The 190926-nt window shown below is 67.8% G+C and carries 161 protein-coding genes, 2 rRNA genes and 1 pseudogene; 77 read left to right on the top strand and 87 right to left on the bottom strand.

Annotation, left to right across the window (positions count from 1 at the left end; genetic code table 11):
- The 3 genes from ACWCIA_RS13865 to ACWCIA_RS13855 all read left to right on the top strand — a co-directional run.
- Positions 1-103, top strand: a 23S ribosomal RNA gene (locus tag ACWCIA_RS13865); the annotation flags it as partial.
- A 128-nt stretch (positions 104-231) separates the two neighbouring features.
- Positions 232-344 (top strand): 5S ribosomal RNA (gene rrf / locus ACWCIA_RS13860).
- A gap of 371 nt (positions 345-715) precedes the next feature.
- On the top strand, positions 716-1096 hold the full coding sequence (locus tag ACWCIA_RS13855) for a hypothetical protein (protein ID WP_454164133.1): 381 nt from the start codon (positions 716-718) through the stop codon (positions 1094-1096).
- Between the two features lie 42 nt (positions 1097-1138).
- On the opposite strand, the gene ACWCIA_RS13850 is transcribed toward ACWCIA_RS13855, so the two are convergent.
- From ACWCIA_RS13850 to ACWCIA_RS13830, 5 genes are all read right to left on the bottom strand, one after another.
- Entirely contained in the window at positions 1139-1834 is a 696-nt protein-coding gene (locus tag ACWCIA_RS13850; RefSeq protein WP_454164131.1) for a trimeric intracellular cation channel family protein, read from the bottom strand.
- 185 nt (positions 1835-2019) lie between these two features.
- The gene (locus tag ACWCIA_RS13845; protein WP_454164129.1) at positions 2020-3234 is read right to left on the bottom strand and encodes a GGDEF domain-containing protein; all 1215 of its coding nucleotides are present in this window, start codon (positions 3232-3234) and stop codon (positions 2020-2022) included.
- Between the two features lie 312 nt (positions 3235-3546).
- Positions 3547-5052, bottom strand: a complete 1506-nt coding sequence (locus ACWCIA_RS13840; RefSeq protein ID WP_454164127.1) for a tripartite tricarboxylate transporter permease — start codon at positions 5050-5052, stop codon at positions 3547-3549.
- An 8-nt stretch (positions 5053-5060) separates the two neighbouring features.
- Positions 5061-5525 carry a tripartite tricarboxylate transporter TctB family protein gene (locus tag ACWCIA_RS13835; protein ID WP_454164125.1) on the bottom strand — a complete coding sequence of 155 codons (465 nt, stop codon included), beginning with the start codon at positions 5523-5525 and terminating at the stop codon, positions 5061-5063.
- 144 nt (positions 5526-5669) lie between these two features.
- The gene (locus tag ACWCIA_RS13830) at positions 5670-6644 is read right to left on the bottom strand and encodes a tripartite tricarboxylate transporter substrate binding protein BugD (protein ID WP_454164123.1); all 975 of its coding nucleotides are present in this window, start codon (positions 6642-6644) and stop codon (positions 5670-5672) included.
- Between the two features lie 243 nt (positions 6645-6887).
- On the opposite strand from ACWCIA_RS13830, the gene ACWCIA_RS13825 reads away from it, so the two are divergent.
- On the top strand, positions 6888-7493 hold the full coding sequence (locus ACWCIA_RS13825) for a hypothetical protein (RefSeq protein ID WP_454164122.1): 606 nt from the start codon (positions 6888-6890) through the stop codon (positions 7491-7493).
- A 1-nt stretch (position 7494) separates the two neighbouring features.
- On the opposite strand, the gene ACWCIA_RS13820 is transcribed toward ACWCIA_RS13825, so the two are convergent.
- Together ACWCIA_RS13820 and ACWCIA_RS13815 are read right to left on the bottom strand one after the other, a co-directional pair.
- Entirely contained in the window at positions 7495-8217 is a 723-nt protein-coding gene (locus ACWCIA_RS13820; RefSeq protein WP_454164121.1) for a hypothetical protein, read from the bottom strand.
- Positions 8214-9560 carry an MBL fold metallo-hydrolase gene (locus tag ACWCIA_RS13815; RefSeq protein WP_454164119.1) on the bottom strand — a complete coding sequence of 449 codons (1347 nt, stop codon included), beginning with the start codon at positions 9558-9560 and terminating at the stop codon, positions 8214-8216. The genes ACWCIA_RS13820 and ACWCIA_RS13815 overlap by 4 nt, the downstream gene beginning before the upstream one ends.
- Before the next feature lie 102 nt (positions 9561-9662).
- Here ACWCIA_RS13815 and ACWCIA_RS13810 point away from each other — a divergent pair, with 102 nt between their 5' ends.
- Positions 9663-10610 (top strand): 2-hydroxyacid dehydrogenase, encoded by a 948-nt coding sequence (locus ACWCIA_RS13810; protein WP_454164117.1) that lies wholly within the window; start codon positions 9663-9665, stop codon positions 10608-10610.
- 102 nt (positions 10611-10712) lie between these two features.
- Here the strand turns inward: ACWCIA_RS13810 and gudD are convergent, their stop codons facing one another.
- From gudD to ACWCIA_RS13745, 13 genes are all read right to left on the bottom strand, one after another.
- A complete protein-coding gene (gene gudD, locus ACWCIA_RS13805) occupies positions 10713-12053 on the bottom strand; it encodes a glucarate dehydratase (protein WP_454164115.1) in 1341 nt (446 codons plus the stop codon).
- A 36-nt stretch (positions 12054-12089) separates the two neighbouring features.
- Complete coding sequence (locus ACWCIA_RS13800) at positions 12090-13376, bottom strand: MFS transporter (protein ID WP_454164145.1); 1287 nt, start codon at positions 13374-13376, stop codon at positions 12090-12092.
- 180 nt (positions 13377-13556) lie between these two features.
- Positions 13557-14657, bottom strand: a complete 1101-nt coding sequence (locus tag ACWCIA_RS13795; protein ID WP_454164113.1) for a porin — start codon at positions 14655-14657, stop codon at positions 13557-13559.
- 132 nt (positions 14658-14789) lie between these two features.
- Positions 14790-15674: a LysR substrate-binding domain-containing protein gene (locus ACWCIA_RS13790; RefSeq protein WP_454164111.1), complete on the bottom strand. Its 885-nt coding sequence runs from the start codon at positions 15672-15674 to the stop codon at positions 14790-14792.
- Between the two features lie 72 nt (positions 15675-15746).
- A complete protein-coding gene (locus ACWCIA_RS13785) occupies positions 15747-16487 on the bottom strand; it encodes a DUF2076 domain-containing protein (RefSeq protein WP_454164109.1) in 741 nt (246 codons plus the stop codon).
- Between the two features lie 85 nt (positions 16488-16572).
- Positions 16573-19869, bottom strand: coding sequence for an EAL domain-containing protein (locus tag ACWCIA_RS13780; protein WP_454164107.1), 3297 nt, complete (start codon positions 19867-19869; stop codon positions 16573-16575).
- Positions 19870-20337: 468 nt separating this feature from the next.
- On the bottom strand, positions 20338-20928 hold the full coding sequence (locus tag ACWCIA_RS13775) for an SAM-dependent methyltransferase (RefSeq protein ID WP_454164105.1): 591 nt from the start codon (positions 20926-20928) through the stop codon (positions 20338-20340).
- A gap of 74 nt (positions 20929-21002) precedes the next feature.
- Positions 21003-22385 (bottom strand): APC family permease, encoded by a 1383-nt coding sequence (locus ACWCIA_RS13770; protein ID WP_454164103.1) that lies wholly within the window; start codon positions 22383-22385, stop codon positions 21003-21005.
- Positions 22386-22774: 389 nt separating this feature from the next.
- Positions 22775-24352, bottom strand: a complete 1578-nt coding sequence (locus ACWCIA_RS13765; protein ID WP_454164143.1) for an aldehyde dehydrogenase (NADP(+)) — start codon at positions 24350-24352, stop codon at positions 22775-22777.
- Positions 24353-24438: 86 nt separating this feature from the next.
- Positions 24439-25353, bottom strand: a complete 915-nt coding sequence (gene kdgD, locus ACWCIA_RS13760; RefSeq protein WP_454164101.1) for a 5-dehydro-4-deoxyglucarate dehydratase — start codon at positions 25351-25353, stop codon at positions 24439-24441.
- A 330-nt stretch (positions 25354-25683) separates the two neighbouring features.
- Positions 25684-27525 carry a glycoside hydrolase family 28 protein gene (locus ACWCIA_RS13755; RefSeq protein ID WP_454164099.1) on the bottom strand — a complete coding sequence of 614 codons (1842 nt, stop codon included), beginning with the start codon at positions 27523-27525 and terminating at the stop codon, positions 25684-25686.
- Between the two features lie 94 nt (positions 27526-27619).
- On the bottom strand, positions 27620-30340 hold the full coding sequence (locus ACWCIA_RS13750; RefSeq protein WP_454164098.1) for a TonB-dependent receptor: 2721 nt from the start codon (positions 30338-30340) through the stop codon (positions 27620-27622).
- A gap of 229 nt (positions 30341-30569) precedes the next feature.
- Positions 30570-31277 (bottom strand): FadR/GntR family transcriptional regulator, encoded by a 708-nt coding sequence (locus ACWCIA_RS13745; RefSeq protein WP_454164096.1) that lies wholly within the window; start codon positions 31275-31277, stop codon positions 30570-30572.
- Positions 31278-31533: 256 nt separating this feature from the next.
- On the opposite strand from ACWCIA_RS13745, the gene garD reads away from it, so the two are divergent.
- From garD to ACWCIA_RS13730, 3 genes are all read left to right on the top strand, one after another.
- On the top strand, positions 31534-33051 hold the full coding sequence (gene garD / locus ACWCIA_RS13740; RefSeq protein ID WP_454164141.1) for a galactarate dehydratase: 1518 nt from the start codon (positions 31534-31536) through the stop codon (positions 33049-33051).
- A 186-nt stretch (positions 33052-33237) separates the two neighbouring features.
- Positions 33238-34689: an MFS transporter gene (locus ACWCIA_RS13735; RefSeq protein WP_454164094.1), complete on the top strand. Its 1452-nt coding sequence runs from the start codon at positions 33238-33240 to the stop codon at positions 34687-34689.
- 5 nt (positions 34690-34694) lie between these two features.
- Entirely contained in the window at positions 34695-35573 is an 879-nt protein-coding gene (locus tag ACWCIA_RS13730; protein ID WP_454164140.1) for an SMP-30/gluconolactonase/LRE family protein, read from the top strand.
- 65 nt (positions 35574-35638) lie between these two features.
- On the opposite strand, the gene ACWCIA_RS13725 is transcribed toward ACWCIA_RS13730, so the two are convergent.
- On the bottom strand, positions 35639-35830 hold the full coding sequence (locus ACWCIA_RS13725) for a hypothetical protein (RefSeq protein WP_454164092.1): 192 nt from the start codon (positions 35828-35830) through the stop codon (positions 35639-35641).
- 43 nt (positions 35831-35873) lie between these two features.
- The gene (locus tag ACWCIA_RS13720; protein WP_454164090.1) at positions 35874-36080 is read right to left on the bottom strand and encodes a hypothetical protein; all 207 of its coding nucleotides are present in this window, start codon (positions 36078-36080) and stop codon (positions 35874-35876) included.
- A gap of 330 nt (positions 36081-36410) precedes the next feature.
- Here ACWCIA_RS13720 and ACWCIA_RS13715 point away from each other — a divergent pair, with 330 nt between their 5' ends.
- Entirely contained in the window at positions 36411-38057 is a 1647-nt protein-coding gene (locus tag ACWCIA_RS13715; RefSeq protein WP_454164088.1) for a hypothetical protein, read from the top strand.
- A 141-nt stretch (positions 38058-38198) separates the two neighbouring features.
- Positions 38199-38432, top strand: a complete 234-nt coding sequence (locus ACWCIA_RS13710) for a hypothetical protein (protein ID WP_454164086.1) — start codon at positions 38199-38201, stop codon at positions 38430-38432.
- A gap of 93 nt (positions 38433-38525) precedes the next feature.
- Here the strand turns inward: ACWCIA_RS13710 and ACWCIA_RS13705 are convergent, their stop codons facing one another.
- Positions 38526-39761 (bottom strand): DUF4861 domain-containing protein, encoded by a 1236-nt coding sequence (locus tag ACWCIA_RS13705; RefSeq protein ID WP_454164084.1) that lies wholly within the window; start codon positions 39759-39761, stop codon positions 38526-38528.
- 15 nt (positions 39762-39776) lie between these two features.
- On the bottom strand, positions 39777-41183 hold the full coding sequence (locus tag ACWCIA_RS13700) for a glycoside hydrolase family 88/105 protein (RefSeq protein WP_454164082.1): 1407 nt from the start codon (positions 41181-41183) through the stop codon (positions 39777-39779).
- 197 nt (positions 41184-41380) lie between these two features.
- On the opposite strand from ACWCIA_RS13700, the gene ACWCIA_RS13695 reads away from it, so the two are divergent.
- The 3 genes from ACWCIA_RS13695 to ACWCIA_RS13685 are packed head-to-tail and all read left to right on the top strand — an operon-like array spanning position 41381 to position 44123.
- Positions 41381-42199 (top strand): NAD-dependent epimerase/dehydratase family protein, encoded by an 819-nt coding sequence (locus ACWCIA_RS13695; RefSeq protein ID WP_454164080.1) that lies wholly within the window; start codon positions 41381-41383, stop codon positions 42197-42199.
- 17 nt (positions 42200-42216) lie between these two features.
- Positions 42217-43101: an aldose 1-epimerase gene (locus tag ACWCIA_RS13690; protein ID WP_454164079.1), complete on the top strand. Its 885-nt coding sequence runs from the start codon at positions 42217-42219 to the stop codon at positions 43099-43101.
- Positions 43102-43115: 14 nt separating this feature from the next.
- Complete coding sequence (locus tag ACWCIA_RS13685) at positions 43116-44123, top strand: alpha/beta fold hydrolase (protein WP_454164077.1); 1008 nt, start codon at positions 43116-43118, stop codon at positions 44121-44123.
- Positions 44124-44130: 7 nt separating this feature from the next.
- On the opposite strand, the gene ACWCIA_RS13680 is transcribed toward ACWCIA_RS13685, so the two are convergent.
- The 5 genes from ACWCIA_RS13680 to ACWCIA_RS13660 all read right to left on the bottom strand — a co-directional run bounded on the left by ACWCIA_RS13680 (position 44131) and on the right by ACWCIA_RS13660 (position 53226).
- The gene (locus tag ACWCIA_RS13680; protein WP_454164075.1) at positions 44131-47598 is read right to left on the bottom strand and encodes a pectinesterase family protein; all 3468 of its coding nucleotides are present in this window, start codon (positions 47596-47598) and stop codon (positions 44131-44133) included.
- Between the two features lie 48 nt (positions 47599-47646).
- The gene (locus tag ACWCIA_RS13675; RefSeq protein ID WP_454164073.1) at positions 47647-48447 is read right to left on the bottom strand and encodes a rhamnogalacturonan acetylesterase; all 801 of its coding nucleotides are present in this window, start codon (positions 48445-48447) and stop codon (positions 47647-47649) included.
- Between the two features lie 186 nt (positions 48448-48633).
- Positions 48634-51471, bottom strand: a complete 2838-nt coding sequence (locus ACWCIA_RS13670) for a TonB-dependent receptor plug domain-containing protein (RefSeq protein ID WP_454164072.1) — start codon at positions 51469-51471, stop codon at positions 48634-48636.
- A 493-nt stretch (positions 51472-51964) separates the two neighbouring features.
- Positions 51965-52669 carry an anti-sigma factor gene (locus tag ACWCIA_RS13665; protein WP_454164070.1) on the bottom strand — a complete coding sequence of 235 codons (705 nt, stop codon included), beginning with the start codon at positions 52667-52669 and terminating at the stop codon, positions 51965-51967.
- Positions 52666-53226, bottom strand: coding sequence for a sigma-70 family RNA polymerase sigma factor (locus tag ACWCIA_RS13660; RefSeq protein ID WP_454164068.1), 561 nt, complete (start codon positions 53224-53226; stop codon positions 52666-52668). Before ACWCIA_RS13660 ends, ACWCIA_RS13665 begins: the two co-directional genes overlap by 4 nt.
- Positions 53227-53544: 318 nt before the next feature.
- Between ACWCIA_RS13660 and ACWCIA_RS13655 the strand changes: the two genes are divergently transcribed.
- Positions 53545-54450, top strand: a complete 906-nt coding sequence (locus ACWCIA_RS13655; protein WP_454164067.1) for a DUF4394 domain-containing protein — start codon at positions 53545-53547, stop codon at positions 54448-54450.
- A 69-nt stretch (positions 54451-54519) separates the two neighbouring features.
- Here the strand turns inward: ACWCIA_RS13655 and ACWCIA_RS13650 are convergent, their stop codons facing one another.
- A complete protein-coding gene (locus ACWCIA_RS13650; RefSeq protein ID WP_454164065.1) occupies positions 54520-55218 on the bottom strand; it encodes a FadR/GntR family transcriptional regulator in 699 nt (232 codons plus the stop codon).
- A 106-nt stretch (positions 55219-55324) separates the two neighbouring features.
- Positions 55325-56083 (bottom strand): FadR/GntR family transcriptional regulator, encoded by a 759-nt coding sequence (locus ACWCIA_RS13645; protein ID WP_454164063.1) that lies wholly within the window; start codon positions 56081-56083, stop codon positions 55325-55327.
- Between the two features lie 182 nt (positions 56084-56265).
- On the opposite strand from ACWCIA_RS13645, the gene ACWCIA_RS13640 reads away from it, so the two are divergent.
- Both ACWCIA_RS13640 and ACWCIA_RS13635 read left to right on the top strand, forming a co-directional pair.
- Complete coding sequence (locus ACWCIA_RS13640; protein WP_454164138.1) at positions 56266-56727, top strand: SRPBCC family protein; 462 nt, start codon at positions 56266-56268, stop codon at positions 56725-56727.
- Entirely contained in the window at positions 56714-57076 is a 363-nt protein-coding gene (locus ACWCIA_RS13635) for an ArsR/SmtB family transcription factor (RefSeq protein WP_454164061.1), read from the top strand. Before ACWCIA_RS13640 ends, ACWCIA_RS13635 begins: the two co-directional genes overlap by 14 nt.
- Positions 57077-57132: 56 nt before the next feature.
- On the opposite strand, the gene ACWCIA_RS13630 is transcribed toward ACWCIA_RS13635, so the two are convergent.
- From ACWCIA_RS13630 to ACWCIA_RS13620, 3 genes are all read right to left on the bottom strand, one after another.
- Positions 57133-59349 carry a S8 family serine peptidase gene (locus ACWCIA_RS13630; RefSeq protein ID WP_454164059.1) on the bottom strand — a complete coding sequence of 739 codons (2217 nt, stop codon included), beginning with the start codon at positions 59347-59349 and terminating at the stop codon, positions 57133-57135.
- A gap of 342 nt (positions 59350-59691) precedes the next feature.
- Positions 59692-60441 carry a PEP-CTERM sorting domain-containing protein gene (locus ACWCIA_RS13625; RefSeq protein WP_454164058.1) on the bottom strand — a complete coding sequence of 250 codons (750 nt, stop codon included), beginning with the start codon at positions 60439-60441 and terminating at the stop codon, positions 59692-59694.
- Positions 60442-60626: 185 nt separating this feature from the next.
- Positions 60627-61946 carry an amidohydrolase family protein gene (locus ACWCIA_RS13620; protein WP_454164056.1) on the bottom strand — a complete coding sequence of 440 codons (1320 nt, stop codon included), beginning with the start codon at positions 61944-61946 and terminating at the stop codon, positions 60627-60629.
- A gap of 102 nt (positions 61947-62048) precedes the next feature.
- Here ACWCIA_RS13620 and ACWCIA_RS13615 point away from each other — a divergent pair, with 102 nt between their 5' ends.
- Together ACWCIA_RS13615 and ACWCIA_RS13610 are read left to right on the top strand one after the other, a co-directional pair.
- On the top strand, positions 62049-62870 hold the full coding sequence (locus ACWCIA_RS13615) for a ferritin-like domain-containing protein (protein WP_454164055.1): 822 nt from the start codon (positions 62049-62051) through the stop codon (positions 62868-62870).
- 227 nt (positions 62871-63097) lie between these two features.
- Complete coding sequence (locus tag ACWCIA_RS13610) at positions 63098-63799, top strand: pirin family protein (protein WP_454164053.1); 702 nt, start codon at positions 63098-63100, stop codon at positions 63797-63799.
- 157 nt (positions 63800-63956) lie between these two features.
- Here the strand turns inward: ACWCIA_RS13610 and ACWCIA_RS13605 are convergent, their stop codons facing one another.
- The 3 genes from ACWCIA_RS13605 to ACWCIA_RS13595 form a co-directional block, all read right to left on the bottom strand.
- Positions 63957-64868, bottom strand: a complete 912-nt coding sequence (locus tag ACWCIA_RS13605) for a LysR substrate-binding domain-containing protein (RefSeq protein ID WP_454164052.1) — start codon at positions 64866-64868, stop codon at positions 63957-63959.
- A 111-nt stretch (positions 64869-64979) separates the two neighbouring features.
- The gene (locus tag ACWCIA_RS13600) at positions 64980-65606 is read right to left on the bottom strand and encodes a hypothetical protein (protein ID WP_454164050.1); all 627 of its coding nucleotides are present in this window, start codon (positions 65604-65606) and stop codon (positions 64980-64982) included.
- Between the two features lie 191 nt (positions 65607-65797).
- The gene (locus ACWCIA_RS13595) at positions 65798-66895 is read right to left on the bottom strand and encodes a branched-chain amino acid aminotransferase (RefSeq protein WP_454164048.1); all 1098 of its coding nucleotides are present in this window, start codon (positions 66893-66895) and stop codon (positions 65798-65800) included.
- Positions 66896-67039: 144 nt separating this feature from the next.
- Between ACWCIA_RS13595 and ACWCIA_RS13590 the strand changes: the two genes are divergently transcribed.
- The 5 genes from ACWCIA_RS13590 (at position 67040) to ACWCIA_RS13570 (ending at position 70787) form a co-directional block, all read left to right on the top strand.
- Positions 67040-67933, top strand: a complete 894-nt coding sequence (locus ACWCIA_RS13590) for a MaoC/PaaZ C-terminal domain-containing protein (protein ID WP_454164046.1) — start codon at positions 67040-67042, stop codon at positions 67931-67933.
- A 66-nt stretch (positions 67934-67999) separates the two neighbouring features.
- Positions 68000-68476, top strand: a complete 477-nt coding sequence (locus ACWCIA_RS13585; protein ID WP_454164045.1) for an acyl-CoA thioesterase — start codon at positions 68000-68002, stop codon at positions 68474-68476.
- Between the two features lie 124 nt (positions 68477-68600).
- Positions 68601-69503, top strand: coding sequence for an alpha/beta fold hydrolase (locus tag ACWCIA_RS13580; RefSeq protein ID WP_454164043.1), 903 nt, complete (start codon positions 68601-68603; stop codon positions 69501-69503).
- A 289-nt stretch (positions 69504-69792) separates the two neighbouring features.
- Positions 69793-70212 (top strand): hypothetical protein, encoded by a 420-nt coding sequence (locus ACWCIA_RS13575; protein ID WP_454164041.1) that lies wholly within the window; start codon positions 69793-69795, stop codon positions 70210-70212.
- Between the two features lie 47 nt (positions 70213-70259).
- Entirely contained in the window at positions 70260-70787 is a 528-nt protein-coding gene (locus tag ACWCIA_RS13570) for an ankyrin repeat domain-containing protein (RefSeq protein ID WP_454164039.1), read from the top strand.
- Between the two features lie 2 nt (positions 70788-70789).
- On the opposite strand, the gene ACWCIA_RS13565 is transcribed toward ACWCIA_RS13570, so the two are convergent.
- The 4 genes from ACWCIA_RS13565 to ACWCIA_RS13550 all read right to left on the bottom strand — a co-directional run bounded on the left by ACWCIA_RS13565 (position 70790) and on the right by ACWCIA_RS13550 (position 72758).
- Positions 70790-71176 carry a c-type cytochrome gene (locus ACWCIA_RS13565; RefSeq protein ID WP_454164037.1) on the bottom strand — a complete coding sequence of 129 codons (387 nt, stop codon included), beginning with the start codon at positions 71174-71176 and terminating at the stop codon, positions 70790-70792.
- Complete coding sequence (locus ACWCIA_RS13560; protein WP_454164035.1) at positions 71173-71817, bottom strand: TetR/AcrR family transcriptional regulator; 645 nt, start codon at positions 71815-71817, stop codon at positions 71173-71175. Before ACWCIA_RS13560 ends, ACWCIA_RS13565 begins: the two co-directional genes overlap by 4 nt.
- 30 nt (positions 71818-71847) lie before the next feature.
- Entirely contained in the window at positions 71848-72294 is a 447-nt protein-coding gene (locus tag ACWCIA_RS13555) for a hypothetical protein (protein WP_454164033.1), read from the bottom strand.
- Positions 72295-72380: 86 nt separating this feature from the next.
- A complete protein-coding gene (locus tag ACWCIA_RS13550) occupies positions 72381-72758 on the bottom strand; it encodes a hypothetical protein (RefSeq protein WP_454164031.1) in 378 nt (125 codons plus the stop codon).
- A 227-nt stretch (positions 72759-72985) separates the two neighbouring features.
- Here ACWCIA_RS13550 and ACWCIA_RS13545 point away from each other — a divergent pair, with 227 nt between their 5' ends.
- The 3 genes from ACWCIA_RS13545 (at position 72986) to ACWCIA_RS13535 (ending at position 77084) form a co-directional block, all read left to right on the top strand.
- Complete coding sequence (locus tag ACWCIA_RS13545) at positions 72986-73495, top strand: GNAT family N-acetyltransferase (RefSeq protein WP_454164030.1); 510 nt, start codon at positions 72986-72988, stop codon at positions 73493-73495.
- 180 nt (positions 73496-73675) lie between these two features.
- Complete coding sequence (locus ACWCIA_RS13540) at positions 73676-74803, top strand: branched-chain amino acid ABC transporter substrate-binding protein (protein WP_454164029.1); 1128 nt, start codon at positions 73676-73678, stop codon at positions 74801-74803.
- Between the two features lie 181 nt (positions 74804-74984).
- The gene (locus ACWCIA_RS13535; protein WP_454164027.1) at positions 74985-77084 is read left to right on the top strand and encodes a putative bifunctional diguanylate cyclase/phosphodiesterase; all 2100 of its coding nucleotides are present in this window, start codon (positions 74985-74987) and stop codon (positions 77082-77084) included.
- 116 nt (positions 77085-77200) lie between these two features.
- On the opposite strand, the gene ACWCIA_RS13530 is transcribed toward ACWCIA_RS13535, so the two are convergent.
- From ACWCIA_RS13530 to ACWCIA_RS13520, 3 genes are all read right to left on the bottom strand, one after another.
- Positions 77201-77743, bottom strand: coding sequence for an ankyrin repeat domain-containing protein (locus tag ACWCIA_RS13530; RefSeq protein ID WP_454164025.1), 543 nt, complete (start codon positions 77741-77743; stop codon positions 77201-77203).
- Between the two features lie 76 nt (positions 77744-77819).
- Entirely contained in the window at positions 77820-78389 is a 570-nt protein-coding gene (locus ACWCIA_RS13525; protein WP_454164023.1) for a M23 family metallopeptidase, read from the bottom strand.
- A 168-nt stretch (positions 78390-78557) separates the two neighbouring features.
- On the bottom strand, positions 78558-78941 hold the full coding sequence (locus ACWCIA_RS13520) for a hypothetical protein (RefSeq protein WP_454164021.1): 384 nt from the start codon (positions 78939-78941) through the stop codon (positions 78558-78560).
- Positions 78942-79170: 229 nt separating this feature from the next.
- Here ACWCIA_RS13520 and ACWCIA_RS13515 point away from each other — a divergent pair, with 229 nt between their 5' ends.
- The 4 genes from ACWCIA_RS13515 to ACWCIA_RS13500 all read left to right on the top strand — a co-directional run bounded on the left by ACWCIA_RS13515 (position 79171) and on the right by ACWCIA_RS13500 (position 81815).
- Entirely contained in the window at positions 79171-79527 is a 357-nt protein-coding gene (locus ACWCIA_RS13515) for a YciI family protein (protein ID WP_454164019.1), read from the top strand.
- Positions 79528-79662: 135 nt separating this feature from the next.
- A complete protein-coding gene (locus ACWCIA_RS13510) occupies positions 79663-80088 on the top strand; it encodes a YciI family protein (RefSeq protein ID WP_454164017.1) in 426 nt (141 codons plus the stop codon).
- 15 nt (positions 80089-80103) lie between these two features.
- The gene (locus ACWCIA_RS13505) at positions 80104-80508 is read left to right on the top strand and encodes a VOC family protein (protein WP_454164015.1); all 405 of its coding nucleotides are present in this window, start codon (positions 80104-80106) and stop codon (positions 80506-80508) included.
- Positions 80508-81815, top strand: coding sequence for an RNA polymerase sigma factor (locus ACWCIA_RS13500; RefSeq protein ID WP_454164013.1), 1308 nt, complete (start codon positions 80508-80510; stop codon positions 81813-81815). Before ACWCIA_RS13505 ends, ACWCIA_RS13500 begins: the two co-directional genes overlap by 1 nt.
- A 28-nt stretch (positions 81816-81843) precedes the next feature.
- Here the strand turns inward: ACWCIA_RS13500 and ACWCIA_RS13495 are convergent, their stop codons facing one another.
- The 3 genes from ACWCIA_RS13495 to ACWCIA_RS13485 all read right to left on the bottom strand — a co-directional run bounded on the left by ACWCIA_RS13495 (position 81844) and on the right by ACWCIA_RS13485 (position 83612).
- The gene (locus ACWCIA_RS13495; protein ID WP_454164011.1) at positions 81844-82230 is read right to left on the bottom strand and encodes a cupin domain-containing protein; all 387 of its coding nucleotides are present in this window, start codon (positions 82228-82230) and stop codon (positions 81844-81846) included.
- Between the two features lie 117 nt (positions 82231-82347).
- Entirely contained in the window at positions 82348-83127 is a 780-nt protein-coding gene (locus ACWCIA_RS13490; RefSeq protein WP_454164009.1) for an anti-sigma factor family protein, read from the bottom strand.
- A complete protein-coding gene (locus ACWCIA_RS13485) occupies positions 83124-83612 on the bottom strand; it encodes an RNA polymerase sigma factor (RefSeq protein WP_454164007.1) in 489 nt (162 codons plus the stop codon). The genes ACWCIA_RS13490 and ACWCIA_RS13485 overlap by 4 nt, the downstream gene beginning before the upstream one ends.
- Positions 83613-83727: 115 nt before the next feature.
- Between ACWCIA_RS13485 and ACWCIA_RS13480 the strand changes: the two genes are divergently transcribed.
- From ACWCIA_RS13480 to ACWCIA_RS13455, 6 genes are all read left to right on the top strand, one after another.
- Entirely contained in the window at positions 83728-85047 is a 1320-nt protein-coding gene (locus ACWCIA_RS13480; RefSeq protein WP_454164006.1) for a S8 family serine peptidase, read from the top strand.
- Positions 85048-85157: 110 nt separating this feature from the next.
- Positions 85158-86435, top strand: coding sequence for a hypothetical protein (locus ACWCIA_RS13475; protein ID WP_454164004.1), 1278 nt, complete (start codon positions 85158-85160; stop codon positions 86433-86435).
- Between the two features lie 158 nt (positions 86436-86593).
- A complete protein-coding gene (locus ACWCIA_RS13470; protein WP_454164002.1) occupies positions 86594-87424 on the top strand; it encodes an ABC transporter substrate-binding protein in 831 nt (276 codons plus the stop codon).
- Between the two features lie 13 nt (positions 87425-87437).
- Positions 87438-88127, top strand: coding sequence for an amino acid ABC transporter permease (locus ACWCIA_RS13465; RefSeq protein ID WP_454164000.1), 690 nt, complete (start codon positions 87438-87440; stop codon positions 88125-88127).
- Between the two features lie 7 nt (positions 88128-88134).
- Positions 88135-88827 (top strand): amino acid ABC transporter permease, encoded by a 693-nt coding sequence (locus ACWCIA_RS13460; protein ID WP_454163999.1) that lies wholly within the window; start codon positions 88135-88137, stop codon positions 88825-88827.
- Between the two features lie 15 nt (positions 88828-88842).
- Positions 88843-89571 (top strand): amino acid ABC transporter ATP-binding protein, encoded by a 729-nt coding sequence (locus ACWCIA_RS13455; RefSeq protein WP_454163997.1) that lies wholly within the window; start codon positions 88843-88845, stop codon positions 89569-89571.
- A gap of 109 nt (positions 89572-89680) precedes the next feature.
- Here the strand turns inward: ACWCIA_RS13455 and xth are convergent, their stop codons facing one another.
- Complete coding sequence (xth, locus tag ACWCIA_RS13450) at positions 89681-90469, bottom strand: exodeoxyribonuclease III (protein WP_454163995.1); 789 nt, start codon at positions 90467-90469, stop codon at positions 89681-89683.
- A 187-nt stretch (positions 90470-90656) separates the two neighbouring features.
- On the opposite strand from xth, the gene ACWCIA_RS13445 reads away from it, so the two are divergent.
- Positions 90657-91166 (top strand): hypothetical protein, encoded by a 510-nt coding sequence (locus ACWCIA_RS13445; protein WP_454163993.1) that lies wholly within the window; start codon positions 90657-90659, stop codon positions 91164-91166.
- Between the two features lie 153 nt (positions 91167-91319).
- Positions 91320-91721, top strand: coding sequence for a hypothetical protein (locus ACWCIA_RS13440; protein WP_454163991.1), 402 nt, complete (start codon positions 91320-91322; stop codon positions 91719-91721).
- Between the two features lie 64 nt (positions 91722-91785).
- Here the strand turns inward: ACWCIA_RS13440 and ACWCIA_RS13435 are convergent, their stop codons facing one another.
- The 6 genes from ACWCIA_RS13435 to ACWCIA_RS13410 all read right to left on the bottom strand — a co-directional run bounded on the left by ACWCIA_RS13435 (position 91786) and on the right by ACWCIA_RS13410 (position 99853).
- A complete protein-coding gene (locus tag ACWCIA_RS13435) occupies positions 91786-94023 on the bottom strand; it encodes a hybrid sensor histidine kinase/response regulator (RefSeq protein ID WP_454163989.1) in 2238 nt (745 codons plus the stop codon).
- Positions 94024-94180: 157 nt separating this feature from the next.
- Complete coding sequence (locus ACWCIA_RS13430) at positions 94181-95287, bottom strand: metallophosphoesterase (protein ID WP_454163987.1); 1107 nt, start codon at positions 95285-95287, stop codon at positions 94181-94183.
- Between the two features lie 69 nt (positions 95288-95356).
- Complete coding sequence (locus ACWCIA_RS13425; RefSeq protein ID WP_454163985.1) at positions 95357-96316, bottom strand: MYG1 family protein; 960 nt, start codon at positions 96314-96316, stop codon at positions 95357-95359.
- Positions 96317-96573: 257 nt separating this feature from the next.
- The gene (locus ACWCIA_RS13420) at positions 96574-97539 is read right to left on the bottom strand and encodes an alpha/beta fold hydrolase (protein WP_454163984.1); all 966 of its coding nucleotides are present in this window, start codon (positions 97537-97539) and stop codon (positions 96574-96576) included.
- Positions 97536-98345 (bottom strand): SDR family NAD(P)-dependent oxidoreductase, encoded by an 810-nt coding sequence (locus ACWCIA_RS13415; protein WP_454163982.1) that lies wholly within the window; start codon positions 98343-98345, stop codon positions 97536-97538. The genes ACWCIA_RS13420 and ACWCIA_RS13415 overlap by 4 nt, the downstream gene beginning before the upstream one ends.
- Positions 98342-99853, bottom strand: a complete 1512-nt coding sequence (locus ACWCIA_RS13410; protein WP_454163981.1) for a flavin-containing monooxygenase — start codon at positions 99851-99853, stop codon at positions 98342-98344. Before ACWCIA_RS13410 ends, ACWCIA_RS13415 begins: the two co-directional genes overlap by 4 nt.
- Before the next feature lie 84 nt (positions 99854-99937).
- Between ACWCIA_RS13410 and ACWCIA_RS13405 the strand changes: the two genes are divergently transcribed.
- On the top strand, positions 99938-100546 hold the full coding sequence (locus tag ACWCIA_RS13405) for a TetR/AcrR family transcriptional regulator (protein WP_454163979.1): 609 nt from the start codon (positions 99938-99940) through the stop codon (positions 100544-100546).
- Positions 100547-100621: 75 nt separating this feature from the next.
- Here ACWCIA_RS13405 and ACWCIA_RS13400 read toward each other — a convergent pair whose 3' ends face one another.
- On the bottom strand, positions 100622-103465 hold the full coding sequence (locus ACWCIA_RS13400; protein WP_454163977.1) for a hybrid sensor histidine kinase/response regulator: 2844 nt from the start codon (positions 103463-103465) through the stop codon (positions 100622-100624).
- A gap of 231 nt (positions 103466-103696) precedes the next feature.
- Between ACWCIA_RS13400 and ACWCIA_RS13395 the strand changes: the two genes are divergently transcribed.
- Positions 103697-104254 (top strand): dihydrofolate reductase family protein, encoded by a 558-nt coding sequence (locus ACWCIA_RS13395; RefSeq protein WP_454163975.1) that lies wholly within the window; start codon positions 103697-103699, stop codon positions 104252-104254.
- A gap of 73 nt (positions 104255-104327) precedes the next feature.
- Here ACWCIA_RS13395 and kefC read toward each other — a convergent pair whose 3' ends face one another.
- From kefC to ACWCIA_RS13315, 16 genes are all read right to left on the bottom strand, one after another.
- Positions 104328-106136: a glutathione-regulated potassium-efflux system protein KefC gene (kefC, locus tag ACWCIA_RS13390; protein WP_454163973.1), complete on the bottom strand. Its 1809-nt coding sequence runs from the start codon at positions 106134-106136 to the stop codon at positions 104328-104330.
- The gene (gene kefF / locus ACWCIA_RS13385) at positions 106126-106695 is read right to left on the bottom strand and encodes a glutathione-regulated potassium-efflux system oxidoreductase KefF (RefSeq protein WP_454163972.1); all 570 of its coding nucleotides are present in this window, start codon (positions 106693-106695) and stop codon (positions 106126-106128) included. The genes kefC and kefF overlap by 11 nt, the downstream gene beginning before the upstream one ends.
- 215 nt (positions 106696-106910) lie before the next feature.
- The gene (locus ACWCIA_RS13380) at positions 106911-108878 is read right to left on the bottom strand and encodes a TonB-dependent receptor (RefSeq protein WP_454163970.1); all 1968 of its coding nucleotides are present in this window, start codon (positions 108876-108878) and stop codon (positions 106911-106913) included.
- 78 nt (positions 108879-108956) lie between these two features.
- Positions 108957-109313, bottom strand: coding sequence for a hypothetical protein (locus tag ACWCIA_RS13375; protein WP_454163968.1), 357 nt, complete (start codon positions 109311-109313; stop codon positions 108957-108959).
- 440 nt (positions 109314-109753) lie between these two features.
- Positions 109754-110257, bottom strand: coding sequence for a porin family protein (locus ACWCIA_RS13370; RefSeq protein WP_454163966.1), 504 nt, complete (start codon positions 110255-110257; stop codon positions 109754-109756).
- A 362-nt stretch (positions 110258-110619) separates the two neighbouring features.
- Positions 110620-112026 carry a dihydrolipoyl dehydrogenase gene (gene lpdA / locus ACWCIA_RS13365; RefSeq protein ID WP_454163964.1) on the bottom strand — a complete coding sequence of 469 codons (1407 nt, stop codon included), beginning with the start codon at positions 112024-112026 and terminating at the stop codon, positions 110620-110622.
- A gap of 4 nt (positions 112027-112030) precedes the next feature.
- Positions 112031-113407, bottom strand: a complete 1377-nt coding sequence (locus ACWCIA_RS13360) for a dihydrolipoamide acetyltransferase family protein (protein WP_454163962.1) — start codon at positions 113405-113407, stop codon at positions 112031-112033.
- A 2-nt stretch (positions 113408-113409) separates the two neighbouring features.
- Entirely contained in the window at positions 113410-114477 is a 1068-nt protein-coding gene (locus ACWCIA_RS13355; RefSeq protein WP_454163960.1) for an alpha-ketoacid dehydrogenase subunit beta, read from the bottom strand.
- A 1-nt stretch (position 114478) separates the two neighbouring features.
- Positions 114479-115711: a thiamine pyrophosphate-dependent enzyme gene (locus tag ACWCIA_RS13350; protein ID WP_454163958.1), complete on the bottom strand. Its 1233-nt coding sequence runs from the start codon at positions 115709-115711 to the stop codon at positions 114479-114481.
- 365 nt (positions 115712-116076) lie between these two features.
- Positions 116077-117465: an efflux transporter outer membrane subunit gene (locus ACWCIA_RS13345; protein WP_454163956.1), complete on the bottom strand. Its 1389-nt coding sequence runs from the start codon at positions 117463-117465 to the stop codon at positions 116077-116079.
- Positions 117462-118664, bottom strand: coding sequence for an HlyD family secretion protein (locus ACWCIA_RS13340; protein WP_454163954.1), 1203 nt, complete (start codon positions 118662-118664; stop codon positions 117462-117464). Before ACWCIA_RS13340 ends, ACWCIA_RS13345 begins: the two co-directional genes overlap by 4 nt.
- A gap of 7 nt (positions 118665-118671) precedes the next feature.
- Entirely contained in the window at positions 118672-120345 is a 1674-nt protein-coding gene (locus ACWCIA_RS13335) for an MFS transporter (protein ID WP_454163952.1), read from the bottom strand.
- Positions 120346-120894, bottom strand: a complete 549-nt coding sequence (locus ACWCIA_RS13330; RefSeq protein WP_454163950.1) for a TetR/AcrR family transcriptional regulator — start codon at positions 120892-120894, stop codon at positions 120346-120348.
- Between the two features lie 126 nt (positions 120895-121020).
- Entirely contained in the window at positions 121021-122418 is a 1398-nt protein-coding gene (locus tag ACWCIA_RS13325; RefSeq protein WP_454163948.1) for an amino acid permease, read from the bottom strand.
- Positions 122419-122509: 91 nt separating this feature from the next.
- A complete protein-coding gene (locus ACWCIA_RS13320) occupies positions 122510-123316 on the bottom strand; it encodes a prolipoprotein diacylglyceryl transferase family protein (protein WP_454163947.1) in 807 nt (268 codons plus the stop codon).
- A 130-nt stretch (positions 123317-123446) separates the two neighbouring features.
- Positions 123447-124799 (bottom strand): hemolysin family protein, encoded by a 1353-nt coding sequence (locus tag ACWCIA_RS13315; RefSeq protein ID WP_454163945.1) that lies wholly within the window; start codon positions 124797-124799, stop codon positions 123447-123449.
- A 286-nt stretch (positions 124800-125085) separates the two neighbouring features.
- Here ACWCIA_RS13315 and ACWCIA_RS13310 point away from each other — a divergent pair, with 286 nt between their 5' ends.
- From ACWCIA_RS13310 to ACWCIA_RS13295, 4 genes are all read left to right on the top strand, one after another.
- Entirely contained in the window at positions 125086-126009 is a 924-nt protein-coding gene (locus ACWCIA_RS13310; protein ID WP_454163943.1) for a bile acid:sodium symporter family protein, read from the top strand.
- Between the two features lie 204 nt (positions 126010-126213).
- Positions 126214-126945: a hypothetical protein gene (locus ACWCIA_RS13305; RefSeq protein ID WP_454163941.1), complete on the top strand. Its 732-nt coding sequence runs from the start codon at positions 126214-126216 to the stop codon at positions 126943-126945.
- 45 nt (positions 126946-126990) lie between these two features.
- Complete coding sequence (locus tag ACWCIA_RS13300) at positions 126991-127983, top strand: amidohydrolase family protein (RefSeq protein WP_454163939.1); 993 nt, start codon at positions 126991-126993, stop codon at positions 127981-127983.
- Between the two features lie 196 nt (positions 127984-128179).
- Positions 128180-132151 carry a CheR family methyltransferase gene (locus ACWCIA_RS13295; RefSeq protein WP_454163937.1) on the top strand — a complete coding sequence of 1324 codons (3972 nt, stop codon included), beginning with the start codon at positions 128180-128182 and terminating at the stop codon, positions 132149-132151.
- A gap of 9 nt (positions 132152-132160) precedes the next feature.
- On the opposite strand, the gene ACWCIA_RS13290 is transcribed toward ACWCIA_RS13295, so the two are convergent.
- On the bottom strand, positions 132161-132574 hold the full coding sequence (locus tag ACWCIA_RS13290; RefSeq protein WP_454163936.1) for a secondary thiamine-phosphate synthase enzyme YjbQ: 414 nt from the start codon (positions 132572-132574) through the stop codon (positions 132161-132163).
- A gap of 14 nt (positions 132575-132588) precedes the next feature.
- The gene (hmgA, locus tag ACWCIA_RS13285) at positions 132589-133899 is read right to left on the bottom strand and encodes a homogentisate 1,2-dioxygenase (RefSeq protein ID WP_454163934.1); all 1311 of its coding nucleotides are present in this window, start codon (positions 133897-133899) and stop codon (positions 132589-132591) included.
- A 114-nt stretch (positions 133900-134013) separates the two neighbouring features.
- On the opposite strand from hmgA, the gene ACWCIA_RS13280 reads away from it, so the two are divergent.
- The 6 genes from ACWCIA_RS13280 to ACWCIA_RS13255 all read left to right on the top strand — a co-directional run bounded on the left by ACWCIA_RS13280 (position 134014) and on the right by ACWCIA_RS13255 (position 139700).
- On the top strand, positions 134014-134934 hold the full coding sequence (locus ACWCIA_RS13280; RefSeq protein ID WP_454164137.1) for a LysR family transcriptional regulator: 921 nt from the start codon (positions 134014-134016) through the stop codon (positions 134932-134934).
- 121 nt (positions 134935-135055) lie between these two features.
- Positions 135056-136384 (top strand): methanethiol oxidase, encoded by a 1329-nt coding sequence (gene mtoX / locus ACWCIA_RS13275; protein WP_454163933.1) that lies wholly within the window; start codon positions 135056-135058, stop codon positions 136382-136384.
- An 8-nt stretch (positions 136385-136392) separates the two neighbouring features.
- The gene (locus tag ACWCIA_RS13270) at positions 136393-137094 is read left to right on the top strand and encodes an SCO family protein (RefSeq protein WP_454163931.1); all 702 of its coding nucleotides are present in this window, start codon (positions 136393-136395) and stop codon (positions 137092-137094) included.
- A gap of 252 nt (positions 137095-137346) precedes the next feature.
- Positions 137347-138435: a 4-hydroxyphenylpyruvate dioxygenase gene (hppD, locus tag ACWCIA_RS13265; protein WP_454163929.1), complete on the top strand. Its 1089-nt coding sequence runs from the start codon at positions 137347-137349 to the stop codon at positions 138433-138435.
- Between the two features lie 169 nt (positions 138436-138604).
- Positions 138605-138970, top strand: coding sequence for a CidA/LrgA family protein (locus ACWCIA_RS13260; RefSeq protein ID WP_454163927.1), 366 nt, complete (start codon positions 138605-138607; stop codon positions 138968-138970).
- Positions 138963-139700, top strand: coding sequence for an LrgB family protein (locus ACWCIA_RS13255; protein ID WP_454163925.1), 738 nt, complete (start codon positions 138963-138965; stop codon positions 139698-139700). Before ACWCIA_RS13260 ends, ACWCIA_RS13255 begins: the two co-directional genes overlap by 8 nt.
- 62 nt (positions 139701-139762) lie before the next feature.
- Here the strand turns inward: ACWCIA_RS13255 and ACWCIA_RS13250 are convergent, their stop codons facing one another.
- The gene (locus ACWCIA_RS13250; RefSeq protein ID WP_454163923.1) at positions 139763-140398 is read right to left on the bottom strand and encodes a hemerythrin domain-containing protein; all 636 of its coding nucleotides are present in this window, start codon (positions 140396-140398) and stop codon (positions 139763-139765) included.
- Positions 140399-140845: 447 nt separating this feature from the next.
- Here ACWCIA_RS13250 and ACWCIA_RS13245 point away from each other — a divergent pair, with 447 nt between their 5' ends.
- Together ACWCIA_RS13245 and ACWCIA_RS13240 are read left to right on the top strand one after the other, a co-directional pair.
- Positions 140846-141754 (top strand): manganese catalase family protein, encoded by a 909-nt coding sequence (locus ACWCIA_RS13245; protein WP_454163921.1) that lies wholly within the window; start codon positions 140846-140848, stop codon positions 141752-141754.
- A gap of 195 nt (positions 141755-141949) precedes the next feature.
- A complete protein-coding gene (locus tag ACWCIA_RS13240) occupies positions 141950-142858 on the top strand; it encodes a ZIP family metal transporter (protein ID WP_454163919.1) in 909 nt (302 codons plus the stop codon).
- A gap of 173 nt (positions 142859-143031) precedes the next feature.
- Here ACWCIA_RS13240 and ACWCIA_RS13235 read toward each other — a convergent pair whose 3' ends face one another.
- Positions 143032-143610 (bottom strand): dienelactone hydrolase family protein, encoded by a 579-nt coding sequence (locus ACWCIA_RS13235; RefSeq protein WP_454164135.1) that lies wholly within the window; start codon positions 143608-143610, stop codon positions 143032-143034.
- 216 nt (positions 143611-143826) lie between these two features.
- Complete coding sequence (locus tag ACWCIA_RS13230; RefSeq protein ID WP_454163917.1) at positions 143827-145182, bottom strand: MFS transporter; 1356 nt, start codon at positions 145180-145182, stop codon at positions 143827-143829.
- A gap of 139 nt (positions 145183-145321) precedes the next feature.
- Between ACWCIA_RS13230 and cyoA the strand changes: the two genes are divergently transcribed.
- Genes cyoA through ACWCIA_RS13195 form a run of 7 tightly spaced genes read left to right on the top strand, consistent with a single transcriptional unit; the run spans position 145322 to position 152131 of the window.
- Entirely contained in the window at positions 145322-146353 is a 1032-nt protein-coding gene (gene cyoA, locus ACWCIA_RS13225) for a ubiquinol oxidase subunit II (protein WP_454163915.1), read from the top strand.
- Between the two features lie 2 nt (positions 146354-146355).
- A complete protein-coding gene (gene cyoB / locus ACWCIA_RS13220; protein ID WP_454163913.1) occupies positions 146356-148359 on the top strand; it encodes a cytochrome o ubiquinol oxidase subunit I in 2004 nt (667 codons plus the stop codon).
- Positions 148352-148999, top strand: a complete 648-nt coding sequence (gene cyoC / locus ACWCIA_RS13215; protein ID WP_454163911.1) for a cytochrome o ubiquinol oxidase subunit III — start codon at positions 148352-148354, stop codon at positions 148997-148999. The genes cyoB and cyoC overlap by 8 nt, the downstream gene beginning before the upstream one ends.
- Positions 148996-149424 carry a cytochrome o ubiquinol oxidase subunit IV gene (gene cyoD, locus ACWCIA_RS13210; RefSeq protein ID WP_454163909.1) on the top strand — a complete coding sequence of 143 codons (429 nt, stop codon included), beginning with the start codon at positions 148996-148998 and terminating at the stop codon, positions 149422-149424. Before cyoC ends, cyoD begins: the two co-directional genes overlap by 4 nt.
- Positions 149421-150245: an SURF1 family protein gene (locus ACWCIA_RS13205; protein WP_454163907.1), complete on the top strand. Its 825-nt coding sequence runs from the start codon at positions 149421-149423 to the stop codon at positions 150243-150245. The genes cyoD and ACWCIA_RS13205 overlap by 4 nt, the downstream gene beginning before the upstream one ends.
- Positions 150229-151587 carry an ATP-binding protein gene (locus ACWCIA_RS13200; RefSeq protein ID WP_454163905.1) on the top strand — a complete coding sequence of 453 codons (1359 nt, stop codon included), beginning with the start codon at positions 150229-150231 and terminating at the stop codon, positions 151585-151587. Before ACWCIA_RS13205 ends, ACWCIA_RS13200 begins: the two co-directional genes overlap by 17 nt.
- Positions 151580-152131, top strand: coding sequence for a response regulator transcription factor (locus ACWCIA_RS13195; protein WP_454163904.1), 552 nt, complete (start codon positions 151580-151582; stop codon positions 152129-152131). The genes ACWCIA_RS13200 and ACWCIA_RS13195 overlap by 8 nt, the downstream gene beginning before the upstream one ends.
- A 6-nt stretch (positions 152132-152137) precedes the next feature.
- Here ACWCIA_RS13195 and ACWCIA_RS13190 read toward each other — a convergent pair whose 3' ends face one another.
- The 3 genes from ACWCIA_RS13190 to ACWCIA_RS13180 form a co-directional block, all read right to left on the bottom strand.
- Positions 152138-152485 (bottom strand): DUF5710 domain-containing protein, encoded by a 348-nt coding sequence (locus ACWCIA_RS13190; RefSeq protein ID WP_454163902.1) that lies wholly within the window; start codon positions 152483-152485, stop codon positions 152138-152140.
- A gap of 176 nt (positions 152486-152661) precedes the next feature.
- Positions 152662-154113, bottom strand: a complete 1452-nt coding sequence (locus ACWCIA_RS13185) for a Gfo/Idh/MocA family protein (RefSeq protein ID WP_454163900.1) — start codon at positions 154111-154113, stop codon at positions 152662-152664.
- A gap of 180 nt (positions 154114-154293) precedes the next feature.
- On the bottom strand, positions 154294-155058 hold the full coding sequence (locus tag ACWCIA_RS13180; protein WP_454163898.1) for a ZIP family metal transporter: 765 nt from the start codon (positions 155056-155058) through the stop codon (positions 154294-154296).
- A 126-nt stretch (positions 155059-155184) separates the two neighbouring features.
- On the opposite strand from ACWCIA_RS13180, the gene ACWCIA_RS13175 reads away from it, so the two are divergent.
- The 6 genes from ACWCIA_RS13175 (at position 155185) to ACWCIA_RS13150 (ending at position 162640) form a co-directional block, all read left to right on the top strand.
- Positions 155185-156615: a metallophosphoesterase gene (locus tag ACWCIA_RS13175; RefSeq protein ID WP_454163897.1), complete on the top strand. Its 1431-nt coding sequence runs from the start codon at positions 155185-155187 to the stop codon at positions 156613-156615.
- 230 nt (positions 156616-156845) lie between these two features.
- Positions 156846-158030 carry a cation:proton antiporter gene (locus tag ACWCIA_RS13170; protein ID WP_454163895.1) on the top strand — a complete coding sequence of 395 codons (1185 nt, stop codon included), beginning with the start codon at positions 156846-156848 and terminating at the stop codon, positions 158028-158030.
- 1 nt (position 158031) lies between these two features.
- Entirely contained in the window at positions 158032-159153 is a 1122-nt protein-coding gene (locus ACWCIA_RS13165; protein ID WP_454163894.1) for a YbdK family carboxylate-amine ligase, read from the top strand.
- 181 nt (positions 159154-159334) lie between these two features.
- Positions 159335-160018, top strand: a complete 684-nt coding sequence (locus ACWCIA_RS13160; protein ID WP_454163892.1) for an NF038120 family PEP-CTERM protein — start codon at positions 159335-159337, stop codon at positions 160016-160018.
- 330 nt (positions 160019-160348) lie between these two features.
- Positions 160349-162025, top strand: coding sequence for a multicopper oxidase domain-containing protein (locus tag ACWCIA_RS13155; RefSeq protein WP_454163890.1), 1677 nt, complete (start codon positions 160349-160351; stop codon positions 162023-162025).
- A 27-nt stretch (positions 162026-162052) separates the two neighbouring features.
- Complete coding sequence (locus ACWCIA_RS13150; protein WP_454163888.1) at positions 162053-162640, top strand: SCO family protein; 588 nt, start codon at positions 162053-162055, stop codon at positions 162638-162640.
- 47 nt (positions 162641-162687) lie between these two features.
- Here ACWCIA_RS13150 and ACWCIA_RS13145 read toward each other — a convergent pair whose 3' ends face one another.
- Positions 162688-163206 carry a MarR family winged helix-turn-helix transcriptional regulator gene (locus ACWCIA_RS13145; protein WP_454163886.1) on the bottom strand — a complete coding sequence of 173 codons (519 nt, stop codon included), beginning with the start codon at positions 163204-163206 and terminating at the stop codon, positions 162688-162690.
- A gap of 190 nt (positions 163207-163396) precedes the next feature.
- On the opposite strand from ACWCIA_RS13145, the gene ACWCIA_RS13140 reads away from it, so the two are divergent.
- The gene (locus ACWCIA_RS13140) at positions 163397-165817 is read left to right on the top strand and encodes a penicillin-binding protein 1A (protein ID WP_454164134.1); all 2421 of its coding nucleotides are present in this window, start codon (positions 163397-163399) and stop codon (positions 165815-165817) included.
- Between the two features lie 142 nt (positions 165818-165959).
- On the opposite strand, the gene ACWCIA_RS13135 is transcribed toward ACWCIA_RS13140, so the two are convergent.
- From ACWCIA_RS13135 to ACWCIA_RS13125, 3 genes are all read right to left on the bottom strand, one after another.
- The gene (locus ACWCIA_RS13135; protein ID WP_454163884.1) at positions 165960-166799 is read right to left on the bottom strand and encodes a glucose 1-dehydrogenase; all 840 of its coding nucleotides are present in this window, start codon (positions 166797-166799) and stop codon (positions 165960-165962) included.
- Positions 166800-166874: 75 nt separating this feature from the next.
- Positions 166875-168017 (bottom strand): mechanosensitive ion channel family protein, encoded by a 1143-nt coding sequence (locus tag ACWCIA_RS13130; protein ID WP_454163882.1) that lies wholly within the window; start codon positions 168015-168017, stop codon positions 166875-166877.
- A 266-nt stretch (positions 168018-168283) separates the two neighbouring features.
- Positions 168284-168463, bottom strand: a complete 180-nt coding sequence (locus ACWCIA_RS13125) for a DUF3606 domain-containing protein (RefSeq protein ID WP_454163880.1) — start codon at positions 168461-168463, stop codon at positions 168284-168286.
- A 286-nt stretch (positions 168464-168749) separates the two neighbouring features.
- Between ACWCIA_RS13125 and ACWCIA_RS13120 the strand changes: the two genes are divergently transcribed.
- The 3 genes from ACWCIA_RS13120 (at position 168750) to ACWCIA_RS13110 (ending at position 173586) form a co-directional block, all read left to right on the top strand.
- A complete protein-coding gene (locus ACWCIA_RS13120; protein WP_454163878.1) occupies positions 168750-171860 on the top strand; it encodes an amidohydrolase family protein in 3111 nt (1036 codons plus the stop codon).
- 89 nt (positions 171861-171949) lie between these two features.
- Complete coding sequence (locus ACWCIA_RS13115) at positions 171950-172297, top strand: thioredoxin family protein (protein WP_454163876.1); 348 nt, start codon at positions 171950-171952, stop codon at positions 172295-172297.
- Positions 172294-173586, top strand: a complete 1293-nt coding sequence (locus tag ACWCIA_RS13110) for an MFS transporter (RefSeq protein ID WP_454163875.1) — start codon at positions 172294-172296, stop codon at positions 173584-173586. The genes ACWCIA_RS13115 and ACWCIA_RS13110 overlap by 4 nt, the downstream gene beginning before the upstream one ends.
- 13 nt (positions 173587-173599) lie before the next feature.
- Here ACWCIA_RS13110 and ACWCIA_RS13105 read toward each other — a convergent pair whose 3' ends face one another.
- Entirely contained in the window at positions 173600-175036 is a 1437-nt protein-coding gene (locus ACWCIA_RS13105) for an App1 family protein (protein ID WP_454163873.1), read from the bottom strand.
- A 170-nt stretch (positions 175037-175206) separates the two neighbouring features.
- On the opposite strand from ACWCIA_RS13105, the gene ACWCIA_RS13100 reads away from it, so the two are divergent.
- Together ACWCIA_RS13100 and ACWCIA_RS13095 are read left to right on the top strand one after the other, a co-directional pair.
- On the top strand, positions 175207-176292 hold the full coding sequence (locus ACWCIA_RS13100; RefSeq protein WP_454163872.1) for an endonuclease/exonuclease/phosphatase family protein: 1086 nt from the start codon (positions 175207-175209) through the stop codon (positions 176290-176292).
- A 139-nt stretch (positions 176293-176431) separates the two neighbouring features.
- Positions 176432-176638, top strand: coding sequence for a hypothetical protein (locus ACWCIA_RS13095; protein WP_454163870.1), 207 nt, complete (start codon positions 176432-176434; stop codon positions 176636-176638).
- Positions 176639-176817: 179 nt separating this feature from the next.
- Here the strand turns inward: ACWCIA_RS13095 and ACWCIA_RS13090 are convergent, their stop codons facing one another.
- Both ACWCIA_RS13090 and ACWCIA_RS13085 read right to left on the bottom strand, forming a co-directional pair.
- Positions 176818-177633: a DUF481 domain-containing protein gene (locus tag ACWCIA_RS13090; protein WP_454163868.1), complete on the bottom strand. Its 816-nt coding sequence runs from the start codon at positions 177631-177633 to the stop codon at positions 176818-176820.
- A 204-nt stretch (positions 177634-177837) separates the two neighbouring features.
- Positions 177838-179133 (bottom strand): NCS2 family permease, encoded by a 1296-nt coding sequence (locus ACWCIA_RS13085; protein ID WP_454163866.1) that lies wholly within the window; start codon positions 179131-179133, stop codon positions 177838-177840.
- Positions 179134-179385: 252 nt separating this feature from the next.
- On the opposite strand from ACWCIA_RS13085, the gene ACWCIA_RS13080 reads away from it, so the two are divergent.
- The 3 genes from ACWCIA_RS13080 to ACWCIA_RS13070 all read left to right on the top strand — a co-directional run bounded on the left by ACWCIA_RS13080 (position 179386) and on the right by ACWCIA_RS13070 (position 184639).
- Positions 179386-181650: a hybrid sensor histidine kinase/response regulator gene (locus tag ACWCIA_RS13080; protein WP_454163864.1), complete on the top strand. Its 2265-nt coding sequence runs from the start codon at positions 179386-179388 to the stop codon at positions 181648-181650.
- Between the two features lie 88 nt (positions 181651-181738).
- The gene (locus ACWCIA_RS13075) at positions 181739-182959 is read left to right on the top strand and encodes a hypothetical protein (protein WP_454163862.1); all 1221 of its coding nucleotides are present in this window, start codon (positions 181739-181741) and stop codon (positions 182957-182959) included.
- Between the two features lie 492 nt (positions 182960-183451).
- Complete coding sequence (locus ACWCIA_RS13070; RefSeq protein WP_454163860.1) at positions 183452-184639, top strand: glycosyltransferase; 1188 nt, start codon at positions 183452-183454, stop codon at positions 184637-184639.
- A 443-nt stretch (positions 184640-185082) separates the two neighbouring features.
- On the opposite strand, the gene ACWCIA_RS13065 is transcribed toward ACWCIA_RS13070, so the two are convergent.
- Positions 185083-186162, bottom strand: a complete 1080-nt coding sequence (locus ACWCIA_RS13065) for a mechanosensitive ion channel family protein (RefSeq protein WP_454163859.1) — start codon at positions 186160-186162, stop codon at positions 185083-185085.
- A gap of 192 nt (positions 186163-186354) precedes the next feature.
- On the opposite strand from ACWCIA_RS13065, the gene ACWCIA_RS13060 reads away from it, so the two are divergent.
- The 3 genes and pseudogenes from ACWCIA_RS13060 to ACWCIA_RS13050 form a co-directional block, all read left to right on the top strand.
- Complete coding sequence (locus tag ACWCIA_RS13060) at positions 186355-189993, top strand: hybrid sensor histidine kinase/response regulator (RefSeq protein WP_454163857.1); 3639 nt, start codon at positions 186355-186357, stop codon at positions 189991-189993.
- Positions 189990-190427, top strand: a complete 438-nt coding sequence (locus ACWCIA_RS13055) for an NUDIX hydrolase (protein ID WP_454163855.1) — start codon at positions 189990-189992, stop codon at positions 190425-190427. The genes ACWCIA_RS13060 and ACWCIA_RS13055 overlap by 4 nt, the downstream gene beginning before the upstream one ends.
- 115 nt (positions 190428-190542) lie before the next feature.
- A pseudogene (locus ACWCIA_RS13050) lies at positions 190543-190926 on the top strand (phytanoyl-CoA dioxygenase family protein); the annotation flags it as partial.

The raw sequence follows: 190926 nt of genomic DNA, 5'->3' as shown, positions 1-190926 counted from the left end.
CTCCTTGAAGGGTCGTTCGAGACCAGGACGTTGATAGGCTGGGTGTGGAAGTGCAGTAATGCATTAAGCTAACCAGTACTAATTGCCCGTACGGCTTGTCCCTATAACCTTAGCAGGTCATAGTTCAATAAGAATACAGCGCTGTTTGTTGATACGGCTGCTACCCGAACTTTACTTCCTCCAGATTCCGGATGACGTTTGCACCAGCGAGCGCCATTCGTACAAGTCAAGCCTGATGACCATAGCAAGTCGGTCCCACCCCTTCCCATCCCGAACAGGACCGTGAAACGACTTTGCGCCGATGATAGTGCTGCAACCAGTGTGAAAGTAGGTTATCGTCAGGCTAGTTATAGAGAAAAACCCGCTCAGTGATCTGAGCGGGTTTTTTTTCGTCTGGACCCTTGGGCGTCTGGATTCGTTCGCTCGCGGTCTTGGTGTGACGCCGCCGGGTGATCGAATGGTACAACGCGTGGAGTCGGGACTCAACCCTACGTCAGCGGCCCGTAGGTGGACGGCTACACCTGCAGCCCTGGCAGACCCGAACGTTGATGCCTGCTTCGCGTTCCGCGGGCATCTAGTCGCTACGGCGGTGAAAACGGCGCGTAGGGATGGCGCCGCGGCGCCTGTTCATCAGCGAGCTCGACAGCTCGGTACGCCCCCATTGGGCGGGCCGCACGCGTGCGATAATGAAAGCCGGTCTTAAGAGGAGAACAAGTTGATCGAGTTTCGCCAGGCTGCGCTCAGCGAGGCGTGCCATGCGCTCGCCAGGTGCGTCTATCCGGGCGCGATGCAGGTCTCGCCCGACATCGCGGAAACGCTCGCCCATCAGTTCGAGAAGATCGCCCTGCGCCAGCTCGACTATGTGGTCGGCCAGGGCCTCGACCCCAACCTCATCACCCGCGCCGTGCACTACCTGGCCGAAGCCCACGGCCTGGAGCAGCGCGGGACCGACCCGGCGTGGTTCGGCCAGATGCTGGCCTGCCTGGTCGAGCTTGCGGCGCCGAGCGCCATCTACGGTGGCGACGCGCTGGACTTCCTGGGCGATATCCAGCACGGGATCGCCATGTCGACCGGGGATGCCGGCGCCGGCCGCTGATTCGTCCGGAGCAGTGCTTCGGCCAACCTTGCAGCCCGCGCCTCAGCGATTATCGTCCCGCTCATCCACCTCGCGCTGTCCCTCCGCATGCTCGGGCGACCTCGCCCGGGGCAGGTGCCAGTCGTAGCGCACCGCCGCCATCCGCAGGCCGAAGCACAGGGCCGCGCCGGCCAGGGCGGTTGCGGTGGTCGGCAGCTGCAGGGCGTCGCCGAGGACCACGACGGCGGCGCCGGCGAGGGCGGCCACCGCATAGATATTCGAGCGGAACACGGCTGGCACGTTCGAGAGCAGCACGTCGCGCGCAATGCCGCCGCCGATCCCGGTCAGCATGCCGAGCAGGGCCGCCATCACCGGCTCCAGGCCGAACACCAGGGCCTTCTGGGCGCCGGCCACGCAGAACAGGGCCAGGCCGACGCTGTCGAAGAAGAGCACCGGGCTTTGCAGGCGGTTGATGATGGGATACCAGAAGAAGATGAGGACGCCGGCCAGCAGCGAGACGGCCAGGTAGCGCCAGTCGCTGATCGCGGCCGGCGGCGTGGCGCCGATCAGGAGGTCGCGCACGATGCCGCCCGAGTTGGCGGCCACAAAAGAGAGCACCAGCACGCCGAAGATGTCGAGGCGGCGGCGGGCGCCGGCGGTGGCGCCGCTGAGGGCGAAGACGAAGGTGCCGATCAGGTCGAGCGTGAGCACGAGGGTCTTCATGGCGGCCCCCATGTCGAGGGTAAGGACGGTAAACAAGTGAGGACTTTCTTGTCCGGAGGCGGCACGGTCGACGGCCTGCCTCGCGGCGGATAGGCGGCACCGGCGCACGGCGCAGGCAAGCGCACCTGGCCGACGCCGTAGAATGGTTCAGGTCGGAATGGTAGCGTATTTCGACCGGGCTGGCTCAGTTGACTGCCGTTGCCGCGCCCGATCGCAGGCTTTCAGACCGCGCAGGGCGGCGGCGCAGCGGCTTCCACGCCATCGGGCGCAAAGGGGGACAGGTGCGAGGCATGCGCCTCGACCCGGTCGCGGCCGTTGCGCTTGGCGCGGTACAGGGCGCGGTCGGCGCGCACCAGTGCCGCGCCCACGTTCTCGTTGTCGAACAGCTGGGCGACGCCGATGCTGACGGTCATGGCGTGCTGTCCCTCGGCGAGTTCGACGGAGGCGCCCGCCACCGCGAGACGCAGCCGCTCGGCCGCCTCGAGCGCTTCGGCAAGGCCGGTGCCGGGCAGCAGCACCGCAAATTCCTCGCCGCCCAGGCGTCCCAGCAGGTCGTGCTTGCGCAACGTGCGCTCGGCGGCGGCGGCAAAGACGCACAGGGCCTGGTCGCCAGAGGCGTGGCCATGGCGGTCGTTGAGCTGCTTGAAATGGTCGATATCGATCATCATGAGCGTCAGCGGCTGGCGCGAGCGGATGGCCAGCGAATGGGCACGCTCGGCCTCCTGCATGAAGGCGTAGCGGTTGACCAGCCCCGTCAGGCTGTCGGTCGTGGCCAGTGCGCGCAGCTTGCGCTCGTCCTTTTGCTTGCACAGCAGCAGGAAGCCGAAGCCGTTCACGATCAGCAGCAGGTAGGCGCCCAGGTAGATCATCGTCTGCGTCGGGCCCGGCGAGAACACGGTCAGCGTGCCGCCGCTGGCGCCGACATAGGCGCGTCCTACAAAAGCCATGGCGATCAACAGGTTGGGGATGCCGATGACGCAGCGCAGGATCGCCAGTTTGCGGAGTTCGCCAAAGAGGATATAGGCGGCCAGGCCGGCGAGCAGGGCGATGATCAGCGACATCAGTACCGCCAGCTGGGGCGGCGTCGCCTGCATCGCCACGGCCGCGACCAGCAGCAGTTCGGCCAGCACCGCCAGCACGCGCAAGCGCCCCTGCCAGCGGTAGCCGAGGAACATGCAGTAGGCGCTGATCTGCCCGATCGCGGCCGCGATCAGCAGACCGTTCGACAGCAGCACCAGCAGGGTGAAGGACGGCGCGTTGGCCAGGTCGGGGCGGAGCCAGAATGCGACGTAGGCGCAGCCCTCGACCGCCTTGGACCAGGTCCAGACCTGCATCGACGCATGGGAATTGCCGGCGCGCAGGTAGCCAGCCATTAACACCGCGTAGGTGAGGTTGCCGATGGCAAGCATCAGCAAAAATGTTTTGATTTCACTCACGCGATGATGTCTCCGAGCGAGTTTCCCGCTTGTTCATACGCACTTTCTGATCCACGCCACCCACGTTCCGCACCGGACACGTGTACCGCATTCGCGCGACCGCATATGACAAACGGTCGTTCTTCTTGGAAACATAAATTATCACACAGAACCTTGCACTTATGGACATGTCCTAGCGCGGTACTCAAGTTCTTTGTCGCAGAATGGAACACACGGCAGTCCAGGCGGTTTTCCAGGCCAGACACGGGCATAAAAAAAGCAGGCCGGAGGCCTGCTTTCGGATGCCGGCTTGCGCCGGTATGTCTGCCTGCGTTATTCGTCCTCGTGGAAGGCCTCTTCGCGCTTCTTGCGCAGCGACGGCAGCAGCACCACCGCCATGGCGGCAACCGCCAGGAACAGCATGGTCGCGCTAATCGGACGCTCGACGAACACCATCGGGTCGCTGCGCGAGAGCAGCAGCGCTCGGCGCAGGTATTCTTCCATCATCGGGCCGATGATGAAGCCCAGCAGCATCGGCGCCGGCTCCGCGCCCAGCTTGGCGCAGATGTAGCCGAACAGGCCGAACAGGGCCATCAGCCAGACGTCGAATTCGCTGTTGTTCAGGCTGAACACGCCGATCGAGCAGAACATCAGGATGGCCGGATACAGGCGGTGGTAAGGCACCGAGATCATCTTGACCCAGAGGCCGATCATCGGCAGGTTCAGCAGCACCAGGAAGAAGTTACCGAACCACATCGACACGATCAGGCCCCAGAACAGCGTCGGCTGCTCGGTCATGACGGCGGGACCGGGCTGGATGCCCTGGATGATCATGGCGCCGATCATCAGTGCCATCACCGGGTTCGACGGGATGCCGAGGGTCAGCATCGGAATGAACGAGGTCTGGGCGCCGGCGTTGTTCGCCGCTTCCGGCGCGGCGACGCCTTCGATGGCGCCCTTGCCGAAATTGGCCGCGTTCTTCGACACCTTCTTTTCGATCGAGTAGGAAGCGAAGGAGGCCAGCATCGCGCCGCCGCCCGGCAGGATGCCGAGGGCCGAACCGAGGATGGTGCCGCGGAAGACCGGCGCGATGATGCGCTTGAAGTCCTCCTTGCTGAGCATCAGGCCGGAGACCTTCTTCATCATCAGCTGGCGCGTCTCGTCGTGCTCGAGGTTGCGGACGATTTCGCCGATGCCGAACATGCCCATGGCGACGATGACGAAGTTGATGCCGTCGGCGATCTGCGGGAAGTCGAAGGTATAGCGCTGCTCGCCGGAGTTGACGTCGGTGCCGACCAGGCCCAGCAGCAGGCCCAGCAAGACCATGCCGATCGCGTTCAGGAGCGAGCCGCTGGCCAGCACAACCGAGGCCACCAGGCCCAGCACCATCAGCGAGAAGTATTCGGCCGGGCCGAACTGCAGCGCCATGTCGGCCAGCGGCGGCGCGAACAGGGCCAGCAGGACGGTGGCGACCGAACCGGCGAAGAAGGAACCGAGCGCGGCGGTGGCAAGCGCCTTGCCGGCCTGGCCGTTGCGCGCCATGACGTGGCCGTCGATGGCGGTCACGACCGAGGACGATTCGCCCGGCAGGTTGACCAGGATGGCCGTGGTCGAGCCGCCGTACTGGGCGCCGTAGTAGATACCGGCCAGCATGATCAGCGACGCGATCGGCGGCAGGCCGAAGGTGGCCGGCAGCAGCATCGCGATGGTGGCGACCGGTCCCAGGCCCGGCAGCACGCCGACGGCGGTGCCGACGAACACGCCGATCAGGCAGTACATCAGGTTGGTGAGGGTGAAGGCCGTTTCCAGGCCTAGTCCGAGGTTAGCAAAGATTTCCATGTTTTTATTTACTCAAATCCCAACCAAGGGCCGAAGATCGCAATCGGCAAGCCCAGCAGCTTGACGAAGAGAAGGACGGCGAAAATTGTCAAACCGACGGCCAGCAGCAGCGTGGCGCCCCAGGTGAACTTCGGGCTGGCGTAGGCGCTCATCACGATCAGGACGAGGGCGGCAGGTACCAGGCCGGCGCCGCGCATCAGGAAGCCGAACAGGAGCACGGCCACCAGGACCAGCAGCAGGTTCCTGACGTGGAATTTACTGACGGCCTCGCCGGGACGCAGGAAGGAGCGGATCACCCCGATCAGCCCGACCAGGGCCAGCAGGCCGCCCAGCACGCTCGGGAAGTAGGCCGGGCCCATGCGGCCGGCGGTCCCCATCGAATAGTCGCGGGCGATGAAGACCGCGGCGATTCCGAAAAACATGAAGATGATGCCGATCCAGAAGTCTTTCGGATGGCGGATGATTGATGGCACAGCAGTCCCCTTTGTTCCCTGTATTGCGGATGTTCTTGTTCATCCCGCGCACCCGCATGCAAGCCGGGCGGCGGAACCTGCACTACGAAGCCCAGGCCGGGAAACGGGTTCCCTGCCTGGGTAAAACGACTTCGGTACGGTGGATCAGTCGGCGTAGACGCCGGCTTTCTTGATGATCGGCGCCCAGCGTGCGATTTCCGAATTCAGGTGCGCATTGAGCGCAGCCGGAGTCGCGCGGGTTTCGGCGACCGGCTCGGTGCCGAGGTCGGCAAAGCGCTGCTTCACGACCGGGTCCTTGAGGGCAACCTTCAGGGCGCCCGAGAGCGTGTCGATGATCGGCTTCGGGGTGCCTTTCGGTGCATACAGGCCGTGCCAAACCGCCACTTCGAAGCCAGCCAGGCCGGATTCATTCAGGGTAGGCAGGTTCGGCAGCGACGGCACGCGGGTCTTGGTGGTGACCGCGTAGGCCTTGACCTTGCCGCTCTTGATCTGGCTGGTGGTGTTGGTGGTCTGGTCGCACATCATGTCCACCTGGCCGCCGAGCAGGTCGTTCATCGCCGGGCCGGTGCCCTTGTAGGGAACCGTGGTCAGGTCGGTGCCGATGGCGGTCATGAACAGCATGCCGCACAGGTGCGAGGCCGAGCCGACGCCGGCGTTGGCGTAGGTCACCTTGTCCTTGTTGGCTTTCACATAAGCCAGCAATTCCTTGATGTCCTTTGCCGGGAAGTCGCCGCGGGCGACGATGGTCATCGGCACGTCGGTGATGAGGCCGATCGGCTCGAAGGCGGTTGCGGTGTCGTACGGCAGCTTGCGGTAGAGCGAAGGCGCCGTGCTGTTGCCGATGTGGTGCAGGAAGAGCGTGTAGCCGTCCGGGGCGGACTTGGCCGCACGCGCCGCGCCGATGGTGCCGCCGGCGCCGTTGACGTTCTCGACGATGATCGTCTGCTTGAGCTTGTTGCCCATCGATTGAGCGACGAGGCGGGCGACGGTGTCGGTCGGGCCGCCCGCGGCGAACGGCACGATCATGGTGATCGTCTTGGTGGGGTAGGACTGGGCATGGGCCATGGTGCTGCCGAACATGGCGAGGCACGCGGCGGCGCACGTGAGGGTGAATTTCATCGGTGTCTCCTGTAGCTTCTGGTTTTAAGTATCAGCGAGTCGTGCGAACGGATCTGCCGGATTGTGCCCCCGATTGCTCGCGAAACCGGGCTCTGCGCTCTCTGGTTGTCCGATATGTACGCATGATGGGTTGTACCAGTAAATGATATGATTTGCAACTAAGGGAAAACCACGATTGCCCACGCGTTGTTCCCATGCTGTTCCGATACTTCAGACCGTTTTGGGCCTGCTAAGTTGCCCCGGATGCGGCACCCCATTCACCTTCCGGAGGCCGGCATCGACACCAGCAAACAACTCACTTTCGGCGACATCGAGGTCGCCATCAAACTGGTCGACGCCCTCGCGCACCACGCCCGCGCCGCGCAGGGCGCGGCGATCGGCCCGGCCGACCTGCTCACGCTGACGCGCCTGCGCCATCCGAAGGACGCGGCGGTCGACCGCGCGGTGCCCGTGGGCCTGGCCATGAAGCTGCGTTTTGTCGAGGAGTTTTGCCGCGCCAACGGTTTTCCCAACCTGGCGGCGCTGGTGGCGCATCCGGCCGCCGGCGGCGCGCCTGAACCGGAACGGCAGGCGGCGGCTGCATTCGACTGGGCCGGGGCCGGCCTCGATGCGCGCGTGGCCGCCTACGCCGGGGAGGCGCGCGCGGCGGTGCCGAAACGCCTCAAGCCGCGCAAGGAGCGCCCGGCCGACGTGACCTGGTATGCGTATTTCTGCGCCCACCGCGAGGCCTGCAAGGAAGTGACGGGCGAGGACAAGAAGGAGATCATCAATCTCCTGATGTCGGGCCTCGACCCGGAGAATGCGCTGCGCCGCGTGCTGGCGGCGAAGGCGGAACTGGCAGCGGCCTAGCTTATTTCCCTAACAGGCGCAGGCTCTGTTCCCAGGACTCGAGCCAGGGAAACAGGAAGTCGTGCGCCCGGAACGCCTTCGTCAGGCGCGACACCGGCACCCGGTACACGTCGTTCAGGCCCAGCGCCAGCGTCACCGGGTTCCACAGGGCCTTGTTCTTCGATTTGCGCGCGCCGCCCTTGATGCGGGCGCCGTCGTCGCCGAACATGCCCCCGCCGCCCGCCAGCGCCGCCTCCAGGTCGATCCGTACCATCTGGCCGAAGGCAGCCAGCACCTGGCCCTTGTCGATCCCGAGCGTCGATTCGGCCGCGGGTGCCGGCGGCGGCGGCGGCGCGGCCTCGCGTTCGAGCTTCGCGGGGAGGCGCTCGACTTCCTTCTTCAGGAAGCGCAGCTCGTCCAGTGCACGCCGGAAGCCCGGGGCCGGCAGCTTCACGGGCAAGCGGTAGACGTCCTTCGTCATGGTGATCAGGACGTCCTCGCTGCCGGCGGCCAGGCGCGCGATGTCGGCGTCGAAGAAGATCGGCGCCGCATAGCCGCCGTTGGCGTCGCCGAAGAGCTCGGCGTGCGCGGCGTCGTAATCCAGCCAGACATATGGGGTCAGGCCCGCTTCCAGCAGGCGCGCCAGGGTCCAGGGCGTGCCGGTGGTAGCGGCGAGCCAGGCGCAGGCCTGGGCGGCCGTGGCGCGGAAGGGAAGTGCGGAGGGCGTGGTCGTGGCGGTGGTCATGTTCGTTCTTTCAGCCGGCGCAATTGCGCGGCCTGGTAGGCGCCGAAAGCGCCGTCGAAAAGGCAGCGGATCAGGGGATCGTCGACCAGGTCGCTAGTTGCCAGGTCGCGTTCGGTCTCGGCATCGAAGACCGTGTCGTTGATGCGCATGTACATCGAGGTGAGGGATTCGCCCAGTGCGAGCGCCGCGTACAGCTTGGCGATGGCCACCTCGGTGGTCCAGGACGGCGCGCCGGCATCGAGGGGAAGGGCGGCGATGGTGTCCCCCTCTACGCGGTAGCGGCGGCGGGTGGCGGCGCCGGTGTGGTCGAACACCGTCAGCTGCCAGGTGCGCGGCTTCTCGAAAAAGCTGTCCTCCGGGAGTTCCATGCTGCGGTAGGTGGCGAGCAGGCCGGCGTCGAGGTAAGCGTTCACGCGCGCGGCCTGCGCATCGGTCAGGGCCGGGAAACGGCGCGCGATGTCGGCCGTGGCCGGCGGCACCAGCTGCGGGTCGTAGCAGTAGTCGACGTCCTGCTCGCCGACCGGGATCACCCAGGGCAGGCGCGCGGCAGGCTGCAGGCCGGTTTGCTCCAGCACTACCGACACGCCGGGGGCGAGGCGCACCACCCGGACCCCAGGGAGTGCAGCCTCGACCTGCTGCCCGAACTGGCGGTAGCTGATCGGGAAGAAAGCCTCGTTGTACCAGGACCACGGCTCCTGCAGGAACTGGCAGGAGCTCGGCACCACGTAGCGCGGCTGCAGCACCGCCAGCTGTTCGATCCAGTCCGCCGGCAGTTCAGGCGGCGCCGGCGTGGCGCGCGAGGGCGAGAGCACCTCGATCTCGTGCATGGTCTGGAAGGGCCACAGCACCATGTCCCAGGGCGCGTAGCGCGCCAGGGTCTCCAGGCCCTCGGGGTCGATCCAGGAGTCGACGACGTTGAGCACGTTCAGCCCGGCGGCCGTCACCTGGAACATCGAGTCGACCTCGGCGTCGAGCGCAGCGCGCGGCGTGACCACGATGGGTCCGACGTCGACCGGCAGGTCGATGGTCAGCGGACGCACGTCGGCGAAGCCCAGTTCGCGCACCATGGCGAACAGTTCCTCGAACAGGCAGTAGATGTGGATGGGCGTGCGGCGGTCGAGCAGGTCGAGGCTCTCGAGCGAGCAGTGGTCGTCATGGAAGTGCGAAATGAAGACGGCGTCGAAACGGGTGCCGCGGATGGCCTCCTGGTCGAAGCGGACGGCCGGGAAGGCGTGGCAGTTGCGGCTGAACGGGTTCTCGAAGATCGGATCGAAGGCGATGCGCGTATCGCCGCATTCGAAGACGTAACCGGCGTGCAGGATCCGGGAGATGGTCAGGGTCATGGTGAGGGCAGTGGGGTCAGGGCGCGATTATCCCATACCCTCGCACGGGAACGAGGCTGAGACTCTATACTCGAGGGCTCACAAGCACAGCATGGACCCACGATGAAACCGGACATCCTCGTACTCGGCAACGTATGGCCGCCTGAAACACGCATGCAGCTGGAAGAGCAGTTCCTCTGCCATTTCCTGGCGCCGCTCGCCGACGACGAAAAGGCGGCACGCCTGGATGCAGTGGCGGGACGGGTGCGCGGCGTGCTGACCACCGGCACCGTCGGGATCGACGCGGCCCTGCTGGAGCGCCTCACCAGCCTGGAGATCGTCGCGGTGCATGGCGTCGGGGTCGATGCCGTCCCGGCGCCGCTGCTGGCGGCGCGCGGCGTGGCGCTGACGAATACGCCGGACGTGCTCACCGACGACGTGGCCGACTTCGCGGTCTGCCTGCTGCTGGCGGCGGTGCGGCGCCTGCCCATGCTGGACCGCTATGTGCGCGCCGGGCAGTGGGAAGCGCGCGTGCCGCTGGCGCAGGCGCGCAGCGTGAAGGGCAAGGTGGCGGGCATCGTCGGTTTCGGGCGCATCGGGCAGGCGGTGGCGGCGCGGCTCCAGCCCTTTGGAGTCGAGATCCGCTACTTCCAGCGCAGCCCGGGGGCTATGCCGGAGCGGCGTGCGGCCTCGCTGCTGGCGCTGGCCGAGGAAGCGGACATGCTGGTCGTGTGCGCGCCCGGCGGGGCAGCCACGAAGGGGATGATCGATGCGCGGGTGATGGAGGCGCTCGGGCCCGAGGGCACGCTGGTGAACATCGCACGCGGGTCGGTGGTGGACGAGGCGGCGCTGGTCGCTGCGCTGGCGGAGGGGCGCCTGGGTGCGGCGGGGCTGGATGTGTTCGAGCACGAACCCGCGGTGCCGCCGGCTTTGCGCGCGATGGACAACGTGGTGCTGGCGCCGCATGTGGGGAGCAATACCGTCGAAGCGAGACGCGCGATGCGCGAGCTGGCGGTGGCGAACCTGGCGGCGCATTTCGAGGGAAAGGCGTTGCTCACGCCGGTGGAGTGAGCCGTGGCGGTACGGGTGCGCACGCTTACCAAACGCGTGGAGTCCCGACTCCACGCGTTCAACGCACCGCCGATCATCCGCGAATGATCGACGGCCCTGCGTTCAGCGCACCAGGCAAGGCCGCTTGTTATTGAACGTCCAGTTCGGCACCAGGAACTGCATCGCCACCGCGTCGTCGCGCGCGCCCAGCCCCATGTTGCGGTAAGCCTGGTGCGCCTTTTCCAGCTCCGCCTCGTCGATCTCGATGCCCAGGCCCGGCTTGGCCGGCACGTGGATCATGCCGCCTTCGATCTTCATCGGCTCCTTGGTCAGGTGCTGGCCGTCCTGCCAGATCCAGTGGGTGTCGATCGCGGTGACCTTGCCCGGCGCGGCGGCGCCGACGTGGGTGAACATGGCCAGCGAGATGTCGAAGTGGTTGTTCGAGTGCGAGCCCCAGGTCAGGCCGAACATCTGGCACAGCTGGGCCACACGCACCGAGCCGCTCATGGTCCAGAAGTGCGGGTCGGCCAGCGGGATGTCGACCGATTGCAGCTGGATCGAGTGGGCCATCTGGCGGAAGTCGGTGGCGATCATGTTGGTAGCGGTCGGCAGGCCGGTGGCGCGGCGGAACTCGGCCATCACTTCGCGGCCCGAGAAGCCGTTCTCGGCGCCGCAGGGGTCTTCCGCATAGGCCAGCACGCCGTGCTTGTCGCGGCAGACGCGGATCGCTTCCTCGAGCGACCAGGCGCCGTTCGGGTCGAGCGTGCAGCGCGCTTCCGGGAAGCGCTCGTGCAGGGCGACGATGGCCTCCATCTCGGCGTCGGCGCTCAGCACGCCGCCCTTCAGCTTGAAGTCGTTGAAGCCGTAGCGCTCGCGCGCCGCCTCGGCCAGGCGCACCACCGCTTCCGGCGTCAGGGCTTCCTCGTTGCGGACCCGGAACCAGGCGTCGCCGGCATCCGGCTCGGCGCGGTAGGCCAGGTCGGTCTTGTTGCGGTCGCCCACGTAGAACAGGTAGCCCAGCATCTCGACGGCGTTGCGCTGCATGCCTTCGCCCAGGAGGCTAGCGACCGGCACGTTCATGAACTGGCCCAGCAGGTCGAGCAGGGCCGATTCGACGGCGGTCACGGCGTGGATGGTCGTGCGCAGGTCGAAGGTCTGCAGGCCGCGCCCGCCGGCATCGCGGTCGGCGAAGGCGGTGCGCATGGCGTTCAGGACGGCGTTGTAGTCGCCGATGGTCTTGCCGACGACGAGGGATCGCGCGTCTTCCAGGGTCTGGCGGATCTTCTCGCCGCCCGGCACCTCGCCCAGGCCGGTGTTGCCGGCGCTGTCGGTGAGGATGACGATGTTGCGGGTGAACCAGGGGCCGTGGGCGCCGGAGAGGTTGAGCAGCATGCTGTCCTGGCCGGCGACGGGGACGACGCGCATGCCGGTGACGACGGGGGCGTTATTGACGGTGGTATGCATGGTGGGCTCGCAATATTCAGTGTGGATGGAGTATGTTTATTTGGCGACCAGGGACTTCGTGAGCGACACGCGCCCGATATCGCCGACGATGAACAGGTAGCAGAAGATGGCCACCGCGGCATTCGCGCCGACGAAGACCAGGGCCCCGGCGAAGGAGCCGGTGTGCTGGACGATGTAGCCGATCACGATCGGGGTGGTGATGCCGGCGGTGTTGCCGAAGGTGTTGAACAGGGCGCCGGACAGGCCGCCGGCTTCTTTCGGCGAGGTGTCGGCCACGACCGCCCAGCCCAGCGCGCCGATGCCCTTGCCGAAGAAGGCGAGCGACATCGCGGCGATGACCAGGGTGTCGGTCTCGATGTAGTTACAGGCGATCATGCTCATCGACAGCAGCATGCCGGTCACGATCGGTACCTTGCGCGACACCGACAGCGAATAGCCGGCGCGGCTCAGGCGGTCGGACATCCAGCCGCCGACGATGCCGCCCAGGAAGCCGGCGACGGCCGGGAGTGAGGCCACGAAGCCCGCCTTCAGGATGGTCATGCCGCGCTCCTGCACCAGGTAGACGGGGAACCAGGTCAGGAAGAAATAGGTCAGGGTGGTGATGCAGTACTGGCCGATGTACACGCCGAGCAGCATGCGGTTCGACAGAAGTTCCTTGATGCAGGTGGGAGTGTGGACGCGGCTGGCCTGGGCTTTCTGGCCTGCGCTTTCGAGGTCGACCAGGGCGCCGCCTTCCTGGATGTACTTCAGTTCGCTGGCGCTAACGTTCGGGTGCTCGCGCGGCCCGTAGATGACTTTCAGCCAGACGAAGGAAACCAGCACGCCCAACCCACCCATCACGTAGAACACGCTTTGCCAGCCGTAGGAATGCACCAGCCAGCCCATCAGCGGCGCGAAGAGCACGGTCGCGAAGTACTGGGCCGAGTTGAACACGGCCACCGCCAGTCCGCGCTCGTGGGTGGGAAACCAGGACGACGCGATGCGGCTGTTGCCGGGGAAGGAAGGCGCTTCGGCCGCGCCCACCAGCAGGCGCAGGGCGAACAAAACCAGGACGGCCGTGCCGCCCGCGAAGAAGCCGGCCGCGCCGGTGAACATGGTGAACACCGACCACAGGAAGATGCTGAAGAAATAGGTGATCTTCGAGCCGAAACGGTCGAGCAGCCAGCCGCCTGGCAGCTGGGCCAAAACATAGGACCAGGCAAAGGCCGAGAAGATGAAGCCCATCTGCACCGGACTCAGGTCGAGGGCCTCGCGCATCTGCGGGCCCGCGATCGAGATCGTCGCGCGGTCGGCATAGTTGATGGTGGTGACCGCAAACAGCATCGCGAGGATGACCCAGCGTGTCCCGCCGCGCTTACCTTCGGTGCGGGCCGCCGGCGCCCCAGTGTTGATGCTTTCTGCGTGTTCCACAACGATCTCCTGTCTATCTGGTGTTGACTGCCTTGTTCAGGCGTACTGCATCCGTCACGGCCGGTATGCTCCGCTTGCCCGTGCCGGTGTTCCTCAGAACGTATGCCGCACGCCCAGGTTGTAGCCCGTGTTGCCGGTGCCGGCCTCGGTATTGTTGGCGACCGTGAAGCCGGCGCCGTTGCGGTTGTTGATGTGCGCATAGGCCGCATACAGCCCGGTCCGCTTGGACAGGGAATGCAGGTAGCCGATGCCCCATGAACTGGCATCCTGGTTGAAGGCGGTGCGGTCGTCCTTGTGCATCGTCGAGAACAGCAGGGTGCCGGCGCCGACCGGGGCGCTGAAGCCGAGCAGCACTTCGCGGCCGTCGGTCGACGGGGTCGCCCGCACGCCGCCGTACGGGTTGTTGTTGTTCCCCAGCGGGGCGCTGCCGGGGCCGCGGTCGATGCCGTAGCCGGCGTGGACCTTCACCCGCTTGAACGCGTAGTTTGCGCCGAGCAGCAGGTTGCGGCCGGTGAGGTTGGCGGTTCCCACCGTCGAATGGCGGTTGTTGTAGGCGACGCGCAGCGTCAGCGGGCCTTTCGCATAACCGACGGCGCCGCCGACCTGGCGGTTGGTCGAGGAGTCGGCCTGCTCGCCGGCGGCATAGGCCAGTTCGACGTCGAAGCCGCTGACGACGGGCGGCGCATAGGTGATCGTGTTGCTGGTGCGAATGTTCGCGCCGAAGTGCGGGAACAGGTTCTTCGCCGTGCCGGCGTAGCCGGTGTTGAACGGGTCGATCACCTTGACCAGGGTGTTGTGGTAAGGCGTGTACTGGCGGCCCAGCGCAACGGCGCCGGCGTCGGTCTTGATGCCGACCAGGGCGATGCGGTTGAAGATGGTGCCGGCCGAATCGATTTCGCCGGTGTCGATCTTGGTGCCCAGTTCCAGGTTGAAGAAGGCCGAGACGCCGTTGCCGATGTTTTCCGTGCCGCGGAAGCCGAGGCGCGAGGCGGCCGAGGCGCCGCTGGTGATCTTGGTGACGTTTCCGCCGACGCCGCCGCGCTCGCCGACGATGGCCGCGTCGACCAGGCCGTAGATGGCGACGTTGGTCTGGGCCTGGGCGGCGGCGCCCATGCAGAGGAGGATGGCGGCGGTTGGAATGGCTACAGATGCGGGGGTGGCCTTGCGGACCGGGAAAGCAAATGCTGGGATCATGTCGTCTCCTGTTGTGATTGTTGTCGCCGTCGCTGCGGCAAGCTTTTTGTTGAAACAATCATAGGAGGTGATTGATTCACAATCAAACCAAAGACTGACGTACCTGATTCAGGAATTGAATCGTCGGGCCGCTTACCGCGCCGGAAAACCCGGCAGGATGTCGCGCCGGAACACGTCCAGCACCGGGTTGTCGTTGTCGCGGCGGAAGGCGCAGACCATTTCCACCGGTTCGGTCGCCATCTTGCGCATGACGATGCCGTCAAACTGCAGGCGCGACGCCCCTTCAGCGATCAGGGCCGCGCCCATGCCGGCGCGCACCAGCGCCAGCATGGTGTGCACCTGGCCGATGTGCTCGATTACGTCCGGCACCACCCCGGCGCGCGCGAAGCGCTCGGTGAGCATCTGGTAGAAGGGCCGCGCCTCGTAGGGCGAATACATCACGAAAGGCTTGCCGTGCAGGCTGGCCAGCGTGGGCTCCGCCGGCCACAGGGGCGCCTCGGCCTCGGGGATGGCCAGCATCAGGGCTTCGGTGGCGATCAGGACGCTGTCGAGCTCGCTGTTCATGGGGTGGGGGCGCATCAGGCCGAGATCGAGCTCGCCGGCATTGAGGGCCTCGACCTGGGCCGTGCTGACCAGTTCCTTGAGCGCCAGCGTCACCCCCGGCAGGCGCTCGCGCAGGCGGCGCACGACCTCCGGCAGCAGGCTATAGCCGGACGCCGAGGTGAAACCGATGGCAAGATTCCCCTGTTCGCCCTTGGCGACCCGGCGTGCCGCGAACACGGCTTCCTCGCTGATGCGCAGGATGCGCGCCGCTTCCGGAAAGAAGGCCTTGCCGGCCGTGGTCAGACGGACGGTCCGGCTGCTGCGCTCGAGCAGCTGGACGCCGACATGGTGCTCGAGCAGCCTGATCTGCCGGCTCAGCGGCGGCTGGGTCATGTTCAGCCGCTCGGCCGCCCGGCTGAAGTGCAGCTCTTCGGCGACCGCAACGAAGCAGCGAATCTGGCTGAGTTCGAACATCCTTGCCCCTTGACGAAATGTGCCCTTATTTTATACGGAGCAACCGTCGAGTGGAGGCAAGGCCTTTCTGGACTAGCCGAGCATGCCGTCGTCCCCGCCGCCGAAGTCGCCGCCATCCAAGCCGTCGCCGCCGAAGCTGTCGCCTCCGTCGCTCGAGAAGTCGTGCTCGCTGACGCCGCTGTCGGCGAAGCTGCTCGAGGTGTCGGCGGCGCCCAGGTTGTTGTCCGACAGGTTGTCGAGCGGCGCCGTCAGCGAGGAAAAGGCGTCGTTGTTGCCGAGGAAACCGTTGCCGTCGTTATTGTTGCCGTCGAACAGATTGCCGAGCCCCTGGAACAGGAAGGCGCCTGCCGCCACCCCGGCCGCCGTCGAGGCGATGGTGCCGAGGGCGCCCATGCCGCCCATGCCGCCGCCGCCCATGCCACCCATGCGCCCGCCGAAGAAGCCGCGCCGGCCCTGCTGGACAAGCGGTGGAGGGTAGGGGGATGGCTGGGATGTCTGTGGTGGGGCGGCGCCCCCGTATGCCGCCGCGGCCGGCCGCTGGCCGCCGCCGTTACCCCAGGCGTTCGGGTCGAGGAATTCCGGCGTGCGCCCGGCGCCCTGCACCTGCTGGCGCAGCGTGGCGATCTCGGCCTGGGCGTTGTTCAGCGCCTGTTGCTGCAGCAGGGCGCGCTGTACCAGCAGGTAGGCGGCGTCGGGCTGCTGGGCCACCGCCCTGGCGATCATCGCCTCGGCCTCCGGGTCTTTCGGCACGCCGCGCACCTGCACGAGCTGGTTCAGGAAATCCTGCAACAGCATGGAATCTTGCGGACTCATGGACATCTCCTGGCGTTGTTCAAAAGCCCATTCTGCGCTTTTCGCGCCGGGTTCAACGCACGATCCGCGCGCCTGCTCCAAAGCGTCAATGCACCATCTGCCGCTCGAGGCAGGCTTCGAAGGCTTCGCGGGTGAGGGCGGGCGAATAGAAATAACCCTGGATATAGTCGCAGCCGAAGGCAGCCAGCATGTCGCGCTGGGCCGCGCTTTCCACTCCCTCGGCAATGGCCTCGATGCCCAGCCGGTGCGCGAGGTCGATGATGCCTTCGGTCAGCGCCTTGTCGCTGCCGTTGTCGGTCAGGTTGTTGATGAAGGACTTGTCGATCTTGAGGTAGTCGACATCGAAATCCTTCAGGTAGGACAGCGAGGAAAAACCGGTGCCGAAGTCGTCGATGGACACCTTGGCCCCGGCCGCATGCAGGGCTTCGAGGCAGCGTTTTACCTGCTCGGCATCGCTCACCAGCAGGCCCTCGGTGATTTCGACGGTGATGCTGTTGGGCGGCAGGCCGGACCCGACGACGCGCTGCAGCCAGGCCAGGCTGCCGCGGCGGTCGAACTGGACCGGCGACACGTTGACGCTCACTTCCACCACGTAGCCGTAGGCGCGGCGCCAGCGCTCGATGCCGGCGATCGCCTCGCGCATCACCCAGTCGCCGATCTCGTCGATGAGCCCGGCCTCTTCGGCCAGCGGAATGAAGCGCGCCGGGCTGATCATGCCATGCTCGGGATGGGACCAGCGCAGCAGCGCTTCGGCCTTGCGGACCGGGCCGCCGGCGACGTCGACGATCGGCTGGTAATGCACCTGCAGCTGGCCGCGTCCGAGTGCCAGACGCAGGTCGTTGGTGAGCGCGAGCTTGCTGCGGGCGCGCTGCTGCAGCGTGGAGGTGAAGTAGCGGAAACGCCCGCGGCCCTCGCTCTTCGCCAGGTAGACGGCTGCTTCCGCATTGCGCACCAGGTCGGCCGCACTGGCGCCGTCGTCCGGATACACGCTGATGCCGACGCTGGCCGAGAGGTAGGCCTCGCCCTCGCTGCCCAGGACCAGCGGTGCCGCAATCGCGCCGATCACGGCTTCGGCGGTCGTCTCCAGGTGGGTGCGGCCGTCGAATTCGCGCACGACCAGGGCGAACATGTTGCTGCCCAGGCGGCCGATGGTCGTGCCTTCGGGCGCGCAGCGTTCGATGCGCCGGGTCAGTTCGACCAGGGCCGCGTCGCCTTTCGCGTGGCCGAAGCTGTCGTTGACTTCCTTGAAGCGGTCGAGGTCGAGCAGCATGACGCCCAGGCCCCGGCCGGCCCCGTGGGCCTGCTTGAGCTCCTGCTCCAGGCGGTCGACGAACAGGCGCCGGTTGGGCAGGCCGGTGAGGGCGTCGAAATTCGTCTGGCGCCAGATCAGCTCGTCCTTTTCCTTCTGTTCGCTGATGTCGCGGAACTGGATGACATGCCGGTAGATGCGCCCGTCCGGATGCCGGATCGCGCGCATGTTGACGTACTTGGCCGTGAACGAGCCGTCGACGTTGCGGTCGAGGATCTCGCCCTCCCAGGCGTCGTGCTCCTGGAGTTCCTGCCAGACGCGCTCGTAGAAGCCCTGGTCGTGCATGCTCGAGGCGAACAGGGCCGGCCGGGTTCCGAGCACGGACGCCAGGGCGTCGCCGCTCTGCCGGGCAAAGGCCGGGTTGGCGTCGACGATCCGGTTGGCCTCGTCGGTGACGACGATGGCTTCCAGGCTGGTCTGGTAGATCAGGTTCGCCATGCGCATCGATTCCTCGAGGTCGCGCCGCTGGGTGACGTCCTGCACGGTGCCGCGCAGCCTGGCGACGCGCTCGCCGTCCAGTACCGGCCTGGCGATCGAGCGCACCCATTTGCGCTTGCCGGCGCCGCTCACCATTTCCAGTTCGAGGGTGAAGGGCGCGCCGTGCTGCCTGGCCTCTTCCAGGCTGCGTTCGATCAGGGCGCGGTCTTCAGGGCCAAAGCAGGCGGCGCAGGTTTCCAACGTGAGCGGCTGGCCTTCGGGGAGCTCGTAGATGCGTGCCAGTTCCTCGGTCCAATGGAAGGCGCCGCTCGCCACGTCGATCTCCCAGGCGCCGATCTGGGCGAGCATGCTCATTTCCTTGAGCAGGCGGTCCTGTTCGCGGATGGTCTGCTCCTGCTGGCGGCGCTCGGTGATGTCGCGCGCGACGCCGAGCACGCCGATCACGGTGCCGTCCGGCTGGGTGACGGGGGTCTTGATGGTTTCGAAGACGCGCGTGCCGCCGGCGCCGGGCAAGGCCTCGATTTCCTCGGTCGTCACCGGACGCCCCGCGCGCAGGGCGGCGGCGTCGCTCAGCTGGAAGCGCAGCGCCGCCGTCGCGTCGAACAGCTCGTCGTCGCGGCGGCCGACGATGTCGGGCGCCGGCTTGCCGAACAGCCTGGCCGCCTGCACGTTGCAAGCCAGGTAGACGCCAGTGCGGTCCTTCAGCCAGACCAGGTCGGGGCTGTTCTCCACCAGCGAGCGCAATTGTGCCTTTTCGCGCTCGAGCTCGATGGTGCGGCGGCCGACCGCGCGCCGCACCGTCACCAGCCAGGCGCCCAGCGCCAGCACCAGGCAGGCCAGCGCGACGAGGGCCTGCACCAGCCGTTCGGCGTAGCGCGTGAACACCAGCGGGCGCCCCATCCAGCGCTCGTGCAGGGCATCGAGCTCGGCCTTGCTGATCTGCGCCATCCCGCGTTCGACCAGGGCCAGCGTCGCCTCGTCGCCCTTGCGCACGCCGCGGCGCAGCTCGTCGTGCGCGACCTCGAAGGCCTTGACGTAGCTGCGCTGCAGCCCCAGCCGGTACAGGTGGTAATCGGCCGAGTATTCGTCCATGCACAGCAGCTTGACGCTCTGGCTGGCCGCCGCCGCGACCAGCGCCTCGTGGCTCGGAAAGACCCGCACCTTGCCGACGCCCGCCTTGCGCAGTTGCTCGGCGCAGGCATCGTCGGCCTGGACCGCGACCTCGAAGCCCTTCAGGCTGGCCATCTCGTGGATGGCACCGAGCGAGGCATCGGCATAGACCGCGGTGGTGACGGTGGCGTAGGACCCGGAAAAATCGAGGCGCGTCTCGCGCTCGGGGGTTTGGAAAATGGGATCGATGACGTCGGCGTCGCCACGCAGCAGCATCGGCTGCACCTCGCCCCAGTTGGCAGGGATCATCTCGACCGGGACCCCGGTCTTTTTCTGCCAGAGCCGCCAGACGTCGACTGTGTAGCCCTCGAGCTTGCCGTCGGCGTTGCGGTGCACGAAAGGTGGATAGTTGGCGTCCATGACGACGCGCAGCGGCGCCGCCGGCGCCATGGCGGGCAGGAGCGGGCTTGCAAACACGAGCAGCAACGGCGCGAGCCGCAGCAGCCGCAGGACAGTGGACGCCATCAAGACTCCCCAAATGCGGCGGGCACGCGCCACAGGGCGCCGGCAGCCCTGGCCGCGCACGCAGCCTGCATGTTTTTCAGAGAACGATACCATGAAGTCGCCGGGTCCTTGAGGCCGCGCGCCGGCGAAAAACATGCATATGTTTCGTTTGCAACAGGTGGTGCGCGGGCTGTTGCCAAGGTGCTTGGCTTATGCCTTGGATAAGGTTTGTCGGAGGGGAGCGCCTAGACAAGTTTAGCCAACGTCAGCTGCGGCGCGGGCGTTTGAAGGCGGAGCAGAGACGATGGCCGCCGCGAGCTCAGCCGACCAAGCGGCAGCCGCGGCGATTGCGGCCTGCAGGGCAGGGGCGTCGGGTGAACGCGGCCTGACGCCGCCGGGGCGGAGGCAGCGTGCCGTTTGAATGGCGAACGATGGCGGCAGCGCTGGCGGCGCCGTCCGGAGGCCCTGCCGGACGAGGCTGTACGCCAGTTACGCCTTGACCGCCTTCTTCTGCGCCTCGGTAATCGTCCAGTAATAAATCGTCCTGCCGTCGACCGTCTCCGTCTTTTCCGGCGGCCATTCCGAGCCCATGTCGAAGGCATGCGACACCACGCGCGAGCCGACTTTCAGTTGCTTCCACAGCTGGGGGCGCAGCCGGGTGTTGATCGTCGGCAGCAGGTAGAGCGTGACCACCGAGGCCGAGGACAGGTCGGTATCGAAGAGGTTGGCGACGCGGAAGGTCACCTTGTCGGTGACGCCGGCCTTTTTGGCGTTTTCCTTGGCCTCGGCGATGCGCTCGGGGTCGATGTCGATGCCGGTGCAGCGGGCGCCGTGGGCCTTCGCCGCGGTCACGACGATGCGGCCGTCGCCGCAGCCGAGGTCGAACAGGACGTCGTTCTTGCTGACCCTGGCCAGCTTCAGCATGCGGTCGACGACTTGCTGGGGCGTGGGCACATAGGGGACATCGAGGGCCGGTGTGGCGGTGGCCGGCTGGGCCAGCAGGCGCGGGGCGGGGAGCAGGGCCAGGCCGGTCGCGGTGGCGCCGAGACCGAGCAGCGTACGGCGTGGTTGGGAAATCATCGACATTCTCCTTCGGTTGGTGGGACAGCGATGAAATGGTGCGCGCGGGCCGGCCGCCCGCTGATCGTTCGAGATTAGCGCTCGGGGCCGGCACGCAGCAGGGGCAACAGCAGCAGGCCGGCGGCGAGCACGGCGACGCCGATCCAGGCCGCGTTCAGGCCGCCGAGCTGCTGGCTGTACACGTACGACAGGCTGGACCAGAGCATCCAGCAGCAGGTCGCGCAGAACACCAGCGGCAGCAGGGGAAACAGGGGCACCTTGAAAGGGCGCGGCAGGTTCGGCTCGCGCCGGCGCAGCACGAACAGCGAGAGGCCGGCGAGCAGGAAGAACAGCCAGAACACGGGCGCCGTGAACTCCACCATCGACTTGAAGCCGCTGCCGAAGGCCGCGCCCAGTCCGACCAGCAGCAGGGCGGCGATGCCCTGCACCAGCATGGCCGGCGCCGGCGAGCCGCGCGCGCCATCCCACTGGCCGAGCACGCGCAGCCGCGGCCAGTCGCAGCCCATGGCGTAACCGGTGCGCGCGCCGACGATCATGGTCGCGTTGATCGAGGTAAGGGCCGACACCGCCACCAGCAGCGAGATGAGCGCTTCGCCCGCCGGCCCGGCGGTGGCGCGCATGACGTCGGCGGCCAGCGCTTCCGAGCCGGCCATGCCGGCCAGGCCGAGGGTGGCCCAGCAGGCCCAGGTTACCAGCAGGTAGAGGATGGTGATGAGCAGGATCGACAGGGTCAGCGCGCGCACCATGTTGCGCCTGCCGTCGCGCACCTCGGCGCTGATGTAGGCGGCCTCGTTCCAGCCGCCATAGGTGAGCAGCACGAACACCATGGCCATACCGTAGGAGGCGGGGCTTGACGTGGCCGCGGGCGCGGGCGGAGGTGCGCCGGCAAAGAAGGTGGCCGCCCCCGCGATCAGCAGCAGGCCGCCGACCTCGAGCAGGGTGAGCCAGGTCTGGGTGAGGGCGCCGGCGCGGATGCCGCGCAGGTTGAGCAGGGTGAGCACGACGACGACGGCGAACGCGTACACGGTCGAGCCGGCCGCGCCGGCCAGGCCGGGCAGCGGCAGCACCTGCTGCATGTAGTCGCCGAAGACGAAGCCGAGCAGGGCGATGGAGCCGGTGGTGATCACGGCGAAGCGCGCCCAGCCGAACAGGAAGGCGACCTGGCGGCCGTAGGCGCGGCGCAGGAAATGGTAGTCGCCGCCGGCGTGGGCGCAGGACGTGGTCAGCTCGGCATAGCAGAGCGCGCCGACCAGCGACACGAGGCCGCCGAGGATCCACAGGCCGAACATGGCGCCCGCACTGCCGCTGAGCCCGGCGACGATGGACGGCGCCTTGAAGATGCCGGCCCCGATGACGACGCCGACGATGACGGCGACCGCCTCGCGCAGGCCGAGCGTGGGCTGCGGGGCAGTTCCCGGTGTTGACGATGCAATGCGTTCTGCTTCGGTAGCATCCATGATCGTGGCAGACCTGGCAACCCAAGGTTGGAGACGACTGCAGGAACGCGCCGCCACCCTGTCTTCTTGCGAAGGCAGCCGATGGGCGCGCTTGACAGTAGACCGCTCGTAACGTGGACAACTATATATCGGACGTCCGCGCGCACGGCAGGCTGTGCGATATGCGGCCTGCATTGTTGTTTCTGCGCGCCAGCGCCCGGGATATTCACGTCCGGATTCGACGCTGCGGAGCCCGGATTGGTTCCCGCGCTGAACAGCCCGGGTGCGAGCCGGGACGGGCAATTTGTTGCTTGCAAAAAAAGCGGGTACAAAAAAAGACGCCCGACATGCATCGGGCGTCCAGGGCCAGGCAGCAGGCGGGCAAGGGCCCGCCATGCGTTCGCTCAGGCTCAGCCCTTCACCAGCTCACCGTCCTTGATGCGGTGCAGGCCGTACGGGTTGGCGTCCTGCAGCGCTTCCGGCAGCAGCCAGCCCGGCAGGTCCTGGTAGCTCACCGGACGCAGGAAGCGGTCGATCGCGCCCGCGCCGACCGAGGTGGAGCGGCTGTCCGAGGTGGCCGGGAAGGGGCCGCCGTGGACCATTGCGTGCGACACCTCGACGCCGGTCGGGTAGCCGTTGACCAGCACGCGGCCGGCCTTGCGCTCGAGCACCGGCAGCAGCGCCAGGGCGGCGTCGCGGTCGGCTTCGTTGAGGAAGATGGTGGCGGTCAGCTGGCCGTCCAGGTGCTCGGCCACGTCGCGGAACTGCTCCAGGCTGGCGCAGCGCACGATCAGCGAGGAGGAACCGAAGATCTCGTCTTCCAGCGCCGGGTTGGCGATGAAGTTGGCGGCGTCGGTCTCGAACAGGGCGGCCTGGCCGGCGCAGACGGTGGTGCCGCACTGGCCGCGGGCCAGCTGGGTCACGCCTTCTTCGCGGCCCAGCTTCTCGACACCGCTGTTGAAGGCGGCGTGGATGCCCGGGGTCAGCATGGTGGTGCCGACCTTGCCCTGCAGGGCGGTGACGGCGGCATCGCGGAAGCTGTCCAGTTGTGCGCCTTCGAGGGCGATCACCAGGCCAGGGTTGGTGCAGAACTGGCCGGCGCCGAGCACCAGGGAATCGATGAAGCCTGTGCCGATCTGGGCGGCACGCTCGCTCATTGCGCCCGGCAGCAGGAACAGCGGGTTGATGCTGCTCATTTCGGCGTAGACCGGGATCGGTTCGGGGCGTGCCGCGGCGGCGCGCACGAGGGCCATGCCGCCCTGGCGCGAGCCGGTGAAGCCGACCGCCTTGATGGCCGGATGCGAGACCAGCGCCTGGCCGATGGTGCGGCCGTCGCCGTGCAGCATCGAGAACACGCCCTCGGGCAGGCCGGCGGCTTTGACGGCGGCCTGGATGGCCTTGCCGACGAGTTCCGAGGTGCCTGGATGGGCGCCATGGGCCTTCACCACGACCGGGCAGCCGGCTGCCAGCGCCGAGGCGGTGTCGCCGCCGCCGACCGAGAAGGCCAGCGGGAAGTTGCTGGCGCCGAAGACGGCGACCGGGCCCAGGCCGATCTTGCGCAGGCGCAGGTCGGGGCGCGGCGGCGTGCGTTCCGGCAGGGCCGAGTCCAGCGCGGTGGCCAGGAAACGGCCGTCGCGCACGACTTTCGCGAACAGGCGCAGCTGGTTTACGGTGCGGCCACGCTCGCCTTCCAGGCGGGCTTGCGGCAGGCCGGATTCGAGCATCGCGCGTTCGATCAGCTGCGGGCCGAGGTCGAGGATGTTCTGGGCGGCCAGCTCGAGGAAGGCGGCGCGCGCTTCAGGCGAGGTCTCGCGGTAGGTATCGAAGGCTTCGTCGGCCAGGGCGCAGGCGCGCTCGACGTCGTCGACGGTGCCGGTGCCGAAGGAGGGCTCGATCTGTTCGCCGGTGGCCGGGTTGACGGCGCGGAAGGCAGCCGCGCTGCCCTTGATGGCGGCGCTGCCGATCAGCAGTTCGCCGTTGATGGTGATGGTCAAGATGGTTCTCCTCTTCGAATGCATGAAGGCGCGCCGCGGCTGTGTGGCCCCGGCGCGCCGAAAATTACGTCAAACCGGGATTACTGCGGGCCGAGCTTGGCCATCAGGGCGCGCAGCTTCTCGACTTCCTCGCCGGTCAGGTCGGTCAGCGGTGCGCGCACCGGACCCGCGCTGTAGCCGGCGATCGCGGCGCCTGCCTTGACGATGCTGACTGCATAGCCGGCCTTGCGGTTGCGGATGTCCAGGTAAGGCAGGAAGAAGTCGTCGATCAGGCGGCCCTGAGTGGCGAAGTCGTCGGTGCGGACGGCTTCGTAGAACTCGATCGCGGTCTTCGGGATGAAGTTGAACACGGCCGACGAGTAGACCGGCACGCCCAGTGCCTTGTAGGCGGCGGCGTAGACTTCCGCGGTCGGCAGGCCGCCGAGGTAGGTGAAGCGGTCGCCCAGCTTGCGGCGGATGCTGACCATCGATTCGATTTCGCCGATGCCGTCCTTGAAGCCGATCAGGTTAGGGCAGCGGTCGGCCAGCTTCAGCAGCGACTCGGCGTTCAGCTTGCAGCGGTCGCGGTTGTAGACGACGACGCCGAACTTCACCGACGCGCAGACGGCGGCGACGTGCTCGACCAGGCCGTCCTGGCTCGCTTCGGTCAGGTAGTGAGGCATCAGCAGGATGCCGTGGGCGCCCAGGCGTTCGGCTTCCTGTGCGTACTTGATGGCCATGCGGGTCGGGCCGCCGGCGCCGGCCAGGATCGGCACCTTGCCGCGGCAGGTTTCGACGGCGACTTTCACGACTTGCGTGTAGTCCTCGGGGGTCAGCGAGAAGAACTCGCCGGTGCCGCCGGCCACGAACAGCGCGGTCGCACCATACGGTGCTAGCCACTCCAGGCGACGGGTATAGGTTTCCGGATTGAAGTCGCCGTTCGCGTCGAAGTCGGTGATCGGGAAGGACAGCAGGCCGGAGGACAGGATTTGTTTGACGTCTTGTGGAGTGAACATGGTCATTACCTTCAGTTAGGGTTGAGAGGGTGGGGCTGTGTCCTGCCTCACCAGTTATCAGTCATCGTACAACCTAAGCTGGCGCTTTGCAAGCGGTCTGACCAGTTTATTTAGAGCATCAAAAAATGTAGGGTGGACTCCCGAGTCCACGCGTCATGGAACCGGCGCGAGTCGAAACAGTTCGTTTCGGCGTTGCTCGGGCGATCCCTGGAACGTTCGGCCTCTGTATGACAGGGCGAGCATGCCTCGCCCTGTTGTGGCATTTCGACATCCCGCCGTGCGTAACGCGTGGACTCGGGAGTCCACCCTACCGGACGGTGAACTCGCGCCTTACGTCGACAACACCGTGTTATGCACCTTCCCGCCAATCGTCACATTGGTGAGCTTCACATTGCGCACGTTGTAGGTGTACCAGGGCTGCGCCGCATTCACCGGTGTGCCGAAATCGCAGTCCGTGATCGTCACGTCGCGGATCGGCAGGATCTCGGCAGGCTGCTTGCCGTTGTAGTCGTAGGCGACGGGGCCCAGCAGCAGCACGGCCTGGAAGCAGGAGAACGAACCATCCTTCGTCTTCACGTTGCCGACCTTCACGCCCGAGATGTGGATGTGCTCGACCACCGGCGGGCGGGTCCGCACGTTATCCGCGTTCGGATCGTAGTCGCAGTCGATCGTCACCACCGCGCCGGACGAGGAGCCGACGGAGCGCTGCGGGATCGGCGAGCCGGGCAGGGGCTTGTAGTAGCCCGGCTTCAGGTTGACGCCGTTCGGCATGCTCACGTTGCGCACGTAGAAGTGGCGCAGGAATCCGCCGCGGTTCATGTTGGTCTTCATGCGGATCGCGGTGTTGAGCGGGTCGGTAGCCCAGTTCGCGTTGCGGAACTCGATGTTCTGCGCGTACACGTGCTGGATCCCGCCCGACATCTCGCTGCCCAGGGTCACACCGCCATGGCCGCTGTTCATGATGCAGTTCTGGATCACCACGTTCTGGGTCGGGCCGAATTGCGTGTCCAGGTTCTTGCCCGACTTGATCGCGATGCAGTCGTCGCCGTTATTGAAGGTGCAGCCGTCCACCAGCACGGTGTTGCAGGCGTCCGGATCGAAGCCGTCGCTGTTCGGCCCCATGCTGTCCATGTGCACGCCGCGGAACTCGACCTTCGTGCAGTTGACCGGGTGGTGCACCCAGAACGGCGACTGGTGGATCTCGTAGCCCTGCATCAGCACGTTCGTGCAGCCGATGAATTCGACCATGCAGGGGCGCAGGTAGTGGCCGCGGCCGAACACGCGCTTGCCCACGGGGACGCCCGCTTCCGACAGGGTCGGCAGGAAGACTTCGTCGGTACGCCAGCGGTCGGTCTTGCCTTCCATGAGCGCCACCTGCTCCGCGCTCAGGCCGGGGACGAGCGCCTTGATCGTGGTCGGCGTCAGTGGATTGACGACCGTCTGCGCCTGGTTCTGGTTCGGGCCGGGCTTGCGCTTGCCCTTCCAGTCCCACCAGGTGTCGCCGTTGGCTTGCGGGACGCCGCCCTGGCCGTCGAGGATGCTGGTCCAGTCCTCGCCGGTGAGGGCGATGTTGGTCTGGTTGTAGGCATACACCAGCGGCGAGTAGTTCAGGCAGTCGTTGGCCTGCCAGCGCGAGATCACGAGCTTGCCGTGCGGGCCGCAATCGTAGTCGCCGTACTTGGCGAAGTCGTCCGGATCGTTGCTGAAGTAGACGTGGGCGCCTTTGGACAGGTGCACGTTGACGTTCGACTTGAGCACGATCGGGCCCTTCACCAGCCAGTTCCCGGCCGGGATCACGACGCGGCCGCCGCCGGCCGCGCTGCAGGCCGCAATCGCCGCCGCGATCGCCGCGTAGCAGTCGAATGCGCCGGCAACCGGCGTGCTGACCTGGCCCTCTTCGTGGTGGGCGACATAGCCGCTCACCTTCCTCGTTTCGCAAGGCCGGGCGCCGTAGGCGGTAATCACGAAGTCCTGCTTGCGGAAGGCCAGCGGCGTCTTGAACTGGGCGATGATGCTCTCCGCGCGCCCCCACGCGTCACCCGCTCCGGCCGCGCCGGCGCCGTTAATGCCGGCGCAGCCCACGGCGCCGGCGCCCACGGTCAGGCCGGCCGCGGATACGGATGCGGCGCGCAGCAGCGAGCGGCGTTGCGGGTTGATGTGCTTCGATTTCATTGTGTCTCCGTGTTGTAAGGCGTGTGGTGCAGTGTGGTTCCGGGCCGGGCCGGCCCCAGTGTGGCCGGCCCGTTGCTTCGTTAGAACGTATCGCTCAGAACGTATAAGTCAGGCGCAGATTGTACGCACGCCCGATCGGGCTGGCGGCGCTGCTCAGGTAGCCGTAGGTGTAGCCGCTGTGGTTGGTGACCGGCGGACGCTCGTCCGTCAGGTTGGTGATGCCGGCCGTGATGCCCAGGTGCGGGATGCCGTTGTAGCTGGCGGTCAGGTTCCACACGCGGTAAGGCTCGATGCGGCGGTGGTACTGGGCGGCCACCAGGTTCTGGTCTTCGTACGAGGAATTGTAGTTCTGGGTCAGCTGGGCGCCCATGTCGCCGCGGTTCCAGGCGAACTTCAGCGTGTGCTTCCAGCGGTAGGTGATGATCGGGAAGCTGCTGGTGGTGCCGTTGCTGGCCAGGCCGAAGCGGCCCACGTTCGATGCGAAGGCGCTGTCGCGCTCGAGCTGGTTGTCGAACTGGGTCAGCCAGGTGCCGTCGAGTTCCGCCTTGAAGGTGCCGGCCGCGCTCTTGGGGAAGGTGTAGCTGGCAGAGACGTCGACGCCGGCCGCCTTTTGCCCGCCCAGGTTCATCGTGATGTTCTTCACGTAGTACAGGCTGCCGTCCGGGTTGCGCACGAACAGGTCTGCATACTTGGTCGGATTCAGGAAGATCGCCTGTTCCGGCAGGTTGGCCAGCATGTCTTCCATGCGGATGTTCCAGTAGTCGAGCGACAGGGTCGCGTTCTTTACCGGCTCGACCACCATGCCCAGCGTCCAGCCGCGCGATTTCTCCGGCTGCAGTTCCGGATTGCTGCCGACCTGGCGCGGCAGCTGCACGTTGCAGACCTCGGAGGCGATGCGGCCCGGCGCCGCGGTGCCGGAACCGGCGACGCCCGGCTGGCCGCCCGGGCACAGGGTCGGATCGTCCCAGCGGCCCGAGGTCAGGCCGTTCGGGCCGGCGGTGCGGTAGCCGTAGCGGTCGAACAGGGTCGGGGCGCGGAAGCCCGTATTGGCCGAGCCGCGGAACATCAGCGTTTTGGTCGGCTCGTAGCGGAAGCTGGCCTTCGGGTTGAAGGTATTGCCGAAGTCCGAGAAATAGTCGTCGCGGGCGGCGAAGTTCAGGGTCAGGGCCTTGGTCAGCGGGACGTCCAGCTCGGCGTAGATGGCCGAGACGTTGCGCGCCCCCTCGCCACGCGCGGCGGCCGCGTTGGCATAGGTGACGGTGTTGACGATCGGCAGGCGCTCGTCCTGGGTGGTGTCGCGGTGGAAGTCGAGGCCGACGGCGAGCGCCATCGAGCCGCCGGCCAGGTCCATCAGCGAGCGGCTGACGGAAGCATCGATGCCGGAATAGGTGCTCTTCGAGTCGCGGTTCAGCTGGCCGTCGACCGAGATGCTCTCGAGGTAGGCCAGGCCGGCGGCGTCCTGCAGGCCGAAGGGATTGAGCGAACCGTTCATCAGGCCGGCGTTCAGGCCGGCGCCGGTGACATAGCCTTCCTTGTAGTAGTTCTTGCGGGTGCTGACGCCGTGCACCAGGCCGACACGATAGTCCCAGTTGCCGAAGCGGCCTTCGTCGCTGACGGCCAGGCGCTGGTTGACCTGCACGTCCTTGGTGGCGGCCAGGCCCAGGTCGGCCACGCTCCAGGTGACGAACAGCGGCTGGCCGGTCAGGCCCGGCATGGCGGGTACGCCGCCGGCGCCGCCCGGATACCATTTGGAGGAGGAAGGCAGGGTCGCGGGCACGCCGCCCACGGCCACGCTTTGCGTCGGGTTGCGGGTGGCGACGATGTATTCCTCGCCGCGCATGTAGTCGACGGTCAGCTTGTGGTCGTCGCTGAACTGCTTCGTGCCGCGCGCATAGAAGGTGACCTGCTGGTTGGCGTACAGGGCCATCCCGTATTCCTGGTTGTTCAGGACGCAGGTATTGCGCGCGCCGCGGATCGAGTAGGGGTCGGCGCAGCCGCTGGCGAAATAAGGGTTGGCGGCGGTGCGGTTGGCGGCCGTGGTGTAGTTGGCCGGCATCGCATAGCCGCCACTGGCCAGCGACGGGGCGCGGCCGATGGAGCTCAGGATTTCCGGGGTCGACAGCTCGGCGCGGTCGCGCGCGTACAGGGCGCTGCGGCGGTGCGCGTCGACGGTGGCATAGACGTTCCAGCCGTCGACCGCGAGGCTGCCCTTGCCGGCGGTGAGGGTCACGCGCTGCTCGTCGCCGCCGCCATCCTTTTCGGGCTCGATGTGCTGGCCGGTCACCTGCACGCCTTCGAAGGTGTTTTTGGTGATGAAGTTGACCACGCCGCCGATGGCGTCGGAGCCGTAGATCGAGGAGGCGCCGTCGCGCAGGATCTCGACGCGGGCGATCGCGCTCATCGGGATCACGTCCAGGTTGGCGTAGCCGTCGGCGATCGCTTCGTTGGCCAGGCGGCGGCCGTTGAGCAGCACCAGGGTACGGTTCACGCCCAGGCCGCGCAGGTTGATGTTGGTGCCCGAGCCGGCGTTCGAGGGCGCGAGGGAGGAGGACTGCGGCAGGGCCATCATCAGGTCGGCCAGCGTGGTCATGCCGCGCGCCGTGAGTTCCTGGGCGCTGACGGTGGTGACCGGCAGTGCGGCTTCGGCGGCCAGGCGCTTGATGCTCGAGCCGGTTACCTCGACGCGCTGCATCGGCGCTTCAGCCTGCTGGGCCTGGGCCTGCTGGGTGAGCGCGAGGACGGCGAGGGCGATCGACGAAAGGGTCAGTGTGCGGCGGGTGAGGGTGCGGCGGGCGGATCTGCGTGCTTGGTTCATGAAGCTGTCTCCTGAATATTGACTATTTTTGGTTTGCTTGAACGGTTTTGCCTGAACGGGTTTGCCTGAGCGAGCCTGGGCGGCGTTTGTCCGGACACCTCGCGTGTCCGATGCCACTGCGACGAGGACCAGCCGGCAGCACTGGCCGAGGTCGCGCGTGGTCAATCACTCCGGTACGACGGTTACTTCAATCTGCTCCTGTCATCTGCGCGCTGCGTTAAGCCCGCCGCTAGCCGCGCGAGAAGGTGCGCGTGACCCGCTCCAGGTGCGCCCGCATCGCGCTGCGCGCCCCGGCCGGGTCGTGGGCGGCGATCGCGGCGAAGATGCGGCGGTGGTCCTTGAGCGTTTCCTTGCGCAGTTCTTCGGTCTGGAAGTGTTCCTTGAGGCGGTGCCAGAGGCGGCCGCGCTGTTCCCACAGGTAGGCGACGGTGCCGACCAGGGCGCTGTTGCCGGTGGCGCGCGCGATCGCCAGGTGGAATTCGCGGTCCGCCAGTTCGTTGCTGGAATAGATGTCGTGGTTGCGCTCCATCTCTTCGACGGCTTTGAGGATGGCGTCGAGGGCGCTGTCGGTGGCCATGCGCGCGGCCATCGCGCACACCTCGGCTTCGATCAGGCGGCGCGCGGCCAGCACCTCGAAGGGGCCGGGACCGGCCTCGACGGTGTCGACCGGCGCACTGGCGCACAGGTAGACGCCGGAGCCGCCGCGCACTTCGATGCGCCCGCCCAGCTCGAGGGCGATCAGGGCTTCGCGCAGAGACGCGCGGCTGACGCCCAGGCGGGCGGCCAGTTCGCGCTCGGCCGGCAGGCGCGTGCCCGGCGCCAGCTGCTCGCTGCGCACCAGGGCTTCGATGCGGTCGGCCACCACGCGATACAGGCGCGGCTCGTGCGTCGTCGTCTCATTTCCTGCATGTGGCCCAGCCGGTACACGTTTCAGCATCGCAGCGAACTCCTCATTTGGTCAGGCCATTCTAAATTGGTTTGACCAATTACGCAATGCGGACTAGCCAGATCGTTTTTTTGCTGTCATACTCGACTCCACTGAATCAAGGCCGGAGTCCCGTTGCGGCTTCGTGCCACCTTACTTTTCTTAGGGCAGGTCCAACATGCAAAGCATTCAAATCGTCCGCGGCGAAGCCAGGGCAGGCCAGGACGCCGCGGCGAGCGCAAGTTCCGGCACGCCGCGCTACATCCGCATGCACGCGGCCGACAACGTGGCGATCGTCGTCAACGATGGCGGCCTGAAGGCGGGCGCCGTCTTCGAGGACGGCCTCACCCTGCTCGACGCCGTGCCGCAAGGGCACAAGGTGGCCCTCGCGGCGATCCGCGAAGGCGCGGCCGTGACCCGCTATAACGTCACCATCGGCTACGCCGCGCGCGACATCGCCGCCGGCAACTGGGTCTCGGAAGCCAACCTGCGCATGCCGGACGCGCTGGACCTGGCCGGCCTGCCGGTCGCCACCCGCGCCGCGCCGGTCATGGAGCCGCTCGAGGGCCATACCTTCGAGGGCTACCGCAATGCCGACGGTTCGGTCGGCACCCGCAACATCCTGGCCATCACCACCACCGTGCAGTGCGTCTCCGGCGTGGTCGACCACGCGGTGCGCCGCATCAAGGAAGAGCTGCTGCCGCTGTACCCGAACGTGGACGACGTGGTGGGGCTCGAACACAGCTACGGCTGCGGCGTCGCCATCGAGGCGCCTGGCGCCGACATCCCGATCCGCACGCTGCGCAACATCAGCCAGAACCCGAATTTCGGCGGCCAGGCCATGGTCGTCAGCCTGGGCTGCGAGAAGCTGCAGCCGGCGCGCCTGTTCCCGAAGGGCTCGATCCCGATTTTGAACGGCCGCGAGCCGGCCACCGTCTGCCTGCAGGACGCCGGCCACGTGGGCTTCATGTCGATGATCGATTCGATCGTCGCCACCGCCGACGAGCAGCTGAAAGTGCTGAATGCGCGGCGCCGCGAGACTTGCCCGGCGTCAAGCCTGGTGGTCGGCGTGCAGTGCGGCGGCAGCGACGCCTTCTCGGGCGTGACCGCCAACCCGGCGGTCGGCTATGCGACCGACCTGCTGGTGCGCGCCGGCGCCACCGTCATGTTCTCGGAAGTGACCGAGGTGCGCGACGGGATCGACCAGCTGACCGCGCGCGCGGCCGACCCGGAAGTGGCCGCGGCCATGGTGCGCGAGATGGAATGGTATGACGCCTACCTGAAGCGGGGCGGGGTGGACCGCAGCGCGAACACCACGCCGGGCAACAAGGCGGGCGGGCTGTCGAACATCGTCGAAAAGGCGATGGGCTCGATCGTCAAGTCGGGATCGTCCGCGATCTCGGGCGTGCTGTCGCCGGGCGAAAAGCTGGGCAACAAAAAGGGCCTGATCTACGCCGCCACGCCGGCTTCCGACTTCATCTGCGGCACGCTGCAGGTGGCAGCCGGCATGAACCTCCACATCTTCACGACGGGTCGCGGCACGCCCTACGGGCTTGCCCCGGTCCCCGTCATCAAAGTCGCCACGCGCAACGACCTGGCACGCCGCTGGCACGACCTGATGGACGTGAACGCGGGCCGCATCGCCAGCGGCGAGGCGACGATCGAAGACGTGGGCTGGGAGCTGTTCCGCCTGATGCTCGACGTGGCGAGCGGACGCAAGACCTGGGCCGAGCACTGGAAGCTGCACAACGCGCTGACCCTGTTCAACCCGGCGCCGGTGACCTGAACACCACCCTGGCGGGAGCGGGCGCAGACCAACAAATGCTTGCTCGCTCCCGAACCGTTCTTGTACGATGACTTATGAGTTTCCAATGAAAACGCCAGGGTCCTCGTACGAGCTGCAGCATTCGCAGCACCCGTAGCACCCGTAGCATCCGTAGTACCCGATCGATAACGACAACGACGAGACACCATGCGAACCGAGACCATCAAACGACCGGCCGCAGCCGGGCAGGCCGCACAATCCCCCTCCGCCAACCCTGCCGCGACCGGAAAGATCGGCGGCTACCGCTGGACCATCTGCGCACTCCTGTTTTTCGCCACCACCGTCAACTACCTCGACCGCCAGGTCCTGAGCCTGCTGGCGCCCGAGCTGACCCGGGAATTCAACTGGTCGAACACCGACTACGCCAACATCACCGCCGCCTTCCAGTTCGTCTACGCGATCTCGATGCTGTTCGCCGGCCGCGTGGTCGACCGCCTCGGCACCAAGGCCGCCTTCGCGCTGGCCATCATCGTCTGGTCGATCGGCGCCATCATGCACGCCGGCGCGATCGGCCTGGGCAACGGCGCCAATTCGATCCTGGCCACCCTCGGCATCGCCGCGGTGCCGGTGTCCGTGATCGGCTTCATGCTCGCCCGCGCCGTGCTGGCACTGGGCGAAGCCGGCAACTTCCCGGCCGCGATCAAGGCCACCGCCGAATACTTCCCGAAGAAGGACCGGGCCTTCGCCACCGGCATCTTCAACTCGGGCGCCAACGTCGGCGCCGTGCTGGCGCCGATCAGCGTGCCGCTGATTGCCTCGATCTGGGGCTGGCAGGCGGCCTTCGTCATCATCGGCGCGATCGGCTTCGTCTGGCTCGGCCTGTGGATGGTGTTCTATGAAAAGCCGCACGAGCAGAAGCGCATGGGTGCCGCGGAGCTGGCCTACATCAGCAGCGACGACACCGCCAGCGCCGCCGCCGCCGCCGCCGAAGGCAAGCCGGCCGGCCGCGCCCTGACCTGGTTCGAGCTGCTCGGCTACCGCCAGACCTGGGCCTTCGCCTTCGGCAAATTCATGACCGACGGCGTCTGGTGGTTCTTCCTGTTCTGGCTCCCCAAATACCTGGCCGCGCAGTACGGCATGACCAGCACCGCCATCCAGTGGCCGCTCGCCATCCTGTACAGCATGACCATGATCGGCAGTATCGGCGGCGGCTGGTTCCCGACCTATTTCATCAACAAGGGCCATTCGCCGTACGACGGCCGCATGAAGGCCATGCTCCTGATCGCCCTGTGCCCGCTGGTGGTGCTGCTGTCGCAACCCTTCGGCTACATCAGCTTCTGGGTGCCGGTGATCCTGATCGGCGTCGGCGCCGCGGCCCACCAGGCCTGGTCGGCCAACCTGTTCACGACCGTGTCGGACATGTTCCCGAAACGCTCGGTCGGCTCGGTGGTCGGCATCGGCGGCCTGGCCGGCGGCATCGGCGGCGTGCTGGTCACCAAGGTCGGCGGCTGGCTGTTCGACCATTACGGCGCGCTGGGCCAGATCCAGACCGGCTACACCATCATGTTCGCGTTCTGCGCCGTGGCCTACCTGATCGCCTGGGCCGTGATGAAGACCCTGGTGCCGCGCTACAGCGAAATCCGCGAGCCGCAGGCATGACCGGCATGCACCTGGAACGCGTCGGCAAAGGGCGCAGCCTCGTCGGCGAGTGCCCGGTATGGAACGCGGCGCAGGGCGCCTGGTACTGGGTCGACATCGTCGCCAGGACCATCTGGCGCCTGGACGCGGGCGGCGCGCTGTCGAGCTGGACGGCGGACGAGATGGTCGCCTGCATCGCCCCGGCGCGCGACGGCAGCCTCGTCGCCGGGATGGAGACGGGCATCTTCCGCCTCCGCCTGGGCGCGGACGGCGAGGTGGCGCAGGAGCGGCTGGCGGCGCCGGCCGCGCTGGGCGAGGGCATGCGCTTCAACGATGGCCGCTGCGACCGCCAGGGACGCTTCTGGAGCGGCACCATGTTCATGGACATGGCGGCCAGGCGCGCGGTCGGCCAGCTGTACCGGTACTCCAACGACGAGGGCCTGTCCGAGCCCGTGGTCTCCGGCCTCTTGACGCAGAACGGCCTGGCCTTCTCGCCCGACGGGCGCACCATGTACCTGTCGGACTCGCATCCGGACAGCCAGCAGGTGTGGGCCTTCGATTACGACATCGCCACCGGCACCCCGTCGAACCGGCGCTCCTTCGTCGACATGCGCGGCTATCCGGGGCGCCCGGACGGCGCGGCGGTCGATGCCGACGGCTGCTACTGGACCTGCGGGAACGACGAGGGCTGCCTCCTGCGCTTCACCCCGCAAGGCGAGCTGGATCGCAAGATCGAGCTGCCGATGGCCAAGCCCTCGATGTGCAGCTTCGGCGGGCCGGACCTGGACACCTTGCTGGTGACCTCGATCAGCGCCGGGCAGGATCCGCTCGATCCCTGGGCCGGCGCGACCATCCTGCTGCGCCCCGGGGTGCAGGGCGTGGCGGAGACGCCGTTCGGCGGATAAGCCGCAATCGACATGGTGCGTACCCGGAACGCCGGCGCGAGCCGGCGTTCTTGCATCCTGCCGCGTCAGCCCGGGCGCGGCGCCGCGGCGTCGGGTTCGTCGTCATGCAGGTCGAACACCGAGCCCTGGCCATGTTCTTCCTCGAGCTTGCGCCGCGCCTGTTCCAGGCTGTCGGCGAAGACGGTGACCCGCTTGCCGGCGACGCCCGGTTCGGGCTTCCAGACCAGGGCCTTGTAGGTTCTTTTCCTTGTTTGCATATCCAGCGTCCTCGGTACCCGCGGGCGTCGCAGGCAGGCCCGGTCAACGGCGCAGCGCCCGCACGAGCAGGCAGGCGGCCGCTGCCAGGGAGGCCACTACCACGGCCAGCGCCGCCCAGCCTTCGTGCTCGTGGATCAGGTGGGGCATGCCGGTCTCGCCGGCGGAGGCGGGCGCCCCGGCCAGGACGGAGGCAAGGATGGCAAGGAGCAGTGCAGCAATGGGTGCCAGGCGGCGCAGCAACAGGGTCATGGCGATTCCTCGGTCGGTTGAAAGCTGGGGGAAGAGGCTGCGCCGGGCAGGCATGAGCAGGCGTAAGGGCAGCTTCGTTCGTTAGGCTTCCATGATCAGCAAGAAGCATGCCTCGTACGCACGCCGGAACAGGGTGGCTCAGGGGCGCAAAGCCGCACCGTCGCGGTGCAGGCAGGCCTGCCCATGCCTTCCGGTGGCGCAGGACGCGTGCGAAAGGGGCATGCCGGCCCGGCCTGGCATGCAGCGTACAAAATACAAATAAGTACACTTTCGGCAGCGCGGCAGATGGTAGAGTTCGTTCCCCTACTTGTTCATGCGCGGAGCACTCCCATGAAGTTGTCTCTGGCCAGCGTGCTGCTGGCGCTCGCGCCGGCCTGCCTGGCCCAGGATGCGGCGCCGGCATCAACCCTTGCGACGATCACCATGCGCGACCCGGCCGCCCTCGAGGTCAGCTACCGGATCGCCCCCTCCTGTCCTGCGCTGGCGTTTCGGAACGACGGATTCCATCCGGGCGTCGCCGCCAGCCTGCGCAAGGACTGGGCTGCGGCCGACGCGTGCACCGAATTCGACGGCAAGGAGGTCCGCCGCAAGCATCCTTCGTGCAGCACCCTGCGCCTGCGCGTTCCCGCGACCACCCGCAGCGCGGACCGCGTCTATCCCTGGGCTTACCCGGTCGAGCGCGGCCTGTACGTGCATACGAGCGCCTATGCGCCCACGGACGCCTGCGGCCCGGTCGAATGGGAATTCGTCGTGCCGGACGGGACGGTCGTGATCGACGGCAGGACGGCGTCGCAGCGTGCCGCGCGCAGTGCGGCCGACGGAGGCGGCGAACATATGCCGACCGTGCTGATACGGCAGCGCTTCGCTTCGGGGGCGGTGCCGCGCGTGTACGCCAGCAGCGAATTCGCTCCGGCGACGCAGGCGTCGCTCGCCGCCAAGGTGGGGAGCATCGAGTCCGAGCTCAGGCTGATGCTGCCGGGCCTCGCCATCACGGTGCCCTTCATCGTCGCTTCGCCGTCGGAGCCCGGTACCTACTGGGGCGATGTGGCGAACCGCACCGTCATGCGCCTGAGCTTCCCGCCGGCGGTCGGCCCCGAGCAGGAACAACTCCTGCACTCGTTCGTGGCGCACGAGATGGCCCACATCACGCAGCCCGCGGACTGGAACGACAGCTGGAAGGAAGACAGCGCGACCATCGGCGAAGGGGGCGCCGAGTTCCTGCGCGTCGTCGCAGCCACGCGGCTGGGCTGGTTCGATCGGGTGCGCTTGCAGGGCGAACTCGAACAGGCCGTGAACGGCTGCCTGCTCGCGGCCAACGGCAAGCCGTGGAAGGCGATGCGCAACAGGAACTGGGGCACGAACCCCTACCAGTGCGGCCTGACTTTTCACCTGCTCGGCCTCGCGGGCGGCCAGGCGCCGCAGCCGGCCCTGCTGCGCCTGCGGGATTACTACGCCCGGGCCAAGGGAGGGCTCCCTACCGATTTTGCACGCGCGGTCGAATGCGGCGCCGCGGCAGGCTGCGATCCGCGCTGGTTGCCGCGCCTGGCCGGCGAGGAAACCCTCGACGATGTCCTGCTCGATTACACGCGCCACCCCGGCGCCGTGCTGCGCCCGACCGAGGACATCGCCCCGGTCCTGGTCAAGCCCATCGCCTTCTGGCATCTTGGCCTGCTGATGAGTGGCGACTGCAAAGGAAGCATCAGCATGTATCACGAAGCCGCGGCGGCCCGGATTGCCGAGGGACCGGCTTGCGGCGTGCTGCGTCCGGGCATGGTGGTGGTCGGCGCGGAAGGGCTGCCGCTGTTCGAAGGCAGTGCGGCGGTCAAAGCGTCGATCCAGGCTTGCGCGACAACCGGTAAAACGGTGCTGGGACTGCGCGATGGGCGCAGTATCGCGCTCGCTTGCGACGCCACGGTGAAGCTGCCGGCGCGGCTGTACCGCGTGGACGTCGACAGGGCGCTTGCGCTGGCGAGATAAGCCCGGCGCAAGCCGCCAGCCAGCGGCTCCAATGCACGCCGTGAAAAATACAAATCGATACACTTTCGGTAGCGTATCAGGTGGTAGAGTTTGTCATCGTGGATGCCGCGTGCGTATCCCGACTACCCATCTGGAGGCTCAATGAAAGTACTTTGTCTGCTGGCAGTCATCGTCGCGTCCATCGCCGGGTGCGCGAGCACGTCGGCGCCACCGACGACCGCGAAGCGGGAACGCGTGTCGGATGACCAGATCACCGTCGGCAGCAGGATCCCGCGCAAGCGCGCGGACCAGGGCGTCGCCCCGGTCAGCCAGGTCGACAAGCAGGCGCTCGAGAACGAGCGAACCATGAGCTCGGCCGTCATGAACGGTCAATAAGCCCCGGGCCCGTACCGGGCAGCGGCGAACGTCAATGCAAAACGCCGGCAAGCCGGCGTTTTTGCCTCGAGCAGGCCATGTGGCGGCTGCGGGTCAGCGCGCTCCCAGGCTCACCCGCACCGGGCTCTTCGCGCGCGCCGCGGCCTGCGCCACGTAGGCGGTCCAGGCCTGCTGCGAGGTGATATGCCCGGCCCGGTCCCAGGCCGCGCCCGCGTAGTAGCGCAGCGGCTTGCCCGACTCGACCTTCGCCAGTACCAGGTGGTTCAGCGCATCCTCGGCGAAGCCGCTGGCCGAAGGCAGCACCACCGCCGTTCCCATCGCGCCGTTGGTGGCCTGCTGCACCCACTGCAGCAGCGAGGGATCGCGCTCGTTCTTCGCCACCGCGATGGTCGGATCCTGCTTCTTGTCCGAGGGCGTCTTGTTCAGGCCGACGGCGACCGTGATCTCGCGCGGGCCGCTGAAGGTGAAGGTGCTGTCGATCTGGTCGAGCTGGTGGCCGGCGTCGACCGTGAAGCGCTTGACCTCGGTGACCTGCGTGCCGCCCGCGTCCCAGCCTTCGTAGGTCAGCTCGAACACGGCGCGCACCGGGCCATTCGCCAGCACCTTCCACGTCTTGTAATTGGTGCTGGTGAAAAGGGCCGTGCCGTTCCACACGCCGGTGCCGCCGCAACCGCGCGACTTGCCGACGTTGTACATGTCCATGCCTTCGCCCTCGTCCTTGTGGTAGTGGTCGTGGCCTTTGTTGTACCAGCGGTCGACGATCGGATAGTCGACGCGCTTGAACCAGATATCGAGGCCGCTGGTCACCAGCACTTCCTTGCCGCTGCCCGGCTGCGCCGGCGCCGCCAGGGCGGGGCCGTAGGTGCGGTGCGCAACGCGGTCGTTTTCCCAGGCGAAGTCGTCGAGCCGCTCCTGGACGTAGCGGGCGGAGACCCTGGCCGGGAAGACCGGCGCCAGGGTCTCGCTCTTTTCGACCGTGAAGCTGGCCGTCTTTTCGCCGGCCGCGAAGTTGTGCTGGAAAATCAGCTCGCCATAGGCGGCGCCGACGTTGTTCGGATCCTTCGCCTGCGGCGCCACGTTCGTGACCTGGTGCGGCAGCACGCGGCCCTTGCCGTCCTTGACGACGATGCGCTGGATCAGGGCGCCGGGCAGGGCGCGATTCACTTCAGTCCAGGGAATCGTGATCGTTTCCGACGGGCGCGCCAGGTCGAGGTCGTGGCTGACCGTGATTGTCAGGCGCTCGGCGGCGAGTGCCGGGTTGGCCAATACAGTGGCCAGGGCGGGCACCAGCAGCGCCCCGAGGGTACAACGAAGCAAGGTGGATGGCATGCGGGTCTCCATGGATCAGTGGTGTTCGCGGTAGTTGGTCTGGCCGCCCTTGGGCACGAAATGGTAGGTGCGCACGCGGTGTTCGATGTTGAAGGCCGGGTTCTTGACCAGCTTGATGATCTCGGCGCCGGCCAGCAGCGTCGGGCCGTAGCCGTGCAGCGCGTCGACGCTGGTCGGGCGGTTGTAGTAGTAGACCTGGTCGCTGGCGAAGGTGGTGCCGACGCAGGTGCCTTCGACCTGGCCCTTGTCGTTGATCTTGGTCGACAGCCCGGCCCAGCCGGCCAGCGCGATCGAACCGTAGGTGGTCGGGCTGATCCAGCCCTCGTTGACGGCGTGCGCGAACACATAGGTGAACATGGCGCTGGCCGAGGTCTCGAGGTAGGAGTCGTTCCGGTCCAGCATCTGGTGCCACAGGCCGCTGCCCGATTGCAGCTGTGCGATACCCTTCAAGGTCCTGCGCAGCTGTTCCAGCACCTTCGGGTAGCCCGGATGGTCCTTGGGCAGCACGTCGAGCAGGTCCGACATCGTCAGCACGGCCCAGCCGTTGGCGCGGCCCCAGTAGAACTGCGGCGCGTCCGGGTGGTTGGCGTTCCAGCCGTGGGTGTAGATGTTCAGCTGCGGATTGAACATGTAGGCCGACATCTGCAGCACGTTCTTCACCGCGTCGTCATAGTAGGCGCGCTCGCCCGTCATGCGGCCCAGTTCCGCCAGCGCCGGCACGCCCATGTACATGTCGTCGGCCCACAGCGACACCGCCTGCGGCCGTTCGCGCGCCAGGGTGCCGTCCTTCAGGCGGAACTGCTGCTGCGAGACCCATTTGCCGCAGACGGCGATCTGCTTCGAGAGATCGGGGCCGACCTTGACGGCGCGGGCGCGCATCATCGCCGCGCACATCGAGCCGGCGTCGTCCAGCGAGCGCGGGTCGATGAAGCGCGAGAAGGCGTTCGCGCGTTCGAGCTTGAAGCGTTCTTCCTGGGCGCGGAAGTAGGGCAGCCGGTCGGCGAAGAACTGGAAGTGGCGCGCCGTCATGTCGAGGAAGCGCTTGTCGCCGGTGACCTGGGCGGCCTTGAGCATGCCGGCGTGGACCACGCCCATCTCGTAGACCTGGATGCCGAAGTCGGCCTCGCCTTCGCGCACGACCGCATCCTTGAGCGGCGTGCGGAAGTCCGTCACCGGCGCGCCGCTCGACTTCTGCACCACGACGGTCGGGGTCTGGGCATCCATGTAGCCGCGGATGCGGTGCAGGGCGGCCGTGATCTCGGCTTCGACCGGCTTCTTGTAGGGCACGGGGTAGGTGCCTTCTCCCGCGTCCTTCAGGGCGTTCTTGTTGTCGGGATTGCGGTAGGGACCGTCGGCGAGGGCGTCGCCATTGAACACGGCGAGGGCGAAGAGGGTGGCAAGCAGCTTGGTCGGCAGGTTCACGGATGTCTCGTCAGTAGTTTTAGTGGAAACTCGGTGGAACGACCCGGGCCAGGGCCTGGCGGCGCCGGATTGTTAATTTGGTCAGGCCATTCTAATGTGGTCTGACCGCATGTGCAAGGCGGACTAGCCGCTTAATGTTTTTTCATGGCATACTGCCAGCAGAGACAGCATTTCTTCGAACCCAAAGGAAAACCGGCATGACACAAGCACCCTCCAAACCATTCAAGCGTATCCTGCTGACCGGCGCCGCAGGCGGCCTGGGACGCATCCTGCGCGAGCGCATCAAGCCCTGGGCCGAGGTCGTGCGCCTGTCCGACCTGGCCGACATGGGCGAGGCCGGCCCGAACGAGGAAATCGTGCGCTGCGACCTGGCCGACAAGGCCGCGGTGCTGGCGCTGATGGAGGGCGTGGACGCGGTGCTCCACTTCGGCGGCATCTCGACCGAAGCGCCCTTCGAGGACATCATGCAGGCCAACATCCTGGGCGTCGCCAACCTGTACGAGGCGATCCAGAAGCACGGCGTGAAGCGCGTGATCTTCGCCAGCTCGAACCACGCGATCGGCTACTACAAGACCACCGAGATGCTCGATGCCAGCATGCCGGCCCGCGCCGACAGCATGTACGGCATCAGCAAGTGCTTCGGCGAGACCATGTCGCGCTACTACTACGACCGCTTCGGCGTCGAGACCGTCTGCATCCGCATCGGATCGAGCTTCCCCGAGCCGGCCAACAAGCGCATGATGAGCACCTGGTTCAGCTACGACGACCTGACGGAGATGCTGCGCTGCTCGCTGTTCGCCCCGCGCGTCGGCCACACCATCGTCTTCGGCATGTCGGATAACGCCAGCGTCTGGTGGGACAACCGCCACGCGCGCCACCTCGGCTACCAGGCCAAGGACAGCTCGGCGCAATTCGCCTCCAAGTTCCCGGACACCGCCGCGTTCCCGGACAAGGACGACGTCACGACGATCTTCCAGGGCGGGAAATTCCTGCTCGACGGTCCGATGTACCGCTGAGCGCCCGGGAGACCATCATGCAGGTGATTTCCCTGCATTGCGGCGCCCTGCGTGCGCAGGTGCTGCCCGAGGCCGCCGGCGGGCTCGCGCGCTTCGACCTGGAGCGCGGGGGCGCCGTGCACCCGCTGCTGCGCCCTTACGTCCATATGGAAGGCGCGCCCAGGCCGACGACCTCGCAGCTGGCATGCTTCCCGCTGGTGCCCTGGTCGAACCGCATCCACCCCGACGGCTTCGTGTTCGGCGGGCGGGCAGTCACGCCGGCGCCGAACCGGCCGGGCGAGCCGTGCGCCATCCACGGCGACGGCTGGCAGCATCCGTGGCGCGTCGGTGCGCAGTCGGGCAACGGCGTCAGCCTGACGCTCGACCGCCGCGACGGCGCGCCTTTTTCCTATGTGGCGCAGCTGCGCTACATGCTGACCGAAGCGGCGCTGAACGTCACGCTCGAAGTCACCAATACCGGCCTGGCGCCGCTGCCCTTCGGTCTCGGCCTGCACCCCTGGTTCGCGCGCCGCGCGGGCGTGACGCTGCGCGCGCGCTCGACCGGCACCTGGACCCGCGGGCCGCTCGGCCTGCCCGGGGACGAGATCGCGCTGCCGCCGGAGTGGAACTTCGCCACGCCACAGGCGCTGCCGCAAGGGCATGTGGACCATGTGTTCTGCGGCTGGGACGGGCAGGCGGAGATCCGCTGGCCGGATGCGGACGTGCAGCTGTCCGTGCAGGCGGACATGGGCTACTACATCCTGTACGCACCGAGCGGCGCGGACTTCTTCTGCTTCGAGCCGGTCGACCACGCGATCAATGCCCACAATTTGCCGGGAGGGGCGTTGCGCCACGGCCTGACCAGCCTGGCGCCGGGCCGCACGCTGGCGCGCCGCGTCAGTTTCCGGATCGAAGGACAGTAAAGGAGCCGCGCCCCATGAAAGCACCATCGTCGACCCTGTTCGCCGGCCTGCTTGGCGGCTGCGCCCTGGCCGGCTGCGCGGTTCCGGCCTCCATACCCGCGACTGCCTCCGCACCCGCTGCGGACAGCTATACCGCCGAGACCACGCTTCGCAAGCTGCAGCCGAAGTACCCCTTCATCCGGGTCGCCGGCACGCAGGTGCCGGCCTCGGTCGAGGCGCACCGCGACATCGTCTACACCCACGCCGGCGGACGGCCGCTGCAGCTCGATCTCTACCTGCCGGCGGCGCGTCACGGCAAGCCGGTGCCGGGTGTCGTGTTCGTCCACGGAGGCGGCTGGCGCAGCGGCGTGCGCGCCAATTTCGCGCCGATGGCGATCCGCATGGCCCAGCGCGGCTACGCGGCCGCCACCGTCAGCTACCGGCTCTCGCCCGAGGCGCCGTATCCGGCGGCCATCCACGATGTGAAAGCGGCCGTGCGCTGGATGCGCACGCAGTCCGCACGCTACGGCATCGACCCCGCGCGCATCGCGGTCGGCGGCGGCTCGGCCGGCGGGCAGATCGCCAGCCTGGCCGGCGTCACCTCCGGCCTGCCTGCCTTCGATCCGGGGCAGGGGCCTGGTGCGGTGCCCGCCGCCGTCCAGGCTATCGTGAACATCGACGGGCTGTCCGACTTCACCTCGGAGGCGGCGCGCAAGTACGAAGACGATCCTGCCAAACAGCCCTCGTCGGCCGGCGCCTGGTTCGGCGGCCGCTATGCCGAGAAAGCTGCGCTGTGGCGCGAGGCGTCGCCGACCTTTTACGTCAGTGCGAACACGCCGCCCATCCTTTTCATCGGCAGCGGCCAGGCCCGCTTTGCGGTCGGGCGCGAAGAAATGATCGCGAAGATGGACGCCGCCGGCGTGGCGAGCCGGGTCGTGCTGTTCCCGGAGACGCCGCACAGCTTCTGGCTGTTCGATCCCTGGGTGGAGCCGACGGTGGAGGCGACGGTGCGGTTCCTCGACGAGCACATGCCGGCGAAGTAGCCTACGATCACGGCACCGGGTCCCACCCGCTCCCGCCGCCAAACCCCTTGAACACCGCCGCGCGGCTGCCGAAGCGCTGGCGCACTTCGTCCGCGCTCAGCTGATAGCCGCCCGCGCGGCGCGACAGGTCGAGCGGCTTGCCCGCGAGGTCCATCGAGCCGGCTTCGCGCCAGCCGTGGGAGGCGTCGGCCAGGGCCGGATTCGGCGCCGGCTCCCTGTGCACGCCCGCGCCGGCCCAGCCGATGGGCGCCACGTGTTCGCCCATGCGGCAGTTGATGTAGGCGACGTTGTCCCAGGTCGATGCGGTGCCGGGGCTGCGCGCCAGATAGGTCGTCCCCGGCGGGACGACGTTGCCCTTGGGCCCCGCGCCATGGGTCAGCGCGCTGTTGAGGAACACGAAGCCCGGGTCGGCGGCGCTCACCGTGCGCGCCTGCACCACGTAGCCGCCCGAGCCCGGGTTGCCGCTGTCGCCCACCGAGCGCAGCTCGCTCTCCTCGAACAGGGCGGCGCGGTTGGCGCCCCAGATAAAGTCCACGTTCCCCTCGATCAGGGTGCGCCAGAACCAGGCATAGCCCTTCACCTGGATCGTGTCCTGCTCGCTGAAGAAGCTGGCGTTCTTCGCGACCAGCCGGCCCTCGCTGTTGAAATACACGGTCTCGGCCTGGCCCGAGCGGGTGTTCGCGCGCAATGTCGTGTTGCGCAGCGTGAGGTTTTCCAGGGTGAGGAGGTCGGTTTCCTCGATCATGAACAGCGAGCGGCCGCCGGAGAAGGAGGGCGAATGCGCGCCCTGGCTGGTGCCCGAACCCGGGTTCAGGCCGTCGTTGTTAAGAGCGTGGATGAGGACGCCGTCGCGGCTCTCGCCCCGGATCGTGAGCTTGTCCTTGCCGATGGCGAACAGCAGTTCCTCGTAGCGCCCGTTGCGCACGTCGATGGTGACCGGCGCGGCCTTGGGGTAGGCGGCCATGGCGTGATTCAGCGCGCCCTGGACGGTGCGGAAGTCGGCCGGGCCGTCGTCGTCCACCGTGAGCGTCGGCTTGTCCGTTGGCGCGGGCGCGGTGCGGAAAGTCCAGCCGGCCGCCTTGCCGATTCCTTTGAACGGGGTGCCTGCCACGCTGCCTGTAAGGACGCCGTCGCCGACCAGCACGTAATACGCCGTGTCGTGGGCCAGCGCGCCTGCGCGCGGCCTGATCACGGCGGTGTTGCCGTCTACCGTGATAGCGCGGGTGCGGACGTGGCGCGAGCGTGCCTGGCCCGGATAACCGATGGCGCGCACTTCCTCGCCGTTGCGGATGATGTCGACCAGCGCATCGTCCGACTGGCGGTAGATGCGCACCGAACCCGCGTTGCCGGGCACCGGGGGCTGGTCGAAGGCGATGCGCAGGAGGGTGTCGGCGGGCACCTGCGCCGCTTGCGGGGCCGGCAGGACGATGCCTGCAGCCGGCAGGGCGGCTGTCGAAGCCGAGAACGGCGCGCCGATGGTGGCGACGATGGTGCTTTGCAGCGCCGGGTCGTCGACCCCGGACAGCAGGATCTCGGCTGCGCCGGGCGACTTCGGCACGATCGTGATGGCGCCCGCGGCCACGCTCACACTCGCGACCGCCGGGTTGCTCGACTGCGCGCGGAAGGCCAAACGCGTCGCGCCGTCGCTGCCGATGGCGCTGATCGGCAGGAGCCGGGGCGGATCGCCGGCCTGGGCGTCGACATGCGGGCCCGCCAGGGCAGGCGCCAGGCGCGGCGGCTGCACGCCGGGCTGGCCCGCACGCAGGTCGTCGAGCTCGAAGGCGCCCTGGCTGTACAGGCCGACGCGGGCGCGCGCGGCAACGAAGGCCGGCTGGGGCGCGGTCGTGATCTTTTCGCCGTCGAGGTAGACCGCGAGCATGCCGGGCGCCATCTCGAGGCGCAGCATCGCCAGCCGGCCAGCCGGCAGGCGGGCACGGGGAACGTTCTTCAGGCGGGTCAGGACACCGTCCTGCATCGTGACGAGCTGGATATGCACCGTGTCGCCGGCGGCGGACAGGTCGAAGCCGGCGCCGACCCAGTTGCGCGCGTCCACATAGCGGCCGAGCAGGTAGAACTGGCGCGCAGCAGCGGACGAGCCGGCCGGGCGCACGCGCGCCTCGACGAACGCCCGGGCAGGGTCGAGCGCGTTCAGGCGCGGGTTGTTCGAGGCAGCCAGCGCAGTAGCCGTGCCGCCCAGGTGCAGCATGCCCTTGCGGATTGCCGGGGCCGCGCCGCCCGTGACGCGCTCCCACTCCTTGCCATTGGCGCGCGCGAAGCCGTCGCAGAACGCGAAATCGGCCGTCGGGCAGCCGGGCGCCGCCTTGCGCTCGGCGAGCTTGCCGGCGCCGGCGTTGGCCAGCACGTGCTCGCGCACGGCGTCGGCCGGACGCGGCGTGAACGGGTAAGGCACGGTCCAGGCCGGGGTGGGGGCCACGCCGCAGGGCGCGAGCGGGCGGCCGTTCAGGAGCGAACCGCTGTCGGTGAAGACGCCGGCGTCCGGCCCATCGGCCTCGAAGGACCGCACGGCATCGGTACATGCGCGGGCGCCTGCGATCTCGAAGGCGTTCGCGTGCGAGACGATGCGCGCCTGCATCGCCACCCCGACGCCATATTCGTGTTTGTAGGCAGGATGCTTGCGGTCGCCGACATGGTAGTTGTTGAACAGGTGGACCTGGCCGAAGCGCACCCGCGGCGCGCGGCTGGCGACGTTCTCGAACAGGTTGTTGCTGAAGGTGACGCGCAAGTGGCCGCTGTCCCCGAGCGCCTTGTCGCTCGAGCCGACCAGCGTGTTCTTCTGGTGCAGGGCGAAGCGGTTGTACGAAACGGTGACGAAATCCGACCCGCCGCTGATGTCGAGGGCGCCGTCGTGGCACTGTTTCAGCTTGCCGTTTTCGACCGGGAGCCTGTCGTCGGTGAACGGCGCGTCGGTGAAGCTGTTGTGGTCGATCCAGACGTGGTCGGAGCTGGAGATCGAGATAGCGTCGAAATCGGCGTTCCAGTTGCCCTTGGGGCCGTCGTTCGGGTCCCAGGTGGGGGCGACGTCGCAGGGATTGCGCAGGTTCAGGTTGCGGATGATGACTTGCGAGGCTTTCGAGACCTGCAGGTGGGCGTTGATGAAGCCCGCGTTCGCGCCCACGCCGATCAGGGTGGTGTTGCTGCGCAGGCGCACCAGGCCGCGCCTTGCCTGGTCCTTCGCGTCGGTGTAGGGCCTCCCTTCGCTCATGTCGACGATGCCCTCGACCTGGACGATCCGGCTAACGCCGTGCTCGAGGGCGCTGCGCAGCTGTGCCGGGGTGCGGACGGTGAGGGTGTCGGCGGGGCCGGCGCCGCCGCCGCCGCGGGTGCCGCCGGCCTGCGCGGCCCAGCCGTCGAGCGGCGCTTCCTGGCGTGCCAGGGTAGCCTGCGCAGGGGCAGCGAAGGAGGCGGTGCCGGACAGGGAAGCCAGCAGGACCAGGATAATCGGGGTGTGCTTCATGGGCGCTTGGGGCGGTTGCGGCGCGCCGACCCGGCGTGCCGGGAGGGGTTACGGGCGGGACGCGGCCTGCATCGGCGACGTGGCGAAGCTGGGCCCGAGTTCCGGGAACAGGCGCTGGAGTTCGTCCGCGACCATGCTTGAGAAGAGGGCCGCGCCTTTCGCGCCCAGATGGGTGCGGTCGAAGGCGCTTTTCGGCGTGCCCTGCGGTTCGCTGCCCGCTGCTGGCGCCGGTGCGCCGAAATTGGCCGGCCGCGGGGCCTGCGCCAGGGTGTCGGCTTCGTCCTGGCCCATTGCCTGGACCGCCGCCGCGCTGACCGCGTTCAGGTCGACCAGGGCCGCCTTGCGCTCCGCGGCGACGCGGCGGGTGGCCGCGGCCCAGGGCGCCAGGTCGTCCTTCAGGTAGTCGCCCTTGAAGGTCCGGCGGGTGAGCGGCGTCACCAGCACCGGCACGCCGCCGAGGGCCGTCGTCTCCAGGACGTAGCGCTCGATATTCTGCGGGAACTGGGTCACCAGGTCGGTCGAGCGGCCCGGTTTGCCCGGCTGGTCGTTGTGGCCGAACTGGACCAGCACGTAGGTGCGCGAGAAGGCCGCGCCGTCTTTCAGCAGCGCCTGGACTTCGTCCCAGCGCCCTTCGGCACGGAAGCTGCCGGAACTGCGGCCGCCGCGCGCCAGGTTGATGCAGCCGACCTCGGGCTTGAAGCGGGCGCACAGCGCGTCGCCGTAGCCGGATCTGGTGGCCATGGTGGAGTCGCCGACGAGGATGATGCGGGGTGGCTTGGCCGACGTGTCCGCTGCGAATGCAGCACCGGCAAGCAGCGAGAGGGACAGGAGAGCGACCGAATGCTTCATTGGGACCTCGAAAGAAGAAAGGGACGTAGGGTGGACGGCTTCGCCGTCCACGCGGTGATCGGTGCCGGCTCCGTCGTCGCGCCGGATGATCTTGCTTGAAACTATCGACGCGTAGACGGGAGACCCGTCCACCCTACGTTCTACGTGACGCCGGCGATGCGCGCCGGCGTCACGCGTACCGACGACTTAGAACGTGTAATCCGCACGCACCGTGAAGGCGCGGCCGATCGGCTTGGCGATGTTCTGCGCAAACACGACGCGCGAGGACAGGCGCTGGTTCGACAGCGGCGGATCCGTGTCGAACAGGTTGTTCACCCCGGCGCCGAGCTTGAACTTCTTCGACACCTTGTACGTGGTCGACAGGTTGTAGACGCGGTACGGGTCGATCACGTTGTAGAACGGCTGGCCCGGCTGCTGGGTCGGCAGGGCATTGGTGTCTTCGTAGCTCGACGTGTACTGCTGCGTCAGCTGGGCGAAGAACGGGCCGTAGTTCCAGTTCACGCGCGCCGTGTGCTTCCACTTGAAGATGTAGGTGTTGGCCGAGGTCGAGCCGGTGGACAGGGCGCCGATGCGGCCGACGCTGTCGACCCACGGGCTGCCGGTGTCGTTCTGGCCTTCGTAGGTGTCGGTGTAGGTGCCGTCCATCGACGCGCCGAAGCGGCCCCAGTTCTTCGTCGGCAGCGAATAGTTCAGGCTGATGTCGATGCCCTGGGTCTTCAGGCCGCCCATGTTCAGGCGGGTCTTGGTGATGTACTGCAGCGTGCCGTCCGGGTTACGCACGAACAGGTCCTGGTAGCGCGCCAGATTGTCGAAGATCGAGTCTTCGTTGATCTGGGCGATCGTGCCCTTCATGACGATCTTCCAGAAGTCGACCGTGGCATAGAAGTTCTTGACCGGCTCGACCACGAAGCCGACGGTATAGGTCTTCGACTTTTCCGGCTCCAGGTCCGGGTTGGCGCCGACCAGCGTCGTCAGGCGCGTGTTGCAGACGCGCTCTGCGTCGAGGCCCAGGCCGGCATAGCGCGAGTCGGTGGTCAGGGTGCCGGAGCCGGCCACGTTCGGCGTCGCGCTCGGGCACAGCAGCGGATCGTCCCAGCTCGAGGTCGACGGGGTCAGCGTGCGCGGCGTGCCGTACAGCTCAGGCAGGGTCGGCGCGCGGAAACCGGTGCTGACCGTACCGCGGATCATCACTTCCTTCAGCGGCTGGTAGCGGAAGCTGGCCTTCGGGTTGAAGGTCGAGCCGAAATCGCTGAAATGGTCGCCGCGGACGGCGAAGTTCAGGTTCAGCTCTTTGGTGACCGGGGCGTCGAGTTCGGCATACATGCCGGCGACGCGGCGCTGGCCTGTCGGGTTGGAGCCCGGCGTGCCGGAGACGCGCCAGACGACCTCGTTGGCGAGCATGTTCGTGTTTTCCTCGTAGGTCTCGCGATGCCAGTCGCCGCCGACAGCGATGCCCAGCGCGCCGCCCGGCAGGTCCATCAGGGTGCGCGACAGGTTGAAGTCGGCACCGTAGTGGCGCACGTCGGCGGTACGGTAATTCATGCCGTCGGCGGCGAGGCTCTCGAGGTAGGCGCGGCCGGCTGCGTCCTGCGCGCCGAACGGGTTCAGGGTGCCGTTGGCGACACCGGCGTACACGCCGGGGGTGCGGAAGAAGCCGCTCTTGAAGCCGACATCGCGGTGGCTGTACCCGTAGGACGCGCCGACGCGGTAATCCCAGCCCTTGAATTCGCCTTCGTCGGCGACCACCAGGCGGTGGTTGGTCTGGACGTCGTGGCCCGTCGCGACGCCCATTTCGTCCAGGCTCCAGGTCAGCGCCAGGTCTTCGCCGTTCAGGCCGGCCACGGCCGGCACGCCGCCGCTGCCGCCCGGGTACCACTTGCTGGCGCGGGTGATCATCAGCGGGCGGCGCGAAGCCGTCAGGCGGTCATAATCGGTGTTCGCGCCGAACGGCTGCGGCGCGCTGATCGCGTCGATGTAGGACTTCGACAGGTTCAGTTCCACCGTCAGCACCTTGCCGTCGCCGTGCGCCAGGCTGCCCTTGGTGAACAGGGTGACCTGCTGGTTTTCCGGCAGCAGCTGCGGGTAGAGGGTCGGATCGGTGATGCAGGTCTTGCCGCCGTTGGCGTTGGTGCGGGTCGACGGCATCGTGGTCTGGGCCAGGCCAGGGGCGACGCAACCGGCCGCGAAATACGGATTGCCGGTGATGTTGGCCGACTTGCCGTTGCGGTAGATGGTGTAGTTCGCAGGCGAGGCCGAGCCGCCCGAGGTGTTCGCCGTGAACGGCGTGCCGCCCAGCGAAGCCAGCTTGACCGGATCCCAGATGTTCGGGCGGTCCTTCTGCATCAGCGATTCGCGGCGCTGGGCGCTGAAGGCGGTGTAGACGTTCCAGCCGTCGTTCGCGAGGTCGCCCTTGCCGGCGACGATGGAAATGCGCTTCTGGTCGCCGCCGCCGGAACGTTCAGGCTGCACCGTGCTGGCGTGCAGGGTCACGTCCTTGACCGACTTCTTCGTGATGAAGTTGACCACGCCGGCGATGGCGTCGGTGCCGTACAGGGCCGAGGCGCCGTCGCGCAGCACTTCGACGCGGTCGATGGCGGCCATCGGGATGACGTCGACGTTGACCGAGCTGGCGCCCAGGGCTTCGTTCGCCAGGCGGCGGCCGTTGAGCAGGACCAGGGTGCGGTTGGTGTTCAGGCCGCGCATGTTGATCATGGTGCCGCCGCCCCCGCCGCCGACCGGCTCGTTGGTGGCGGCGACCGTCAGGGCCACGGCCACTTCGGTCATCGTGGTCAGGCCCTGGTTGGTCAGCTCTTCCGACTTGTAGGTGGTCAGGGGCAGGGCGTTTTCGCTGGCGAGGCGCTTGATCGAGGAACCGGTGACTTCGACGCGCTGCATCGGGGTTTCCTGGGCGGCGGCGCCGTTGGACAGCACCAGCATGGACGCGGCGACTGCGGCGGCGACTGCGGACAGATGGAAGCGTGGTTCTACCGGGCGTGGGCCGGCAATGTTGCGTGGGTGTTTCACTACGTGTCTCCTGCGTGTGATCGTCAAACGCGTCCAGGTGTATGCCCCGGATCGCTCGAATGGATACCTCGCGTATCCGCGCCGCCCTGACGAGAGCCCATGGCCGAGGTCAGCAACCGGTCAAATGCAAAGCGCCGCCGTCCCGTGTTGTATTGACAGGGAGCCGGGCGCGCCGTGGGAAAGGCCCAAGGCACATCAGTCTGCGGTCGATTGTACTTTGGTCTGGCCAGTTCCGCAATCTGGACATGCCAGTTAATTTTTCGGCCTGAACGGAAGAGCCGTTGCGACATGGCCGTTTGATGACCAGCGAGGAGACGGACGGCGCACGCATGGGCGTGCCTGCAGGATGAGCATGGACGATACGCGCGCCGCATCGGGTGCCGGCGGCGTGGCGTTGACTTGAAGCGGGCCGAGTGCATCGGGCGCGGAAGAGTGTCTGCCTTGACCAGAGCGCGGCCTGCGCGCCCCGATGCGACATTGAGTCGTCTACGGATCAGGTCATCTTGACCGAACGGCCGATGTACAGGATCGGTCCCGTGGGACGGCCGAGCGGCGATCCTCCTGCGGGTTCCAGCGTGATTTCGAACAGCTGGTTCGGCTGGACCGGCGGGAGCTTGTCGAGCCGCACTTCGAGCTTCCTGCCCGGCGTGACGAAACCCAGCGAAACCGGGCCCTTCCAGCCGTCGGCCTTGGTCCATAATTGCAGCACGCGCTGCTCCGGTACGGTGGTGTCCCCGAGCGGCTCCAGAAGCAGGGTCCGGGCGTCGGGCATTTTGATCACCCACCCAGGGGCCATGCTCTGCGGCGCAGCCAGGACCGTCACGAAGCGCGTCCCGGGCGATGGGCGCATGGTCTCGCCCATGTTGAACGCCATGATCGCTGCGGCGGCGAAACCGCCTGCCGCCAGGCCCCGCCACACATTGAGCCTGTTCCACCAGGAGGCCTGCACGGCGCCCGTCCAACCAGGGGTCCGCGCAGGCAGGACGCTGTGCTCGATGCGCTCCCATAGGGCAGTGGACGGTGTGACGGGCTCGGGTATGCTCGTCAGCGGCAGCAGGCGCTGTTCCCAGTATTCGACGGCGGCGCGCAGGCGGCCGTCGGTCAGCTGCGCCTGCTCGACTTGCCGGCGGCGCGCGGCCGGAAGCGTGCCGAGCACGTAGGCGCCGGCGAGTTCGTCGTGATCAGGTAGCTCGGTCATTCCATGCAATTCCGTAACGCGCCCAGTCCGCGCTTGATCCATGCTTTCACCGTGCCAAGCGGTGACTTCAGCAGCTCGGCAATCTCACTATGCGAACACCCATCGACGTACGCGTGCAGGATACTGTTGCGTTGATTGGCATCGAGCTGAGTCAGGCAGTCGCGCAGCCGGCCGAGATTTGCGTGCAGCTCGAACGCGTCCGTCGTCCCGGCGTGAAGCGATGCCTTCGCCTCCGACTCTAGCATGGTCTCGTCGCTGACATGCACTTCGTGCCCGCTGCCGCGCACGAAATCGAGTGCCAGGTGCCGTACGACGGTGTACATCCAGCCACGGGCGGATCCGCGCCTTGCATCGAAGCTGCCGGCCTTTGTCCAGATGCGCACGAACGCGTCGTGCACGACGTCCTCGGCGGCCTGGCGCTCCCGGACGATGCGCAAAGCCACGCCGAGAAGGCGCGGACATTCCTGATCGTAGAGGCGGCGCAATGCCTGCCTGTCGCCGCGGGCGCACGCCCCCAGCGCCGCTTCATAATCGAATTCCCCCGTTGCACCGGTCATGATCAGCCGCCTTGAGGTGGGTTGGCTGGCCCCGCCATCGCCTGGAACCCCAGCCATGGCAGGCCGGGTTGTCGCAGGAGTCGCCGGGTTCGCTATTCGGGTTCGCAGCCTTTTACGAACGTCCACGCTTTCCCGCATTTATTTTGACTTGGCTGCATCCAATTCGCATCTTGCGGCGTAGTAAAGGTATCGGATCAAGACGATTCGGTAATTGGTGCGGCCGCGCAGACGTCGGATTGTCGGCGTGCACCCTGTTCCTTGACCTTGCGCGGAGCATCCCGTCCATCAATCATCCACTTCCTTACCAGGAGAGACATCGTGAGAAAGCTAGTCAAGACAGTCGTCGCAGCAAGTCTGGTCCTTGCCACCTTGCCGGCCATCGCCGCCGATAACGATTCGCGCGATCGATCGCGTTCCGGCTGCGAGAGCGGGGATGGCCGCCGCGGTTCGAATTCGCTATCGGTCGTTGGCCTGACCGAAGACATGCGGCTGGTGTGCTTCAATGAGAAGCGTCCCGGCAAGGCGGACAGTATCGGCATCATCAGTGGCCTCGTGCGAGGCGATGCGTTGGTCGGAATCGATTTCCGTGTACAGGACGGCAAACTTTATGGTGTCAGCCGCACCGGCGGCGTGTACGTGATCGATACCCGGAGCGCGATGGCGACAAAAGTCAGCCAGCTCTCGGTCGCGCTCGAAGGCGCGTCTTTCGGCGTGGATTTCAATCCGGCCGCCGACCGCCTTCGTGTCGTCAGCGATTCGGGACAGAACCTGCGTCATAACGTGAATGCCGCGGGCGTCACCATCGTGGACGATCCCCTGGATTACCCGCCCGCCACCCCGGTCAATGCGGTAGGGGCGAATGCTACTTTCGTCACCGGCTCGGCATACACCAACAACGACCTCTCACCGTCCACCGCGACGACGCTCTACGCGCTCGATACGACGCTGGACCAGGTTGCGCTGCAATCGCCACCGAACGATGGCACGCTTGCTGCGACCGGCAAGCTGGAGCTCGATGCTGCGCCGGCGGTCGGCTTCGACATCTACAGTACGGTCAGGGGAGGGGTTGCAGTCAGCCAGCAGGCGCTGGCGTCGCTTCGTACGGGGGAAGGAGATAGCAAGCTGTTCAGTATCAACCTCTCGACCGGAAAGGCGACGTCACGCGGCAGCTTCCCGAGCCAGTACAGGGTCATCGGGATTGCCATTCCACTGAACCAGCTCTAAACGATTGTCGCGGCCTGGGCAGGCAACTCACGGAAGTGTTGCGGTGCTTGCTTGCCCGGCCGCTTCGCCTCAGCCGCGCGAGAAGGTGCGGGTCACGCGGTCGAGGTGGGCGCGCATGGCGGTGCGCGCGCCGGCCTGGTCGTGGGAGGCGATCGCGGCGAAGATGTTGCGGTGGTCGATCAGCGTCTGCTGGCGCAGTTCCTCGGTCTGGAAGTGTTCCTTCAGCTTGTGCCAGAGCGAGCCGCGCTGGCTCCACAGGTATTCGATCACGCCGACCATCGCGCTGTTGCCGGTCGCGCGGGCGATCGCCAGGTGGAAGTTGCGGTCGGCCTGCTCGTTGCCGCTGCGGTCCTCGTGGTGCTGCTCCATCTCCTCAACGGCGACCAGGATGGCGTCGATGGCCGAATCGCTGGCGTGCTTGGCGGCGAGGGCGGCCATTTCGACTTCGATCAGGCGGCGCGCGGCCAGGACCTCGAACGGGCCCGGTCCGGCGGTGGGCACCTCGGCCGGCGCCGTGGCCTGTTCGCTGACGTAGACCCCGGAGCCGCCGCGCACTTCGACGGTGCCGCCCAGTTCCAGGGCAATCAGCGCTTCGCGCAGCGAAGTGCGGCTCACGCCGAGCTTGAGCGCGAGGTCGCGTTCGGACGGCAGGCGCTCGCCGGGACGGATGTTCTCGGACCGGATCAATTCCTCGATCTTGTTGGAAACGACCCGGTACAGGCGCGGCTCGTTGGCACCGGCTTCGCTCGGCGCAGGGGTCTTCTTCATTGTGCGTGTGTCCTGATCAGGTAGGGAAGTGCCAAAACTAGCGAATCTTAGTTTGGTCCGCTTGATGTTGCAAGGGACTCAACGAAATAATCCGCAAGTTGGCCGTTCAGGCCGCGCTTGACGCGCCTTCGCCCAGCTCCTGTGCCCGCCGCAGCCGTTCGCGGCTGTTGCTCAGGTGGGTGCGCATGGCGGCGCGGGCGGCCTCGGCGTCGCGGCGCGCGATGGCGCCGTAGATGTCCTCGTGCTCGTGGATCACGCGCTCCAGGTAGTGGGCCGGATCGTCCTGCGCCAGCCTGGCGGAATTGAGACGGGCACGGGGGATGATGTTGGTGCCCAGGTGGCTCAGGATGTCGTGGAAATAGCGGTTGCTGGCGCTCTGGGCGATCAGCAGGTGGAACTGCATGTCCGGCTCCACCGTCTCGACGCCCTTGCGCGCGCAGTCCTCGAAGCTGTCGAGCGCCGCGCGCAGCTGGGCCAGCTGTTCCTCGCTGCGGCGGTTGGCCGCCAGCCCGGCCGCCTCGGTCTCGAGGCTGATGCGCAGCTCGAGCAGGGCCAGCACGTCGCGCATCGTCACCACGGTCGCCGGGTCGAGGCCGAGCGTGCTTGCAGGAGGCGGGGGCTCCAGCACGAAAGTACCGATGCCGTGGCGGGTCTCGACCAGGCTGGCCGCCTGCAGGTGCGAGATCGCCTCGCGCACCACGGTGCGGCTGACGCCGAGCAGGCGCATGATCTCCGATTCGGTCGGCAGCTTGTCGCCGGGTTTCAGCTGGCCCGCCTTGATGCTGTCGCCCAGGTGGGCGACGACGCCCTGCGCCAGGTTGCGGTGTTTTTTCAGGGGCGCTTGCGCGAGCGGAGCAGGGGTCATGGTCGGGGAAAAGGTAAGGGCCGCAGGTGCGGCCTCGCGATTATACGCCGAGATCTTGTCTGATGACAGACGACAATGCAGCATGCGACGCTTGCCCGGCCGGGCGCGTCGCCTTACACTCCGGATATGCAACCAGGTGGTTGCTTAATCCAACCCTGACAGGAGACGGCATGACGACAGACATCGGTACAGACTCGGACCGCATCGAACGCAGCGTCGAGATTGCGGCGCCCCGCGCCAGGGTGTGGCGCGCGCTCGCCGACGCGCAGGAGTTCGGCAGCTGGTTCGGGGTGAACCTGCAGGGCCAGGCATTCGCGCCCGGCGCCCGGGTGCGCGGCAACATCACCCATCCCGGCTACGAGCACATCGTCTTCGAGGTGCACGTCGAACATGTCGAGCCGCAGCAGCTTCTGTCCTTCCACTGGCATCCGTATGCGGTCGACCCTGCAGTCGATTATGCGCAGGAAGAGCCGACCCTGGTGAGCTTCACCCTGCAGGACGCGCCGGGCGGGGGCACCCTGCTCACCGTGGTCGAATCCGGCTTCGACCGGGTGCCAGCGGGGCGCCGCCTCGAGGCCTTCCGCATGAACAGCCAGGGCTGGGATGCGCAGGTCGCGAACATCGCGCGCCATGTCGGCGGCTGACACGGCACCGGGCGACCCGGCCGGCCTTGCCGGCGTGTTCGCGGCCCTGGGCGACCCGACCCGGCTGCGGCTCGTGTCGCTGCTGTGCGCGGGCGGCCTGCTGTCGATCGCCCAGCTGACCGCGGGGACCGCCATCAGCCGCCAGGGCGTGACCAAGCACCTGCAGGTGCTCGCCGACGCCGGCCTGGTCTGCGGCGTGAAGCTGGGACGCGAGCGCCGCTGGCAGCTGGCGCCGCAGCGCATCGACGAGGCGCGGCGCAGCCTGGAAGCGATCGGCCGGCAGTGGGAATCGGCGCTCGGCCGGCTCAAGGCTTTCGTCGAATCCGATCGCCCCGATCCGGCCGCATGAAAAAAAGAACCCGCCGGCGGCGGGTTCCTTGTTACACAACAGACCAGCCCAGCAGATTATTTACGCCCGATCGTCGCCTGCTTGACCGCCTGCTGGCTGCCGTCGTCGGTCGCCCGCAGGTCGACGGTCCACGGCCCCTTGCCCGACAGGGTCACGGCTTTCGAGAGCACCAGGGCCTCGCCCTGCTGCACGAAGGCCGACTTGTCGAAGCTGTGCAGCACCTTGCCCGCACTGGTGAGGACCTGCACCCGCGCGTCGCCGACGGTCGTCACGCCGTTCGCATCTTTCACCTTGGCGCTGATCGTTACCGGCTGGCCGCTGCTGACCTTGGTGGCGCTGACGGCCAGCTCGGCGGTCGGCGGCACGTTGTCCGGCACGGTCACCTCGTACTTGCCGGTGTAGTCGGTCGAAACCAGGTTCACGCGGCCGTCGACGCGCACATGCCATTCGCCCGCCTGCGGGAACTTGACCTCGACCGAGCGGTACTTCTGGACGGTCGTCAGGCCGGCCGACTGGGCCGCGAAGCCGGTGCCGGTGCTCGGGTCGACGCCGGGCGCGTACAGGGTGATGTAGAGGTTGTTCGCTTCCAGCGCCCAGGAGGCGTCGGCGAACAGCTTCACGGCGCCCGGCTCGACGCTGATCTTGTGCAGGCCGTAGCCGGTGTTGGTCTGGAAGGAGTTGAGCAGGGCCGAGCCGGCATAGGTGCCGCCGGAGACGCGCATCGGTCCCGGGTTGAAGTGCACCAGGTCCTGGTCCGTCACCGCGGCCGGGATGGCGCCGGCGTTGACGGCGTCGACCGCCTTGCGGGTGTCGACGAAGCCGGCGCCCGCGTCGAAGGTGTCGTAGCCCTGCATCACCGTCTTGTTGGCGGTGACTTCGAGCACGCGGATCACGTCGAGCGGCGACAGGCGCGGGCCGCCTTTCTTGTCCTGGGCCTGGTGCACCAGGGCGGCGATGCCGCTCACGTGCGGCGTGGCCATCGAGGTGCCGGAGGCGGCCCCGTAGTTGGTGCCGCTGAGCGTCATCGGATGCACCGGATTCTGGGTCGAGACGATGTTCTCGCCCGGCGCCACGATGGCCGGACGGTCGATGCCGAGCGGGCGCGCGGCGTGGTCCCAGGCTGCCTGCTCCTCGGCGCTGGCGGCGAGGAAGAGCTGCAGGTTGGCCAGCGCCAGTTCGCGGTCGTGGTTGCCGTCCGGGCGGCCGCGCGACGAGAAGTCGGCCATGCCGTAAGCCTTGTTGGTGGCGCCGATGCCGAGCGCATAGGGCGCGTTCGAATACGGGTTCATCGTGTTCGGGCTTGGGCCGTCGTTACCGGCCGCGAAGACCGACAGGATGCCCTGTTCGAAGGCCAGCCGCGAGGCGACGTTGGTCGCCTGGTTCGGGTTGAAGGGCCCGTAGCTCGAACTGCCCCAGGAATTGCTGAGCACCCGGATGTCGGCGACGCCGTCGCGCACGCTGGCGATCACGTGGTCGTAGGCTTCCAGGGTGAAGGGGAGGTTGATGCCGGTGCTGGCGCCGTAGCTGATGATGGTCGCCTTCGGCGCCATGCCGCGCAGGTTGCCGTCGGAGTCGACGCCGGTGCCGGCGATGGTGCCGATGCAGTGGGTGCCGTGTCCGTATTCGTCGGTGTTCCAGTGGGTCCCGAGCACGTCGATGTGCTTCTCGACGATCGAGGTTTCGACGTCGATGCCGTCCGGCGTGAGCGATACGTAGACCTGGGTCGGGTCGTTGCCCAGCGCGCCAACCGCCTCGTAGTTCTTCTTCACGTTGCCGAGGTCGGGGTGCAGGGCGTCGGCGCCGGTATCGATGATCGCCACCGTCACGCCCGTGCCGTCCAGCCCGAGCACCTTCTGCACTTCCTCAGCCTTGGTCATGACCCGGCCTTCGGCATTGAACAGGCGCTGGCTGCGGCTCGGTTCGATGAAGCGGGTCTCGGGCCAGCCGGCCACCTGCCGGATCTGGTCGCGGCTGAGGAGCACGCGTGCCATCGGCAGCACCTTGTAGGTCTTGACCTTGTTGACCAGCGTGGACAGGCGCGAGGCGCTTTCCTTCTTGTCGAACACGACGATCACGTCGTAGTAGACGTTGGTCAGCTGCTTGTTGAGTTCCTCGGCAAACAGCTTGTCGATCCTGGCCGCGGCCAGGGAGCCGACCGTGCCGCCGGTGCCGGGCAGGATGCTGGTGATGGCTGCGTTGGCGAGCGGGCCCTGGGCGCCCAGGGCCATGACGAGTGCTGCAACCAGGGTAAAACGACGACGATGTGTACTCACGACGATGCTCCTCTTGATCTATTGTTATCGGGATGCTTCCGGTGAAAAACGGCATTCCGTGTGCCGCCTGATGAGTATTTCGGCGGCATGACAACTGGTCAAATGTGCATACGTCTGTAACAACTTTATTTTCGAAAACGTCACAAACATGTTGTGAGTTCGCCAATGCACAATTGTGCGCGGGAGAAATTGTGCTAGGCCTTGTGCATAACCTGGCGCCCGGCGCCGCGCTTCGCACGCCGGCGGGGCCCGGCAAACAAAAACGCCGCTCCGATGCGAATCGAAGCGGCGTTCTTCAGTGCCTGGCAGCTGCGGCCAGGCTCTGCGTCAAGCGGTCGTGGATCAGGCCTGCTTGCGGCGGCGCGCAGCGGCGAGTCCGGCCATCGCCAGGCCCATCAGTGCCAGGCTGCCTGGTTCCGGCACATTGCCGACGCGCAGGTTGTCGACGCGGACCACGAGGCTGTTATCGATGTTGGCGGTACGGAAACCCAGGGTGTCGAAGTTCTTGATGTTGCTGTTGAGTTTCATCGAGGCGAACGACGCGGTACCCGGCACGCTCGGCGTGAACCAGGCGTCGAAACGGTCGTAGTAGTTATTGTTGCCCGGCTTCGACTTGTACAGGTGGCCCGACACCTGGTAGCTCACACCCGCGGCGAGGTCGCTGCCGCCGAGGTAGCTGCCGCCGGAACCGGAGGTGCGCACGAACAGGTCATTGATGCAAGCGCCGTCGCAGTTGGCCTTCAGGCCGATGTTCGGGCCGGTCGAGCTGCCGAACCACAGGCCGACGAAATCGTTATCGCCCAGGACGCCCGTGTATTCCAGCGTGAAGTCGACGAACACGTCCGAGAACTGGCGCGTGTCGAGTTTGCGCACGGCGGCGTTGTCGTTATTGCCGATGATGACGAGGGCGCCGTCCTTGATTTGCGCCGGGGCCTTGGCCGTGCCCTTGGCCGGGGCGAGGTTCCAGCCCTTGTTCCAGCCCTCGCTGCCGCCCTCGAAGTTGTCGTGCGCGACGATGACGGTGGCGTTGGCAGCGCCTGCGGCGAAGGCGAGGGCAGCGAAGGAAGCGCGGATCGAAGTAGAGAGTTTCATGTCAAGAACATTTGTTGTGGTAAAAGATGTTTTCCATTAAGCATGTTTCGTGCCAGAAAATAAACATCTTTTATAAACAGTTACTTAGCATTCTCTCGGGAAATTGAGTTGCCGTCTGTGTAAGATTTTTCGACAGAAAGAGCCCGTCAGACTGCAGTGGCGGCGGCAGGGTTGGCCGCCAAGCCTCAGCGTGGCGCGTGGCTACTGCGCGGCTGCTCCCGCGGTGTGCTGACGACGGCACCACCCTTCATCACGAATACCACCTCCTCGATGGCGGCGAGGTTCTCGAGCGGATTGCCTTCGACGGCAATGATGTCGGCGTGCGCACCTTTGACCAGCATCCCCAGCCCGCTCTCACCGAGCAGCCGGGCGCCGTGGATGGTCGCGGCCTGCAGGATATCCCGCGCCGGCAGCCCTGCCTCCGCGTAGGCGAACAGCACGCGCCTGGCAGCGTTGCCGCGCCCAGGGCCGAGCGCCATGTACATGTCGGAGCCGGCTGCAATCGTCACCCCCGCCCGGCGCGCTCGGCGCAGTCGTTCATGGTAGGGCGTGGCCAGATTCCTTATCTGCGCCTCCGTCAGCGGCATGGCGAGCTTGCGCACCTGTTTTTCCGCCAGCGAGAAATCCATATCGGTCGGGACGAGGACGACGCCCTTGCTGCGCATGGCCGCCAGCGTGGCGTCGTCCACTGCGTAACCGTGCTCGATCGCATCCACGCCCGCCTCCAGTGCGCGCCGGATCGCAAGGTCGGTGGTGGCGTGCGCCGTGACCTTCATCTTGTACAGGTGGGCCTCGTCCACGATCGCGCGCATTTCGTCGACCGAGAGCATTGCCTTGTTGGGCGAACTGTTCGAATAGATCTTGATGAGGTCGGCGCCGCCGTAGAGGTTCTCGCGCACGGCCTGGCGCGCATCCTCGCGTCCGCGGACGATCCGGTAGTCGCCGTCGACGATGGCGCCGTGGCCCGGAGCCAGCCCCGGCGCCTGGCCGCCCTCGGGCGCCAGTCCCGGCCCTGAGACGAACAGGCGCGGCCCGGGGACGCTACCCTCGGCGATCGCGCGCTTCAGGGCGACGTCGGCGAAGCGCCCGGCGTTTCCCAGGTCGCGCACGGTGGTGTAGCCTGCGTCCAGGTAGGATTTGGCGCGCGCCGCCCCCCGCAGGGCACGCAGGGCGTCGCCCTCGATTGCCACCGCCTTGGTCACCGTCAGGGTATTGTGCTCGTCGCCGGGATGCTCCTGGAGCAGGTGGGCATGGGATTCGATCAGGCCCGGGAGGACGGTGTGGGCGCGCAGGTCGATGACCCGGGCGCCGGCCGGCACTGCCACGCCGGCGCCGATCGCGGCGATCCTGCCGTCCTGGACCAGGATGACCTGTTCTCCCGTCATGACGCCGCGCTCGCTGTCGAACACCTTGCCGGCCAATAGCGCGAGGGTCGGTTCGGCAGCGTGCAGACCTGGGGCAGTGTTGCAGGCAAATGCAAGCACGAGGGCACGCAGGCGTTTCATGATCGCTCCAGAAGCCGGGTTCGCGCCAGTCTAGCAGCCGCCGGGCTGGGCCGGCGCGCCCCGGGTTTGGTAAACTGTCCCCTTTGTCCGATGGATCGCTCCATGTCCCACCCGATCGAGCTGCGCGCCGCAGCCTTGCACTGCCTGTTGCTGACCGACCCGCGCGCCAAGGCCGACGCGGTGGCCGTGCTGGCGCAGGCGCAGGCCAGCGGTGCCGCAATGGTCGACAGCGGAGGCGCGCTGGAGACAACCGGCGCCATTCCCGGCCGGCCCGCGCGTCCCGAACTGGTATCGCCGCGCCTGGTCGGCCGCCGTTCGATGGCCACCGTCGAAGGGCGGGCGATGCTGGTGCACGCGCTCGCGCACATTGAATTCAACGCCGTCAACCTGGCGCTCGACGCGCTGTGGCGCTTCCCCGGCATGCCGGAGGCCTATTACCTCGACTGGCTGCAGGTCGCGGGCGAAGAGGCGTATCACTTCTCGCTGCTGTCCGCGCACCTGGAGGTGCTCGGCTATGCCTACGGCGATTTTCCCGGCCACGACAGCCTGTGGGAGATGGTCGAGAAAACCTGCGGCGATCCGCTGGCGCGCATGGCGCTGGTGCCGCGCACGCTGGAAGCACGCGGGCTCGATGCGATCCCGCCGCTGCGCGCCAAGCTGGCGCAGGCCGGCGACCTGGCCGCCGCCGCCATCCTCGACATCATCCTGCGCGACGAAGTCGGGCACGTCGAGATCGGCAACCGCTGGTACGGCTTCCTGTGCGAGCAGCAGGGGCGGGAACCGCGCGCCACCTATGACGAGCTCGTCGTACGGTACAAGGCCCCGGTCCTGAAGGGACCGTTCAACCTCGAGGCGCGCCGCCGCGCCGGCTTCAGCGAGGCCGAACTGGCGCGCCTGGCCCAGGGTGACGGGCCCGCCGTCTGACCCGCACCGGTACAGGGGCAATCGGCAGCGCAATACGTGCCCGGTCAGAAGACGAATAAGGTATTCGAAAATTTCGATGATAGCCCGGCAAACTACTCGCTTTTTGATTCCCGGGTCGACGCGCATAATGCATTCCATCGACAACACGGCACAGGCCGGACCGGGAGAGCCGGGACGGCAGCGAGATTCGAATCCTTCGAATAAGCCGACAATAAAAGGAGCGCATCATGTTGAAAGTTCGTAAAGCAGAAGAACGCGGCGTCGCCAATTTCGGCTGGCTGGACTCGAAGCACACTTTCTCGTTCGGCCACTACCACGACCCGGCCCACATGGGCGTCGGCCCGCTGCGCGTGATCAATGAGGACCGGGTGGCGGCAGGACGCGGTTTCGATTCGCACGGCCACCGCGACATGGAAATCATCAGCTACGTGCTGGACGGCGCGCTCGAGCACAAGGACAGCATGGGCAACGGTTCCGTGCTGCGTCCGGGCGACGTGCAGCGCATGAGTGCGGGCAAGGGCGTGGTCCACAGCGAGTTCAATGGCTCGCGTACCGAGCCGGTGCACTTCCTGCAGATCTGGATCCAGCCGAACGAGATCGGCGGGCCGGCCGGCTACGAAGAGAAGCACTTCGACGCCGCCTCGAAAACCGGCCGCCTGCGCCTGGTGGCTTCCAGCGACGGCCGCGAAGGCTCGGTGACGATCCGCCAGGACGCCTCGCTCTACGCCGGCATCCTCGACGGCGACGACGCGGTCAGCTTCCCGCTGCAGGCAGGGCGCATCGGCTACGCCCACGTGGCCCGCGGCAGCGTGACGGTGAACGGGGTGGCCCTGAAGGCGGGCGACGCGGTGCGCATCGACGACGAGGCGACGGTCTCGCTCACCGGCGCGGACCAGGCGGAAGTGCTGCTGTTCGATTTACCGCACTAAGCTGCCGCAGGCGTAGGGGTGGAGGAGGCCAATGGCCTCCTCCACGGCTTCACCGGAGTCCCGACTCCACGCGTCGCTACGCCGGCATAACCCGCATCGGCGGCTGGCATGACGCAATCAACCTCGCGCAGCGACGCAGGCCTGGTCCGAAACCGCGTCAGGGCTGCTGCAGCATCCGCGCGAACGCCGCGCCGTCGCGCATGCGCTCGCGCCACCACGCGAGCGCGGCCCCTTCTTCGCCGGTGCGCCAGGCCAGATACAGGGTCTCGTCCGGCTTCGGCTCCTCGACCTCTTTCAGGATGAAGCGGCCCTGCGCGATATCCTCGCGCACCCAGGGCTCGGGCAGAAAGCCGAAGCCCAGGCCCGCGCGCTGGAACGCGTACTTGGTCTGCAGGTCGGGCGCGGCCAGCGTGTCCTGGCCGAACAGCAGGCCCACGGTGCGCGCCGCCAGCTGGCGCGCCGAATCCGATACCGACACCGCGCGCCAGGCCGCCAGGTCCGCCTTGGCCAGCGGATGCGCGGCCCCGGCCAGCGGGTGGCCCGGTGCGACCACGAACACGAAGGACACGCTGCCGAAGGGAATGGCGGTATAGCCGCCGCCAGAAGGCCCGCTGCCGGCCGCACCGATCAGCAGGTCGGCGCGGCGCTCGATCAGCGCTTCCCAGGTGCCGGACAATTCTTCCTTCATCAGCCGCAGGCGGGTCTGGTCCGCGACCTCGTAGAAGGCCGTGATGTCGTCCATCAGGCCGCAGGGCGTGAGCATCGAGTCGATGGCGATGGTGAATTCGGTCTCCCAGCCAGAGGCGACCCGGCGTACGCGCCGTTCGAGGTCGCCCGCCGCCTTCAGGAGGTAGCGGCCTTCCTTGAGCAGCTCGGCGCCGGCCTCGGTGAGTTCGACGCGCGGGCCGAAGCGCTCGAACAGCTGCACCCCGAGGTCTTCCTCGAGCTTGGAGACGGTATAGGAAATCGTGGATGGGACCCGGTACAGCTCTTTCGCGGCGGCGGCGAAGGAGCCGCGGCGGGCGATGGTGTCGACGGTGAGCAGGGCGTCCAGGCTGAGCTTGAGCATAGGGTGTCGTGTTGTGCGGGCTGGCGCATCATAACCCGACGAGGCGCCCGGCCGGGCGGGGCATGGAGAAACCACGATCGCTCGTGGTTTTCCGTGAAGGCGGGGAGGACGTCAGAAGTAGAAGTTCACCAGCAGCCCGATGTGGTCGCCCTTGACCGGGATGCGCGAGCGCTTCTCCTTGAACTCGTCGTTGGCCCAGCGCAGCTTGAAGCCGATGCGGTGCGAGTACATGTATTCCAGCTCGGCCACCGCGCCGGTCGAATCGTCGAACTGGTAGTCGCCGATGTCGCTCGCGCCGCCGCTGCGGAATTCGGTATTGGTCACATGGCGGATGCCGCCGCCGACGCGCACCTGGTCGTTGACGTGGTAGTAGCCCAGCAGCTCGAGCGGGATGCGCTCGAAACGCATGCTGCCGTTACGGGCGCTGGCGTCGTCGAAGTGGTAGCCGATGGTGCCCTGCACCGAGAATTGCTGGTTGATGCGGTAGTCCAGGCCTGCCAGCAGGGCGATGCTGTCGCCGCCGTTCAGGTCGATGCTGTAATCGTCCTCGTAGTACTGCGTGGCCAGCTTGTCGCCGCCATGGGTCAGGCCGGCGCCGATCACGAAGCGCAGCGGCTTGGCCAGGGGGTCGACCACCACGTAGGTCGGGGTCGGTGCAGGTGCGGGGATGGAGTCCTGGGCGTGGGCCGCGCCGAGCGAGGCGAGCGCGAGGGTAACTGCAAGTGCAAGATTTTTCATGTCGTTGTCGTTGGTTTTCTACGGGACGCGGGCTCGCGCCGCCAGGTGACAGGCATGATAAAGATACAAGTGTTTCGAAACAAGGAGGGATCGACTTTTGTTGCAAACTAGAAACAAAAGTCGGTGCGGCCGGGGGAGGGAACGCAGAGAGTGCCCGGACGGCGCGCGCGCACCGTCCGGGCAGGGCCAGCTTAGAACACGCGCTGGATCCAGCCGTGCTTGTCTTCGGCGCGGCCGTTCTGGATGTCGAGCAGGGCCGACTTCAGGCGGGTAGTAACAGCGCCGGCTTCGCCGTCGCCGATGGCCGCTTCGAAGCCGCGGCCCTTGACCTTGCCGATCGGGGTGACGACGGCCGCGGTGCCGCAGGCGAAGGCTTCGGTCAGGCGGCCGCTGGCGGCGTCCGCTTTCCACTGGTCGATCGAGTACGGTTCTTCGCGCACCGTCAGGCCCAGGTCGCGCGCCAGCACGATCAGGGAATCGCGGGTGATGCCCGGCAGGATGGTGCCGGTCAGCGGCGGCGTCTGGATCGAGCCGTCGGCGAACACGAAGAAGATGTTCATGCCGCCCAGTTCTTCGACCCACTTGCGCTCGACCGCGTCGAGGAACACGACCTGGTCGCAGCCTTCGCGGGTCGCTTCGGCCTGCGCCGCCAGGCTGGCGGCGTAGTTGCCGCCGCACTTGGCGTCGCCGGTGCCGCCGGGCGCGGCGCGGATGTAGTTCTCGGACACCCACAGGGTCACGCCGGCGGCGCCGCCCTTGAAGTAGTTACCGGCAGGGGACGCGAACACGCAGTACAGGTATTCGGCGGCCGGGCGCACGCCCAGCGCCGCTTCGGTGGCGATCATGAAGGGGCGCAGGTACAGGGCAGAACCTTCGGCCTGCGGGATCCAGTCGCGGTCCTCGGAGACCAGCGCGTGCACCGATTCCAGGAACAGTTCTTCCGGCAGCGGCGCCATCGCCAGGCGTTCGGCCGACTTGCGGAAGCGGCGCGCATTGGCGTCCGGGCGGAACAGGGCGGCGCCGCCGTCCGGCTGCGGGTAGGCCTTCATGCCTTCGAAGATTTCCTGGGCATAGTGCAGCACCATGGTCGTCGGGTCGAGCGGCAGGGCGCCGCGCGCTTCGACCTTGCCGTCGTGCCAGCCGCGGCCTTCGGTGTAGCGGATCGTGACCATGTGGTCGCTGAACGCGCGGCCGAAACCGGGATTGGCAAGCAGTGCCGAACGGTCGGCGGGTGGAAGGGGCATCAAACTTTTCTGGATCGACAGGGTCGATTGGCGGTCATTGCTCATACGGTCTCCGGGATACAAAAGTACGCGACAGTGCGGTAGTGCGTCGTCAGGCGGTATTATCAGCCAATCACGCACTTTTCGTGACGTGAATATTGCGAGAGCGTCGAAGAAGCGATGCTTGTTCGGTCATTTTGGGAGGAATACTTGTTTCGTTCGCTCGACAAGGGGCAAACCGCGCCAGCATCGCTGCCCCCGATGGGCGCCGGCCTGCTGCTGCGCGCGCTCTTCAAGCGCCCGCATGCCGTCTCGGGGCCGGCGGCCGGGCCGCTCACGTCGCGCTTCCTGGCCGACCTGTCCGACCGCGCCGACATCGCGCGCTACGGCGCCGCCCTTGGTTTCGCGCCCGGCACGGTGCCCCTCACGTACTACTACCTCGCCGTCCAGCGCGCCCACTTGGTGACGATGCTGGCGCCGGCCTTCCCCTACCGGATCGCCGGGATGGTCCATGTCGAGAACGCGCTCGTCGCGCACGGCGCGCCGCCGTCCGGGCCGCTCAGTGCACCAGTTCGCCTCGACACTCGCATCGAGATCCTGCCGCCCAGCGCATCTGGCGCCGTCTACTGCGCGCTCGAGACCGAGGGCTGGTGTGGCGAGACGCATGTCTTCACCTGCACCAGCACCTATCTCGCCGTGCGCGGCAAACGCGGCGCCCGGTCGCCTGCGCCGGCGGCCGGCCCAGGTGCGCCGATCGGCGAATGGACCCTGCCGCGCTCCGCCGGAAGGGCCTATGCCCGCGTCTCGGGCGACTGGAACCCGATCCACCTGGCCGGCTGGACCGCGCGCCTGATGGGACTGCGCGAACCGATCATCCACGGCATGCACTCGGTCGGCAAGACCGCCGCCCGCCTCGAGCAGGTGGCGGGCCGGCGCGTGACGGCGATCTCGGTGCGCTTTCGTGCGCCCATCCCGCTCGGCGCCACCGTCGTGCTGGCGCAGGGGCAGGAGCTGGAGTCCTGGGCCCTGTATTGCCGCGGCCAGCTCGCGGCCGAAGGCAGCTACCGGCTGGGCCAACCCGTCGTCGATAAATTGCAAGGCTGAAAGTAAAGACGGGCAAAGCGCCGTAGAATGGACGCTCGATGTTCCACTCATACCCAGGAATGTGCCATGAACGACCACCACGGACGACCGGTCCACGAACTGACGATGACGGTCTTGATGACGCCCGACATGGCGAACTTTTCGGGCAACGTCCACGGCGGCACCATCCTGAAATTCCTCGACAGCGTCGCCTACGCCTGCGCCAGCCGCTATTCCGGTTCCTACGTCGTGACCCTGTCGGTCGACCAGGTGATGTTCCTGCAGCCGATCCACGTCGGCGAACTGGTGACTTTCCTGGCCTCGGTCAACTACACCGGCACCAGTTCGATGGAGATCGGCATCCGCGTCGTCACCGAGAACATCCAGCAGCGCACCCAGCGCCACGCCAACAGCTGCTATTTCACGATGGTCGCGGTGGACGCCAGCCGCAAGCCGCAGGCGGTGCCGCCGCTGGTGCCGGAAACGGAGGAGCAGAAGCGCCGTTTCGAGAAGGCCGAGGAGCGCAAGCGCTCGCGCCAGGCGCTGCACGGCAAGAAGCGCTGAGCCGGCGCGTCGCTTCGCATGGGGCGCGGCCGACGTCCGCTCCTGTAGCGATGCGTCAAACCCTACCCTGGCTGCCTGCACTAGACTGGCCGGCTTGCGTTTCGTCCAACCACGAGGAGCCCCGATGCCATCCATGTCGTCTTCGCGCCGTGTCTTCACCGCCGCCGCAGTGGCGGCCCTCGCATTCCTGCCGGCGGCCTGCGTGCTCGCCGCCCCCTTCGCCTCGAACCGCGTCAGCGTGCGCGTCGAAGGAACGGGCCCCGACGTCATCCTGATCCCCGGCCTGAATTCCTCGCCGCGCGCCTGGGCCTCGACGGTGGCGGCCCTCCCTGGCTACCGCTACCACCTGGTGCACCTGTCGGGCTTCGCCGGCCAGCCGGCCGGCGCCAACAGCGAGGGCGCCGTGGCCGCTCCCGTGGCCGAGGAGATCGTCCGCTACATCCGCGCGGCGAAGCTGGAGCGGCCGGCCCTCATCGGCCATTCGCTGGGCGGCACCATCGGCATGCTGCTGGCAAGCCGCCACCCGGACGTGCTGTCGCGCCTGATGGTGGTCGACATGTTCCCCTACCTCGGCATGCTGTACGCCGGCCCGGCGGCCCCGCCTGCGCGGGTCGAGGCGCTGGCCGACCAGATCGCCGCCGGCATGCGCGCCGCCACGCCCGAGCAGCGCAACCGGGGCGCCATCGAGACCATCCATGCGATGGTCGACACGGAGGCGATGCGCCCGGTCGCGATCAAGGACGCGCTGGACAGCGATTTCGAGGTCGGCGTGCGCGCCTACCATGAACTGTTCGTCACCAACCTCATTCCCCAGCTGCCCAGGATCAGGGTGCCGGTCACGGTGCTGTACATCCAGCCGAAGAGCGTGCCGGTGCCGCCGGAGCAGTTCGACGCCGGCTACCGGATCGGGTACGCGCCGGTGAAGCAGCTGACGATCAGGCGCATCCCGGACAGCGCCCACTTCATCATGTGGGACCAGCCGCAGCGCTTCCAGGCCGAAGCGCGGGCCTTCCTCGCGGGGCGGTGACCAGGGCGGTACGCCTTCGCAGGGCTGGATGAGGCCAATGGCCTCCTCCATGGCTTCACCGGAGTCCTGACTCGTCGGCCGGCCTCATTGCGCGCAGATCTGAAAGGCCGGCGAGCGAGATTGTTTCGTGATACCCGCGTCCGCTTCCTTTCCAGCCGGCGCTTGCTGGCCTAGACTGGAATGACCGCGGTGCGCAGTGCCGGCGCCGCAGCTTCCCAACGGCTCGACCTCACGCTTTCCGCGCGACGCCTGTACCGAAGGCCTGTTACCGCTTCGTGAAGGAACGATCATGCGCTCCCTGTCAACCTGCCTGTCTGCCGCCGCGCTGCTGTGCGCCGGCGGCGCGGGCGCCCAAACCCTGCCGTATCCGCAGGACACTCTACCGAGCTCCACCGTGCAGGTCACCGCTCCAGCCCGCGGCACCTGGGTCAGGCCCGAGCAGGCGCGCCAGATCGCCGGCGCGTACGACATGTCGAACGGCTGGTACATGCGGGTGCGTACCGCGTCCCGCCATATCGACGTCACGATCGACGAACAAAAGCCGCTGCGCCTGGTTCCCGTGGCGCCCTACCGGTTCGTGTCGGGCGACGGCAACGTGACGATGGAATTCAACCGCGGAAATTGGGGCGACGAGATGATGATGAGCTATGTCCCCGACCGGCGGACGGCCCAGGTCGTCGTCCTGACGTCGCGCATCGCCCAGCGCTGAGGACCAGCCCTGCCGCCCGGGCGGGACAACCTGAGAGAGACGGACAAATGGACATCTTTTCTGCGGTCGAACGGAAGAACCTGCGCGCGTTGCAACGCATCCTGGACAGCGATCCCGGCGCGGCGCGCAGCACCGATTGCTGGGGACGCACCGCCCTGATGCTGGCCTGTGTCGAGGGCGAGGATGCCTACGCCAGGCTGCTGCTGCCCTGGAGCGATGCCCTCGCCAGCGACAGGGACGGCGAGACCGCCCTGATGCTGGCCGCGTTCGGCCATCCCCGCTGCGTCGAACTGCTGCTGCCGGTGAGCGACCCGGAAGCGCGCGACGCCGACGGATGGACCGCGCTGATGTGGGCCGCCTCCAGCGGGAGCGAGCGCTGCGTGCAGCTGCTCCTCCCGCACAGCGACGTGGACGCCGCCACCGCATCGGGGATGACGGCGCTCGACATCGCGCGCAGGCACGACCAGCATGCGCGCGCGCAGCAGATTCGCAGGCACATGCTCGAGCAGGAGGCGATCGCGGGGGCTGCAGCGCCGCCGCCAGGCGCCCCTGGCCCGACCGGGCTGCGGCCATAGGGTCAGCGCGACTTCGCCGGCGGGATGCTGCGCAGGTAAGCCAGCAGGTCCCTTACCTGGCCTTCGTTGCTCATCCCCCAGAAGCGCATTTTGGTGCCGGGCACCACGTCGCCGGGCGCGTCGAGGAAGGCCGTGAGGGTCTTGTCGTTCCAGACGATGGCGGACCTGGCCATCGCCGGCGAATAGCGGTAGTCCGGGGCGCTGCCGGCACGCCGGCCGTACAGGCCGTTGAGCTGGGGACCGAAGGCGCTGCGCGCGGACGGGCCGACGCTGTGGCAGGAGGCGCAGCGCGAGCCGAACAGGCGCTCGCCGCGGGCCAGGTCGGCCGCCATGGCGGGCAGCGCTGCGCACAACAGCAGGGCGATCCCGGCTGTCCGGAGGAGGCTCATGATGCTTCCAGGGTGGCGGCAGGATGTACGCCGGCGGCCCCTGGCGGGCCATAGGCCGCCATGAAGATCGACAGCGCGCTCGCCGTGGTGCGCTCGATCTGCTCGGGAGTGAGGGCGGGCGGGGTCTCGAACAGGTAGCGCCTGCTCCATTCCGCTTCGAGCAGGCCTTTCAGGTGCAGGGCGGCGCGGGTCGGATCGGCTTCGCGCAGGCGGCCGGCGTCCATCGCGCCGCGCAGGAAGCGGGTCAGCGCCGCCATGGTGCGCGCCGCGCCCAGGTCGTAGTGCCCGCCTTCGAAACCGGGACGGCCGGCCTGCGACACCAGCAGGCGCCGCAGCATGGCGACCCGGGGCGAAAAACCGTGGGCGAGGTAGACTTCGGCGAAACGCGCGAGCGCCGCGGGCAGGTCGGCGCCAGGGGCGCCCAGCACGTCCTGGGTCGCGGCCAGTCCCGCCTCGGTCGCTTCCCCGACGAGTTCGAGGAACAGGGCTTCCTTGGAACCGAAATAGCCGTACAGCGTCGCCTTCGAATAGCCGACGCGCGCGCAGATGTCGGACATCGACGCGCGGTCGAAGCCCGATTCCGCGAAGGTTTCAAGGCCGGCCGCCAGGATGGCCTGGCGCCGTTCTTCGGTTTTCCTCATCGCCGTTCCATGGCAGTGCGGGCGCGCCGCTCAGTCGACCCGGCGTACCTTGGCCGAGCTGTTGGTACCCTCGACGTGCAGGAACAGGGTGCCGAACAAATTGCGCTCGATCCGCACCTTGGTGTTGCTGCGGCGCGGCAGCACGGCCGAGCTGTCGTCGGTGACGCGCCAGACCTGGCCGTTGGCGAGCTTGATGCGGGCATTCGGGCCCCAGCCTTCGAAGTCGCCGGCGATGGTGCTCTCGATGGACTTCGGCTCCTCGTCGGCCTTGCGCGCGATGGATTGGCGGCCGAAACCGGCGACGCCGGAGGCCGCTGCGGTGGCCGGGGCTGCGGCAGGCGTGGCGCCGAGCGGCATGGCGTCGTAGCAGGCAAGGCGGGCAGGGGCATCGGGGAGGGCGCGGCATTTCAGGACGGCGGCGTCATCGGCCAGTGCGGCACTCGACACGAACAGCAGCAGGGACAGGGCTTTCTTCATATGCTTTCCAAAGGTGATGCCGGGCGGTCGTGCGCGGCTGCGCAAGATTATATCGGCACCGGCCTCCGCTGTGCCGGGCTCGCTTGTCAGGGCTGCTGCGGCTGGGTGAGGAAGATCCAGGCCACGGTGATGACAACGGCGCCGGTGGCGGTGATGCACGACCAGGTGAAGAACCAGGCCGAGAGCAGGGTCGCGTGCAGGGCGCGCTCGACCAGGCAGCCGAGTGCAAAGGCAAGGACGGTGAGGAAGGACCAGCGGCGCAGGTAGATCGGCAGGTACTTGCTCATGCGGCGGTTGTGCTGGGTGGCGGCGTGGCGCTCGATCGGCGTGCGGGCGCGGCCGACGTCGGCGAACAGCCAGTCGAAGAAGATGAAGCGGTAGAGCAGGGTGCGCAGGCGCAACTGCGGTGCCGGCACTGCCTGCGCGCTTTCCTGCTGGCCGGGCCGGCCGTGCGGATGGGTCATTGGCGGTCTCCCAGGGTGCAGCGGGCAGACCCGCCAGGCGGCCCGCCGCGCATCGATGGCGCGCCAGGCGTGCAAGGCCAGTATGCCGCAAGGCGGACGGACGCAGCGCCCCGGTTGTGCGTGAATCGGTGCGTGACGTCGGTGCGGGACGGCGCGTGCGGGCACCGCGGCTGGGCAAAGCGCGCGGGAAGCGCTAGCATGGCGGGTTTTGCCAGCCTGCCTTTCCGATGCCGCCAGAGAACTTCCACATCCGCCCGCTCCTCCCCGCAGACCTCGCAGCCGTTCTGTGCGTGCAGGCCGAGTGCTACGGCCCGGCGATGCAGGAAGCGGCCGCGGTCGTCCGCGCGCGTTTGGAGCAGGCCGCCGACACGGCCTTCGCCGCCGTCCGCGAGGGCGGCGTGTGCGGCTACCTGTTCGCCTACCGCAGCCTGCTGGGCCAGGTCACGCCGCTGGGCGCGGGCTTCGCGCCGGCGGCCGCGCCCGACACCCTCTACCTGCACGACCTGGCGGTGTCGCCGCGGGCGGCCGGCCTGGGACTGGCGCGGGCCCTGGCGCAGCATGCGAACGCGCTGGCGCGGCGCGAGGCGCTGGACTGGTGCGCGCTGGTGTCGGTGCAGGATTCGCAGGCGTTCTGGGAGCGGCTCGGGTACCGGGCAGCTGCCTGCGATGGGCCGGAGGCGCGTGCGGCGCTGGCGGGGTATCCGCCGGTCGCACTGTATATGGCGCGACCGGCCTGAGTTCCCGGCTATTGGAGCGTCGAAAGCGCGTGGAGTTGCCATTGAAGCCCCCGGCTTCAATGGCTCCACCCTACGCTTGCGCCTGGCGCATCGCTTGCCGACGCGGCGCGCTCATCCTTGATATAGTGGATCCTTTGCGCCGGCGGCATCGGCCGGCGCCATCGCCATCAAGAGGAATGCATGAAGAAGTTTGTAGTCGCGGCCGCGCTGTTGTCGGCCGCTGGCCTGGCGCCGGCCCAGGAAGTCGTGAAGATCGGCCACTCGGCCGCCGTGACCGGTCCGGTCTCGTATTTTGGCAAGGACACCGAAAACGGCGCCCGCATGGCGATCGAGGCCCTGAACAGCCGCGGCGTGGTCGTCGGCGGCAAGAAAGTCCGGTTCGAGCTGATGGCCGAGGATGACGGCGGCGACCCCAAGCAGGCGACCAACGTCGCGCAAAAGCTGGTCGACGCCAGGGTGAACGGCGTGGTCGGCCACGAGACCTCGGGCACCACGATTCCCGCCTCGAAGATCTACCACCAGGCCGGGATTCCCCAGATCTCGCCCTCGAGCACCAGCCCGAAATACACCCAGCAGGGCTTCAATACCGCCTTCCGCGTTGTCGCCAACGACGTGCAGCTGGGCCAGGCACTGGGCCGCTACGCCGTCAAGAACGTGGGCGCGCAGCGCGTGGCCGTGATCGACGACCGCACCGCCTACGGCCAGGGCCTGGCAGTGGAATTCGCCAAGAGTTTGCAGCAGCAGGGCGCCAAGGTCGTCGCGCGCGAGTTCACGCACGACAAGGCCACCGATTTCAATGCGATCCTGACCAAGATCCGCGCGGCGAAACCGGACCTGGTCTTCTTCGGCGGCATGAGTTCGGTCGCCGGGCCGATGCTGCGCCAGATGAAGCAGCTGGGCATGAACACGAAGATGATGGGTGGCGATGGCATCTGCTCGGACGAGATCCACAAGCTCTCGGGCGGCGCGATGGCGGATGGCCAGGTGTTCTGCGCGGAGGCGGGCGGCGTCGATGCGGCCGGCAAGGCGGCGATGGACAATTTCCGCGCCGCCTACAAGAAGCGCTTCGGGATCGAGGTCCAGATCAACGCGCCCTACGCCTACGACGCCGTGATGACGATGGCGGAGGCGATGACGAAGGCCGGCTCGACCGCACCGGCAAAATACCTGCCGGTGCTGGCGAAGATCCAGCACAAGGGCGTGACCGGGCTGGTCGCCTTCGACGCGAAGGGCGACATCCGCGACGGCACCATCACCCTGTACACCTTCAAGGGCGGGCGCCGCACGGTGCTGGCGGTCACCAAGTAATTCCTCTTCGCCGGGCCATTGCTGCCGTGGCCGCTTTTCCACGCTCCGGCCGTCCCGCTGGCGGCCGATGCGCCGGAAGCGGCACCAATGGCGCTACACTGGGCGCACTGCATGCAGGGCGCATGGCCGCACTGCCGGGCAGGAGCGAGCGGGACGGACGCGGTCCCGGGGGAGGAAGGGGATGGAACAAGCGCAGGGAGCGCCGGGCCCCGCAGGCCCTGGCGACGGTGCGGAGGGAGCCGGTATCGAACAGCTGCGCTACCTGTGGACGCTCGTCGATACGCTCGAAGCCTGTTTCTACGTCAAGGACCGGGCCGGGCGCTACCAGTTCGTCAACCAGTCGCTCGCCGCCACGCTGGGCGCGCCGGCCGCCCAGATCCTGGGGAGCACCGACGCCGCCTTCATCGACCTCGCCCGGTCGAGCCTGTCGGCCACCGACCGCCAGGTCTGGCGCGGCGAGAAGGTCGATACCGACGAGCTGATCTGCCTGCGCAGCGGCGAATGCCGCACCTTCCGCACGGTCAAGCTGCCGTTGTTCGACCAGGAACGGCGGGTGGTCGGCCTGTGCGGGATCTCGAGCGACATCACCGCCCAGCGCCGCGCGGTCGAGCAACTGGTCGAGCGCAACGAGTTGCTCGACACCATCCTTTCCAATGTCGACGCGGCGATCTACCTGAAGGACCTCGAAGGCCGCTACCTGTACGCCAACCGGCCCGTGCTCGAACTGTACGGTCGGCAACTCGAAGAACTTGTCGGCCGCACCGACCGCGACCTGATGCCGCCCGACCTGGCCGCGCGCGTCACCGAATACGACCTGGCGGTCATGGCCGGCACCGGCCCGGAAATTCGGGAGGAAACGATTATCGGCGCAGACGGTTGCAAGCATCATTTCCATTCGCGCAAGATCCCGCTGCACCTGCCGGGCCAGGCGGCCTGCCTGATCGGCTTTTCCAACGAGATCACCGAACTGCGCGGCCTGCGCATCCGGCTCGAGCAGGAACGCATCACCGATTCGCTGACGGGCCTGGCCAACCGTACCATGTTCGAATCGGCGCTCGAAGAGCAGCTGGTGATGTCGGCCCTGGCCGGCGCGCGCCTGGCGGTGGTCATCATCGACCTCGACCAGTTCAAGTTCATCAACAACAATTACGGCCAGGGCATCGGCGACCAGCTGATCCAGCTGGTCGGGCAGCGCCTCCAGCAGTGCAACGTCGTGCTCGGCAGCCTGGCGCGCCTGTCGGGGGACGAGTTCGCCTTCACCCTGCCGGCGGCCGCCTCGACCGAGGAGGTGGCGCGCCAGGTCGAGCAGGTCCGCGCCTTCCTCGGCCAGCCCTACGCGGTGCTGCGCCAGCCGCTGCACCTGGCCTTCAGCGCCGGCATCAGCCTGTCGCAGGGCGACCGCTACAGCGCGGCCGACCTGCTGGGGCGCGCCGAGGCGGCCATGTACGCGGCCAAGGACAGCGGCCGCGACCAGTACCGCTTCTATTCGCCCGAGCTGGGCGGGGCGGTGGCGCAGCGCGTCGAACTCGAGCGCGACCTGCGCGCCGCCATGGGCTCCGACGAATTCGACCTGCACTACCAGCCGAAGATGCGGCGCGACGGCAGCGTGGCCGGCTTCGAGGCCCTGATCCGCTGGAACCGGCCCGGCGTCGGCCTGGTCGCGCCGGACCACTTCATCCCGCTCGCGGAACAGCTCGGCCTGCTGTTGCAGCTGGGCCGCTGGGTCATCGAACAGGCCTGCCGCCAGATCGCCGCCTGGCGCCAGGCCGGCCTGGGCACGGTCCCGGTCTCGGTGAACCTGTCCACGAGCCAGCTGACCAACGCCGCCTTGCCCGACTACGTGTTCGACCGGATGCGCGCCTACGGGGTCGCGCCGGGCTGCCTGGAGATGGAACTGACCGAATCGATGATGATGTCCGACCCGGACCTGGCGATCGCCATCCTCCACCGGCTGCGCGGCGGCGGGGTGTCCCTGTCGATCGACGACTTCGGCACCGGCTTCTCGTCCATGGCCTACCTGCGCCAGCTGCCGGTGAACTACCTGAAGCTCGACCGCTCCTTCGTGCAACACATCGCCGACGACCCGAAGGACGCCGACCTGTGCGCCGGCATCATGGCGCTCGCCCACAAGCTCGACATGCACGTCGTGGCGGAAGGGGTGGAGACCAGCGCCCAGCATCACGCGCTCGCCGCGTGCGACTGCGACCTGTTCCAGGGTTTTTTGTTCAGTAGGCCGATGCCGGCGCAGGCGGCGACGGAATTTTTACGCCAGCCGCATTAGATGTCGAAAACGGCGCGGGTTCTTTATGCGCCGGAACGCGTGGAGTCGGGACTCCACCCTACATCTGGCGCGATGCCGCACACCCGTGCCGGGTGGTTCAGGCAGACAGCTTGCAATCAGCGCGCCTCGATCGCCGCGGTGAGCATGGCCACCGCATCCTCCGCCCCCATCTTCGCCGCCGCCTCGCGGATCGACATACCGGCCGCGTCGGGCACCAGCGGGTCGGCGCCGTGCTCGAGCAGCAGGCGGGCGATGTCGACGCGGTTGAACATGGCCGCGATCATCAGGGCGGTCTTGCCGTTCGGGCCGGCAGCGTCGACCAGGGCGCCGCGTTCGAGCAGCAGCGAGGCGCAGGCGGCGTCGCCCTTGAATGCGGCCGCGGCGAGCGGCGTCTGGCCGGCGTCGTTCAGGAGTTCGGGATCGGCGCCGGCGTCGAGCAGGGCGCGCGCGGCGGGCAGGTGGCCGTGGTAGCAGGCCAGCATCAGCAGGCTGTCGCCGCGTTCGTTGCGCAGGTTGGGCGGCAGGCCCTGGCCCAGCAAGGTCGACAGCTCGCCGGCGTCGCCGGTGCGCGCGTACTGGAACACGCGGCGCACGAAGGCCAGGGTGTCGTCGTCGAGATCGGCCGGCGTGGCGGGGCGTGGGGACGGCGGGATGGACATCGGTACTCCGGCGGTTCAGGAAAACTTGATTAAAGCACAAGCAGCGTGCCGGCGGCGCCCGCCCATGGCGGCCGGATCAGGGTTTGACGGTGGCCGGCTGGCGCGCGTCGGCCAGGTTCGGCGTGCGCAGGAGGGGATAGGGATTGATCGCCCCGCCGGCCTCGTAGATGCCGTAATGCAGGTGGGGCGGCGTGCCGGCGGCGTTGCCGGTGGTGCCCACATAGCCGAGGATGGTGCCGGCGCGCACCCGCTGGCCGGCGCTGACGTCGGCGTAGCGGTCCAGATGCGCATAGTAGTGGCGCTGGCCGCCGGGGCCGAGCACCCAGACCACCTGGCCGCCGAGCCGGTTGGTGCCGACGCGCAGGACGATGCCCTCGGTGGCCGAGGTGACGGCCGTGCCGCGTTTGGCGAAGATGTCGATGCCCTCGTGCTTGCGCCCGCCGCCGCGCGCGCCGCCCCAGGTGTCGCGCAGGGCGCGCGGCGGCACGCCCCGTACCGGCACCGGGACGGCCTGCGCGGCCGGCATCGCGGCCAGGCGCATCGCGTACAGCATGTTCTTCACCCAGGGGCCGGCCAGGGCATACAGGCCCAGGGCGAGGACCGCCAGCAGGAAGGTGGAAACGAGCGTGCGCAGGAGTGATCGCATGGGTACGAGGAATATAGCTTGGACGGCGCGTCCGCATGGTCGCACGGTTCCGGGACAGGAGGATATGGACGCGATCAGGCGGACGCCCCGTAGCCGGGGTGTCCGCCGTCGTTCAGACGTTCATGCGCCGCTTCGTCCGGGAACGCGGCGCGCCGGGATCAAGAGGGCTCAGTTTTCCTTGCCCATCACGTCCTGGTCGAGGCTCTTGCCGAGGCTCGAGCCGCCTTGCTGCTTGCCGCCCTGCTGGCTGCCGCTTTGCTGGCTGCCGCTCTGCTGGCTGCCTTGCTGGCTGCCGCCCTGTACATTGCCGCTGGGCTTGGACCGGGTCCCGGTGCCGAGCGCCGGCGTGGTGTAGTCGTCGTCCGGCTCGGCCGACTGGCGGCTGCCTGCGCGGTTGCCCGTGTCTCCGGCGGAGGGTTTGCCGATGCCGCCGTCGCGCACGCCGTCGTTCAGGTTGCCGGTGGTGCCGGTCACCCCGGCGCTGCTCGTGCCCACGCCCGACAGTTCGTCATAGTTGCGGCCTTTCGTACCTTTGCCTTTGTTTTCACCCATCCTCGCCTCCTGCTGTCGATTAACGGTGTAACGATGGTAACGCCGCTCGCGCGAACGGCAATAGGAGCGAGCGCGCCACCGCTGTAGGAAGTGTCGGACGCCGCACCGGCACACTCCCACGGAGCACGATTGAGCGCACCCGGCTTGCCGCGCCCCGCCCGATGCTTTACTGGCTGACTGCGGCGTTGCATACTCTTGTCGTTACGTCTATATCTGTGGAGTAATTCCGATGTCCTATATGTTGCTGATCCACGAACCCGTCGGCCAGCGCGCCACCCGCAGCGAAGCCGAGGGACGCGCGCTCTACGAGCGCATGCTGCGCTTCGGCGACGAACTGGCGGCCGAGGGCGTGCTGCTGGGTGCGCAGTCGCTTGCGCCCTCGAGCCAGGCCAGCCGCGTGCGGCTCGAAGGTGGCCAGGCGCGCATCGTCGACGGCCCGTTTGCCGAGGCCAAGGAAATGATCGGCGGCTTCTTCCACGTCGACGTCGCCAGCCACGGCGAAGCGCTGGCGCTGGCGGCGCGCTGTCCGGCGGCGGAATGGGCGACGGTCGAGGTGCGGGCGCTGGCCCCGTGCTACGAGGCCTGAACGCGTCCAAAAAATATTTTTTGCGCGGGGTGTCGATTTGCGCGATGCCGGTTCGTCGTGTCGTCAGGAACCGGCGTTGACGGGGCAGGCGCCCTGCAGGCCGTCCATCTTTTTTACATACACAGGAGAACGAACATGCGCTTCATGATCATCGTCAAGGCCACCCCCGAGTCCGAAGCCGGCGTCATGCCGGGCGAAGACTTGCTCAATGCGATGGCCGACTACCACGGCGAACTGGCGCGCGCCGGCGTCCTGCTCGACGCCAACGGCCTGCACCCGAGCAGCCGCGGCTGGCGCATCCGCTATAACGGCAACGAGCGCAGCGTGACCGACGGCCCGTTCACGGAATCGAAGGAAATGATCGCCGGCTACACCATCATCGGCACCCGCACCCGCGAGGAAGCGCTCGAATGGGCGCGCCGCTTCCCGAACCCGCGCGGGCAGGGCCTGGATGCGGAAATCGAGGTGCGCCAGATCTTCGAGCTCGACGATTTCGCCCAGACCGAGGCGCTGGAACGTTTCCGCGAACTCGAGGATACGAGCCCGACGGCCCAGCGCTGAGCCGAGGAGACTGCCATGCACAAGCACATTTTCGTCAACCTGCCGGTCCGCGACCTCGGCCGCAGCAGGGAATTTTTCGCCAGCCTGGGCTTCAGCTTCAACCCGCAGTTCAGCAACGAGGACGCCGCCTGCATGATCATCGGCGAGAACATCTTCGCCATGCTGCTGGTCGAGCGCTTCTTCCAGGGTTTCACGAACAAGCCGGTGGCCGATGCCTTCCAGGCGACCGAGGTGCTGACCTGCCTCTCGTGCGAGAGCCGGGAAGAGGTCGATGCCCTCGTGGCGAAGGCACTGGCCGCCGGCGGCCGGGCGCCGAACCCAAAGCAGGATCACGGTTTCATGTACAGCCACGGCTTCGAGGACCTCGACGGGCACGTCTGGGAGCTGGCCTGGATGAGTGCTGAAGCGGCCGGGGCCTGATGCGCGCCGAGGTCGACAAAGCCGCTGTGAACACGGCGATATGCGCGGTCTGGCGCATCGAGTCGGCGAAGATCGTCGCCGGCGTCGCCCGGCTGGTGCGCGACATCGGCCTGGCCGAAGAGCTGGCCGGCGACGCGCTGGTCGCCGCGCTTGAGCACTGGCCGGCGGCCGGCGTTCCCGACAATCCCGGCGCCTGGCTGATGCGCACGGCGAAGAACGCCGCGCTCGACCGCCTGCGCCGCGACAAGGTGTTCCAGGAAAAGCTGCAGCAGATCGGCTACGACCTGGAAGCACAGGAGGCCCTGATTGTGCCCGACTTCGTCGACAACCTCGACGCCGCACGCCAGGACGTGATCGGCGACGACCTGCTGCGGCTGATCTTTACCGCCTGCCACCCGGTGCTCTCGCTCGACGCCCGCGTGGCGCTGACCCTGAAGCTCCTCGGCGGGCTCACCACCCACGAGATCGCGCGCGCCTTCCTGGTGCCCGAGCCGACCATCGCCCAGCGCCTGGTGCGCGCCAAGCGCACCCTCGGCAAGGCCCGCGTGCCCTTCGAGCTGCCGCCGGCCGGGGAACTGTCGGAACGCCTCGGCGCGGTGCTCGAAGTGGTGTATCTCGTCTTTAACGAAGGCTACACGGCCACGGCGGGCGACGACTGGATGCGCCCGGCCCTGATGGACGAAGCGCTGCGCCTGGCGCGCATGCTGGCCGAACTGGCGCCGGACGAGCCCGAAGCGCACGGGCTGGCGGCGCTGATGGAACTCCAGGCTTCGCGGGCGCGGGCGCGGGTCGACGCGCAGGGCAGGCCGGTGCTGCTGCTGGACCAGGACCGCGCGCGCTGGGACGGCATCCTGCTCAGGCGTGGGCTGGCGGCGCTGGCACGCGCCGAACTGCTGGGCGGCGAGCCGGGCAGCTACCAGCTGCAGGCCGCGATCGCCGCCTGCCACGCACGGGCGCGCACGGCGAAGGAGACGGACTGGCGCCGGATCGCGGCGCTGTACGGGCAACTGGCGCGCATCCACCCCTCGCCGGTGGTGGAACTCAATCGTGCGGTGGCGGTGGGCATGGCCGAGGGGCCGGCGGCCGGACTGGCCCTGGTCGATGCGCTGGCGCAGGATGGCACGCTGGCCGGCTACCAGTGGCTGCCGAGCGTGCGTGGGGATTTGCTGGAAAAGCTGGGGCGGCGCCAGGAGGCGGGCGCGGAGTTCGCGCGGGCGGCCGGCATGGCCACCAATGGGCGGGAACGGGCGCTGCTCGCCGAGCGCGCCCGGGCGAACGGGGTCGAAGAGGCCGGCGGCCAGGCTTGACGCTTGTCGTCACACCTGGCGGCCGGGATCAGTGCCCGTGCTGCTTTTCGTACTCGTCGGCCTCGGCCTTGGTCGCATGCACGATGCCGTCCGGGTGCTCGGGCGGGGTGTACAGCGTGTACAGGCGCAGTGGGGCGCTGGCCGAGGTGTTGATGACGTTGTGTTCGGCGCCGGCCGGTATTACCACGGCGGTACCGTCTTCCAGCGCATGCTTTTCGCCGTCGAGAATGGCCACGCCTTCGCCTTCTTCCACGCGGATGAACTGGTCGTGGCCCTCGTGGCGTTCCTGCCCGATTTCCTCGCCAGGCTGCAGCGTCATGATGACGAGTTGGCTGCGCTGCGTGGTGTACAGGACTTCGCGGAAATTATTGCCCGCAAGCGTTTTTTCTTCGATGTTGATGCTGTAGCCCGACATGCTTTCTCCTATGGTCAATGCTGGCGCTTTTGATAATAGGCGCCAGTCGTCGAGGATTGTATAGCAGGCGGCGCGGGGCCGTCGGGCGCGACCGTGCGCGGTGCCCACCCTACAAGATCAGCGCTTCCAGCCGCGCTCGCGTGCGGCCCGTTCACCCGCCGCATCCAGCGCTCCGCCCTCGATCCGTTCGTCGATCGCCTCCAGCACCGCCGCCGGCGCCGCGCTGCCGGCTTGCCGGTAAGCCCCTGACTCGGCCGGCGCGTCGCGCAGCACGGGAATGCGCCAGCCATCTCCCTCGCGGCAGGCCAGCCCCGCGCTGGCGCCGGCCGTGAAGCTGCGGCAGTAGCCGCCGTCGCGGGCGGCGAAGCTGATCCCGATCCGGACGCGCTTGTCCGTTTGCCCGGTGCCGGCCAGTTGCTCGTTCAGCGCGCCGGCCAGTTCCCCGCGGGCGACCAGGCGCCCGGCGCCATCGGTGGCGACCAGTCCGGCGTCGCCGTCGGCCGCGCCGCCCAGCCAGAGGCTGCCGGCCAGCACGCCGACCGCGAGCGAGGCGGCCAGCGCACCCCAGCGCGGCCAGGCAGGCCGCTGCACGCTGGCAGCCGTCACCGATGCGGCCGCTTCCCGCGCCCGCGCCTTGCGTTCGCGCGCGGCGTCGAGCGAGGCGACGGTCGCGGCAGCCGTACCCGCGCTGCTGCCCGCGGGCTGCAGCCGCGCCGGCACCGGCTCGTCGAGCACGCCGGCAAAGGCGGCGAAGACATCGGCGCGCAGCGCGCGGTGGCGGGCGATGACGGCCGCCACGGCCGGGTCGTCGCGCTCGGCGGCTGCAACCGCGCTGCGCTCGGGTTCGCCCAGCTCGCCGTCGGCGTAGGCCATCAGGGTTTCGTCGGAAAAGTTCATGTTACGGTCCTCGCTTCGTCGGACAACAGTTTCTGTAATGCGTCGCGCGCCCGCGCAAGGCGGCTCGTCAGCGTGCCCATCGGGATCTCCAGCACCTCGGCCGCTTCCTTGTAGGGCAGGCCATCCACCAGCACCAGCGCAATCACCATGCGGTGCTCCTCGGACAGCAGGCTCATCGCCTTTTGCACGGCCATGCGCTGCTGCTGCGCTTCGGCCGCGTCGTGCCCGACGTGTTCGCCTTCTTCCTCGGGCGCGAACAGGGCGTCGCGCCGCACCCGGCTGCGGACCTCGTCGATCCAGGCGTTGCGGATGATGCGAAACAGCCAGCTGTCGAGGCGCGTACCCGCCTCGTATTGTTCGGACCGGCCGAGCGCGCGCTCCATCGCGACCTGGACCAGGTCGTCGGCATCTTCCCGGTGGAAGGTGATGGAGCGCGCGAAGCGGCGCATCCGGGGCAGCAGGGCGGCAAGTTCGTTGGCGAGCATGGCGGTGTCGTGGGTCACATGGGGTAAACGTCGGCGCGAGGGATTTTATTCCATCTGCCAATCGTTATTCTCAAAATAGTGCTCAACGTAAAACACATCCTTTATGATCGCAACCATGAAACGCCGACCTTCTCCTTGCAAGCGCCTGCTGCAGGCCGCGCTCGCACTCGTGTTCTGCAGCGCCGGCCCGGCCCAGGCGCAGTTGCGCCTGCCGCCCCTGAACTTGCCCCAGCAACTGGGCCAGCCGGGCCTCGACAGCCTCGTGCGCCCGGCCGAGCGCCTGCTCGACCGTGTCGTGCCGGGCGATCTCGGCGGCCTCCGCCTGGGGCAGGTCGGCGAACTGCTGCGCCGCCACCGCGACCTGATCGAGCTCGATCCGCGCGGCGAACCGGTCGTGCGCCGCGAAATCCTGGCCAGTACCCCGGACCCCGCCACCCTGCGCGAGGCGGCCAGGCTCGGCTTCGAGGTGGTGCGCGAGCAGGGATTCGAGGAGCTCGGCGAGTCGCTCGTCGTGCTGCGCGCGCCAAATGGCATGCCGACCGCCGACGCGCTGGCCCGCCTGCGCGCGCTCGACCCGCAGGCGACCTTCGATTTCAACCACGTGTACATGGGCGGCGGCGCCGCCGGTGCCGCAGCAGATGGCGCCGGCGCCGGCGACAAGTCGCGCAGCGGCGAGCCGGGCGCGGTTGGGCTGATCGACAGCGGGGTCGATACCGCGCACCCGGTGTTCGACGGCGCCGCCATCGAACAGTTCGGCTGTGGCGGCAAGCGCCACCCGGCGCCGCACGGCACCGCCGTGGCCGCGCTGATGGTCGGGCGCGCCGAGCGCTTCAAGGGCGCGGCGCCGGGCGCGCGCCTGTACGCCGCCGACATCTATTGCGACAGTCCGACCGGCGGCTCGGCCGACAAGATCGCCGCCGCCCTTGCCTGGATGGCGAAGCAGCGGGTCGGCGTCGTCAACCTGAGCCTGGTCGGCCCGGACAACGCCGCCCTGGGCAGGATGGTGGCCGCCATGGTCGCGCGCGGCCACCTGCTGGTCGCGGCGGTGGGCAACGACGGGCCGGCCGCGCCGCCGCTGTACCCGGCCAGTTATCCGGGCGTGGTCGGCGTCAGCGGCGTCGACCGTCAGGGCCGGCCCTTGCCCGAGGCCGCGCGCGGCCCGCAGGTGATGTTCGCCGCGCCGGGCAGCCAGATGGTAAGCGCGGCGCCGGGCGCGCCCCCTTACCGCCAGGTGCGCGGCACCTCGTTTGCGGCGCCGCTGGTGGCCGCGCTCCTGGCGCCGGCGCTGCCGCAGCCGAACCGCGAGGGCGCGGCGCGGGCCGTGGCCGCGCTGGCGCGCCAGGCCGTGCGGGCCGATGCCGCGGCGGTCAGCAACGCCACCGGCCACGGCGTCGTCGGCGCCGCACTGCGTATCGACCCTTCGCGTTTTCGGTAAAACAAAAAAAATTTAAAAATATTTTTGGTTGGATGGAATAAACGGCCGAGCCCGTTCGTTTTCCATGTATCGGCGCCGAACTCGAGCGCGCCACTTACAGGAGAACCAACATGCAAACCAAGAAAATCGTCCGCCACATCGCCATCGCCCTGTCCATGACCTTCGCCGTCTCGGCCCACGCCCAGCTGCTCGGTGGCGGTGGTGGCGGCCTCGGCGGGATGATCGGCGGTGGTGGCGCCTTCGGCAGCCGCATCGGATCCATGGACAGCATGGGCAGCCGTGTCTCGACCATCGACGCGACGCGCCAGATCGAACGCCGCAACAGCCGCATCGACGCCAGCGGCGCCGCGAGCGGTGAAGCCAGCGGCCGTGGCGGCGCCCGCGCTCCAGCCCTCCCGGCCATCAGCCAGCCGGACAATGCAGGCGGTGGCCTGGCCGGACAATTGCCCCTGAGCGGACGCGGTGCTGCCAACGGGGCCGGCAGCGGCGAGGGCGGCCTGGCGGGCAACCTGGGCTCCGCCGGCCGCGAGATGCGTGGCCGCGCCGATGGCGCCGGCAGCGGTGCGGGCGACGTGGCGGCGGGCCTGCCGCGTGGCCGTGCCGCCGAGGCGGGCGGACAAGGTGCCGGCGCACTGGGCGGCGTCCTGAACGGCACGGCGCGCGGCGCCGGCGCCGAGGGCAGCGCCGCCGGCAACGGCCAGGGCGCCCTGGCCGGCAGCCTCGGCCGCACGGTGCCTCCTGCCCAGGACGGCGCCAACAGTGCAAGCGGCAGCGCCTCCGGCGCCGGCAACGGCAGTGCCGGACTGGCCGGCAGCCTTGGCCGCACTACCTCGTCCGTGGCCGACCGCGGCCAGGCCCCAACCGGTGCTGCATCGGGTTCGGGCAGCGCGGCAGGCATCAGTAACGCCGGGCTGGCCGGCAGCATTGGCCGCCAGGCATCCGCGCTCGGCGGCAGCAGCAGCGCAGCCGGCAGCACCGAAGCTGGCTCCAGCCGTTCGGTGACCGTGTCCGGCAGCCCATCCGGCGCCGGGGCCAGCACCCAGGGGCAGGGCAGCGCGTCCGGCTCCTTCGGCGTACAGTCCGGCGTCCAGCCCGGCGCCGCCCTGGGCCAGGCCCGCGACCTGGCCGGCAGCGCCCGCTCCAGCGCAGGCGCGGCAGCCGCTCCGGCAGTCGGCGCCGCGCGCAGCCAGGCCAGCCGCACCGCCGAGTACGCCCGTGCGAGCGCAGGCAATGCCCGTGCCGCAGCCGGCGCCACGGCGCGCGGCGCCGCCGGCGGTGCACGCGGCCTCGCAGGCCAGGCGGCCTCGACCCGGCTGCCGGTCTCGGGTTCGGTGAGCGGCTCGGCTTCGGCCGGTGGCGCGGCCTCGGGCAGCGGCGGCACCAACTAAAGACGTCGCCGAAAGAAGGCACACGCCGCGCGCCGTATCCCTGCGGCGCGCGGCGCTTATGCCAGACGGACATGTTTATATGGGAAATTGATCCTTCCGTGAGACTGGTGGCTTGCCCTATACTGCTCGGCTTGTCTATCAAGTTGTTGGAGTAACCCATGGCCACCCGCCGCATCTTCCTCGCCTGCGCCCTCGCGCTTTCCCAGTTTGCCGCCGCCGGCGCGGCCCATGCCGACCAGCTGGCCGACATCAAGAAGAAGGGCGAGATCGTCTTCGGCGTGCTCGGCACGGACGAGCCGAACAGCTTCATCGACCCGAAGACGCGCGAACTGGTCGGCTATGAAATCGACCTGGCCAAGGCCGTCGCCAAAAAAATCGGCGTGAAACCCGTGTTCCGCCAGATGTCGGTCGCCGCGCGCATCCCCGAGCTGCAGCAGGGCCACGTCGACGTGCTGGCCGCGACCCTGACCCACAACAAGGAACGCGAGTCGCAGGTCGATTTCGCGCTGACTCATTTCGTCACCGGTTCGAAAGTCATGGTGCGCAGCGCCAGCGGCGTCACCGCTTTGGCGCAACTGGCCGGCAAGAAGGTCGTGACGGTGCGCGGCGGCACCCAGGAAACGAACATCCGCGCCGCCGTGCCGACTGCCACCATCGTCACCTTCGAGAACACCCAGCAGGCCTTCCAGGCCCTGCAGCAGGGCAAGGGCATCGCCTACGTCAACGACGAGTCCTCGCTGCTGGCCGACTACGGCAAGCTCGGCCCGAACGCGAAGAATTTCACTATCCTCCCGAACAGCATCGGCCGCGAATCGATCGCGCTCGGCCTGCGCAAGGGCGAGAAGAACCTCAAAAGCGTAGTGGACGCGACCCTGCGCGAGCTGGAGGCGAGCGGCGCGGCCAACGCCCTCTTCAACAAGTGGTACGGTCCGGGCACCCGCCCGAACATCGCCAAGCGCGCCTTCACCATCCACACCGACAAGATCTGAGCAGGTTTCTCCGTTGTTCGACGCAAGCCTCCTGCAGTCCGGCCAGTATCACGACTGGCTGGTGCAGGGCCTCATCCTCTCGCTGCAACTGACCGCCGCCAGCTTCGTGCTGGCGCTGCCCTTCGGCGTCGTGATCGCCCTGATGCGCAGCTCGCCCTCGAAGACCCTGCGCGCCATCGGCGCTGCGGTCGTCGAGGGCATCCGCAACGTGCCGCTGCTGGCGCACCTGCTGTTCTGGTACTTCGCCTTCCCGGAGCTGCTGCCCGAGCCGGTCAAGCTGGCCCTCTACGACAGCAATCCCGAGGCGATCTGCGCGGTGATTGCACTCTCCCTCTACAGCGGCGTGCACATGGCCGAGGACATCCGCAGCGGCATCCGCGCGGTGCCCGCCAGCCAGACGGAAGCGGCGCGGTCGCTGGGCCTCGGCCGCTTCGCTGCCGTGCGCCTGGTGCTGCTGCCGCAAGCTTTCCGCGTCTCGGTGCCGCCGTTGCTGTCGCAGACGGTCAACCTGTGGAAGGACACCAGCGTGGCCACCGTGATCGGCGCCGCCGAAATGATGTACCAGGCCGCCCGCGTGGAAACGGCGACCTTCCGCAGCGTCGAGGCCTTCACCTTCGCGACCCTGGCCTACCTGACGGTGTCGCTGCTGATCTCCGCGGCCGCGGCCCTGTACGCGCGCCGCTTCCCGGTGCGGACGAATTGAGGCGGCCATGATCGAGTTAATCCAGGATTACTGGCTGTACTTCCTCGTCGGCCAATACCCGAACGGCCCTCTGGGCGGCCTGTCGCTCACGGTGCTGCTGTCCGCCGCCGCGCTGCTGCTGGCGATGCCCCTCGGCCTGCTGCTGGGCGTGGCGCGTGTGAGCCCATGGCGCGCGCTGCGCTGGCCGACCGCCGCGCTGGTGCAGGTGGTGCGCGCCGTGCCGCTGCTGCTGGTCGTCTTCTGGGCCTATTTCTTCCTGCCGGCGGTGACCGGCGTGAAGACCGGGCAGGCGACGACCATGCTGATGACGCTGGTGCTGTTCGACGCCGTCTACCTGGCCGAGATCGTCGCCGCCGGCATCCGCTCGCTGCCGAAAGGGCAGCTCGAGAGCGCGCGTTCGCTGGGGCTAAGCTATGTGCAGGCCTTGCGCCTGGTGGTGCTGCCGCAGGCGCTGCGCCATGTGCTGCCGTCCCTGGTGAGCCAGCTGGTCGCGACCATCAAGGCGACCTCGCTCGGCTACATCATCGGCCTGTCGGAAGTGTCCTTCATCGCCACCCAGGTCAATACCCTGGTGTTCACCAAGGCGGTCGAGGTCTACCTGATCCTCGCGCTGACCTATTTCGTCCTGTGCTTCGGCCTCTCGCGCCTGGCCTTCCTGCTCGAGCGGCGCCTGGCGCGGCGCCCGGCAGCCACGCATTAGAAAGAAAACCGAACCATGATCGTTCTCGAACAAGTCAACAAGTGGTACGGCGACTACCACGCCCTGGCCGACGTGACCGAGCAGGTCGCGAAAAACGAAGTCGTGGTCGTGTGCGGGCCGTCCGGCTCCGGCAAGTCGACCCTGATCCGCACCCTGAACCGCCTGGAAGACATCGACGGCGGCCGCATCGCCATCGGCGGCCAGGACATCCATGCGCGCGGCCTGGACGTGAACGCGCTGCGCGCCGGGATCGGCTTCGTGTTCCAGAGCTTCAATCTGTTCCCGCACCTCACGGCGCTGGAAAACTGCATGCTGGCCCCGGTGAACCTGAAGCGCGCTACCAGGGCTGAAGCGAAAGCCTATGCCATGGAGCTGCTCGACGGCGTCGGGCTGTCTCATAAGGCGGGTGCGTATCCGCACGAGTTGTCGGGCGGCCAGCAGCAGCGCGTGGCGATCGCGCGCGCGCTGGCAATGCGCCCGCCCATCATGCTGTTCGACGAGCCGACCAGCGCGCTCGACCCGGAAATGGTGGGCGAGGTGCTGCAGGTGATGCGGCGCCTGGCCGGGCAGGGCATGACCATGGTCTGCGTAACCCACGAGATGGGCTTTGCGCGCGACGTGGCGGACCGGGTCTGGTTCATGAGCGAAGGGCGGATCCTGGAGCAGGGAAAGCCGGAGGAGTTCTTTACCAATCCTTCCCACCCGCGCGCAAAGCAGTTTTTGGCGGATCGCAGCGGGCGCTGATCCTGTTGGGTTTCCAAACGCGTGGAGTCAGGACTCCACCCTACATCTGGCGCGATGTGTAGGGTGGAGTCCCGACTCCACGCGTTTACGGCATATGAAACACCGATAACTACTTCTTCACCACCCCCATATCCAGCTCGATCCACGTCGGCGCATGATCGCTCGGCTTCTCGCGCGCCCGCACGTCGCGGTCGACGCCGGCCGCGCGCAGGGCCGGGGCCAGCGACGGGCTGAGCAGCAGATGGTCGATGCGCAGGCCGGCATTGCGGCCAAAGGCGTCGCGGAAGTAATCGAAAAACGTGTAGATGACTTCGTCCGGATGCATCGTGCGCAGGGAGTCGGTCCAGCCCTGGGCCATCAGCCTATGGAAAGCCTCGCGCGACTCTGGGCGAAACAGGGCGTCGTTCACCCAGCGTTCCGGCTTGTAGACGTCGAGCTCGGTCGGCATGACGTTGTAGTCGCCCGCCATCACCACCGGCGCGCCCGTTTCCAGCAACTGCTGCGCCCGCGTGATCAGGCGCTCGAACCAGGCGAGCTTGTAGTCGAACTTCGGCCCCGGCGCCGGATTACCATTAGGAAGGTACAGACAGGCGACCACCAGGTCGTCGACCACGGCCTCTAAGTAGCGGCTCTGCTCGTCGCTGTCGTCGCCCGGCAGCCCGCGCGTGACCTCCACCGGGTCCTTGCCGCGTGCCAGAATCGCCACTCCGTTCCAGCTCTTCTGTCCCTGCCAGATGGCGCCGTAGCCGGCCGTGTTGATCTCGGCAATGGGAAAACGTTCCTGGGGCGACTTCAGTTCCTGCAGGCAGGCCACGTCCGGCTGCTTTTCTTCCAGCCATTGCAGCAGCGCGCCAAGGCGGGCGCCCATGCCGTTGATGTTAAAGGTCGCGACGCGCATGCGTTCTCCTGTCGATGAGTTTGTCTAGTTGTAACCCGAGTCCCTCCGCAGGGGCGCACGGATCGAAGCCATATACCAAACTATCTTGTCAGAAATGTATCTTGGTTACCACATTAACTGCTGAGCGTGCGCGGGTTTTTTTGCAAAATGAGTACGATTAAATTTTTAACAACCCTTGGAGACTTACATGTTCAAATCGATCCTGCGCGCAGTTGCCCGTCCAGCGGCCGTTACCCTGTTGCTGGCAGCGTCGGCTACCGCCTCGGCAGGTGGATGGGTTGTCAAGCCGCTCGAAATCGAAGGCGTGCTGCAGGAGGCCGTCGGCCCGGCCAGCCGCTGCCTGTCGCAATTCGGCGGCACGATCAGCGGCCGCGGCGACAGCCCGCAAATGGGCAAGGTCGTCTTCATCGGCACCGATTGCATCACCCCGCTGGGCGTCATGTTCAACTTCAGCGGCGGCAAGTTCGTCGTGATGACCACCTCGGGCGACCAGATCTTCGCCAACTACAGCGGCCAGTTCGTGCCGACCGGCGTTGGCGCTCGTTTTAACTTCTCGGGCGCGACCTTCCAGGTCACCGGCGGCACCGGCAAGTACGCGCGCGTCACCGGCGGAGGCACCTTCACCGGCGGCGAGGACATGGTCAGCGGCGCCGGCGATATCAAGCTCGTCGGCAAAATCATGTACCTGGAAAATTAATCCGCTGTGCAGGCGGTCAGAATGGCGCCCTTCGGGGCGCTTTTTCGTTGTCGCCTGTCCGTCAATTCCTACATGGCTCCCGCGCGTGTACCGATTGCCGCCCGGGGCAGGGGCTTTATCATCTCTTCGACAACATTGACTGAGGAGATCACCATGTCCACTTCCACCGACAAGCAGGACGCACAAGGCCGGTCCTGGGACCAGATCACGAAAAACGGCACCAGCAGCGCCGGCTCGATGGGCGTCGGCGGCACCGGCGACAGCGGCAAGCTCGACCGCCAGGGCCAGGGCCAGCAGTCGGCCACGCGTACCGACGACCTGCTCACCGACGGCTCGGACCAGGATGCATCGGGCGAAGGATTCCATAGCTCGGGCGGACGGGTCGAGACCGGCCTCGAAGGCATGGGCAGCAAGAGCGGAAGCGGCGCGGGCAATCGCCAGGCGGCGGGCCAGTCCGGCGCGATGAACCAGCAGGGCAATGCCGGCGGGATGCGCAGCACCGAGACCGACCGCGACGAAGGCAATTCGGCGCGCGAGGACGGGCAAGACCGCTAGGGCTTGCTAACGGTGCGGGCGGTACCCGGCGCTGCGCGCGCCGGGCATCCGTGCGCCGCCCGGTCTACAGCGCTTCGTGCAGCGGCGCCTGCCTTTTACTCGACGCGAGCCGGCCGATGTCCTCGAGCAGGCGCTCGAACCTCACGGGTTTGACGAAGTGGCTGTCGAAGCCGGCCTCCAGGGCCGCGCGGCGGTCGGCTTCCTGGCCGTAGCCCGTCAACGCAATCAGCCCGACCCCGGCCGTGGCCGGCGCCGCGCGCAGGCGGCGCGCGAGCGCGTAGCCGTCGAGCAGGGGCAGCCCGACGTCGATGACCGCGACGTCCGGCGGCGCGCCCAGCGCCGCCTCCAGGCCGGCCATCCCGTCGGCCGCCTGCACGACCCGAGCGCCGACGGCGGCCTGCTTGGCGGCCAGCAGCTCCCGCGCATCCTCGTTGTCTTCCACCAGCAGGACCGAGCAGCCGACGATGCCGGCCGGGCCACCGCTTGGCCCCGCGTGCGCCGCCTCCGGCGCGAGAGCGGGCGCGGGCGCCTGCGCCAGCGGAAGCCGGACGGTGAAGACGCTGCCCTGGTGTGCGCCTGCGCTGTCGGCGTCGATCGTCCCGCCGTGCAGCTGGACCAGCTGGCGCACCAGCGCCAGGCCGATGCCCAGCCCGCCCTCGGAGCGGTCGAGCGAGACGGCGCCCTGGGTGAAAATGTCGAACAGCCGCGGCAGCAGCTCGGCCGAGATGCCGATGCCGGTATCGCGCACCGACAGCACCGCCTGTCCTTCCTCGGCGCCCACGTGCACGTGGATGGCGCCGCCCGCCGGCGTGTACTTCAGGGCATTCGTCAGCAGGTTGTTGATGACCTGGTCGAGGCGGGTGCGGTCGGCCATGACCCAGGCCGGCGCCAGGGCCAGGGTCACCGCATGCCCGACCCTGCCTGCCGCGCGCAGGGCGTCCGCCGTGGCCTGGGTGGCGGCGGCCAGGTCGACCGCCTGCATCTCCAGCCTGATCTTGCCCTGGGACAGGCGGGCGACGTCGAGCAGGTCGTCGACGATGTGGGTCAGGTGCCCGGCCTGGCGGCGCAGGATGTCGCGCGCCCGCGCCTTGCGATCCTCATGCACCCCGGGCAGCTCCATCAATTGCAGGGCGCCCATGATCCCGCTCAGCGGGTTGCGCAGCTCGTGTCCGAGCATGGCCAGGAACTCGTCCTTGGACTGGTTCTGCCGTTCCGCCAGCGCGCGCGCTTCCTGCTCGCGCTGCAGCGAGGCGCTGCGCTCGGCCCCGGCCGCGGCCAGCACCGCGCCCGCATCCTGCAATGCGTGGTGCAGCTCGTCGACCTCGGCCACGCGCATCTTGTCCGGCGCCGGCACCCGGCCCCCGGCCAGCGCCGCCGCGGCGTCCGTTGCGTGCGCGAGGGAGGTGAGCAGGCGGCGTCCGAAGAACGAGGCCACGGCCAGCGCGCTCCCCAGGGTCAGCAGCAGGCCGAGCGACATCATGACCAGCGCCCGGCGCGCCGCCGCGTCGATCTCCCCGGCGGGCGCCGATACCGACACCGTCCAGCCCGACATGGCCGAGCGGGTGAACGCGCCGTAGACGTCGATCCCTTCCTTCGTGGTGTAGCGCATCCGCCCCTCCGGCCCGGCTTCCATCTGCTGCAATGCCTCCATGCCGGCGCGCTGCCCCAGCAGGTCGACGCCATGCCAGCTGCGCGCGACAAAGCGGCCGCTGCGGTCCGTGATGGCCACCTTCCAGCTCGGCGGCACCGGGCGCTGGGCCAGCAGTTTCTGGAAATACGTGGTGCCGAACACCGAGGCGAGCACATAGCGCCGGCCGCCGTCCAGGGGGACCGGGACGTTGATCGTGGTGACCGGCTTTTTCTGCACGGCGCCGCTCATCATGCCCGACACGAGCACCTTCTGGGTCCGGATGACCTGTTGTATCCGCGTCGTCACGTAATCGGGCGGCGGCGGCAGGGGCGAGCCGAGCGGCAGGACGGTATTGATCAGCTGCTGGCCGTTGGGTGCGAACAGGATGGTGCGGCCGTCGTTACCGCGGTCGGCAGTGCGCGCGTGATGGTAGAACGCGCTCGTATCCCCGGCGGCGAGCGCGGGCGACACCGCCAGCACGCGCAGGGCGGCCTCCGCGCTGCTCAGCTCGCGGTCGATCACGAGGGCCGTCGCGCGCGCCGACTCGTCCAGGCTGCGGAGCGCGGCACGGCGCTCGGACGCCAGCAGCAGGTCGATGGCGACGCCGGAAAAAATGATGACCGGGATCCCGATGGCCGCGGCAATCAGGATCAGGTAAGTGCGAATTCTCATCGACGGGGACAGCGGAAGCCGCGGGGCAGGGATACTGGTTGGCAAATTATGCCGGATTGTACGCGTGGCCGTCGCGCCGGGGAGAAAAGCGCAGCGGCATTATGCCGGCGCCCGGGTTCCTTGCGCACCTCCCCATGCGCAGTCCTGTAAGCGAACCTCAGGGTGCGCGCAGCGTCAGCTTGACGATCTCGCCCGGCTGCCACAACCGCATGCGCGGTCCCCAGCTGCCGGCGCCGCGGCTGATCACCAGCGACATGCCGTCGACCTTGTGCTCGCCCACCATGCGCGGGAAGCGGCGCTGCACCAGGTAGCTGAAGGGCCAGATCTGGCCGCCGTGGGTGTGGCCCGACAGCATCAGGTCGACGCCGCGTTCGGCGGCGCCCGTGACGATCGGCTCGGCCGGGATGTGCGACAGCAGGATGGTCGCCGAGTTCGTCTTCTGCGGCAGGGTGCTGGCCAGGCCGCCGGTGTAGTCGGCGCCGCTGCGCATGCCGCGGCCGACGTCGTCGATGCCGGCCAGGACCAGGCCCGGCGCCAGTTCGACGCTGGCGTCGCGCAGCCAGCGTACGCCGCCGGCCTCGAATTCGGCGATCGTGGTGTCGGCGTCGCCGTAGTACTCGTGGTTGCCGGTCGCGGCCCAGACGCCGAGCGGCGCCTTGAAGCCGCGCAGCACCTCGGCCAGCCGCGCTTCGCCGAGCGGATTGTCTTCCACCTGGTCGCCGACCATCACCACCGCGTGCGGCGCCAGGGCGTTGATCTGGGCCACGCGCTGTTCCATCCAGCCTGACCTGCGCTGGGCGCCGAGGTGGAGGTCGGTCACCATCACGATCACGGTGCCGTCCAGGCCGGCGGGCAGGTCCTGCATGACGATCGCGTATTCGCTGACCGCCGGGGCGCGCATGGCCTGGTAGACGGCGAAGGCGCTGAGCGCAGCGCCGGCCAGCGCCGCGACGCCGAGCAGGCGCGGTGCGCGCTCGCGCCACCACAGGCCGAAGCCGGTCGCCAGGTCGGCCACCAGCAGGCACAGGGTCATGACGAACAGGATGCCGAGCCAGGTCAGGGCGAACTGCCCGGGCCACCAGCGCCAGTCGAGCGCCTCGTCGCCGAGCTGCACGCCGGCCAGGTAGACCAGCCACAGCAGCAGGGCGCCCAGCCACCAGTATTTGGCCGGCACCCGCGCGCGGACGGCGGGCACGCGGTACAGGCGGTGCGCGACGTAGAAATGCATCAGGGAGCCGACGATGTTCAGGATGATCGAAAACATAGGTGAATCAGGATGGTTATACGGAGTCTCCGCCCCGGGCGGGGCGGCGGGAATGCCGGTAAAAGACGGCTATTCGAGCGCGGCCGCTTCTTCGACCGCCCGCAGCGCCTGCTGGGCCAGCTCGCGGATGCCCTCGTACGATTTTGCGGCCGCGATGAAGCGCCCGTTGTGGCAGAAGGTTGCGTCGGGCACTCCGGTCACGGCCGCCAGGTCGGCGTCGCGCAGGCCGGCCCAGGGTTCCGGCAGGTCGGCCCTGGCCTCGAAGCTGTCGGCGCTGACCGGGACCGTATGGATCAGGTAGCGCTGCTCGCCGAGGCTGTGGCTGATCACGAACAGCACCTTCGGCATCTCCTTGCGCACCACGGCCGTCCATGGGAGGGCGGCGTTTCTCAGGAACAGCAGGCGGCCGTCTTCGAGCACCTCGGCGCCGCGCACCTGCTCCAGCGCCAGTATCGCGCCGACCCGGTATTTCACGGAATTGACCATGATGTCGGCGAGCAGGGCCATCGCCTTGCGGAATTGCACGAGGCGGTAGGCCTCGGTCGGCTCGCCGAAGCCCATGCGCTGCTCGTCGAGCCAGTTCGGGTTGAAGCCCGAGACCACCGCCGACAGGCCGTAGCCGCCCGGCGCGTTCTTGGCCGCGCCGACGTCGGAGAGGTCGAGGTACTGGACGATATCGGCGTCGATGGCGTAGGCCAGCTGCTGGGCGCTGTCCTCGCTCAGCTGGTGGCCCGTGTGTTCGAGGGCCAGGACGGCCACGCAGCGCGCGCCATACTCGCGCCAGACCAGGCCCGCGCTGGCATAGGGCACGCCGCTCTGGCGCGCGCCCGAAAAACCCTTCTGGTGGTGGTCGAAGCGGCCGCTGGCCGGGTCCCAGATGCCGCCCACGTCGACCGCGAAGTCGGCCGCCTCGATGGTGGCCGGGTCGCGCGTGCGCACGATCTCGCAGCCGGGAAACACGATGTCGAGGACGGCAACCGCCCAGGCGTCGTCGGCGTGGAACTTGCCGCTATGTGTTACTACAACCATACCTGCTCCTATGCCGGGCACGCCCGGCCAAATCCGAAGAGCGCCTAACAAAACCTCCATGGCTGCGTTGCAGCGTCTCGCCGTACTAGTCGTACTGTCGTCGACGCCGCGTCGGGTGGCCGCATCCCTTGCCCTGAAGGTTTTGTTAGGCGCTCTAAATCACTACAACCCGGCCAGGCAGGCCGGGTTGTGCTCGTTTCAGGATGATACTGGCTTTGGCGCGCCGGCGTCGCCGGGGCGGTGCCGCTGCCCGAGGCTTAGCGGGCAGCGACCGCCGCGCGCTGCGCGACCCGCTCCACGAAGGCGGCGGTCAGCAGCGGCTGGGTCACCGGCAGCATGTGGCCGCCGTCGACCAGTTCGAGCCAGGCGCCCGGCACCTTGTCGACCAGGCCCTGGCCGTTGATGCGCCAGTCGAGGAGGGCGTCCTCGCGGCCGTAGAGGACGCCGACCGGCAGCGCCAGTTCGCCGTAGCGCGCTTCGATGGCCGGCACGCCTGTCGCCACCGCCTGCATGTCGCAGGATGCGGCCAGGAAGGCGGACGGGCGCAGGGGCAGCAGGCCGCCGCCCTTGACGGCGAAGTCGCGCGGCGCGGCTTCGGGTGCGAACACGTCCGCCAGCGCCTTGTGGCTGGTCGAGAGGGCAACGGGCAGGGCGATCGTGTGCGCGACCAGGGCGCGCAGCGGCCGGCTGGCGATCGTCAGCGCGCGGAACACGGCAGGCGCACGTTCGGGCGCACGGGTCAGCGGCGCCACCAGGGCGAGTGCGCCGACCGAGGCCGGATGCTCGAGCGCCAGCGCGAGCGCCACCGCGCCGCCCAGCGAATGGCCGACCACCGTCGGCCGCACCAGGCCAAGTTTACCGATCAGGGCCGCCAGCGCCCCGGCCTGGGCCGAGACGTCGGCCGACGTCGCCTCGCCGCGCAGCGAATGGCCGGAACCGGGGCGGTCGACCACGACCACGCGGTAGCGCTTCCAGAGTTCCTCGACGACGCCGTAGTCGAAATGGGCCATCTGGCCGCACAGGCCGTGCACCAGCAGCAGGTCTGGGCCGACTCCCGGATCGCAGCCGAGTTCGCGCACGTGCAGGCGCGCGCCGGGGACGTCGACGAATTGCCCTTTCGGCGGCAGGAACTGGTCGATGCGGCGCGCGGTGCGGTGGGTGAACCAGGCCAGGGCGGCCAGCACCAGGGCCACCAGGGCCAGCAGGAAGAGAAGGGTATTCATCGTGCGGTCAGTCCTTTCAGGTAGCGCCAGTAGTGGACGGGCGAGAGGCGTTCCAGGACGGACACCACCTTGGCGTCGCTGCCGACCAGGATGCGGGCCTCGCGCCGCTCGATGCCGCGCGCGATGATCTCGCCGGCCGCCTCGGGCGCCAGGCGCAGCAGCTTTTCGGCGACCTTGCGCCCGCGCGCGATCTCGTCGGCCGGCGCGTCCTTCGGCACACGCGCATTGCGGGCGATCGAGGTGGCGACGCCGCCCGGGTGCACGACGCTGACGCCGACGCTGCTGCCCTCGAGCTCGTGGCGCAGCGCGTTGGAAAAGCCGCGCACCGCGAACTTGCTGGCCGAGTAGGCGCTCTGGCCGGGCGGCGAGACCAGGCCGTAGACGCTCGACACGTTCACCACGCGCGCGTCGTCGCTCTGGCGCAGGATGGGCAGGAAGGCGCGCGTCATGCGCACCACGCCGTTGAAATTGATGTCGAACAGCCAGTCGAAATCTTCCTCGCTGACCTGCTCGAAGCTGCCGCCCAGGGCCACGCCGGCATTGTTCATCAGGATGTCGACGCGCTGGTGGGCGGCGAACACGGCGCCCGGCAGGGCGCGCACCGCGTCGCGGTCGGCCACGTCGAGCACATGGTTGGTGACGCGCACGCCGAGGTTGGCGAGCGTCGCCGCCGTCTGCTGGAGGCCGGCGCGGTCGATGTCGGCGAGCGCCAGGTGGCAGCCGCGGCGCGCCAGCGCCTGGGCGGTGGCGCGGCCGATGCCGCTGCCCGCGCCGGTGATCAGGGCGACCCTGTTGGAGACCTTCATGGGAGTGTTCCTTCTGTTCCAAAGCGCATCACGCCGTCGGCCACGCGGCCGAAGCGGATGGTCATCATGTCCTGCAAATAGTTCTGGTAGACCTGCCAGGGCCGGCGCGAACCCTGCTGCGGCAGCAGGCTGGCCGCGCGCTGCACGTAGCCGGAGGTGAAGCTGAGGAAGGGCTGGGGCGCGACATCCGCTTCGCGCCGCACGACGGCGATGCGGTGGCCCTTGCGGTCCATGTACTTCAGCAGGCGGCAGACCCAGGCCGCGGTGAGGTCGGCCTTGAGCGTCCACGAGGCGTTCGTGTAGCCGAAGGTCATGACCGCGTTCGGCAGACCGCTCAGCATCATGCCTTTATAGGCCATCGCCGTGCTGGGATTGAAAGCTTCACCGTCGACCGTGAGCTGCGCGCCGCCGAGCACCGACAGCGACAGGCCGGTGGCCATCACGACCACATCGGCCTCGAGTTCGCGCCCGGATGCGAGCAGGATGCCGCGTTCGGTGAAGCGGGCGATGTGGTCGGTCACGACCTCGGCCCGGCTATTCCGGATCGCGCGGAACAGGTCGCCGTCGGGGACGACGCACACGCGCTGGTCCCAGGGCTTGTAGTCCGGGGTGAAATGGGTGGCCACGTCGTAGCCGGCCCCGAGCTGGTGCGCGGCCATCTCCACGATCTTCCGCTTCGCCAGTTCCGGCCGGCTGCGCGCGATCCGGTACAGCAGCATCGATTCGGCGATGACGCGCCAGCGCGTGGCCCAGTAGGCCAGGCCTTGCGGCAGGCGCTTCTGCAGGCGCCGCGCGAAACGGTATTCGGACGGGCGTGACACCACATAGGTCGGCGAGCGCTGCAACATCGTTACGTGCGCGGCCGTCTGCGCCATGGCCGGCACCAGCGTGACGGCCGTGGCGCCGCTGCCGATCACGACCACGCGCTTGCCGGCGTAGTCGAGGTCCTGCGGCCAGAACTGCGGCTGGACGATGCGGCCCTGGTAGCGGTCCTCGCCTTCGAAGGAGGGGCGGTAGGCGTGGTCGTAGCTGTAGTAGCCGCTGCACAGGTGCAGGAAGCGGGTGCGCACGGTCCTCGTCTCGCCGCTGGGCCGGTGCTCGGCGTCGACCGTCCACAGCGCGTCCCGGCTCGACCAGGAGGCGCGCACCACCTTGTGGCCGAAGCGGATGTGGCGCTCGATGCCGCACTCGGCCGCTGTCTCGGCGATGTAGGCGCGGATCGCCGGGCCGTCGGCGATGGCTTTCGGCTCAAGCCAGGGCTTGAACCCGTAGCCGAGGGTGTACATGTCGGAGTCGGAGCGGATGCCGGGGTAGCGGAACAGGTCCCAGGTGCCGCCGATGGCGTCGCGCGCTTCCAGGATCGCATAGCGCTTGCCCGGGCAACGCTGCTGGAGCTGGGCCGCGGCGCCGATGCCGGACAGGCCGGCGCCGACGATCAGGACGTCCAGCACGTCGGGTACGTCCAGCGCCTGCGCGCCTGCGCCGTCCGCGGGTGAAGTGGAATGCATGGTGTCTCGGTGTTGTGTTTTTGTACTGTTGACACTGTACATTGTCAGTTTCGGTGTGACAAGTAAGTATGTCAGAATAGAGCCATGACTCCAGACCTGCACCCGCCGCGCGCCTACCGCGGCGTCTCGACCGAACAACGCCGCGCCGAGCGGCGCGAGAAGCTGGTCGCGGCGGCGATCGCGGTGTACGGCGAGCGCGGCTACCGGAATGCGACCGTCAAGGCGGTCTGCGAAGCGGCCGGCCTCACCGAGCGCTATTTCTATGAATCCTTCGAGAACAGCGAAGCGCTGCTGGTGGCCTCCTACAATGCCGTCACCTATGCCGTGTTCGACGAGATCACGGCCGCCGCGCGCGCGGCCGGGCGCGGGCGGGTGGCCAAGGCGCGCGCGATGCTGGAAGCCTACTTCGGCGCGCTGCAGCGCGAGCCGGCCTCGGCGCGCGTGTTCCTGGTCGAGATCCGGGGCGTCAGCCGCGAGGTGGACAAGGCCTTCGATGCTTCGTTGCGGGTGATCGGCGCGGAGGTCGCGCAACTGCTGGCGCCGCGCGATGCGGCGCCGGACGAGCTGCTGCAAGCGGGCGTGGTGGGCGGGGTGATGCACATTGCCCTGCGCTGGATCGCGGACGGTTACCAGCCGCCGCTGGCGCAGGTGACGGAGACGGCGCTGCGGCTGGGGATGGTGCTGGCGCGTTGATCGATAACGGCTCCGTGATCGAGCCGGATGATCTTGCCGCTAACGATCACCGCGTGGACGGGGAACCCGTCCACCCTACATGTTGCGCCCTGCTGGCGTCCCGGCCGTGTCGATCACGGCGGTCAGGCTGCCCAGATCCACGGGCTTGACGAAATGGTGGTCGAAGCCGGCGCTCAGCGAGAGCACCTTGTCGTGCGCCTGCCCGTAGCCGGTCAGGGCCACGTACAGGGCCGGGCGCGCCTCCGGCAGGGCGCGCAGGCGGCGCACCAGTTCGTAGCCGTCGATGTCGGGCAGGCCGATGTCGAGGATGAACACGTCCGGCCAGTCGCCGGCGGCAAAGGCGAGGCCGGCGTGGGGCGTGTTGGCCGTCGACACCGTGTGGCCGAAGGCCGACAGGATGTCGCCCAGCGACTCGGCGGCGTCGACGTTGTCGTCGACGATCAGGATGCGCCTGCCGCCGTGCGCGCCGCCCATGCCCTCGCCGGACGCAGGGTCCGGCGCCGGCGCCGCTGCCGGGTCCTCGACCACATCCAGCGTGATGCTGAAGGTGCTCCCTTTCCCCAAGCCCTCGCTCTTCGCCTCGACCTGCCCGCCGTGCAGCTGCACCAGGCTTTTCACGAGCGCCAGGCCGAGCCCGAGTCCGCCCTGCGAGCGGTCCGGCGTGCGCTCGGCCTGGGTGAACAGCTCGAACACCAGCGGAAGCACGTCGGGCGCGATGCCGATGCCGGTGTCGGCGACGGCGATCGTCACTTGGCCCGCATGGCCCCGGACCGCCAGCGCGATGGCGCCGCCCTGGGGCGTGTACTTGGCCGCATTGTTGAGCAGGTTCGACACCACCTGCACCAGGCGCGTGCGGTCGCCGTCGATGCACAGGTCCGCGTCCTCGAGGGCGAGGCTGAGCTGCTGGCCGCGCGCCTCGACCAGGGGGCGCGCCTGTTCGACCGCGCCCAGCACGATCGCGCGCACGCCGACCGCTTCGCGCTCGAGCGTCACCAGCCCGCGCGTGACGCGCGAGACGTCGAGCAGGTCGTCGACCAGCTCGGTCATGTGGCGCACCTGGCGGGTGATCACCTCGCTCGACTGGCGGATCCGCCTGTCGGCCGGGTTGGCCATGGCAATCAGCTGGGCGGCGTTGCTGATCGGCGCGAGCGGATTGCGCAGCTCGTGCGCGAGCATCGCCAGGAACTCGTCCTTGCGGCGCGCGGCCGCCCGCAGTTCCTCCTCGCCGGCCTTCTGGTCGTGGATGTCGGTCAGGGTGCCCATCCAGTGGGTGACGGTCCCGAGCGCGTCGGTGCAGGGCAGGGCGCGGTTCAGCACCCAGCGGTAACCGTCCGCGTGGTGCACCAGGCGGTGTTCGATCTCGAACGGGGTGTTGTCCGCGAAGCTGCGTTTCCACGCGGCCAGTACCTGGGGAAGGTCGTCCGGGTGGATCACCTGGCGCCAGCCGTTGCCGGCGAACTGGATCTGGCTGCAGCCGGTGAAGGCATGCCAGCGCTCGTTTACGTAGTCCTCGGTGCCCTCGACATTGACCGACCACACCATTTGCGGAATCACGTTCGTGATGTTGCGGAACTTGCGCTCGCTGTCCTTGAGCGCCCGCTCGGCCGCGACCTGGGCCGTGATGTCCATGTTGGCCGCCACTCCGCCGACGACGGCGCCGGAGGCGTCGCGCAGGGCCTGGGCGCGCACCAGGATGGTCTTGCGCACGCCGGGGCTGCCGAAGGGCTCGATTTCGACGATGGCTTCGCTGGTGTCGTCGCCGCCGAGCGCCCGTGCGACCGGCCATTCCTGGGGGACGAGCCGCCTGCCGTCGCTCGGCCACCAGCCTTTCCACCCGGCGTATTCGTCGACGTTGGCGGGTGCCTCGTAGTCGCCCCAGATGTTCCGGTTGGCCGCATTCGACATCAGCAAGCGGCCTTCCATGTCGACGTAGACGATGCCAACTGGCGCAGCTTCGAGCAAGGCGTCGAGCCGGCGCCGGCTTTCCTCGGCATGCAGCGAGGCCGCCGTGGCGAGACGCTCGGTCGCCAGCAGCGCCAGTTCAGCCGTCTTGCGCTCGCTGATGTCGACCGCAATGCCTGCGAAGCGACGTTTGCCGGTGGCCGGATCGGCATAGACCTTTCCGCGCGCGTTGACCCAGGCGTCGACACCCGATCGCTGCGGGATGCGGTACTCGATGTCGTACAGCGTCTCCTGGCGGATTGCGGCGTTGATGGCGTCGAGCACCTGCGGCCGGTCGTCAGGATGGATCATGTCGGTAAAGCGCGTCAGTTCCTTGCCCGAGCGGGCCAGTGCGGCGTCCATCTGGAACAGGCGCGCAAATCGGCCATCGACATAGGTGGCATAGGTCTCGAGGTCGACCGACCAGGTACCGATGTTGCCGGACGCTTCGAGCGACATGGCCAGCCGTTCTTCCGCTTCCTTGTGGCGCGCCAGCGCTTCGATCTTGTCGGTCACTTCGACCACGGTGCAGATCACGCCGCGGACTTCGCCCAGTTCGTCGCGAAGGGGGCTGTACGAAAAGGTAAACCAGGCCTGCTCGGGGTAGCCGTTGCGCTCCAGCGTGGTGGCGTAGTTCTCGAAGAAGAAGGATTCGCCGGCCTGCACCTGCGCCAGGGTCGGCGATAGGGCGTCCCAGACTTCGGGCCAGACGCGGGCATAGGGCTGGCCCAGCGCCCATTCGGACCTCTGGCCGAGCATGGGCACATAGGTGTCGTTGAAGAAAAAGGCGAGCTCCTCGCCCCAGGCCAGGAAGGTCGGGAAGGACGAACTGAGCACGATGCCCAGGCCGGTCCGCAGCGCCGGCTCCCAGCCGTCGACCGGTCCCACCGGATGCGCAGACCAGTCCGTGTCGCGGATGCGCTGGCCGGACTTGCCGCCATTGTCCAGGAACGCATATTGGCTGTGTCTTCTGTTCACGATTCGTCCAGCGGGGGAAACGTTGCATTGTACACAAATATGCCAACTGGATTCTTCGAGCAAGCCGACAGCCTGGAGCGCTGGACAGGAGCTGCCGGTTGCTAACGGGGCAGGCAGATCCTACACTGGGCCATTGCGGCCATGCGCGGCCGGCCGGCTCCCTGGAGGTCCGCGATCGTCGAGCTGGACATCGGCGAGCGGCCCGTCGCGCGCTCTCGAACGGAGGACATTGTGGGACTCTTAAGCTTCAGTATCAACATCACCCTGGACGGCTGCACCGACCATCGCGAAGGCATCGCCGACGACGAGACACACGCCTTTTTCACTCGCCTCATGGACGAGGCGGGAGCGATGCTGTGGGGCCGTGTCACCTACGAGATGATGGAAAGCTACTGGCCAGCCGTCGCCTGCGGCACCGCAGAGGCGCCGCAGGCGATGCGCGAATGGGCGCTCAAGCTCGAGGCCAAGCCGAAGTATGTGGTGTCCTCGACCCGATCCGACTTCGCCTGGACCAACAGCCACCGTCTCGCGGGCGACCTGCGTACGAGTGTGCAGCAGCTCAAGGATGCGACCCCGAACGGCGTGCTGCTCGGTAGCGGCAAGCTGGCGGCCGAGCTCGACCGGCTCGACCTGATCGACGAATATCGCTTGCTCGTGCACCCCCGGATCGCCGGCCACGGCCCGACCCTGTACGCGGCCGGATTGCCCGGCGCGCGCAAGCTCGAGCTGATCTCGGCCACACCCCTCCTCAATGGCGCGGTCGCCATGCATTACCGGCGCGCGCGCTGACTGCGGGATGAGCCGCGCGGCCGAGCGCCACCTCGTGCCCGGACCCACACAGGCTCAGCCCTCCCTGGCGCCCTCAATCCCAGCCGCTTTCGGTATCCTTGTCATACCGCTTCAGGTCGCGCGCGAACATCTGGTTCAGTTCGTCGCGGGCGCGCTTGGCCATCGACACGTACTGTTCGCGGTCCTTGTAGAAGGGATAGACGGCGTCGACGCTGGCCTTGTTGTGCTCGCGGAACTTGAGGGTCGCTTCACGCGCGCGGTAGGCGCCGTAGCCCAGCTGGCACAGCACGCGCCGCCCGAGCTGCAGGGCGCCCTCGAAAGTCTCGCGTTCGATCACGGTGACGCCGCGGTCCATCAGCTGGTAGTAGTGGGTGACGTTGCGCGCCCGCGCCAGGACCGGCAGGTCCGGGAAGTGCTCGCGTACGGCGTCGACCAGGGCCAGGCTGTCCTCGATGTCGTCGATCGCCAGCACCAGGGCGCGTGCTTTGGCCGCGCCGGCGGCGTGCAGCAGGTCGACGCGGGTGGCGTCGCCATAGAAGACCTTGAAGCCGAAGCCGCGCAGCAGCTCGATCTGGTCGGGGTCGTGGTCGAGGATGGTCAGCTTGAAGCGGTTGGCGTTCAGCAGGCGCCCGACGATCTGGCCGAAGCGCCCGAAGCCGGCGATGATGACGTGGCCTTCGGCTTCGGGAATGGCATCGGCCTCGCGCTTGTTCTGGCCGCGGTAGCGCGGCTCGAGCACCTTGTCGTGCAGCAGCAGCAGCAGGGGCGTGGACACCATCGACAGGGCCACGGTCGCCACCAGGATGGAGCCGACCTCCGGCGTGAACACGCGCGCAGCGGCGGCCGCGCCGAACACCACGAAGGCAAATTCGCCGCCCTGCGAGAGCAGGAAGGCGAACAGCCAGCGCTGCCCGCGCGCGATGCGGAACAGGAAGGAAAGCGCGAACAGCACCGCCAGCTTGATGGCGAGGAAGCCGACCACCAGCCCGAGGATCAGCCAGGGGTTGGCCGCGAACACGCCGAAGTCGACCGACATGCCGACCGCGATGAAAAACAGGCCGAGCAGCAGGCCCTTGAAGGGCTCGAGGTCGGTTTCCAGGGCGTGGCGGTATTCGGAATCGGCCAGCAGCACGCCGGCCATGAAGGCGCCCAGCGCCATCGACATGCCGACCCATTGCATCAGCAGCGAGATGGCGATCACCAGCAGCAGCGCAAAGGCGGTGAAGATCTCGCGCATGCCGGACTTGGCGATCACGCGCAGGGCCGGGCGCACCAGGTAACGGCCGCCGACCACCAGGCCGATCACGACGGCGGCGAGGCGCGCCGCGCGGATCCAGTCGTCGCCGCCGGCAGCGCTGTCAGCGGCCGCCACGCCCAGCAGCGGCACCAATGCGATCATCGGGATCGCGGCGATGTCCTGGAACAGCAGCAGGGCGAAGCCGGCCTGGCCGGCGGGCGTGCCCATCAGGTTGCGCTCGCCCAGCGTGGCCAGCGCGATCGCGGTCGAGGACAGCGACAGGCCGAGCGCGCCGACCAGCGCGACCTGCCAGCCGATCCCGGCCAGCAGCGCCGCGCCGAACAGGGCCGCGGCCACCCCGAGCACCTGCGCGCTGCCCCAGCCGAAGATCGGCCGCCGCATCGACCACAGGCGGTCGGGCTCGAGTTCGAGGCCGATCAGGAACAGCAGCAGGACGACGCCGAATTCCGAGAAGTGCAGGATGTCCTCGACCTCGCGGATCAGGCCCAGGCCCCAGGGACCGATCGCCATCCCGGCCAGCAGGTAGCCGAGCACGGCGCCGAGGCCGAGGCGCTTGGCCAGCGGCACCGCGAGTACGGCGGCGGCGAGGTAGACGAGGGCGTTCGTCAAGAGGCTATGCTCCATGCTGGGCTTCCTTTGCTGGCGTGTCCAGGAATTGTGCGAGCCGCGCCCGGAAGGCCGACACATGGGCGTCGATGGCTTCGGGCGGGGCGCCGTTGGCGCCGTGCAGGATGTGCGGCGGCCACCACTGCATCCCGCACAGGACGGCGGTCCGCTCGAAGGGCGGCAGGAAGGCGTCGAAGGGCTGGCCGTGACGCTCGCCCGGCTGGTAGCTGCTCTCCGGGCTGCCGGTGGTGACGGCCAGCCAGTAGCCCTTGCCCTGCAGGGTCGTGACGCCGGGGCCGTAGGCCCAGCCCGGCAGCAGCACGCTGTCGACCCATTCCTTCAGCAGCGAGGGCATGCTGTACCAGCGGATCGGATGCAGGAACACGACCAGCTCGGCCTGTTCGAGCAGCGCCTGCTCGCGCGCCACGTCGATGAAGAAGTCGGGATAGGTTTCGTAGAGGTCGTGCACCAGCACGCCCTCGAGCGCGCGGGCGGCGTCCGCCATCCTGCTGTTAATGCGCGAGCGGTGCGCTTCCGGATGGGCGTACAGGACGAGAATGCGTGGGGTGTTGGCCATTGGGTCCCTGTGCGGAGGTGTTGCACAATTGTACAGGGATGACGGAGCAGCGAGGCCAGGGCTTTGCATCGCCGCAGTACTGTAGGGTGGACGGCTTTGCCGTCCACGCGTTCAAGCGGCGAGTGAGCCGTCGCGACCGTTCATGAAATCGTTGAACGCGTGGAGTAACTCAGGCCGGGGGCCTGAATTACGAGCCGTCCACCCAACGCTGGATTTTAAAACGCCGCGCGCACGCCCACCGTCAGGTTGCGTCCCGGCAGGGGCGCGATGTCCTTCAGCACCGAGGTCGAGATCCGGATTTCCTCGTCGAGCAGGTTCTTGCCGATGATGAACCAGGTCAGGTCCGTGTGCCTGAAGCGCTGGGTGTACGACAGGTTGGCGTCGAGCTGGGTGTAGGCCGGGGTCGGGGTCGACTCGAAGGCCGCCAGGCGCTCCTGCTTCAGGGCCCGCAGCAGCGACACGCCGCCGCGCAGCGCGCCCTGCTTGTAGCCCGTTTCCAGGCCCAGGCGTTTCGCCGGCTGCAGCGGCAGGCTGCCGGCGTCGTCGAGCTCACCGCGCGACATGTCGCCGAAGGCCCTCAGCGACAGGCCTTCGCGGCCCTGGTTCCAGCTGATCTCGGCCTCCACGCCGCGGATCGTGGCGTTCGCCTGGCGGAAGGTACGCTCGCGCAGTTCGTCGCCCGGGTTGCCCTCGTCGTCGAGCAGGGTGTCGCTCACTTCGCCGTAGATGAAGTCGCGCACGCGGTTCTGGAACAGGTTCGCCTGCCAGCGCAGCAGGCCCGTCGTCTTGCGGAAGGAGAGCTCGATGTTGCGCGAGGTTTCCTTCCTGAAGTCCGGATTGCCGATGTCGAAGGTCAGGGTCGACTCGTGCGGGCCGCCCGAATACAGCTCGTCGGCGGTCGGCGCGCGCTGGGCGACGGAGGCGGTCAGGCCCACGTTGTAGCCGGGCGCGAGGGGAACGATGGCGCCGGCCGAGTAGGACAGCAGGTCGAAGCTGCGGCGGCGCGCGCCTTCCGGTTCGCGCTTGACCGACTCGACGCGCACGCCGGCGTTTACGCGCGCCACGCCGAAATCGTGCTCTTCGACGAGGAAGGCGGCGTGGGTGTCGGACACGGTGCGCGGCACGGTCGCGGACTCGCCGCTCTCGGCCGACAGTCCCGAGAAGCGCGCGTGCTCGGTCTGGACGCCGAAGCTGCCGGTCCAGCCCTTGACCGGCTTGTGCTTCATCTCGAGGCGTGTTTCCAGCGCCCGGTTGGCGAAGATCGTCTCGGGGCCGCCTTCGTCGTTCAGCTCGACGTGGCCGTAGTCGTTGTAGCCGACCTTGAAGCGCAGGGTCTCGAAGCCCGGCAGGGGCGCATTGAGCAGGCTGTCAATGTCGTAGCGGGTCTGCTCGAGGTCGATCTGCGCGCCTTCGCCGCCGGGGATGCCGTAGCGCTTGTCGAGCGAGCTGGCCGAGGCGCCGATGTAGCCGCGCTCGCCGATCCAGGAGGCGCCGACGCCGAGCGTGTGCTGGCGCAGGGAGGAATTCGGGAGGGTGTCTCCATGCGGTGAACCGGGCACATGGTAGTCGCCCGCTTCGCGGCCGCTGCCGTCCACGTGCAGCGCCACCTTGCCGGCCGACGCGTCGCCCGAGAACGACACGGCGCGTCCGTGGTCGACATTGTTGTAGCGGGTCTCGACCACGCCGGTCGGCTTTTCATGGTGTTCGGTCGGGATGCGCTCGTTCACCACGTTGACCAGGCCGCCGATCGCGCCCGAGCCATACAGCAGGGCGGCCGGCCCGCGCAGGATCTCGATCTGGCGCGCCGTGGCCGGCTCGCCGGTCACCGCATGGTCGTTCGACAGGCCCGACAGGTCGGAGACGGCCATGCCGTTTTCCAGCACTTTGACGCGGTTGCCTTCCAGGCCGCGGATGATCGGGCGCGAGGCGCCGGCGCCGAAAGCCGAGGCCGAGACGCCGAGTTCGTTCGACAGGGTTTCGCCCAGGGAGCTCCCGAGCTTGCTGCGCAGCTCGTGGCCGGCCAGCACCTTGGCCGGGGTCAGGATCTGGTCGCCTTCGGCGGCGTTGAACGGGGTGGCGGTGACGATGACGGTGGCGACCGGCTCGCCGGTGGTTTGGGCCAATGCGAGGGGAGCGAGGGCGGTCAGGACCGCGCTCGCCAGGAGCGTACGCTGGACGTGCATGATAATTCCTAGATAAAGAATGGGGCGAACGCGCGTGCGCAGGCGTGCCGGCGCAGGCGGGTCAGGAAGTCAGGGCAGTCAGGCGAGGGGCGGAGCGCGGGAAGAAAAATACGGCGTGAACGGGGCATCCCAGGAATCGTAGGCGGCCCACTGGGCCAGCACCTGGGCGCCGGGCAGGATGCCGACGCCGCAGGCCGGCGTGTGCAGGGCAGGCGCGACCGTGGCCGCGTCGTAGGCCAGGCAGGAGTGCTGCAGGGCCTTCTGGTGCGAACCGGCGAGCGTGCCGGTCGCCAGGGTAGTGGATGCGTTGGGGTATTGCGACGCGTGGGCGATCCGGTGCGACAGGCCCTGCCAGTGCGCAAACACCATCGCCAGCGTCAGGAAAACAACCATGACGAAGCGGGTGGATCGAATGCGTGCGAGCTTGACGAGCATCTGTATGGTCTGGGCCGGACGGTGCTGGGCGGTTTGTGAAGCTGGATATTATAACGGCTTGGCCCCGCGACCAGAAGTGCCGGCAGGCATGGCCGGCGCCGCGATGCGGTCCCTGTGCAAACTTAGCGCCAAATGCCGCCCTGTCAAACGGCCCGCAGGCGGCCGGCCAGCAAAAAAGCGGCAAGCCGCCGCCCCAAATTGTTTGAACATATTAAAGCCTTATATGCATACATAATCGGATTGCGGCGAAAGCGCGATTCTCGCGGGGGCGGATTATGCCAGCCGCAATATAAATCCGACAATGCATGACCGGATGTCTTTAATATGTATATATATTAAAAAATATTCGGCATGGATAATAAAAAACCCGGGACGCATCGGCACCCCGGGTTTTTGCGCAGGTTCCGGTATCACCGGAACCGGCATGGTTCAGCGCCCAATCAGAACTTGAATGCGACGCCTGCGACGATCTTGGTGGTGTCGCTGGCAGGCTTCTGCACTTCCAGGCGGCCATGGACGCCAGGGGTGAAGGTATAGCCCAGGCCCAGGCCGTACAGGGCGTTGGAATCGTGTTCCTTGCCGGTGAAGCCCTGGATCTCGGCTTCGGCGTTCAGGCGGGCGTAGCCGAGGCGGCCGTAGACGTCGAAGCCGTTGCTCAGCGGCAGGGTGCCGATGACCGAGACGTCGAACTGGTCCAGGGTCAGGTCGGCACGGGTGGCGCCTACGCGGTATTCGGCATCGGCCACGCGGTAGTAGCCGCCTTCGATGGCGATGCTCTGGTTGAACTTGTAGCCGAGGAAGGCGCCGTACCCGCTTTCGCGGTCGAAGCCGTCGATCTCGGTGGAGGTACCGGCGACACCGGCGTAGAACGACGGCGGTTCCTGTGCGAATGCACCTGCGGATGCGGCGACCAGGGCGACTGCGGCGGCGATTTTCTTGAACATTGTTATAACCTTCTTATTACGGATAATTGGGAAAGGCCAGAATCGAATTTTGGCCGGTGCGCATTATCGCACATTTGAAATAAGCACGATTGCTAAGCCAATTGTGGCGCGGAACGAAGTATGGAGGTTTTGATTGAATGCAAGCAAGCTTTAGTAACATTCGCTTGCAATTTACATTGTCGGGTAAAGGCGACGCCGTATTCCCGATGCGCTTGCGGAAGCGGCTGAAAGGAGTGGAGAACGGCGCGACGAAGCCGATCCGATGCGGGGAAAACGCCCGGATTTCCGTGGGTGATAGATGTTCGGGGATGGATTGCGGGCCGGCGCGACAACATCGTCCGCCAGCCCGCCACTTGCATGGATCAGATATGCAGCGCGTGTCCCAGCGCGCGCAGCGCCGCTTCCTGCACTGCCTCGCCCAGGGTCGGGTGGGCGTGGATGGTGCCGCCCACGTCTTCCAGGCGGGCGCCCAGTTCGATCGAGTGGGAGAAGGCCGTGCTCAGTTCCGACACGCCGCGGCCGACGGCCTGCCAGCCGAGGATCACGTGGTTGTCGCGCCGCGCCACCACGCGCACAAAACCGTCGGTCGACTCGATCGTCATCGCGCGTCCGTTCGCCGCGAACGGGAAGTTGGCGCTGATCGCGTCGATGCCGGCGGCTTGCGCCTCGCTCGGCGACATGCCGACTACCACCACTTCCGGATCGGTGAAGCAGACTGCCGGCATGGCGTTCGGCTGGAAGTGGCGGCGCTTGCCGGAGATGATCTCGGCTACCATTTCGCCCTGCGCCATCGCGCGGTGCGCCAGCATCGGCTCGCCGGCGAGGTCGCCGATGCACCAGACGTTGCGCATCGAGGTGCGGCACTGGTCGTCGATCTTCACCGCGCGGCCGTTCATGTCGAGCTGCAGCGACTCCAGGCCCCAGCCGGCGGAACGCGGGCGGCGGCCGACGGCCACCAGCACGTTGTCGGCGGCAAGCACCTCTTCGGCGCTGCCGGCTTCCGCGCCGGCAGCCTGGATGCGCACGCCGTCGCCGGCCGCGTTCAGGCCCAGCACCTTCGAACCGAGGCGCAGCTCGATGCCGAGGCGTTTCAGTGCCGCGCCGACCGGCTTGGTGAGTTCCGCGTCATAGGCCGGCAGCAGGCGCTCGGCCGCTTCCACGACGGTCACTTCCGCTCCCAGCTTGCGGTAGGCCGTGCCCAGTTCCAGGCCGATGTAGCCGGCGCCGACGACCACCAGTTTGCCGGGGATGGCGCTCGGGGACAAGGCCTCGGTGGAGGACACCACCTTGCCGCCGAAGGGCATGAAGGGCAGTTCGACCGCTTCCGAACCGGCTGCCAGCAGCAGGTGCTCGCAGTGCACGCGCTGCAGGTCGCCGGAAGGCGTCTTGACCTCGACCGTCTTGCCGTCGAGGATGCGGGCGAAGCCGTTGATGACCTGGACGTCGTTCTTCTTGAGCAGGGCGCCGACGCCGCCCGTCAGGCGTTTCACGATGCCGTCCTTCCAGCCGACAGTGCGCGCGATGTCGATCGCCGGCGCGCCGGCCGAGATGCCGATCGGCGAGTCGCCCGCGTAGTGGGTCGCCTTTTCGAATTCCTCGGCCGCGTGGATGATGGCCTTGGAGGGGATGCAGCCGATGTTCAGGCAGGTGCCGCCCAGCTGGCCGGCTTCGACCAGGATGGTCTTGATGCCGAGCTGGCCGGCGCGGATGGCGGCGACGTAGCCGCCGGGGCCGCCGCCGATCACGAGCAGGGTTGTGGTCAGATTCATCGGCTCACTCCACGAACAGGGTTGCCGGGCACTCGAGGTAGCCGCGGATGGTCTGGATGAACTGCGCCGCCACCATGCCGTCGATGACGCGGTGGTCGAAACTCGACGACAGGTTCATCGTCTTGCGCGCCACCATGGCGCCGTTCAGGATCACGGGCTTGTCGATGATGCGGTTCACGCCCACGATCGCCACTTCCGGACGGTTGATCACCGGCGTGGTGACGATGCCGCCCAGGGCGCCCAGGCTGGTGATCGTGATGGTCGAACCGGTCAGCTCCTCGCGCAGGGCCTTGCCGGTGCGCGCGGCTTCCGCCAGGCGCGCCACCTCGGCTGCAGCCGACCACGGGTCGCGCGCCTCGGCGTTGCGCACCACGGGCACCATCAGGCCGGCGTCGGTCTGGGCGGCGATGCCCAGGTGGACCGGGTTGTAGGTGGTGACGATGTTGGCTTCGTCGTCGAAGCGGGCGTTCACCGACGGGTACTGGCGGATCGCCAGCACGACGGCGCGCATGATCAGCGGCAGCAGGGTCAGTTTCGGACGGCTGCCGGCATAGCGGGCGTTGAGCTGGACGCGCAGGGCTTCCAGTTCGGTGACGTCGATTTCCTCGACATAGGTGAAGTGCGGGATGCGGCGTTTCGCTTCCTGCATCTTCTCGGCGATCTTGCGGCGCATGCCGATCACGGGCATGGCCTGCTCGCCTTCCAGCGGGGCGTAGCGGCGGTCGCCTTCGGCGGCTTTCGCCTGGCCGCGCGAGACGTAGGCGTCGAGGTCGGCGTGGGTGATGCGGCCGGCCGGGCCGGAGCCGGTCACGTACTGCAGTTCGACGCCCATGTCCCAGGCGCGCTGGCGCACGGCGGGCGCGGCCAGCGGCTTTTCGCCGGGGGCGCGGCCGTGGTGGGCCGGTGCGGAAACAGCGCCATGCGATGGCGGCGGCGACATCGGCGGTGCGGCCTTTGCCGGCGCGGCGGCCGGTTTTATCGTTGCGTCGCTGGTCACCGTCGTGACCACCGTTTCCGGCTGCGCCACCGTGATCGGGATGAACTCGTCGACGGTTTCGCCGCCGTCGGCACGCGCGGCGGTCGTCGCCTGTTCCGGGCGGGCGGCAGGGGCTGCGCTATCGCCCTTGAAGTTGCCTGCACCTTCGACTTCCAGGCGGATCAGTTCCGCGCCGACGGCCATCGCCTCGCCCAGCTTGCCGCCGAGCGAAGTGACGGTGCCGTTCACCGGCGACGGGATTTCGACGGTCGCCTTGTCGGTCATGACGTCGGCCAGCACCTGGTCTTCCTTGACCGTGTCGCCCGGCTTGACGTGCCATGCGACGACTTCGACTTCCGCAATGCCTTCGCCCAGATCAGGCATCTTGATGACGTGAATACCCATGCTTATTTTGCCTCCATCGCACGTTTGAACGCGGCGCCGACACGGTCGGGGCCGGGGAAGTACGCCCATTCCTGCGCGTGCGGATAGGGGGTGTCCCATCCGGTGACGCGCTCGATCGGCGCTTCCAGGTGATAGAAGCAGTGTTCCTGCACGAGCGCCGCGAGTTCCGCGCCGAAGCCGCTGGTGCGCGTCGCTTCGTGCACGACCACGCAGCGGCCGGTCTTCTTGACCGATTCGACGATGGTGTCGAGGTCGAGCGGCCACAGGGTGCGCAGGTCGATGATCTCGGCATCGACGCCGGATTCCATCGCCGCCGCTTCCGAGACCCAGACCATGGTGCCGTAGGTGATCACGGTCAGGTCATTGCCCGGCCTGAAGATCGCCGCCTTGTCGAGCGGGACGGTGTAGTAGCCGTCCGGGACTTCGCCCATCGGGTGCTTCGCCCACGAGACCACCGGACGGTCGTGGTGGCCGTCGAAGGGGCCGTTGTAGAGGCGTTTCGGTTCGAGGAAGATGACCGGGTCGTCGTTCTCGATCGAGGCGATCAGCAGGCCTTTCGCGTCGTAGGGGTTGGACGGCATGACCGTGCGCACGCCGCAGACGTGGGTGAACAGGGCTTCCGGGCTCTGGCTGTGGGTCTGGCCGCCGTAGATGCCGCCGCCGCAGGGCATGCGGATGGTCAGCGGGGCCGTGAAGTCGCCGGCCGAGCGGTAGCGCAGGCGCGCCGCTTCCGAGACGATCTGGTCGGAGGCCGGGTAGAAGTAGTCGGCGAACTGGATTTCCACCACCGGGCGCAGGCCGTAGGCGCCCATGCCGACCGCGGTGCCGACGATGCCGCCTTCGGAAATCGGCGCGTCGAACACGCGCTGCTTGCCGTACTTTACCTGCAGGCCGTCGGTGGCGCGGAACACGCCGCCGAAGTAGCCGACGTCCTGGCCGTAGACCACGACGTTGTCGTCGCGGCCGAGCATCACGTCCATGGCCGAACGCAGGGCCTGGATCATGGTCATCTGCGTCGTCGTTGGCTCCGTCACCGGATCTTTTTCGTTGCTTTCGCTATCGCGCGCCATCTCACACTCCCAATTGTTGACGTTGGCGGCGCAGGTGTTCCGGCATGTCCTTGTAGACATCCTCGAACATCGACGCCGCGCTCGGGACGCGGCCATCGGCCAGCGTACCGTATTGTTCCGCTTCCTTTTGCGCGGCCAGGACTTCGGCCTCGAGCTCGGCCTGCACGCGGGCGTGCTCGTCGTCCGACCAGGCACCGAGCCTGGTCAGGTGCTGGCGCAAGCGGGCGATCGGGTCGCCCAGCGGGAAGCGGGTCCAGTCGTCGGCCGGACGGTAGCGCGACGGGTCGTCGGAGGTGGAGTGCGGGCCGGCGCGGTAGGTCACCCATTCGATCAGGGTCGGGCCGAGATTGTTGCGGGCGCGCTCGGCGGCCCAGCAGGAAGCGGCATACACGGCCAGGAAGTCGTTGCCGTCCACGCGCAGCGAGGCGATGCCCGCGCCCACGCCGCGGGCGGCGAAGGTCACGCTCTCGCCGCCAGCGATCGCCTGGAAGGTCGAGATCGCCCACTGGTTGTTGACGACGTTGATGATGCAGGGCGCGCGGTAGACGTGCGCGAAGGTCAGCGCGGTATGGAAGTCGGATTCCGCGGTGGCGCCGTCGCCGATCCAGGCCGAGGCGATTTTCGTGTCGCCCTTGATCGCGGAGGCCATGGCCCAGCCGACCGCCTGCGGCACCTGGGTCGCCAGGTTGCCGGAGATCGAGAAGAAGCCTTTTTCCTTGACCGAGTACATGACCGGCAACTGGCGGCCCTTCATCGGGTCGCGCTCGTTGGAGAGCAGCTGGCAGATCATGTCGACCATCGGGTATTCGCGCGCCATCAGCAGGCTTTGCTGGCGGTAGGTCGGGAAGCACATGTCGCCGTCCTTCAGGGCGAGCGAGTGCGCGGTGCCGATGGCTTCCTCGCCGAGCGAGGTCATGTAGAACGACATCTTCTTCTGGCGCTGGCCGATGACCATGCGCGCGTCGAAGATGCGGGTCTTCATCATCGTGCGCAGGCCGAAGCGCAGCTGGTCGACGCTGATCTCGGGCGCCCACGGGCCGACGGCATTGCCTTCGTCGTCGAGCACGCGGATGAGGGAGGAGACGAGGTCGGCGGTGTCGCCGAACTGGACATCCACGTTCGGCCGGCGGACTTCACCGGCGGCACTTAATTGGAGATACGAAAAATCGGTCTTGCAACCCGGACGGCCGGTTGGCTCCGGGACATGCAGCGACAGAGGGTTACCCTGGCTCATAATGCGCGTTTCCTTTGTGAGGTGATGTGCGGCAAGCTGAAATGATAAATCCTGCAAGCCCCCGCACGTGCTCTGCAGGGAAGTATTTTCGTGGTGCTTTGCAGCATTCCATGGAGTGGAGTGAGCGTTATCGGGGAAGGCGGAACGGGGTGCGGCAGATCGTATGCCGGCGATCGACGCGTGGACGGCGAAGCCGTCAACCCTACCGTCAGCGCGAACGTAGGGTGGACGGGTTTCCCGTCCACGCGGTGATCGTTATCGCTCGCGTATCGTGCCCGTGCCGGTACCCAAAGTCGCTGGAACCGTACCACGCCCTCGGTGTAACACAAGCGATATCAAGCAAACGTCCGCTTATCAGAATTGCATCAAGGAACTCCGCCCCCGGACCACCCGCCACCCAGCGCCCGGTACAGCACCACCAGGTTATCGAGCTGTGTGCGCTGCAACGTAACCAGATCCAGCTCGACCCGGTATAAATTGCGCTGGGCGTCCAATTCCTCGAGATAGGAGGCATATCCGGCCTGGTAGCGGTCGCGCGCATAGCCGAGCGAGCGCGCCAGGATCGCCCGGCGTTCGGTGGCGTGCGCGACCTGCTCGCGCAGGCGCGGCACGCCGGCCAGCGCATTCTCGACCTCCGAAAAGGCCGTGAGCACGGTGCGCCGGTAGGCAAAGGCGGCCTGGTCGCGCTGGGAGGCGGCCGCCTCGTACTGGGCCGTGAGGCGTCCGCCTGAAAACAGCGGCGCGAGTACGCTGCCGCCGATGCTCCACACCGACACCGGGTCGTAATCGAGCGCATTGACGAACAGGCTGCCCAGTTGCGCGCTCAGCGTCACCTGCGGCAGGAAGGCCTGGCGGCGCACGGCGAGGCTGGCGTCGGCGGCGGCCAGCAGGAGTTCTCGCTGGGCGATGTCGGGGCGGCGCGCCAGCAGCTGGGAAGGCAGGGCCGCCGGAACCGGCGGCAGCTGCAGTTGGGCGAAACCACGACCCCGGGCGACGGCGCCCGGCAGCTCGCCGGCCAGCAGGCGCACGGCGTTTTCCTGGCGCCGCACGGCGAGGTCCAGTTCCGGCACCGCCTGCAGCACCGCCTCGTATTCGGACTGGGCCTGGGTCAGCTGGAGCTGCGAAATGTATCCGACTCTGGCCTGGTCGCTGGCCAGGCGCAGGGCCTCGCGGCGCGACGCGACCGTCTCGCGGGTGATGAACAGCTGGGCGTCCAGCGCCAGCAGGGCGATGTAGTTCTGCGCGGTGGCGGCGGCCACGGCCAGCAGGGCCGCATCGCGCTCGGCGGCGCTGGCGCGATAGGCAAGGCCGGCGGCGCGCACCTGGGCGCGGAGGCGGCCGAAGAGGTCGGCCTCCCAGCTCGCCTGCAGCGCCGGCTGCAGCGCCCGGGTATGGCTGATGCCGGTCGCTTCCAGGCCACGCCCGGCCGACACCCCGACCGCGCCGTTCAGCGCTGGCAGGCGCGCGGCCTCGGCCAGTTGCGCCTGCGCGCGCGCCTCGTCGACGCGGGCCGCGGCGAGCAGGACGTCGCTGTTGCGGGCCAGCGCCGCTTCGACCAGCGCGGCCAGGACCGGGTCGTCGAAGGCGCGCCACCAGTGCGGGTCGACGCTGCCGCTGCCGGCCGGGTCTTCGCGCCAGGCGGCGGGCGGCGATACTTCGGCCAAGGCGGGCGCTGGACGTCGGGCCGGCAGGCAGCCGGACAGGGTCGCGGCGCCTGCCGTCGCCAGCAGTCCGTTGAAGGCGCGCCGTCTCACCGGGCGCTCCCGCGCGCGTTTTCGCGCGGCACCGCACCGGTATCCACCTCGGCCGTCACCGACATCCCCGGCCGCAGGCGCCGGGCCAGCTCCTGGTCCGGGTCGATGGCGATGCGCACCGGCAGGCGCTGCACCACCTTGGTGAAGTTGCCCGACGCGTTATCGGGCCGCAGCACCGAGAATTCCGATCCCGTGGCCGGCGCGATCTGCTCCACGTGTCCGGTCAGCGACGCGCCTTCGAAGGCGTCGACAGCGAAGCTGGCCGGCTGGCCCACGCGCATGCGCCAGGTCTGGCCTTCCTTGAAGTTGGCGACCACCCACAGGGTGTCGGGCACCAGGAACAGCAGCTGGGAGCCGGCTGTCACGTACTGGCCGCGCCGCACCGAGGCTTCGCTTACCTGGCCGTCGCGCGGCGCCTTGATGACGGTGTTGGCGAGGTCGATCTTCGCCAGCGCGAGCTGGGCTTCGGCCATGCGCACCTGGGCTTCCAGGCCGCCGCGTGAGACCGTGGTGGACTTGCTGCGCTGCTGGGCGATGTCGATTTCGGCCTGCGCCTTGAGCACGTTGGCGGCGGCCACGCGGGCCGAGGTGCGCACCCGGTCGCGCTCGTTCAGCGAGACCGAACCGCGTTCGGCCAGCTCGTCGACCCGGGCCTGCTCGGCGCGGGCGCGGGCCTGCTCGGCCTGGGCGGCGGCCAGGTTGGCGCGCGCGGAGCCGGTCGAGGCCGTGTTCTGGGCCAGGGTCTGCTCGGCATTGTTCAACTGCGCGACCGCATTGGCCAGCTGGGCCTCGGCCTGGCGCACCCGTTCGGCATAGATGCGGTCGTCGATGCGCAGCAGTTCCTGGCCGCCCTTGACGTACTGGTAGTCCTTGACCAGCACCTCGGTCACGTAGCCGTTCACCTGGGGCGACAGCACGGTGATGGCGCCGCGCACGTAGGCGTTGTCGGTGGAGACGCGGCTGGTGTTGAAGGGGCCGAGGTGCCAGGCCCACATGATCAGGCCGATGCCGGCGAGGGCGACGACGGCCATCGCGGCGATCGACCTGGGCGAGGCCTTGATCTTCTTTGGGGGCGGCGCCGGCTGCGCGGCAGGCGCTGCGGCAGCGGCCGGCGCGCCGTCGTCCGAGTCGCCCGGTGGCGGCGGGTTGGCGGCGGCTTGCTCGGTTTCTTCGCGGGTCGGGGGTGGCGGGCTGTTCATGTCGGGGTCATGCGTTGGAGGCGCGCCGGATCGAGCGCGCCGGGTTGTCGGGAGAGGCGGCGGCCCTGCGGTCGCGGATGGCGGCGCGCACCGCGACGAACAGGGACCAGCACAGGAAGGCCATGGCGAGCAGGCCGCTCAGCGCGAACACGTCGTTGAAGGCCCGCACGTTCGCTTCGCGGCGTGCAACCTGGGCCAGCAGCGCCGTGCCTTGCGCGGCGCGCTGCACCGGATCGGCGATGACGGCGCCGTAGACCCGTTCCTGCATGCGCAGGCGCGCCGCCACCTGCGGATCGGCGGGGTTGATATGGGCTACCAGTTCGCTCGAATACACCTGTTCGCGGTGCAGCTGGTAGGTGCTCAGCAGGGCCGAGCCGGTCAGGGCGCCCAGGGTCTGGGTCATCGACAGCACCACGGTGAAGGTGATGACGTAGTTGGCGCCGAACTTGAGCGCCTGGAAGATCCCGAGCAGCACCAGCGGCCCCATGAACATGCCGCTGCCGGCCGCGATCAGGAACTGGCTAAGGAAGAAGTCCTGCGGCCTGTCCAGGCTGGTGCGCCCGTAGTCGAGGATGGCCGCGCTGCCGATCAGGACGATGGCCACCAGGATCTGCGGGATCAGGGTCTTCGGGCTGAAGGTAAGCGCGCTGGCGAGCATGCCGAAGACAGTCCCGGCCAGCACCACGGCGAAGAGCGGCTGCATCTGGTCGGGGCCCATGCCGAGCGCGCGCAGCAGGCCCACCGCGCCGAAGGTCTGCTCGGAGGTGAGGAAACGGATCAGGAAGGCGCCGACGATGAAGCGCAGCATGGTGGGCGTGGCCAGCCAGCGCGTCTGGATCAGCGGGTTCTCGCGGTGGTGCTCGATGTAGAGCGCCGCGCCGAGCAGGACCAGGGCGCCCATGAGCAGGTAGGCGATCCAGGGTTCGTCGAACCACCAGTGCGCATAGCCCTGGGCCAGCGCGGCGACCAGCATTGCGGCCCCGGGCGCCATCAACGCGAAGGTGAGGAAGTCGGCCTTCTCGAAGACCTTGATGTGCATGCCGGGCGGGAGCTTCAGCACCACCACGGCCGCCAGCGAGCACAATGCCAGGCCGGCCTCGAACAGGTAGAGATTGTGCCACTGGCCGTAGACCAGCAGCGTGGGCGAGAGCAGCCAGGCCAGCGGGGTGGCCAGCTGCGGTATGCCGACGCCGATCACCACCATCTTGCCGGTGTAGGCGCGCGGCGCCGCCTGCAGCATGTAGAGCATCGACAGCGTGGTGGCCGCCGCGCCGGCGAAGCCGCTGACCGCCCGCACCACCACTGTGCTGCCGAAACCGCCGACCAGCAGGTGCAGCAGGGTGACGGCGGCGTACAGGCCCAGGCCGATCTCGGTGAACAGGCGCAGGCCGTATTGCTGGCGGAATTTGAATACCAGCAGGTTCACCGTGATGTTGACCATCACGTAGGCCGCCGGCAGCCAGGTGGCCTCGGACGGCGTCAGGCCGAGCTGGCCCTGGATGGTAGGCAGGTTGGCCGACACCAGCGCGTTGCCGAGGCCCCCGGTGATCCCGACCAGCAGGGCCACCAGCGCATAGGCCAGGCGCACCGCGGGACGGTGATAGGGCATCGACGCCGAGCCGGGCAGGGTGGGCTTTTCGTGTTCTTCCCAGTCGGGCGTGGGCTTGAGCAGCTGGGCCATTCAGTGCGATCCCGCGGGGGCCGCGAGGCCGCCGTCCAGCAGTTCGATCGCTCGCCGCACCAGCGTGCGGCGCTGGTGCGGTGTACTACCGCGCAGGGCGGCGCCGAGCATGCCGCAGACGAGCACCAGGTCGGTGGCGCGCAGGTCCGGGCGGCAGGCGCCCTCGCGCAGGGCCGCCGCCAGCGGTGCACGGAAGCAGCGCGCCAGGCGCTCGCGCGCCGCCTTGGCCGCCGGATGGCTGGGCTCGAGCGCGCGCCAGTAGTCGGCCAGCGCCGGCGACTCGACCAGGCGAAGCGCGGCCAGTTCGACCAGCGCGAACAGGCCGCTGCCAGCCGCCTGCGCTTCGAGCCCGGCCAGGGCGCGCTCGAACAGCGCCTCGACCAGCGCGCCGCGGTCTGGGAAGTTACGGTAGAGGGTGGCCCGGCCCACGCCGGCCCGGGTCACGACGAGATCGAGCGGCGCGGTGATGCCGCGTTCGGCGAACACGGCGTCGGCCGCATCGAGGATCTGGTCGCGCCGCAGCGCGGCGTCGGATCGGAGCGTGGTCATGGATTCTGGACAGGCTTGTCCGCTTGCTGTTGCTATGCCTGCAGAATACTGCGCCGCGGCATCGGCAAGCGCACGAAAGGCCGCGTGGAGTCAGGACTCCACGCGTCATGCTCGCATCCCCGCGGCTTACGCCGCGCCAGCCCGCCGCTGCCGCACCACATACCCCACGCACAGCACCAGCAGCCAGGCCGGAATCAGGTACACCGACACGCGCAGCCCCGGCGTCTCGTACATCACCCACAGGATGCCGGCCAGGAAGGCCAGGCACAGGTAGTTCGAGAAGGGCACGAAGGGGCTTGGGAACACCGTCTTGCGCCCCGCACGCGCGCTGCGGAAACGCAGGTGCACGATCGAGATCGTCGCCCAGTTGATGATCAGGCCCGCCACGGCCAGCCCCATCATCAGCCCGAAGGCTTCGCCCGGCAGGAAGTAGTTGACGCTGATGCAGACGCCGGTGGCCAGCGCCGATACGCCCAGCGCCGCCAGCGGCACGCCGCTCTTCGTCAGCTTGAGCAGCGCGCGCGGCGCATTGCCCTGGGCGGCCAGGCCGTAGAGCATGCGGGTGTTGGCATACACGCCGCTGTTGTAGACCGACAGGGCGGCGGTCAGCACCACGATGTTGAGCGCGGTGGCAACGGCCGGGGTGTCGAGCGCGGCGAAGATCAGCACGAAGGGGCTGCCGCCTTGCACCACCTTGGTCCACGGGAAGAGCGACAGCAGGATGAACAGGGCGCCGATATAGAAGATCAGCACGCGCCACAAGGCCTGGTTCGTCGCGCGCGGGATCGAGCGCGCGGGGTCGTCCGCTTCGGCGGCGGTGATGCCGATCAGCTCCAGGCCGCCGAAGGAGAACATGATCACGGCCATCGCCATCACCAGCCCGTTGACGCCGTTCGGGAAGAAGCCGCCGTGGCGCCACAGGTTGGCCACGCCGGCTTCCGGGCCGGCCGTGTTCGAGACGAGCAGATAGCCGCCGAACAGGATCATGCCGATCACGGCCACCACCTTGATCACGGCGAACCAGAATTCGAGCTCGCCGAAGGCCTTCACGTTGAGCAGGCTGAAGGAATTGATGACGCCGAAGAAGACCAGCGCCGAGACCCAGGTCGGCACTTCGGGGAACCAGTACTGCACGTAGATCCCGACCGCCGACAGCTCGGCCATGCTGACCAGGATGTACATCACCCAGTAGTTCCAGCCCGTGATGAAGCCCCCCATGTGGCCGACGTACTTGTCCGCGAAGTAGCTGACCGAACCGGCAACCGGTTCCTCGACCACCAGCTCGGCCAGCTGGCGCATGATCAGGAAGGCGACCAGGCCAGCGATGCCGTAGCCGAGCAGCACCGAAGGACCGGCCATCTGGATGGTCTGGGCGATGCCGAGGAAGAGGCCGGTGCCGATCGCGCCGCCGAGGGCGATGAGCTGGATGTGGCGGCTCTTGAGGCCGCGCTTGAGTTGTTGCGCCGGGGCGCCGGCGGATGCTTGCGCCGGAGCGTGGGTCGCCGTGTGGGTGGATTCAGTCATCGCCGCTGAGCCAGTATGCAAAAGTAAATGATTCTAAAGCATACCGGCCCGTGCAGCGCTGCAATATTGCGGCGGCTGCGTGAAGCTGCCGCTATCGTACGCCGAGGGCGCGCAGCTGCTCGTTCAGTTGCGCACGCGACAATTCGCCCATGTGGCGCGCCACCAGCCGGCCGCGGGCGTCGTAGAAGAGGGTGGTCGGATAGCCTACCGCATTGGCCGCGCGCGCCACCTGGCGTGCCGGATCGAGGGTGACATCTTGCAGAACGATGCGTTCGTCGTCGAGGTAGCGGCGGATGGCGGCGGCGTCCTCGCCCTGGTTCACGAAGACGAAGGCGACGCCCGGATTGGCCGCCTGGGCCGCGCCCAGCGCCGGCATCTCGCGCCGGCACGGCGGACACCAGGTCGCCCACAGGTTGACCACCGTCGGCTTGCCGGTGGCGGCCAGCTGCAGGGTGCTGCCGTCGAGGCGACGCAGGGCGAGGTCGGGGATCGGCGCCGGCGCCGGGCCGGCCGCGGCAAAACCGACCGTCGCCGCGGCCCATACGCCGACGCCGGCCAGGCTGGAGCCCAGCAGCGGCCGGCGCAGCGCAGCCTGGCGCCGCGCCGCCTCCAGCCCGATCGCCAGCGCCACCAGCAGGCCGGCAAAGGCAACGAAGCCGCCGTCGCGGATGTCGAGGATGGCAAGCGGGTCAAGCAGATAGGTGTCGAGGTGCTTGAGCACGAAGGCCGCGCGCGCCGCGAGCAAGCCCCAGAGCGCCATCTGCCACAGGGCCGGCGCGGGATCGGCCGCCCGCCGCCGCGCCCACCAGGTGGCGGCCATGCCGGCGGCCGCCAGCGCAAGCAGCGGCGCCAGCACGCGCACCGGCAGGGCCAGCGGCCCGATGTTGATTGCATCCATGTCGTATCCCAGGTTGGTCGAGCTCGTCAGTGACGACATCCTAACCCGGCAGTATTAGCGGAAGATTAAGAGGAGGGGTGTTGCCTCGACCAGCTTTGGTTCGTGCGGCGGGAATGCTCCCTCGGACCCGCTACGACGCGTTGTTGTCCTGCACCTCATCCCGGTCCGCTTCCTCTGGCGGGGCCGGCACGTGGGTCACCAGCAGGCGGTCGATGCGGTTGCCGTCCATGTCGACGATTTCGAAGCGGTACTCGCCCCAGGCCACGACCTCGGTCGGCTGCGGAATGTAGCCGAGCTGGTAGAGCATGAAGCCGGCCAGGGTGTGGTAGGCGCCGGCCTCCTCGCCGGGGAAGCGCACCGCGGTCGCCATCAGGTCGCGGAAGCGGTCGAGCGCCATGCCGCCGTCCATCAGCCAGGTGCCGTCCTCGCGCTGGACGGCGTCCGGGTCGTGCTCCTCGCCGATGACGGTGACGTCGCCGACCAGCGCGCTCATGACGTCGGTGAGGGTGACCATGCCCTGGATGTCGCCGTATTCGTCGACGATCAGCGCCAGTTCCGCATTGTTCTTCTTGAACAGCTCCAGCAGCGCCATCGCACTGACGGTTTCGGGCACGTACAGCATTTCCTGGGTGGCGGCTTCGATGTCGATGGCGTCGAGCGTGCCGGCGCGCACGGCCTGGGCCAGCAGGTCGCGGGTGTGGACGAAGCCGACGATGTGCGAGCGGTCGCCGCGGCAGACCGGCAGGCGGCTGTAGCGGCTGCCCGCGATGCGTTCGAGGTTGTCCGCGCGCGGGTCTTCGAGGTCGACGAAGGTGACGTCCACGCGCGGCGTCATCAGGGACTTGAGGTGCTGGTCGTCCAGGCGAAGCGCGCGCTGGACGATGTCGTATTCGGTTTTTTCGAACACGCCGGCGTCCGTGCTCTCCTTGATCATGCCGGTGATGTCTTCCTCGGTCGGCGCTTCCTCCTTGTGGCGGCCCATGCCCAGCAGGCGCACGATGCCTTCGGTCGCCAGCGCCAGGATCTTGACGAAGGGGAGCATGAGTTTTGACAGCAGCCGCAGCGGCGGGGCGATGAGGGTGGCCATCGCCTCCGGGTACTGCATCGCGATGCGCTTGGGGACGAGTTCGCCCAGGATGATCGAGGCGAAGGTGATGCAGACCACCACCAGGCCGAGCGCGACCTGGTAGGCATAGGGCGCGATCACAGGGATTTGCTGGAACTGCGGGGTCAGCTGGGCCACCAGCGAGGCTTCGCCGAAGGCGCCGTTGAAGATGCTGATCAGGGTAATGCCCACCTGCACGGTGGAGAGGAAGTGGCTGGGCTCGTCGGCCAGGTCGAGCGCCGCGCGCGCCCCGCGGCTGCCTTCGCCGGCCGATTTTTCGAGCCGCATGCGCTTGGCCGACACCAGCGCCAGTTCCGACATCGCGAATACGCCATTCAGGAGAATCAGGAAAAGGATGATCAGTATGCTGGTCAACATGGCGTACGGGGTAGTCTCCGAGCGGCTTGCCGGGCCGGTTCCGGGGCGCGCATGGCGCCGGTTGATAATTGGATGACATCATCGCACGGCATGCTGCGCAGGCCTCGCACGACTCGCGGCGATGCCCGCGCGATACAAAAGCTTGTCAATATGCTTCGAAGTATGTTTTCCTGATGCAAACACTGAGCTGGCGCAATGGGTCGCTCCGGGACCGAACCCGGGCGGCCGGCGCCGTGTCCAACACAAGCATACGAGCCGCCGCGGCGCGGCCAGGGGAGACCAGACCATGCAGGGAGATATTGTTTCGAGTGTGTTGTTGCCGGCGGCGCTGGCCTTCATCATGTTTTCGCTGGGGCTGGGCCTGACCCCGCCGGACTTCGCCCGCATCGCCCGCCAGCCGCGCGCGCTGATCGTCGGCGGCCTGTGCCACTTCGTGCTGCTGCCGCTGGCGTGCTTCGCGATGATCAAGGTGGCCGGCATCGGCGGCGTCTTTGCCGTCGGCTTCATGATCCTGGCGGCATGCCCGACCGGCTCCACCTCGAACCTGCTGACCTACATCGCGCGCGGCGACGTCGCCTTGGCCCTGAGCTTCACCGCCGTGGCCAGCGTGCTGACCATCTTTACCCTGCCGATGATCGTCTCCTTCTCGCTGGAGCACTTCCTCGGCACGGCCCAGGCGGTATCGGCGCCGGTGGGCGCGATGATGGGGCAGATCTTCCTGATGGTCGGGCTGCCCGTGGTGATCGGCATGCTGGTGCGTAACCGTGCGCCGGGCTGGGCACGGCGCGCCGAACCGGTGGCGACCAAGGTCGCCACCGTGCTCTTCATCCTGATCGTCGCCGCCGCGGCCGCCAAGAACTGGGCGCTGCTGCGCGATAACTTCGGCACCCTGGCGCCCTTCGCGGTGGCGCTCAACGTCGCCATGCTGCTGTGCGGCTTCCTGGTCGCGCGCCTGGCCCGCCTGTCGCGCCGCCAGTCGATCACCCTCGGCATCGAGACGGCCGTGCAGAACGCGACGCTGGCCCTGGTCATCGCCAGCACTGTCCTCAAGCAGGATGCGATGGCCATTCCCGGCGCCCTGTACGGCGTGCTGATGTATGCCGGCGGCCTCGTGTTCGCGTATTCGATGCGGCGCTTCGCGACCGACGACACCGGCGCACCCCTGCAAGGCGCAATTCGTAGGGTGCGGGGGGGGCGCCGAGCCTCCTGACCCCACGCGTTTTCGAGCGCCTGCACCGCTGCACCTCCACACTCGGCCAGCAAGGCACGATCGGGTGACCCTCGAGGGCGGCTCTGGCGCGCATGCGCGCGCCGTTCACCCCTCCATTTCGACCGTTCGTCGCGCGCCCCCTGCAACCGCAGGTCGGGCGCTGCTATAGTGCGCCATCCAAACAAGAGGGAATAAGGGCCATCCATGCGCACTTGTGTTTTGTTGATCTCGCTGGCGCTCGCCGGCAGCGTCCAGGCAGCCGACGGCTTCGCGGCCGGGCATCGCAGCATCCCGGACGAGGGTGAGACCCAGGCCAGGCCGATGAGCTGGCGCTACGGCTTGCTGGAGGCGGCGCGCGAGGCCTTCGACGAAGGCGTGGCGGCGCGTGCGCCGGGCGCTTACCTGCGCTTTCGCCTGCCCAGGACCGATCCGGCGCAGGACGGCAACCGGGTCGAGATCGTAACGAGCGGCCAGCAGGTCGCGCTGGCCATGGTGACGAACACGGCCTTCGCGCTGCCGCCCGCCGGCAAAGTCGGGGACGACGACGCCGTGGTGGTGGTCAACCGGACCTTCCGCAAGGGCGACAACCTCCATCCGAACATCGAGGTGCGCTCGCCCGGCCTGCCGGACGGCGTGCGGCGCGTGGGCGACATGCGCCTGGCGTGCGCGGCGCAGATGGCGATGGCGAAAGCCGAAGGCCTCAAGGTGCGCGCGGTGCTGGGGGCGGTGGGCCTGTTCGGCCTGAACATCTGCGACAAGATGGAAATCGCCAAATTCGATACGCCACGCCTGCCCTACGACAGCATCACCATCGAAGACGGCGAGCACCGCCTGGTCATCGCGAAGTCGAAGCGCGAGACGCCGCAACTGGGCGACAGGACCTGGTCCGACAATGCCCGCGTCAGCTATACCCTGGCCGGCCAGGCGGTGCAGTAAGCCCCGGGCCATCCTTACCCATCCGCCAGCCCACCGGAGGCATCCATGAAGATCAAGCCGTTCTCCATCGCGTTTTCCCTCGTTGCGCCGCTCCTGGCGCTGGCGGCCTTGCTCGCCTGCGGCCCGGCCCGGGCGCAAACCGGCCCCGTGGCCGACCACCACCAGCACGTCTTCAGCGACGAGATCATCGCGCTGATCGGCCCCGGTTCGGAACTCAAGACCCTGTCGGCGAAGGAGCTGGTGCCGCTCCTCGACGCGGCGGGCATCCGCAAGGCCGTGCTGCTGTCGACGGCCTACATGTACGGCAGCCCGAAGCGCAAGCTGGAGGACGAATTCGCGCGCGTGCGCCGCGAGAACGACTGGACCGCGGCGCAGGCGGCCCGGTATCCAGGGCGCATGATCGCCTTTTGCGGGATCGCGCCCCTGAAGGACTATGCGCTCGAGGAAATCCGGCGCTGCGCGGGCAAACCCGGCCTGAAGCACGGCATCAAGCTGCACCTGGGGAATTCGGACGTGCAGCTCGAGAACCCGGCGCACGCCGCCCGCCTGGCCGAGGTGTTTGCCGCCGCCAACGCGCAAGGCATGGCGATCCTGGTGCACATGCGCGCCAGCATCGGCAACAAGCGTCCCTACGGAGCCGAGCAGGCGCGCATCTTCCTCGACAAGGTCTTGCCGGCCGCGCCAGACGTGCCGGTGCAGGTGGCGCACATGGCCGGTACCGGTCCCGGTTTCGAGGACCCGCCGGCGCGCGAAGTGCTGGCCGAACTGGCGCAGGCGGTCGAACGCGGCCACCCGGCCACGCGGAATTTGTGGTTCGACGTGGCCTCGGTCGCCGACCGCGACATCACGCCCGAGGCGGCGGCGCTGCTGGCAAAACGCATCCGCCAGGTCGGCGTGGCGCGCGTGCTGTACGGGACCGATTCGGCGCAGGGCGACAACCTGCGCCCGGCCGAGGCCTGGGCCGCCTTCCGCAAGCTGCCCCTGAGCGAAGCGGAGTTCGCCCAGGTGGCCGGCAACGTCGCGCCTTATTTCCGGTAGCGAGGAAGGGAAGGTGGGCGGGGCCTGCCGCGCCCCGCCATGCATCGTGCATGCGCTGAGCGCACACGCCTTGCCGGCCGCATCGCATCCTCAGGGTCAGGCTACTTGCATCGACGGGAAGTATTACACGCGTCTTGTCATCTGAGTTACACTTTCATTGTGTGAAACCCAAGAAAGTGGCCGTGTTGGCTGTGTAATGGATACGTGGAACAAGGCCAATCCGGCTTCTCATTCGGCAGTTGATACCCAAGCGTTCCCGGTCGTCGGTATCGGCGCTTCCGCCGGCGGCTTGCGCGCCCTGCTGACCCTGCTCGAAAACATGCCGCCGTCGCCCGGCATGGCGCTGGTCGTGGTGCTGCACCTGTCCCCGGATGTCCCGAGCGCGGTCGACAAGCTGCTTCAGCGCGCGACCGACATGCCGGTGGTCCAGGTGGCCGGCCGCACGCCCATCCTGCCGAACCGGGTGTATGTGATTTCGCCCGGACGCAGCCTGAGCATCGAAGACGGCCACCTCGTGGTCGACGCGCTGAAGCGCCCGCTGGGCATCCCGATCACCATCAACATTTTCCTGCGTACCCTGGCCGAAGCGCAGGGAGCACGCGCCATCGGCGTCATCCTCTCGGGCCTGGGCTCGGACGGCAGTGCCGGCCTGGCCAATATCAAGAAGCATGGCGGCGTCACGATTGCCCAGCAGCCCGGCGACGCCGAGGAAAGCAGCATGCCGCAGGCGGCCATCGATTCCGGCATGGTCGACTTCGTCCTGCCGGCGCAGCGGATGGCGGCGAAGCTGCTCGAGATGCGCGACAGCTTGCAGGCCGTCGTACACCTGGATACCGGGGAAATGTCGGACGAGAAGGCCGGCGAGGGCGGCGCCGTCGAGATCGGGCGCGACCAGGAGCCGGCGCTGGAGACGGTATTGAGCCTGCTGTGCAAGCGCACCGGCTACGACTTCCGGCAATACAAGCGGCCGACGATCCTGCGCCGCCTCGAACGGCGCCTGCAGGTGCGCGGCGTGCCCGACCTCGAGGCTTATCATCGCTTGCTCGAACAGGACCGGCGCGAATCGAAAGCCCTGTTGCAGGACCTGCTTATCGGCGTGACCAGCTTCTTCCGCGACCGCGAAGCCTTCGACTGCCTGGAACAGGCGATCCTGCCGCGCCTGTTCCAGGACAAGGGGCCGGCGGACGAGCTGCGCGCCTGGGTGGCGGCCTGTTCCAGCGGAGAAGAAGCGTATTCGGTGGCCATGCTGCTGGCCGACCATGCGTCGGCGCTGACGGCGCCGCCGGCGCTCCAGGTTTTTGCCTCCGACATCGACGAACGGGCGATTGCGGTCGCGCGGGGCGGCCGCTATCCGGCCGGGATCGCCGCCGACGTGCCGCCCGAGTACCTGGCGCGCTATTTCACGCAGGAAGACAGCCACTACAAGGCGCGCAAGCTGCTGCGCGACCGCATCCTGTTCGCCCCGCACAACCTGCTGCAGGACCCCGCGTTCTCGCGGCTCGACCTGATTACCTGCCGCAATTTCCTGATCTACCTGAACCGCGAAATGCAGATGCGCGTGCTGGAACTCTTCCACGCCGCGCTCAATCCCGGCGGCTACCTGTTCCTGGGCAGTGCCGAGTCGACCGAGATGGCGCCCCACCTGTTCAGCCCGGTCGATGCGGGACATCGGCTGTACCAGGCGAAACCGTCGGCGCGCTTGACGCGCCGCCTATCGGTGCCGCCGGGCAAGATCCTGGCGCCGGTGGCGCTCTTCGACCACGGCCGTGGGGCGCCTGCCGGCCGCCGCGGGCGCGGCGCCTCGTTCGCCGAGGTCCACCGGCGCCAGCAGGCGCAGGTCGCGCCGCCCAGCCTGCTGCTCGATGCCCAGGGAGGGGTCCTCCATGTCTCCGAGCACGCCGGCGAGTTCCTCCACCACGCTGGCGGCGAACCGAGCCGCAGCGCGCTGGCGCTGGTCCGGCCTGAGCTGCATGCCGACCTGCGCACCACCTTGTACCAGACCCGGAAAACCGGCCGTCCGGCACGCTCGGCCCCGATCCCAATCGACAGGGACGGCCAGCCGCGCGTGCTGAGGCTGGCGGCCCTGCCGTGCGCCGACGAAGGCGTCGATCACGGCCTCATCTTGCTGCAGTTCGAGGAACTCGACGCCGCGGCCGCCGGCTCGTTCACCGGCAACGCCGCAGGCCAGGAGGATGCGCGCGTGCGCGAGCTCGAGGAAGCCCTGGGCCACGCGCGGGCCAACCTGAAGCAGACCATCGAGGAGAGCGAGGCGGCCAGCCACGACCTGCTGCTGGCCAACGACGAGCTGCAGGGGCTGGTGGAAGAACTCCGTTCGCGCATCGATACGCTCGAGACCGGCAGGGAAGAACTGCAGTCGCGCAATGAAGAGCTGCATACCGTGAATGCCGAACTCCAGATGCGGGTCGAGGAAACCGCCAAGGCGAACGACGACCTGAGCAACCTGATCGCCTCGACCGACATCGCCACCCTGTTCCTCGACCACGAGCTGCGCATCCAGCGCTATACGCCGCATGTCGCCGGCATCTTCAACATCATCGCTGCCGACATCGGCCGGCCGCTGGCCCACCTGACCCACAGGCTCGATTACCCGCAGCTGGCCGAGGACGTGGCCGGCGTGCTGGCGACCCTGGAACCGGCCGAGCGCGAGGTGCGCAGCCGCGAGGGCCACGACTACATCGTGCGGGTGCACCCCTACCGCACCGCCTACGAGCGGGTCGAGGGCGTGGTGGTCACCTTCTTCGACATCAGCAGCCGGCACCATGCGGAAGCGGCGCTGCGCGCGAGCGAGGAAGAGTTCCGCCTGTTCGTCACGGCCAGCTCGGACATGCTCTACAAGATGAGCCCCGACTGGAGCGAGATGCGCACCCTGCAGGGCAAGCACATCCTGGCCGATACCGACGACCCGACCGGCAGCTGGCTCGAGAAGTACATTCCCGAAGACGAGCGCCCGCGGGTGCTGGCCGCCATCCATGCCGCGATCGAGACGAAGAGCATCTTCCAGCTCGAGCACCGCACCTTCGGCGCCGACGGCAGCATCGGCTGGACCTTCTCGCGCGCCGTCCCGCTGCTGGACGCCGGCGGCAACATCGTCGAGTGGCTGGGTGCCGGCAGCGACATCACCGAGCGCAGGCGCGGCGAAGACGCGCTGCGCGCGAGCGAGGCCCGGCTCGCCTCCGAGCTGGCGGGCACCAGGCTGCTGCAAAGCCTGAGCACGCGCCTGATTCCGGAACAGCGTCCCGAGGACCTGCACGAGGAGATCCTGGATGCGGCGATCACGCTGATGAAGGCCGACGCGGCGACGATCCAGCTGCTCGAGCCCGATGGCGGTCAGCTGCGCCTGATCGCGTCGAGGAACATCCACCCGCAGGCCCAGGAATTCTGGCAGCGGGTGGACACCGGCCATGCCAGCGCCTGCGGCGAGGTGCTGCGCACCAACGCACGGGCCGCCGTGGAGGACGTCGATGCGAGCCCGGCGATGGCCGGGTCGGGCGACCTGGCGGAGTTCCACCGCTGCGGCCTGCGGGCCGTGCAGTCGACGCCGCTGCGGGCGCGTTCCGGCCGCCTGATCGGGATGATCTCGACCCACTGGCGCGCGCCGCGCCGCATCGCCGAAGAAGACTTCTACCTGTTCGACGTGCTGGCGCGCCAGCTGGCCGACCTGATCGAGCGCACGCAGAGCGAGGAGGCGGCGCGCGCCTACGAGGCCCGCCACCGCGCCGACCTCGAACGGCAGGTGCAGGAGCGCGCGGCGGAGCTGAAACAGAGCCACGACTTGCTGCAGGCGACCATGGATTCGTCGACCGACGCGATCCAGGCGTTCGAGGCGGTGCGCGACGAGGCCGGCGTCATCGTCGATTTTCGCTGGATCCTGCAGAATGCGACGGCCGCGCAGACGAACGGCGACGTGCTCGGCGAGCGCGTGCTGGAGAAGAACCCCGGCGTGCTCGCCACCGGCATCTTCGATACTTGGCGCGAGGTGGCCGAAACCGGCGTGCCGCAACTACGCGAACGCCACTACACGCACGAACAGTTCGACGGCTGGTTCCTGCAGTCGGTGGTCAAGCTGGGCGACGGCGTGGCGACCACCACCAAGGACATCACGCAGTGGAAGCAGGCGCAGGAAGAGGTCATGCGCCTGCGGCCCTAGTGTCTCCCTTTAGCCGATCACCGTGACCACCACCGAGCGCCGGTGCGGCGCCGTGCGGTGCTCCCACAGGTAGATGCCCTGCCAGGTGCCGAGCAGCAGGCGGCCGCCGCCGACCGGCACCGTAACCGCCGTATCGGTCAGCACGTTGCGCACGTGGGCGGCCATGTCGTCCGGGCCTTCGTCGTCGTGGCGGTAGGCCGGGTCGCCGTCCGGCGCCAGGCGGTTCAAGACCATGTCGAGGTCGCGCCGCACGTCGGGGTCGGCGTTTTCCGTGATCGTCAGCGAGCAGCTGGTGTGCTGCACGAACACCTGCGCCAGCCCGCATTGCACGCCGGACCCGGCGACGACTTCGGCCACCTCGCGCGTGATGTCCTGGGTGCCGCGCCCGCGGGTCGGAAAATGCAGGATGGCCTGGTACGCCATGGCTGGTTTCCCGCTTACGGCGTGGGCCGGAAGTGCTTGCGGATGCCGTTCCAGCAGTCCTGGTAGCCGGCCTGCAGCTGGGGCGAGGCCAGCGCGTGGCTTGTGGGGCACAGCACGTGGCGCGTCTCGAACATGAAGGCCATGGTGTCGGCTACTTTGGTCGGCCGGCTGGTGTCGGCGTTGCTGGCCTTGTCGAAGGTGGCCGCATCCGGGCCGTGGCCGCTCATGCAGTTGTGCAGGCTGGCGCCGCCCGGCACGAAGCCCTCGGCCTTGGCGTCGTAGGCGCCATGCACCAGGCCCATGAACTCGCTGGCGACGTTACGGTGGAACCAGGGCGGGCGGAAGGTGTCCTCGCCGGCCAGCCAGCGCGGCGGGAAGATGACGAAGTCGAGGCTGTCGACGCCGGGCGTGTCGCTCGGTGACTGCAGCACCAGGAAGATCGACGGATCGGGGTGGTCGTAGCTGATCGAGCCGATGGTGTTGAAGTGGCGCAGGTCGTATTTGTAGGGCGCGTAGTTGCCGTGCCAAGCGACCACGTCGAGCGGCGAATGCTTGATGTCGGCTTCCCACAGGTTGCCGCAAAACTTGGCGACCAGGGTAAAGGCGCCTTCGCGTTCCTCGTACTTCGCCACGGGCGTGAGGAAGTCGCGCGGGTTGGCCAGACCATTCGAGCCGATCGGGCCCAGGTCGGGCAGGCGCAGCAGGGCGCCGAAATTCTCGCAGATGTAGCCGCGCGCCTCGCCGTCGGGCAGGCGCACCTGGAAGCGGATGCCGCGCGGGACGACGGCGATTTCCTGCGGCTCGAGGTCGATGGTGCCCAGTTCGGTGGCGATCTCGAGGCGGCCGTGCTGCGGCACGATCAGGAGCTCGCCGTCGGCGGAGTAGAAGAAGCGGTCGGTCATCGAGCGGTTGGCGGCGTACAGGTGGATCGCGCAGCCGCTCATCGCTTCAGCCGAACCGTTCCCGGCCATGGTGACCCAGCCTTCGATGAAATCGGTCGGCGCGTCCGGCATCGACAGCGGGCTCCAGCGCATCTGGTTCGGCGGCGGCGCGACCTGCGTGAAATTGCCGACGATGCGGCCGTTGCCGATCTGGCGGAAGGAACCGTGCATGGCGGCCGGGCGGATCCGGTACAGCCAGGAGCGGCGGTTGTGCGCGCGCGGGGCGGTGAAGGCGGTGCCGGAGATCTGCTCGGCGTACAGGCCGTAGGCGACGCGCTGCGGCGAATTGCGGTGCTGGGGCAGGGCGCCAGGCAGGGCTTCGCTGGCGAATTCGTTGGCGAAGCCGGACTGGTAGCCGTCCCGGGTGCCGATGTGCTGGGTCATGCGCGTTCCTCGTAATCGCGTTCGATGTCGTCTCAAGGCGAACTGTATGTGAGTCGTTGGTGTTTTACGACATGAATAGATGAATGTAGACTATTTATGTCATCAATATCGGGAGTGCCCGTGATCGAGCCCCATTCCATTGACCTCAACCTGCTCGCGGTGTTCCAGGAAGTCTACCGCGAGCGCCAGATTTCCAGCGCGGCGCGCCGTCTCGAACTGACCCAGTCTGCCGTGAGCAATGCGCTGGCGCGGCTGCGGCGCCTGTTCGGCGACGAGCTCTTCGTGCGCACGGGGCAAGGCATGCAGCCCACGCCCTTTGCCGAAAGCCTGGCCGGGCCGGTTGGCGCGGCCCTGGCCCAGGTCTCGCTTGCCCTCAACCAGCGCAGCGTGTTCGACCCGGCCGCCAGCACCCGCCGCTTCACGATCGCGATGACGGACGTGGGCGAGGTGCACTTCATGCCGGCCCTGATCGAACGCTGCCGGGTGGCCGCGCCGGGGTTGCAGCTCAGTTCGGTCCGCGCCGGGAGCATCGCGCTCAAGGAAGAGATGGAGAGCGGCCGCGTCGACCTGGCCATCGTTCCCTTCGAGGACATTTCCGAAGCGCTCTACCAGCGGCTGCTGTTTCGCCAGCCGTATGTGAGCATGATGCGGCGCGGCCATCCGCTGCTCGACGCGAAGAACGGCAAGGTCGACCTGGCGCGTTTCGCCGCCGCCGAGCACCTGCTGGTGGATTCCGGCGACAGCCCCTACGAGCGCATCAACCAGTTGCTGGAAAAGGCGGGCGTGGGCGGCTCGACCCGCTTCCGGGTGCCGCATTTCACGGCCGTGCCCTATATCGTCGGCAGCAGCGACCTGGTGGTGACGGTGCCGCAGAAGCTGGCCGAGCGCGCCGGGCCGCCCTTCGGGCTGGCCTGGATCACGCCGCCGCTGGCCTTGCCGGTGCTGCAGACCAATATGTTCTGGCACCGGCGCTACAACCAGGATCCGGGCAACCGCTGGCTGCGGGGATTGGTCGCGGAAACCTTCGGCGAATGAGCGCTGGCGAAGCCTGAGTTCGATTTCTCCGTCTGCCTTGATCTGGCTCAAACCCTATCGCGTACGGCCAGCGATGCTAATGCATTGCGATTTTTCCATGGCAAGACGACAGGAGATCAAGATGCGGTTGAATCGTTTCACCCGTGCGGCAACGCTCGCCGCCGTGCTGCTTGGCCCCGGCCTCCCGTTCGCCCTCGCGGACGAGACCTGCAATTCTCCCTACCTGTCGAACCTGATCAGGGGGCAGGAAGATTACGTGTACGTGTGGACGCTGGGCGTGCAGGGCATGGGCGACGGTTCCGACAAGCTGGTCACGCTCGATGCGAATCCGAAGTCGCCCACATTCGGCAAGGTGATCGCGCAGGTGTCGGTGGGCGTGCGCGGCGAGGCCCACCATGCCGGCTTCACCGACGACCGGCGCTTCCTCTGGGCGGGCGGGCTCGACGACAGCAAGATCTACGTCTTCGACATCCACACCGACCCGGCCAAGCCGCGCCTGGTCAACACGATCGCCGATTTCGCCAGACGCTCGGGGCTGGTCGGTCCGCACACCTTCTATGCGCTGCCCGGCAGGATGCTGGTCGGGGCATTGTCGAACGCGAAAGACGGCGGCGGCAAGACCGGCATGGCCCTGTACAACAACAAGGGCGAGTTTATCCGCACCTACGACATCCCGAGTGCGCCCGCCATGGCCGGCGGCGACGGCTACGGCTACGACCTGGCCATCAACCCCGGCCGGAACGCGATGCTGAGCTCCAGCTTCACGGGCAAGAAGAACTACATGACGCCGCTGGGCACCCTGATCAAGGACCAGGGCGCAATGAAGCAGTTCGGCAATACGATGGTCGTGTGGAACCTGAAATCCATGCAGCCGGAGCAGGTGCTCCAGGTGCCGGGCGCGCCGCTCGAAATCCGCTGGGCGCTGAGGGAGGGCGAGGACTGGGCGATCACGGCCACCGCGCTCACTTCGAAGCTGTGGCTGGTCCGGAAGGACGGCAAGGGGCAGTGGCAGGCGAAGGACGTGGCCACCATCGGCGACCCGGCCAAGACGCCGCTGCCGGTCGACATCTCGATGCGGGCCGACGGCAAGGGCCTGTGGGTGAACACCTTCATGGACGGCACCACCCGCTACTTCGACATCAGCAACCCGGAAGCGCCGCGCCAGACGTATGCAAAGAAGACCGGTTCCCAGGTCAACATGATTTCGCAAAGCTGGGACGGCAAGCGCGTATACGTGAGCTCCTCGCTGCTGGCCAACTGGGACAAGACCGGCGCCGACAACGAGCAGTTCGTCAAGCTGTTCGCCTGGAACGGCAAGGCCCTGGACGAACAGTGGCAGGTCGATTTCTACAAGCTCAAGCTGGGGCGGCCGCACCACATGAAGTTCGGGGCGAAAACCGGGCAGCAGGCGGCGTACGCGGTGGAACCCGGGCGGGTCGCCAGCCGGTGAAGGCCGGCATGTGTCCGCGCCGGGGCCGGTGGTGCGCGGGCTTCCTGGCCGCCGCCCTCGGCGCAGGGAGCGTCGCCACCCAGGCTGCCGCGCAACCGGGCGTGCCGGCGCTGGCCTTCGTGCCGCCCGCGCCCGGCAGCTACCGCCTGGAGCGGATCATGCGCTCGCCCGACGGCCTCGTGCTCGAGAGCGACGGCAGCCTGCGGCGCCTGTCGGAATTCACGACCGGCAAAATCACCCTGTTCTCCTTCATCTACACCTATTGCACCGACGCCAGGGGCTGCCCGCTGGCCTGGTCAACCCTGCACAGCCTGAAGGGCAGCATCGAACGCACGCCGTCCTTGCACGGCAAGGTGCGCTTCGTCAGCATGAGTTTCGATCCCGTGCACGACACGCCGGCGGCGATGCGCAGCTACGGCGGGCAAGAAGCACGCGCCCGGGGCGGCCTGCGCTGGCATTTCCTCACCACCCGCAATGGCCGCGAACTGGCGCCGCTGCTCGACGGCTTCGGCCAGGACGTGTCGGTGGCCGCGGTCCAGCCTTACGGCCAGCGCGTGCCGGTGCTCAGCCATCTGCTGAAGGTCTACCTGCTCGACGCCGCCGGCGACGTACGCGAGATCTATTCCACCTCCTACCTGCACCTGGCCGTGCTGCTGGGCGACATCCAGACCCTGCTGCGCGAGCCGCCGGCCAGGCGCCAGCTTCGATAAGCCGCTTCCTGCCGGGGCCGGTCTCGGGTATGCTGCGCCGCGAGCATGCCGATTCGACATCATTGCACGACAGCGACGCCCAAAGGCGTATCATCTCGTGCTGGATGCTGCCCAGCCGCCAGAGAGGCGGCCGGATCGCATGGAAAGGGTGGCCGGCGCCAGGAGTGCCGGCTTGACGTTCCGCCCGGCGCCGTTGCCTACCCGGTATCCGCGCCGCCGGAGGAGACAATATTGCAACAAAAGGAAAACAAGATGGCTGACCTGTTTGAGAATCCAATGGGCCTGATGGGCTTCGAATTCGTCGAGTTCGCATCCCCGACCCCGGGCGTGCTGGAGCCGCTGTTCGAAAAGCTGGGCTTCACCATGGTGGCAAGGCACCGTTCGAAGGATGTGGTGCTCTACCGCCAGGGCGAGATCAATTTCATCGTCAACAACGAGCCGAAGAGCTACGCCGCCTACTTCGCCGCCGAGCACGGCCCGTCCGCCTGCGGCATGGCCTTCCGCGTCAAGGATTCGCATGCCGCCTACAAGCGCGCGCTGGAACTGGGCGCCCAGGCCATCGAGATCCCGACCGGCCCGATGGAACTGCGCCTGCCGGCCATCAAGGGCATCGGCGGCGCGCCGCTCTACCTGATCGACCGTTTCGAAGACGGCAAGTCGATCTATGACATCGACTTCGAATTCATCGAGGGCGTCGAGCGCCGCCCGGTCGGCCACGGCTTGCAGATCATCGACCACCTGACCCACAACGTGTACCGCGGCCGCATGGCCTTCTGGGCCGGCTTCTACGAGAAGCTGTTCAACTTCCGCGAAATCCGCTACTTCGACATCAAGGGCGAATACACCGGCCTGACCTCGAAGGCCATGACGGCGCCGGACGGCAAGATCCGCATCCCGCTGAACGAAGAGGGCAAGGCCGGCGGCGGCCAGATCGAGGAATTCCTGATGCAGTTCAACGGCGAAGGCATCCAGCACATCGCGCTGCTGACCGACGACCTGGTCTCGACGGTGGACCGCCTGCGCGCCTCGGGCGTGCCGCTGATGAGCGCGCCACCGGAAACCTATTACGAGATGCTCGACGGGCGCATCCCCGGCCATGGCGAAAACCCGGCCGAGCTGCAAGCGCGCGGCCTGCTGCTCGACGGTAATGTCGTGGACGGCAAGCCGCGCCTGCTGCTGCAGATCTTCTCGGAGACCCAGCTGGGGCCGGTGTTCTTCGAATTCATCCAGCGCAAGGGCGACGATGGCTTTGGCGAGGGTAACTTCAAGGCGCTGTTCGAGTCGATCGAGCGCGACCAGGTGAAGCGCGGCGCCATCGGGAAGACGGCGGAAGTGGCGTAACGACGTAGGGAGGGCACTTGTGCCCACGCTGTACGGCATCCGAATACCTTCTTGGGATGATCTGGCTGCTGGCAGCGCTCACCCTTGCCAGCTGTGCCGGACGTTTCGATATGCCTGGGTAGTACCGCGTGGGCACGAGTGCCCACCCTACGAACATCAAGGAGACGCCTTGCTGCCCGCATTCGCCATCCTGCTCCTGTTCCAATGCCTCGGCGAAGGCATCGTCTTCCTGCTCGGGCTGCCCGTGCCCGGCCCGGTGGTCGGGATGGTGCTGCTGTTCGCGGCGCTCCTGCTGCGGCCGGCGCTGCAGGCGCGCATCGAGGCGGCGGCCAACGAGCTGCTGCGCCACCTCTCGCTGCTGTTCGTGCCGGCCGGCGTCGGCATCATTGCGGCAGCCGGCAGCGGCAGCGGACACTGGCTGGCGATCCTTGCCGCGCTGGTCGTCTCGACCCTGCTGACCCTGGCCGTGACGGCCTTCATCCTGCGCGGGCTGGCGCCCGAGCCGCCTCCACCCACGAAAGACGGCGATGCCTGACCTGGCCAGCCTCGGCCATTTCTGGGTCTACCTGTCGGCCTCGCCTCTGGCCGGGCTGACGCTGACCCTGTGCGCCTATGTGCTGGCGCAGGCCGTCTATGCGCGCTGCCGCTATTCGCCCCTCGCCAATCCGGTGGCGATCGCGATCGTCCTGGTCAGCCTGGTGCTGCTGGCGAGCGGCATGTCCTATCAGCGGTATTTTGCCGGCGCCCAGTTCGTCCATTTCCTGCTCGGCCCGGCGACGGTGGCGCTGGCGGTGCCGCTGGCGCGCCAGTTGCCGCGCATGCGGCGCGCGGCCGTGCCGCTGCTGTGCGCACTGGGCGCGGGATGCGTGACGGCGATCGTCAGCGCGGTGGCGGTGGTGATGCTGCTGGGCGGTTCGGCGGAGCTGGCGCGCACCAGCGGTCCTAAGTCGGCGACGACGCCGATCGCGATGGCGGTGTCGGAACGCCTGGCGGGCGTGCCGGCGCTGACCGCGGTGCTGGTGATCGGCACCGGCATCTTCGGGGCGGTCACGGCGCGTTTCCTGTTCAACGCCATGAAGATCGATTCGCCGGCGGCGCGCGGGTTTGCGCTGGGCGTGGCGGCGCACGGCATCGGCACCGCGCGGGCCTTCCAGGTCAGCCTCGAGATGGGCGCATTTGCGGGACTGGGGATGGGACTGAACGGCATCCTCACGGCCGTGCTGGCGCCGTGGCTGGTGCCCTGGTTGATCGATTTCCTCGCCTGAACATGCAGTTCGGCCTGCGGGCAGCGCCGGCGGGCCGAAGAGTCATTCAAACGCTCACCAGCTTACATGCCGTGCGGCGTCGAGTTGGCGTTCGCCCAGGTATGGGTGTTGGCTGCCGAACCGCCCGGTTTTTTCACGAAGGCGCGCATTGCGAACAGGGCGCTGGCCAGGCCGACGACGACCGCCGTGGTGCTGCCCGAGAAGCCGACCGCGTGGCTCTTGGCCAGCTTGCCTGCTTTCGGCGCCACCAGTTCCATGCGGCGCTTGGTCATCTGCGAGCCGAGTTCCGACAGGCGTGCCTTGGTCATCAGCATTTCGGCCTGCGGCAGCAGGGTGGTTTCCTCGTCGGCCACGTGGTGGATCACGTCGCGCATCAATTCCAGCAGCAGCTTGTCGTGGCGCGGGTCGGAACCGCTGGTACGGCGCAGTTCGGCGATCATGCGGCGCATGTCGTTGTGCTCGGGTTCGGCCTTGTGGACGAAGGGCTCGCCCTTGTCGAGCTGGCGCATGACGGGGTAGAAAACTTCCTCTTCCAGCGTGGCGTGGATCTCCAGCGCCGTGCAGATCGTCTCCGCCAGGGCCTTCTTGACGCTTGGCGCCTTGTCCTTCGTGTACTGGTGGAACGTGACCATCACGTGTGAGTGATCGAAGCGGATCATGTCCGTGATGGTCGGGCTCAGTTGGTTCAAGGAAAACATTTGGCATCCCTCCGTATTGACGATTGACCAACATCCTAGCCCCGCTGCTGGGCGCACAACGTAGGAATGTATCGCAGCGCCTTGTCAGCGCAGACCGCGCGACCGGGCTGATGTTCGCTGGTCCATTGAACGGTATGCCGCTGATAGTTTGTCGATGGAAATGGCCGTTGTGCCCCGCCATCGGTCCGGCGTATGGAAAAATTGTGTGACTGAAAGTAGTTCCCGCTCGAACAGAAATCTTCCCGGAAACGACTTAACACACTTTAACTGTTTGTCATTGTAGTCCTACATGGATACGGCGAAGCGACTGATTACTTGCTAATCCAACACTGCGAAGATGAGCCATGTTCGACTGGCGGCAGCAGCAGTGCAGCCGCGCAGCCGCTTATGAAAGGCGTCGCACGCATTCGCGTGGACGCTTAGTTTTAATCTATCGGAGGAGTCGGAATGTTTGCACACAACAAACGCCTGCAATACACCGTCCGCGTCAGCGGGCCGAATCCCGGACTGGCCAACCTGATGCTGGAACAGTTCGGCGGCCCACAGGGCGAACTCGCCGCGGCCATGCGCTACTTCACCCAGGCCGTATCGGAAGACGATCCAGGCCGCAAGGACATGCTGATGGACATTGCCACCGAGGAGCTCAGCCACCTCGAGGTCATCGGGCACATCGTCGCCATGCTGAACAAGGGCGCCAAGGGCCAGCTGGCCGAGGCCGTCGACAGCGAAGCCGAGATGTACCGCAAGATCACCGGCGCCGGCAACGACAGCCACGTGACCCAGGTGCTCTACGGCGCCGGCACGCCGCTGGTCAACTCGGCCGGCGTGCCCTGGACGGCCGCCTACATCGACTCGATCACCGAGCCGACCGCCGACCTGCGTTCGAACATCGCCGCCGAAGCGCGCGCGAAGATCGTCTATGAGCGCCTGATCGCCCTGACCGACGACCCGGGCGTGAAGGAAGCGCTGGGCTTCCTGATGACGCGTGAAGTCGCGCACCAGAAGTCCTTCGAGAAGGCCTTGTACTCGATGGAGTCCAACTTCCCTCCAGGCAAAATGCCGGTCGATCCGCGCTTCTCCAGCGTCTACTTCAACATGTCGCAGGGCGAAGGCGAAATGCGCGGCCCATGGAACCAGGGCCCGCAATGGGACTTCGTCACCGACCGCGAGAAGCAGATGGCGGTCGACGGCGGCAGCGGCGAAGCCGAAGTGAAGCTGCCGGCCGACGACATCAAGGTGCTCAAGCAGATGCAGGTGCGCACGATGTCCGATCCATCCAAGGATCCGCAGACCGGCGCCGAGCTCGGCCTCGATCCGTCGACGCCGAAGGGCGCCTCGGCGGTCAGCAAGCCGTAATTGCAGGGCAGGCGGCGCGCAGGGCGTCCGGGCTCCGGACGGTCGTGCGCGCCGTCCTTCTGTAAAGGTATAAGCTCGACCTGGATGATTGACTTGCATAAGCCTGGCCGGCATCGCTTGACGCCGTCCAGGAGTGCCCCGGACACCCCGCCGCGTGCGGGGTGTTGAAGTTCCGGCGGACAGAAAGGATCGTGGATGGACTCGGAAACACGCAAACTCGGCTGGACGGGCGCGTTCGTTCGCGCGCTCACCGTACGGCGTGTGATCGGCCTGGCGATTTGCTCGGTGGGTTGCCTGCTCCTGCTCGGCAGCCTGGTCGAGCAGATCATGAACGCCAACCCCAAGATGCATGCCGCCTTGCTGGGCGGCGGGACGGCGGCCGCGGCAACCGCGCTCGGCACCTTGCCCGTCCTGTTTTCACAGAATTTTTCGAAGCGCACCTATGACTGCTTCCTTGGCTTCGGCGCCGGGGTGATGCTGGGTGCGACGGCGTTTTCGCTCGTCATCCCGGCGCTGGCCGCCGCCCGGTCCGCCGGTGCGGGGCCCTGGGAAGCGAGCCTGCTGGCCGGCGCCGGCATCATGGCCGGCGCGGGCGCCATCCTCCTGATGAGCCGGGCGATCGAGCCGGGCGACGTCCTCGAACGGCACGCGGGGGGCAGTTCGCTGCGGCGCGCCTGGATGTTCGTCACCGCGGTGGCCTTGCACAACCTGCCCGAAGGCCTGGCGATCGGCGTCGCCTATGCCGGCATCGACATGGAAAAGGCCCACTCCCTGATGACCGGCGTCTCGATCCAGGACGTGCCCGAGGGCCTGGTGGTCGCCCTGGCGCTGCGCACGGTCGGCTACAGCCGCCTCACCGCGGTGGGCCTGGGTGTGCTGTCGGGCCTGGTCGAACCGGTGGCGGCCGCCTTCGGCGTGGCGCTGATCGGCATTTCGGCGGGCATGCTGCCGATCGCCCTGGCGGCGGCGGGCGGCGCGATGCTGTTCGTGATCGTGCACGACGTAATTCCGGAAATGCGCGAAAACGGGAATGAAACTTCGGCGACCATTGCGCTGGTGTTCGGATTTATCCTGATGACGGTGCTGGACACGGCGCTGGCGTAACGTAAACGTAGGGTGGGGTCCCGATCCCACGCGTTTGCAGCGTCTGAGTAGACGCGGCGCACCGCTCAGGAACGTGGTCGACATATATGTCGCCGTGATGCACACGCCGCACCGCGTGGGGTTGCCATTGAAGCCCCCGGCTTTAATGTCCCCACCCTACATTCGATCACGGTTCAAAAATGCCGCACGAACCACGCGCTGGCTAGCGCCGACACCTGCTCCAGCGCCCCCGGCTCCTCGAACAAATGCCCGGCTTCGGGCACAATCTCCAGCGCCTTCTCGCATTGCATCGCGTCGTAAGCCTGCCGGTTCAGGTCGACCACCACGCCATCGGCTCCCCCAACGATCAATAGGGTCGGCGCGATTACCTGCGCCAGGGCGCTCCCTGCCAGATCGGGCCGGCCGCCGCGCGAGACCACGGCGGCGATGCCGGTGCCGCTGTCGGCCGCCAGGCGCAGCGCTGCGGCGGCGCCGGTGCTGGCGCCGAACAGGCCCAGGGGCAGGGGAGCGGTGAGGGGTTCGGTGCCGAGCCAGGTGGCGGCGGTGTACAGGCGCGCGACGAGCACGTCGATGTCGAATCGGTTGCGGTAGACGGCGTCTTCCTCGACGGTGAGCAGGTCCAGCAGCAGGGTGCCGATCCCGGCCGCGCGCAACTCGGCGGCGACGGCGTTATTGCGCGGGCTGAAGCGGCCGCTGCCGCTGCCATGCGCGAAAAGCACCATGCCGATCGGCGTGGCCGGCAGCTCGAGCATGCCGTCGAGCCCGACGCTGCCTGCGGGGATGGTGACGAGGAGCTTGCGTGTCACGGTGCACCTGCGAGGTGAAGACGCCGCCAAAAGCCTGCGTCAAATGCACTTAGACCACTTCGGAAACGAAAAAATCCGGCGAACAGGGCGTTCGGCCGGATTTTCGAGGAGCTTACCCCAGAGCAGCGCGCAAGAGGCATCGCGCTGCGCTGGGTTCCTTTATCAGTCGCGGATCTCCAGCTTGCGGTTCAGGCTCAGTGCCGCCAGCGAACCGACGGCGCCCGACAGCAGGTAGAGGCTGACGTAGCCGAGGCCGAAGTGGGCCGACAGGCCGAGCGCGACCAGCGGGGCAAAGGCCGCGCCGACCAGCCAGGCCAGATCGCTGGTCAATGCCGCGCCGGTGTAGCGGAAGCGCGATTCGAAGTTCGAGGTCACCGCGCCCGCCGCCTGGCCGTAGGACAGGCCCAGCAGGCCGAAGCCGATCAGGATGAAGGCGTTCTGGCCGGCTTCGCCGCCGTCGATCAGCATCGGCACGAAGGCCGAGAAGATCGCGATCAGGGCGGCGAGGGTGCCGAGCGTGGTGCGGCGGCCGACCTTGTCGGCGACCAGGCCGGAAATCAGGATGCAGACCGCGGCGACGCCGGCGCCCCACATCTGGATGTGCAGGAACTCGCCGATAGGGCGGGTGTCGTACAGTTGCATCCACGACAAGGGGAATACCGTCACCAGGTGGAACAGGGCGTAGCTGGCCAGGGCGGCGAGGGCGCCGATGACCACGGTCGAGCCCTGCTTGCTCATCAGCTCGCCGACGGGCGAGGGGTCGAGTTCATGGGCGTCCAGCAGGCGCGAGTATTCCGAGGTGGACACCAGGCGCAGGCGCGCGAACAGGGCCACGACGTTTAGTGCAAAGGCGACAAAGAACGGGTAGCGCCAGCCCCAGACCAGGAAGTCGTCGCCCTGCAGATTTTCCAGCAGGAAGGCGAACAGGCCGGCGGCAATCAGGAATCCCAACGGTGCGGCGAGCTGGCCGAGCATCGCGTACCATCCTCGCTTGTGTTCGGGGGCGTTCAGGGCCAGCAGCGAAGGCAGGCCGTCCCAGGAGCCGCCCTGCGCCACGCCTTGGGCGATGCGCATCGCGGAGAGCAGCACGATCGACAGCATGCCGATCTGGCCATAGGTCGGCAGGAAGGAAATCGTGACGGTGGCCGTTCCCATCAAAAATAGCGCGATGGTCAGCTTGATCTCCCGGGAGAATCGCTCCTGGATCTTCATGAAGACGATGGTGCCGAGGGGGCGCGCGATAAAGGCGAACGCAAAAATGGTAAAGGAGTAGAGTGTGCCCTCGAGCCGGTCTGCCCACGGGAAAAATACCGCAGGGAAGACGAGCACCGAGGCGATCGCGTAGACGAAGAAGTCGAAATACTCGGAGGCGCGGCCGATGACCACGCCGACTGCGATGTCCGCCGGGGCGATATGGCCGTCCCGGGCATTGATGTTGCGGGCCCCGCTGCAGGGGGCGGTTACGGGTGCGGAGCCTGGCTGAGAACCGGCGCCGCCGTACGTCGTCGTGCTTTGCATAATCTTCGTCTCCAGGTAGGTCGACGGCCTAAGATTCCCCTGGCCTGGGCAAGGGTGGGACAAAACGTCCAATGTGCAACGAAGGCCGATGGCAGTACAGTAGCATGTTCTCATTCCCATGTAACGTTAGATACCTAGCATGATTCCTAAAATTGTCCGTCCCGGGCTTTCACTCCTCCTGCTTGCAGTGCTGTCCGGCTGCAACACGGTGGTGATGAATCCAGCCGGCGACATCGCAAGGCAGCAAGCCGACCTGATCAAGGTTTCGGTCTGGCTGATGTTGATCATCATTGTTCCGGTGATGATCCTGACCGTCGTATTCGCGTGGAAGTACCGCAAGGGCGCCAACGCGAAATATGAACCCGATTGGGATCACTCGACCAAGCTCGAGCTGGTCATCTGGGGCGCGCCCCTCCTGATCATCATCGCGCTCGGCCTGATCACCTGGATCAGCACCCACAAGCTCGACCCGTACCGCCCGCTGGAGCGCCTGGACGAGAATCGTCCGATCCCGGCCGGCACCAAGGTGCTGGAAGTGCAGGTCGTCTCGCTCGACTGGAAGTGGCTGTTCATCTACCCGGAGCAGGGCATCGCCACCGTCAATGAACTGGTCACCCCGATCGACACCCCGATCCGCTTCAAGCTGACCTCGTCGACCGTGATGAACACCTTCTACATCCCGACCCTGGCAGGCATGATCTACACGATGCCGGCGATGGAGACGACCCTGAACGCCGTCATCAACAAGACCGGCGACTACAAGGGCCTGTCGGCGAACTTCAGCGGCGACGGCTTCTCGCACATGCGCTTCGCCTACCGCGGCACCACCCAGGCCGATTTCGACGCCTGGGTCCAGAAGGTCAAGTCCAGCCCGTCCCCACTCGGCCGCGCCGACTACCTGACGCTGGAAAAGCCGTCGGAAAAAGAGCCGATCCGCCACTACGGCACGGTCGACCCTAGCCTCTACATGGCCATCCTGAACCGCTGCGTAGCCGAAGGTGCGCCGTGCATGCACCAGCAGATGCAGCAGGACGCCCAGCGCGCCGCCAGCGCCGCCGCGGTGCGCCGCCTGCCGATGAACGCCGAGCAGCGCCAGGTCGCCCTGGCCAACGCCAAGGCAGGCGCCGTGACCGAAGTCTGCGAAACCCCTACCAATTCTGTGAAGAAGTAACCATGCAAGACTCCTTTGACTTGACGAAGCTTATCTTCGGACGGCTCAGCTGGGATGCGATCCCAATCCATGAGCCGATCCTGATCGCTACCTTCGCGGGCGTGGTCGTCGGTGGCCTGGCCCTGCTGGCCCTGATCACCCGCTTCCGCCTGTGGGGCACCCTGTGGAACGACTGGTTCACCAGCATCGACCACAAGAAAATCGGCATCATGTACATGATCCTGGGCCTCGTGATGTTCCTGCGCGGCTTTGCCGACGCGCTCATGATGCGCGCCCAGCAGGCCATCTCCTTCGGCGAGAACGCCGGCTTCCTGCCGCCGCACCACTACGACCAGGTCTTCACCGCCCACGGCGTGATCATGATCTTCTTCGTGGCGATGCCATTCGTGACCGGCCTGATGAACTACGTCGTGCCGCTGCAGATCGGCGCCCGTGACGTGGCCTTCCCGTTCCTGAACAACTTCTCGTTCTGGATGACGACCATGGGCGCCGTGCTGGTCATGGCTTCGCTCTTCGTCGGCGAGTTCGCGCGTACCGGCTGGCTGGCCTTCCCGCCGCTGTCGGGCATCCTGGCAAGCCCGGGTGTCGGCGTCGACTACTACATATGGTCATTGCAGATCGCGGGTGTGGGCACCTTGCTGTCAGGGGTTAACCTGGTCGTCACCATCATCAAGATGCGCGCACCGGGCATGGACCTGATGAAGATGCCTGTCTTCACCTGGACCGCACTGGCAACCAACATCCTGATCGTGGTCTCGTTCCCGATCCTGACCGCGACCCTGGCCATGCTGGGCATGGACCGCCTGTTCGACACCAACTTCTTCACGAACGACAAGGGCGGCAACGCCATGCTGTACGTGAACCTGATCTGGATCTGGGGCCACCCTGAGGTCTACATCCTGATCCTGCCGGCCTTCGGCATCTTCTCGGAAGTTGTCTCGACCTTCTCGGGCAAGCGCCTGTTCGGCTACACCTCGATGGTGTACGCGATCGTCGTGATCATGGTGTTGTCGTACCTGGTGTGGCTGCACCACTTCTTCACCATGGGTTCGGGGGCGAGCGTCAACGCGTTCTTCGGCATTACGACAATGATCATTTCGATCCCGACCGGGGCGAAGATCTTCAACTGGCTGTTCACGATGTACCGCGGCCGTATCCGCTTCGAACTGCCGATGATGTGGACGATCTCGTTCATGCTGACCTTCACCATCGGCGGCATGACCGGCGTGATGCTGGCGGTGCCTGCGGCCGACTTCGTGCTGCACAACTCGCTGTTCCTGACCTCGCACTTCCACAACGTGATCATCGGTGGCGTGCTGTTCGGCCTGTTCGCCGGCTTCAACTACTGGTTCCCGAAGATGTTCGGCTTCAAGCTCAACGTGTTCTGGGGCAAGGTGTCGTTCTGGCTCTGGTCGATCGGTTTCTGGGTCGCCTTCGGTCCGGCCTACATCCTGGGCTTCATGGGCGTGACCCGCCGTTCGAGCCACTTCGACGATCCCGAGCTGCAGCCGCTGTTCCTGATCTCCTTCATCGGCACCCTGATGGTGGCCGCCGGTATCGGCGCGCTGCTGATGCAGATCTTCGTGTCCTGGCGCGACCGCAAGCAGCTGGCCGACGTGACCGGCGACCCGTGGGACGGCCGCACGCTGGAGTGGGCGACCTCGTCGCCGCCGCCTGACTACAACTTTGCCTTCACGCCGGTGGTGCACGACAACGACACCTTCGCCGACATGAAGAAGAACGGCTGGAAGCGTCCGCTGAACGACTATGTCGCGATCCACATGCCGAAGAACACCTGGGCAGGCTTCGTGATCTCGGCCATCTCGTGCGTGCTCGGCTTCGCGATCATCTGGCACATGTGGCTGCTGACCGCCGTCTCGTTCTTCGCGATGATGGTGGCGATCATTGTCCACACGTTCAACTACAAGCGTGATTTCTACATCTCGGCGGAAGAAGTGACCCGGACCGAGAACGCCCGTACCAAACTGCTGGAAAGCCATGTCTAACACTACCGCTACCTTGAACTCCCACACTGGCGGCGCCGCTGGCGCCGACGCCGGCTCGCGCTACCACGTGCGCGACCACCATCCGGAAAACGGCACGCTGCTCGGTTTCTGGATCTACCTGATGAGCGACTGCCTGCTGTTCGCCAGCCTGTTCGCGTCGTTTGCGGTCCTGGGCCGCAACTACGCGGGCGGTCCATCGGGCGCCGAACTGTTCGACCTCTCGCTGGTGGCCATCAACACGGCCTTCCTGCTGGTGTCGTCGATCACCTTCGGCTTCGCGATGATCTCGGCGCAAGCCAAGAACCTGGCCAAGACCCAGCTCTGGCTGGCCGTCACGGGCATCCTCGGCGCCTGCTTCCTGGCGCTGGAGATCTACGAGTTCTACCACCTGATCCACCAGGGCGCCGGCCCTGCGCGCAGCGCCTTCCTGACCGCGTTCTTCTCGCTGGTCGGCACCCACGGCCTGCACGTGCTGTTCGGTATCGTGTGGCTGGTCACGCTGATGTTCCAGCTGCCGAAGCACGGCATCACGCCGGAAAACATGCGCCGCCTGTCGTGCCTGTCGATGTTCTGGCACTTCCTGGACGTCGTCTGGATCTTCGTCTTCACCTTTGTCTACCTGATGGGAGTGCTGCCATGAGCGCCAATCACATTCACAGCGACACACATGGCGCTCACGACGCACTGCACGGCCACGCCCACGGCGACGAACCGGGCGTGCATTACAGCCTGAAGGATTATTCGATCGGCTTCGCGCTGGCCGTGATCCTGACCGTCATTCCATTCTGGCTGGTCATGGGCAACGTGCTCGACCCGTCGATGACGCGCGTCGTCATCATGGGCTTCGCCGGCGTCCAGCTGGTCGTTCACATGGTCTATTTCCTCCACTTGAACGCGAAGTCGGAAAGCGGCTGGAACATGATGGCGCTGATCCTGACGCTGATCCTGCTGGTCATCGTCCTGGGCGGTTCGATCTGGGTCATGTACCACATGAACGCCAACATGATGAGCGGCATGGGCGACGCGGCCGCCGTCACGGGCCACGGCACGCACGACATGCCATGATGGGCCGGCACGATCCGGCAGCAGAAGTCCCGGCAACGGGGCGCCCACGCAGTCTTGCCAAGCTGGTCCTGGCAATCATCGCGCTGCTGCTGATCGTGCTGTTTGCAGGGCTGGGGACCTGGCAGGTGCAACGCCTGCAATGGAAACTGGCCCTGATCGAAAGAGTGGAGTCGCGCGTCAGCGCGGCTCCGGTCCCGGCGCCGCCAGCCGCGCGCTGGGCCAGCGTTTCACGCGAATTCGACGAATACCGGCACGTACGCATGGCTGGGCACTTCCTCTACGACTACACGACGCCGGTACAGGCCGTCTCCGAACTCGGCGCCGGCTTCTGGCTGCTCACGCCGCTGTGCACGGCCGACGGTGCGATCGTCCTGGTCAACCGCGGCTTCATTCCCGCCGCGCAGAACAAGGGCGGACGCTACCCTGCGCGCCGCGCGAGCGGCGATCCCTGCGCCTCCGGTAGCCAGCCGCACACGCTCACCGGCCTGCTGCGCATCACCGAACCGGGCGGCGGCTTCTTGCGCGAGAACGACCCTGCAGGCAACCGCTGGTTCTCGCGCGACGTGGCCGCCATCGCCGCCGCGAAAGGGCTGGGCAAGGTCGCCCCGTATTTCGTGGACGCGGCGCGCGGCCAGGAACCGGCGGGCGCACCGGAACGCCCGGTCGGCGGCCTGACGGTCATCCAATTTCAAAACAATCACCTCGTCTATGCCATCACTTGGTATGCTCTGGCTTTGATGGTGATCGGGGCGTGGTGGTTCGTGGCGCGCTCGGGTCCCCGTGGCGCCAACAGGGCAAAGGACAATGGCAGTAAAGCTTGATCTGTTAACAAAAATAACGCCGGCCTCCGCGCCGGCGTCGGCCGCCGAAGCCAACGTCGAATACGCGGCCGGGCACAAGAACATGCTGCAGCTCATCGAGCTGCGCTGGATCGCCGTCATCGGCCAGATCACGACCATCGCCGGCGCGATCCTCATCTTCGACATCAACCTGCCGCTGGTGCACATGCTGCAGGTGCTGGCCTGCCTGATCGCCTTCAACATCGCCAGCCACCTGCGCTGGCACGAGCGGCGCCCGGTCGCCAACAGCGAACTGTTCATGGCCCTGCTGGTGGACGTGGCCACGCTCACCGTCCAGCTCTACCTGTCGGGCGGCACCACCAATCCCTTCGCCTTCCTCTACCTGCTGCAGATCATCATCTCGGCGGTGCTCCTGGAATCGTGGTCGACCTGGACCATTGTCGTCGTTACCTTGTTGTGCCTGGCCCTGCTGGCCGTGTTCGCCCAGCCGCTCGCGCTGCCCTTCGACCACGCGCGCGGCATCGCCAGCCTGTACGTGCAGGGCATGCTGATCTGCTTCGCGCTGAACGCGGCGCTGCTGGTGATCTTCATTTCCCGCATCAGCGGCACCCTGCGCGCCAAGGCGGCCCAGCTGGCGGACCTGCGCCAGCGCGCGGCCGAGGAAGACCATATCGTGCGCATGGGCCTGCTCGCTTCGGGCGCCGCCCACGAGCTGGGCACGCCGCTGGCGACCCTGTCGGTGATCCTGGGCGACTGGAAGCGCATGCCCGAGTTCCGCGACAATCCCGACCTGCGCGAGGAAATCGCCGAGATGCAGACCCAGCTCCTGCGCTGCAAGTCCATCGTCAGCGGCATCCTGCTCTCGGCCGGCAAGGCCCGGGGCGAGTCGGCGGTCCGCACGACCATCCACACTTTCCTCGACGGCCTTGCCGAGGAATGGGAAGAGCGGCGCCAGCCGGCCTGTTTCGAGTACGAGAACCGCATCGCCGAGGACACCCCGGTCGCCTTCGATTCGGCCCTCAAGCAGACCATCGACAACCTGCTCGACAATGCGCTGGAAAGCTCGCCGGGCTGGGTGCGGCTCGATGCGGCCGTCGAGGACGGCACCTTGCGCCTGGTGGTCACCGACCGCGGCCCCGGCTTCGCGCCGGCCATGCTGGCCCAGTTCGGCAAGCCCTACCAGTCGACCAAGAACCGCGCCGGCGGCGGGGTAGGCCTGTTCCTGGTGGTAAACGTGGCGCGCACCCTGGGCGGCGCCGTGGTCGCGCGCAACCGGAACGAAGGCAGCAATGAAGGCGGAGCGGAAGTCGTGCTGACGATCCCGCTGGCCGCGATCGCACTGCCGGAGGGCGAGCATGCTTGACGAATCAGTCGACGCAACGCCGGTCCTCCTGATCGTCGAGGACGACGAGGCCTTCGCCCGCACGCTAGGCCGCTCCTTCGAACGGCGCGGCTACCGTGTGCTGCACGCACCGGGCTACGAGGAAGCGGCCGAGATCCTGAAAGACGAGGATCCCGGCTACGCCGTGGTCGACCTGAAACTCAAGGGCAATGCCTCGGGCCTGTCCTGCGTCCAGCTGCTGCACGCGCACGACCCGGAAATGCTGATCGTGGTCCTGACCGGCTTCGCCAGCATCGGCACCGCGGTCGAAGCGATCAAGCTGGGTGCCTGCCAGTACCTCGCCAAGCCCTCGAACACCGACGACATCGAGGCCGCCTTCGGCCACGTCGCCGGCAATACGGAAGTGGAAGTCACCAACCGCTCGACTTCGATCAAGACCCTCGAGTGGGAGCACATCCACGCGGTGCTGGCCGAGACCGATTTCAATATCTCGGAGGCCGCGCGCCGGCTCGGGATGCACCGGCGCACGCTGGCGCGGAAGCTGGAAAAGCAGCGGGTGAAGTAGGGCTTGCTACAAGCCGGCGACCAGCTTGCGCAGCTGCTGATGGGCCTCGAGCCAGCCGGTTTCCATCAGCTTCGGGCGGCACTCGGCGCATTCCTCGAACGGGTTGCAGGCGTGCGGCAGTTCGACGTATTTCGTGCCAATGACCGGCTTGGCGCCGAAGGCGTCGCGCGAGGAGGGTGTCTTGCTGCCCGTTTTGGCGGAGGATTTGGCGTCAGCGTCGGCGTCGATCCAGCGTTCGAACGGCTCGCTTGGCTTGCCGTCGGGGACGTACCAGCATTTGCGGGTCGGATTCCAGCGCGCGCCGAGCGCCTTGGCTTCGTCTTTTTCCGCGTAGGGGACCTTCAGGAAAATCATGGGGTGCTTTCAATGGGCGAGACCGCGCATTGTAAAGGCAAGCGCTTCCCGTAGGGTGGGCGCTTGTGCCCACGCGGTTCCACCGTATGAACGTCGGTAAATTTTGCCGGCGCTTGCCTTGATCGGGTGGCGAGACGGCGTGGGCACAAGTGCCCACCCTACAAAGGCCGGTCGCGTTACGGGATTTTGACCCGGATCGGCATCGGCATCGGCGCTTTGCGGTCCGGCATCGGCGCGCGGTCCGGCGGCGTCAGGCCCGTTACCAGGTCGGCGATGCGCACCGTTTGCCCGGTCTCGAAGCACTTGTTGGCGGCGATCCCGACCAGCGCCGACCAGGCGCCGGCGCGCTCGTCGGAGACGCGCTTGTACTTGTCGGCCGGGGCGTCGCCGAAGATCTCGTTGAGCATGACGGCGTCGCCGCCGCCGTGGCTGCCCTTGCCGATGATGGGGACGATGTCGCGCGGCTGGCCGCGCAGCGGGATCACGCGGATCGAAACGTTCTCGCTGCCGCTCTGCACCTTGGCCGCGCCCGCCGCGCCGCCCGATTCCACGATGCGGTGCTCGATCCGGCCCTTGGTGCCGTTGAAGGCGATGTGGTAGCCCTCCCAGGCGTCGTAGGCCGACAGCGCGTAGTTCAGGTGGGCGCCGTTGTCGTAGCGGACCATCACGTTCATCGTGTCCTCGATGTTGATTTCCGGGCGCCACACGCACTGGTCGCGGTAATAGCCGTCGTACTGTTCGTTGTCGAGGTAGAGGGCTTTCAGGCCCGGGTCGGCGGCGAGGTCGAAGTAGAACGTGCACTTCTGCTTTTCCGGGCAGGTCAGGCAGCGCTCGTGCGGGCTTGATAAGCCCATGCGGCGCGCGGTTTCCGGCGTGTAGAACTGGCGCGAGCCGAAGGCGTGCACGGTCTCGGGCTGGGCGCCCAGCCACCAGTTGACGAGGTCGAAGTGGTGGGTCGACTTGTGCACCATCAGGCCGCCCGAATTGGCCTTGTTGCTGTGCCAGCGGCGGAAGTAGTCGGCACCGTGCACGGTGTTCAGCAGCCAGGTGAAGTCGACCGAGATCACGTCGCCGATCTCGCCCGACATCAAAAGGTCCTTGATCTGGGTGCGCGGCGGCGAGTAGCGGTAGTTGAAGGTGACGCGGATGTGGCGGCCGCTGCGCTTGACGGCGTCGAGGATGCGCTGCGCCTTCTCGGCGGTGGTCGTCATCGGCTTTTCGGTGATGACGTCGCAGCCGGCGTCGAGCGCGCGCACGATGTAGTCGTCGTGGCTGGCGTCGGTGGTGGTGACGATGACGTATTCCGGCCTGGTCTCGCGCAACATGCGGTCGAAGTCGGCGGCGGCGTAGGCTTTCGGCTGGCTGGCGCCGGTCTCGCCGATGACTTTCACGGCGCGTGCCAGGCGGCCGGCGTTGCGGTCGCAGACGCCGACCACCTCGGCGCGGTCGCGGAAGGTCCCGGTCATGGCATTCGTGAACATGCGCGAGCGCGAGCCGACGCCGACTACCGCGTAGCGCTTGCGCGCGGCCGCGGCATAGGCGCCGCCGCCCACCATCAGCAACCCGGCCGCGCCAGCCGCCTTCAGCACCGTGCGGCGGCCGAGCTTGCCGCCATTGTCTTCGTTCATCTTGCGTCTCCTCCGTTTGTTTTCAGTGATCCTGCCGGGCCGGCCGCGGACTTCGAGGTCCGTCATGGCCGGCATTACTCGAATCAATAGTATCGTTCGGCAAAATAATTGGCAAGACCACTTTTGTATCGTGGCTGGACAGGTAGGGTGTTGGCCAGACAGGTTTGACGGACGAGCCTGTCAGCCGCCGAGCTTGCTGAGGGCGAAGGCGGCCAGGAAGCCGGCCACCGTGATCAGGCCGGCGAAATCGTGGGCCTCCTCGAAGGCTTCGGGGATCATGGTGTCGACCAGCATCGCGAGGATGCCGCCGGCCGCCACCGCCGTGGTCGCCGCGACGGCATGCGGCGACACGCCCTCGAACAGGGTATAGCCCGCCAGCGCGGCCGCGCCGGAGGCGAGGGCGATGGCGCCCCAGATGCCGAAGATATAGCCGGGCCCGCGCCCGGCCTTTTTCATCCCGGCCGCGCTCGACAGGCCCTCGGGCACGTTCGAGAGAAAAATCGCCGACACCGCCACCACGCTGACCTTGCCGCCCGCGAGCATCGACAAGCCGATGACGATCGACTCCGGGATGCCGTCGAGCAGGGCGCCGACCGCGATCGCCAGGCCGCTGCCCCCGTGCTGGGCCTCGCTCGGCTGCAGGCCGCAGGAACGCTTGCGGTGCTTGGCGCCGTGGTGCGCCAGCAGCCAGTTGGCGAGCGTGTAGACGGCCGCGCCGCCGAGGAAGCCGAGCGCCGTCGCCTTGATGCCCCCGGTGCGGAAGGCTTCGTCCATGAGTTCGAAGGAGAGGGCGGAGATGAGGACCCCGCTGCCAAAGGCCATGATCGCCGCCACCAGCCGCGCCGGCACGCGCACCAGGTAGCCGACCGCCGCGCCCAGCAGCAGCGCGGTGCCCGCGACCAGTCCCCAGAATCCCGCCTGCAGCCATACCGGCACGTTCGCCATCGCCCCTCCTTGTCCGTGTACGAAAATCCTACCCCGAAGCGCGGAATAGCCGCGTTTGGCTGACGGCGCCTTGTCACGAAAGCTGCATACTGCTGTGATACATTCGCGTCTTTCGAGGAGGCCATCATGACAACTTTCCAATCCGGCAGGCGCCTTGCCGCGTGCATGCCGAAACGACTTCCGGCGCTGGCGGCCGCGCTCCTGCTGGCCGGCTGCGGCAGCCTGGTCACCGGCCATGGCGTCGACCGCGCGCCCGGGGACGTGGCCTTTGTCGTGATTGGCGAGAACGGCGCGGCGACCGCGCGCGTGATCACCACCAGCGCAAGCTGCCCGCCGCTGCTGGTCGATCGCCGGGCGCTGCCGATGCGGGTGCGGGCGCCGCACGCGAGCATCCCGGCGCGGCCCGGCCAGCCGCACACCCCGCCGTCGACCGCGGTCCTGGCCTGCGAGGCGCCGATCGCCGCCGGCGCCGCCAGCGCCTCGGTATCCGGGCGCGCGCTGCCGATCCCGAAAGCGCAGCCGCAGCGCATCGTCGTCATCGGCGACACCGGCTGCCGCCTCAAGGGCCGCGAAATCCAGGACTGCAACGACCCGCAAGCCTTCCCCTTCGCGCGCGTCGCCGCCAGCGCCGCCGCCTTCAAGCCGGACCTGGTGGTGCACGTGGGCGACTACCACTACCGCGAAGACCCGTGCCCGCCCGGGCGCGCCGGCTGCGCGGGCAGCCCCTACGGCTATGGCTACGACGCCTGGGCCGCCGACTTCTTCACGCCCGCGCGCACGCTGCTGGAGGCCGCGCCCTGGGTCCTGGCGCGCGGCAACCACGAGAACTGCACGCGCGGCGGACAGGGCTGGTGGCGCTGGCTCGACCCGCGCCCCTACCAGGCCGGCCGCGACTGCGACAACCCGGCCAACGACGCGGTGGGCGAGCACAGCGACCCCTACGCCGTGCCGCTCGGCGGGAACGCCCAGCTGATCGTCTTCGACACCGCCAACACCAACTGGAAAGGCCTGCCGAAGACCGACCCGCGTCGCGCCGTCTATGCCGACACCTGGCGCAAGATCGAAGCGCTGTCCCGCAACGCCGCCTACAACATCGCCGTCGACCACCACCCGCTGTTCGGCTTCGGCGCCAACCGCAACGCGCAGACGGGCGAGATCACCCTGTTCGGCGGCGACCAGGGCTTGCTCGACGCTTTCGGCGACATGGACCCCGGCATCCTGCCGCGCTCGATCCAGATGCTGCTCTCGGGCCATGTGCACCTGTGGGAGCAGGTCAGCTTCGCCAGCGAACACCCGACCCAGTTCGTCGCCGGCTTCTCCGGTTCGGCCGAAGACACGGTACCGCTGCCGCTCATGCCGCCGCCAGGCACCACGCCGGCGCCGGGCGCCATCGTCGCGCACATGAGCTCCTGGATCGACGGCTTCGGTTTGATGACGATGGAGCGCGGCGGGCCGGACCGCTGGCTGGTCAAGGTCTGGGACCGCGACGGGCGCGAGCGCAATCGCTGCACGGTGAAGGGCAGTAAATCGCAGTGCGAACTGGCCCAGGTCCGCTGAGCGTGTCAATACATTGAAACGAATGTAGTTGCCAAGAATATATAGATCAGGCAATATGACCGGGTCCTGGCGCGCCTTCCCCGGCGCCGCCGGCGATCAGCGATGAGGCGTTAATACGTTTCTTTTGGGCCTCCGGACACTCCGGAGGCCGTTTTTTGCGAAAGGCGCACCGCCCGGTGCGCGCGGCGGTCGTCATTGCCTACGTCACTTTCGCTCGTCTGGGAGAGCCTATGCCTGACTACGCGGACCTCGGTCTACAACTTGCCTGGCCGATCGCCATGGCGCTGGCCTGGATGGCCGGCGAACTCATCTACCGCTGGACCGCGCTGCCGCGCATTGCCGTCTACGGCCTCGCCGGTTTTTGCTTCGGCAACCTCGCTGCCGGCTACCTGCCGCCCTCCGAATCGAAGAACTTCATGCTGCTGGCGAACCTCGGGCTGGGTCTGATCCTGTTCGAGCTGGGCTACCGCATCAACCTGCGCTGGCTGCGCAACAATCCCTGGATCGTCGCCACCTCGCTGCTCGAAGCCGCCGGCACCTTCGCCGCCGTGTACGCCGTTGCCCAGTTCTGCGGCATGACACAGCTGCCGGCCGCGCTGACGGCCTCGCTGGCGATGTCGAGCTCCCCGGCCGGCCTGCTGCGCGTGCTCAACGAGCAGGGCGCCGCCGGCCAGGTCACCGAACGGGCCATGCACCTGACCGCCCTGAACTGCGTGATGGCCGTGTTCACCTTCAACGTCGTGGTCGGCATCGGCCTGTTCCAGACCTCGGGCGACCTGGCGCACGCCGCCGGCAGCAGCCTGCTGGTGCTGGGCGCATCGAGCTTCCTCGGCGCGCTGTTCGGCACCCTGGTGCCCCTCTGGCTGCGCATGATCGACACCGCGCGCGACGCCACCCTGGCTTTTGCGCTGGCGGTCGTGCTGCTGGTCGCGGTCACCCATGTGCTGCAGTTTTCGCCGGTGCTGGCGGCCCTGACCTTCGGCCTGGTCGCGCGCCACCGCCGCATCTCGCTCAGCCCGGCCCAACGCAATTTCGGCGTGCTGGGCGACCTGCTGGCCGTGCTGATGTTCTTCTTCGTCGCCACCCGCGTCGAGATGGAGCACGTCGGCGGCGGCATCGCGCTCGGCCTGCTGCTGGTGCTGGTGCGCGCGCTGGTGAAGATCGGCGTCTGCACGGCGCTGGCCCGGGTGTCGGGCATCTCGAGCCGTAAGGGCGCGCTCTCGGGCCTGGCCCTCACGCCGATGGCCGTGTTCGCGATCCTGCTGATGGAGCAGACCCACCTGATCGGCGTCGACCTGCTCGACAGCCTGGCGCCCCTGGCGGCCGCCATGCTTTTACTGGACGTCCTCGGCCCCGTGCTGACCCAGCGCGCGGTCGTCTGGGCCAACGAAACACGTACCGCAAAGGAGCTCTGACATGGCACTCGAAGCCTTCGCACAATCGCACTCGCTCACCATGGGCGTCGAGCTGGAACTGCAGCTGGTCAGCCTGTCGGACTTCGATCTGGTGGCCGCCTCGCCCGACATGCTGGAATTGCTGGGACGCGCGCCTTTCCCCGGCAACGTCACCCCGGAGATCACCGAGAGCATGATCGAGATTAACTCGAGCGTGCACACCCACCACGGCGAACTGCTGGGCGAGCTGCGCCAGATCCGCGACACCCTGCTGCGCGCCGGCGACCTGCTCAACGTGGGCCTCTGCGGCGGCGGCACCCATCCCTTCCAGCAGTGGTCGCAGCGCAAGATCTTCGCCAAGCCGCGCTTTCGCGAGGTGTCGGCCCTGTACGGCTACCTCGCCAAGCAGTTCACGGTCTTCGGCCAGCACGTGCACATCGGCTGCGCTTCGGGCGACGAAGCCCTGTACCTGCTGCATGCGCTGAACCGCTACGTGCCGCACTTCATCGCCCTGTCGAGCTCATCGCCTTTCCTGCAGGGCAGCGACACGCTGTTCAATTCGGCGCGCCTGAATTCCGTGTTCGCCTTCCCGCTGTCGGGCCGCGCACCGTTCCTGCTCAGCTGGGAAGCCTTCGAGCGCGATTATTTCGCGCGCATGGAAAAGACCGGCATCGTGAAGAGCATGAAGGACTTCTACTGGGACCTGCGCCCCAAGCCGGAATACGGCACGATCGAGCTGCGCGTCTGCGACACGCCGCTGACGGTCGAGCGCGCCGCCGCGCTGGCCTGCTACCTGCAGGCCCTGTGCCGGCACCTGCTGGAACGCGCTGAACCGCCGCCGCTGGAAGACGACTACCTCGTCTACAACTACAACCGCTTCCAGGCCTGCCGCTTCGGCCTCGACGGCACCCTGGTGCACCCGCAGAGCCACGAAACGATCTCGCTGCGCGAAGACATCCTGACGACCTTGCGCAAGCTCGAACCGCATGCGAAAGCGCTGGGCAGCGAGGCGGCTCTGGAACACCTGTACGCGGAGACGCATACCGGCAGCGATGCGCAGTTCCTGCGCGACGCGTATGCGGATGGGGGGAGTACGGAGGCGATCGTGGATGCGGCCTTGCGGCGGTTCAGGGAAGGGGGCTGAACAGCGATTCCACATCGCTATGCTGTCAGCATTTTTTACACTCGCGTATTTACGCGCGCACCCGGTTCAAGGAAGTCATTGTTTATTTTCCACTTTTGTGTTCTGGCATAAACATTGCTACGGAGTAGTTCGCCGGCACCTGGGCCGGTCAACCTATCCATGAGCGATAAACATGATAACAATGAAAACATCGGGCGCTTCCATCGTACTGGCCCTGGGGATGGCCTTCGGAACGGCACAGGCAGGCACCATCGGATTCGAAGACGTGGCGCTGCCGGACGGCATGATGCTGCAATTTGGAAGCGGCAATGGCCACTTCGCATCGGGCGGTTTCGACTTCATGCTGAGTTCCGCCGTCGCCGGCTCCCTCGTCAAGGTCCAGACATGCGGCCCTTCCTGCCCGTTTAACGGCAGCACCATCGTGTTGTCGCCCTACGGTGCCAGCTCCCTCGTCATGACCCGCAGCGGCGGCGGCCGCTTCAGCCTGTCCGGCTTCGACGGCGCCGGCAGCTTCAACTTTAACGAGCAGGACTTCGCGGCCCTGATGCCGACCCATATCGATGTGCGTGGCGTCACTGCCGGCGGCGTCGAGATTGTCGATTCATTCGCCATCGACCGTTCCGCCCCATCCGGACCGCTCGCCTTCACGACGTATGCGCTGCCCGCCGCGTTCACCGACCTGGTCTCCGTGTCGTTCTCGAGCCGCGGTTCGCTGTCGCCGTTCTTCAATGGTTTTGCGGTCGATAACATCTCGGCCACGGCCACGGCAGAAGTGCCGGAGCCGGCTTCGCTCGCCTTGCTCGGCCTGGGAGCGCTCGGCTGGGCCGCATCGCGCCGTCGTCCGGCGCTGCAACGCAAAGCCTGAGCCCGACAGGGGGCGGTGGGATGGCTACTACTGCCCGGGCAATGTACGCACGCGCGGCAGGCGTGATTGGGGGCGGCCGTCACCGCATTCCATCGCCAAGCTTTGTGGTCGCTGGTGGACGTGGCGCTCCCTTCAGCGTGCGTCCCGATAAATCGTGGCGCGACCCGGTTTTTTTCTACCTGAGCGAACCGCCGAAACCATTTGTAGCGGCTGCCCGAGTACTAAGATCGGATCGCGAACATGCAGCCGGCATATGCCGCTGCGAATCCGCGCCCTGTCCGCTTGCGGAAGGGATCGGGCAAGGCGCCTTTTTTGGGAAAGGAGTCGCTCATGGATGTGTCTTCCAATCGCGGCGCGGCGCGCCCAGGCCGCAGGATGCTGTTGAAGGGCAGCGCGTTCGCCGGCGTGGCCACCGCTGCACACGGCCTGCTTGCTCCGCGCAGCGGCAGCGCGCAGACGGCGCTGCCGGGAGCGCCGAACCTGGTTCCCTTCGTCGACCCGCTGACGATTCCGCCGGTGAAAACGCCGGTCGTGCTGGTGCCGCCGCCGGGGGCGGAGCCGGTGCCCGGCGAGGCGGGGCGCGATGCCCACCAGCGCTGGGCGGACTTCCTTCCGCAGCGCACCTACGAACTGCGGGCCAGGACAGTGCTGCACAAATACCATCGCGACTTGCCCGAGGAAACCTGCTGGGGCTATGACGGACTCATTCCGGGGCCGACCTTCGTCGCCATGCACCGGATGCCGAGCGTGGTACGCGTGTACAACGATCTGCCGCCCGACCACATCGGTTACGGGTCGCCCGAAATCAGCACCCACCTGCATAGCGGCCACGTGGGCTCGGCGGCGGACGGCTTCGCCGGCAGCTGGTACAGCCGCACCCGTGCCGGCCCGGCCCTGCGCTATCCGGGCGCCTTTTATGACCACCATTACCCGAATGTCGCCTCCGGCAACGACGTGCGCTACGTGACCAATACCTTGTGGTATCACGACCACCGCGAAGACTATACGGCGCCGAACGTGTACCGGGGGCTGGCCGGGTTCTATCTCGGCTTCGACGAGCTCGACACGGGCAGCGAAACCAGTGGGCTGCGCTTGCCCAGCGGCGTCGGCAGGTACGACATTCCGCTCCTGCTGCAGGACAAGAAATTCGACACTTCCGGCCGGCTCGTGTACGGACAGTTCGACCAGGAAGGCTTCCTCGGCAATCACATGGTCGTGAACGGCAAGGTGCAGCCCTATTTCAAGGTGGAGGCACGCAAGTACCGCTTCCGCCTGCTCAACGGCAGCATGGCACGTTACTTCGAGACGTGGCTGGCCGACGAGGCTGGCAACTACAAGGATTTCACCTTCATCGCCAGCGACGGCAACCTGCTGGAACGGCCGCTGACGCTGCGCAGGATCCTGCTCGGCATGGCCGAGCGCGCCGACATCGTCATCGACTTTTCCGCCTTTGCACCCGGTACCCCGCTCTACCTGGTCAACCGCAAGAAGCAGGACGATCCGCGCAAGCCCGAGGAAGAGCGGCTCAGCCCGGGCCTGCGCATGCTGCGCTTCGACGTCGTGGCGCGCACCGCGCCGGACAACAGCGTGATCCCGGCCTTCCTGCGGCCCATGCCTCCCTTCGACCGCACGCGGGCGGTGCGGCGCCGCCTGTTCAAGTTCGGGCGGAAGAACGGGCAGTGGACGATCAACGACCGCTTCTTCAATCCCGACCGGGTCGATGCCGCACCCAGGCTGGGCGTCCCGGAGATCTGGCGTTTCGAGACCAGCGGCGGCTGGGCCCATCCGGTGCACGTGCACCTGGACGACTTCCGTGTGCTGTCGATCGACGGCCGGGCGCCGCCGCCCGAGTGGCGCGGGCGCAAGGACACGATTTCGCTGCTGCCGGGAACCGAGGCGGAGATTTTTGTCGAATTCCGCGACTTCACGGGCAAGTACCTGATGCACTGTCACCACCACATGCATGAGGACCACGCCATGATGATCCGCTTCGATGTCATGCCATGACCCAGTGTTTCGTTCGAGGAGTCTGCAATGAATGCCAGAAGAGTTTTCATCGCGGCCGGGATTGGCGGGACGGTGTTCCCGGCGATATCCGGCAGCACCTCCCCGTCCGGCGCCGGCATGAGCGTCGACGGTTTCCCCAACCCGGTGCTGGCAACGCACACGGGCGAACGCATCCGTTTCCACGACGATGTCGTCAGGGGCAGGCGGGTACTGTTGCTGAACATGATGTACGCCGCCTGCGGCAACGTCTGCCCGCCGAATACCGCCAATCTGCTCCAGGTGCAGCAGCTGCTGCGGGGGAGGATGGGACGCGACATCTTCTTCTACTCGCTGACGCTGCAGCCCGAGCTCGACCGTCCGGCCGACCTGCGGGCCTATGCGCGGCGTTACGGGATCGGGGCGGGCTGGACTTTCCTGACGGGCGCGCCGCGCGACATGGACGCCGTGCGGCGCAAGCTGGGGTTCTACGACCCGGACCCGGCGGTCGATGCCGACCTGTCCCAGCACGCGGGCATGGTACGCATCGGGAATCATGCGCTCGACCGCTGGTCCATGATGCCCTCGCTGCTGCCGCCGGGCAGGCTGGCCAGGACCCTCGTCGACCTGGTGGCCTAGCCGGGTCGCCGGGTGCGCAGGCGAGCGGCCAGGTGCGCGGTGCCGCCCTAGAGCTGCGCCAGCGGCATCTGCGCACTGGCCGGATCGGCCGCCAGCACCTCGATCAGCTTGGACAGGTCTTGCTCCAGCCGCCTGAGGGTCTCTTCGTCGAGGCTGGCCAATGCTTCCGGCAGCACGCCTGCGAACGGCACCGGAGCGCGCTGCAGCAGCTCGTCGGCGGCGGGCAGGGCGCGCAGGGCGACACCGCGCCGGTCCTGGCCGTCGCGCGCGGCGGCGATCAGGCCGCGCGTGGTGAGGGTGCGCACCAGGTTGCTGGCGGTGGACTGGTGGATGTCGAGCGCGCGCGCCAGTTCGGTTACGCCGATGCCGGGCGAGCCGGCGATCACGGACAGGGCCCACAGCTGCGCGCCGCCCAGGCCGGCATCGCGCTCGACCTGGCGGAAGTGGGTTTTCACGGAGTTGAACACGACCCGGAACTGGCGCAGCACCCGGGTTTCCGGGGTGAGCGAAGGTGCGGACGCGGCCGCCTGGCCGGAAGATGCGCTAGTGGAATTTTGCAAAGACATTGTGACATTGTAGCGGAAAGCCGGCGGGGTGGCGCCGCGGTCCGGGTAGGCCGGCGCGCCGCCCCGGTTCCGCTGCGGCGTCCCCGGCCGTAGCCCGGCCCGCCGTCGGCTATACTGCGCGTACCAGTATCGTGAGAAGCCGACAGGCGCAAGGACATCAGTGGACCAGGACAACGAGACCAATAACAATATGGACCGGGGCGTCGACAGCGGCGTCCGCCAGCAGGCGAAGGATTTGTTCGGCAGTGCAAGCAACCGTGCCGGAGCGGGCTACCGGCGTGCGCATGGTTTCCTGGAGGGGCGTTCGCGCGGCCAGCAGGCGCTCATCATCGGCGCGGCCTCGGGCGTCGGCCTCCTGCTGCTGCTCCTGGTCTACCTCGTCATCCTGATTCCGCTCACCCCCAGCGTCTCCGACCTGAAGCAGGTCAACAGCGCGCGGCCGACGGTCATCCTGTCCGCCGACGGCAAGGAGATGGGCACCTTCGAACAGGGCCTGCAGGAGCGGGTCAAGCTATCTCAGGTGTCGCCGCACGTGATCAAGGCCCTGATCTCGACCGAGGACCACCGCTTCTATGAGCACCACGGCGTCGATTTCACCCGCATCGCCGGCGCGCTGCTGGCCAGCCTGAAGGGCGACGCCCAGGGCGGCTCGACCATCACCCAGCAGCTCGCGCGCAACATGTTCCCCGAGGAGATCGGCCGCGCACGCAGCATCAACCGCAAGCTCAAGGAACTGATCACCGCGATCAAGATCGAGAACACCTATAGCAAGACCGAGATCCTGGAAGCCTACCTGAACACGGTGCCCTTCCTGTACAACGCGCGCGGCATCGAGATGGCGGCCCGCACCTACTTCGACAAGTCCGCCCTGAAGCTCGACGTGCTGGAATCGGCCACGCTGGTGGGCATGCTCAAGGGGACCTATTACTACAACCCGGTGACCAATCCCGAGCGTTCGCTCAGCCGCCGCAACGTGGTGCTGGGCCAGATGGCCAAGCATGGCGCATTCAGCGAAGCGCGCCTGAAGGCACTGGTCAAGCGTCCGCTGCGCCTGGACTTCGAGCGCCAGGCCGAGCGCAGCGGCCGCGACAACCATTTCACCGCCCACGTGCGCAAGTGGCTGCTGGCCTGGGCCGACGAGAACGAATACAACCTCGAGCTCGACGGCCTGGTGGTGCACACCACGCTCGACGCCGACCTGCAGCAGGCGGCCCTGCGCGCCGTCGAGCGCCAGGCGAGCGCGCTGCAGGCCGTGGCCGACGTCGAGTGGGCCAATTCCTGGCTCCCGGGCTCGACCTCGACCAGCACCTATGCCTCGATGCGCGGCAGCGTCGCGCCCTTCGACTATTACTGGAAAACCCACGGCGCCCAGCTCGACGCGTTCGTGCGCGAGAGCAGCGTCTACCGCCGTGCGGTGGAGGGCGGCGAAGCGCCGGCGGCGGCGCTCAAGCGCATCAAGGCCGACCGCAGCTTCATGCGCGAGCTGCGCGAGGCGAAGTCGCGCCTGGAAGCCGGCTTCGTCGCGATGGACCCGATGACCGGTGAAGTCAAGGCCTGGGTCGGCAGCCGGGATTTCGCCAAGGACCAGTTCGACCACGTGGCCCAGGCCCTGCGCCAGCCCGGCTCGACCTTCAAGCCCATCGTCTACGGCGCCGCGCTGGAAAGCGGCATCCCGCCCGAGCAGCGCTATGTGGATGCGGCGATGGAGTTCCGCGGCGACGACGGCCGCGTCTGGAAGCCGACCGACATGTCGGGCACCACCGGCCGCGAACTGTCGATGCGCGAGGGCCTGGTGCACTCGAAGAACACGATCACGGCCCAGGTGATGCAGGACGTCGGCCCGCCGAAGGTGGCCAAGCTGGCCCAGAACATGGGTATCCGCCAGAGCAAGCTGTCGGCCGTGCCCTCGCTGGCGCTGGGCACCAGCCCGGTGACCCTGCTGGAAATGGTCAGCACCTACGCCACCATTGCCGCCCAGGGCGAATACCGCAAGCCGGTCTTCGTGCGCCGCATCACCGATCGCGAAGGCAAGGTGATCGCGGACTTCGGCGCCAATACGCCTGAGCGCGCGCTGTCGCAGGCCTCGAGCGTGGCCCTGATCGACATGCTGCGCGGCGTCGTCAATCGCGGCACCGGCACCGGCGTGCGCTACCGTTTCGGCATCAACGGCGACGTCGCCGGCAAGACCGGCACCACCCAGAACAATACCGACGGCTGGTTCATCCTGATGCACCCGAACCTGGTGGCCGGGGCCTGGGTCGGCTTCAACGACAACCGCGTGACGATGCGCAGCAATTACTGGGGGCAGGGCGGCCACAACGCCATCCTGCTGGTGGGCGACTTCTTCCGCACCGCGCTGGACGCCGGCAAGCTGGAGCGCGAGGCCATCTTCCCGGGCGGCCGTCCGCCGGCCGCGCCGCGCATCGAGGTGGAGGAAGAGCCCGAAGAAGAGTTCATCGACGCCAGCGAACTGCCCCAGGCCGTGCCGGTCGACGACGCGTCCCATCCGCGTGCGGAGGACGCCGCCGAAGAAGAAGAGGAAATCATTGACGCGCCGATGGAAGGGGTGCCGCCGCCAGCGCCGACGCCGGTGCCGACGCCGGACTTTTGATGGGAAACCGCCGGAGCCCGGCGGCTGTAACCAGTAGGGTGGGCACGTCATTGAGGCCCCCGGCCTCAATGATCCCACGCGGTCGTGCGGATGCGTACACCGCGTGGGCACAAGTGCCCACCCTACGAAAACCGCCGCATGATCAAAGGATCGGGGTCCCGCCCGTCACCGCAATGCGCGCGCCGGAGATATAGCTCGCCTGGTTGGAGGCCAGCAGCACGTACACCGGCGCCACCTCGGCCGGCTGGCCGGGCCGCTTCATCGGCACCTGCTGGCCGAAGCTCTCGACCTGGTCGGGCGGCATGGTGGCCGGGATCAGCGGGGTCCAGATCGGCCCCGGCGCCACCGAATTCACGCGAATGCCTTTTTCCGCCAGCAACTGCGCCAGCCCGGCCGTGAAGTTGGCGATCGCGCCCTTGGTGGCCGCGTAGGCCAGCAGGGTCGGCTTCGGGTTGTCGGAATTGATCGAGGTGGTGTTGATGATGGACGAGCCGGGCGCCATGTGCTTCACCGCGGCTTTGCAGATGTGGAACATGGCCGTGATGTTGACCTGGAAGGTGTAGTCCCATTCCTCGTCCGGGATCTCCTCGATCGAATCGTGCGACATCTGGAACGCGGCGTTATTCACCAGCACGTCGATGCGCCCGAACTCGCTCACGGCGCGCTCGACGATCGCCCGGCAGTGCGCGGGCTCGGCCAGGTCGCCGGGCACCAGCACGGCCTTGCGGCCGGCTTCCTCGACCAGGCGCGCCGTTTCCCGGGCATCCTCGTGTTCGTTCAGGTAAGCGATCAGGACGTCGGCGCCCTCGCGCGCGAAGGCAATCGCGACGGCGCGGCCGATGCCGCTGTCGCCGCCCGTGATGACGGTGGCTTTTCCGGACAGCTTGTTCGCGCCCTGGTAGCTGGTTTCTCCGTGGTCGGCCTTGGGCGTGAGTTCGCCCTCGACGCCCGGTGGCTGCTGCTGTTGCGCCGGCTGGTTCATCGCTTTCTCCTTTGTCGGTGGTCGTTCAAAGAACTGTAGCGAAGGCGCGTGTGGCGGGGCGCGCGAGAGGAAAGCTCAGGCCCCCTTCGGCAGGCTGCGCAGCGACGAGGGATGCCGCAGGCGGGCATCGTCCGGCACCGGCGGCGCGCTCCCTTCGACAGGCTGCTGCAGGAGCAGCTGCTGGGCGCGCGGCGCGGTCGAGATGCCGAGGTCGGCGAACATCTGCATCGAGGCCAGGATCACGGCCTGCTGGGTGTTCATGAACAGCTCGTAGTCGGCGTCGAGGATGGTGTAGACGATTTCCCACTCGATGAAGTCCTGGGTGTACTTGGCCAGGTGGGCGCGGTCGAAGCGCACCTTCTCGCGGCGGCCGATGAACTCCGCGATCGCGGTCGGCACCTTCGCCGCCAGTGCGGGCGGGGTGTCCGGATGCGCGCGCAGGTTGAAGACGATGCGGCGCGTGACCATGCGCTTGAAGTTCGAGACCGTGTCCTTCAGCAGCTCGGCGTTCGAGACGATGATCTGCTCGCCGCTGGCGGCGCGCAGGCGGGTGGTCTTCAGGCCGACCTTCTCGACCGTGCCCGAGGTGTCGCTGGTCGAAATGAAGTCGCCCACTTCGAAGGGCTTGTCGATGGCGATCGAGAGCGAGGCGAACAGGTCGCCGAGCACGTTCTGCACCGCCAGCGCGATGGCGATGCCGCCGATCCCGAGGCTGGCGACGAACGTCGAGATGTTGATGCCGAGGTTGGCCAGCAGGGCCAGGAAGAAGATCACCCAGACGCTGGTCTGCAGCACCCAGATGATGAGGGTGTGGGCGATCGTCACCTGGGAATCGTTGGCGACCCCGCCATGGGTCTGGAAATAGCGGCGCGCGGTGACCTTGATCGCGCTGTGCAGGTAGATCGCCAGCTGCAGGCCGACCGTGATGAACCACAGGTGGCTGACGCGCGCATTCCAGGGCGGCGGCAGGTCGAGCGCCGACAGGCCGATCAGGATCGCGGTGGCGAAGACCACCAGGTTGCTGGTGCGCGCCAGCGCCTTGCGCAGCACTTCGGCGACAGGACGGTGGGCATGTTCGTCGCCCAGGCGGTCGAGGCGGCGCCGGCCGAGGGCGACGGCGCCGTGGATGGCGACGAAGCTGAACACGGCCAGGGCCAGGGCGAACAGGGCATTGGGCAGCGTGATGTCCAGGGATGCAATATAGGCGCGGAAATCCACGTTGGGCTCCTCTCGAGAAAAAGGGGTGGCGCAAGGGCGCGCAACAGGGCCACGCGGGGTCGCGCGGGGTAAAGCAGGGGCATGCAGGGAGACGCAGACGCGGAACAGGCCGGCGCGGACATCAGGTGGCACCGAACGGCGGCCGAACGGCGGTGCTTGCACTCGCGCAGGCGCAAGCAGGCTGGCCGCGAGCCGGCCTGGGGGCGCGGCTTGAGCGCAGGGAGGGACGCGGGACGCGTCCCTTCATGCGGGAGCGATGCGCTCGATCAGCGTTTCTTCAGGTGTTCACGCACGGCATCGGCCATGACGCCCACTTCGGAGACGGCTTTTTCCAGCTGTTCGCGGGTGACGCCCAGCGCCTCGGTCCAGTGGCGTACTTCCCACTCTTCGTTGACGTTGATGCGGCTGCGGTCCTGGGGACCGGCTTTTTGCAGGTTATCGGCCATGATCTGCTCCTCTCGACAAGTTTGACTCCACTATGCCCGCGCCTGCTCCGCTCGTCCGTTAAGCATTTCACCTTCGCACACATTTCTGGTTGTTCAGCTTTTGAACATAAAAGTTCCTTCCTAACAGTAGCCATGTTTGAGCCAAGTCAGCTCAACAGCAAGCAATCGCCCAGCCGTTTCCAGCCGGACTCAACCGTCAGCCTCGCGTCAGGCCGGCTGTCGAATATGGCTGAGTCAGCTACGCACCATATCGGTGCAATTTGGCAATCACCTTGGAGGAAATAACATGAAGACTCGCAAGGAACTACCAGCGCCGCGTCCCCTGATCCGTACCGCACTGGCGGTCGCCGTCGGCGCCACCGTGCTCGCCGCCTGCCAGTGGCCGGGCGCCGGCAATGTCGACGAGACCAACAACCTGCGCGGCCCGACGCGCGACATCACGGTCGAGCTGCGCGAAGGCACCAATATGGCCGCCGCGCCTTCGCCCGACGGCAAACGCATCGTGTTCTCGGCGCAGGGCGCGCTGTGGGTGATGCCGGCCGAAGGCGGGCGCGCTACGCGGATCACCGACTGGCGCCTGGAGCCGACCCACCCGGTCTGGTCGCCCGACGGCAAGCGCATTGCCTTCCAGAACTACGCCCCTGAAGGCAATTTCCACATCTGGACCATCAGCCCGAACGGGCGCGATGCGACCGAACTGACGCGCGGCCCCTTCGACGACCGCGAACCGGCCTGGCTGCCCGACGGCAGCGGGCTGGTCTTCTCGAGCGACCGCAGCGGCGACGGCCAGTACAAGATCTGGACGGTGGGTGCGCGCGGCGGCGGCCTGCGGCAGGTCACCACCGGTCCCGGCATGGAAGCCAATCCGGTGGTCTCGCCCGACGGTGCGCGCCTGGCCTATGTCGATGGCGCCAACGTGGTCACCGCACCCTTCGCGGGCGGCCCGCCCACCGTGGTCGCACCCGGTTTCGCGCCCGCCTGGACGCCGGACGGCGGCGCCCTGGTCTACCAGAACGCTGCGCGCCAGCTGGTCGTGGGCGGTGCCCAGGTCACCACCGACGAGGACATCTTCCCCTTCCCGGTGCGCTTCCTCCCCGACGGCCGCTTCCTGTACACGGCCGACGGCAAGATCCGCACGCGCGCCGCCAGCGGCGCCAATCCGCTCGACATCGGCTTCCGCGCCGAGCTGACGCTGCGGCGCCCGGTGTTCTCGAAGGAGAAGGACCGCGGCTTCGACAAGTTCGGCGAACGGCGCGTGATGGGCATCAGCGCGCCGGTGCTCTCGCCCGACGGCGCGAGCATCGCCTTCGTCGCCCTGAACGACGTCTGGACCATGCGCATCGGCGAAGCGCCGGTGCGGCTGACCAACGACCCGGACCGCGATGCCAACCCGCAGTGGACGGCGGACGGCAGCGCCGTCTATTTCTCGTCCGAGCGCGGCAACGCCGGCCAGCTGGCGGTCGACCGGATCGAACTGGCGTCGCGCGCCCGTACCCGCCTGGCCGCCATCCCGGGCCGCTCGCTGGTGACACCCAAGCTGTCGCCGGACGGTACGCGCCTCGCGTACACCACGCTGTCGGGCCAGCTCGAGATCCGGACCCTGGCCACGGGGGCGTCGGAAGTCATCATCCCGTCGATCAGCACCCAGGTCAGCACCCCGCAGTGGACGCCGGACGGCCAGCGCATCATCCTGGTCGACAACGAGCGCATCAACAACCGCTTCCGCGAGGGCTACAACACGCTGCGCGTGATCGACCTGGCCACGCGCACCGGCACCTTCTACGCGGTGGCGCCGATCCCGCAGCAGATCGCCGAGCGCGACGAGGGCGCGGCCGCGCTGTCGCCGGACGGGCGCCGGATCGCCTTCATCATGGACTCGAAGCTGCACGTGATGCCGCTCGGGCCGACGGGCGCGCCCACGGGCCCGGCACGGCAAGTCTCCGACGACATCGCCGACCTGCCGACCTGGGGCGGCGACTCCCAGACCATCCTGTACAAATCGGCCGAACGCGTGCGCACGGTGCAGTTCGACGGCAGCGGATCGGCTTCAACCCCGCGGGACATCCCGGTGAAGCTGTCGTGGCGCCAGGCCGTGCCCGAAGGCCGCACGGTGATCCACGCGGGCGCCCTGTGGGATGGCGTGGGCAGCGCGCTGCGCCGCGACGTCGACATCGTGGTCGAGGGCAACCGCATTGTGTCTGTAGTGCCGCATGCCGAACACGAAGCGGGCGCCCGCGTGGTCGACGCCAGCGGCCTGACCGTGATGCCGGGTCTGATCGAGACCCACCTGCACCCGCTGACGCTGTACCAGGGCGGCCAGTTCGGGCAGATCGCGCAGCTGATGCTGTCCTACGGGATCACTACCGCGCAGTCGGTCGCGGGCCCTCTGCACCAGAGCATCGAGATGCGCGAGGCGCTGGAAGCGGGCAACCTGATCGGGCCGCGCCTGTTCGTCTCGCCGCCGCTGTGGGAAGGCAACCGCCTGTTCTACAGTTTCGCGCGCACCCTGCGCACGCCGGAGATCGCAAGCCTCGAGATCGCCAAGGCCAAGCGCATGGACGCCGACTTCCTGAAGAGCTACGTGCGCGCGCCGATCCCGGTCATGGAGCGCATCGCGCAAGGGGCGCTCGACCTCGGCGTGCCGAGCGGCACCCACATGGTGCAGCCGGGGGCGGCGACCGGCCTGGCGGGGACTACCCACCTGTCGGCGACCCAGCGCATGGGCTATGGCTGGTCGAAGTCCTTCGCACGGGCGATCACCTACCAGGACGCGGCCGACATTTACGGCAAGGCCGACTTCCACCTGATCGACACGCTGTTCTCGGCCAGCGCCCTGGCCGGGCTGGACCCGGGCATCGTGACCGATCCGCGCTTCATCCTGGTGCCGCCGAACTTCGTGCCCGGACTGGAGAGCGCCTTGCCGCCGACGGCGGCGCAGATCGCCACCATCGTCAACGACGCCACCCAGCAGGCCAAGGTCAAGGCCGCCGGCGCGCTGGTGGCGAACGGGACCGACTCGCCGCTGGTGGTGCCGGGCATCTCGCTGCACCTGAACATGCGCGGCGCGGCCCTGGTGCAGGGCAACCTGCAGGCGCTGTACTCGGTGACGCGCGACGCGGCGAAGATGGCATTCGTAGGCAAGGACCTCGGCACGGTCGAGAAGGGCAAGCTGGCCGACCTGATCGTCGTGCGCGGCGACCCCTTGCTTGACCTGCGTGCGGCGGCCGACGTGCGCCTGGTGATCAAGAACGGGCGCGTCTTCACCCAGGACGAGATCCTGGCGCCGGCCCGCACGCCGCAGCAGCTGGCGGCGCGGCGCCTGGCCCTGGAAGCGCAGGAGAAGCTGTGCAAGGCTGATCCGCACGCCTGCGAGGCGGCAGGCGGCCACGCGCACTAGCGGTCCTTGTTGATGCTGGCTCCTCGGCGGTGTTTCAGGTAATCTTGCCATACTGGCATAACTGAGCTGCACCACTGAGGAGCATTCGCATGACCTACCAAACCGCCCAGCCCGAACGCAGCGCGATCGACGCGCTGCCGGGCCTCGTCGCCCTCGACTTCGGCACCAACTGGTGCGGCTGGTGCCGCGCCGGCGAGCCCGTCATCGAGGCGGCCCTGAAAGACTATCCCGATGCGCAGCACATCAAGGTCGAGGATGGTCCCGGACGCCCGCTCGGGCGCTCGTTCCGCATCAAGCTGTGGCCGACCGTGGTGTTCCTGAAGGATGGCGTGGAGGTCGCGCGCGTGACGCGGCCGGACAATCCGCACGAGGTGCGCGAAGCGCTGGCCGGCCTCGCGGGCGGCAATGCGGAAACCGACGGAGCCGGCGAGGCATGACGGCACCCAGGAATCGCGCGCGCACCGTCCTGTTCGCAAGCCTGATCGGCACCACCATCGAATTCTTCGACTTCTACATCTACGCCACCGCCGCGGTGCTGGTGTTCCCGAAGCTGTTCTTCCCGTCGGCCGACCCGGCCGCCGCCATGCTGCAGTCCTTCGCGACCTTCGCCATCGCCTTCTTCGCGCGGCCGGTCGGCTCGGCCCTGTTCGGCCATTTCGGCGACCGCATCGGCAGAAAAGCGACCCTGGTCGCGGCCCTGCTGACCATGGGCATCTCGACCATCCTGATCGGCATGCTGCCGACCTATGCCGCGATCGGCACGGCGGCGCCGCTGCTGCTGGCCCTGTGCCGCTTCGGCCAGGGTCTGGGCCTGGGTGGCGAGTGGGGCGGGGCGGTGCTGCTCGCCACCGAGAACGCGCCGCCGGGCAAGCGCGCCTGGTACGGCATGTTTCCGCAGCTGGGCGCGCCGATCGGCTTCTTCCTGTCGGGCGGCGTGTTCCTGCTGCTCACGCAAACGCTCAGCGAGGCCGAGTTCTTCTCCTGGGGCTGGCGCATTCCCTTCCTGTCGAGCGCGATCCTGGTCGCGGTCGGGCTGTACGTGCGCCTGAAGATTACCGAGACGCCGGACTTCCAGGCCGTGCTCGACCGCGGCGAGCGGGTGCGCGTGCCGGTCGTGAGCGTGCTGCGCGAGCATGGCCGCGCGCTGGTGCTCGGCACCCTGCTGGCCACCTCGACCTTCGTCGTGTTCTACCTGATGACGGTGTTCGCGCTGAGCTGGGGCACGACGGCGCTGGGCTATTCGCGCACCGAGTTCCTGGTGCTGCAGCTGGGCGCCGTGATCTTCTTCGGCCTGCTGATTCCCCCTTCGGCCCTGATCGCGGACCGCTTCGGGCGGCGCGCGGCGATGATTGCGGTCACGGTGGCGATCATCCTGTTTGGCCTGGCCTACGGGCCGCTGTTCGGCTCGGGCAGCATGCTGCTGGTGGTGCTGTTCATGGTGCTGGGCCTGTCGCTGACCGGTCTCACCTACGGACCGCTGGGCACGCTGCTGGCCGAACTGTTCCCGCCAGAGGTGCGCTACACGGGCTCCTCGCTGACCTTCAACCTGGCCGGCATCCTCGGCGCCTCGCTGGCGCCGTATGCCGCCACCGCGTTGGCGACCAACTACGGGCTGAACTACGTCGGCTACTACTTGTCGGGCGCCGCGCTGCTGAGCCTTGTCGCGCTGATGCTGATCAGGAGCGGCGCGGGCCATGCCGGCGCCGCGCAGGCGGCGGCCCGCTGAAGCAGATGTGGGTTCAGGACGGCGACTGCGCGTCGTCGTCCTCGCGCTTGTCCGAGCGCACCATCCCCAGCCGGTCGACCCGGACCAGGCCCTCGGCCGCCGCGTGCGAGGCGGCAAAGACGCTGTCCGGCGACAGCACCAGCTGGGTGCCGGTGCTGCTGACCTCTTCGATCAGGCGGTCCAGCGCGTCGATGCGCGCCGGGTCGGGATTGACGTTGCGGATGTAGATCATGCGCACCGAGGTCGGGTGGCGGCGGACGATCTCGGTATAGATCTCCGGGTCCTGTTCGCCGCTGTCGCCGATCAGGACGAACTGCATCCCGGGGTAATAACTCATGATCAGCTCGATCTTGTCGAGCTTGTGGCTGTGGTCCTTGGAGAGCAGGTCGCGCACTTTCAGTTCGCGCAGCAGCAGGGGGCCGAGCGGAATGTCCTGGAGGCGCAGGAAGTCGACCAGCGGGCCGAACAGGTGCCAGGGACTGCTGGAGACGTAGAACAGCGGGTTGCCCTCGTTGCCGCCCACGCCGTCGTGCAGGGCGCGGTAGAAGGCGGCCACGCCCTTGAAGGGCTTGCGGGTGTGGTGGTTGGTCCGGGCCAGCATCAGTGCCATGTTGAGCTTGTTGGTGACGTTGGTCCACAGCACCGTGTCGTCGATGTCGCTGATGATGCCGAAGCGCGCCGACGGCGGCGGCACGATTGCCTGCGCACTCGCGCGCACCGGGCTGCCGTCCGGGTTCACGTGCTCGGGGAGTTCCAGTTCCACCGTGTGCCAGCCGCCGGCGAGCGGCTCGGCGGCGGCGATGTCGAACTCGAAGTAGCCGCCGTCGTCGGTCTCGGTTTCGTAGGTTTTCCCGCCGAAATGCGCCACGACTTTGGCCTGCGCCACCTCGTCGGACTCGAGGCGGCGGTACAAGGCCACCAGGTTCGCCCAGCCGCTGTCGTGTTCGCTCTGTTCGCGGTAGCTGAATTCGTCCAGCACCCGTCCCTTGACCCAGAGGCGCTGCGCGTTGCCGAAGCCGTGGTAGGGCAGGACCATCAGGTTGCGCCCGACGCCCTGGTCGCGCAGGCGGCGCAGCGCCCCGGTCGCGAACTGGCCGGCGGTGCGCGCCAGGCGCCGGTGCAGGGCGGGGGCTTCCCCGGCAAGGGCCGGGCCGGACGCCGCTACGACGGGCTCGGCCTGCGGCACGGTGGCGCCGTGCTCGATCCACATCGCGCCAGGCTCGCGCCCGGTCAACAGCGCCGCTTCCTCGACCTCGCCCGGCACCTGCGGGTCGAAACTGCGCGGCAGGATGTGGACCGACACGCCGCGCTCGCGCAAGGGGGCGATGTCGGGGCCGGCCGCCACGCCGGGATTCAGGTAGAGCACGGCGCCGTCGGCCCCGACGCGGGAAACGACGTCGTCGAAGCCGCTGCGGGAAAAGATCAGGAAGGGCATGGTGCGTTCGGGCATGGCAGTGGCAATGGTCGCGTTGTCGGTCGGGCATCCAGTATCGCGCAAGCCCGGCAGGAGGCGCCGCACGGATGCGCGCTAGCGTACAGACTGGTTCTTCAAGTCAATGGCATACTGCCCGTATTGCATTTTTATGAAGAAACTGAACCTTCTCTAGGACGCATCCCATCATGCAATTCGCCTTGGTTTCAACGCTGGTTGCGCTCATCCTGGTAGCGACCCTGCTGCCCCTGTCGAAGCACACGGAATGGTGGGTCCGTGACCTCGATTTCCCGCGGCTGCAGATTGCCATCGTCGCGCTGATCGTGCTGGTCGCCGAACCCTTTCTGCTCGACCTGAGCGACATGACCTCCGACGTGCTGGTCGCCATCACCGCCGCCTGCCTGCTGTACCAGGCCTGGTGGATATTCCCCTACCTGCGGGTCTACCCGAACGAGGTCAAGACCGCCGTCAGCAGCGACATGACCGAGCGCATCCGCATCCTCACCGCCAATGTCCTGACCCCGAACCGGAATACCGACGGCCTGATCGCGCTGATCCGTGAACACAATCCGCACGTCTTCGTGACCCTGGAAACGGACGCCTGGTGGCAGGAGCGGCTCGACGTGCTCGAGGACGAATACCGGTTCACGATGAAGTGCCCGCTCGACAACCTGTACGGCATGCACGTGTATTCCCGCCTGCCGCTGGAAGACGGCGCGATCCAGTTCCTGGTCGACGAAGACATCCCCTCGATGCACGCGCTGGTGGTGCTGCCGTCCGGGCGCAAGGTGCGCATCCATTTCCTGCACCCGGCGCCGCCCAGCCCGACCGAGCACGACGAGTCGACCGAGCGCGACGCCGAGCTGCTGGTGGTGGCGAAAAGCGTGGCGGGCCTGGACACGCCGGTGATCGTCGCAGGCGACCTGAACGACGTGGCGTGGTCGCGCACCACGCGCCTGTTCCGCAAGATCAGCGGCCTGCTCGACCCGCGCGTCGGGCGCGGCATGTTCAACACCTTCCACGCCGACTACTGGTTCCTGCGCTGGCCGCTAGACCACCTGTTCCACAGCCGGCATTTCACGCTGTCCTTCATCCGCAGGCTGCCGCACTTCGGCTCGGACCACTTCCCGGTGCTGGTGGAACTGGTCTACGACCGCGTGCGCGGCGCCGAGCAGGAGGGGCTGGCGGCGGACGAGGACGATCACAAGCTGGCCGAGGAAAAGATCGCGGCCGAACCGGTGACGGTGGACGACGTGCACGAGCCGCAGGCCTGAGCGGGAACGGCCCAGGGGCGGCCTGTCGAGTGGCCGTCGAGGCCGCCTGCCGGGTGTTTTATCCGGGCAAACGCGCGCCACGCACCGGCGCGTTTGCTAGCATGGATGGCCTGGGAAACACGTGTTGGGAGTCTATTGCATGTCTGAAATTCAACATGCCGACCCACGCGCCGACACGCACATGGCCGCCCGTGTGGATCGCGCCTTGAAGATCCTCGAAACGGACGGGATGCACGCGGCCTTCGCCTTCATGCAGCTTGCCGGCGTGCCGCGCGGCGTCGCGCGGCGGGTGCTGTGTTCGACCAAGCACCAGCGCCATGGGGACAGGCGGCGCATGACGCGGTGAGGCAGGGCTGTAGGGTGGACGGCTCCACCCTGTCGCGGGCGGGCACGCGGCCATTGCGCCGTCCACGCGTTCAAGCGGCTTATGAAACCTCGCGTCGTTTCACGCAGCCGTTGAACGCGTGGACGGCACGCACGGAGCGTCGATGCCCACATCCCGGCAGAGCCGTCCACCCTACGAGATCAGAACGAATACACCAGCGTCAGCGAGGTCTGCGTATCCGTGTTCTTCTTATCCTCGGGCACGTTGGTGTCGTTGCGGGCGCTGAAGGCGGCCTTCATCTGCATCGTGTCGTTGATCTTGGTGCTCAGCGCCGACTCGGCGATCGAGTGCACGTTCGAGGTGCCGCGCTCGACGCTGACGGTCTGGACGAAGGCGGCCGAGGGGCTGACCTGCCAGCGGAAACGGGCAGCGCCGCGCACCGTGACGCCGTTCTCGATTTCGCCGCTCTCGCGCTGGCCGCTGAAATAGCCCGGACCGATCTCGACGTCGAGCGCCTTGTCCTCGGTGTTGTAGAGCTGCGAGCCGTGGCCGACCGCGAATGAGGTGTAGCGCGTATAGGCGCCGAACTTGTCGTTCACGTGCGAGCCGAGGACGAAGGCGCGGCTGCCTTCGTTCATCAGCTTGTAGGCGGCCTTGGCCGACAGCGCCCAGCGCTCGGCCGAACGCTGGCGGTAGCGCTCGCCGTCGTCGTCGACGATCTCGTCTTCCTTGAAGAAGCCGCTGACGATGTACTCGTTGCTCCAGTCGGCCGTCTCGTGGCGGGCGTCGATCTTGCCGCTGATCGAGGTGCCGGTGGTATTGCCCGAGGTATTGATGGCGCCGAGCTCGGCCGAGGTGAACCAGGTTCCCTCGGGGATGGTGTCGGGACGCGCCACGGTCAGCGCGCTGTGGATGGTGCCGATCTGGGGCAGGTCGTCGGCCGCACCGCCGCCGGCGGCGGCAGTGCCATGCGCCAGGCCGAGGAGGGCCAGCGCGTACAACGGAAATGATTTCATAAGCATGTATGCGGCTGCGCGCCGGCCCATCGGCTTGTGCGGAGGGCCGGCCGGTCGTTCGGGAAAGAGCGCCGGTGCTCGCCAGGCGGCAGTGGGGCTCGGCGACGATTGTATCCCAGAAGCAGCATCAGTGCGGCTTCGAGGCCAGGCGAACGCTCGAATCGAGCCCGATCGAGGCGTTCGCGCCACTCAGCCGCAGGCGCTTCAGGTACCGACGTAGACGATCTTGAAAATGAACGCCGCGGCAATGATCCAGACGATGGGCTTGACCTCGCGCGCGCGGCCCGTGGTCAGCTTCAGCGCGGCATAGGTGATGAAACCGAAGGCGATGCCTTCCGCGATCGAATAGGTGAACGGGATCACCAGCGCGGTGATCGCCGCCGGGATGCTTTCGGTGGTGTCGCCCCATTCGATGTCGCCGAGGTCGCGCAGCATCAGGCAGGCGACGAACAGCAGCGCGGGCGCGGTCGCGTAGGCGGGCACCACGCCGGCCAGCGGCGCGATGAACAGGCAGGCCAGGAACAGCAGGGCCACGGCCAGCGCCGTGAGCCCGGTGCGTCCGCCGGCCTGGACCCCGGCCGCGCTTTCGATGTAGGCGGTGGTGCTCGAGGTGCCGAGGGCGGCGCCGGCGACGATCGCGCCGCTGTCGGCCAGCAGCGCCTTGTTCAGGCGTTCCATCTTGCCTTCGACCAGCAGGCCGGCGCGGCTGGCCACGCCCATCAGGGTGCCGGTCGCGTCGAACAGCTCGACCAGGAAGAACACCAGCACCACGTTCAGGATGCCGACCGAGAGCGCCCCCGGGATGTCGAGCGCGAACAGGGTGGGCTCGATCGAGGGCGGCAGCGAGAACACGCCCTTGAAGGTATTCCCGCCGAAGAAGAATGAGAGGATGGTGACGGCGATGATCCCGATCAGGATCGCGCCGCGCACCTTCAGGCGGTCGAGGGTGACGATCAGCAGGAAACCGAAGACGGCCATCACGGCGGGGGGCGCATGCAGGTCGCCGGCCTTGACCAGGGTCGGCTCGCTGCCGACCACGATGCCGGCGTTCTTCAGCGCGATCAGGGCCAGGAACATGCCCAGGCCGACCGTGATGGCCACCCGCAGCGAATGCGGGATGCCGTTGACGATGGCGCCGCGCAGCCCCAGCACCGACACCAGGATGAACAGGCAGCCCGAAATGAACACGGCGCCGAGCGCGGCCGGCCAGGCCACGCCCATGCCCAGCACGACGGCATAGGCGAAATAGGCGTTCAGGCCCATGCCCGGCGCCATGCCGATCGGGTAGTTGGCGTACAGGCCCATCACGGCGCTGCCGAGGGCCGCCACCAGGCAGGTGGCGACGAACACGGCTTCCTTCGGCATGCCGGCGTCGCCCAGGATCGACGGGTTGACGAAGATGATGTAGGCCATCGTCAGGAAGGTGGTCAGGCCGGCGAGCAGTTCGGTGCGAACGTCGCTGCCGCTTTCCTTCAGTTTGAAGAATGTGTCGAGGCTCAAGGGCGGGTCTCCGGCTGGGGCGCGTGGGGCGCGGTTACGATGAGCGAAGCATAACACCGCCCAGCACGGCGAGCCCCGCAATGTTGGCGAAAACGCCAACATTGCGGCCCTCGTCATGCGTTCTGGGTGGAAAAAAAGAACTTTTGATGCTGGGATTACCAATTCTCCACTCTTCTGTTGATTTACCTTGTAGTGTTGGTATCATCGATTTGCTGGCCGTCATGTCGAGGGCCGCCGATCTGTGAGCCCGCGATGCAAATCCGTGCCTACCTGTACCTGATGGCCGCAGCAATCCTGGTTCCGGTGATCCTGTTCGCCGGTTTCGTCCTGCGCTTGCTGGACGAGGCGGGGAACGAGGCCGGGATGGCGCGCGTGATGCAGTCGTCGCAGCGGGTGGCGCTGCTGGTCGACGACGAATTGTCGGACGCCGGCGCGGCGCTGCGCGTGCTGGCAGGCTCGCCGGCGCTGGCCAAGGGCGACCTCGATGCCTTCCAGGGCATGGCGAAGCTGGCCGCGCCTGGGCCGTCGAGCTGGGCCGTCCTGCTGGACGAGCGCGGCGCCGAGCTGGTCAATACCCTGGAGCCGCCCGGCACCCCCTTGCCGAAAGGCCCGCCGCCGCCTTTCCTCGACGATTTGTTCAGGCAGGACCGCCCCTTCATCGCCGACGTCACGCCCGGGCGCGACAGCGGGCGCCTGTCGACGGCCGTCGCCGTCGGGGCGCAGGCCGGCGGCAAGCGCTACGCCCTGGTCGTCAGTTTCAGCACCCACCATTTCCGCCAGCTGCTGGCCGACGCCCGTCTGCCGGCCGACTGGCAGGTCGACATCGTCGACCGCGACGGCCACCTGGTCGCGTCCAACCTCGGCACTCCCGACCTGGTCGGCCAGGAAGCGCCGGCGCCCCTGGTGGCGGCCGCGGCCACCCAGGCCAGCGGCGTGCTGGACCTGCCGATGCGCTATGGCGCCCCGTCGAAGACCGTCTTCACCCATGCGGCGCGTTCGGGCTGGCTGGTCGCGGTAGCGGTCCCGGCTTCGGTGCTGCCCGCCGCCGTCGTCGTCCAGCCCGGCGGCGTCAAGCGCCAGGCGGCGCTGGCCCTGCTGGCGGCGCTGGCCTGCTCCTGCGCGGCCGCCGCCTGGCTGGCGCGCAGCTATACCCGCTCGATGGCGCGTGCGGTCGATGCCGCCGGCATGCTCGGGCGCGGCGAAACCCCGCCCAAGCTGCGCTCGCGCATCCTCGAGATCGACCGCCTGCTGGCCTCCCTGCGCCAGGCCGGGGCCGAGCTGCGCCGCGCCCAGGCGTTTCGCGACAGCGCCGGCAACGAGCGCCAGTCCCAGCTCGAGCGCGAAACCCATGCGCGCCAGACGGCGGAAGAGGAAAACCGCGCGAAAGACCAGTTCCTCGCCATGCTCGGCCACGAGCTGCGCAACCCGCTGGCGCCGATCATCACTGCCGCCCAGCTGCTCAAGATGCCCGACGTCGACGGCCACCGCGCGCGCTATGCCGGCGACGTGATCAGCCGCCAGGTCGAGCACATGAACCGCCTGCTGGGCGACATGCTCGACGTGTCGCGCGTGACGCGCGGGCTGGTGACGCTGAACCTGGAGGAGGTCGACCTGCGCAATGTCGTCGAGCGCGCCGTCGAGCAGACCCGGCCGCTGCTGGAAGAGCGCCAGCACCGCCTGGAGCTGCGCCTGCCGCAGCATCCGGTCAACGTGCGCGGCGACCAGACCCGCCTGACCCAGGTGGTGGCCAACCTGCTGACCAACTCCGCCAAGTACACGCCCGAGCACGGCAACATCCAGCTGTCGCTCGCCAGCAGCGGCGACGAAGCCAGCCTGAGCGTGGCCGACGACGGCGAGGGGATCACCGCCGAACTCCTGCCGCGGGTGTTCGACCTGTTCTCGCAGGGCGAACGCAAGGCCGACCGCGCCCAGGGCGGCCTGGGCCTGGGCCTGGCCCTGGTGCGCAGCCTGGTGCACCTGCACGGCGGCTCGGTCGACGCCAGCAGCCCGGGCCGCGGCGGCGGCAGCATCTTCACGGTGCGCCTGCCGCTCAAGCTCGAGCTGGCGGCCCTGTCGGCCCTCTCGCCGCCGATGGCGCCGCGCCGATCGCGCGACGCGGCGCCGGTGGCGCTGCGCGTGATGCTGGTCGACGACAACATCGATGCGGCGGTCAGCCTGTCGCTGCTGCTCGAGGCGGCCGGCGACCACCTGGTATCGACCTATTACGACGCCGGCAGCGCCCTCGAGTGGGCGGCGTTCGAGCGTCCCGACGTCTTCATCCTCGACATCGGCCTGCCCGACATGAACGGCTACGAACTGGCGCGGCGCCTGCGCGCCATGCCCCAGTTCGCAACCACCCTCCTGATCGCGCTGACCGGCTATGGCCAACTGGCCGACAAGGCGCGGGCGCGCGAAGCCGGCTTCGACCTGCACATCGCCAAGCCCGCCGAACCCGAGGAAATCCTGGCCGCGCTGGCCGGCGTGCACGTGGCGCCGGAGGCCGAGCGGGCCGGCTGAGACCAAGCCGGGAGCAGGGCGCGGCACGAGAGCAGGGAGAACGCACGCCTGTCCCGGGCGCCGATGCGCTACCATGGCGGCTCCAACATTGACACCATCGACTATGCCGAAGAACAAGAAGCCCGTGCCGCGCAAGCCAGGCACCGCCGCCGAACCCGACCTGGAGGCCCAGGCGCAGGCCCTGGCCGACCTCGCGCTCGAAGTCGCCGAGGGCGAGGACGTCGACCCGGAAGGATCGGCCGGCCACAAGGAAGAGCTGGTCGTCGCGATCCGGCGCGCGCTGCGCAGGAAGCACGACGAGGCGCTGTACGGCGCCATCGAACTGGCGCGCTTTACCGACCCCGAAGCCTGCCGCCTGCTGCGCGCCACGATCGGCGAGGAGGCGGCCACGCTGCGCATCCGCCGCGAAGGCGAGCCCGAGTTCGAGATCGACGCCTTCCTGATCCCGCTGTTCGTGCAAAGCACGGGCGGCCTGGCGGCCCGGGAGAACTTCGCGGACGACGAGGCCTATGCGGAGCTGGCGGCCAGCTTCGTCGCGCTGGAGCTCGATAGCCCGCGCGCGAAAGTGGCCCTGGTGCGCCACGCTTACGACCTGGCCGAGGTCGACCACATCGGCTACAGCACGCTGCAGGAACTGCTGCGCGAAGCGGCCGCCACCCTCGGCAGCAAGAAGCCGGCGCCGGCGCCGCTGCTGGAAAGCAGCATCCGCGGCTGGACCGGCGAGCCGGTCGCGCCCGACGAGGCGGCGATGGAGCTGCGCTTCCTGCTGGGCTTCTCGCTCAAGCGCGTCGACGACCCGTTCTACGCCGTGCCCGGGGACGAGGTGGGCGCCGACGTGTATTTCGCCGACCGCATGCGCCGCTACCGCGCCTGGACCGAGCGTGTGGCGCCCCTGGTGCGGCGCTGCCTGGCCGCCGATCCCGAGCGCCTGAACGTGAACTTCCTCTACCAGGACCTGTTCCACGGCGCGAAAGAGCAGGGCGTCGCCGAACTGGCCATGCTCCGCACCCTGTCCGACATCAGCCGCCTGCTGGCCGGCAAGGAGCTCGCCCCCGACGCGGTGCGTGCCGTGGTCGCGCCCCAGGACGCCGGCGAGCACATCGAGCTGCGCGTGAACCTGTACGCGCTCGACGGCGGCCCGCCCTGGGGCGGCGTGGCCAAGGCGACCGACCTCGCGGCCGACATCGGCGCCGAAATCGACGAGCTGTGCGACGCCCTCGGCACGCTGGGCATCGACGACGTCTCCACCGCCGACGGCTTCAGCGAAGACGGCCATCCGGAAGGCGCCCAGCCTTATCCACCGGCGTAAGTCGCCTCCGCCGGGGCCTGTCCGGCCCCGCTAACAATCCTCCTTCTTTCCGCTGCGGCGCCGCATTCTGCTGCGCTGCAGCGTGCGCGCGGGCGCCGTTTTTGTACGTGCATGCCGACAGTCTTTGCAGGGCCGGGCGCTGCCGCGGGGACACGGAAAAGCCGCCCCAGCGGCCGTTTTCAGGGCTGCGCACGGTTGCGCGCGCCTCCTGTATAGATGAGTTTTCGTAGTGGATTTTCTTGTCTATGCGTAGGACATTACCTACAAAAAATTCCTGACGATACCGGGCTCTCCTATGAGGAAATGCTCTGCCTTGCCGAAAAGACTGTTCTGCTGGCTAATGTTGCAATGCATAAATGAAAATCATGGCAAATTTGCATGTTACGATGCTTCGATCCGGCGTCAAGGTTCAGCGTGTTCAACTGCCGCTGCAGCCCTTGCGCCTCGGACCCAAGATCAACTAAAGCGCCACCAAGGCGAGAGGAAATCAACATGCCGACCCTTATCGTGTTTTGCCACCTGCGCTGGGACTTCGTCTTCCAACGCCCCCAGCACCTGATGACGCGACTGGCGGAACACTACCAGATCCTGCTTGTGGAGGAACCGGTACATAGCGAGGGAGCAGCACACCTGCAGAAGACGGCCGTCGCGCCGAACATCACGGTGTGCCGCCCGCATACCAACATCCACGCCCACGGTTTCCACGACGACCAGATCCCGACCCTGCAAGGCCTGCTGGCCGACCTGGTGCCGGCCGGCGAACGCCCGGTCGTCTGGTTCTACACCCCGATGGCACTACCGCTGCTGCAGGGCCTGAACCCGTCGCTGGTCGTCTACGACTGCATGGACGAGCTGGCCGCCTTCAAGAACCCGCCGAAGCAGCTGCTGCAGCGCGAATCGGCCCTGCTGGGCATCGCCGACCTCGTCTTCACCGGCGGCCCGAGCCTGTACGAAGCCAAGAAGGACCGCCACGCGAACGCGCACTGCTTCTCGAGCAGCGTCGACGCCAAGCACTTCCGCCAGGCCCTCGACAGCGCGATCTCGCACCCGGAGCAGGCCAACATCCCCGGCCCGCGCCTCGGCTTCTACGGCGTCATCGACGAGCGCTTCGACACCGAACTGGTGCGCCGCATGGCAGAAGCCCATCCGGAATGGCAGATCGTGCTGGTCGGCCCGGTGGTCAAGATCGACCCGGCCGAACTGCCGCGCGGCGAGAACGTCCACTACATGGGCCAGCGCAACTATGACGAACTGCCGAAATTCCTGGCCGGCTGGGATGTCTGCCTGCTGCCGTTCGCCATGAACGATTCGACCAAGTTCATCTCGCCGACCAAGGTGCTGGAGTACATGGCCGCCGAAAAGCCGAGCGTCTCGACCCCGATCACCGACGTCAAGGTCCCGTACGGCGACGTCGTCGCCATCGCCTCGACGCCGGAAGAGTACATCGCCGCCTGCGAACGCATGCTGGCCATGAGCGAGGACGAAAAGCGCGCGATGGTCGAGCGCATGTGCGACATCGTCGCCAACACCTCGTGGGACAAGACCGCCTCGCGCATGCACGAGCTGATCAGCACCACCGCCCCGGCCACCAAGGCCCGCGCCAGCGCCGTGCTCGAAGCCGGCATCGCCGCCCGCGTCAGCCCGGTTACCGTGGCGGATGCCCAGACCAAGGCTGCCTAAGCAGCTGACGCATGAGGCGCCCCGGCGCCTGAACAAAGCCCGCCCGGCCTGCGCCCGGCGGGCTTTTTTGCGTGCGGGGGAAGCCGTAGTGGATGCCGGAGGGACGTAGGGTGGACGGGTTTCCCGTCCACGCGTTCAACCAGCCCTCGATATGGCGAACCGTGCCAGCAAGCGTTGGGATTGATCACGCGCTGGTTGAACGCGTGGGCGGCGCCACTGCCGCATGGACGCATGCACCCGGGTGGAGCCGACCACCCTACGTGCTGCCGCCGGCTACATCACGTAGGGTGGGCTCTCGAGCCCACGCGGGATGGCACTGCGAACGGCCTGATCGTGACGGCGGTGGTGAATGCATGCCGCGCGGGGGCTTCGCGATCCGTTTCGATCGGCGGGAGGCGCACCGCGTGGGCTCGAGAGCCCACCCTACGAACCCCGACACCTCACTAATGCCGCACGGCCGCCGGCACCGGGTGCACAGGCTGCGGGCGCACCAGCTGTTCGGCGTCGGCGAGGCGGACGATGGACAGGGGATGGGCGAAGCGGATGCCTTCGCGTTCGAAGCGGCGGTAGATGTCGAGCAGGATCGCCTGCTGGGTGTCCATGTGGGCGAGGTAGTCCGGGCTCTGGAAGTGGTAGACGACCTCGAAATTGAGCGACCACTCGGCGAAGTTGAAGAAGTGCGCGCGCTCGAAGGCGGCGGTCGGCTGTGCCATGACCACCTCGCGCACCAGTTCGGGCACGCGCGCCAACTGCTGTTCGCTGGCGCCGTAGGCCACGCGCAGGACAAAAGCGACGCGGCGCGACTCCATGCGCTTGTGGTTGTGGATGCGCGCTTTGAGCAGGTCGCCGTTCGAGAAGATAACCTGCTCGCCGCCCAGCCCGCGCAGGCGGGTGGTCTTCAGGCCGATGTGCTCGACCGAGCCGAGCACGTCGCCGACGATGATGAAGTCGCCTATCTCGAAGGGCTTGTCGAGCATGATCGAGAGCGAGGCGAACAGGTCGCCCAGGATGTTCTGCACCGCCAGCGCGACGGCGATGCCGCCGATCCCGAGGCTGGCCACCAGGGCGGTGATGTTGAAGCCGAAGTTATCGAGCACCATCAGGAAGGCCACCACCCACAGCGTCAGGCGCAGCAGGAAGCAGACGATGGTGCGCGAAGCCTTGCGGCCGTCGCCTGCCGGCTGGTAGTCGCGCCAGGCACGCAGCAGGGTGTCGCCCCAGATTGCCAGCTGCAGGATCAGAGCCGTGATCGAGACCCGTGAGGTGATCAGGCGCTGCTTCTCGGTCAGGTCCAGCGCCAGGGCGCCGAGGTGGACGGCCATCGCCAGCAGCACCAGGACATAGGTCTTGCGCAGCATCTTGGCCACCAGGTCGTCCGCCATGGTCGGGGTGCGCTGCGACAGCGCGGTCATCTTGTGCAGGGCGAAGCGGCGCACCCAGTGCATCGCCAGCGTGGCGCCGAGCGCGATGGCGATCGCGATCGCCCAGCGCTCGAGGGTATTGTCGAGAAAGCTAACATCCATTGCGGCTCCGTGCAGGTCCAGCCAGGTCGGGCGGAACAAAGGCACCAGTGTGCGGTGCCCCGGCAGAACCGTGCGCACAATTGACAATCGGAAGGCCGGGGCATACATTGCTTTCTTTGCAACCTCGCGCACATCGCCCATGTGGCAGCGGCCGCCATCGAGACGAGCGCGCGCCCCAGCGGCGCCCAACCGATGAGCCCAGCCGTCCCTGCCCGCATCCTCCTGGTCGACGACCAGCCGGCCAACCTGGCCGTGCTGGAAGCGATCCTGGCCGGCCTGGCCGACAGCCTGGTGGCGGTCGGATCGGGCGAGGCGGCCTTGCGCGCGCTGCTCGAGCACGAATTCGCCCTGGTCCTGCTCGACGTGCAGATGCCGACCCTGGACGGCTTCCAGACGGCCGAACTGATACGCCAGCACCCGCGCGCGCGCTCGGTGCCGATCATGTTCCTCACCGCGGGCGACGCCGACGACGCGCCGCTCGACCGCGCCTATGGGCTCGGCGCCGTCGACTACCTCACCAAGCCGCTGCACGCGCAGGCCCTGCGCGCCAAGGCCGCGGTCTTCGTCGACCTGTTCCGCAAGAACGTGGAACTGGCGCGGCGCGAGCAGGCGCGCGGCATGGACCCGGAGCGCATCGGACAGGACCGCATCCGCCTGATCCTCGATAACCTGCACGATTACGCCGTCATCGGCACCGACGAGGCGCGCCGCATCACCTCCTGGGAGGCGGGGGCGCAGGCGATCACCGGCTGGAGCGCCGCGGAGGCGCACGGCCAGTCGGCCGACATCCTTTTCACGCAGGAGGACCGGGCCGCCGGGCGGCCGGAGGAAGAAGCGGCCGGCGCCCGCGCCAGCGGCCGCGCCCAGGACCGGCGCTGGCACCTGCGGCGCGACGGCAGCCGCTTCTTCGCCGACGGCGTCATGATTCCGCTGCACGACGGGGGGCGGCTGTGCGGCTACGCCAAGATCATCCGCGACGCCACCGCGGAGCACCTGGCGGCCGAGCGCCTGGCCAGCAGCGAGCGCGCGCTCGACGCCAGCACCGGGCGCATGCGCGACATCTTCTACCAGGCGCCCGCCTTCATGGCCGTGATGCGCGGGCCGGAACTGGTGTTCGAGATGGCCAACGAGCGTTTCGCCTGCCTCGTGGGAGGCCGGGCGCTGCTGGGCAGTCCCCTGCGCGCTGCGCTGCCCGAGATGGCTGGCCAGGGCTTCTTCGAACTGGTCGAGGGCGTCTACCGCACCGGCGACACCTACCAGGGCAGCAACGTGCGCCTGCTGCTGCAGGCCGGCGACGGCCTCGAAACCTATTACGTCGACTTCGTCTACATGGCGCTGCGCGAAGCGGGCGGGGACATCTCGGGCGTGCTGGTGCACGGCGTCGACGTCACCGAACGCACGCGCGCGACCCTGCTCACGCTCGGCCAGCGCGGGGCGCTCGAACTGGCGGTGTCGAATGCCCCGCTGGGCGACGTGCTGGACCTGCTGGCGCGCACGGCCGAGGAATACGCCGGCGGCGCCGCGCTGGCCGGCATCCAGCTGATGGAAGTGGGCGAGCGCCTGCGCCACGCCGCCGCGCCGAGCCTGCCCGCGCCGCTCCGTGAGGCGCTCGACGCGATCGGCGCCGCACCCCTCGGCGGAGCCGGCGGTACGGCCGCCTGGCGCAGCGAGCCGGTCGATTGCCCGGACATCGCCACCGACCCGCTCTGGGAAGCCGCCCGCGCCCCCGCGCTGGAAGCCGGCCTGCAGGCCGGCCGCGCGCTGCCGATCCTGGCGCCCAGCGGGGCGGTGCTGGGCGCCTTCAGCTGGTATTACCGCGCCGGCGCCATCGGTGCCGGGCGCGCGGCGCGCGACGCCGAGGCGATGGCGCTGCTGGCCAACACCGCCTCGCTGGTGATCGGCCAGCGCGAGGAGGCCCTGGCGCGGCGCGCGGCCGAGGAGCGCTCGGACGTGATCCTGGAGAGCATGACCGACGGCTTCCTCGCCATGGACGGCGCCTGGCGCATCGGCTATGCGAATGCCGCCGCCGAACGCATCACGGGGCTGGCGCGCGCCGACTTGATGGGCCAGGTGTTCTGGGACCTGTTCCCCGAATGGCAGGGCAGCGCGCAGGAACGCGCCTGCCGCCGCTGCGCCCTCGAGCGCGCCGGCTCGCGCAGCGAAGCCTTTTTACCTGTCTGGGGCGGCTGGTACGAGATCAGCTGCTTCCCGACGCCGGGCGCGGGCATCGCCCTCTACCTGCGCGACCAGAGCGAGCGCCGCCAGGCGGAGGAGGGGGTGCGCCGCCTGGCAGCGGTGGCCGAGCAGTCCTCGGACTTCATCGGCATCTTCGCGCCGGGCGGCGCCGGCCTTTACCTGAACCCGGCCGGGCGCGCGATGGGCTGCGTCGCACCGGATGCCGACATCGGCGACACCCGCCTGCTCGACTTCTTCGCGCGCGACTGCCGTCCCTTCGTGCGCGCCGAGGTGCTGCCGGCGCTGAACGGGCCCCTGCAGAAATGGGAAGGCGAACTGCAGTTCGCGCCGTCCACGAACACTCCCGAGCCGCTGCCGGTCTATTTCAAGGGCTTCGCGGTGCACGGGGCGGACGGCGCCCACCTCGGCCTGGCCACGATCACGCGCGACATCACGGAACAGAAGCGCGCCGAAAACGAACTGCGCCGCATCGCCGCCGACCTGTCCGAGGCCGACCACCGCAAGAGCGAATTCCTGGCCACGCTGGCCCACGAACTGCGCAACCCGCTGGCGCCGATCCGCACCGGGCTCGACCTGCTGCGCATGGCCCCGGGCGACGCCGCGTCCAGCGCCCGCGTGCACGGGATGATGGACCGCCAGCTGGGCCAGCTGATCCACCTGGTCGACGACCTGCTCAACATCGCCCGCATCACGCGCGGCCGCATCGAACTCAAGACGGAGCCGGTGGACCTGCGGCTGGTGGTGCAGATGGCGATCGAAACCAGCAACGCGCTGGTGCAGGCCGGCGGTCACCAGCTGGCGGTCGACCTGCCGGACGCGCCGCTGCCGCTGCTGGCCGATCCGACGCGCCTGGTGCAGGTGCTGGCCAACCTGCTCAACAACGCGGCCAAGTACACGCCCGCCGGCGGGCGGATCAAGGTCTCGGCCTGGCGCGAGGATGGCCAGGCGCAGGTGGCGGTCACCGACAGCGGGGTCGGCATTGCGCCGGACGCCATCGGTTCGGTGTTCGAGATGTTCACCCAGGTGCGCAGCAGCCTGGACCGGGCGCAGGGCGGGCTCGGCATCGGGCTGTCGCTGGTGCGCCGCCTGGTCGAGCTGCACGGCGGGCGGGTGCAGGCCTTCAGCGCCGGGCGCGGGCATGGCAGCACCTTCACCGTCAGCCTGCCGCTGCGCCAGGACGAGGCCGGGGAGGCGGCGGGCGGCGCGCCGGGCATCGAAGCAGCCGGGGCGCAGCGCCTGCGGGTGCTGGTGGTCGACGATAATGTCGATGCGGCCGAGAGCCTGGTCGCCCTGTTGACCGTGCTCGGACACGAAACCCGCATGACCCAGGACGGCCTGGCCGGGCTGCAGGAGGCGCGCCGCTTCCGGCCCGACCTGGCCCTGCTCGACATCGGCCTGCCCGGCATGAACGGGCACGAACTGGCGCGCGCGCTGCGCGCCGACCCGCGCACGTCCGGCGCGGTGCTGGTGGCGCTGACCGGCTGGGGCGCGGCCAGCGACATGACGCTCTCGCAGGACGCCGGCTTCGACCAGCACCTGACCAAGCCGGTCAGCCTGGAAGCGCTGGCGCAGGCGCTGGCCGCGGCCACCCGGAGCGCGCGTGCCGGACAGGTTCAAGCACAAGGAAGCAGATGAGCAAATACACCGTGTCCTGCGGCACCCTGGTCTTCAATGCGGAAGGCGAGCTGCTGCTCTGCCACGTGACCGGCACCGCCGCCTGGGACATCCCGAAGGGCATGCAGGACCCGGGCGAAACCACCCTCGAGGCGGCAATGCGCGAGCTGCGCGAGGAGGCCGGGATCGGCTTCGAGGCCGCGCGCTTCGAGGACCTCGGGCAGTTCGACTACCGGCGCGACAAGCGCCTGCACCTGTACCGGGTCGAGGCCGGCGACGAACTGGGCGACCTGTCTCACCTGTCCTGCAACAGCTTTTTCCCGCACCATGCGACGGGGCGGCCGACGCCGGAGACGGACGGCTTTCGCTGGGCCGGGCGCGATCAGGTGAGCCGGCTGTGCTGGCCGCGCATGGGCGCGCTGTTGCTGACCCTGGACTGGCGCGGAGGGCGGTAGGAGCAGGCGGCAAGGGCAGGCGGCAATGGCAGGCGCGGCGCGCACCGTAGGCGACCCGCGCCGGTTTTTCGCAGTAACATGGCACCTCAACCGGTCCAGACCGAAGGAGAGTACCGTGACCAGCCAGACCACCACCCCACCGTACGACGAGGCCGCGATCATGGGCGGCCTGTACGGCGACGGCATCATCGCCTGCAAGGGCGCGTTCGAACGCGCCTGGGTCGAGCGACTCGGCGCCGACATCGCCACCCTGTTCGACGAAGCCCAGCGCCAGCCCGGCGGCGCCCTCGCGCGCGGGCCGAACCGCTATTACGTGGAAGTGCACCCGGAACGCATATCGGGCTTCGCCGACATCATCTCTCACCCCTGGGTGATGGCGGTCTGCCGCGCCATCCTCGGCCCCGACTACCGCGTCGGGGGGGGCGGGGGGGCGGGGGCCGGGGCGGGCGCGCGGGCCCCGCCCTGGCCCCCCCCCTTCCCCGCACCGGAACCGCCCCAG

This window comes from Massilia sp. SYSU DXS3249 (assembly GCF_053668055.1).
This window is presented reverse-complemented; position numbering and strand designations above follow the sequence as displayed.

Excerpts from the sequence above, each read along its gene's own strand:
- ACWCIA_RS13840 (WP_454164127.1), bottom strand. The coding sequence starts at position 5,052 with ATGGAAATCTTTGCTAACCTCGGACTAGGCCTGGAAACGGCCTTCACC.
- ACWCIA_RS13830 (WP_454164123.1), bottom strand. The coding sequence starts at position 6,644 with ATGAAATTCACCCTCACGTGCGCCGCCGCGTGCCTCGCCATGTTCGGC.
- ACWCIA_RS13825 (WP_454164122.1), top strand. The coding sequence starts at position 6,888 with ATGCGGCACCCCATTCACCTTCCGGAGGCCGGCATCGACACCAGCAAA.
- ACWCIA_RS13820 (WP_454164121.1), bottom strand. The coding sequence starts at position 8,217 with ATGACCACCGCCACGACCACGCCCTCCGCACTTCCCTTCCGCGCCACG.
- ACWCIA_RS13815 (WP_454164119.1), bottom strand. The coding sequence starts at position 9,560 with ATGACCCTGACCATCTCCCGGATCCTGCACGCCGGTTACGTCTTCGAA.
- ACWCIA_RS13810 (WP_454164117.1), top strand. The coding sequence starts at position 9,663 with ATGAAACCGGACATCCTCGTACTCGGCAACGTATGGCCGCCTGAAACA.
- gudD (WP_454164115.1), bottom strand. The coding sequence starts at position 12,053 with ATGCATACCACCGTCAATAACGCCCCCGTCGTCACCGGCATGCGCGTC.
- ACWCIA_RS13800 (WP_454164145.1), bottom strand. The coding sequence starts at position 13,376 with ATGCTGTTTGCGGTCACCACCATCAACTATGCCGACCGCGCGACGATC.
- ACWCIA_RS13795 (WP_454164113.1), bottom strand. The coding sequence starts at position 14,657 with ATGATCCCAGCATTTGCTTTCCCGGTCCGCAAGGCCACCCCCGCATCT.
- ACWCIA_RS13790 (WP_454164111.1), bottom strand. The coding sequence starts at position 15,674 with ATGTTCGAACTCAGCCAGATTCGCTGCTTCGTTGCGGTCGCCGAAGAG.
- ACWCIA_RS13785 (WP_454164109.1), bottom strand. The coding sequence starts at position 16,487 with ATGAGTCCGCAAGATTCCATGCTGTTGCAGGATTTCCTGAACCAGCTC.
- ACWCIA_RS13780 (WP_454164107.1), bottom strand. The coding sequence starts at position 19,869 with ATGGCGTCCACTGTCCTGCGGCTGCTGCGGCTCGCGCCGTTGCTGCTC.
- ACWCIA_RS13775 (WP_454164105.1), bottom strand. The coding sequence starts at position 20,928 with ATGATTTCCCAACCACGCCGTACGCTGCTCGGTCTCGGCGCCACCGCG.
- ACWCIA_RS13770 (WP_454164103.1), bottom strand. The coding sequence starts at position 22,385 with ATGGATGCTACCGAAGCAGAACGCATTGCATCGTCAACACCGGGAACT.
- kdgD (WP_454164101.1), bottom strand. The coding sequence starts at position 25,353 with ATGTTCACTCCACAAGACGTCAAACAAATCCTGTCCTCCGGCCTGCTG.
- ACWCIA_RS13755 (WP_454164099.1), bottom strand. The coding sequence starts at position 27,525 with ATGAAATCGAAGCACATCAACCCGCAACGCCGCTCGCTGCTGCGCGCC.
- ACWCIA_RS13750 (WP_454164098.1), bottom strand. The coding sequence starts at position 30,340 with ATGAACCAAGCACGCAGATCCGCCCGCCGCACCCTCACCCGCCGCACA.
- ACWCIA_RS13745 (WP_454164096.1), bottom strand. The coding sequence starts at position 31,277 with ATGCTGAAACGTGTACCGGCTGGGCCACATGCAGGAAATGAGACGACG.
- garD (WP_454164141.1), top strand. The coding sequence starts at position 31,534 with ATGCACGCGGCCGACAACGTGGCGATCGTCGTCAACGATGGCGGCCTG.
- ACWCIA_RS13735 (WP_454164094.1), top strand. The coding sequence starts at position 33,238 with ATGCGAACCGAGACCATCAAACGACCGGCCGCAGCCGGGCAGGCCGCA.
- ACWCIA_RS13730 (WP_454164140.1), top strand. The coding sequence starts at position 34,695 with ATGCACCTGGAACGCGTCGGCAAAGGGCGCAGCCTCGTCGGCGAGTGC.
- ACWCIA_RS13725 (WP_454164092.1), bottom strand. The coding sequence starts at position 35,830 with ATGCAAACAAGGAAAAGAACCTACAAGGCCCTGGTCTGGAAGCCCGAA.
- ACWCIA_RS13720 (WP_454164090.1), bottom strand. The coding sequence starts at position 36,080 with ATGACCCTGTTGCTGCGCCGCCTGGCACCCATTGCTGCACTGCTCCTT.
- ACWCIA_RS13715 (WP_454164088.1), top strand. The coding sequence starts at position 36,411 with ATGAAGTTGTCTCTGGCCAGCGTGCTGCTGGCGCTCGCGCCGGCCTGC.
- ACWCIA_RS13710 (WP_454164086.1), top strand. The coding sequence starts at position 38,199 with ATGAAAGTACTTTGTCTGCTGGCAGTCATCGTCGCGTCCATCGCCGGG.
- ACWCIA_RS13705 (WP_454164084.1), bottom strand. The coding sequence starts at position 39,761 with ATGCCATCCACCTTGCTTCGTTGTACCCTCGGGGCGCTGCTGGTGCCC.
- ACWCIA_RS13695 (WP_454164080.1), top strand. The coding sequence starts at position 41,381 with ATGACACAAGCACCCTCCAAACCATTCAAGCGTATCCTGCTGACCGGC.
- ACWCIA_RS13690 (WP_454164079.1), top strand. The coding sequence starts at position 42,217 with ATGCAGGTGATTTCCCTGCATTGCGGCGCCCTGCGTGCGCAGGTGCTG.
- ACWCIA_RS13685 (WP_454164077.1), top strand. The coding sequence starts at position 43,116 with ATGAAAGCACCATCGTCGACCCTGTTCGCCGGCCTGCTTGGCGGCTGC.
- ACWCIA_RS13680 (WP_454164075.1), bottom strand. The coding sequence starts at position 47,598 with ATGAAGCACACCCCGATTATCCTGGTCCTGCTGGCTTCCCTGTCCGGC.
- ACWCIA_RS13675 (WP_454164073.1), bottom strand. The coding sequence starts at position 48,447 with ATGAAGCATTCGGTCGCTCTCCTGTCCCTCTCGCTGCTTGCCGGTGCT.
- ACWCIA_RS13665 (WP_454164070.1), bottom strand. The coding sequence starts at position 52,669 with ATGACCGAGCTACCTGATCACGACGAACTCGCCGGCGCCTACGTGCTC.
- ACWCIA_RS13660 (WP_454164068.1), bottom strand. The coding sequence starts at position 53,226 with ATGACCGGTGCAACGGGGGAATTCGATTATGAAGCGGCGCTGGGGGCG.
- ACWCIA_RS13650 (WP_454164065.1), bottom strand. The coding sequence starts at position 55,218 with ATGAAGAAGACCCCTGCGCCGAGCGAAGCCGGTGCCAACGAGCCGCGC.
- ACWCIA_RS13645 (WP_454164063.1), bottom strand. The coding sequence starts at position 56,083 with ATGACCCCTGCTCCGCTCGCGCAAGCGCCCCTGAAAAAACACCGCAAC.
- ACWCIA_RS13635 (WP_454164061.1), top strand. The coding sequence starts at position 56,714 with ATGTCGGCGGCTGACACGGCACCGGGCGACCCGGCCGGCCTTGCCGGC.
- ACWCIA_RS13625 (WP_454164058.1), bottom strand. The coding sequence starts at position 60,441 with ATGAAACTCTCTACTTCGATCCGCGCTTCCTTCGCTGCCCTCGCCTTC.
- ACWCIA_RS13620 (WP_454164056.1), bottom strand. The coding sequence starts at position 61,946 with ATGAAACGCCTGCGTGCCCTCGTGCTTGCATTTGCCTGCAACACTGCC.
- ACWCIA_RS13615 (WP_454164055.1), top strand. The coding sequence starts at position 62,049 with ATGTCCCACCCGATCGAGCTGCGCGCCGCAGCCTTGCACTGCCTGTTG.
- ACWCIA_RS13610 (WP_454164053.1), top strand. The coding sequence starts at position 63,098 with ATGTTGAAAGTTCGTAAAGCAGAAGAACGCGGCGTCGCCAATTTCGGC.
- ACWCIA_RS13605 (WP_454164052.1), bottom strand. The coding sequence starts at position 64,868 with ATGCTCAAGCTCAGCCTGGACGCCCTGCTCACCGTCGACACCATCGCC.
- ACWCIA_RS13600 (WP_454164050.1), bottom strand. The coding sequence starts at position 65,606 with ATGAAAAATCTTGCACTTGCAGTTACCCTCGCGCTCGCCTCGCTCGGC.
- ACWCIA_RS13595 (WP_454164048.1), bottom strand. The coding sequence starts at position 66,895 with ATGAGCAATGACCGCCAATCGACCCTGTCGATCCAGAAAAGTTTGATG.
- ACWCIA_RS13585 (WP_454164045.1), top strand. The coding sequence starts at position 68,000 with ATGAACGACCACCACGGACGACCGGTCCACGAACTGACGATGACGGTC.
- ACWCIA_RS13580 (WP_454164043.1), top strand. The coding sequence starts at position 68,601 with ATGCCATCCATGTCGTCTTCGCGCCGTGTCTTCACCGCCGCCGCAGTG.
- ACWCIA_RS13575 (WP_454164041.1), top strand. The coding sequence starts at position 69,793 with ATGCGCTCCCTGTCAACCTGCCTGTCTGCCGCCGCGCTGCTGTGCGCC.
- ACWCIA_RS13570 (WP_454164039.1), top strand. The coding sequence starts at position 70,260 with ATGGACATCTTTTCTGCGGTCGAACGGAAGAACCTGCGCGCGTTGCAA.
- ACWCIA_RS13565 (WP_454164037.1), bottom strand. The coding sequence starts at position 71,176 with ATGAGCCTCCTCCGGACAGCCGGGATCGCCCTGCTGTTGTGCGCAGCG.
- ACWCIA_RS13560 (WP_454164035.1), bottom strand. The coding sequence starts at position 71,817 with ATGAGGAAAACCGAAGAACGGCGCCAGGCCATCCTGGCGGCCGGCCTT.
- ACWCIA_RS13555 (WP_454164033.1), bottom strand. The coding sequence starts at position 72,294 with ATGAAGAAAGCCCTGTCCCTGCTGCTGTTCGTGTCGAGTGCCGCACTG.
- ACWCIA_RS13550 (WP_454164031.1), bottom strand. The coding sequence starts at position 72,758 with ATGACCCATCCGCACGGCCGGCCCGGCCAGCAGGAAAGCGCGCAGGCA.
- ACWCIA_RS13545 (WP_454164030.1), top strand. The coding sequence starts at position 72,986 with ATGCCGCCAGAGAACTTCCACATCCGCCCGCTCCTCCCCGCAGACCTC.
- ACWCIA_RS13540 (WP_454164029.1), top strand. The coding sequence starts at position 73,676 with ATGAAGAAGTTTGTAGTCGCGGCCGCGCTGTTGTCGGCCGCTGGCCTG.
- ACWCIA_RS13535 (WP_454164027.1), top strand. The coding sequence starts at position 74,985 with ATGGAACAAGCGCAGGGAGCGCCGGGCCCCGCAGGCCCTGGCGACGGT.
- ACWCIA_RS13530 (WP_454164025.1), bottom strand. The coding sequence starts at position 77,743 with ATGTCCATCCCGCCGTCCCCACGCCCCGCCACGCCGGCCGATCTCGAC.
- ACWCIA_RS13525 (WP_454164023.1), bottom strand. The coding sequence starts at position 78,389 with ATGCGATCACTCCTGCGCACGCTCGTTTCCACCTTCCTGCTGGCGGTC.
- ACWCIA_RS13520 (WP_454164021.1), bottom strand. The coding sequence starts at position 78,941 with ATGGGTGAAAACAAAGGCAAAGGTACGAAAGGCCGCAACTATGACGAA.
- ACWCIA_RS13515 (WP_454164019.1), top strand. The coding sequence starts at position 79,171 with ATGTCCTATATGTTGCTGATCCACGAACCCGTCGGCCAGCGCGCCACC.
- ACWCIA_RS13510 (WP_454164017.1), top strand. The coding sequence starts at position 79,663 with ATGCGCTTCATGATCATCGTCAAGGCCACCCCCGAGTCCGAAGCCGGC.
- ACWCIA_RS13505 (WP_454164015.1), top strand. The coding sequence starts at position 80,104 with ATGCACAAGCACATTTTCGTCAACCTGCCGGTCCGCGACCTCGGCCGC.
- ACWCIA_RS13500 (WP_454164013.1), top strand. The coding sequence starts at position 80,508 with ATGCGCGCCGAGGTCGACAAAGCCGCTGTGAACACGGCGATATGCGCG.
- ACWCIA_RS13495 (WP_454164011.1), bottom strand. The coding sequence starts at position 82,230 with ATGTCGGGCTACAGCATCAACATCGAAGAAAAAACGCTTGCGGGCAAT.
- ACWCIA_RS13490 (WP_454164009.1), bottom strand. The coding sequence starts at position 83,127 with ATGAACTTTTCCGACGAAACCCTGATGGCCTACGCCGACGGCGAGCTG.
- ACWCIA_RS13485 (WP_454164007.1), bottom strand. The coding sequence starts at position 83,612 with ATGCTCGCCAACGAACTTGCCGCCCTGCTGCCCCGGATGCGCCGCTTC.
- ACWCIA_RS13480 (WP_454164006.1), top strand. The coding sequence starts at position 83,728 with ATGAAACGCCGACCTTCTCCTTGCAAGCGCCTGCTGCAGGCCGCGCTC.
- ACWCIA_RS13475 (WP_454164004.1), top strand. The coding sequence starts at position 85,158 with ATGCAAACCAAGAAAATCGTCCGCCACATCGCCATCGCCCTGTCCATG.
- ACWCIA_RS13470 (WP_454164002.1), top strand. The coding sequence starts at position 86,594 with ATGGCCACCCGCCGCATCTTCCTCGCCTGCGCCCTCGCGCTTTCCCAG.
- ACWCIA_RS13460 (WP_454163999.1), top strand. The coding sequence starts at position 88,135 with ATGATCGAGTTAATCCAGGATTACTGGCTGTACTTCCTCGTCGGCCAA.
- ACWCIA_RS13455 (WP_454163997.1), top strand. The coding sequence starts at position 88,843 with ATGATCGTTCTCGAACAAGTCAACAAGTGGTACGGCGACTACCACGCC.
- xth (WP_454163995.1), bottom strand. The coding sequence starts at position 90,469 with ATGCGCGTCGCGACCTTTAACATCAACGGCATGGGCGCCCGCCTTGGC.
- ACWCIA_RS13445 (WP_454163993.1), top strand. The coding sequence starts at position 90,657 with ATGTTCAAATCGATCCTGCGCGCAGTTGCCCGTCCAGCGGCCGTTACC.
- ACWCIA_RS13440 (WP_454163991.1), top strand. The coding sequence starts at position 91,320 with ATGTCCACTTCCACCGACAAGCAGGACGCACAAGGCCGGTCCTGGGAC.
- ACWCIA_RS13435 (WP_454163989.1), bottom strand. The coding sequence starts at position 94,023 with ATGAGAATTCGCACTTACCTGATCCTGATTGCCGCGGCCATCGGGATC.
- ACWCIA_RS13430 (WP_454163987.1), bottom strand. The coding sequence starts at position 95,287 with ATGTTTTCGATCATCCTGAACATCGTCGGCTCCCTGATGCATTTCTAC.
- ACWCIA_RS13425 (WP_454163985.1), bottom strand. The coding sequence starts at position 96,316 with ATGGTTGTAGTAACACATAGCGGCAAGTTCCACGCCGACGACGCCTGG.
- ACWCIA_RS13420 (WP_454163984.1), bottom strand. The coding sequence starts at position 97,539 with ATGAATACCCTTCTCTTCCTGCTGGCCCTGGTGGCCCTGGTGCTGGCC.
- ACWCIA_RS13415 (WP_454163982.1), bottom strand. The coding sequence starts at position 98,345 with ATGAAGGTCTCCAACAGGGTCGCCCTGATCACCGGCGCGGGCAGCGGC.
- ACWCIA_RS13410 (WP_454163981.1), bottom strand. The coding sequence starts at position 99,853 with ATGCATTCCACTTCACCCGCGGACGGCGCAGGCGCGCAGGCGCTGGAC.
- ACWCIA_RS13405 (WP_454163979.1), top strand. The coding sequence starts at position 99,938 with ATGACTCCAGACCTGCACCCGCCGCGCGCCTACCGCGGCGTCTCGACC.
- kefC (WP_454163973.1), bottom strand. The coding sequence starts at position 106,136 with ATGGAGCATAGCCTCTTGACGAACGCCCTCGTCTACCTCGCCGCCGCC.
- kefF (WP_454163972.1), bottom strand. The coding sequence starts at position 106,695 with ATGGCCAACACCCCACGCATTCTCGTCCTGTACGCCCATCCGGAAGCG.
- ACWCIA_RS13380 (WP_454163970.1), bottom strand. The coding sequence starts at position 108,878 with ATGCACGTCCAGCGTACGCTCCTGGCGAGCGCGGTCCTGACCGCCCTC.
- ACWCIA_RS13375 (WP_454163968.1), bottom strand. The coding sequence starts at position 109,313 with ATGCTCGTCAAGCTCGCACGCATTCGATCCACCCGCTTCGTCATGGTT.
- ACWCIA_RS13370 (WP_454163966.1), bottom strand. The coding sequence starts at position 110,257 with ATGTTCAAGAAAATCGCCGCCGCAGTCGCCCTGGTCGCCGCATCCGCA.
- lpdA (WP_454163964.1), bottom strand. The coding sequence starts at position 112,026 with ATGAATCTGACCACAACCCTGCTCGTGATCGGCGGCGGCCCCGGCGGC.
- ACWCIA_RS13360 (WP_454163962.1), bottom strand. The coding sequence starts at position 113,407 with ATGGGTATTCACGTCATCAAGATGCCTGATCTGGGCGAAGGCATTGCG.
- ACWCIA_RS13355 (WP_454163960.1), bottom strand. The coding sequence starts at position 114,477 with ATGGCGCGCGATAGCGAAAGCAACGAAAAAGATCCGGTGACGGAGCCA.
- ACWCIA_RS13350 (WP_454163958.1), bottom strand. The coding sequence starts at position 115,711 with ATGAGCCAGGGTAACCCTCTGTCGCTGCATGTCCCGGAGCCAACCGGC.
- ACWCIA_RS13340 (WP_454163954.1), bottom strand. The coding sequence starts at position 118,664 with ATGAACAGCCCGCCACCCCCGACCCGCGAAGAAACCGAGCAAGCCGCC.
- ACWCIA_RS13335 (WP_454163952.1), bottom strand. The coding sequence starts at position 120,345 with ATGGCCCAGCTGCTCAAGCCCACGCCCGACTGGGAAGAACACGAAAAG.
- ACWCIA_RS13330 (WP_454163950.1), bottom strand. The coding sequence starts at position 120,894 with ATGACCACGCTCCGATCCGACGCCGCGCTGCGGCGCGACCAGATCCTC.
- ACWCIA_RS13325 (WP_454163948.1), bottom strand. The coding sequence starts at position 122,418 with ATGACTGAATCCACCCACACGGCGACCCACGCTCCGGCGCAAGCATCC.
- ACWCIA_RS13320 (WP_454163947.1), bottom strand. The coding sequence starts at position 123,316 with ATGGATGCAATCAACATCGGGCCGCTGGCCCTGCCGGTGCGCGTGCTG.
- ACWCIA_RS13315 (WP_454163945.1), bottom strand. The coding sequence starts at position 124,799 with ATGTTGACCAGCATACTGATCATCCTTTTCCTGATTCTCCTGAATGGC.
- ACWCIA_RS13310 (WP_454163943.1), top strand. The coding sequence starts at position 125,086 with ATGCAGGGAGATATTGTTTCGAGTGTGTTGTTGCCGGCGGCGCTGGCC.
- ACWCIA_RS13305 (WP_454163941.1), top strand. The coding sequence starts at position 126,214 with ATGCGCACTTGTGTTTTGTTGATCTCGCTGGCGCTCGCCGGCAGCGTC.
- ACWCIA_RS13300 (WP_454163939.1), top strand. The coding sequence starts at position 126,991 with ATGAAGATCAAGCCGTTCTCCATCGCGTTTTCCCTCGTTGCGCCGCTC.
- ACWCIA_RS13295 (WP_454163937.1), top strand. The coding sequence starts at position 128,180 with ATGGATACGTGGAACAAGGCCAATCCGGCTTCTCATTCGGCAGTTGAT.
- ACWCIA_RS13290 (WP_454163936.1), bottom strand. The coding sequence starts at position 132,574 with ATGGCGTACCAGGCCATCCTGCATTTTCCGACCCGCGGGCGCGGCACC.
- hmgA (WP_454163934.1), bottom strand. The coding sequence starts at position 133,899 with ATGACCCAGCACATCGGCACCCGGGACGGCTACCAGTCCGGCTTCGCC.
- mtoX (WP_454163933.1), top strand. The coding sequence starts at position 135,056 with ATGCGGTTGAATCGTTTCACCCGTGCGGCAACGCTCGCCGCCGTGCTG.
- ACWCIA_RS13270 (WP_454163931.1), top strand. The coding sequence starts at position 136,393 with ATGTGTCCGCGCCGGGGCCGGTGGTGCGCGGGCTTCCTGGCCGCCGCC.
- hppD (WP_454163929.1), top strand. The coding sequence starts at position 137,347 with ATGGCTGACCTGTTTGAGAATCCAATGGGCCTGATGGGCTTCGAATTC.
- ACWCIA_RS13255 (WP_454163925.1), top strand. The coding sequence starts at position 138,963 with ATGCCTGACCTGGCCAGCCTCGGCCATTTCTGGGTCTACCTGTCGGCC.
- ACWCIA_RS13250 (WP_454163923.1), bottom strand. The coding sequence starts at position 140,398 with ATGTTTTCCTTGAACCAACTGAGCCCGACCATCACGGACATGATCCGC.
- ACWCIA_RS13245 (WP_454163921.1), top strand. The coding sequence starts at position 140,846 with ATGTTTGCACACAACAAACGCCTGCAATACACCGTCCGCGTCAGCGGG.
- ACWCIA_RS13240 (WP_454163919.1), top strand. The coding sequence starts at position 141,950 with ATGGACTCGGAAACACGCAAACTCGGCTGGACGGGCGCGTTCGTTCGC.
- ACWCIA_RS13235 (WP_454164135.1), bottom strand. The coding sequence starts at position 143,610 with ATGCTCGAGCTGCCGGCCACGCCGATCGGCATGGTGCTTTTCGCGCAT.
- ACWCIA_RS13230 (WP_454163917.1), bottom strand. The coding sequence starts at position 145,182 with ATGCAAAGCACGACGACGTACGGCGGCGCCGGTTCTCAGCCAGGCTCC.
- cyoA (WP_454163915.1), top strand. The coding sequence starts at position 145,322 with ATGATTCCTAAAATTGTCCGTCCCGGGCTTTCACTCCTCCTGCTTGCA.
- cyoB (WP_454163913.1), top strand. The coding sequence starts at position 146,356 with ATGCAAGACTCCTTTGACTTGACGAAGCTTATCTTCGGACGGCTCAGC.
- cyoC (WP_454163911.1), top strand. The coding sequence starts at position 148,352 with ATGTCTAACACTACCGCTACCTTGAACTCCCACACTGGCGGCGCCGCT.
- cyoD (WP_454163909.1), top strand. The coding sequence starts at position 148,996 with ATGAGCGCCAATCACATTCACAGCGACACACATGGCGCTCACGACGCA.
- ACWCIA_RS13205 (WP_454163907.1), top strand. The coding sequence starts at position 149,421 with ATGATGGGCCGGCACGATCCGGCAGCAGAAGTCCCGGCAACGGGGCGC.
- ACWCIA_RS13200 (WP_454163905.1), top strand. The coding sequence starts at position 150,229 with ATGGCAGTAAAGCTTGATCTGTTAACAAAAATAACGCCGGCCTCCGCG.
- ACWCIA_RS13195 (WP_454163904.1), top strand. The coding sequence starts at position 151,580 with ATGCTTGACGAATCAGTCGACGCAACGCCGGTCCTCCTGATCGTCGAG.
- ACWCIA_RS13190 (WP_454163902.1), bottom strand. The coding sequence starts at position 152,485 with ATGATTTTCCTGAAGGTCCCCTACGCGGAAAAAGACGAAGCCAAGGCG.
- ACWCIA_RS13185 (WP_454163900.1), bottom strand. The coding sequence starts at position 154,113 with ATGAACGAAGACAATGGCGGCAAGCTCGGCCGCCGCACGGTGCTGAAG.
- ACWCIA_RS13180 (WP_454163898.1), bottom strand. The coding sequence starts at position 155,058 with ATGGCGAACGTGCCGGTATGGCTGCAGGCGGGATTCTGGGGACTGGTC.
- ACWCIA_RS13175 (WP_454163897.1), top strand. The coding sequence starts at position 155,185 with ATGACAACTTTCCAATCCGGCAGGCGCCTTGCCGCGTGCATGCCGAAA.
- ACWCIA_RS13170 (WP_454163895.1), top strand. The coding sequence starts at position 156,846 with ATGCCTGACTACGCGGACCTCGGTCTACAACTTGCCTGGCCGATCGCC.
- ACWCIA_RS13165 (WP_454163894.1), top strand. The coding sequence starts at position 158,032 with ATGGCACTCGAAGCCTTCGCACAATCGCACTCGCTCACCATGGGCGTC.
- ACWCIA_RS13160 (WP_454163892.1), top strand. The coding sequence starts at position 159,335 with ATGAAAACATCGGGCGCTTCCATCGTACTGGCCCTGGGGATGGCCTTC.
- ACWCIA_RS13155 (WP_454163890.1), top strand. The coding sequence starts at position 160,349 with ATGGATGTGTCTTCCAATCGCGGCGCGGCGCGCCCAGGCCGCAGGATG.
- ACWCIA_RS13150 (WP_454163888.1), top strand. The coding sequence starts at position 162,053 with ATGAATGCCAGAAGAGTTTTCATCGCGGCCGGGATTGGCGGGACGGTG.
- ACWCIA_RS13145 (WP_454163886.1), bottom strand. The coding sequence starts at position 163,206 with ATGTCTTTGCAAAATTCCACTAGCGCATCTTCCGGCCAGGCGGCCGCG.
- ACWCIA_RS13140 (WP_454164134.1), top strand. The coding sequence starts at position 163,397 with ATGGACCGGGGCGTCGACAGCGGCGTCCGCCAGCAGGCGAAGGATTTG.
- ACWCIA_RS13135 (WP_454163884.1), bottom strand. The coding sequence starts at position 166,799 with ATGAACCAGCCGGCGCAACAGCAGCAGCCACCGGGCGTCGAGGGCGAA.
- ACWCIA_RS13125 (WP_454163880.1), bottom strand. The coding sequence starts at position 168,463 with ATGGCCGATAACCTGCAAAAAGCCGGTCCCCAGGACCGCAGCCGCATC.
- ACWCIA_RS13120 (WP_454163878.1), top strand. The coding sequence starts at position 168,750 with ATGAAGACTCGCAAGGAACTACCAGCGCCGCGTCCCCTGATCCGTACC.
- ACWCIA_RS13115 (WP_454163876.1), top strand. The coding sequence starts at position 171,950 with ATGACCTACCAAACCGCCCAGCCCGAACGCAGCGCGATCGACGCGCTG.
- ACWCIA_RS13110 (WP_454163875.1), top strand. The coding sequence starts at position 172,294 with ATGACGGCACCCAGGAATCGCGCGCGCACCGTCCTGTTCGCAAGCCTG.
- ACWCIA_RS13105 (WP_454163873.1), bottom strand. The coding sequence starts at position 175,036 with ATGCCCGAACGCACCATGCCCTTCCTGATCTTTTCCCGCAGCGGCTTC.
- ACWCIA_RS13100 (WP_454163872.1), top strand. The coding sequence starts at position 175,207 with ATGCAATTCGCCTTGGTTTCAACGCTGGTTGCGCTCATCCTGGTAGCG.
- ACWCIA_RS13095 (WP_454163870.1), top strand. The coding sequence starts at position 176,432 with ATGTCTGAAATTCAACATGCCGACCCACGCGCCGACACGCACATGGCC.
- ACWCIA_RS13090 (WP_454163868.1), bottom strand. The coding sequence starts at position 177,633 with ATGAAATCATTTCCGTTGTACGCGCTGGCCCTCCTCGGCCTGGCGCAT.
- ACWCIA_RS13080 (WP_454163864.1), top strand. The coding sequence starts at position 179,386 with ATGCAAATCCGTGCCTACCTGTACCTGATGGCCGCAGCAATCCTGGTT.
- ACWCIA_RS13070 (WP_454163860.1), top strand. The coding sequence starts at position 183,452 with ATGCCGACCCTTATCGTGTTTTGCCACCTGCGCTGGGACTTCGTCTTC.
- ACWCIA_RS13065 (WP_454163859.1), bottom strand. The coding sequence starts at position 186,162 with ATGGATGTTAGCTTTCTCGACAATACCCTCGAGCGCTGGGCGATCGCG.
- ACWCIA_RS13060 (WP_454163857.1), top strand. The coding sequence starts at position 186,355 with ATGAGCCCAGCCGTCCCTGCCCGCATCCTCCTGGTCGACGACCAGCCG.
- ACWCIA_RS13055 (WP_454163855.1), top strand. The coding sequence starts at position 189,990 with ATGAGCAAATACACCGTGTCCTGCGGCACCCTGGTCTTCAATGCGGAA.